Source organism: Phreatobacter sp. (assembly GCF_051860605.1).
Taxonomy (GTDB): Bacteria; Pseudomonadota; Alphaproteobacteria; order Rhizobiales; family Phreatobacteraceae; genus Phreatobacter.
Window position 1 is genome coordinate 226,379 of record NZ_JBHYDR010000001.1, and the last position, 221,278, is coordinate 447,656.

217 protein-coding genes, 1 tRNA gene and 2 pseudogenes (1 of these 220 only partly in view) are annotated in these 221,278 nt (G+C 69.3%); 105 read left to right on the forward strand and 115 right to left on the reverse strand.

The window, feature by feature from the left end; all coding sequences use genetic code 11:
* Positions 1-803: 803 nt before the first annotated feature.
* Positions 804-879: transfer RNA gene (locus ACTIFS_RS00985), tRNA-Ala, on the reverse strand.
* A 381-nt stretch (positions 880-1,260) separates the two neighbouring features.
* Between ACTIFS_RS00985 and ACTIFS_RS00990 the strand changes: the two genes are divergently transcribed.
* A complete protein-coding gene (locus tag ACTIFS_RS00990; RefSeq protein WP_439572163.1) occupies positions 1,261-2,358 on the forward strand; it encodes a DUF2336 domain-containing protein in 1,098 nt (365 codons plus the stop codon).
* Positions 2,359-2,388: 30 nt separating this feature from the next.
* Here ACTIFS_RS00990 and ACTIFS_RS00995 read toward each other — a convergent pair whose 3' ends face one another.
* From ACTIFS_RS00995 to rsfS, 8 genes are all read right to left on the reverse strand, one after another.
* Positions 2,389-2,646 carry a DUF1150 family protein gene (locus tag ACTIFS_RS00995; protein WP_439572164.1) on the reverse strand — a complete coding sequence of 86 codons (258 nt, stop codon included), beginning with the start codon at positions 2,644-2,646 and terminating at the stop codon, positions 2,389-2,391.
* Positions 2,647-2,678: 32 nt separating this feature from the next.
* Positions 2,679-3,107, reverse strand: a complete 429-nt coding sequence (locus ACTIFS_RS01000) for an Hsp20 family protein (protein ID WP_439572165.1) — start codon at positions 3,105-3,107, stop codon at positions 2,679-2,681.
* A 182-nt stretch (positions 3,108-3,289) separates the two neighbouring features.
* The gene (locus ACTIFS_RS01005) at positions 3,290-4,366 is read right to left on the reverse strand and encodes a sn-glycerol-3-phosphate import ATP-binding protein UgpC (protein WP_439572166.1); all 1,077 of its coding nucleotides are present in this window, start codon (positions 4,364-4,366) and stop codon (positions 3,290-3,292) included.
* Positions 4,367-4,376: 10 nt separating this feature from the next.
* Positions 4,377-5,225 (reverse strand): sn-glycerol-3-phosphate ABC transporter permease UgpE, encoded by an 849-nt coding sequence (gene ugpE, locus ACTIFS_RS01010; RefSeq protein WP_439572167.1) that lies wholly within the window; start codon positions 5,223-5,225, stop codon positions 4,377-4,379.
* Positions 5,225-6,106: a sn-glycerol-3-phosphate ABC transporter permease UgpA gene (gene ugpA / locus ACTIFS_RS01015; protein WP_439572168.1), complete on the reverse strand. Its 882-nt coding sequence runs from the start codon at positions 6,104-6,106 to the stop codon at positions 5,225-5,227. Before ugpA ends, ugpE begins: the two co-directional genes overlap by 1 nt.
* A 69-nt stretch (positions 6,107-6,175) precedes the next feature.
* On the reverse strand, positions 6,176-7,501 hold the full coding sequence (gene ugpB / locus ACTIFS_RS01020; RefSeq protein ID WP_439572169.1) for a sn-glycerol-3-phosphate ABC transporter substrate-binding protein UgpB: 1,326 nt from the start codon (positions 7,499-7,501) through the stop codon (positions 6,176-6,178).
* 177 nt (positions 7,502-7,678) lie between these two features.
* Positions 7,679-8,155, reverse strand: coding sequence for a 23S rRNA (pseudouridine(1915)-N(3))-methyltransferase RlmH (rlmH, locus tag ACTIFS_RS01025; RefSeq protein ID WP_439572170.1), 477 nt, complete (start codon positions 8,153-8,155; stop codon positions 7,679-7,681).
* Positions 8,156-8,163: 8 nt separating this feature from the next.
* A complete protein-coding gene (gene rsfS, locus ACTIFS_RS01030; RefSeq protein WP_439572171.1) occupies positions 8,164-8,484 on the reverse strand; it encodes a ribosome silencing factor in 321 nt (106 codons plus the stop codon).
* Between the two features lie 247 nt (positions 8,485-8,731).
* On the opposite strand from rsfS, the gene ACTIFS_RS01035 reads away from it, so the two are divergent.
* Positions 8,732-9,364, forward strand: a complete 633-nt coding sequence (locus ACTIFS_RS01035) for a hypothetical protein (protein ID WP_439572172.1) — start codon at positions 8,732-8,734, stop codon at positions 9,362-9,364.
* An 18-nt stretch (positions 9,365-9,382) separates the two neighbouring features.
* Here ACTIFS_RS01035 and ACTIFS_RS01040 read toward each other — a convergent pair whose 3' ends face one another.
* The 6 genes from ACTIFS_RS01040 to ACTIFS_RS01065 form a co-directional block, all read right to left on the reverse strand.
* On the reverse strand, positions 9,383-10,054 hold the full coding sequence (locus tag ACTIFS_RS01040; protein ID WP_439572173.1) for a potassium channel family protein: 672 nt from the start codon (positions 10,052-10,054) through the stop codon (positions 9,383-9,385).
* On the reverse strand, positions 10,047-11,375 hold the full coding sequence (locus ACTIFS_RS01045; protein WP_439572174.1) for a TrkH family potassium uptake protein: 1,329 nt from the start codon (positions 11,373-11,375) through the stop codon (positions 10,047-10,049). The genes ACTIFS_RS01040 and ACTIFS_RS01045 overlap by 8 nt, the downstream gene beginning before the upstream one ends.
* An 87-nt stretch (positions 11,376-11,462) precedes the next feature.
* Positions 11,463-11,930 (reverse strand): Lrp/AsnC family transcriptional regulator, encoded by a 468-nt coding sequence (locus ACTIFS_RS01050; RefSeq protein ID WP_439572175.1) that lies wholly within the window; start codon positions 11,928-11,930, stop codon positions 11,463-11,465.
* Between the two features lie 77 nt (positions 11,931-12,007).
* Positions 12,008-13,105: a PAS domain-containing protein gene (locus ACTIFS_RS01055; protein WP_439572176.1), complete on the reverse strand. Its 1,098-nt coding sequence runs from the start codon at positions 13,103-13,105 to the stop codon at positions 12,008-12,010.
* 261 nt (positions 13,106-13,366) lie between these two features.
* Positions 13,367-15,172: a translation elongation factor 4 gene (gene lepA, locus ACTIFS_RS01060; protein WP_439572177.1), complete on the reverse strand. Its 1,806-nt coding sequence runs from the start codon at positions 15,170-15,172 to the stop codon at positions 13,367-13,369.
* A 157-nt stretch (positions 15,173-15,329) separates the two neighbouring features.
* Positions 15,330-15,470, reverse strand: a complete 141-nt coding sequence (locus ACTIFS_RS01065) for a hypothetical protein (RefSeq protein WP_439572178.1) — start codon at positions 15,468-15,470, stop codon at positions 15,330-15,332.
* A gap of 162 nt (positions 15,471-15,632) precedes the next feature.
* Here ACTIFS_RS01065 and ACTIFS_RS01070 point away from each other — a divergent pair, with 162 nt between their 5' ends.
* From ACTIFS_RS01070 to ACTIFS_RS01080, 3 genes are all read left to right on the forward strand, one after another.
* On the forward strand, positions 15,633-16,130 hold the full coding sequence (locus tag ACTIFS_RS01070; RefSeq protein ID WP_439572179.1) for a universal stress protein: 498 nt from the start codon (positions 15,633-15,635) through the stop codon (positions 16,128-16,130).
* A 29-nt stretch (positions 16,131-16,159) separates the two neighbouring features.
* Positions 16,160-16,567, forward strand: a complete 408-nt coding sequence (locus ACTIFS_RS01075; protein ID WP_439572180.1) for a VOC family protein — start codon at positions 16,160-16,162, stop codon at positions 16,565-16,567.
* 129 nt (positions 16,568-16,696) lie between these two features.
* Positions 16,697-17,257 (forward strand): NifU family protein, encoded by a 561-nt coding sequence (locus ACTIFS_RS01080; protein WP_439572181.1) that lies wholly within the window; start codon positions 16,697-16,699, stop codon positions 17,255-17,257.
* Positions 17,258-17,278: 21 nt separating this feature from the next.
* On the opposite strand, the gene ACTIFS_RS01085 is transcribed toward ACTIFS_RS01080, so the two are convergent.
* Together ACTIFS_RS01085 and ACTIFS_RS01090 are read right to left on the reverse strand one after the other, a co-directional pair.
* The gene (locus tag ACTIFS_RS01085) at positions 17,279-19,165 is read right to left on the reverse strand and encodes an extracellular solute-binding protein (RefSeq protein WP_439572182.1); all 1,887 of its coding nucleotides are present in this window, start codon (positions 19,163-19,165) and stop codon (positions 17,279-17,281) included.
* Positions 19,166-19,565: 400 nt separating this feature from the next.
* Positions 19,566-20,993: a helix-turn-helix domain-containing protein gene (locus tag ACTIFS_RS01090; RefSeq protein WP_439572183.1), complete on the reverse strand. Its 1,428-nt coding sequence runs from the start codon at positions 20,991-20,993 to the stop codon at positions 19,566-19,568.
* A 187-nt stretch (positions 20,994-21,180) separates the two neighbouring features.
* Here ACTIFS_RS01090 and ACTIFS_RS01095 point away from each other — a divergent pair, with 187 nt between their 5' ends.
* The 3 genes from ACTIFS_RS01095 to ACTIFS_RS01105 all read left to right on the forward strand — a co-directional run bounded on the left by ACTIFS_RS01095 (position 21,181) and on the right by ACTIFS_RS01105 (position 23,051).
* Positions 21,181-21,846 carry a LuxR C-terminal-related transcriptional regulator gene (locus tag ACTIFS_RS01095; protein ID WP_439572184.1) on the forward strand — a complete coding sequence of 222 codons (666 nt, stop codon included), beginning with the start codon at positions 21,181-21,183 and terminating at the stop codon, positions 21,844-21,846.
* Positions 21,847-21,946: 100 nt separating this feature from the next.
* Positions 21,947-22,237 carry a YARHG domain-containing protein gene (locus ACTIFS_RS01100; protein ID WP_439572185.1) on the forward strand — a complete coding sequence of 97 codons (291 nt, stop codon included), beginning with the start codon at positions 21,947-21,949 and terminating at the stop codon, positions 22,235-22,237.
* A 4-nt stretch (positions 22,238-22,241) separates the two neighbouring features.
* Positions 22,242-23,051, forward strand: coding sequence for a M15 family metallopeptidase (locus tag ACTIFS_RS01105; protein ID WP_439572186.1), 810 nt, complete (start codon positions 22,242-22,244; stop codon positions 23,049-23,051).
* A gap of 22 nt (positions 23,052-23,073) precedes the next feature.
* On the opposite strand, the gene ACTIFS_RS01110 is transcribed toward ACTIFS_RS01105, so the two are convergent.
* The gene (locus tag ACTIFS_RS01110) at positions 23,074-23,811 is read right to left on the reverse strand and encodes a M48 family metallopeptidase (protein WP_439572187.1); all 738 of its coding nucleotides are present in this window, start codon (positions 23,809-23,811) and stop codon (positions 23,074-23,076) included.
* 75 nt (positions 23,812-23,886) lie between these two features.
* Positions 23,887-24,348, reverse strand: a complete 462-nt coding sequence (locus tag ACTIFS_RS01115) for an Lrp/AsnC family transcriptional regulator (protein WP_439572188.1) — start codon at positions 24,346-24,348, stop codon at positions 23,887-23,889.
* A gap of 143 nt (positions 24,349-24,491) precedes the next feature.
* On the opposite strand from ACTIFS_RS01115, the gene ACTIFS_RS01120 reads away from it, so the two are divergent.
* Positions 24,492-26,897 (forward strand): transketolase, encoded by a 2,406-nt coding sequence (locus ACTIFS_RS01120; RefSeq protein ID WP_439572189.1) that lies wholly within the window; start codon positions 24,492-24,494, stop codon positions 26,895-26,897.
* 213 nt (positions 26,898-27,110) lie between these two features.
* On the opposite strand, the gene ACTIFS_RS01125 is transcribed toward ACTIFS_RS01120, so the two are convergent.
* From ACTIFS_RS01125 to ACTIFS_RS01170, 10 genes are all read right to left on the reverse strand, one after another.
* Positions 27,111-27,797 (reverse strand): ribonuclease T2 family protein, encoded by a 687-nt coding sequence (locus ACTIFS_RS01125; protein WP_439572190.1) that lies wholly within the window; start codon positions 27,795-27,797, stop codon positions 27,111-27,113.
* 102 nt (positions 27,798-27,899) lie between these two features.
* A complete protein-coding gene (locus ACTIFS_RS01130; protein ID WP_439572191.1) occupies positions 27,900-28,463 on the reverse strand; it encodes a hypothetical protein in 564 nt (187 codons plus the stop codon).
* 87 nt (positions 28,464-28,550) lie between these two features.
* Positions 28,551-29,123 carry a Smr/MutS family protein gene (locus tag ACTIFS_RS01135; protein WP_439572192.1) on the reverse strand — a complete coding sequence of 191 codons (573 nt, stop codon included), beginning with the start codon at positions 29,121-29,123 and terminating at the stop codon, positions 28,551-28,553.
* A complete protein-coding gene (mltA, locus tag ACTIFS_RS01140; RefSeq protein ID WP_439572193.1) occupies positions 29,120-30,613 on the reverse strand; it encodes a murein transglycosylase A in 1,494 nt (497 codons plus the stop codon). The genes ACTIFS_RS01135 and mltA overlap by 4 nt, the downstream gene beginning before the upstream one ends.
* 25 nt (positions 30,614-30,638) lie before the next feature.
* Entirely contained in the window at positions 30,639-31,364 is a 726-nt protein-coding gene (locus tag ACTIFS_RS01145) for a Tim44/TimA family putative adaptor protein (RefSeq protein ID WP_439572194.1), read from the reverse strand.
* A 153-nt stretch (positions 31,365-31,517) separates the two neighbouring features.
* A complete protein-coding gene (locus tag ACTIFS_RS01150; protein WP_439572195.1) occupies positions 31,518-32,564 on the reverse strand; it encodes an ABC transporter ATP-binding protein in 1,047 nt (348 codons plus the stop codon).
* Positions 32,561-33,562 (reverse strand): ABC transporter ATP-binding protein, encoded by a 1,002-nt coding sequence (locus ACTIFS_RS01155; protein ID WP_439572196.1) that lies wholly within the window; start codon positions 33,560-33,562, stop codon positions 32,561-32,563. The genes ACTIFS_RS01150 and ACTIFS_RS01155 overlap by 4 nt, the downstream gene beginning before the upstream one ends.
* 4 nt (positions 33,563-33,566) lie before the next feature.
* On the reverse strand, positions 33,567-34,481 hold the full coding sequence (locus ACTIFS_RS01160; protein WP_439572197.1) for an ABC transporter permease: 915 nt from the start codon (positions 34,479-34,481) through the stop codon (positions 33,567-33,569).
* Positions 34,478-35,419, reverse strand: a complete 942-nt coding sequence (locus tag ACTIFS_RS01165) for an ABC transporter permease (RefSeq protein ID WP_439572198.1) — start codon at positions 35,417-35,419, stop codon at positions 34,478-34,480. The genes ACTIFS_RS01160 and ACTIFS_RS01165 overlap by 4 nt, the downstream gene beginning before the upstream one ends.
* A 105-nt stretch (positions 35,420-35,524) precedes the next feature.
* Entirely contained in the window at positions 35,525-37,126 is a 1,602-nt protein-coding gene (locus tag ACTIFS_RS01170; RefSeq protein ID WP_439572199.1) for an ABC transporter substrate-binding protein, read from the reverse strand.
* 480 nt (positions 37,127-37,606) lie between these two features.
* Here ACTIFS_RS01170 and ACTIFS_RS01175 point away from each other — a divergent pair, with 480 nt between their 5' ends.
* The 5 genes from ACTIFS_RS01175 (at position 37,607) to pcaG (ending at position 42,091) form a co-directional block, all read left to right on the forward strand.
* Complete coding sequence (locus ACTIFS_RS01175; protein WP_439572200.1) at positions 37,607-38,452, forward strand: CoA transferase subunit A; 846 nt, start codon at positions 37,607-37,609, stop codon at positions 38,450-38,452.
* Positions 38,453-38,464: 12 nt separating this feature from the next.
* A complete protein-coding gene (locus tag ACTIFS_RS01180; protein WP_439572201.1) occupies positions 38,465-39,232 on the forward strand; it encodes a CoA-transferase subunit beta in 768 nt (255 codons plus the stop codon).
* Between the two features lie 266 nt (positions 39,233-39,498).
* Complete coding sequence (pcaF, locus tag ACTIFS_RS01185) at positions 39,499-40,704, forward strand: 3-oxoadipyl-CoA thiolase (RefSeq protein ID WP_439572202.1); 1,206 nt, start codon at positions 39,499-39,501, stop codon at positions 40,702-40,704.
* Positions 40,705-40,779: 75 nt separating this feature from the next.
* Positions 40,780-41,490 (forward strand): protocatechuate 3,4-dioxygenase subunit beta, encoded by a 711-nt coding sequence (gene pcaH, locus ACTIFS_RS01190; RefSeq protein ID WP_439572203.1) that lies wholly within the window; start codon positions 40,780-40,782, stop codon positions 41,488-41,490.
* Complete coding sequence (pcaG, locus tag ACTIFS_RS01195; protein WP_439572204.1) at positions 41,480-42,091, forward strand: protocatechuate 3,4-dioxygenase subunit alpha; 612 nt, start codon at positions 41,480-41,482, stop codon at positions 42,089-42,091. Before pcaH ends, pcaG begins: the two co-directional genes overlap by 11 nt.
* Positions 42,092-42,097: 6 nt before the next feature.
* Here pcaG and ACTIFS_RS01200 read toward each other — a convergent pair whose 3' ends face one another.
* The 3 genes from ACTIFS_RS01200 to mutY all read right to left on the reverse strand — a co-directional run bounded on the left by ACTIFS_RS01200 (position 42,098) and on the right by mutY (position 44,591).
* Complete coding sequence (locus tag ACTIFS_RS01200; protein WP_439572205.1) at positions 42,098-42,712, reverse strand: LysE family translocator; 615 nt, start codon at positions 42,710-42,712, stop codon at positions 42,098-42,100.
* 21 nt (positions 42,713-42,733) lie between these two features.
* Positions 42,734-43,405, reverse strand: coding sequence for a PAQR family membrane homeostasis protein TrhA (gene trhA / locus ACTIFS_RS01205; RefSeq protein ID WP_439572206.1), 672 nt, complete (start codon positions 43,403-43,405; stop codon positions 42,734-42,736).
* A gap of 70 nt (positions 43,406-43,475) precedes the next feature.
* Positions 43,476-44,591 (reverse strand): A/G-specific adenine glycosylase, encoded by a 1,116-nt coding sequence (gene mutY / locus ACTIFS_RS01210; protein WP_439572207.1) that lies wholly within the window; start codon positions 44,589-44,591, stop codon positions 43,476-43,478.
* Between the two features lie 65 nt (positions 44,592-44,656).
* Between mutY and ACTIFS_RS01215 the strand changes: the two genes are divergently transcribed.
* Both ACTIFS_RS01215 and ACTIFS_RS01220 read left to right on the forward strand, forming a co-directional pair.
* Positions 44,657-45,205 (forward strand): DUF721 domain-containing protein, encoded by a 549-nt coding sequence (locus tag ACTIFS_RS01215; protein WP_439572208.1) that lies wholly within the window; start codon positions 44,657-44,659, stop codon positions 45,203-45,205.
* 55 nt (positions 45,206-45,260) lie between these two features.
* On the forward strand, positions 45,261-45,542 hold the full coding sequence (locus tag ACTIFS_RS01220; RefSeq protein WP_439572209.1) for a hypothetical protein: 282 nt from the start codon (positions 45,261-45,263) through the stop codon (positions 45,540-45,542).
* Between the two features lie 6 nt (positions 45,543-45,548).
* Here the strand turns inward: ACTIFS_RS01220 and ACTIFS_RS01225 are convergent, their stop codons facing one another.
* Complete coding sequence (locus ACTIFS_RS01225) at positions 45,549-46,139, reverse strand: histidine phosphatase family protein (protein ID WP_439572210.1); 591 nt, start codon at positions 46,137-46,139, stop codon at positions 45,549-45,551.
* A gap of 180 nt (positions 46,140-46,319) precedes the next feature.
* On the opposite strand from ACTIFS_RS01225, the gene lspA reads away from it, so the two are divergent.
* The 3 genes from lspA (at position 46,320) to ACTIFS_RS01240 (ending at position 47,841) form a co-directional block, all read left to right on the forward strand.
* Complete coding sequence (lspA, locus tag ACTIFS_RS01230) at positions 46,320-46,838, forward strand: signal peptidase II (protein ID WP_439572211.1); 519 nt, start codon at positions 46,320-46,322, stop codon at positions 46,836-46,838.
* Between the two features lie 62 nt (positions 46,839-46,900).
* Positions 46,901-47,584 (forward strand): hypothetical protein, encoded by a 684-nt coding sequence (locus ACTIFS_RS01235; protein WP_439572212.1) that lies wholly within the window; start codon positions 46,901-46,903, stop codon positions 47,582-47,584.
* A 17-nt stretch (positions 47,585-47,601) separates the two neighbouring features.
* Positions 47,602-47,841, forward strand: coding sequence for a DUF2093 domain-containing protein (locus tag ACTIFS_RS01240; protein ID WP_439572213.1), 240 nt, complete (start codon positions 47,602-47,604; stop codon positions 47,839-47,841).
* On the opposite strand, the gene lpxK is transcribed toward ACTIFS_RS01240, so the two are convergent.
* From lpxK to ACTIFS_RS01270, 6 genes are all read right to left on the reverse strand, one after another.
* Complete coding sequence (gene lpxK / locus ACTIFS_RS01245; protein WP_439572214.1) at positions 47,822-48,826, reverse strand: tetraacyldisaccharide 4'-kinase; 1,005 nt, start codon at positions 48,824-48,826, stop codon at positions 47,822-47,824. The genes ACTIFS_RS01240 and lpxK overlap by 20 nt on opposite strands.
* Positions 48,823-50,130, reverse strand: coding sequence for a 3-deoxy-D-manno-octulosonic acid transferase (locus ACTIFS_RS01250; protein ID WP_439572215.1), 1,308 nt, complete (start codon positions 50,128-50,130; stop codon positions 48,823-48,825). The genes lpxK and ACTIFS_RS01250 overlap by 4 nt, the downstream gene beginning before the upstream one ends.
* The gene (locus ACTIFS_RS01255; RefSeq protein ID WP_439572216.1) at positions 50,123-50,968 is read right to left on the reverse strand and encodes a lysophospholipid acyltransferase family protein; all 846 of its coding nucleotides are present in this window, start codon (positions 50,966-50,968) and stop codon (positions 50,123-50,125) included. The genes ACTIFS_RS01250 and ACTIFS_RS01255 overlap by 8 nt, the downstream gene beginning before the upstream one ends.
* A gap of 20 nt (positions 50,969-50,988) precedes the next feature.
* Complete coding sequence (locus ACTIFS_RS01260; protein ID WP_439572217.1) at positions 50,989-51,225, reverse strand: DUF4170 domain-containing protein; 237 nt, start codon at positions 51,223-51,225, stop codon at positions 50,989-50,991.
* Between the two features lie 67 nt (positions 51,226-51,292).
* Entirely contained in the window at positions 51,293-52,063 is a 771-nt protein-coding gene (locus tag ACTIFS_RS01265; RefSeq protein WP_439572218.1) for a 3'(2'),5'-bisphosphate nucleotidase CysQ, read from the reverse strand.
* Positions 52,050-53,399, reverse strand: a complete 1,350-nt coding sequence (locus ACTIFS_RS01270; protein ID WP_439572219.1) for a TldD/PmbA family protein — start codon at positions 53,397-53,399, stop codon at positions 52,050-52,052. The genes ACTIFS_RS01265 and ACTIFS_RS01270 overlap by 14 nt, the downstream gene beginning before the upstream one ends.
* 305 nt (positions 53,400-53,704) lie before the next feature.
* Between ACTIFS_RS01270 and ACTIFS_RS01275 the strand changes: the two genes are divergently transcribed.
* Both ACTIFS_RS01275 and ACTIFS_RS01280 read left to right on the forward strand, forming a co-directional pair.
* Positions 53,705-54,286: a DUF6101 family protein gene (locus ACTIFS_RS01275; protein ID WP_439572220.1), complete on the forward strand. Its 582-nt coding sequence runs from the start codon at positions 53,705-53,707 to the stop codon at positions 54,284-54,286.
* Positions 54,287-54,406: 120 nt separating this feature from the next.
* Entirely contained in the window at positions 54,407-55,102 is a 696-nt protein-coding gene (locus tag ACTIFS_RS01280; RefSeq protein WP_439572221.1) for a DsbA family protein, read from the forward strand.
* A gap of 124 nt (positions 55,103-55,226) precedes the next feature.
* Here ACTIFS_RS01280 and ACTIFS_RS01285 read toward each other — a convergent pair whose 3' ends face one another.
* The 6 genes from ACTIFS_RS01285 to smc form a co-directional block, all read right to left on the reverse strand.
* Entirely contained in the window at positions 55,227-55,712 is a 486-nt protein-coding gene (locus tag ACTIFS_RS01285; protein WP_439572222.1) for a F0F1 ATP synthase subunit B family protein, read from the reverse strand.
* Positions 55,713-55,722: 10 nt separating this feature from the next.
* Positions 55,723-56,235 (reverse strand): F0F1 ATP synthase subunit B, encoded by a 513-nt coding sequence (locus ACTIFS_RS01290; protein WP_439572223.1) that lies wholly within the window; start codon positions 56,233-56,235, stop codon positions 55,723-55,725.
* Between the two features lie 112 nt (positions 56,236-56,347).
* The gene (locus ACTIFS_RS01295; protein WP_136960505.1) at positions 56,348-56,575 is read right to left on the reverse strand and encodes a F0F1 ATP synthase subunit C; all 228 of its coding nucleotides are present in this window, start codon (positions 56,573-56,575) and stop codon (positions 56,348-56,350) included.
* 60 nt (positions 56,576-56,635) lie between these two features.
* Positions 56,636-57,370, reverse strand: a complete 735-nt coding sequence (locus ACTIFS_RS01300; protein WP_439572489.1) for a F0F1 ATP synthase subunit A — start codon at positions 57,368-57,370, stop codon at positions 56,636-56,638.
* Positions 57,371-57,447: 77 nt separating this feature from the next.
* Positions 57,448-57,801: an AtpZ/AtpI family protein gene (locus ACTIFS_RS01305; protein WP_439572224.1), complete on the reverse strand. Its 354-nt coding sequence runs from the start codon at positions 57,799-57,801 to the stop codon at positions 57,448-57,450.
* A gap of 264 nt (positions 57,802-58,065) precedes the next feature.
* Positions 58,066-61,521 (reverse strand): chromosome segregation protein SMC, encoded by a 3,456-nt coding sequence (gene smc, locus ACTIFS_RS01310; protein WP_439572490.1) that lies wholly within the window; start codon positions 61,519-61,521, stop codon positions 58,066-58,068.
* 320 nt (positions 61,522-61,841) lie between these two features.
* On the opposite strand from smc, the gene ACTIFS_RS01315 reads away from it, so the two are divergent.
* Positions 61,842-61,967 carry a hypothetical protein gene (locus tag ACTIFS_RS01315; protein ID WP_439572225.1) on the forward strand — a complete coding sequence of 42 codons (126 nt, stop codon included), beginning with the start codon at positions 61,842-61,844 and terminating at the stop codon, positions 61,965-61,967.
* 88 nt (positions 61,968-62,055) lie between these two features.
* Here ACTIFS_RS01315 and ACTIFS_RS01320 read toward each other — a convergent pair whose 3' ends face one another.
* Complete coding sequence (locus ACTIFS_RS01320; protein WP_439572226.1) at positions 62,056-62,640, reverse strand: L,D-transpeptidase; 585 nt, start codon at positions 62,638-62,640, stop codon at positions 62,056-62,058.
* 320 nt (positions 62,641-62,960) lie between these two features.
* Here ACTIFS_RS01320 and ACTIFS_RS01325 point away from each other — a divergent pair, with 320 nt between their 5' ends.
* Positions 62,961-63,137, forward strand: a complete 177-nt coding sequence (locus ACTIFS_RS01325) for a hypothetical protein (protein WP_439572227.1) — start codon at positions 62,961-62,963, stop codon at positions 63,135-63,137.
* A gap of 99 nt (positions 63,138-63,236) precedes the next feature.
* Here ACTIFS_RS01325 and ACTIFS_RS01330 read toward each other — a convergent pair whose 3' ends face one another.
* Positions 63,237-63,857, reverse strand: a complete 621-nt coding sequence (locus tag ACTIFS_RS01330) for a LysE/ArgO family amino acid transporter (protein ID WP_439572228.1) — start codon at positions 63,855-63,857, stop codon at positions 63,237-63,239.
* 160 nt (positions 63,858-64,017) lie between these two features.
* On the opposite strand from ACTIFS_RS01330, the gene ACTIFS_RS01335 reads away from it, so the two are divergent.
* On the forward strand, positions 64,018-64,992 hold the full coding sequence (locus ACTIFS_RS01335) for a magnesium transporter CorA family protein (RefSeq protein WP_439572229.1): 975 nt from the start codon (positions 64,018-64,020) through the stop codon (positions 64,990-64,992).
* A 30-nt stretch (positions 64,993-65,022) separates the two neighbouring features.
* On the opposite strand, the gene ACTIFS_RS01340 is transcribed toward ACTIFS_RS01335, so the two are convergent.
* Entirely contained in the window at positions 65,023-65,454 is a 432-nt protein-coding gene (locus tag ACTIFS_RS01340) for a hypothetical protein (protein ID WP_439572230.1), read from the reverse strand.
* 131 nt (positions 65,455-65,585) lie between these two features.
* On the opposite strand from ACTIFS_RS01340, the gene ACTIFS_RS01345 reads away from it, so the two are divergent.
* Entirely contained in the window at positions 65,586-66,398 is an 813-nt protein-coding gene (locus tag ACTIFS_RS01345; RefSeq protein WP_439572231.1) for a helix-turn-helix domain-containing protein, read from the forward strand.
* 92 nt (positions 66,399-66,490) lie between these two features.
* Here the strand turns inward: ACTIFS_RS01345 and ACTIFS_RS01350 are convergent, their stop codons facing one another.
* Positions 66,491-67,237: an SDR family NAD(P)-dependent oxidoreductase gene (locus ACTIFS_RS01350; RefSeq protein WP_439572232.1), complete on the reverse strand. Its 747-nt coding sequence runs from the start codon at positions 67,235-67,237 to the stop codon at positions 66,491-66,493.
* Between the two features lie 117 nt (positions 67,238-67,354).
* Between ACTIFS_RS01350 and ACTIFS_RS01355 the strand changes: the two genes are divergently transcribed.
* Together ACTIFS_RS01355 and eutC are read left to right on the forward strand one after the other, a co-directional pair.
* Entirely contained in the window at positions 67,355-68,728 is a 1,374-nt protein-coding gene (locus ACTIFS_RS01355) for an ethanolamine ammonia-lyase subunit EutB (protein WP_439572233.1), read from the forward strand.
* 3 nt (positions 68,729-68,731) lie between these two features.
* Positions 68,732-69,508: an ethanolamine ammonia-lyase subunit EutC gene (gene eutC / locus ACTIFS_RS01360; protein WP_439572234.1), complete on the forward strand. Its 777-nt coding sequence runs from the start codon at positions 68,732-68,734 to the stop codon at positions 69,506-69,508.
* On the opposite strand, the gene ACTIFS_RS01365 is transcribed toward eutC, so the two are convergent.
* Positions 69,483-70,223 carry a L,D-transpeptidase gene (locus ACTIFS_RS01365; protein ID WP_439572235.1) on the reverse strand — a complete coding sequence of 247 codons (741 nt, stop codon included), beginning with the start codon at positions 70,221-70,223 and terminating at the stop codon, positions 69,483-69,485. The genes eutC and ACTIFS_RS01365 overlap by 26 nt on opposite strands.
* A 233-nt stretch (positions 70,224-70,456) precedes the next feature.
* Here ACTIFS_RS01365 and mepA point away from each other — a divergent pair, with 233 nt between their 5' ends.
* Positions 70,457-71,389: a penicillin-insensitive murein endopeptidase gene (gene mepA, locus ACTIFS_RS01370; protein ID WP_439572491.1), complete on the forward strand. Its 933-nt coding sequence runs from the start codon at positions 70,457-70,459 to the stop codon at positions 71,387-71,389.
* Positions 71,390-71,428: 39 nt separating this feature from the next.
* Here mepA and ACTIFS_RS01375 read toward each other — a convergent pair whose 3' ends face one another.
* The 4 genes from ACTIFS_RS01375 to ppdK all read right to left on the reverse strand — a co-directional run bounded on the left by ACTIFS_RS01375 (position 71,429) and on the right by ppdK (position 78,026).
* A complete protein-coding gene (locus ACTIFS_RS01375; protein WP_439572236.1) occupies positions 71,429-72,670 on the reverse strand; it encodes an MFS transporter in 1,242 nt (413 codons plus the stop codon).
* Positions 72,671-72,816: 146 nt separating this feature from the next.
* Positions 72,817-74,307, reverse strand: coding sequence for a cell wall hydrolase (locus tag ACTIFS_RS01380; RefSeq protein ID WP_439572237.1), 1,491 nt, complete (start codon positions 74,305-74,307; stop codon positions 72,817-72,819).
* A gap of 108 nt (positions 74,308-74,415) precedes the next feature.
* Positions 74,416-75,351, reverse strand: a complete 936-nt coding sequence (locus ACTIFS_RS01385) for an ArgK/MeaB family GTPase (protein ID WP_439572238.1) — start codon at positions 75,349-75,351, stop codon at positions 74,416-74,418.
* Complete coding sequence (gene ppdK / locus ACTIFS_RS01390; protein WP_439572239.1) at positions 75,348-78,026, reverse strand: pyruvate, phosphate dikinase; 2,679 nt, start codon at positions 78,024-78,026, stop codon at positions 75,348-75,350. Before ppdK ends, ACTIFS_RS01385 begins: the two co-directional genes overlap by 4 nt.
* Before the next feature lie 245 nt (positions 78,027-78,271).
* Between ppdK and ACTIFS_RS01395 the strand changes: the two genes are divergently transcribed.
* The 3 genes from ACTIFS_RS01395 to ACTIFS_RS01405 all read left to right on the forward strand — a co-directional run bounded on the left by ACTIFS_RS01395 (position 78,272) and on the right by ACTIFS_RS01405 (position 81,101).
* Complete coding sequence (locus tag ACTIFS_RS01395) at positions 78,272-78,856, forward strand: glycosyltransferase (RefSeq protein WP_439572240.1); 585 nt, start codon at positions 78,272-78,274, stop codon at positions 78,854-78,856.
* 79 nt (positions 78,857-78,935) lie between these two features.
* Positions 78,936-80,066 carry a DUF2336 domain-containing protein gene (locus ACTIFS_RS01400; protein ID WP_439572241.1) on the forward strand — a complete coding sequence of 377 codons (1,131 nt, stop codon included), beginning with the start codon at positions 78,936-78,938 and terminating at the stop codon, positions 80,064-80,066.
* A gap of 78 nt (positions 80,067-80,144) precedes the next feature.
* Positions 80,145-81,101: a DUF2336 domain-containing protein gene (locus ACTIFS_RS01405; RefSeq protein WP_439572242.1), complete on the forward strand. Its 957-nt coding sequence runs from the start codon at positions 80,145-80,147 to the stop codon at positions 81,099-81,101.
* A 14-nt stretch (positions 81,102-81,115) separates the two neighbouring features.
* Here the strand turns inward: ACTIFS_RS01405 and hemA are convergent, their stop codons facing one another.
* The 3 genes from hemA to infC all read right to left on the reverse strand — a co-directional run bounded on the left by hemA (position 81,116) and on the right by infC (position 83,862).
* Positions 81,116-82,345: a 5-aminolevulinate synthase gene (gene hemA / locus ACTIFS_RS01410; RefSeq protein WP_439572243.1), complete on the reverse strand. Its 1,230-nt coding sequence runs from the start codon at positions 82,343-82,345 to the stop codon at positions 81,116-81,118.
* A 160-nt stretch (positions 82,346-82,505) separates the two neighbouring features.
* Entirely contained in the window at positions 82,506-83,231 is a 726-nt protein-coding gene (locus ACTIFS_RS01415; protein ID WP_439572244.1) for an aldolase, read from the reverse strand.
* A 103-nt stretch (positions 83,232-83,334) separates the two neighbouring features.
* Entirely contained in the window at positions 83,335-83,862 is a 528-nt protein-coding gene (gene infC, locus ACTIFS_RS01420; RefSeq protein ID WP_439572245.1) for a translation initiation factor IF-3, read from the reverse strand.
* A gap of 277 nt (positions 83,863-84,139) precedes the next feature.
* On the opposite strand from infC, the gene ACTIFS_RS01425 reads away from it, so the two are divergent.
* From ACTIFS_RS01425 to ACTIFS_RS01435, 3 genes are read left to right on the forward strand one after another with little or no spacing between them, the layout of a single operon-like run.
* Complete coding sequence (locus ACTIFS_RS01425) at positions 84,140-84,916, forward strand: alpha/beta hydrolase (RefSeq protein WP_439572246.1); 777 nt, start codon at positions 84,140-84,142, stop codon at positions 84,914-84,916.
* Positions 84,917-84,947: 31 nt separating this feature from the next.
* Positions 84,948-85,547 (forward strand): helix-turn-helix domain-containing protein, encoded by a 600-nt coding sequence (locus ACTIFS_RS01430; protein WP_439572247.1) that lies wholly within the window; start codon positions 84,948-84,950, stop codon positions 85,545-85,547.
* Positions 85,544-86,575, forward strand: coding sequence for a GNAT family N-acetyltransferase (locus ACTIFS_RS01435; RefSeq protein ID WP_439572248.1), 1,032 nt, complete (start codon positions 85,544-85,546; stop codon positions 86,573-86,575). Before ACTIFS_RS01430 ends, ACTIFS_RS01435 begins: the two co-directional genes overlap by 4 nt.
* Positions 86,576-86,579: 4 nt before the next feature.
* Here the strand turns inward: ACTIFS_RS01435 and ACTIFS_RS01440 are convergent, their stop codons facing one another.
* Positions 86,580-87,581 (reverse strand): adenosine kinase, encoded by a 1,002-nt coding sequence (locus ACTIFS_RS01440; RefSeq protein WP_439572249.1) that lies wholly within the window; start codon positions 87,579-87,581, stop codon positions 86,580-86,582.
* A 148-nt stretch (positions 87,582-87,729) separates the two neighbouring features.
* Between ACTIFS_RS01440 and gnd the strand changes: the two genes are divergently transcribed.
* Together gnd and ACTIFS_RS01450 are read left to right on the forward strand one after the other, a co-directional pair.
* Complete coding sequence (gene gnd, locus ACTIFS_RS01445; RefSeq protein ID WP_439572250.1) at positions 87,730-88,704, forward strand: phosphogluconate dehydrogenase (NAD(+)-dependent, decarboxylating); 975 nt, start codon at positions 87,730-87,732, stop codon at positions 88,702-88,704.
* A 24-nt stretch (positions 88,705-88,728) separates the two neighbouring features.
* Positions 88,729-89,289 (forward strand): gluconokinase, encoded by a 561-nt coding sequence (locus ACTIFS_RS01450; protein ID WP_439572251.1) that lies wholly within the window; start codon positions 88,729-88,731, stop codon positions 89,287-89,289.
* Between the two features lie 54 nt (positions 89,290-89,343).
* On the opposite strand, the gene ACTIFS_RS01455 is transcribed toward ACTIFS_RS01450, so the two are convergent.
* Together ACTIFS_RS01455 and ACTIFS_RS01460 are read right to left on the reverse strand one after the other, a co-directional pair.
* Positions 89,344-90,201, reverse strand: coding sequence for an HpcH/HpaI aldolase family protein (locus ACTIFS_RS01455; protein ID WP_439572252.1), 858 nt, complete (start codon positions 90,199-90,201; stop codon positions 89,344-89,346).
* Positions 90,198-91,130, reverse strand: a complete 933-nt coding sequence (locus ACTIFS_RS01460; protein WP_439572253.1) for a ribokinase — start codon at positions 91,128-91,130, stop codon at positions 90,198-90,200. The genes ACTIFS_RS01455 and ACTIFS_RS01460 overlap by 4 nt, the downstream gene beginning before the upstream one ends.
* A gap of 167 nt (positions 91,131-91,297) precedes the next feature.
* On the opposite strand from ACTIFS_RS01460, the gene ACTIFS_RS01465 reads away from it, so the two are divergent.
* From ACTIFS_RS01465 to ACTIFS_RS01480, 4 genes are all read left to right on the forward strand, one after another.
* Positions 91,298-92,044, forward strand: coding sequence for an ABC transporter ATP-binding protein (locus ACTIFS_RS01465; protein WP_439572254.1), 747 nt, complete (start codon positions 91,298-91,300; stop codon positions 92,042-92,044).
* A gap of 2 nt (positions 92,045-92,046) precedes the next feature.
* Complete coding sequence (locus ACTIFS_RS01470; RefSeq protein ID WP_439572492.1) at positions 92,047-92,712, forward strand: phosphoribosylanthranilate isomerase; 666 nt, start codon at positions 92,047-92,049, stop codon at positions 92,710-92,712.
* Complete coding sequence (locus ACTIFS_RS01475) at positions 92,709-93,506, forward strand: ABC transporter permease (protein WP_439572255.1); 798 nt, start codon at positions 92,709-92,711, stop codon at positions 93,504-93,506. The genes ACTIFS_RS01470 and ACTIFS_RS01475 overlap by 4 nt, the downstream gene beginning before the upstream one ends.
* A gap of 293 nt (positions 93,507-93,799) precedes the next feature.
* Positions 93,800-95,122, forward strand: coding sequence for a polyhydroxyalkanoate depolymerase (locus ACTIFS_RS01480; protein ID WP_439572493.1), 1,323 nt, complete (start codon positions 93,800-93,802; stop codon positions 95,120-95,122).
* Between the two features lie 110 nt (positions 95,123-95,232).
* Here ACTIFS_RS01480 and glpK read toward each other — a convergent pair whose 3' ends face one another.
* A complete protein-coding gene (glpK, locus tag ACTIFS_RS01485) occupies positions 95,233-96,753 on the reverse strand; it encodes a glycerol kinase GlpK (protein ID WP_439572256.1) in 1,521 nt (506 codons plus the stop codon).
* Between the two features lie 145 nt (positions 96,754-96,898).
* Here glpK and glpD point away from each other — a divergent pair, with 145 nt between their 5' ends.
* Together glpD and ACTIFS_RS01495 are read left to right on the forward strand one after the other, a co-directional pair.
* Positions 96,899-98,410: a glycerol-3-phosphate dehydrogenase gene (gene glpD / locus ACTIFS_RS01490; RefSeq protein ID WP_439572257.1), complete on the forward strand. Its 1,512-nt coding sequence runs from the start codon at positions 96,899-96,901 to the stop codon at positions 98,408-98,410.
* The gene (locus ACTIFS_RS01495; RefSeq protein ID WP_439572258.1) at positions 98,407-99,651 is read left to right on the forward strand and encodes an NAD(P)/FAD-dependent oxidoreductase; all 1,245 of its coding nucleotides are present in this window, start codon (positions 98,407-98,409) and stop codon (positions 99,649-99,651) included. The genes glpD and ACTIFS_RS01495 overlap by 4 nt, the downstream gene beginning before the upstream one ends.
* A 1-nt stretch (position 99,652) precedes the next feature.
* On the opposite strand, the gene ACTIFS_RS01500 is transcribed toward ACTIFS_RS01495, so the two are convergent.
* The 3 genes from ACTIFS_RS01500 to ACTIFS_RS01510 form a co-directional block, all read right to left on the reverse strand.
* Positions 99,653-100,264 carry a TadE/TadG family type IV pilus assembly protein gene (locus tag ACTIFS_RS01500; RefSeq protein WP_439572259.1) on the reverse strand — a complete coding sequence of 204 codons (612 nt, stop codon included), beginning with the start codon at positions 100,262-100,264 and terminating at the stop codon, positions 99,653-99,655.
* 10 nt (positions 100,265-100,274) lie between these two features.
* A complete protein-coding gene (locus ACTIFS_RS01505; protein WP_439572260.1) occupies positions 100,275-100,874 on the reverse strand; it encodes a TadE/TadG family type IV pilus assembly protein in 600 nt (199 codons plus the stop codon).
* A 107-nt stretch (positions 100,875-100,981) separates the two neighbouring features.
* The gene (locus ACTIFS_RS01510) at positions 100,982-101,488 is read right to left on the reverse strand and encodes a pilus assembly protein N-terminal domain-containing protein (RefSeq protein ID WP_439572261.1); all 507 of its coding nucleotides are present in this window, start codon (positions 101,486-101,488) and stop codon (positions 100,982-100,984) included.
* 435 nt (positions 101,489-101,923) lie between these two features.
* Here ACTIFS_RS01510 and ACTIFS_RS01515 point away from each other — a divergent pair, with 435 nt between their 5' ends.
* The 10 genes from ACTIFS_RS01515 (at position 101,924) to ACTIFS_RS01560 (ending at position 110,639) form a co-directional block, all read left to right on the forward strand.
* Complete coding sequence (locus ACTIFS_RS01515) at positions 101,924-102,091, forward strand: Flp family type IVb pilin (protein ID WP_439572262.1); 168 nt, start codon at positions 101,924-101,926, stop codon at positions 102,089-102,091.
* An 88-nt stretch (positions 102,092-102,179) separates the two neighbouring features.
* Positions 102,180-102,371 (forward strand): hypothetical protein, encoded by a 192-nt coding sequence (locus ACTIFS_RS01520; RefSeq protein ID WP_439572263.1) that lies wholly within the window; start codon positions 102,180-102,182, stop codon positions 102,369-102,371.
* Between the two features lie 49 nt (positions 102,372-102,420).
* Positions 102,421-102,927 carry an A24 family peptidase gene (locus ACTIFS_RS01525; RefSeq protein ID WP_439572264.1) on the forward strand — a complete coding sequence of 169 codons (507 nt, stop codon included), beginning with the start codon at positions 102,421-102,423 and terminating at the stop codon, positions 102,925-102,927.
* Positions 102,928-103,072: 145 nt separating this feature from the next.
* Positions 103,073-103,924 carry a Flp pilus assembly protein CpaB gene (gene cpaB / locus ACTIFS_RS01530; RefSeq protein WP_439572265.1) on the forward strand — a complete coding sequence of 284 codons (852 nt, stop codon included), beginning with the start codon at positions 103,073-103,075 and terminating at the stop codon, positions 103,922-103,924.
* A 44-nt stretch (positions 103,925-103,968) separates the two neighbouring features.
* On the forward strand, positions 103,969-105,417 hold the full coding sequence (locus tag ACTIFS_RS01535) for a type II and III secretion system protein family protein (RefSeq protein ID WP_439572266.1): 1,449 nt from the start codon (positions 103,969-103,971) through the stop codon (positions 105,415-105,417).
* Positions 105,418-105,440: 23 nt separating this feature from the next.
* Positions 105,441-105,899: a CpaD family pilus assembly lipoprotein gene (locus tag ACTIFS_RS01540; RefSeq protein WP_439572267.1), complete on the forward strand. Its 459-nt coding sequence runs from the start codon at positions 105,441-105,443 to the stop codon at positions 105,897-105,899.
* Between the two features lie 5 nt (positions 105,900-105,904).
* Entirely contained in the window at positions 105,905-107,161 is a 1,257-nt protein-coding gene (locus ACTIFS_RS01545) for an AAA family ATPase (protein ID WP_439572268.1), read from the forward strand.
* Positions 107,162-107,185: 24 nt separating this feature from the next.
* Positions 107,186-108,655, forward strand: coding sequence for a CpaF family protein (locus ACTIFS_RS01550; RefSeq protein ID WP_439572269.1), 1,470 nt, complete (start codon positions 107,186-107,188; stop codon positions 108,653-108,655).
* A gap of 4 nt (positions 108,656-108,659) precedes the next feature.
* On the forward strand, positions 108,660-109,649 hold the full coding sequence (locus tag ACTIFS_RS01555; protein ID WP_439572270.1) for a type II secretion system F family protein: 990 nt from the start codon (positions 108,660-108,662) through the stop codon (positions 109,647-109,649).
* Between the two features lie 15 nt (positions 109,650-109,664).
* Positions 109,665-110,639, forward strand: a complete 975-nt coding sequence (locus ACTIFS_RS01560; RefSeq protein WP_439572271.1) for a type II secretion system F family protein — start codon at positions 109,665-109,667, stop codon at positions 110,637-110,639.
* 26 nt (positions 110,640-110,665) lie between these two features.
* On the opposite strand, the gene ACTIFS_RS01565 is transcribed toward ACTIFS_RS01560, so the two are convergent.
* From ACTIFS_RS01565 to ACTIFS_RS01580, 4 genes are all read right to left on the reverse strand, one after another.
* Positions 110,666-111,268, reverse strand: coding sequence for a hypothetical protein (locus tag ACTIFS_RS01565; protein ID WP_439572272.1), 603 nt, complete (start codon positions 111,266-111,268; stop codon positions 110,666-110,668).
* A 73-nt stretch (positions 111,269-111,341) separates the two neighbouring features.
* Positions 111,342-112,514 (reverse strand): MFS transporter, encoded by a 1,173-nt coding sequence (locus ACTIFS_RS01570; RefSeq protein WP_439572494.1) that lies wholly within the window; start codon positions 112,512-112,514, stop codon positions 111,342-111,344.
* Positions 112,515-112,697: 183 nt separating this feature from the next.
* Positions 112,698-113,075, reverse strand: coding sequence for a DUF423 domain-containing protein (locus ACTIFS_RS01575; protein WP_439572273.1), 378 nt, complete (start codon positions 113,073-113,075; stop codon positions 112,698-112,700).
* 76 nt (positions 113,076-113,151) lie between these two features.
* Positions 113,152-114,300, reverse strand: coding sequence for a tlde1 domain-containing protein (locus ACTIFS_RS01580; RefSeq protein ID WP_439572274.1), 1,149 nt, complete (start codon positions 114,298-114,300; stop codon positions 113,152-113,154).
* Between the two features lie 238 nt (positions 114,301-114,538).
* On the opposite strand from ACTIFS_RS01580, the gene ACTIFS_RS01585 reads away from it, so the two are divergent.
* From ACTIFS_RS01585 to pdeM, 4 genes are all read left to right on the forward strand, one after another.
* Positions 114,539-114,919 carry an ArsR/SmtB family transcription factor gene (locus ACTIFS_RS01585; protein ID WP_439572275.1) on the forward strand — a complete coding sequence of 127 codons (381 nt, stop codon included), beginning with the start codon at positions 114,539-114,541 and terminating at the stop codon, positions 114,917-114,919.
* Positions 114,916-115,449, forward strand: a complete 534-nt coding sequence (locus tag ACTIFS_RS01590) for an SRPBCC family protein (protein ID WP_439572276.1) — start codon at positions 114,916-114,918, stop codon at positions 115,447-115,449. The genes ACTIFS_RS01585 and ACTIFS_RS01590 overlap by 4 nt, the downstream gene beginning before the upstream one ends.
* Positions 115,450-115,831: 382 nt before the next feature.
* Positions 115,832-118,396 carry a ligase-associated DNA damage response DEXH box helicase gene (locus tag ACTIFS_RS01595; protein ID WP_439572277.1) on the forward strand — a complete coding sequence of 855 codons (2,565 nt, stop codon included), beginning with the start codon at positions 115,832-115,834 and terminating at the stop codon, positions 118,394-118,396.
* Complete coding sequence (gene pdeM, locus ACTIFS_RS01600) at positions 118,393-119,133, forward strand: ligase-associated DNA damage response endonuclease PdeM (protein ID WP_439572278.1); 741 nt, start codon at positions 118,393-118,395, stop codon at positions 119,131-119,133. The genes ACTIFS_RS01595 and pdeM overlap by 4 nt, the downstream gene beginning before the upstream one ends.
* Before the next feature lie 6 nt (positions 119,134-119,139).
* Here pdeM and ACTIFS_RS01605 read toward each other — a convergent pair whose 3' ends face one another.
* The 6 genes from ACTIFS_RS01605 to ACTIFS_RS01630 all read right to left on the reverse strand — a co-directional run bounded on the left by ACTIFS_RS01605 (position 119,140) and on the right by ACTIFS_RS01630 (position 123,451).
* The gene (locus ACTIFS_RS01605; protein ID WP_439572279.1) at positions 119,140-119,757 is read right to left on the reverse strand and encodes a class I SAM-dependent methyltransferase; all 618 of its coding nucleotides are present in this window, start codon (positions 119,755-119,757) and stop codon (positions 119,140-119,142) included.
* A 97-nt stretch (positions 119,758-119,854) separates the two neighbouring features.
* On the reverse strand, positions 119,855-120,562 hold the full coding sequence (gene dnaQ, locus ACTIFS_RS01610; RefSeq protein ID WP_439572280.1) for a DNA polymerase III subunit epsilon: 708 nt from the start codon (positions 120,560-120,562) through the stop codon (positions 119,855-119,857).
* A gap of 16 nt (positions 120,563-120,578) precedes the next feature.
* Positions 120,579-121,172: a dephospho-CoA kinase gene (gene coaE, locus ACTIFS_RS01615; RefSeq protein WP_439572281.1), complete on the reverse strand. Its 594-nt coding sequence runs from the start codon at positions 121,170-121,172 to the stop codon at positions 120,579-120,581.
* A 1-nt stretch (position 121,173) separates the two neighbouring features.
* The gene (locus ACTIFS_RS01620) at positions 121,174-122,007 is read right to left on the reverse strand and encodes a shikimate dehydrogenase (protein ID WP_439572282.1); all 834 of its coding nucleotides are present in this window, start codon (positions 122,005-122,007) and stop codon (positions 121,174-121,176) included.
* Positions 122,004-122,597, reverse strand: a complete 594-nt coding sequence (locus ACTIFS_RS01625; RefSeq protein WP_439572495.1) for a Maf family protein — start codon at positions 122,595-122,597, stop codon at positions 122,004-122,006. Before ACTIFS_RS01625 ends, ACTIFS_RS01620 begins: the two co-directional genes overlap by 4 nt.
* Positions 122,597-123,451, reverse strand: a complete 855-nt coding sequence (locus ACTIFS_RS01630) for a pyruvate, water dikinase regulatory protein (protein WP_439572283.1) — start codon at positions 123,449-123,451, stop codon at positions 122,597-122,599. Before ACTIFS_RS01630 ends, ACTIFS_RS01625 begins: the two co-directional genes overlap by 1 nt.
* Positions 123,452-123,820: 369 nt before the next feature.
* On the opposite strand from ACTIFS_RS01630, the gene hemE reads away from it, so the two are divergent.
* From hemE to ACTIFS_RS01670, 8 genes are all read left to right on the forward strand, one after another.
* Positions 123,821-124,858, forward strand: a complete 1,038-nt coding sequence (gene hemE / locus ACTIFS_RS01635; protein WP_439572284.1) for a uroporphyrinogen decarboxylase — start codon at positions 123,821-123,823, stop codon at positions 124,856-124,858.
* On the forward strand, positions 124,855-125,370 hold the full coding sequence (gene hemJ / locus ACTIFS_RS01640) for a protoporphyrinogen oxidase HemJ (protein ID WP_439572285.1): 516 nt from the start codon (positions 124,855-124,857) through the stop codon (positions 125,368-125,370). The genes hemE and hemJ overlap by 4 nt, the downstream gene beginning before the upstream one ends.
* A gap of 220 nt (positions 125,371-125,590) precedes the next feature.
* The gene (gene rho, locus ACTIFS_RS01645; RefSeq protein ID WP_439572286.1) at positions 125,591-126,856 is read left to right on the forward strand and encodes a transcription termination factor Rho; all 1,266 of its coding nucleotides are present in this window, start codon (positions 125,591-125,593) and stop codon (positions 126,854-126,856) included.
* Between the two features lie 89 nt (positions 126,857-126,945).
* Entirely contained in the window at positions 126,946-128,262 is a 1,317-nt protein-coding gene (gene mnmE, locus ACTIFS_RS01650) for a tRNA uridine-5-carboxymethylaminomethyl(34) synthesis GTPase MnmE (protein ID WP_439572287.1), read from the forward strand.
* 115 nt (positions 128,263-128,377) lie between these two features.
* Positions 128,378-130,243, forward strand: coding sequence for a tRNA uridine-5-carboxymethylaminomethyl(34) synthesis enzyme MnmG (mnmG, locus tag ACTIFS_RS01655; protein WP_439572288.1), 1,866 nt, complete (start codon positions 128,378-128,380; stop codon positions 130,241-130,243).
* Positions 130,244-130,250: 7 nt separating this feature from the next.
* Positions 130,251-130,916, forward strand: a complete 666-nt coding sequence (rsmG, locus tag ACTIFS_RS01660) for a 16S rRNA (guanine(527)-N(7))-methyltransferase RsmG (RefSeq protein WP_439572289.1) — start codon at positions 130,251-130,253, stop codon at positions 130,914-130,916.
* Positions 130,917-130,940: 24 nt separating this feature from the next.
* A complete protein-coding gene (locus ACTIFS_RS01665; RefSeq protein ID WP_439572290.1) occupies positions 130,941-131,750 on the forward strand; it encodes a ParA family protein in 810 nt (269 codons plus the stop codon).
* A 74-nt stretch (positions 131,751-131,824) separates the two neighbouring features.
* Positions 131,825-132,700: a ParB/RepB/Spo0J family partition protein gene (locus ACTIFS_RS01670; protein ID WP_439572291.1), complete on the forward strand. Its 876-nt coding sequence runs from the start codon at positions 131,825-131,827 to the stop codon at positions 132,698-132,700.
* Positions 132,701-132,722: 22 nt separating this feature from the next.
* On the opposite strand, the gene holA is transcribed toward ACTIFS_RS01670, so the two are convergent.
* The 3 genes from holA to leuS are packed head-to-tail and all read right to left on the reverse strand — an operon-like array spanning position 132,723 to position 136,899.
* Entirely contained in the window at positions 132,723-133,751 is a 1,029-nt protein-coding gene (gene holA / locus ACTIFS_RS01675; protein ID WP_439572292.1) for a DNA polymerase III subunit delta, read from the reverse strand.
* 3 nt (positions 133,752-133,754) lie between these two features.
* A complete protein-coding gene (gene lptE / locus ACTIFS_RS01680) occupies positions 133,755-134,297 on the reverse strand; it encodes an LPS assembly lipoprotein LptE (protein WP_439572293.1) in 543 nt (180 codons plus the stop codon).
* Positions 134,284-136,899 carry a leucine--tRNA ligase gene (gene leuS, locus ACTIFS_RS01685; RefSeq protein WP_439572294.1) on the reverse strand — a complete coding sequence of 872 codons (2,616 nt, stop codon included), beginning with the start codon at positions 136,897-136,899 and terminating at the stop codon, positions 134,284-134,286. The genes lptE and leuS overlap by 14 nt, the downstream gene beginning before the upstream one ends.
* A gap of 194 nt (positions 136,900-137,093) precedes the next feature.
* Here leuS and tam point away from each other — a divergent pair, with 194 nt between their 5' ends.
* The 10 genes from tam (at position 137,094) to ACTIFS_RS01735 (ending at position 148,764) form a co-directional block, all read left to right on the forward strand.
* Complete coding sequence (gene tam, locus ACTIFS_RS01690; RefSeq protein ID WP_439572295.1) at positions 137,094-137,867, forward strand: trans-aconitate 2-methyltransferase; 774 nt, start codon at positions 137,094-137,096, stop codon at positions 137,865-137,867.
* Positions 137,868-137,907: 40 nt separating this feature from the next.
* On the forward strand, positions 137,908-138,660 hold the full coding sequence (locus ACTIFS_RS01695; protein ID WP_439572296.1) for an SDR family NAD(P)-dependent oxidoreductase: 753 nt from the start codon (positions 137,908-137,910) through the stop codon (positions 138,658-138,660).
* A gap of 73 nt (positions 138,661-138,733) precedes the next feature.
* Positions 138,734-139,336, forward strand: coding sequence for an ANTAR domain-containing response regulator (locus ACTIFS_RS01700; protein WP_439572297.1), 603 nt, complete (start codon positions 138,734-138,736; stop codon positions 139,334-139,336).
* Complete coding sequence (locus ACTIFS_RS01705) at positions 139,333-140,496, forward strand: CmpA/NrtA family ABC transporter substrate-binding protein (protein ID WP_439572298.1); 1,164 nt, start codon at positions 139,333-139,335, stop codon at positions 140,494-140,496. The genes ACTIFS_RS01700 and ACTIFS_RS01705 overlap by 4 nt, the downstream gene beginning before the upstream one ends.
* A 403-nt stretch (positions 140,497-140,899) precedes the next feature.
* Positions 140,900-142,237, forward strand: a complete 1,338-nt coding sequence (locus tag ACTIFS_RS01710) for a CmpA/NrtA family ABC transporter substrate-binding protein (RefSeq protein ID WP_439572299.1) — start codon at positions 140,900-140,902, stop codon at positions 142,235-142,237.
* A 62-nt stretch (positions 142,238-142,299) separates the two neighbouring features.
* Entirely contained in the window at positions 142,300-143,208 is a 909-nt protein-coding gene (gene ntrB / locus ACTIFS_RS01715) for a nitrate ABC transporter permease (RefSeq protein WP_439572300.1), read from the forward strand.
* Between the two features lie 10 nt (positions 143,209-143,218).
* Positions 143,219-144,019, forward strand: coding sequence for an ABC transporter ATP-binding protein (locus tag ACTIFS_RS01720; protein WP_439572301.1), 801 nt, complete (start codon positions 143,219-143,221; stop codon positions 144,017-144,019).
* A gap of 15 nt (positions 144,020-144,034) precedes the next feature.
* Complete coding sequence (locus tag ACTIFS_RS01725; protein ID WP_439572302.1) at positions 144,035-145,243, forward strand: NAD(P)/FAD-dependent oxidoreductase; 1,209 nt, start codon at positions 144,035-144,037, stop codon at positions 145,241-145,243.
* A gap of 1 nt (position 145,244) precedes the next feature.
* Entirely contained in the window at positions 145,245-147,929 is a 2,685-nt protein-coding gene (locus ACTIFS_RS01730; RefSeq protein WP_439572303.1) for a nitrate reductase, read from the forward strand.
* 55 nt (positions 147,930-147,984) lie between these two features.
* Positions 147,985-148,764, forward strand: coding sequence for an SDR family oxidoreductase (locus tag ACTIFS_RS01735; protein WP_439572304.1), 780 nt, complete (start codon positions 147,985-147,987; stop codon positions 148,762-148,764).
* Positions 148,765-148,791: 27 nt separating this feature from the next.
* Here ACTIFS_RS01735 and ACTIFS_RS01740 read toward each other — a convergent pair whose 3' ends face one another.
* Both ACTIFS_RS01740 and ACTIFS_RS01745 read right to left on the reverse strand, forming a co-directional pair.
* Positions 148,792-150,201, reverse strand: coding sequence for an MFS transporter (locus tag ACTIFS_RS01740; RefSeq protein ID WP_439572305.1), 1,410 nt, complete (start codon positions 150,199-150,201; stop codon positions 148,792-148,794).
* A gap of 100 nt (positions 150,202-150,301) precedes the next feature.
* Positions 150,302-150,865 (reverse strand): carboxymuconolactone decarboxylase family protein, encoded by a 564-nt coding sequence (locus ACTIFS_RS01745; protein ID WP_439572306.1) that lies wholly within the window; start codon positions 150,863-150,865, stop codon positions 150,302-150,304.
* Positions 150,866-151,158: 293 nt separating this feature from the next.
* Between ACTIFS_RS01745 and ggt the strand changes: the two genes are divergently transcribed.
* Entirely contained in the window at positions 151,159-152,940 is a 1,782-nt protein-coding gene (gene ggt, locus ACTIFS_RS01750; RefSeq protein ID WP_439572496.1) for a gamma-glutamyltransferase, read from the forward strand.
* A 6-nt stretch (positions 152,941-152,946) separates the two neighbouring features.
* Here the strand turns inward: ggt and uvrC are convergent, their stop codons facing one another.
* The 5 genes from uvrC to hutI all read right to left on the reverse strand — a co-directional run bounded on the left by uvrC (position 152,947) and on the right by hutI (position 160,458).
* Positions 152,947-154,932: an excinuclease ABC subunit UvrC gene (uvrC, locus tag ACTIFS_RS01755; RefSeq protein ID WP_439572307.1), complete on the reverse strand. Its 1,986-nt coding sequence runs from the start codon at positions 154,930-154,932 to the stop codon at positions 152,947-152,949.
* Positions 154,933-154,993: 61 nt separating this feature from the next.
* A complete protein-coding gene (gene hutU, locus ACTIFS_RS01760) occupies positions 154,994-156,667 on the reverse strand; it encodes a urocanate hydratase (RefSeq protein ID WP_439572308.1) in 1,674 nt (557 codons plus the stop codon).
* A gap of 3 nt (positions 156,668-156,670) precedes the next feature.
* A complete protein-coding gene (hutG, locus tag ACTIFS_RS01765) occupies positions 156,671-157,471 on the reverse strand; it encodes an N-formylglutamate deformylase (protein ID WP_439572309.1) in 801 nt (266 codons plus the stop codon).
* 246 nt (positions 157,472-157,717) lie between these two features.
* Positions 157,718-159,253 (reverse strand): histidine ammonia-lyase, encoded by a 1,536-nt coding sequence (hutH, locus tag ACTIFS_RS01770; protein ID WP_439572310.1) that lies wholly within the window; start codon positions 159,251-159,253, stop codon positions 157,718-157,720.
* Positions 159,253-160,458, reverse strand: a complete 1,206-nt coding sequence (gene hutI / locus ACTIFS_RS01775) for an imidazolonepropionase (RefSeq protein ID WP_439572311.1) — start codon at positions 160,456-160,458, stop codon at positions 159,253-159,255. The genes hutH and hutI overlap by 1 nt, the downstream gene beginning before the upstream one ends.
* A gap of 70 nt (positions 160,459-160,528) precedes the next feature.
* Here hutI and ACTIFS_RS01780 point away from each other — a divergent pair, with 70 nt between their 5' ends.
* Complete coding sequence (locus tag ACTIFS_RS01780; RefSeq protein WP_439572312.1) at positions 160,529-161,890, forward strand: formimidoylglutamate deiminase; 1,362 nt, start codon at positions 160,529-160,531, stop codon at positions 161,888-161,890.
* 118 nt (positions 161,891-162,008) lie between these two features.
* Here ACTIFS_RS01780 and uraD read toward each other — a convergent pair.
* Both uraD and ACTIFS_RS01790 read right to left on the reverse strand, forming a co-directional pair.
* A pseudogene (uraD, locus tag ACTIFS_RS01785) lies at positions 162,009-162,512 on the reverse strand (2-oxo-4-hydroxy-4-carboxy-5-ureidoimidazoline decarboxylase); the annotation flags it as partial.
* 123 nt (positions 162,513-162,635) lie between these two features.
* The gene (locus ACTIFS_RS01790; RefSeq protein WP_439572313.1) at positions 162,636-163,160 is read right to left on the reverse strand and encodes an SH3 domain-containing protein; all 525 of its coding nucleotides are present in this window, start codon (positions 163,158-163,160) and stop codon (positions 162,636-162,638) included.
* A gap of 197 nt (positions 163,161-163,357) precedes the next feature.
* Between ACTIFS_RS01790 and ACTIFS_RS01795 the strand changes: the two genes are divergently transcribed.
* A complete protein-coding gene (locus ACTIFS_RS01795; protein WP_439572314.1) occupies positions 163,358-164,356 on the forward strand; it encodes a 2-hydroxyacid dehydrogenase in 999 nt (332 codons plus the stop codon).
* Positions 164,357-164,367: 11 nt separating this feature from the next.
* Here the strand turns inward: ACTIFS_RS01795 and ACTIFS_RS01800 are convergent, their stop codons facing one another.
* The 3 genes from ACTIFS_RS01800 to putA all read right to left on the reverse strand — a co-directional run bounded on the left by ACTIFS_RS01800 (position 164,368) and on the right by putA (position 168,191).
* On the reverse strand, positions 164,368-164,613 hold the full coding sequence (locus ACTIFS_RS01800; protein ID WP_439572315.1) for a toxin-antitoxin system HicB family antitoxin: 246 nt from the start codon (positions 164,611-164,613) through the stop codon (positions 164,368-164,370).
* On the reverse strand, positions 164,610-165,017 hold the full coding sequence (locus ACTIFS_RS01805; RefSeq protein WP_439572316.1) for a putative toxin-antitoxin system toxin component, PIN family: 408 nt from the start codon (positions 165,015-165,017) through the stop codon (positions 164,610-164,612). Before ACTIFS_RS01805 ends, ACTIFS_RS01800 begins: the two co-directional genes overlap by 4 nt.
* Before the next feature lie 81 nt (positions 165,018-165,098).
* A complete protein-coding gene (gene putA, locus ACTIFS_RS01810; protein WP_439572317.1) occupies positions 165,099-168,191 on the reverse strand; it encodes a bifunctional proline dehydrogenase/L-glutamate gamma-semialdehyde dehydrogenase PutA in 3,093 nt (1,030 codons plus the stop codon).
* 135 nt (positions 168,192-168,326) lie between these two features.
* On the opposite strand from putA, the gene ACTIFS_RS01815 reads away from it, so the two are divergent.
* A complete protein-coding gene (locus ACTIFS_RS01815) occupies positions 168,327-168,791 on the forward strand; it encodes an Lrp/AsnC ligand binding domain-containing protein (RefSeq protein ID WP_439572318.1) in 465 nt (154 codons plus the stop codon).
* A 14-nt stretch (positions 168,792-168,805) separates the two neighbouring features.
* On the opposite strand, the gene ACTIFS_RS01820 is transcribed toward ACTIFS_RS01815, so the two are convergent.
* Positions 168,806-169,021, reverse strand: coding sequence for a hypothetical protein (locus tag ACTIFS_RS01820; RefSeq protein WP_439572319.1), 216 nt, complete (start codon positions 169,019-169,021; stop codon positions 168,806-168,808).
* Positions 169,022-169,129: 108 nt separating this feature from the next.
* Positions 169,130-171,475: a penicillin acylase family protein gene (locus ACTIFS_RS01825; protein WP_439572320.1), complete on the reverse strand. Its 2,346-nt coding sequence runs from the start codon at positions 171,473-171,475 to the stop codon at positions 169,130-169,132.
* A gap of 263 nt (positions 171,476-171,738) precedes the next feature.
* Here ACTIFS_RS01825 and ACTIFS_RS01830 point away from each other — a divergent pair, with 263 nt between their 5' ends.
* Genes ACTIFS_RS01830 through ACTIFS_RS01855 form a run of 6 tightly spaced genes read left to right on the forward strand, consistent with a single transcriptional unit; the run spans position 171,739 to position 176,921 of the window.
* The gene (locus ACTIFS_RS01830) at positions 171,739-172,479 is read left to right on the forward strand and encodes an MBL fold metallo-hydrolase (protein WP_439572321.1); all 741 of its coding nucleotides are present in this window, start codon (positions 171,739-171,741) and stop codon (positions 172,477-172,479) included.
* Entirely contained in the window at positions 172,476-172,877 is a 402-nt protein-coding gene (locus tag ACTIFS_RS01835; protein WP_439572322.1) for a cytidine deaminase, read from the forward strand. The genes ACTIFS_RS01830 and ACTIFS_RS01835 overlap by 4 nt, the downstream gene beginning before the upstream one ends.
* Positions 172,874-173,671, forward strand: coding sequence for a purine-nucleoside phosphorylase (locus ACTIFS_RS01840; RefSeq protein ID WP_439572323.1), 798 nt, complete (start codon positions 172,874-172,876; stop codon positions 173,669-173,671). The genes ACTIFS_RS01835 and ACTIFS_RS01840 overlap by 4 nt, the downstream gene beginning before the upstream one ends.
* Positions 173,668-174,402 (forward strand): deoxyribose-phosphate aldolase, encoded by a 735-nt coding sequence (gene deoC, locus ACTIFS_RS01845; protein ID WP_439572324.1) that lies wholly within the window; start codon positions 173,668-173,670, stop codon positions 174,400-174,402. The genes ACTIFS_RS01840 and deoC overlap by 4 nt, the downstream gene beginning before the upstream one ends.
* Positions 174,399-175,724 (forward strand): thymidine phosphorylase, encoded by a 1,326-nt coding sequence (gene deoA, locus ACTIFS_RS01850; protein WP_439572325.1) that lies wholly within the window; start codon positions 174,399-174,401, stop codon positions 175,722-175,724. Before deoC ends, deoA begins: the two co-directional genes overlap by 4 nt.
* 3 nt (positions 175,725-175,727) lie before the next feature.
* Entirely contained in the window at positions 175,728-176,921 is a 1,194-nt protein-coding gene (locus ACTIFS_RS01855) for a phosphopentomutase (RefSeq protein ID WP_439572326.1), read from the forward strand.
* Here ACTIFS_RS01855 and gluQRS read toward each other — a convergent pair.
* Positions 176,918-177,835: a tRNA glutamyl-Q(34) synthetase GluQRS gene (gluQRS, locus tag ACTIFS_RS01860; RefSeq protein WP_439572327.1), complete on the reverse strand. Its 918-nt coding sequence runs from the start codon at positions 177,833-177,835 to the stop codon at positions 176,918-176,920. The two genes, ACTIFS_RS01855 and gluQRS, sit on opposite strands and share 4 nt — an antisense overlap.
* A 21-nt stretch (positions 177,836-177,856) precedes the next feature.
* Here gluQRS and ACTIFS_RS01865 point away from each other — a divergent pair, with 21 nt between their 5' ends.
* Together ACTIFS_RS01865 and ACTIFS_RS01870 are read left to right on the forward strand one after the other, a co-directional pair.
* Positions 177,857-178,558 (forward strand): DNA-3-methyladenine glycosylase family protein, encoded by a 702-nt coding sequence (locus tag ACTIFS_RS01865; protein ID WP_439572328.1) that lies wholly within the window; start codon positions 177,857-177,859, stop codon positions 178,556-178,558.
* A gap of 146 nt (positions 178,559-178,704) precedes the next feature.
* Positions 178,705-179,268 (forward strand): HNH endonuclease, encoded by a 564-nt coding sequence (locus ACTIFS_RS01870; RefSeq protein WP_439572497.1) that lies wholly within the window; start codon positions 178,705-178,707, stop codon positions 179,266-179,268.
* Between the two features lie 12 nt (positions 179,269-179,280).
* Here the strand turns inward: ACTIFS_RS01870 and hemH are convergent, their stop codons facing one another.
* On the reverse strand, positions 179,281-180,321 hold the full coding sequence (gene hemH / locus ACTIFS_RS01875) for a ferrochelatase (protein ID WP_439572329.1): 1,041 nt from the start codon (positions 180,319-180,321) through the stop codon (positions 179,281-179,283).
* Between the two features lie 154 nt (positions 180,322-180,475).
* Here hemH and ACTIFS_RS01880 point away from each other — a divergent pair, with 154 nt between their 5' ends.
* Positions 180,476-180,721 (forward strand): RDD family protein, encoded by a 246-nt coding sequence (locus ACTIFS_RS01880; protein ID WP_439572330.1) that lies wholly within the window; start codon positions 180,476-180,478, stop codon positions 180,719-180,721.
* Here the strand turns inward: ACTIFS_RS01880 and ACTIFS_RS01885 are convergent.
* Genes ACTIFS_RS01885 through ACTIFS_RS01900 form a run of 4 tightly spaced genes read right to left on the reverse strand, consistent with a single transcriptional unit; the run spans position 180,702 to position 184,232 of the window.
* Positions 180,702-181,598: a metal ABC transporter permease gene (locus ACTIFS_RS01885; protein ID WP_439572331.1), complete on the reverse strand. Its 897-nt coding sequence runs from the start codon at positions 181,596-181,598 to the stop codon at positions 180,702-180,704. The genes ACTIFS_RS01880 and ACTIFS_RS01885 overlap by 20 nt on opposite strands.
* Positions 181,598-182,494 carry a metal ABC transporter permease gene (locus ACTIFS_RS01890; RefSeq protein WP_439572332.1) on the reverse strand — a complete coding sequence of 299 codons (897 nt, stop codon included), beginning with the start codon at positions 182,492-182,494 and terminating at the stop codon, positions 181,598-181,600. Before ACTIFS_RS01890 ends, ACTIFS_RS01885 begins: the two co-directional genes overlap by 1 nt.
* Before the next feature lie 6 nt (positions 182,495-182,500).
* Positions 182,501-183,253: a metal ABC transporter ATP-binding protein gene (locus tag ACTIFS_RS01895; protein WP_439572333.1), complete on the reverse strand. Its 753-nt coding sequence runs from the start codon at positions 183,251-183,253 to the stop codon at positions 182,501-182,503.
* 10 nt (positions 183,254-183,263) lie between these two features.
* Positions 183,264-184,232: a metal ABC transporter solute-binding protein, Zn/Mn family gene (locus tag ACTIFS_RS01900; RefSeq protein WP_439572334.1), complete on the reverse strand. Its 969-nt coding sequence runs from the start codon at positions 184,230-184,232 to the stop codon at positions 183,264-183,266.
* Positions 184,233-184,244: 12 nt separating this feature from the next.
* Between ACTIFS_RS01900 and ACTIFS_RS01905 the strand changes: the two genes are divergently transcribed.
* From ACTIFS_RS01905 to ACTIFS_RS01915, 3 genes are read left to right on the forward strand one after another with little or no spacing between them, the layout of a single operon-like run.
* The gene (locus ACTIFS_RS01905; protein ID WP_439572335.1) at positions 184,245-184,478 is read left to right on the forward strand and encodes a hypothetical protein; all 234 of its coding nucleotides are present in this window, start codon (positions 184,245-184,247) and stop codon (positions 184,476-184,478) included.
* A 27-nt stretch (positions 184,479-184,505) separates the two neighbouring features.
* Positions 184,506-185,486, forward strand: a complete 981-nt coding sequence (locus tag ACTIFS_RS01910; RefSeq protein ID WP_439572336.1) for an SPFH domain-containing protein — start codon at positions 184,506-184,508, stop codon at positions 185,484-185,486.
* Position 185,487: 1 nt separating this feature from the next.
* Complete coding sequence (locus tag ACTIFS_RS01915; RefSeq protein ID WP_439572337.1) at positions 185,488-185,937, forward strand: NfeD family protein; 450 nt, start codon at positions 185,488-185,490, stop codon at positions 185,935-185,937.
* A gap of 18 nt (positions 185,938-185,955) precedes the next feature.
* On the opposite strand, the gene purH is transcribed toward ACTIFS_RS01915, so the two are convergent.
* Positions 185,956-187,557 carry a bifunctional phosphoribosylaminoimidazolecarboxamide formyltransferase/IMP cyclohydrolase gene (purH, locus tag ACTIFS_RS01920; protein ID WP_439572338.1) on the reverse strand — a complete coding sequence of 534 codons (1,602 nt, stop codon included), beginning with the start codon at positions 187,555-187,557 and terminating at the stop codon, positions 185,956-185,958.
* Between the two features lie 134 nt (positions 187,558-187,691).
* On the reverse strand, positions 187,692-189,398 hold the full coding sequence (locus tag ACTIFS_RS01925) for a heparinase II/III family protein (protein WP_439572339.1): 1,707 nt from the start codon (positions 189,396-189,398) through the stop codon (positions 187,692-187,694).
* 174 nt (positions 189,399-189,572) lie between these two features.
* Between ACTIFS_RS01925 and ACTIFS_RS01930 the strand changes: the two genes are divergently transcribed.
* The 6 genes and pseudogenes from ACTIFS_RS01930 to ACTIFS_RS01955 all read left to right on the forward strand — a co-directional run.
* Positions 189,573-190,388, forward strand: coding sequence for a DUF3108 domain-containing protein (locus ACTIFS_RS01930; protein ID WP_439572340.1), 816 nt, complete (start codon positions 189,573-189,575; stop codon positions 190,386-190,388).
* A gap of 207 nt (positions 190,389-190,595) precedes the next feature.
* Positions 190,596-191,648 carry an ABC transporter substrate-binding protein gene (locus ACTIFS_RS01935; protein WP_439572341.1) on the forward strand — a complete coding sequence of 351 codons (1,053 nt, stop codon included), beginning with the start codon at positions 190,596-190,598 and terminating at the stop codon, positions 191,646-191,648.
* Positions 191,649-191,773: 125 nt separating this feature from the next.
* Positions 191,774-192,565, forward strand: coding sequence for an ABC transporter ATP-binding protein (locus ACTIFS_RS01940; RefSeq protein ID WP_439572342.1), 792 nt, complete (start codon positions 191,774-191,776; stop codon positions 192,563-192,565).
* 10 nt (positions 192,566-192,575) lie between these two features.
* Positions 192,576-193,457 carry an ABC transporter permease gene (locus ACTIFS_RS01945; RefSeq protein ID WP_439572343.1) on the forward strand — a complete coding sequence of 294 codons (882 nt, stop codon included), beginning with the start codon at positions 192,576-192,578 and terminating at the stop codon, positions 193,455-193,457.
* Between the two features lie 112 nt (positions 193,458-193,569).
* Positions 193,570-193,860 (forward strand): YggT family protein, encoded by a 291-nt coding sequence (locus tag ACTIFS_RS01950; RefSeq protein ID WP_439572344.1) that lies wholly within the window; start codon positions 193,570-193,572, stop codon positions 193,858-193,860.
* A 17-nt stretch (positions 193,861-193,877) separates the two neighbouring features.
* Positions 193,878-194,183, forward strand: a pseudogene (locus ACTIFS_RS01955) (DUF167 family protein); the annotation flags it as partial.
* Positions 194,184-194,534: 351 nt separating this feature from the next.
* Here ACTIFS_RS01955 and hisE read toward each other — a convergent pair.
* Positions 194,535-194,915: a phosphoribosyl-ATP diphosphatase gene (gene hisE / locus ACTIFS_RS01960; RefSeq protein WP_439572345.1), complete on the reverse strand. Its 381-nt coding sequence runs from the start codon at positions 194,913-194,915 to the stop codon at positions 194,535-194,537.
* A gap of 232 nt (positions 194,916-195,147) precedes the next feature.
* Here hisE and ACTIFS_RS01965 point away from each other — a divergent pair, with 232 nt between their 5' ends.
* Entirely contained in the window at positions 195,148-196,050 is a 903-nt protein-coding gene (locus tag ACTIFS_RS01965) for a DMT family transporter (protein ID WP_439572346.1), read from the forward strand.
* Here the strand turns inward: ACTIFS_RS01965 and ACTIFS_RS01970 are convergent.
* From ACTIFS_RS01970 to ACTIFS_RS01980, 3 genes are read right to left on the reverse strand one after another with little or no spacing between them, the layout of a single operon-like run.
* Positions 196,022-196,804, reverse strand: a complete 783-nt coding sequence (locus tag ACTIFS_RS01970) for a HesA/MoeB/ThiF family protein (protein ID WP_439572347.1) — start codon at positions 196,802-196,804, stop codon at positions 196,022-196,024. The genes ACTIFS_RS01965 and ACTIFS_RS01970 overlap by 29 nt on opposite strands.
* Entirely contained in the window at positions 196,804-197,439 is a 636-nt protein-coding gene (locus ACTIFS_RS01975) for a thiamine pyrophosphate-dependent enzyme (protein WP_439572348.1), read from the reverse strand. The genes ACTIFS_RS01970 and ACTIFS_RS01975 overlap by 1 nt, the downstream gene beginning before the upstream one ends.
* A gap of 11 nt (positions 197,440-197,450) precedes the next feature.
* Positions 197,451-197,999, reverse strand: coding sequence for a phosphonopyruvate decarboxylase (locus ACTIFS_RS01980; RefSeq protein ID WP_439572349.1), 549 nt, complete (start codon positions 197,997-197,999; stop codon positions 197,451-197,453).
* Between the two features lie 88 nt (positions 198,000-198,087).
* Between ACTIFS_RS01980 and ACTIFS_RS01985 the strand changes: the two genes are divergently transcribed.
* Genes ACTIFS_RS01985 through addA form a run of 3 tightly spaced genes read left to right on the forward strand, consistent with a single transcriptional unit; the run spans position 198,088 to position 205,569 of the window.
* Complete coding sequence (locus ACTIFS_RS01985; RefSeq protein WP_439572350.1) at positions 198,088-198,999, forward strand: NAD(P)-dependent oxidoreductase; 912 nt, start codon at positions 198,088-198,090, stop codon at positions 198,997-198,999.
* Between the two features lie 55 nt (positions 199,000-199,054).
* The gene (gene addB / locus ACTIFS_RS01990) at positions 199,055-202,120 is read left to right on the forward strand and encodes a double-strand break repair protein AddB (RefSeq protein ID WP_439572351.1); all 3,066 of its coding nucleotides are present in this window, start codon (positions 199,055-199,057) and stop codon (positions 202,118-202,120) included.
* On the forward strand, positions 202,117-205,569 hold the full coding sequence (addA, locus tag ACTIFS_RS01995) for a double-strand break repair helicase AddA (protein ID WP_439572352.1): 3,453 nt from the start codon (positions 202,117-202,119) through the stop codon (positions 205,567-205,569). Before addB ends, addA begins: the two co-directional genes overlap by 4 nt.
* Here the strand turns inward: addA and ACTIFS_RS02000 are convergent, their stop codons facing one another.
* The 5 genes from ACTIFS_RS02000 to acuI all read right to left on the reverse strand — a co-directional run bounded on the left by ACTIFS_RS02000 (position 205,570) and on the right by acuI (position 210,014).
* The gene (locus tag ACTIFS_RS02000; protein WP_439572353.1) at positions 205,570-206,436 is read right to left on the reverse strand and encodes a lysophospholipid acyltransferase family protein; all 867 of its coding nucleotides are present in this window, start codon (positions 206,434-206,436) and stop codon (positions 205,570-205,572) included.
* Positions 206,423-206,866: a Fur family transcriptional regulator gene (locus ACTIFS_RS02005; protein ID WP_439572354.1), complete on the reverse strand. Its 444-nt coding sequence runs from the start codon at positions 206,864-206,866 to the stop codon at positions 206,423-206,425. The genes ACTIFS_RS02000 and ACTIFS_RS02005 overlap by 14 nt, the downstream gene beginning before the upstream one ends.
* A 53-nt stretch (positions 206,867-206,919) precedes the next feature.
* The gene (locus ACTIFS_RS02010) at positions 206,920-208,305 is read right to left on the reverse strand and encodes a TAXI family TRAP transporter solute-binding subunit (protein WP_439572355.1); all 1,386 of its coding nucleotides are present in this window, start codon (positions 208,303-208,305) and stop codon (positions 206,920-206,922) included.
* A gap of 180 nt (positions 208,306-208,485) precedes the next feature.
* Entirely contained in the window at positions 208,486-208,980 is a 495-nt protein-coding gene (locus ACTIFS_RS02015; RefSeq protein WP_439572356.1) for a hypothetical protein, read from the reverse strand.
* A 47-nt stretch (positions 208,981-209,027) separates the two neighbouring features.
* Positions 209,028-210,014 (reverse strand): acrylyl-CoA reductase (NADPH), encoded by a 987-nt coding sequence (gene acuI, locus ACTIFS_RS02020; protein ID WP_439572357.1) that lies wholly within the window; start codon positions 210,012-210,014, stop codon positions 209,028-209,030.
* 153 nt (positions 210,015-210,167) lie between these two features.
* Here acuI and radC point away from each other — a divergent pair, with 153 nt between their 5' ends.
* Complete coding sequence (gene radC, locus ACTIFS_RS02025) at positions 210,168-210,881, forward strand: RadC family protein (RefSeq protein WP_439572358.1); 714 nt, start codon at positions 210,168-210,170, stop codon at positions 210,879-210,881.
* A gap of 4 nt (positions 210,882-210,885) precedes the next feature.
* On the opposite strand, the gene ACTIFS_RS02030 is transcribed toward radC, so the two are convergent.
* The gene (locus tag ACTIFS_RS02030) at positions 210,886-211,614 is read right to left on the reverse strand and encodes an AprI/Inh family metalloprotease inhibitor (RefSeq protein WP_439572359.1); all 729 of its coding nucleotides are present in this window, start codon (positions 211,612-211,614) and stop codon (positions 210,886-210,888) included.
* Between the two features lie 62 nt (positions 211,615-211,676).
* Positions 211,677-212,348, reverse strand: coding sequence for a transglycosylase domain-containing protein (locus tag ACTIFS_RS02035; RefSeq protein WP_439572360.1), 672 nt, complete (start codon positions 212,346-212,348; stop codon positions 211,677-211,679).
* A 46-nt stretch (positions 212,349-212,394) separates the two neighbouring features.
* Here ACTIFS_RS02035 and ACTIFS_RS02040 point away from each other — a divergent pair, with 46 nt between their 5' ends.
* The 3 genes from ACTIFS_RS02040 (at position 212,395) to ACTIFS_RS02050 (ending at position 216,960) form a co-directional block, all read left to right on the forward strand.
* Positions 212,395-213,102 (forward strand): DUF429 domain-containing protein, encoded by a 708-nt coding sequence (locus ACTIFS_RS02040; RefSeq protein WP_439572361.1) that lies wholly within the window; start codon positions 212,395-212,397, stop codon positions 213,100-213,102.
* Positions 213,103-213,162: 60 nt separating this feature from the next.
* A complete protein-coding gene (locus ACTIFS_RS02045) occupies positions 213,163-214,098 on the forward strand; it encodes a threonine/serine dehydratase (protein ID WP_439572362.1) in 936 nt (311 codons plus the stop codon).
* Positions 214,099-214,227: 129 nt separating this feature from the next.
* Positions 214,228-216,960, forward strand: a complete 2,733-nt coding sequence (locus ACTIFS_RS02050; RefSeq protein WP_439572363.1) for a TIGR02302 family protein — start codon at positions 214,228-214,230, stop codon at positions 216,958-216,960.
* Between the two features lie 56 nt (positions 216,961-217,016).
* On the opposite strand, the gene ACTIFS_RS02055 is transcribed toward ACTIFS_RS02050, so the two are convergent.
* Genes ACTIFS_RS02055 through pgsA form a run of 3 tightly spaced genes read right to left on the reverse strand, consistent with a single transcriptional unit; the run spans position 217,017 to position 218,970 of the window.
* The gene (locus ACTIFS_RS02055; RefSeq protein WP_439572364.1) at positions 217,017-218,090 is read right to left on the reverse strand and encodes an MBL fold metallo-hydrolase; all 1,074 of its coding nucleotides are present in this window, start codon (positions 218,088-218,090) and stop codon (positions 217,017-217,019) included.
* 8 nt (positions 218,091-218,098) lie between these two features.
* Positions 218,099-218,350, reverse strand: a complete 252-nt coding sequence (moaD, locus tag ACTIFS_RS02060) for a molybdopterin converting factor subunit 1 (RefSeq protein ID WP_439572365.1) — start codon at positions 218,348-218,350, stop codon at positions 218,099-218,101.
* A complete protein-coding gene (gene pgsA, locus ACTIFS_RS02065) occupies positions 218,347-218,970 on the reverse strand; it encodes a CDP-diacylglycerol--glycerol-3-phosphate 3-phosphatidyltransferase (protein ID WP_439572366.1) in 624 nt (207 codons plus the stop codon). The genes moaD and pgsA overlap by 4 nt, the downstream gene beginning before the upstream one ends.
* Before the next feature lie 99 nt (positions 218,971-219,069).
* On the opposite strand from pgsA, the gene ACTIFS_RS02070 reads away from it, so the two are divergent.
* A complete protein-coding gene (locus ACTIFS_RS02070; RefSeq protein WP_439572367.1) occupies positions 219,070-219,600 on the forward strand; it encodes a disulfide bond formation protein B in 531 nt (176 codons plus the stop codon).
* 9 nt (positions 219,601-219,609) lie between these two features.
* Here the strand turns inward: ACTIFS_RS02070 and ACTIFS_RS02075 are convergent, their stop codons facing one another.
* Positions 219,610-220,842, reverse strand: a complete 1,233-nt coding sequence (locus ACTIFS_RS02075; protein ID WP_439572368.1) for a phenylacetate--CoA ligase family protein — start codon at positions 220,840-220,842, stop codon at positions 219,610-219,612.
* 96 nt (positions 220,843-220,938) lie between these two features.
* Positions 220,939-221,278 carry the 3' end of a carbonic anhydrase gene (locus ACTIFS_RS02080; RefSeq protein ID WP_439572369.1) on the reverse strand. 377 nt of this gene lie beyond the right edge of the window, so the window shows 340 of its 717 coding nt (coding positions 378-717); the start codon falls outside the window, past its right edge; it ends in the stop codon at positions 220,939-220,941.

Below are 221,278 nucleotides of genomic sequence, written 5' to 3' on the forward strand. Positions count from 1 at the left end.
GGGCGCGAAGCAGTCGTTTCGGGCGGGTTGAGGTTCATCGCGACCAGGTCATCATCATATCTGCAGGCCATGTGTCGCAGAGAGATCGCATCGTCGCGCTGCCATGGACGCCGCGGCAGGCTAAGCCTGAGAAGGTCATTCATGAGGCCATCGCAGCCTCTGAGGAAACGAGGACCGCAGCACCGCATCAACAGCAGGCCCACCGCGAGCGCCTGATCAAGGCGATCGTCAAGGCACCTGCTTGGCTTGATGATCTGAGCACGGGTCGCATCGGGAGCGTTGATGGCATCGCGATGCGTGAGCGCAAGAGCGCCCGCAACATCCGCATGATGATGCAACTCGCCTTCCTCGACCCCTCGACCCCTCGATCGTCGAGGCCGTCGTCGACGGGCGACTGCCCGCCACCATCGGCGCAACCGAGATCGTGCGGGATTTGCCGATGGTCTGGACCGAGCAGCGCGCGCTGCTCGGCGTCTGAACCGCCCTGCCCGCAAAGCAAAACGTAAACTTCAGCTCCCGAAGTCGATCGCAACGAAGCTGGGCCCACCAGACCCCGCCGTCGTTCGTGACCGCGCCCCGCTCCCGCCGAAAGATCGAACCAATCTCCTCGAAGATCGAACCGGTCTCGACCATCATGGCCTGGACATTCGACTTCGCGCGTCGAGAATGGCCGCCCCAAAGGCGGCGCCGAACGCGCCGAACCGCGTCTCGCCAGCTCCCCAATGCCGAAGGGCGCGTCTAAACCGCGAGAATGTCGAGAGAAGTCCGACAGGCCGGACAGCCGCGCGCTAGAGCCGGGTGGTTGGTGGAGCCAGGCGGGATCGAACCGCCGACCTCTTGAATGCCATTCAAGCGCTCTCCCAGCTGAGCTATGGCCCCACGACCCTCGACGGGCTGCGGCAGATCCGGGTCGGCTGCCGCGTGGCGACCAGGTCGCCCCGGTCGAGGCGGGTGTTTGGCACATTTCCTCGGAGCCATCAAGCGCGCATTCGCGGCCCTTCCGGAGGCTCACCGGTTGGGGCGAAGGTCGGGGTGGAAGCTTCAGGCGACGGCGCCCCGGCCTGTCAGCCGCGTGAAAGGTACAGATCCGGCGCTGTCGGGACTTCGGGTGGGGCTACGTTCCCGAAGGCATGCGCGCCCCGCAACCGGAATGCAGCAAGCGCGCAAAGCGCAGGTTGTGTTGCAACTTCTTCTTAATCCGCGAGGTCCTACAGTCAGCCGTCGCGATGCGCATCGCTCCCACCGCATCCTGAGGCGTCAATGGCCGCAGCCACGATCATCGAGGAACTCGAGGACGTCATATCGCGCGGGACCAGCACCCGCCGCGTGGAGACGCTGCGGCGCGTGACGGACCTCTTCCTCCATGATTCCGACCGCTATACCGAGACGCAGATCGCGCTGTTCGACGATGTCATCGGACGCCTGTCGGACGCCATGGAAAAGGCGGTGCGCCAGGAGCTTGCCGAGCGTCTGGCCGCCGTGGTCAGCGCGCCGAAAACGGTCATCCGCAGCCTTGCCCAGGATGACGAGATCGATGTCGCCCGGCCGATCCTGATGCTTTCCGCCCAGCTTGACGACAAGACGCTGGCGCGCATTGCAGAGACCAAGAGCCAGGCCCACATGCTGGCCATTGCCGGGCGCCGGAAAATCGGCGAGTCGGTGACCGACGTGCTGGTCGAGCGCGGCAACCGCGACGTCGCGCTGTCGGTGGCGTCCAATTCCGGCGCCAGTTTCTCCACCAAGGGCTATGACAAGCTGGTGGCCCGCGCCAGGGACGACGACACGCTTGCCGAATGTGTCGGCCTGCGCGCCGATATTCCGCCCTATCTGTTCCGCGTGATCCTTGCCAATGCGCGGGAAGAGGTGCAGCGCCGGCTGATCGCCTCCGCGACCGCGCGCGAGAAGGTCCACCTGTCGGGTGCCATTGCCGGCGTTGCCGACCGGATCGCCGTCGGCGCGTCGGGCGGCGACCGGGACTATACCGCCATCCAGCGCACCATCGTCGTGCTGCATGCCAAGGGCCAGCTCGACGAGGCCCGGCTCAAGACCTATGCCGATGCCGGCCAGTTCGACGAAACCGTCTGCGCCCTGTCGGTGCTGTGCGGGGTCCCCGTGGGGATGGTGGAACGGCTGTTCCTCGGCGACCGGCCGGACCCGATCCTGATCCTGTCGCGCGCCGCCGGCCTTGGCTGGCCGACGCTGAAGGCCATCTTGCGGACGCGGCCCGGCGGGGCCGGCACTTCGGCGGCCGGCATGGAAGAAACGCGCGAGAGCTACGACAAGCTCACCACCAACACGGCCCTGCGCGTGCTGCGGTTCTGGCAGGTGCGCGAGAGCTCGCAGAAAGTCGCGAGCTGACGCGCCCGAGGGCGCCTTTGTCGTTCCCCGTCAGTGCAGGCTCACTGTCTCCAGCTCATTCTGCCAGGCATTGGCATGCGCCTCTTCCTCGCGGTCGGTCACCATGATCGGGGTGCCGTCGGCGGAGATGAGGGCGTAGAGATCGAGCCCGGGCGGCAGAGCAGGCGCCTGCGGAAACATCCGCGGCACGTCATCGGAGCGGATCGCCTTCACATAGGCGATCTGGGTCAGACCGATGCGGGCCAGCATGTCCCGGGAGACGGTCTTGTCGTCGGTCGTGGCATTCATGGCAAACCTCCTGTTCAGGCAGGTTGCGCGGCTCAGTCCTCAGCCGCGATATCGATGCGCCGCACGATCCTTTCAGGCTCCGGGCGGACGAGATCGATGGAGAGGAGCCCGTTCTTCAGGTCGGCCCCCACCACCTCCATGCCATCGGCCAGCACGAAACTGCGCTGGAACTGGCGCGCCGCGATGCCCCGGTGGATGAAGCAGCGATCCTCGCCGTCATCGACCTGACGGCCGCGAATGGTCAGCTGGCTCTCCTCGACAGTGACGTCGAGCTGTTCGCGGGTGAAACCCGCTACCGCCAGCGTGATCCTCAGGCGGTCCGGATGGCCAGCCGGCCCGGCAATCCGCTCGATATTGTAGGGCGGATAACCGTCGGCACCCTTGGTGACCCGGTCGAGCACCCGCTCAAGCTGGTCGAATCCGAGCAGGAACGGCGATGACAGGGACGGCACGCGCGACATGAGCGAAGTCCTCGTATGAGCGACATCGACGGGACCCCGAAGGCACCCCGCGCCCCGCGGACAAGCGGGGCACTTCAGGATATGGCGACGGCGGCCGCCGACCGCAAGGCAAGGCCGTCGGTGGCTTGAAGTGGCAGCGCGTCGGGACGGCCTGGCCGGCACGCCCTGGCAGCATCCGCGGCTCAGTCGATGATGCGCTTGCCGGTCTGGCTGTCGAACAGATGGAGGTGTTCGGCGGTCGCGGCCACGCGCACCTGCGTGCCGGGTGCCAGCATGGCCTTGCCGGGCAGGCGCGCGATGAGATCCTGCCCTGTCCCGCCGATCGGCCCATAGACGAAGGTCTCCGCCCCGACGGCCTCGACCGCGGAAACCGGGAAGGTCAGGCTGACGGAGCCTTCGGGAATGCTGTCCCCGACCACCAGCAGGTGCTCGGGCCGGATGCCGAGCAAGGCACCGCCGGCCGGGATCGGCAGGCCCCGGCCTCCGGTCAGCCCCGCAACCCTCGGCCCGTCCGGTCCCGGCTCGACGGGAATGAGGTTCATCGGCGGGGCGCCGATGAAGCTCGCCACGAAGGTCGATGCCGGCTTCTCGTAGAGGTCGAGGGGCGCGCCGGCCTGCTCGACAAGGCCCTTGTTCATCACCACCAGCGTGTCGGCCAGCGTCATGGCCTCGAGCTGGTCGTGGGTGACATAAACCGATGTCACGCCCAGCGCCCGCTGGAGCTTCTTGATCTCCACGCGCATCTGGATGCGCAGCTTGGCGTCGAGATTGGACAGCGGCTCGTCGAACAGGAAGACCTTGGGCTTGCGCACGATCGCGCGGCCCATGGCGACGCGCTGGCGCTGGCCGCCCGAGAGCTGGCGCGGCTTGCGATCGAGAAAGGGGGTGATCTCCAGGATGCGGGCCGCCTCGCGGACGCGATCGTCGATCTCGGGCTTCGGCGTGCCGCGGTTCCGCAGGCCGTAGGCCATGTTGTCGTACACGCTCATATGCGGATAGAGCGCGTAGTTCTGGAACACCATGGCGATGTCGCGCTCGGCCGGCTCCAGATCGTTCACCCGCCGGCCGCCGATGGTGCAGGCGCCGCCCGTGATCGTCTCCAGCCCGGCGATCATGCGCAGGAGCGTGGACTTGCCGCAGCCCGACGGGCCGACCAGCACGCAGAAGGCGCCGGTCGGCACGGTGATGTCGACGCCGCGCACGGCCTCCACACCGCCGGCATAGACCTTGCGGACCTGGTCGAGAACGACCTCGCTCATGCGGAAAACCTCACTTCTCGGTCTCGACCAGACCCTTGACGAACAGGCGCTGCATCAGGATCACCACCAGCACCGGCGGCAGCATCGCCAGCACGGCGGTCGCCATGGCGAGCTGCCATTCGGTGAGGGCATCCTGCGTCACGATCATCTTCTTGATGCCGATGACGATGGTCTGCATGTCGTCGCGGGTGGTGATCAGCAGCGGCCACAGATACTGGTTCCAGCCATAGATGAACTGGATGACGAACAGCGCCGCGATCGAGGTGACCGACAGCGGCAGGAGCGTGTCCTTGAAGAACTGCATGGGGCTGGCCCCGTCGATCTTGGAGGCCTCGACCAGTTCGTCCGGCACGGTCATGAAGAACTGGCGGAACAGCAGCGTGGCCGTGGCCGAGGCGATCAGCGGGATGGTCAGGCCGGCATAGCTGTCGAGCATGCCGAGATCGGCAACGATCTTGTAGGTCGGGTAGATGCGCACCTCGACCGGCAGCATCAGGGTGACGAAGATCACCCAGAAGGCCGTCATGCGCAGCGGAAACCGGAAATAGACCACGGCGAAGGCCGAGATCAGCGAGATGGCGATCTTGCCGAGCGCAATGGTCATGGCCATGACGAAGGAGTTGAACATCATGGTGCCGACCGGCTCGCGGGTGGAGCTGGACGTGCCGACGAAGATGATCTGGTAGTAGTTCTTGAAGAAATCCGGCCCCGGCCGCAGCGGCATCTGGCCGTTGGAGATGGTCGCGACATCCCAGGTCGATGCGACGAAGGCGACATAGACCGGGAAGGCGACGATGAGGATGCCGAGCGCCAGCACGACGTGCGGCAGCAGGTCCCAGATGCTCCGGCGCTCGACCATCAGTACTGCACCCTGCGCTCGATGTAGCGGAACTGGATGGCGGTCAGGCCGATCACCATGATCATCAGGATGACCGACTGGGCCGCCGAACCGCCGAGGTCGCCACCCAGCCGGCCGTCGGAATAGACCTTGTAGACCAGCGTCGTCGTGGCCTGGGCCGGGCCGCCTCCGGTCACCGAGTCGATGATGCCGAACGTGTCGAAGAACACGTAGACGATGTTGACCACCAGCAGGAAGAAGGCGGTGGGGGATAGCAGCGGGAAGATGATGGTCCAGAACCGGCGCGCCGGCCGGGCGCCGTCGATGGCCGCCGCCTCGATCACGCTCTTGGGGATCGACTGCAGGCCGGCAAGGAAGAACAGGAAATTGTAGCTGATCTGCTTCCACGTCGCGGCCATGACGACGAGGGCGAGGGCGTGGTTGCCGTTGAGCGTCGGGTTCCATTCGAAGCCGAGCGAGCGGATCGCCTGCGAGACCATGCCGAGCGAGGGCTGGAACATGAACAGCCAGAGCACACCGGCGATCGCCGGCGCGACGGCATAGGGCCACATCAGGAAGGTCTTGTAGGCGCCGGCCGCCTTGATCTGCTTGTCGGCCTGGACGGCGAGGAGCAGCGACAGCGACAGCGAGAACACGGTGACGAGGATCGAGAAGATCGCCGTCGTCAGCATGGAGCGGTAATAGTCGGGATTGGCGAAGAGATAGGTGTAGTTCTCGAACCAGACGAACTGGGTGGACGTGCCGAACGCGTCCTGGATCTGGAACGACTGCCAGACCGCCTGGACGGCCGGCCAATAGAAGAACACCACCGTGATCAGGAGCTGCGGGAAGAGCAGCGCATAGGGCAGCAGCCTGCCGTCGAAGACGACGCGCTTTTCCATTCCCCAACCCCCCAACGGCAAGCGAATGGCCGGAGCGGGGTCAACCCGCTCCGGCCGGTCCTGTCGACGTCAGCGCGTCGCGGTGGCGGTGCGCTCGAACTGGCGCAGCATGGCATTGCCGCGCGAGACGGCGGCATCCAGCGCCGCCTGGGCGGTCTTGGTGCCGTTCAGCGCCGCCTCGATCTCCTCGGCCCAGACATCGCGCATCTGCACCATGTTGCCGAGGCGCAGGCCGCGCGAATTCTCGGTCGGTTCCTTGTTGGTCAGCTGGAGAAGGGGGGTCTCCAGATAGGGGTTCTGCTGGTAGAAGCCCGAGGCCTTCACCTTGTCATAGGCCGCCCGGGTGATCGGCAGATAGCCCGACTCGGTATGCAGGCGGGCCTGGCGATCGACGTCCGACAGGAAGGTGAAGAACTTCGCCACGCCGCGATATTCGGCCGCCGGCTTGCCGCCCATCACCCAGAGCGAGGCACCGCCGAGGGTCGAGTTCTGCGGCGCGCCGGGGGCGTCGGGATAGTAGGGCATCGGCGCATTGGCCCACTCGAACTTGGCATTGGCGCGGACATTGCCAAAGAAGGCCGACGAGGTCAGGAAGATCGGGCATTCGCCGGAGGTGAAGCGGCCTTCGCCGGTGTTGGTGCGGCCGGAATAGGAGAAGGTGTTGTCGCGCTGCAGCTCGACGAGGTTCTGCAGGTGGCGGACATGAAGCGGCGAGTTGAAGCGCAGCTCGGTGTCGAAACCGTCGATGCCGTTGGCGCGGGTGGCCAGCGGCACGTTATGCCAGAGCGAGAACTGCTCGATGTTCAGCCAGGTGACCCAGGCGGTGGAGAAACCGCACTTGTCGAAGCCGGCGGCGCGCAGCTTCTTGGCGGCCTCGAACACTTCCGGCCAGGTCTTCGGCGGCTGGTCGGGATTGAGGCCGGCCCGGCGGAAGGCGTCCTTGTTGTACCACATCACGGATGACGAGGAGTTGAACGGGAAGGACAGCATCTCGCCGCGCGAGGTCGAATAGTAGCCGGCAACGGCCGGCAGATAGGCCCTGGGGTCAAACGGCTCATTGGCCTCGGCCATGAGCTGGAACACCGGCTTGATGGCGCCGCGGGCGGACATCATCGTGGCCGTGCCGACCTCGAAGACCTGCAGGATGTGCGGTGCATTGCCGGCGCGGAATGCGGCGATGCCGGCATTCATGGTGTCGGCATAGGAGCCCTTGTAGGCCGGAACGACCCGGTACTCGCGCTGCGAGGCGTTGAACTCCTCGGCAAGGCGGACGATGACCTGGTTGTTGGCGCCGGTCATGGCGTGCCACCACTGGATCTCGACCTGAGCGGCGGCCGGACTGGCCGAGAGCGTCGCGGCGGCGGCGGCCGCGAGCAGGAAACGACGATGGAGCATCACAAACCTCCCAGAAGATGCCCCCTCGGGGCACCGGTGCGGCATGGCGGGACTGGTCCCGGGCCGTTCTTCAGTCCGGCTCACGACGGACGGATGACACTTTAATGAAGGTTCGGTGACAGGGTAAGGGGGATCACGCATCCGGCAGGGCGGCTTTTGGTGCCGTTCGCGGTCATCCTAGGGCCGGTGATAGGGGTGGCCGGAGAGAATCGTCACGGCCCTGTAGAGCTGTTCCAGCGCAAGGATGCGCACCAGCTGGTGCGGCCAGGTCATCGCGCCGAAGGACAGGACCAGGTCAGCCTCGGCACGCAACGTTTGATCCAGCCCGTCCGGCCCGCCGATGACGATGGTCGCCGCATTCTCACCGCCATCCTTCCAGCTGCCGATCAGGTGCGCGAAATCCTCGCTGCCCATGGTGCGGCCGCGCTCGTCCAGCAGCAGCAGACGCCCGGAGCGCGCGCGCCGGATCGCGGCCGCCTCCTCGGCCTTGCGGGCCTCGGGCGCGGCCTGCCGGCTCTCGTCGATGACGGTGATGTCGAGGGACCGGAAGCCGAGCGGGCGGCCGGCCTTGAGTGCGCGGTCACGATAGCGCTCGGCAAGCTCCGCCTCCGGTCCGGCCTTCATGCGGCCGACCGCAGCCAGGAGGAGCCTCACGGGAAGGCCTAGCCGGCCAGCCGCTCGGCGGGCCGGGAGGCCGACCACATCTTCTCGAGATTGTAGAAGGCGCGCACCTCGGGCCGGAACAGGTGGACGATGATGTCGCCGGTATCGACAAGCACCCAGTCGCAGGCCGGCAGGCCCTCGACCCGGACCTGTCGCACGCCGGCATCCTTCAGGGCCCTGAGGAGATGGTCGGCGAGCGCGCCGACATGGCGGTGCGAACGACCCGACGCCACTACCATCGCATCGGCGATGGAGGTCTTGCCCTTGAGGTCGATGGTGAGGGTCTCTTCCGCCTTGTTGTCGTCCAGGACGGTGAGCACGAGCTTCAGGACCTCGGCGGGCTCTGGGCCGGCTTCGATCCCGGTGGGCAGTGCCTCGGCGGGCCGCCCGGGAAGGGTCGCGGTGGACAGGGGTCCGATCCTCTTGTCTCAACGCCGACGCGCGGCGCAACGACGCAACTATAGCCGAAAGCCGGCGGATTGGGAAACGCTGCGGCGACACCATGGTTCCGGGGCTTCCCCGACCGCGCCCGATGCGCCACGCTGGAGAGAACAACAGGAGGACCGGATGGCGGATGCGGCAGCGGGTGGGGCAGGGTTCCTTGCCATCTGGAGCGATGTGACGGTGGACAGGGAGACCGACTACCTCCACTGGCTCGCCCGCGAGCACACGGCCGAGAGGCTCGGCGTCGAGGGGTTCCTGTCGGTGCGCGTCTTTCGCGCCCTGGCTGTCGATGCCCGGCGCTATTTCATCCTCTACCGGCTGGCTTCGCCCGAGGTGCTCGCAAGCCCCGCCTATCTCGCGCGCCTGAACGAGCCGACGCCGTGGTCGCGGCGGATGATGCCGATCCTCGGCCATTTCGTCCGCGGCGGCGGCAGGTCTGTCGCGCGCGCGGGGCTCGGGCAGGGCGGGTTTGTCGCCGCCGCAAGGCTTGACACCGTGCCGGCCGGGGATGCCCAGGCGCTGGTCTCCGCGGCGGTGGCGAACGACCGCGTGGCGGCCGCGGAACTGCTGGTCACCGACAGCGACCGCAGCGCCATCGACACCCGCGAGAAGGGCATGCGTGCCGGCGATGCCTCGTTCGCAGCGCTGCTGCTGGTGGAGGGGCTCGATGCCGAAGCGGCCCGCTCGGGCCTTGAAAAGACCGGCCCCGGCGGATCGGCCGGCCTCTATGCGCAGGTGTTCCGCCTCGGCCCCTGACCGCGCCGCGCGGCCTCGTCAGGTCCGCCCGGCAAAGGTTTCCACCAGCCGCGTCGGGCCGGCGACGATCAGGATGTCGCCCGGCTCGACCATGGTCTCCGGGCGCGCATAGGTGAAGTCCGTGCGCGGGCGCTTCACCCCGACAATGGTGACGCCGTGATGCGAGCGCAGGGCCGATTCGGCCAGCGTCTTGCCGGCGATCTCGCGGGGCGCGCGCGTCTTGGCAATCGCATAGCCGTCGTCGAACTCGATGAAGTCGATCATCTTGCCCGTGACCAGATGGGCGACGCGCTCGCCCATCGACGCCTCCGGATAGACCACATGGTGGGCGCCGGTGCGCTCCAGGATGCGGCCGTGGCGGGCCGAGACGGCCTTGGCCCAGATGTCCGGAACGCCGAGATCGGCCAGGGCCAGCACGGTCAGGACGCTTGCCTCGATGTCCGAGCCGATGGCCACCACCGCGTGGGGGAACTGGCGACAGGAGAGCTGGGTCAGAACCTCGACGCTGGTGGTGTTGGCCTGCACGACATGGGCGAGCCGGCTCGACCATTCCTGGACGAGGCGCTCGTCCTGGTCGATGGCCAGAACGTCATGGCCGAGTTGGGTCAGCGACTGCGCGACCGCCCCGCCGAAGCGGCCGAGCCCGATGACGACGACGCTGTCGGACAGCTTGTCGGAATTCTTAGCCAACGATCGGGCGCTCCTCTGGATAGCGGAAAGCCGCCTTGCGGCCGCGCAGGGCCAGCGCCGTGGCCACCGTGATGGTGCCGACACGGCCGACGAACATCAAGACGGAGAGCAGGACCTGCGCCGCCGGCGGCAGGTCGCCGGTGATGCCCATGGACAGGCCGACATTGGCGAAGGCCGAGATCACCTCGAAGACGAGGTGGCGCAAAGGCAGGTCCGACAGGGCGCGGATCGCCAGCACCGACAGGCCGATGACCAGGATGGCGATGAGCGCGATGGTCAGCGCCTCGCGCTGGACGGTGGAGGAAATCCGCCGTCCGAATGCGGTGATGTCGGGCTGGCCGCGCACTTCGGACCAGACCGCCAGACCGAGGATCAGGAAGGTCGTCACCTTGATGCCGCCGGCGGTGCCGGCGCTGCCGCCGCCGATTGCCATCAGCGCATAGGTGACGAGCATGTTGCCCTGGGTCAGGTTGCCGAGGTCGATCGCGTTGAGCCCACCCGAGCGGGCCATCGCCGAGTGAAACATGGCGTTGACGACCTTGTGAAACGGCTCCAGCGGCCCGAGCGTGCCGGGATTGCTCCACTCGTAGACCAGCGTCGCCGCGCAGCCCGCCGGCAGCAGGAAGGCCGTGCCGGCCAGCGTCAGCTTGGTGTGCAGCGACCACGACCGCGGCCTGAGCATGGACCGGCGCAGGTCGTGCAGAACCGGCAGGCCCAGCCCGCCGAGGACCACCGCCACGAAGATGGCGCCGAGCACGACCCAGTCACGGGCAAAGAACATCATGCTGTCGGAGAAGGTCGAGAAGCCTGCATTGGTGAAGGCGGCGACCGCGTGGAACGTGCCGTGCCAGAGCGCATCGGCGGGGCCCATGCCCTCCTTGTTGAGACGCACCGCCAGAATCAGGGCTGTCGCGGTCTGCACCGCCAGCGTCGTCAGCAGCACGAAGCGCAGCACCGAGGTCACGTCGCCGAGCGCGATGCCGCGCGTCTCGGCCTGGACGACGAGCTGGCGCGACAGGCTCAGCCGGCGCGAAACCAGCAGGGCGAGCAGCGTCGCCGTGCTCATGATGCCGAAACCGCCGATCTGGAACAGGACGAGGATGAGCGCCTGGCCGAAGCCGGTCCAGTAGGTGGCGGTATCGACAACCGCGAGGCCGGTGACGGAAACGGCGGAGGTCGCCGTGAACAGCGCGATCACGAAGGGCGCCGAGCCCTCCCCCGCGCGCGCTGCCGGCAGCATGAGACCGGCCGTGCCCACGGCAATGACGACGAGGAAGGCCAGGGGGACCAGGCGCGCCGGATGCGACCACAGGTCATGCATGGGGAATGCCGCCGTCCTCACCTGCCGCGACCCATCAGCTACCATGCCGCAGGGGCAACGGGAAGCTGGGGCCGGGAGGTCGCGCGGTCAGGAGTCGGTCCCCGCGTCCAGCTCCCAGGTTTCCTTGGCCGAGGAGAGCGCAATGATCGTTTCGGTCCGCTGGACGCCCTCGGTCGCCTTGACGACCTGCGAGAGAAAGGTCTCCAGGTCGCGGGTGGTGCCGACGCGCACCTTCAGGAGATAGTTCCAGGTCCCCGTCACGTGATGGCATTCGAGCACCGCCGGCGAGGCCTGGATGCGCGCGAGAAACGCGCCCTCCACCTTGGGATCGGCCCAGCCGACGAGGACGAAGGCGAGAAGGTTGAGGCCGACAGCCTCCGGCGAGACGCGCGCGTGGAAGCCGGTGACGACGCCGTTCCTGACCAGCCGGCGGATGCGGTCGTTGACGGTGGAGGCCGGCGCACCGACATCCGTGCCCAGTTCGGCAAGCGAACGGCGGTCGTCGCGCTGGAGCGCAGCGAGCAGCCTGCGGTCGGTCTCGTCGAACTGCGACATGGCCGTCTTGGCTCCCCGTCACCCGGGTTCAGGACTTAGCCTTCGGGACGTGCAGAGGCAATGCGGCAGGTCCCGGCTCAGCCGGCGGGACGCTGCGACAGCCGCAGATAGGCCTCGCCATCGACGCGCCAGGCGAACTGCACCCCGGCGCCCTCGAGCGCGCGCTGCATGGCATCGACGGCGGCAGCTCGCCGCGGCTGCGTCTCGTCGGTCTCCTCGATGCGGCGCAGGGTGGAGACCGAGACGCCCGAGGCCGCGGCGAGATCGGCCACCGACCAGCCGACAAGGGCGCGGGCCGCACGGATCATGGCGCCGCTCAGAGGGGCCGGCGGGGTCCGCGAAACGACGGTCTCGACCCCCGGCTCACGCTCCCTCCGGGTCAGGACGTCGCCCGGGTCGATGGGATGGCCGACCCCGGCCCATTCGCGCAACACGCCCTCGCGGTCGAGCACCGGGGCGGTTCGCGCATGCTGCCAGCCATAGCGGCCGTCGGCGAGTTTCAGCCGGTAGGTCGCATCAATGGCGATCCGCCGCCCGATCGCCTCGAGCCAGGCCTGCCGCACCCGGTCCCGGTCCTCGGGATGGACCATGTCGAGCCAGCCGAAATCGGCCGCCGCCTCCGCGCTCTGGCCGGTCAGAGCCTGCCAGGGCAGCGAGCCGGTTGCCCGGCCGTCCGGGCAGGTGGTCCAGACCATCGCGGCCATCACGCGGGTCAGTGCGTCTCGGCGATGCTCGCTGATCTCCCGGGCCCGCTGGGCGTCATGCGCAACGGTGACATCGACGAGCGCCGCCGCCATCACCACCGGCCGCGACCCCTCGCGCCGGACGATCTCGGCGCGGCAGGTCACCCAGCGCACCGCACCATTGCGGCGCACGATCCGGAAGGTCCGGGTGACCGGCAGCCCGTCGGTCATTTCCTGGCGCCACGCCTCCTCCGTGACCCGGTCATCGGGGTGGACGAACGCATCGAAGGCCTGGAAGGAGGGCTGCAGTCCGTCGGGCACAGCGCCGAGGATCCGGTAGATGCCCCAGGACCAGCGGTGCAGGCCGGTTACGAGATCGGCGGTCATCGTGCCGGCGCCTGCCAGTTCCTCCACCATGCCGAGCGCATGGAAGGACGACCAGCCATCGCTCCGGGGCGGCACCGGGGTCGGGATCGACTGAACGGCCGTCATGGCCGCGGGCTCCGCGGCGCGCGGACCGCACAGCTTGTGCCGGAGAGGCGGAATCGGGTCACGACCCTGCTGGACGGCAGCGGCATGGGATGCCTCGACGGAGGGGACGGAACGAAGGAAAAGGCGGCCCGGAAACGACGAATGGAACCGATTCAGGCCGTCGAATCAAGCCGCGACAAAGGTCGAAGGGCCCGAGCGGATGCCCGTTTTTTGGGCGTAGCGGGCATGGCCCGCTGCCACCGCGCAGGCCCCGGCGGCCGCTCAGACATCCACTTTCAGGGCGGCGATGAAGGCCTCCTGCGGAATGTCGACCTTGCCGAACTGGCGCATCTTCTTCTTGCCCTCCTTCTGCTTGTCGAGAAGCTTGCGCTTTCTGGAGATATCGCCGCCGTAGCACTTGGCGGTGACGTCCTTGCGCAGGGCCGAGATGGTCTCGCGGGCGATGACCTTGGCGCCGATGGAGGCCTGAATCGGGATCTTGAACAGGTGCTGCGGGATCAGGTCTTTCAGCTTCTCGCACATGGCCCGGCCGCGGCTCTCGGCGCGGTTCCGGTGGACCAGCATGGAGAGCGCATCGACCGGCTCGCCGTTGACCAGGATCGACATCTTCACGAGGTCGCCCTCGCGATAGTCGGTGATCTGGTAGTCGAAGGAGGCATAGCCCTTCGAAATGGACTTCAGCCGGTCGTAGAAGTCGAAGACCACCTCGTTCAGCGGCAGGTCGTAGGTGACCATGGCGCGCGAGCCGACATAGGTCAGATCGACCTGCACGCCGCGGCGGTCCTGGCAGAGCTTCAGCACCGAGCCGAGATAGTCGTCCGGCGTCATGATCTTGGCGCGGATCCACGGCTCCGAGATGACCTCGATCTTCATCGGGTCCGGCATGTCGGCCGGATTGTGCAGTTCGATCAGCGAGCCGTCGCGCTGAAGGATCTGGTAGACGACGGACGGCGCGGTGGCGATCAGGTCGAGATTGAACTCGCGCTCCAGCCGCTCCTGGATGATTTCCAGGTGAAGCAGGCCGAGGAAGCCGCAACGGAAGCCGAAGCCGAGCGCCGCCGAGGATTCCATCTCGAAGGAGAAGCTCGCATCGTTGAGCCTGAGCCGGCCCATCGCGGCGCGCAGGTCCTCGAAATCGGCGGCGTCCTGCGGAAACAGGCCGCAGAACACCACCGGCTGCGCGGGCTTGAAGCCCGGCAACGCCTTGGCGGTCGGCTTCTTTTCGTCTGTGATCGTGTCGCCGACGCGCGTGTCGGCCACCTCCTTGATGGACGCGGTGATGAAGCCGACCTCGCCGGGGCCGAGATCCGGCACGTCGCGCATCTTCGGCGTGAAGACGCCGATCCTGTCGACGTCATAGACCGCGTCGGTGCCCATCATCTTGATGCGCTGGTTCTTCTTCATGACGCCGTCGATGACGCGGACCAGCACGATGACGCCGAGATAGGCGTCGTACCAGCTATCGACCAGCATGGCCTTGAGCGGGGCTGCACGGTCGCCCTTCGGCGGCGGCAGCCGCGTGACGATCGCCTCCAGCACGCCCTCGATATTGATGCCGGTCTTGGCCGAGACCTCGACCGCATCGGAGGCATCGAGGCCGATGACGTCCTCGATCTGCTCCTTCACCCGCTCCGGCTCGGCGGCCGGCAGGTCGATCTTGTTGAGCACCGGCACGATCTCGTGGCCGGCATCCAGCGCCTGATAGACATTGGCGAGCGTCTGGGCCTCGACGCCCTGGGAGGCATCGACCACGAGGATCGAACCCTCGCAGGCGGCGAGCGAGCGCGATACCTCATAGGCGAAGTCGACGTGGCCGGGCGTGTCCATCAGGTTCAGGACATAGGTCTTGCCGTCCTTCGCCGTGTAGTCGAGGCGCACGGTCTGCGCCTTGATGGTGATGCCGCGCTCCTTCTCGATATCCATGTTGTCGAGGACCTGTTCGGTCATCTCGCGCGCCGTCAGGCCGCCGGTGACCTGGATCAGGCGGTCGGCGAGCGTCGACTTGCCATGGTCGATATGGGCGACGATCGAGAAGTTGCGGATGAGGTCGAGCGGAGTGTCGGTCATGGCGCCGCACATAGCAGTGACGGCGTGCGTTTGGAAGGATCGCCGTCAGCGCAGGATGGAGCGCAGCACGGCCCCGAAGACCAGCCAGGTGACGATCAGGAAGGCAAGGTCGGCGTGAAAGGCGAGGTGCCAGAGGTCGGCCGTGCGCATGTCAGCCTCACGGACGCTCGGCAACCAGCACGATCACCGCAACGGCCGGCTTCAGCAGCGCGGGACGGGTGGCCTTGACGAGACCGGCGGCGACGCCGAGGGACGCGAGGATCGCGCCAGCTGCAAGAATCCGGGTGGTAAAGGGCATGGTCGCCTCCCCTTCTGTGGAAGGCAGACTGGACCTGGCCGGCCGGACCGGCTGTGGCGGCCGTCACAGATTGGCGGATCGGGCGCGGGCTGACGCCCGGCTTGCGCTGCCGCGGGGCCGGGTGCGACATTGGAGGCTTGCGGTGCGACGAGAGGCCCCTTCATGACCCGCAAGCGGGAAGCCTACCAGTCCGGCCATACGCCCAAGTTCATGGTGGTGATCGACGACAGCGAGGAATGCGACCGCGCCATCGTCTTTGCCGCCCGCCGGGCCTCGCGCACCGGCCACCGGCTGCAGATGATGGCCGTGGTGGAGCAGGGCATCGGCGACGGCCAGGCGCTGTTCGGCGTGGCCGACGTGATGCGCGCCGAGGCCCACCAGGAGGCGCGCGCCAAGCTCGACGCCGCCGCCGACCGGGCGATGGCCCTGGTCGGCGTGGAGCCGGAACTGGTGGTGCGCGAGGGCCCGCTGGCCGAGACCATCCTCGCCCAGATCGAGGAGGATCCGGACGTCGCCATTCTGGTTCTGGCGGCGGGCACCGGCAAGGACGGGCCGGGACCGCTGGTCTCGAGCCTTTCCCGCACCGCCGGCTCCTATCCCATTCCCGTCGCCATCGTGCCGGGGCATCTCTCCGACGAGGAGATCGAGGCGCTGGCCTGACGGCGCCCTGCACGGCCGGAGACCGGAACATGACCAACCAGGCGGGGCCGCTCGGCGGCATCGGCGGCACTGACTACGTGGTGCTTCTGTGCAGCCACATGGCTGAGACGCGCGCCTTCTACCGGGACGTGATGCGCTTTCCCATCGAGACGGACCGGCCGAACTGGGTGAGTTTCCGGGTCGGCGCGACGCTGCTGACCCTGCGACCGCGCACCGTCTGGCCGGTCTGCGATGACGGTCCGAGGGCACCCGGCGCTGCCGCCGTGCAATTGTGTTTCCGGGTCGCCCCGCCGGCCGTGGACGCCTGCCATGCGGAACTCGTCGCGAAGGGCGTGCCGATCCTGCGCGGCCCGACCGACCTGCCCGACTGGCGGCACCGCACCCTGTTCTTCCGCGACCCGGAGGACAATATCATCGAGATCTACGCGGAATACTGACGATGCCGGCCGGTTCCGGCCCGCCGGCGGTTGACGCCGCGCCCGCCGCTCGCCACATGTTGAAGAGACACCTTGTGTTGAATCATTCCAGACTGGCCCGGCCTTGAACCGGGTTGACCGGAGACCGCCATGTTCATCCAGACCGAAGCCACCCCGAATCCGGCCACGCTGAAGTTCATGCCCGGCCGCACCGTTCTGGAAGAGGGCACGCTGCACATGCCCAATGTCGAGGCCGCGCGCCAGTCGCCGCTGGCCGAGCGCCTGTTCGGCATCGACGGGGTGGCCGGCGTGTTCTTCGGCAACGACTTCATCACCGTGACCAAGGGTGGCAGCGAGTGGCCGCACCTGAAGCCGGCGATCCTCGGCGCGATCATGGAACACTACATGTCGGGCCAGCCGATCGTGCGGTCCGGAGCGGGCGCCGTCCCGGACGGCGAGGAGGAGTTCTTCGACCCCGCCGACGCCGAGACCGTCGACACGATCAAGGAGCTTCTGGAAACGCGCGTGCGCCCGGCGGTGGCTGCGGATGGCGGCGACATCACCTTCCGCGGCTTCAAGGACGGCGTGGTCTATCTGGCCATGCAGGGTTCCTGCGCGGGCTGCCCGTCCTCGACCGCCACGCTCAAGCACGGCATCCAGAACCTGATGCGCCACTTCCTGCCCGACGTGCGCGAGGTGCAGGCGATCTGAACGGGCGGGCCGTCCCGGCCCTCACCCCCGCTCGATGCGCGCGGCCTTGTCGCGATCGAACCACCAGGTATTCGGCGCCCCGCGCGCATAGCGCGGCTTGGTCTCGGGAAAGCCGAACTGGTCCCAATAGGCCAGCCAGTGGCTCGCCTTGTACCAGTTGGGCACCCAGTAGCGGCCGGCGCGCAGCACGCGGTCCAGCGCCTTGCAGACGGTGACCAGTTCCGGCCGGGTCTTTGCCACCAGCGCCTGGCCGACGAGCGCGTCGATCACCGGATCGGCAATGCCGGCAAGGTTCTGCGAGCCTGGCTGGCGGCCGGCATCCGCGCCGAAATAGGAGCGCATGGCCTCGCCCGGCGTCAGCGAGAGCGAATAGCGCCGGATGGTCATGTCGAAATCGTAGTCCTTCAGCCGCGACTGATACTGCGCGGAATCGACCCGCCGGATGCCCGCCTCGATGCCGAGTCGGCGCAGATTGGCGATGAAGGGCTGCGTGTGCCGCTCCAGCGAGGGTTCGAAGTCGAGGAACTCGATCGTCACCGGACGGCCTGACGGGTCCATCAGCCGGTTGCCGGCGATGGTGAAACCGGCTTCGCGCAGCAGCTGGGTCGCCTGCCGGAGCAGCCTGCGGTCCTGGCCCGAGCCGTCCGAGACCGGCGGCGAATAGGGCTCGGCGAACACCTCGTCCACGACCTTGCCGCGGAACGGCTCCAGCACCGCCAGTTCCTCGGGCGAGGGCTTGCCGGTCGCCATCATCGGCGAGTTCTGGAAGAAGGAATGGGTGCGCCGGTAGCTGTCGAACATGACGTGCTTGTTGGTCCACTCGAAGTCGAAGGCGAGGCCGATCGCCTCGCGCAGCTTCGGATGGGCGAACTTCTCCCGCCTTGTGTTGATGAACCAGCCCTGCGCGCCCGATGGTGTCTCGTCGGGAATCTCCCGGCGCACCACCCGGCCGTCGCGGGAGGCGGGAAAGTCGTACTGGGTCGCCCAGGTGCGCGAGGTGAACTCCTCCCGGAACGTGTAGGCGCGCGCCTTGAAGCCCTCGAAGGCGACGTCCCGGTCGCGGAAGAACTCCACGCGGATCACGTCGAAATTGTTCTGGCCGACCGAAACCGGCAGCGTCTCGCCCCACCAGTCGGCGACCCGCTCGTATTCGATGAACCGCCCGGATTCCATGCGCCCCACCTTGTAGGCGGCCGAGCCGAGCGGCACATCCATGGTGGAGGCCTCGAAATCGCGCCCGGCATACCAGGCCTTCGACAGGATCGGCAGGCCGGCAACCGTCAGCGGCAGGTCGCGCGACCGGCCTTCGGCAAAGCGCACTGCAACGACCCGCTCGCCCTCCGCCTCGGCGCCGGCGAGGTCGCGCAGCACGATGCGGATGAGCGGGTGGCCCTTCTCCTTCAGCGTCGTCATGGACCAGGCGACATCCTCCGCGGTGATCGGCGTGCCGTCATGGAAGCGGGCGATGTCGCGCAGGGTGAAGCGATAGGTCAGGCCATCCGGCGATATCCGCACGGTCTCGGCGACCAGGCCGTACATGGCGTCGGGCTCGTCGCCGGAGCGGACCATGAGGCTGGCGAAGATGGTGTCCAGCCCGGGCGGCGCATCGCCGCGCAGGACCAGCGTGTTCAGCGTGTTGAAAGTGGTCGGGTTCTGGTTGTAGGCCCAGCTCGACGGGGTGTGGACGAAGCTGCCGCCGCGGGGCGCTGCCGGGTTCACATAGTCGAAATGACGGAAGCCGGCCGGATATTTCAGGTCGCCGAAGGCCGAGATGCCGTGGACCGGCTCGCCGTCGGCGGCAAGGACGGGCGGGGCGAACAGGCCGGCTGCGGCACCGGCCGCCAGCGTCAGCACGGTGCGGCGGGCAAGGCGGGGCGCGGCATGTTTCGTCGGCTGTCGCATCGGCATGGGTCCTCCGTTGAAGGCAAGCCTAGGGGCTTCGTGCCGCTGCTCCAAATCACATGGCGTCATGGGCCGGGTGCGGCGCCGGGAGCCTACCGTGCCGGGCCGTGGGGCCGATGCGGGCAGGGGCCAGACAATCTCCAGGCCATTCGTGCGTCCTTCGAGGCTCGCCCTGCGGGCTCGCACCTCAGGATGAGGAGGGCAGCGAATTGCAGGACGGCAGGGTCGAGGCGCAGCGGCTGAGCTTTAGCCGAGGCTGATGCAGCCCACCACCCTCCTCATCCTGAGGTGCGAGCCCTAGCGAGATGCGAACGCATCTCGCGTTCGCTCGATGCTGGGGCGAGCCTCGAAGGACGCAGAGCCGATGGGCCGCGCGTTCCAGCACCTGCGGAGGCCGCCCTCCCGCTCACGACAGGTCGAAGGGCACCACCTTGCGACGGTCGCTCGGCACGCGGATCTCGCGGTCGATCGGCGGCACGGCGCGCTGGTGGCAATTGGCCCGCTCGCAGATGCGGCAGGACACGCCGATCTTGGCGACATTGGCATCCGCCTTCAGGTCGATGCCTTCCGAATAGACGATGTCGCCGGCATAGGAGATCTCGCAGCCGAGGCCGAAGGCGTAGCGGCGCACCGGTGCGCGCCAATGGGCCGCGCCCTTGGTGACGGCGCGGGCCAGCGACAGATAGCGCAGGCCGTCCGGCATCTCGGCCACCTGGACGAAGGTGCGGCCGGTCTGCTCGAAGGCCTCGTGGACGTTCCAGAGGGGGCAGGCGCCGCCGAAGCGGGCGAACTGGAAGCGCGTCGCCGAATGGCGCTTGATGACGTTGCCGGCCCGGTCGACCTTGACGAAATAGAACGGCACGCCGCGCTGGCCCGACCGCTGAAGCGTCGACAGCCGGTGGCAGACCTGTTCCAGGCTCGCCCCGAACAGCCGGCCGAGCCAGTCGAGATCGTGGCGGGTGTCCTTGGCGGCGGCCAGGAAGCGCCGGTAGGGCAGGAGCAGCGCACCGGCATAATAGTTGGCGAGCGCGACGCGCGCGATGTCGCCGGCCGCGCGCGAGCGAAAGCCCGCCCCGGCGACGATGGCACCCATCACGTCCGCCTGTTCGAGACGGGCGATCCGGCTGGCAAGGAGAAAGGCGCGGGTGGAGGCATCCAGCGCGCCATCGAGCGACAGCATGCGCGTCACCGATTCATAGCGCTCCAGCACGTCGTCGCCGAGGGTGGCATTGGCATTGACCGTGACGCTGTGGCGCCCGGCGAGATAGCCGGACAGGGCCTGCACCCGGTCGGAAGCCGCGGCGAGGCCGAGCCGCTCGGCGAGATCCTCGGCCGCCCGGTCGAGATCGTCGACATAATTGTCGACGTAGTGGAAATAGTCGCGGACCTCCTCATAGGGAATGAGCGCGGTTTCCCCGCTCTCGCCGGTCGGCGGCAGCAGGGGCGCATCGCCCGCCGCCTGCAGGCGCTCGCCGAGCCGGCGGGCCGTCTGGTGCAGGCGCAGGAAGGCCCGCGCGAAGGCGGGACTGTCGGCAGCCACGCGCTTGAGGTCCTGAAGGCTCGGGGCGCCCTCGGCGAAAACCGGGTCGGCGCTCGCCTCGCGCAGGTCGGTGACCAGCCGGTCGCTGTCGTCGGTTGCGAAGGTGGCAAGATCGACGCCGAAGGTCTGGCCAAGTGCCAGCAGCACGCCGGCCGTGACCGGACGCTGGTTGTTCTCGATCTGGTTGAGATAGCTCACCGACAGACCGAGCCTCTGGGCGAAGGCCGTCTGGGTCAGCCGGGTCTCCTCGCGCAGGCGGCGCAGGGCGGGGCCGACAAAGACCTTGCGGGACATGCTCTCCTCCGTTCGGCGGGGCGCGCCTTCGGACTAGGCCGATGGACCTCTGCCATAGGATAGAAAAGCAAAAATTTTGCAATTTTGCAGCATGACATTTCGCATTTTGATGCACGGGTCGCGGATGCTACTTTCGTTGAAACAACAGTCTGCCGGCAAGGCGGCCATCCCACACCTGGAGGACGTCATGGCACCCGTCGAAAATCCCGTTTCCGTGCAGGATCCGCTGCGTTTCTGCGTGCAGCACCCATTCCCGATCGTCGCCGAGACGCTGGAGGCGCTGGTCCGTGCCGCCCATCCCGGCGCTGTGGCTGTCGAGCCTGCTCGCGCAGAGCTGGTTCTCGGCACGTTCGAGGGCCTCGAGGGGCTGGAAACCGAGGCCTCGGCCCGTTTCGCCGTGCTGATCGACCATGCCGACCGTCGCCCCGTTCAGGATGCCCGGGCCTGCGGTGCCTGTGCGGCCCTGCCGCTGGACCTTCCCGCCGACCATCTGCGGGCCGCCGTCGGCGCCGTTCTGGCTGGCCGCACCTGGTGGCCGGTGGTCGCCGCGCCGGAGGGCGACGCCACGTCCTCGCGCCGGCTGGACGCGCTCTCCGGACAGCAGTTCAAGGTGCTCGACCTCATGAGCCGGGGCCGGCTCAACAAGCAGATCGCCTATGACCTCGGCATTTCCGAAGGGACGGTGAAGTCCCACGTCTCCTCGATCCTGCGCAAGCTGGGCGTCGAGCGCCGCACGCAGGCGATCGCCACCTTCATCACCGCGTCGGAAGGCGGCATGCGCGTCGCGGCGCGTGCGATGCCGGGCCGCAACGGCGCCGCCCACCTGTCGCGGGCGACCCACGCAGCCCGCTGATCCCATCCGCGCCTCCCCGCTGGATTGACTTGCGCCGTCGCCGTAAGGTGACGGCGTTTTCGTGCCGGTCCCCCCGTGCGGCATTCCGATGGAGGCGGAGATGACGAGACTGAAAAGAGCATTGACGGGCGCCGCGCTGGTTCTGGCCCTCGGAGCGGGAACCGCGATGGCGCAGGATTTCAGCAGCTGGAGCTGCCGCGACCTGTGGACCGAGCGGAACCAGATCTACAAGGACGCCGGCTACTGCTTCCAGACCCGGCGCGCGATCGCCACGTTCGGCAATGCCGGCTGTGCCTATGACCGGCAGGCCGACGTGCCGCTGTCGGGCCAGCAGCGCCGCATCATCGCCGCGATCCGCAGTGCCGAGCGCTGGCGCGGCTGCACCGACTGAGCCGATGCGGGCCAACCGCAGGCTGGCGATCCAGGCCCTTGCCGGCGCCCTCGCGGTGCCGGTGCTGGCGCTTGCCGGCGCGCGGACGGCCGCCGCGCAGACCTCGAACCCGGCCTTCGACCGCAGCCGGCTGGACCGCCTCGTCGCGGCCTATCCGGATCATCTGGCGGCCATCGAGGGTGATACGCTCGTGTGGCGGGACGGCAGCCGCATGCCGACGGGCGCCGGCCAGCCGGAGCGGTCCTTCGACGCCATGCTGAAGGCGGCAACGATCGCCGACCAATTGCGCCAGCGCTATGAGCCGGGTCCGCCGGCCGGCCCGCCGTCGCGCGACCACAGCCCCGGACGCATTCGCAACACGCCGTTTTTTATCGCGATGTATGGCGATTGCCGGCGCGGCGCGGTCAGCCCGCGCCTGAGGCCGGTGACCTGGATGCCGCGCACGGCGCCGCAGCCCCTGCCGGTCACCACTGTCAACGACATCGCGACCCGCATGGAAAGGGTGATCGCGGCGCTGGAGGGCCTGCCCGACCGGTTCAAGGCCTATCTCGTGCCCTCGGGCGGCACCTACAATTGCCGCACCGTGGCCGATACGGGCCTTTTGAGCATGCATTCCTGGGGGGCGGCGATCGACGTCGCGGTGGCGCGCTCGGATTACTGGTCCTGGGCCCGGCGGCGCGGCGACATTCCCTATCGCAACCGCATTCCCTTCGAGATCGCCGAGCCATTCGAGGCCGAGGGCTTCATCTGGGGCGGCAAATGGTATCACTACGACACCATGCATTTCGAATACCGGCCGGAACTGTTCGCCTGAGCCGGCGCGGCGCCGCGCCCTGCTATCCGGCCCCGTAGCGGTGCAGGTTGGCGCCATTGGCGCGCAGCCAGGCCTTGGCCGCCTCCATATGCGGGCAGAGATCGCGGACGATGCGCCAGAATCGCGGCGAGTGGTTCATCTCGCGCAGATGGGCCACCTCGTGGGCGGCCAGATAGTCCAGCACGAAGGGCGGCGCCAGGATCAGCCGCCAGGAATAGTTGATCGCGCCGGTCGAGGAGGCCGAGCCCCAGCGGCTGGCCTGATCGCGGATGCCGATGCGCGTGACCTTCACTCCGATGGCGGCGGCATGGCGGCGGGTGGCGGCCTCCAGGTCGCGGCGTGCCTCGCGTTTCAGGAAATCCTGCACGCGCCGGGCGAGAAAGTCGGCGTCACCGGCGACATGGATGGCGCCATCCTCGACCCAGACGGTGCCGCGCCGCTCGGGCCGGTGGACCACCTCGTGGGCCATACCGCGCAGCGGCACGACCACGCCGGGGTGAAAGCCGAGGCCCTCGGGAATGCGGGCGAGCCGCGTCGCGATCCAGCCGCCGTGCCGGTGGGCGAAGGCGACGGCATCGCTCAGGCGCGCGCGCGCGGGCATGGACAGGACCGCATCGCGGCTCGCCGCCCGAACCCGGAGGGTGAAGCGCCGCGCCTGCGGCATGCGCCGCAGCGCGACCGGATAGGCCACGCCCTCGTGGACCACCTCGATGGCCTGCGGGTCGGGCTCGCGCTGGAACAGGCGGCGGACGATGGACATGGGCGCAGGATATCCGAGTCGGATGACGGTTCGCCAGCGGCCGGCGGCCCTTCGCACCCGCCGGCGGCAGCAGCCTCAGCCGATGGGCAGCACGTTTGTGTGCTTGACCTGGGCCAGCGCAAAGCTCGATTCGATGGAGGCGATGCCGTCCAGACGGGTCAGCTTCTCCTTCAGGAACCGCTCATAGGCGGGCAGGTCGGCGCAGACGACGCGCATCAGATAGTCGCGCTGGCCGGTCATCAGGTAGCATTCCATGACCTCAGGCCAGGGCGAGACCGCCGCCTGGAACCGGTCCAGATCCTCCTCACGCTGACGCTCCAGCTTGATCGAGATGAAGATGCTGACCGGCAGGCCGACCGCCTTCTGCTCGACCACCGCCACATAGCCGCGCACGACGCCGGCCTCCTCCAGCAGGCGCACGCGCCTGAGACAGGGGCTGGGCGACAGCCCGACCCGTTCGGCCAGCGCCTGGTTGGTCATCCGGCCGTCCTGCTGCAGGGCCGTGAGGATGCGCCGGTCGATGGCGTCGAGACTCATGGTGGCATCTCCTGCCATGATTGGCCTGCTGGCTGGCAGAAACATTCATCCGGGGGCGCATCGCTGGTCAAGATTGGCAGGTGGTGCGCGCAGGCTTCTGGCATGATCCGCCGTCATCCGCCCCCGCCAGAGGACCGCGCGCCATGGCCCGCAAGCCGCCCACCGACCGCCTTGCCCTGCTCGCCGAGCTGGAGAAAAAGGTGCTCTGGCTGGCGTCCTGGACGATCCACCATGCCAATCACGGCCGCGACAGCCGCGACGGACTGAAGGTGGGTGGTCACCAGGCCTCGTCCGCCTCGCTGGCCACGATCATGACCGCGCTCTATTTTGCCGTGCTGAAGCCGGAAGACCGGGTGGCGGTGAAGCCGCATGCGAGCCCGAACTTCCACGCCATCCAGTATCTGCTCGGCAACCAGACACGCGCCAAACTGGAGACGTTTCGCGGATACAAGGGCGCGCAGAGCTATCCTTCGCGGACCAAGGACACCGACGACGTCGATTTCTCCACCGGATCGGTCGGGCTGGGGGTCGCCCAGACCCTGTTCTCGTCGCTGGCGCAGGACTATGTGCGCGCCCATGGCTGGGGCCTCGACCGGCCGGAAGGGCGGATGATCGCGCTCATCGGCGATGCCGAGATGGACGAGGGCAATATCTACGAGGCGCTGATCGAGGGCTGGAAGCACGGCCTGCGCAACACCTGGTGGGTCGTCGACTACAACCGCCAGAGCCTCGATGCGGTGGTGCGCGAGGGGCTGTGGGAGCGTTTCGAGGCCATGTTCCGCAATTTCGGCTGGGACGTGGTGATCCTGAAATATGGCCGGCTGCTGGAGGCCGCCTTTGCCGAGCCGGGCGGCGAGGCGCTGCGGCGCTGGATCGACACCTGCCCGAACCAGCTCTATTCGGCGCTCTGCTACCAGGGGGGCGCGGCCTGGCGGAAGCGTCTTCAGGACGATATCGGCGATCAGGGGCAGGTTTCGAAGCTGCTTGGCCGGCGCACGGATGCCGAACTCGCCAGACTGATGACCAATCTTGCCGGCCACGACCTGCCTTCGCTGCTGGATGCCTTAGAGGCGGTGGACCATGACCGTCCGGTCTGTTTCATCGCCTATACGATCAAGGGGTTCGGCCTGCCGTTCCAGGGCCACAAGGACAACCATGCGGGCCTGATGACGCCGGCGCAAATGGAGGACTTCCGCGCGGCCATGGGCGTGCGGCCGGGTCATGAATGGGACCGGTTCGAGGGCCTGACGACCCCGGCCGGCACGCTGGAGCCGTTCCTGAGGGCCGTGCCCTTCGCGCAGGCCGGCCGGCGGCGCACCAGCGCGCCGAAGCTGGCGATTCCGGCGCAGCTGCCCTGTCCGGCGCAGCCGGTCATGGCCACGCAGCAGGGCTTCGGGCTGATCCTCAACGAGATCGCGCGCGGCAAGGAGGCCTATGCCGACCGCATCGTCACCACCTCGCCGGACGTGACCGTCTCGACCAATCTGGGGGCCTTCGTCAACCGGCGCGGCCTGTTCGCCCGCGAGGCGCTGGCCGACACGTTCCGGCAGGAGCGCATTCCGTCCACCTTCACCTGGGATTTCTCCCCGTCCGGCCAGCATATCGAGCTGGGCATCGCCGAGATGAACCTGTTCACCCTGCTCTCGGCGCTCGGCCTGACCCATGCGCTGCATGGCGAGCGGCTTCTGCCGGTCGGCACGCTCTACGATCCGTTCATCCAGCGCGGCCTCGATGCGCTCAACTATGCCTGCTACCAGGATGCGCGGTTCCTGCTGGTGGCGACCCCGTCGGGGGTGACTCTGGCGCCGGAGGGCGGCGCCCACCAGTCGATCGGAACCCCGCTGATCGGCATCGCGCAGGACGGGCTGGCCGCTTTCGAACCGGCCTTCGTGGACGAGCTCGCCGTCATCATGCGCTTTGCCTTCGACTACATGCAGCGCGACAGCGACGGCGATCCGGACGAGGGGACCTGGCTGCGCGACGAGACCGGCGGCTCGGTCTATCTCAGGCTGTCCACCCGGGCGGTCGACCAGCCGCAGCGCGTCATGTCGGAGGCGCTTCAGGCCGACATCATCAATGGCGGCTACTGGATGCGGCCGCCCGGGCCGAATGCCCGGGTGGTCATCGCCTATACCGGTGCGGTGGCGCCGGAGGCGCTGGCCGCGGCGGGCCTGATGGCCGAGAACCACCGCGATGTCGGCGTGCTGGCCATTACCTCCGCCGACCGCCTCAATGCCGGCTGGACCGCGGCGGAGCGCGCCCGCCAGCATGGCCGTCATGGCGCGACCAGCCATGTCGAGCGGCTGCTCGCCCCGCTTGGGCGGGACTGCGGGCTCGTCACCGTCATCGACGGCCATCCGGCGGCCCTTGCCTGGCTGGGCGGGGTCGCCGGCCACCGGGTGAAGTCGCTCGGCGTGGAACATTTCGGCCAGACCGGAACGGTGGAGGATCTCTACCGGCACCACGGCATCGATGCCAACGCCATCCTGCATGCGGCACAGGCCCTGCTCGCCGGCCGGCCGGTGCGTCACCTGCGCGCCCTGCCCTGACCCGTCCCGCGGCGGGACCTGCCCTTAACGGCTCCCGGACCTGCAGGACGCGCGCGGCGCAGTCGCGGTGAAGGAAGACGCCATCCGTCTGCCCGCATGGCGCTGTTTCAGGCGGGGCCAAAGCCGGAACAGCGTCAGGTGGCCGATTCGCTCCCGATTCGTTCCCGGAACGATCCGCCGGTTAATGCCGGTCGTCCCGATCGGATTTCCGGCTCAGCTCCGGCCGGGCCGCACCGGCGGCATGACCAGCCGGTCGCGCCTGCAGGCCCGTCGGTCGATCTCCTCGCAGGCCGTGAAATTCATGTCGCGGCCGATGCAGATGCGCACCTCGCGCAGCCGGCGGTTGTCGCACTGCACCGCGATCATCTCCCGCGTCAGGCCCGGATTGGCGCGCACGAAGGCCTCCTCGACCTCGTCGGGCGTGACGGTCTTCGCCTCGGCGATGCTCTCGAACTCGGCGGGAATGCGCACCTTGGCGCGGGCCTGGCGCACCCGCTCGAAAAAGGCGGTGGGCGAGCGGGCACCCGAGCAGGTGCCGTGCTTGGCCCATTGGTGCCGCACCAGACCCGGCGCCGGCATGATGTCGAGCATGGCGTTGATGGTGCGCCCCTCCAGCCGCGGCGGCGGAACCTGGCAATATTCCGGATAGCCGCGATGGAACTGCGGCCACAGGCCATGGACGACGAAACTGAAGGGCCGGTCGCCGGCGCATTGCATGGAGCGCGAGGTGCGCTCGGCATTGGCCTCGCAGAACGAGGGCGACCAGGACAGGGCGAGGACGTAGAAGTCATATTCGCCAGGAGCCGCGCCCGGGCGGGCCTGCGCGAGCGCCGGCGCGGCGCCTGCCAATGCAGCCACCACCATCAGCACCGCCGCGATCACGATCCGGAACACAGGCATGACTCCCTCCTCACCCGGCACAAGATGCCCGGATTGCCAGAACAAAGCAAGAACTTAGTTTAGCGGATGCCGTGCACCCGGCGCCTTTGTGCAACCGGGCGGTCAGGGCCGCGCCATCCGGCACGCCGGGTCGAACGAGCGGCCACGGTCGAGGCCATGGACACACCATTCCACACCGAATGTCGCGCCGATCATGCCCTGGTCCTCCAGGATCGCATAATCGACGGTGCGCACCCGCCCGTCGGTGAGATGGGCGCGGGCCCGGCAATACCGCCGCGGAATCAGGTCCTGGCCCCAGGGATTGGTGGTGACCAGCCGGATGCGGTCGATGCCGGCAATCGCCAGCGACGAGTTCCAGAAGCGCGCCTCCTTCTCCGCGAAGGTGCTGCGGATGCGCTCCAGCGCCGGGCCGGCATCGCAGGGCAGCAGATGGTTCTGGAAGCGCGGATCACGGAACAGCGCGTAGCCGACCGGACCCATGATCCGCATCTGGCGCTCGCGGACACCGGGCCGCGCCTCGTCGGGCACGCGGCCGGTGGTGTAGGTGGAACCGGCGAGGCCGCGCGGGCCGGTGCCGTCGCGGTGCCAGACCGCCTGGGCATGGGCCGCAGCCGGCAGCGCGACGGCGGCAACAGCTAGAATGGCGAGGAAGTGGCGAATCCGCATGAGTCCGGCTCCTGACGTGGCAGGACGATCCGGCCTCGGGCGGTCCGGGTCAAGGGTCTGGCGGTCACAGGGCGCACAAAAGCGCGCTCAGTCGCCCGGCTGCACGCCCCTGCGGATGCGGACATAGAGCGCGCCGCCGCCGCCATGTGCAGCGGCCGCCTCCTCGAAGCCGATGACCAGGGCGCGCAGGTCCGGCCGCATCAGCCATTCCGGCACGACCCGGCGCAGCACGCCGCGCTCGGCATGGGGATCGGCCGTGCGGCTGCCCTTGCCGGTGATGACCACGACCAGCTTCAGGCCCTCGGCCTGCGAGCGCCGCAGGAAGCCGATGAGCCGGCGGTGCGCGGCGTCCTGGGTCAGGCCGTGCAGGTCGATGCGGGCCTCGGGCTCGGCCGCCCCGCGAGCCAGCCGCCGGCGCAGGGTCTTTTCCAGGGGCGCAAGCGGCGGTGCTGCCGGCAGGGGGCGGCGGAGGGCGGCGGCGACCGGCCGGGCAGGGATCGCCGGGGCGGCGACCGGAATGGGATGTGCGACCGGTTCCGGTTCCGGCTCCGGCTCGGCCGGCAGGGCCCGCACGGGGTCGAGCGGCGTGACGGAGGCGGTCACGTGCTGCCACACCTTGCGGTCGTCCGCGGACAGACCCTTCGGCCTGCGCCCCTTCATCGCCTGCTTCTCGGGCGCTGCCGCGGCGGCGGCGGCCTGCGCGGCTCCGGCACCGGCACGAGGGCGGATTGCGGAGCGAGGCGGGCCGGCAGGAGCACGTACCAGTCGGCGCGGTGGCGGATGCGGCCGGCCACCGATCCGGCCTCGAAGCCGGTGCCGACGAACAGGTCGCCGCGCGCCGGCCCGACAATGGCCGAGCCGGTATCCTGCGCCACCATCAGCCGGCGCCAGGGCTCCAGCGCCTCGGCGATGCCGGTCGGCATCAGCCCGTCGATATAGACCGGCGTGCCATAGGCATGGACGTTCCGGTCCACCGCCAGAGACCGCCAGTCGTTGATCGGCACGCCCTGTCCGCCGACCGGCCCGTCCTCGGCGGAGAGTTCGGAGCGGACGTGGAAGAACACATAGGAGCGGTTCTGCCGGCGGATGTCCCGGGCGCCTTCGGGGTTGGCGGCCATCCAGTTGCGGATGAAGTCCATCGACATTTCCTCGCGGGTGGCGAGGCCGCGCTCGATCAGCACCCGGCCCACCGGCACGTAGCGATGGCCGTTATGGGCGCCATAGCCGATCCGGAGCGCGGTGCCGTCGGTGAAGCGCAGCCGGGCCGAGCCCTGGATCTGCGCGAACATGACCTCGGTCTCGTCGCGCAGCCAGGCGATCTCCAGCCCGCGGCCGGCAAGCGCCCCCTCCTCGATCTCGCCGCGATCGAAATAGGGCAGGAACCGCCCGTCCACCCACCGGCCGGCGCCGCCACGGGCATCGAAGCCGCCGGTCCGGCGGCCGCGGGCCGGAACGAGATCGTCGGGCCGCGACAGGACCGGCGCCGAAAACGCCTCGGTCCGCTCGCGGGATGCGGCCACCTCCGGCTCGTAGTAGCCTGTGAGGAAGCCCTCGCGCTCCTCCTCGGGGGAAAAGCGCGCAATGCGCACCGGCCGGAACTCGGCCTCGAAGAAGGCGCGCGCGGTGGCGAGGTCCACCGGTTGCGGCAGGGCGAGCGCCTTCGGGCAGATTTCGCGCAGCGCATACCAGACGGCAGGCGCGGCGCGCGGCGGGCCGCGACGGGCAAGGATATGGCGGCAGGACACCAGGAACGGCCGCATGGCCAGATCCTGACGGTCCTCGGACCAGCCGGGCAGCCGGTCGAAGGTGGCCGCCTCGCTCCAGGTGTCGGGAAAGACGAAGGGAAAGCCCGAGCGGTGGGCAACGACAGGCGGCGCCTCGGGCGTCTCGGGTTCGGATGCCCCGGGCTGAGGTGTCTCGGCAGCACCGTCCGGAGCGGCCGGGGCCGGCGTCGGTGCGGGCGTCGATGCGGGGGCGACAGCAGCCGGTTCCGCCGGCGCGGTCGGGACGGTCGGGGAAGGTGCCTGCCCATGCTGGGCGCGGCCGGGCAGGACGCTGGAAATCAGGATTGCCGCAGAAAGGACCATCGCCGACACGGCGAGGGCCGCAAGGCGGCGCAGCGGGGAACGGGGGCGCGCTTGCGAGGTCACGGGGGCGGCCCCGCCGCTATGCGGCTCAGCCGCCGGCTTCGGTGGCGATCAGGCGCCAGTTCGGGTCGCGGTCGGTGACGTTGCGGGCAAAGGTCCACACATCCGTCACGTCGGTGACGCGGTCCGGGGAGCCATCGACGACGGTGCCGGAACGGTCACGCGTCGCGGTGACGAGCTGCGACACGAAGCGCATGGTCACCTGCGCCTGATCGCCGCGGATCTGGGCGTCGGTGATATCGGCCTTCTCGATGCCGACGAAGCGGGTCTCCACCGTCTCGCCGCGCTGCTCGCGCTCGCGGATGGCGGCCTCGAAGCCGTCGAACACGTCGCGGGCGAGCAGGTCGCGCAGGGTGCGCCGGTCGCCGCCGGCAAAGGCCAGGACGATCATCTCGTAGGCGGAACGGGCGCCGCCGATGAAGCCCGCCGGATCGAAGGAGGGATCATGGCCGGCAATGGCGTCGAAGCCGCGGGCGAGCGGCGTGCCGGGCGGCGCGATATCGCCCCAGCGCGGCACGTTCGGATCCATGGGCACGCCGACGGGGGGCTGCTGGACGTTGCGCTGCGGCAGAGGGATCACCTCACCGCCCTGCTGCTGACCGGGCGGCCCAGCAGCGGGCCGGCCGTTGTCACGCGGCTGAAACGGATCGCGCTCCTGGCCCGTCTTCGTTCCCAGCACACTGCGCAGGCGAAAGAAGATGAACACCGCCAGGGCGAGGAAGATGATCGTATAAATATCGAAGGCGTTGCTCATGATCGCCGACTTGATGGAAACGGGGCCACGCGGCTGACATCACCGCGAAAGGGTCAGACACTCTAACCCCAGTCGGATTCAGAAATAAGGCATTATTTTCGTTTCGCCACCCCAAGGCCTGTCCGGGGCGGCGCATGGCCGGTGTGACCGGCTTCAGACCGGCACGGAAGCGGCCGGTTTTGCCCTGTGCGCCTCGGCCGGATCGTGAAGATGGCATGCGGCGAGATGCCCCTCCCCGGTCGGTTTCAGATCGGGCTCCTCGCTGCGGCAGCGATCGAAGACATAGGGGCAGCGGGTGTGGAACCGGCAGCCGGAGGGCGGCCGGATCGGGCTCGGCACGTCGCCCTTGAGGATGATGCGCTCGCGCGTGGTCTCCGGATCGGGCACCGGGACGGCCGACAGCAGCGCCTCGGTATAGGGGTGCCTGGGATGCGCGAAGATCTCCCGGCGCGGGGCCAGTTCGACGATCTTGCCGAGATACATGACCGCCACGCGGTGGGTCATGTGCTCGACCACGGCAAGGTCGTGGCTGATGAACAGCAGCGCCAGACCAAGCTCGTTCTGCAGGTCCTGCAACAGGTTGACGATCTGGGCCTTGACCGAGACGTCGAGCGCGGAGACCGCCTCGTCGCAGATGATCAGGTCCGGATCGGCAGCAAGCGCGCGGGCGATGCCGATGCGCTGGCGCTGGCCGCCGGAGAACTCGTGCGGCCAGCGGTTCACGGCATCGCGCGGCAGGCGGACCTTGTCCATCAGGCCGGCAATGCGCTCGTCGATCTCGGCGCGGGACCTGGCCAGGCCGAAATTGATGATCGGCTCGGCCAGGATGTCGCGCACCCTCATCCGCGGGTTGAGCGAGGAATAGGGGTCCTGGAACACGACCTGGATGGCGCGCCTGAGCGGCCGCAGCCGCGCGGCCGAGAGGTCGTCGATGCGCTGGCCGTCGATCACGACCTGCCCGGACGTCAGCGGGAACAACCGGAGGATGGCCTTGCCGACGGTCGATTTGCCGCAGCCCGATTCGCCGACCAGCGAGAGCGTCTCGCCGCGCGCGATCGAGAAGGACACGCCGTCGACGGCATAGACATTGCCGACCACGCCGCCGAAGAAACCGCCGGTGATGGGGAAATGCTTCTTGAGATCATTGACCTCGAGCAGCGGCTTGCCGCTGGCGGATGGCTGTGAAACCGGATGGGTCATGCTGCGACCGCCTCCCTGGCCGCGTGGTGGCAGGCAACGACATGGCCGGGCGCCTTGGCTTCAAGACCCGGCGCCACCGCACGGCAGAGATCGGTGGCAAAGCCGCAGCGGCCGGCAAAGACGCAGCCCTGGATGCGCTGCTTGAGGCTCGGCACCAGGCCGGGAATCTCGGCAAGGCGCGTCTGGACGCCGTCCAGCGAGGAGCCGAGCTTCGGCACCGCGCCGAGCAGGCCCTGGGTGTAGGGGTGGCGCGGATTGCGGAACAGGTCGCGCACCGGGGCCTCCTCCACCTTGCGGCCGGCATACATGACCATGACGCGCTCGGCGACCTCGGCGACCACGCCGAGATCGTGGGTGATCATGACGATGGCCGCCCCGACCCGGTGCTTGAGGTCCCGCATCAGGTCGAGGATCTGCGCCTGGATGGTCACGTCGAGCGCCGTGGTCGGCTCGTCGGCGATCAGGAGCTTGGGATTGCAGGCCAGTGCGATGGCGATCATCACGCGCTGGCGCATGCCGCCCGACAGCTGGTGGGGATATTCGCGCACGCGCCGCGCCGGCTCGGGGATGCCGACGAGGTTGAGCATCTCGATGGCCCGGTCCTCGGCCGCCTTGCGATCGAGGCCCTGGTGCAGGCGCAGCGTCTCGCCGATCTGCCGGCCGACATTCAGCACCGGGTTGAGCGAGGTCATCGGCTCCTGGAAGATCATCGAGATCTCGTTGCCGCGGATCTGGCGCATCTCCCGTTCGGACAGAGCCAGGAGGTCGCGGCCCTGGAAGCGGATGGAGCCGGCAATCTTTCCCGGCGGCTCGGGAATCAGCCGCAGCAGCGACATGGCGGTGACCGACTTGCCGCAGCCGGATTCGCCGACCACCGCCAGCGTCTCGCCGGAGCGCACATGGAAGGACACCCCGTCGACCGCGCGGTTGATGCCGTCGGGCGTACGGAAATGGGTCTGCAAGTTCTCGACCTGGAGAAGCGGTGCATCGTCGGCCATGGACTCAGACCTCCTTGGCCATGCGGGGGTCGAGCGCATCGCGCAGGCCGTCGCCGAGCAGGTTCACCGCCAGGACGGTGATCGACAGGAAGATGGCCGGAAACAGCACGATGTAGAACTTGACCTGCCAGAGGGCGCGGCCCTCGGCCATGATATTGCCCCAGGAGGGGATGATCGGCGGCGTGCCGGCGCCGATGAACGACAGGATCGCCTCGGTGATCATGGCCGACGCGCAGATATAGGTCGCCTGGACGATCAGCGGGGCCAGCGTGTTGGGCAGGATATGCTTGACGATGATCATCGGCGTGCGCGTGCCGGCCGCCACCGCCGCATCGACATAGGGCTGCTCGCGCAGGGACAGCACGACACCGCGCACCAGCCGCGCCACGCGCGGGATCTCGGCGATGGTGATGGCGAGAATGACGTTGCCGACCGAGCCGCGGGTCAGCGCCATCAGCGCGATGGCGAGCAGGATGGACGGGATCGACATGATGCCGTCCATGACGCGCATGATCACCGAATCCGCCGCCCGGATGAAGCCGGAGACGAGGCCGATGATCAGGCCGGCGACGGAGGCGAGGATCGCCACGGAGAAGCCGACGATCAGCGACACCCGCGCGCCGTAAAGCACGCGCGAATAGATGTCGCGGCCGAGCATGTCGGTGCCGAACCAGTAGAGCGATGAGGGTTCGCGCGTGCGCGTGCGCGTCGAGATGGAGGTCGGGTCCACCGTGAACAGAAGCGGCGCGAAGACCGCGACGAAGACCATGGCAAACAACAGGAATCCGCCGATGGCGATGGTCGGGTAGCGGCGCAGGAAGCCGAACACGCCACGGCGCGGCGGCACGTCCGGCAGGATGTCGGGGAGCGGGGCCGCGACGGCAGTGCCGGCCGGGACCTTCAGGTCATGCGCGTTCAATAGCGGATCCTCGGATCAACGAGCGTGTAGACGAGGTCGATCAGCAGATTGACCAGGACGTAGACGAAGGAGAACAGCAGCACGAGGCCCTGGATGACCGGGTAGTCGCGCCGCAGGATGGCATCCACCGTCAGGCGCCCCAGGCCGGGAATGGCGAAGACGCTCTCGGTGACCACCGCGCCGCCGATGAGCAGGGCAATGCCGATGCCGATGACCGTGACGATGGGCACGGCGGCGTTCTTCAGGGCGTGCAGGAACAGGATGCCGGCCTGGCCGACGCCCTTGGCCTTGGCGGTGCGGACATAGTCCTGCTGCAGCACCTCCAGCATGGTGGCGCGGGTGATGCGGGCAATCAGCGCGATATAGACGCAGCCGAGCGCGATCGACGGCAGGATCAGGTTTTCGAGCCAGGGCCAGAACCCCTGGGCGATCGGCGTGTAGCCCTGCACGGGCAGCCAGTCGAGTTCCAGCGCGAAGATATAGGCGAGGATATAGCCGACCACGAAGACGGGAACGGAGAAGCCGAACACGGCGAAGGCCATGATGAGCCGGTCGATGACGGTGCCGGCCTGCCAGGCGGCGAGCACGCCGAGCGGCACGGCGACGGTCACGGCCAGCAGCAGCGTGACAACCATCAGCGACATGGTCGGCTCGAGCCGCTGGGCGATCAGTTGCGTCACCGGCAGGCCGGTGAAGATCGAGGTTCCGAGATCGAGCCGGACGATCTGCCAGGCCCATTCGCCGAAGCGCACCAGGAAGGGCCGGTCAAGCCCGAGACTCTGGCGGATCTTCTCGACATCCTCCGGTGTCGCCTGGTCGCCGGCGATCACCGCCGCCGGGTCACCGGGTGCGATGTAGAGAAGCGAGAACACGAACAGGGCCACCACCGCCATGACGGGGATGGTCGACAGCACGCGCCGGACAACATAGGCGAACATGAAGGCCGCTTTTCCTGGATTCCGGACAACGACCGGGCAAGACCCGGCACCGGGGGAAGGGGTCCCGGCCCCGCGGGGCCGGGACGGCAAGTCAGGCGGTCGCGCTCAGCCCTTGGCGACGTCCCAGAAGAACGGGATCGGGCCCTTGGTGATGCCGGTGACGTTGCTGCGCCAGGCCGTATAGGCGAGGAAGAAGCCTGTCGGCGCATAGACGACATTGTCGAGGGCGGCCTTGTTGAGCCGGCCCATGACCGCCTTCTCCTCGTTGATGTCCTTGGCCTCGAACCAGGCCGTGACCTCCTTCTCGACATCCGGCACGTCCGGCCAGCCGAACCAGGCCTTGTCGCCATTGGCGCGCACGGCCGTGTAGGAGGCCGGATTCACGCAGTCGGCGCCGGCATGCCAGGTGTGGAACATCTGCCAGCCGCCCTGGCCGGGAGCCGTCTTCTGCGCGCGGCGGGAGCCGACCGTGCCCCAGTCGGTGGCGACGAAGTCGACGTTGATCCCGATCTTCTTGAGCAGGTCGGCGGTGACATCGCCCATGGCCTTCAATGCCGGCTGGTCCTGCGCGACGAGGCAGGTGACCGGCTGGCCCGAATAGCCGCTTTCGGCGAGCAGCTTCTTGGCAAGGTCGAGGTTGCGCGGGCCCTTCAGGATATCGCCGCCCTCTTCGGTGTAGAGCGGGGTTCCGGGCGTGAAGAAGCCGGGAATCGGCTTCCACAGCGCATTGTCGTCACCGACGATGGCGCGCATGTAGTCTTCCTGGCTCATGGCAGCCAGAATCGCCCGCCGCGCCCGAACGTCATTGAAGGGCGGGTGCAGGTGGTTCATGCGGAAGGCGCCGATATTGCCCAGCGGATCGCCGATATCGACGCGGATGTTGCGGTTGCGGCGCAGCACCGGCACGAGGTCGGCGATCGGGTTTTCCCACCAGTCCACCTCGCCGTTCTGCAGGGCGGCCGAGGCGGTTGCCGGATCCGGCATGATGATCCACTCGACGCGGTCGATGAGCATGCGCTTGCCGCCGGCGAGCCACGATGCCGCCTCGGAGCGCGGCTGGTAGTCGGTGAACTTCTCGAACACCGCCCTGGCGCCGGGAACCCACTCGCCACGGGCGAACTTCATCGGGCCCGAGCCGATATATTCGGTGATCTGCTGGAACGGATCGGTCTTGGCGATGCGCTCCGGCATGATGAAGGAGCAGGGCGAGTTGTTCTTGCCGAGCGCGAACAGCATCTTCGGATAGGGCTTGGACAGCACCCACCGGAAGGTGCGGTCGTCGACGGCGACGAGCTCCTTCTGAATGGCGCGGATCATCAGGCCCATCGGGTCGCGGGCCGACCAGCGCACGAGGCTGGCCACGCAGTCCTTGGCCAGAACCGGCGCGCCGTCATGGAACTTCAGACCGGTGCGCAGCTTGAAGGTCCAGGTCAGGCCGTCGGAGGACACCTCCTCCGACTCGATCATCTGGCGCTGCGGCGTGAGGCTGGAATCCACCCCGTAGAGCGTGTCCCAGACCAGCGTCGCCGCGTTGCGGACGACGTATTGCGTGCCCCAGATGGGGTCGAAATTGGCGAGGTTGGCCTGCGGCACGAAGCGCAGGGTCTTGGCGGCTGCGCCTTGCGACAGTGCGGGTGCGGCAAGACCGCCGGATGCGGCGATCACACCGGCACCGGCGCCGGCCTTGATGAATGTTCTGCGGTCCATCGTTGTTGACTCCCCCTGGTATCCGAACCTGCCCCGGACGGACTGTCCAGGGACTGAACGCTCCGTCCATGGGCTGAAGGCCCGCGGGCTGAACCAGACTGGTTCCGACGGCGCACCGTAACGCGTGGCAAGGCGCGTGCCATAAGGGATTTTCCGGGGAATGTCACAGGCATGGGACAGCTGCGCCAACCGGGATCGCGCGCCGGATCCGGCCCGCTGCCCAAAAAGACGCCATGACCGCGGCAGAGGCGGCGCGAAATGGCATTTCGCTGCCGATCCCGGCGCGATCAAAATCTTCGCCGGCATGGCTCGTCTGCGACATTGTTTCCCTGGCTGCCCGCCGCATGGCCGCCCCGCGCCAACTGGCGCAAGGGCCATTTGGGCGTTAAGCGCACATTGTGCCGAATACCGCACTTGACAGTCCTCGCAACCGGCGCGAGGACAGCGGTTCAGGGAAACAGCTCAGGACAGGGACTGGCCATGGCCGCCTTCATGACCCTCGGAGAGGCCGTCGCCGCGAATGTGCGCGACGGCGACAGCGTCGCCATGGAGGGCTTCACCCACCTCATACCCAATGCCGCGGGTCACGAGGTGATCCGCCAGGGCCAGAAGGACCTGACGCTGATCCGCATGACCCCGGACATCGTCTATGACCAGATCGTCGGCATGGGACGCGCCCGCAAGCTGATCTTCTCCTGGGCCGGCAATCCCGGCGTCGGCTCGCTGCACCGGGTGCGCGAGGAGATCGAGAAGGGGCGGCTGGAGATCGAGGAACATTCCCACGCCGCCATGGCCCATGCCTTCGAGGCCGGCGCCGCCAACCTGCCCTTCGCAGTGATGCGCGGCTACAAGGGCGTCGACCTGCCGAAGGTCAATCCCAATATCCGCTCCGTCACCTGCCCCTATACCGGCGAGGTTCTGGCGACCGTGCCGGCGGTGCGCCCGGACGTGTCGATCATCCATGCGCTGAAGGCCGACCGCGAGGGCAATGTCCTGCTGGAGGGGATTGTCGGCGTGCAGAAGGAAGCCGTGCTGGCGGCGCGGCGCTCCATCGTCACGGTGGAGGAGATCGTCGAGGAGTTCGGCGCGCGCAGCCCCAATGCCGTGATCCTGCCGCACTGGACCGTCACCGCCATCGCCAAGGTGCCGGGCGGGGCCCATCCCTCCTATGCACAGGGCTACTACAAGCGCGACAATGCCTTCTACATTGCCTGGGACAAGATCTCCCGCGACCGGGACGTGTTCCTGAAATGGATGGAGGACAATGTCCTCAATGCCGGTCCGGAGGTCTTCGAGGGCCATGCCCGGCGCTTTGCGATCGCCTGAGGGGAGAGAGCCATGACCGACCACACCCCCAACGAGATCATGACGATCGCGGCAGCGCGGCTGCTGACCGACGACGATGTCTGCTTCGTGGGCATCGGCGCGCCGTCCGCGGCCTGCAACCTCGCCCGCCTGACCCACGCTCCAAAGATCACGCTGATCTACGAATCGGGCACGCTCGGCACGCGCCCGGCCGTGCTGCCCCTGTCGATCGGCGACGGCGAGCTGTGCGACACCGCCCTGACCACCGTCTCGGTGCCGGAAATGTTCCGCTACTGGCTGCAGGGCGGGCGCATCACCATCGGCTTCCTGGGCGGCGCGCAGATCGACCGCTTCGCCAATCTGAACACCACCGTGGTCGGCCCCTACGACGCCCCTTCCGTGCGCCTGCCGGGCGGAGGCGGCGCGCCGGAAATCGCCATCCATTGCGGCCAGATCTTCATCACCATGGCCATGGGCAAGCGCGGCTTCGTCGACAGGCTGCCCTTCATCACCTCGCTCGGCCACGGCACGGGCAAGGGCTCGCGGGAGGCGCTGGGCGTCAAGACGAAGGGACCGACGCAGGTCATCACCGATCTCTGCATCTTCGAGCCCGACCCGGAAACCGCCGAACTGACCGTCACCTCGATCCATCCGGGTGCAACGCGCGAGCAGATCCAGGACAATTGCGGCTGGCCGGTGAAATTCGCCGCCGCCGTGGCCGAAACGCCGGTCCCGACGGCGGAGGAACTGACCGTGCTGCGCGACCTTCATGCACGGACCAAGGCCGCGCACGCGGCCTGAGACACAACCATCGCAAAGAGGAGACCTGCAGACCGGAACTGCGTCCTTCGAGGCTCGCCTTGCGGGCTCGCACCTCAGGATGAGGAAGTTTATGCGTTGCACGCGGCCCAGGCGAAGCCTGGACGTCGCGCGCGATCCGCCCCTGGTGCAAGATGCAACCTCCCTCATGCTGAGGCGCGAGCCCGCAAGGCGAGCCTCGAAGGACGCAGTTCGCTGGTGCGGGTGACGGATACAGGTGGCCACCTGGCCACCACAGGGAGAATGCCATGGCCGAAGTCTTCATCTGCGACGCGGTGCGCACGCCGATCGGCCGCTATGGCGGCGCGCTTGCCAAGGTGCGCGCCGACGACCTTGCGGCGGTGCCGCTGAAGACGCTGCTGGCCCGTCATCCGCAGATCGCGGCCGCGATCGACGAGGTGGTGTTCGGCTGCGCCAACCAGGCCGGCGAGGACAACCGCAATGTCGCGCGCATGGCGAGCCTGCTGGCCGGCCTTCCCGACGCCGTTCCGGCCATGACGGTCAACCGCCTGTGCGCCTCCGGCCTCGATGCCGTGGGTGCGGCGGCGCGGGCCATCAAGGCCGGCGAGACCGACCTTGCCATTGCCGGCGGCGTGGAGAGCATGACCCGCGCGCCCTTCGTCATGGGCAAGGCCGCGGATGCCTTCTCACGCTCGACCGACATTTTCGACACGACCATCGGCTGGCGCTTCATCAATCCGCTGATGAAGCAGCTATATGGCGTCGATTCCATGCCGGAGACCGGTGAGAACGTCGCCGAGGAATTCCAGGTCTCGCGCGAGGCGCAGGATGCCTTCGCGCTGGCCTCGCAGCACAAGGCCGGCAAAGCCATCGCAAGCGGCTATTTCGCCGAGGAGATCGTGCCGGTCGAGGTGCCCGGAGGCCGGGGCGGCCCGGTCATCGTCGACAGGGACGAGCATCCGCGGCCCGACACCACCGCCGAGGGCCTGGCCAAGCTGAAGGCCTTCGTTCGGCAGCCCGGCACGGTGACCGCCGGCAACGCCTCCGGCGTCAACGACGGTGCGGCCGCCATGATCATCGCTTCGGCGGCGGCCGTGGAGAAATACGGCCTCACCCCGCGCGCGCGCATCCTCGGACTTGCATCGGCCGGCGTGCCGCCGCGCATCATGGGCATCGGCCCGGTGCCGGCGGTGAAGAAGCTGGTCGAGCGGCTCGGCATCAAGGTCTCCGACTTCGACGTGATCGAGCTCAACGAGGCTTTCGCCAGCCAGGGCATTGCCGTGCTGCGCGGCCTCGGCGTGCCGGAGGATGCCGAGCATGTGAACCCGAATGGCGGGGCCATTGCCCTCGGCCATCCGCTCGGCATGTCGGGCGCGCGCATTGCCGCCACGGCCGTCCACCAGCTTCAGAAGACCGGCGGGCGCTACGGCCTTGCCACCATGTGCGTCGGCGTCGGCCAGGGGGTCGCGCTGGCGGTCGAGAGGGTCGCCTGACGGCGACCGATTGCATCCGGGACCCCCCGCCCGGCCTGAAGGACCAAGAGGGACGACCGGAGGAGACCTGAGACCATGGCCCTGATCCTGCCCCGCGAATCGACGCGGGCTCACCCGCCGAGCCTGCACCCCCCCTACAAGAGCACCGTGCTGCGGGCGCCGCAGAAGCCGCTGGTGCTGGTGCCGCACACGCTGTCCGAGCTGACCGGCCCGGTCTATGGCCACGACGGCGTGCGCGACACCGATGCCGATCTGACCGTCCAGCATGCGGGCGAGCCGCAGGGCGAGCGCATCATCGTCGCAGGCCGCGTGCTGGACGAGGACGGCCGGCCGGTGCCGAACGCGCTGGTCGAGCTCTGGCAGGCCAATGCCGCCGGGCGCTATGTCCATGTGCGCGACCAGCACCCGGCCCCGCTGGACCCGAACTTCACCGGCGCCGGCCGCTGCGTGACCGGCGAGGACGGGCGCTACCGCTTCGTGACGGTGAAGCCGGGCGCCTATCCCTGGCGCAACCACCACAATGCCTGGCGGCCAGCCCATATCCATTTCTCGGTGTTCGGCCCGAGCTTCCTGTCGCGCCTTGTGACCCAGATGTACTTCCCCGGCGACCCGCTGTTCCCCTTCGACCCGATCTTCAACGGCATTCCGGACCAGGCCGCGCGCGAGCGGCTCATCGCCCGTTTCGACTTCGAGACGACCGAGCCGGAATGGGCCCTCGGCTATCAGTTCGACATCGTTCTGCGCGGCCGCGCGGCGACCCCGACGGAGGAGCCCCATGACCACTGAACCCGTCGCCAAGCGCCCCGGGGGCATCACGCCGTCGCAGACGGTCGGCCCCTTCTTCCACTACGGACTGACGCCGGGCGAGGCCTATCCGAACGTCGCGGTGAGTGCCGACCCCATGGTTGCCGCCCCCGGCACGCCCGGCGAACATGTCGTCCTGACCGGGTGCGTTCTGGATGGCGAGGGACAGCCGGTTCCCGATGCCATGCTGGAGATCTGGCAGGCCGATGCGCAGGGCCGCTATGCCCATGACGCCGACCGCCGGCCACGGGCGAGCAACACCTTCACCGGCTTCGGCCGGTCCGACACCAATGCCGATGGCGTCTTTTCGTTCACCACCGTCAAGCCGGGCCCCGTGCCGGGACCGGGCGGCACGCTGCAGGCCCCCCATGTGCTCGTCGCCGTCTATGGACGGGGCATGCTGACCCACCTCTACACGCGCTTCTATTTCGACGACGAGGCCGAGGCCAATGCCGCCGACCCGATCCTGAACCTCGTCCCGGAGGATCGCCGCAACACGCTGGTGATGAAGCGCAGCGGCAGCACCTATGCGCTCGACATCCGCCTGCAGGGCGGCGAGGAGACGGTGTTCTTCGACGTCTAGGTGTCTTCAGCCGCGCGCGGCGACCGCCACCGCCGCGCCGGCCATGGCAGCGCCCGTGCCGCGGTTGACGAGGCGCATGGCGCGCGGCGAGGTGATGAGCCGGCGCGCCCGCGAGGCCGCCAGCGCATAGGTCCACATGGCCGCGGACAGGATGGTCAGCATCAGCGCCGACAGTTCCATCGCCGTGAGCAGCGACATGGCGTTCAGATCGACCACAAGCGGCAGGATGGAGACGAAGAAAACCATCACCTTGGCATTGCCCATGGTGAGGGCGAGGCCGCCAAGAAACAGCTTCCAGCCTTCGCCGCGCGCCTGCGGCGCCTCCTTCGGCGCATCGGCCGGGGCCGTCCACAATTTCCAGGCGAGATAGAGCAGGTAGGCGACGCCTGCATATTTGATGACGAGGAACAGGGTCTGGAAGTTCTGCGCGAGCGCGGCAAGGCCGAGCGCCACCAGAACGAACCAGACGAGATCGCCAGCCACGATACCCCAGATGAACGGCGCCGTGCGTGGTATGCCCACCGCCAGCACGCGCGCCACCACGGCGGCGACCGCCGGGCCGGGCGAATAGACCGCGACCGCATAGACGCCGCAGAACAGGAGGAAGCCCGAAAGGTCCATGGCTTGGGTTCCGAGGAAAGGTCAGGCGCTGAGCAGCACGCCGTCGAGCAGCGCGCCATACTGGCAGCCGGCGGCGGCCAGCACGAAGCCATGCCAGATGGCGTTCTGGAACCGCAGGCGATCCCAGAGGTGGAAGACGACGCCGGCCGTATAGAGGAAGCCGCCAGTGACCAGAAGGACGATCGCCGAGGTCGACAGCGTGGCAAAGACCTCGCCGGCGATGGCGACGCCGCTCCAGGCGATGGCGAGATAGCCGATGACCGCGACCCGGTCGAAGCGGCCGGGTGCGACGAGCTTGAGCACGGCCCCGGCAAGGGCCGCAGCCCAGACGCCGGCCAGCAGGGCATGGGCGACGGGCGTGCCGACATGGATCATCAGCGGGGTATAGGTGCCGGCGATCAGCAGCCAGATCGCCGCGTGGTCGAACCGGCGCAACAGCCATTTGGTGCGCGAGACCGGCCACATGTTGTAGGCGGCCGACAGGCCGAGGACAGCGATCAGGCTCGCCGCATAGACCGCAACCGCAGACACCGTGGCAAGCTCCGCCCGCACGAGCGCGATGCCGACCATGGCTCCGGCGGCAAAGACGGCGGCCACCACGCCGACGACATGCACCACGCCGTCGGCGATCAGTTCGGCCCGGTCGAACTGCCTGGTCATGCCGGGCGGCCGGCCATCGTCTGCGTTCGCCATCAGATCCTCTGCAAGGCCCGGCGCCCTGGCGACACCGCTGGCGGCGAGCATGCCGGTCCCGCCGCCGCCGTCAAGGACCCGCCTGGCCGCTCCCGATCTCCATGCCGATCCCGGCATGGGCCAGCACCTTGCGCATCACCGTCGGAAAGGCCTCGCCGGCAATGTCCGCCGGCGCGATCCAGCGGAAATCGCCCTTCGCCTCGCCCCGGGCGAGGCGGCCGCGAAACACGGTCAGCTCGAGCGGGAAGTGCGTGAACGTGTGCGAGACGATGCCTGGCAGGCGCTCGATGCGTGTGACCGGCAGGGGCGGCGCGGCCTTCGACACATCAAAACCCGCCGACCAGTCGGTGCCCGGCACCTCGGTCATGCCGCCGAGCAGGCCCTTCGGCGGGCGGGTGCGCACCAGCAGCGCGCCATCGGGGCCGAGGATGACGAAGGCGGCGCCGCGCCGCACGGCCCCTGCCCGCTTCGGCGCCTTGACCGGATAGGCCTCCTGCGTGCCCGCCGCGCGGGCGGCACAGGACCCCTCCAGCGGGCACAGGCTGCAGGCCGGTCGTTTCGGCGTGCAGATCGTGGCGCCGAGATCCATCAGGCCTTGCGCGAAATCGCCCGGCCGATCCGGGTCCAGCAGGTCTGCAAGGCGGGCGCGGACGAGCTTCTTGGCGGCGGGCAGGGGCGTGTCGATCGCCTCGTGGCGGGTCATCACCCGCTCGACATTGCCGTCGACCACCGCTGCCGGCCGGCCGAAGGCGATGGCCGCAACCGCCGCGGCGGTATAGTCGCCGATGCCGGGCAGGGCCCTCAGTCCGGCCTCCGTGTCGGGAAAACGTCCGCCATGGCGTTCCGCCACCGCGATGGCGCAGGCATGCAGGTTGCGGGCGCGCGAGTAGTAGCCGAGCCCGGCCCAGGCCTTCATGACCTCCTCGACCGGACTTGCGGCAAGGTCGGCGACGCCCGGCCAGCGGCGCGTGAAGGCGTCGAAATAGGGACCGACCGCCTTCACGGTCGTCTGCTGCAGCATGATCTCGGAGAGCCAGACGCGGTAGGGATCGACACTCTCGCCCGGCAGGGCGCGCCAGGGCAGGCGCCGGCGATGCCGGTCGTACCAGCCGAGCAGGCGTGCCGCGAAGCTGATGTCTTCGCCCTCCTGTCGCCGCAACGGCCGTGCTAATCTTGGTTCACCCATGGGCTGCAGACTGGCCCTCGGGACCTCAGCCTTCAACGGCCCGACGCAAGCGACCCACAGGACAGATGGAACCCCAGGACCGACGGGACCCACTGGACGGAAGCAGCACCCCCGCCGCCTCGGCGCCGCCCCGGCGCAGGCGCGGACCCCGTGCGCTTGCCGACCTGTGCGCGGCCCCCCTGGCCGCGGCGCTCCAGCAGGCGGGCTTTGCCTCGGCCGAGGTGGTGACGCGCTGGGACGAGATCATCGGGCCGGATCTTGCCGGCCGCTCGGCGCCCGTGCGGATCGCCTGGCCGCGCCGCTCCGCGCCCGGCGAGGCGCCTGAGCCCGGAACGCTGCATGTGCGGGTGGAGCCGGCCTTCGCGCTGGACATCCAGCATCTGGCGCCGGTCATCGTGGAGCGGGTCAACGCCTTTTTCGGCTGGCGCTGCGTGGCGGCGCTGCGCCTCGTCCAGGTGCCGTCGCTGAAGCCGCGCCCGGCACGCGTCGCGCCACCTCCGCCCCCAGATCCGGCCCGGCTCGGTGCTGCGCTCGCCGGCATCGACGACGAGCCGCTGCGACAGGCCATCGGACGGCTTGGGGCGGCCATCGGCGGCGCGGGCCGGCGCTCGTAATGGCCCGCCCCACAGCCGACAGACCGAGATGCACGAGACAGGAACAGGACCCGACATGAAGCACATCGCCGTAGCCGGCCTCGCCGCCATCCTTCTTGCCGCGGGCGGCAGCGCCGTCCGGGCCGAACCCTCCGTGCTCGACGAGACGCGCGACCGCGTGCTGATCATCCACCAGAGCCGCGGAACGCTGGCGCCGGGCACCCGGCCGCGCTGCTTCCCGCCCTCGGTGGACGAGACGGTCGCGCGCAGCCAGTACCAGTGCCCCTTCGATGCCCCTTCGGGACGGCCGCCCTATCCGACTGCCCGCAGCCTCTGGGGCATTTTCGGCAATCACTGACCGGCGTCAGGGTCCCTCGACCGCGAAACGCCCAGGCTCGAACAGATAGACGACCCCCTGGCGAACGAAGGTCTCGGCCGCTTCGCGACGGCCGAGCGCGCCCGACAGGGCCATCAGCGCCCGCCCGACGCCGCCATGGGAGACGATGACGCTGTCGCCGCCAAGCTGGCCGAGAAAGCTGCCGATCCGTTCGGCCAGAACCTCGTAGTTCTCGCCGCCGGGCGGCAGCGTGTTCCACTTGTCGGCAAGGCGACGGGCGGCGAGCGCCGGCGAATGGCGCTCCACTTCCGGCCACGTCAGACCCTCCCATTCGCCGAAGGCGAGTTCCTTCAGCCGGTCGTCCATCCGGTAGTCCGGCGCGTTGAGGCCGAGGCCGGCACGCGCCAGTTCCGCCGTCTCGCGCGCGCGCCCGAGCGGGCTCGACCACCACGGCAAGTCCCCCCCGCCGGCCGACAGGCGCTTCAACACGGCGGCGACGGCGGCCGCCTGCCGACGACCCGTCTCGTTCAGCGGAATGTCACGCTGGCCCTGCAGCCGGCCTGCGGCGTTCCAGTCGGTTTCGCCGTGACGGATGAAATAGAGGCGGGGGATGTTCATGCGGACCGGAGGGCAGCCTGGGGGCGAATGTTGGCGGCAGGATCGCGCCTGCCGGCGGCGCCGGTATGACGGCCCGCGCGGCGGCTGTCGAGACGGCGGGCCGCATGGCCTCGCGCATGGCGGGGCCTTGACCGTCCGGCATTGAGGGTCCACCTCACCGGCTCGACAGGAGCCGAACCCTTGACCGAGCCCACCGCCCCATCGCAGCATCTGCGCGCCGGACTGATCGCATTGGCCGCAGCCTTCGTGCTCGACCAGGCGTTCAAGCTGTTCATGTTCCAGGTCGTGGACATCGAGGCGCGGCAGATCATTACCGTGGCGCCGGTGCTCGATCTGGTGATGGCCTGGAACCACGGCATCTCGTTCGGCCTGTTCCGGCAGGACGCCGAGCTTGGCCGCTGGCTGCTGATCGGATTCAAGGTGGTGGCCGTGGTGCTGATCCTGTGGTGGCTCCGGCACGCCGAGAGCCGGCTGACGGCCCTTGCCCTCGGGCTGATCGCGGGCGGCGCTGCCGGCAATGCGCTGGACCGGCTGCTCCATGGCGCCGTGGCCGATTTCTTCGCCTTCCACATCACCACGGCAAGCTGGCAGTTCCGCTGGTATGTGTTCAACATTGCCGACGTGGCCATCGTTGCCGGCGTCGGCCTGCTTCTGTATGAGTCCCTGTTCGGAAACCGCCCCGCCTCGAAATCGGCATGATCCTTTCCGATAGAACCGGGAAGGGAGCGGCGCCCGGCCGCATCAGCACGAGGAGATCGTCCATGTCGCGAACCCGCACCGCGCTTCTCGCCACGGCCGTCAGCCTGTCGGTGATTGCCGCACCGGCCCTGGCACAGGAATCCCCGGAAGGCCGCATCTTCCGCGGCCTGCTCAGCGGCATGGGCATCATCGACGAGCAGCGGCCGCCCATCGACTATCGCCAGCGCGCGCCGCTGGTCCTGCCGCGCGGCAATGCCCTGCCGCCACCGCAGGAGAGTGCCTCGGCCCGCAATCCGAACTGGCCGAACGATCCGGATGTCGCCCGTGCCCGCGCAATGGGCCTTGAAGCCAATACGCCGATCGTGCGCGACGAAATGGGCCGCACACTGACCAATCAGGAACTGCGCGCCCGTTACGGCGGCGGCCTGTTCGGCGGTGGCCCGGTGGACACGACCAGACAGCGTTCCGAGCAGCAGATCTCGGCCCCCGCCACGGCCGCCGAGATGGGAGTGAGGCCGATCTGGTCGCAGGTGGGCTCGCTGTTCGGCTCGTCCCGCGAGGAGGTGGTGCCATTCCCCGGGGAGCCGGCGCGCCGCCGCCTGGTCGAGCCGCCGCCCGGCTATCGCACCGCCTCGCCGGATGCGCCCTATGGTCCGGTCGGCCGCAGGCCCGATGATCCGCAGGCCGCCTATAACCGCGACCGCGTGAGCGGACAGGATCCGGCCCGCGGCACCAACAACAACTGACGAGCGCCTGGCCCGCGATGCTGAACCGCCTCAACCCCAACCGGCCGAGCGATGGCGAAGCCGACGTGCGCTATCTCGATGGAGATTTCCGGATCGTGCGTCCCGGCGCCTTCGTCCGCTGCGCGGTGACGGGCCAGGCTATCCCGCTCGACGACCTGAAATACTGGAGCGTTGCCCGTCAGGAGGCCTATGCCAGCCCGCAGGCGGTTCTCGCCCGCCTGCATCCCGACCGGGCGATCAAGCCGGCGTCCCGCTGAGAGGGGCCAGCAGCCGGTCCAGCAGCGCCGGGTCGGCCTCGCGCAGCTCCGCCGGAACCACGATGCTGGCTGCGGCAAGCGCGACCAGCGCCGGCGAGCCGGCAAGCTTGACCGCATCCTTCTCCGTCGTGACCAGCGGCAGGCCCGTCCGGCTCTGCTCGGCCAGCAGCCCTTCGGCATCGATATCCGTATAGACGTGATGATCGGGAAAGGGTCGCAGCAGGACATTGCGCAGGCCCGCGGCGCCCAGCGTCTCGGCAAACTTGGCTGGCCGGCCGATGCCGCAGAAGGCCAGCACGTCGCGGCCGGCAAGAGGCCCGACGACCAACGGATCGGGCACGAACTTCACCCGCAGCACCGGCTTTGCCATCGAGGCGACGGCCTGCGCCACCACCTCCCCGGCTTCGCCGTCGCCGACGAGCATGAGCGCGTCGGCCCGCTTCATCTGGGGGCGCAGCGGTGCGCGCAGCGGGCCGGCGGGTAGAACCCGGCCATTGCCGAGGCCGAACGCTGCGTCCACCACCAGGATCGACAGGGTCTTGGCGAGCGAGGGGTTCTGGAAGCCATCGTCCATGACGATGACGTCGGCACCGCCGGCCGCCGCCAGCCCCGCGCCAGCCGGCCGGTCGCGCGCAACGATGGTCATGTGCCGGCGGGCATGGACCAGCGCCTCGTCGCCGACCTGCGCCGCCGTGTGGCGGTCCGGATCGACGCGCAGCGGTCCCCGCTCGCTGCCACCGTGCCCCCGCAACAGGATGGCCGGATGCCGGCCGGCGGTGGCGAGGCGGTCGGCGAGAAGCCGGGCGGCCGGGCTCTTGCCGGCCCCGCCCACCGTCGGATTGCCGATGCAGATCACCGGAACCGGGGCCGTGCCGGCCGTCCGCGCCATGCGGGCGAGCGTCACGGCGCCGACCAGCGCGCCGATCGGTGACAGCAGACGGGCAAGAAGGCTGTCGGGTTCGGACCAGAAGGCCGGCGCCCTCACGCCCGGCCCCGGACGCTGAGGGAGAGGAAATAGGGCTCGATGGCCGCCAGCGTGCGGTCGAGCGCGCCGCCCATGGAGGTGACGACGTCCATGGCGGCATCGCGCTGGCGCGTTCGCATGGCCCGGTCGGTCATCAGGGCCAGCGCCGCCTCGGCAAGGCTGTCGCCGTCCTCAACCGCCGTCGTCGCGTGCCGGGCGTCGAGAAGGGCATAGACCTCGGCGAAATTGGCCACATGCGGGCCATGGAGAATGGCCGCGCCGAGCTTGGCCGCCTCGATCGGGTTCTGGCCGCCATGGCGGATCAGCGACCCGCCAAGCAGGGCCACGGGCGCGGCACGGTAGAACAGGCCCATCTCGCCCAGCGTGTCGGCGACATAGACGGCCGTGCGCTGATCCGGCAGCCGGCCGGTGGAGCGGAGCACGACCGCCAGGTTGTCAGCCTCCGCAAGCGCGCAGATGGCCGGTCCCCGCTCGGGATGGCGCGGAGCGATGATGGTGAGCAGATTGGCAAGCTGCGGCGCCATCCGCCGATGGGCCGCGAGCACGATCTCGTCCTCACCGGGATGGGTGGAGGCGGCGAGCAGGACCGGACGGCGACCGATGGCGTCTGCCAGGGCGGCGGCCGCGCCCCGGTCGACCGGCGGCGGCGGCACGTCATATTTGAGGTTGCCGGTCGTTGAGACCCGCGGCGCGCCGAGCACCTCGACGCGGCGGGCATCATCCACCGTCTGCATCAGGCACAGCTCGAAGCGCGACAGCAGCGCGCCGATCGAGCGCGGCACGCGCTGCCAGCCGCGGAAGGAGCGCTCCGACATGCGCCCGTTCACCTGGATGAGCGGCGTGCCGCGCGCCGTCGTGCGCATGATCAGGTTCGGCCAGAGCTCCGACTCGGCAAAGACGGCAAGATCCGGCTGCCAGTGGTCGAGGAAGCGCTGCACATAGGACGGCACGTCCCACGGCATGAACTGGTGGATCGCTCCCGCAGGCAGGCGCCTGGCCGCGAGTTGCGCGGCGCTGCGCGTGACGGTCGTGACGAGGACAGTGGCGTGGCGGGCCTGAAGGCGCTCGACCAGCGGAACGATGGACAGGAACTCGCCGACGCTTGCCCCGTGAAGCCAGACGAGCCGCCCCGGCGGCCGCTCGGCTGTCGCCTGCCCTCGGCGCTCCTGGATTCGTTCGGGGTCTTCCTTGCCGCGCGCGACGCGCCGGCGTGTCAGCAGGCTGGTCGCCGGCCCGAGCAGGGTCGTGGCGCCGGCATAGAGCCGGAGCGTCATCGGGGTCGGGGCGCGCGTCGGATCAGACATGGCCTGATCCGATCCGGCCCGAGGCGGCCGTGTCCGGCGCGTCGCCAGGATCGTCTGACACCGGTCCCTGCCCTTCGGCGCCAAGCGCCCGGTCGCGCATGGCGGCGAACTCGGCGATGAGGGCGGGCGGCCAGTGGGACGGCTCGGCGCGGCCTTCGGCAATGTCATAGGCGCGCTGCGTCGCCGCATTCATGCGCTCCTCGACCAGCACGCGGCAGCGCTCCAGTTCCGCGTGGTCCGCGTCACGCCCAACCCACAGCGGATGGCCGGCCACCACCGCCCCGCGCGAGAAGGGCAGGTTCACGCTCGCCCGGTCCCACGACTTCAGGTCGATGCGCCGGGCCGTGGCCACGGCGATCGGCACGATCGGACGACCGCTCTGGCGCGCCAGCATGACGATGCCAAGGCCAGCGCGGCGGGCGATCTTCGGCACGTCAGCCGTCAGCGCGACCGTCTCCCCGCCGTCCAGCGCCTCGACCATCTCGAAGAAGGCGCCGACGCCGCCCTTGCGGGCGAACTGGCCGCGATGGTCACCCGATCCGCGGATCGTGCGGATGCCGAGCTTCTCGGCGGCGATGGCATTCATCTCGCCATCGGCCGAGCGGGAGATCAGGACTGCGGCGCGGTAGTGCGGCCGGCGCACGAAGGGCGTCAGGAAATGCTGGCCGTGCCACATCGCGAAGATGATCGGCAGGTGCGCATCGGCGAAGTCGTAAAGGTCGGGGGGATCGTAGCGGAAGCGACCGGTCTTCCAGACCAGCCTCAGATAGGAGGCGAGCAGCGACCCGGCTGCCGAACGGACGGCGGCGGATCGGCCGAGGCGCTTGAGGAAGGACACGAAGGGGCTTTCAGCCCGGCTCAGGCCGCGTCCGGGTCGAGCAGGCGATGCAGATGGACGATGAAGAAGCGCATCTGGGCGTTGTCCACGGTCTGCTGCGCGCGCGACTTCCAGGCGGCGTAGGCGGTGGCGTAGTTGGGGTAGAGGCCGACGACCTCCACCTTCGACAGATCCTTGAACTCGGTGCTATCCAGGCTCTTGAGCTCGCCGCCGAGAACCAGATGGAGAAGCTGCTTGGATTCAGCGGTTGCGGCCATGGCGGCATGGTCTCCGTCAGTCGATGTGCCCCGGCAGCGGCCGGCCCGAAGCCCCGTCTCGCCCGTGTCAGGCATGCTGCCTGAGCAGCGCGTGGAGCGCGGGCGCCGCGCAGATCAGCGGCGAATGGACCGGAACCGGCCGGTTGTACACGGGAACAGCCCCGTCCAGGCCGGTCAATGCTGCACCCGCTTCGTGCACCAAAAGGTCGGCCGCCGCAAGGTCCCAGTCATGGCTTGCGCCGCCGGCAAGGCCGGCATCGATCTCGCCGACGGCCACCTTGGCGAAGCGCAGGGCGAGCGAGTGAATCTTCGGCAGCAGCACGGCACCCTCCCGCTTCGGGCCGGCGAGCATGGGGATCGGTCCCGCCACGCGCGCGCCCGCGAGGCTTTCGCGCGCGCCCGGCACCAGCCGCCGCCCGTTGACGGTGGCGCCATGGCCGAGGGCGGCGGCGAAGACACGGCCCGCAACCGGTTCGGCGAGAGCTGCCGCAACCGGGCGGCCGTCACGCACCGCGGCAAGCGAGACCGTCCAGTCCGGCAGGCCAGCAGCGAAGGCGCGGGTGCCGTCGATCGGGTCGACGATGAACACCTCGCGCCGGTCGAGGCGCGCGGGATCGTCGATGGTCTCCTCCGACAGCCATCCGAAGCCGGGACGGGCAGCCGTCAGCCTCTCCTTCAGGAAGCTGTCGACCGCGATGTCGGCCTCCGTCACCGGCGAGGCCTTGGCCTTGGTCCAGGTGCGCATGCCGCGCCGGGCATAGGCTTGAGCCATCGCGCCGGCTTCGGCGGCGAGGCTCGCCAGCAGGTCGCGCAGGACGAGGTCTTCAGCGGCCGGCAACGGTGAGCCCTTCCACCAGAACGGTCGGGGCATCCAGGCCGCGCTTCAGCACCAGATCGTCGGCCGGCGTGAGGCCGGCAAAGATGTCGAGGAGGTTGCCGGCAATGGTGATCTCGGCGACCGGATAGGCCAGTTCGCCGTTCTCGATCCAGTAACCCGAGCAGCCGCGCGAATAGTCGCCGGTGACCATATTGACGCCATGGCCGATCATGTCGGTGACATAGAGCCCGTCGCGGATGGCGCCGATCATGTCGGCCGGCGACACCGTGCCGGCGGCAAGATGAAGGTTTGTGGCACCGGGCGAGGGCGGCGAACCGATGCCGCGGGTGGCGTGGCCGGTGCTTTTGAGGCCGAGTTCCCGTGCCGTCGCCGTATCCAGAAGCCAGCTCATCAGCACGCCGTCCTCGACCAGGGCGAGGCGGCGGGCGGCAACCCCCTCCTCGTCGAAGGGGCGCGAGCGCGGGCCGCGCGGCCGCAGCGGGTCATCGACGATGGCGATGCCGGGCCGGAAGATGCGCCGGCCGAGCTTTTCCCGCAGGAACGAGGTCTTGCGGGCGACCGACTGGCCGTTGGCCGCGCCGGCCAGATAGCCTGCAAAGCTTGCCGCATGGCGCGGCTCGAAGACGACCGGCACCTTGCGGGTGTCGACCTTGCGCGGGTTCAGCCGGCGCACCGCGCGCTCCCCGGCATTGCGGCCGATGGCCTCGGCCGAATCGAGGTCGGCGCGATGGCGCGCCGCGGCATAGTCGTAGTCGCGCTCCATCGCCGTTCCCTCGCCGGCGATCGCGGTGACGGAGAAGGAGGTGGAGGACCCGAGCGAGGCGCCCTCGAATCCTGCGGAGGTGACCAGAACGAAGCCGCCGAGACCGGCCGCCGCACTGGCACCGCCCGATTTCGTCACGCCGGCAACGGCGCGCGCCGCCTCCTCGGCGCGGCGGGCGAAAGCCTCGAGTTCGGCCGGGCCCGGCATGACCGGGTCGATCAGGTCGAGGTTCGGCCAGTCGCGGGCGAGATCCTCGGGCTCGGCGAGCAGCGCATAGGGATCCTCGGGCGCCACGCGGGCGATGGCCACCGCCCGTTCGGCCAGCGCGGCCGCATCCTCACGCAGGTCGTTGGAGGCAACGGAGGCACTGCGGCGCCCGACGAAGACCCTCAGGCCGATGTCGTCGCCCTCCGCCCGCTCGGTCGCCTCGACGTGGCCCTCGCGCATCTGGACTGTGGTGGAGGAGCCGCGCACCGCCATCACGTCGCAGGCATCGGCGCCGGCCTTGAGGGCGGCGTCGCGCAGGGCCCGCGCGCGCTCAAGCAGCGCGCCGGTATCGAGAAGGTCGGACATGGGTGATCCTGGTCGGACGTCGGCGGGTTGTCCCTCGTGTAGGCATCGGGCGGGCCGGTTTCAAGACGCCGCGGCCCGCGCCGCGCGACGGCCTGGCAAGGAACGGGAAAGCAAACGCGCCAAGGAAGGGTTCATCACGCCTGCCAAGCCTTTCTCAAGCATCAGGAAACAAAGGCATTTTCGACTTCGGATTGAGGCCGGCTTAACCCTGTGCCTTAAGCCGGGGGACAAGAAATCCTGCGACTGTTCCTGCAACGACGGGGCGAGAGCCGGTTCAAGCCGGCCGAAGACCCCAGGGAGCAGTCATGTCGCGTCAAACAGAACCGGGCGGTGCCGCCGCCGGGATCGGGGCCTCCTTGCGCCTCGATCCCGGCCACCTTCCCACCCGCTACACGGCCCCGGACCGGGGCGCCGATACCGGCCAGCGGGCCATCGACCTGCATGCCGACCGCGTGGTGATCCGCCGCACGGCGAGCGGTGCGCGGATGAAGCTGCAGCTGCCCGTGCGGATCTATCGGGGCGTCGTCGTGCGGATCGCCGAGGACGGCCGCCCGGGTCCCGACCGCGTCGAGATCGTGCTCGTCCATGCCGATCCGGCCCTGGACGTGCCGCTCTATTCCTCGCTCGATGCCGATGACGTCGTTGCCGTCTGGCAGCGCTGGGGTTCGGCGCTGGCCCTGCCCCTGCTCATCACCGGCGAGGACGGGGCGGTGCGCGAGGCCTTCCCGCGCATGGGCGCCGTGCTCGTCGGGCAGCCCGGTCCGCGCCGCCGCCGCCGCTCGGCGCTGAAGAGCCGCCGCCCCCAGGCCATGATGCGCCGCAAGCCGGGCGGGCCCATCTCCGGCCAGTCGATCCACCGGGAACGCGAGATCATCGCGCGCAATTGATCGCCGGTCAGCATCGCGTGACCGGAATTGACGGGTCCGGGGCCGGCCGCGATGTTGCCACGGTGTCGGGTGACAGCTATTGCCGACTTGTCATCCTGCAATCCGCTGCGGAAAGAGCCCATGCTGTCGCGAAGAACCCTCCTTTCGGCCTCCGCCACCGGCGGCCTTGCCACCTTCGCCGGCCTGACGACGGCCATGCCCGCGCTGGCGCAGGCGCGCCGCTCGGCCCCCGAGACCGTCGATGTCGCCGAGCTCATGCAGCCCAGCCCGCTGGGCGACTGCGTGCTCGGCAAGGACGATGCCCCGGTGACGCTGGTGGAATATGCCTCGCTCACCTGCGGCCATTGCGCGACCTTCCACACCGGCACGCTGCCGGGCCTGAAGGAAAAGTACATCGCGACCGGCAAGGTGAAGCTGGTATTCCGCGAGTTCGCGCTCAACCAGCTCGACGCCGCCGTCTACATGCTGGCGCGCTGCATGCTGCAGGCCGACGGCAAGGCCGCGGGTGGCAACCAGGATCGCTATTTCGCCTTGGTCGACGTGCTGTTCCGCCAGCAGCGGACCTGGGCCTTCGGCAATGATCCCCTCGCCGCCATCACCACGATCACCCGGCAGGCTGGCATGACCCAGACCGAGTTCGAGGCCTGCCTGAACAACCAGGCCATCCTCGACGGCCTGAACGCCACCCGCGACCGGGCTGTCAACGTGTTCGGCGTGGACTCCACCCCGACCTTCTTCCTGAACGGCAAGCGCGTGCTCGGGGCCCTGCCGCTCGCCGAGTTCGAGAAGATGATCGACCCGCTGCTGCCGGCCTGAGTCCTGAGCAGCTTCCGGCCCGCCGTCTATCGGGCAGACATGACAAAGCCGCCGGATCGCTCCGGCGGCTTTTGTCATTCAGGAACCGAGAGAGACGGTACAGGGCCGCCCGTTCGGCAACCTGTCAGTTCAGCTTTGCCTTGACCTCGGCGATGCCGGCCTTGACCAGCGCCTCTCCGGCATCGCCCCGGGCGATCCCGGCCACCATGGCGCCGGCGGCGGTGGCGGCCGCCTCGGCGGCGGCGGCACGGACATCGGCGATTGCCTGCGCCTCGGCCTGGGCGATCTTGGCTTCGGCCATCCGGGTGCGGCGGGCAACGAAGTCCTCCATCTTCGCCTTGGCCTCGACGGCAAGACGCCTGGCGTCCTCCTCCGCGGCGGCGATGATGGCTTTGGCCTCCTGCTCGGCGGCGGCCTGGCGCCGGCGATAGTCGGCAACGAGGGCCTCGGCCTCCAGCCGCAGCCGGCGGGCCTCGGCGAGATCCTGCTCGATCTTCCGCGCGCGATTGTCCAGCGCACCGAGGATCGTCCGGTGGACGCCCAGATAGCCGAGAATGCCGAAGAAGATGAGGAAGGCGACGGCGACCCAGGTTTCGGCTGCGAACAGCATGGCTGTCTCCTTACCCCTTCAGAGCCGCATCGACGGCCTTCTCGACATCGCCCGCCGTCGGCGACTTGCCGACAAGCTGGCTGACGATGGCCGGGACGGTGTCGATGGCAATGCCGCGGACATTGGTCATGGCCTTGGCCTTCGAGGCGGTGATCTCCGCCTCTGCGGCGGCGAGCCTGGTGGTCAGGTCGGCCTCCAGCGCCTTGCGGGTCGCCTCGGTCTCGGCCGAGACGCGGGCATGCTCCTTGGCGGCGATCGCCTGGGCATTGCCGCGGGCATCGGCGAGCGCCTTCTCATAGGCCGCCTGCGCGGCCTCCGCGTCGGATTTCATCCGCTGCGCCTCGTCGAGGTCGCGGGCGATCCGCTGGCTGCGCTCTTCCAGGATGCCGCCGATCTGCGGCAGCACCACCTTCGAGAGGAGCCAGTAGAGGGCCCCGAAGGTGATCGCCAGCCAGAAGATCTGGGAGGCGAAGGTCTCGGTCTGGAAGGGCGGAAAACCGCCGGGTGTCGAGGGGGCTGCCATGACCAGTCCTGGTGTTCGGGGTCGGCTGCGAACCTCCTTGGCTCCGGCGCAACGGCGCCGAAGCCTGGAGATCATGCGAAACGGGCGGCGGGTGCCACCCGGCCAGACGTCGTCAGACGGCGAACAGCAGCAGCAGCGCGATCAGCAGCGAGAAGATGCCGAGCGCTTCGGTCACGGCGAAGCCGAAGATGAGGCGGGGGAACTGGCCGTCGGCCGCGCTCGGGTTGCGCAGGGCACCCGAGAGGAACTGACCGAAGATGTTGCCCACGCCAATGGCGGCGCCGGCCATGCCGATGCAGGCCAGGCCCGCGCCGAGATACTTCGCTGCAACCGGATCCATGATGAACTCCTTGGGAAGGTAAGCTTGGGTTGAGGTTGGAAGGGGGAGGCGCTGCGGGGATCAGTGTCCCGGATGCAGCGCATCGTTCAGGTAGATGCAGGTCAGGATGGTGAAGACATAGGCCTGCAGGAAGGCGACGAGGAACTCGAGCGCGGTGAGGCCGACCGTCAGCGCCAGCGGCAGCGGTGCCAGGATCGCCCAGATGCCGGCGCCGAGCAGCGAGCCGACGAAGCCGGCAAAAATCTTCAGCGCGATGTGGCCGGCGAGCATGTTGGCGAACAGACGCACCGACAGCGAGATCGGCCGGGACAGGAAAGAGATGACCTCGATGACCACCACCAGCGGCAGCACGTAGCCGGGCACGCCGGACGGCACGAAGAGGTTCAGGAAGTGCGTCCCGTGCTTGGCGAAGCCGTAGATGACCAGCGTCAGGAAGACCACCATGGCCAGCATGAAGGTGACGATGATGTGGCTGGTGACGGTGAACGAGCCGGGCAGCATGCCGAGCAGGTTGGCCACCAGCACGAACATGAACAGCGAGAACACCAGGGGGAAGAATTTCATGCCCTCGTGGCCGGCCGATTGTCGGACCGTGTCGGCGACAAACTCGTAGGACAGCTCGGCGAGCGACTGGAGGCGGGTCGGCACCAGCGAGCGGCCGCGGGTCGACAGGAACAGGAAGGCCAGGATCACGCCGACGGTGACAACCATCATCAGCGAGGAATTGGTGAAGGCGATGGCCGTGTCCTTGAAGACCAGCGGCTTGATCTCGAACTGTTCGATCGGGCTCGCCATCGGCAGGCCGCTCCTCACCTTCATGCCACGGTCGCGAAGCCATCTTTCGGCCCCGCGGCGGACGACGGCGCTCGCCTTCAGCGCTGCCGGCGTTCGCGTTCGGCGAGCCTGAGGATGTTGAAGGTCCCCGCGGCAAAACCGAGCACGATGAATATCATCAGACCCCAGGGTCGCGTGCCGAAGACATGGTCGATGAACCAGCCCAGCCCGCATCCGACCAGCACGCCCGAGACGAAATCCGCGGAATAACGAAAGCCGCGGCTCATGCCGGAGGGGTCGGAGCCCTTGCGCTCCTCGCGTTCCCGGACCTCGGTCCGCTGCCGGTCGACGGCGGCGAGCTTCGATTCCAGGACGCGGCGACGCGCCTCGAGGTCGGCTTCCCCGGCCGGCCGCTCCGCATCCTGATCCCGGTTGTCCCCGTCCCGCGCCATGTCCTGCCTCGTCGGCAGGCCCTGGCGCGTGTCCGAAACGCCGGAAGGATGCCGGATTGCCACCCCCGAAAGCCGGGCACACCTATAGTGATGAGGCGAAAAGGTGTCAAGAATGGTGGGCAGCGCAGTAAGAGTCTGATTTCGCTCCGTTTTCAGGCAGATCGGCGGAACATCCGGTCTGCCCTGCGACGCTGGCGGCCGATGTCGTGCCGACTATTCGGCGGCGGTCTTGGGCGGGCTGGACTTTCGCGCCCGGACGCAACCTCACTCCGCCGCGATCAGCTGCTCGGCGCGCCCGAGATCGACGCTGACCAGCGTCGAAACCCCCCGCTCGGCCATGGTCACGCCGAACAGGCGGTCCATCCGGCTCATGGTGATCGGGTTGTGGGTGATGACGATGAAGCGCGTGCGGGTGGTGCGCGTCATGTCGTGGAGCAGGTCGCAATAACGCTCGACATTGGCGTCGTCGAGCGGGGCATCGACCTCGTCCAGCACACAGATCGGCGCCGGATTGGTCAGGAATACCGCGAAGATCAGCGCGATCGCGGTCAGCGCCTGCTCGCCGCCGGACAGCAGCGACAGCGTCGTCGGCTTCTTGCCGGGGGGCTTGGCAAGAATGTCCAGGCCGGCCTCCAGCGGATCGTCCGATTCGACCAGCTGCAGCTCGGCCGTGCCGCCGCCGAACAGGGTGGTGAACAGGCGCTGGAAATTGTCGTTGACCGTGGCGAAGGAGGCGAGCAGGCGCTCGCGGCCCTCGCGGTTGAGCGAACCGATGCCGGACCGCAGCTTCCTGATCGCCTCGACGAGGTCGTCCCGCTCGGAAACCATGCCGTCGAACTGGGCCTGGACCTCGGTCAGTTCCTCGTCGGCCCGCAGGTTGACGCCGCCGAGTTTCTCGCGCTCGCGGCGCTGCGCCTCCAGCCGGTCCTCCACGAGGCGCAGGGCGGGCAGTTCGTCGTCCGGCGCGATGCCTGCGATGCGGGCGAGGCCGGCCGGCTCGACCTCGAATTTCTCGACCACCTCGCCGGCAATCTCGGCGATGCGCTGGCGCGCCGCCTCCAGCCGCGCCTCGGTGCGCACGAAGGCCTCGCGCGCGACCGTCATGGCGTCGAGAGCGGCACGGGCGGCCCGATCGGTCTCGGCCTGCGCGGTCTCGCCACCGGCGAGCGCGTCGGCAGCCCCGCGCTGGCGGGCCTCTGCCTCCTGGATCAGCGCGATGAGTTCGCGCCGGCGCACGACGAAGGTGTCCGGAGCCTCGGCCAGGGCCACCGCCTCGGCGCGGGTCTCGGCCAGACGCTGGTCGAGATCGGCGATCTGGCGGCCGGCATTGGCCTGTCGTCCGAGCCAGGCCTCGCGCTCGCGACCGATCTCGGCGAGACGGCGGCTGCGCAGTTCGGCCTCGCGGGCCAGGCCCTGGGCCTCGGCGCGTGCTTCGGCGAGTGTGGCGCGGTCCTGCGCGACCCGGGCGCGGATTCCGGCAAGATCAGCCTCGCGGCCGGCCGTGCTGCCGAGACCCTCAAGGGCGAGCAACGCATCGGCCTTGACGGCGCGGGCCTCGTCGAGGCTCGAATTGAGCCGCACGCGGGCCTCGACCAGCGCGGCAAGGCGGGTGGTGACGGCGCCTGCCGCGCGCTCGGCGGCAGCCAGCTGATCGCGCAGGCCATCGGCCGCGCGCTGGGCGCTGCGCCAGCCGTCGCGCGCGGTCTGTTCGCGCGTCGCTGCGGTCTTCACGAGGGCCGTGGCGGCCTCGGCGAGGGTCTTGAGCTCTGCGGCCTTCGCACGCGCGCCCACCAGGTCCTGCTCGATGTCGCCAAGCCGGTTCCGTTCGGCAAGGCGGCGGGCGGCGGCGGTCGGCGCATTGGCGGCGACGACGAAGCCGTCCCAGCGCCACAGGTCGCCTTCGCGGGAGACCAGCCGCTGGCCGGGCTTCAGCAGGGACGCGAGGCGCGCGCCGTCGGCGCGGGACACGACACCGATCTGGGCCAGCCGGCGGGCCAGCTGGTCGGGCGCTTTCACATGGGCGGCAAGACTGCCGACGCCCTCGGGAAGCCCCGGATCACCTGTCCCATCGGCGCCGGCCCATCGCTGCGGCGAGGCCGAATCGGTCGGCGCGTCAAGATCGTCGCCCAGCGCCGCACCGAGCGCGGTCTCGTAGCCCTTGGCCACGCGGACGGCCTCGAGGACAGGCGGCCACATGGACGAGGAGCCGACATTGAGCAGCTTGGAGAGCGTGCGCACCTCGGTCTCGAGGCGCTGGACCGTCCGTTCGGCATCGGCAAGCGGGCGACGGGCATCGCCTTCCTGGCTGCGCGCCACGGCATGGGCCTGCTCGGCAGCCACCGCCTCGGTTTCGGCGTCGGCCAGGACCTGTGCCGCCTCCTGCAACCCCGCCTTCAGGGCCTCCAGCCGGGCGGCATGGTCGGAGCCCTGTTCCAGCCGCGCGGTCTCGGCATCGATCTCGGCCAGCTGGCCCTCGAGACGGACGAGACGCTCGGAGGTGTCGCGCACCGAGCGCTCGAGCTGGTTCCTGCGGGCGACGATCTCGGCAAGCGCCGACGTGGCCTCGCCGAAGGCCCGTTCGGACGCGACGAGGGCGGCCTCGGCGGCCGTGACCTGCCCGGCGGCAGCCGCCTCGGCCGTGCGGGCCGTCTCGGTGGCGGCCGCCAGATCGGCCGATTCGGCTGCAAGGCGCGCCAGAACGCCGTCGGCATCGGCGCCCAGCGCCTTCTCGCGGGCGATGTCGCTATCGAGCTGGGCCACGCGCCGTTCCAGTTCGGCAAGGCGCTCGCGTGCGCGCCTTTCCTCGCCGTCGAGCTGGTCGCGGGCGACGATCAGGCGCTGGAGCGCCGCACCGGCCCTGGCCGCATCCTCGCGCAGGGCCGGCAGGCGATGGGCCGCAACCGCCTGGTTCTTGGCCGCCTCGGCCTGTTCGGTGGTGCGCTGGGCGACGATGCGGGTCTCCAGCTCGACCAGCCGCTCGGCCTCGCGCACGGCTTCGCCAGCCTCGCGCACCTTCAGGAAGGCGAGCGTTGCCTCCGCCTTGCGGATATCGGCGGAGAGCCCGCGATAGCGCACGGCCTGGCGGGCCTGGCGTTTCAGGCTCTCCAGCTGCTGCTCGATCTGGGCGAGCACCGTTTCAAGGCGGTCGAGGTTGGTCTCGGCGCCCTTCAGGCGCGTCTCGGCCTCGTGGCGGCGGGCATGCAGGCCGGCAATGCCTGCGGCCTCTTCCAGGATGCGCCGGCGTGCCTGCGGCTTGGCACTGATGATCTCGCCGATCTGGCCCTGACGGACGAGGGCCGGCGAGCGTGCGCCGGTGGATGCGTCGGCGAACAGCAGCTGCACGTCGCGGGCACGCACCTCGCGGCCGTTGATGCGATAGACCGAGCCGGCCTCGCGCTCGATGCGCCGGGACACCTCGAGGATGTCATGGTCGTTGAACTGGGCCGGCGCGAGCCGCTGCCCGTTGTCGACGGTAAGCATCACCTCGGCGGTGTTGCGCGCCGGCCTGTTGCCGGACCCGGAGAAGATCACGTCGTCCATACCGGAAGCGCGCATGTTCTTGAACGAACTCTCGCCCATGACCCAGCGCAGGGCCTCGACCAGGTTCGACTTGCCGCAGCCGTTCGGCCCGACCACGCCGGTCAGCCCGGGCTCGATCAGGAACTCGGTCGGCTCCACGAAGGTCTTGAAGCCGAGGATGCGCAGGCGGGTGAATTTCATCGTGCGCAGGCAGACCCAGGGGTGGCGACGGGAATCGGGGGACGCACCAGTCAACGCCACATCTAGCGCAATGGCGAGCCGATCACCTCTATATATTGCTGTCGGGCAGGCTTGCTTGTCGAGTCCCGGCGCCTCCCGCCCACACCCTCGGACCGCTTTTGCACAGGAAGGCGGCCGGTCGCGGTGCGCTGCCGCAAGGGCAGCGCGGGCGCCGATGCTGCGGCGCACTCCTACCCCCTACGAAGGCGATGGCCGGCGGTGTATGCATTTCTCCAGACCCGACGAAGGTGGCCTGAAGAGCCGCCGGGGGAGGAACCATCATGGGTACCAGAATCCAGCCGCTGCCGAAGAAGGGTGGCGTGAAGCTCGAGGATCGCTACGGGATGGTCGCCATCCGGGCGGTCGCTGGCGCAATCAAGGCGCCAAAGCCGCAGAAGCCGGACTGATCGCCCGGCCGCGTGGCCGTCAAACGACAGCTGGAAACGACAGCGGCCCCGCGAAGGGGCCGCCGGACAGGATCAGGCGCTGGATCGATCAGCGGACGATGACGCGCGCGCCGACCGGAACCCGGTTGTACAGGTCCATGACCTGCTCGTTGTGCATCCGGATGCAGCCGGAGGACACGGCCTCGCCGATCTCCATCGGCGAGTTGGTGCCATGGATGCGATACAGGGTGTCGCGGCCGTTCTGGTAGAGATAGAGCGCACGGGCGCCCATGGGATTGCGCGGGCCACCCTCCATGAAGGCCGGAACATGCGGCCAGCGGCGGCGCATCTCTGCCGGAGGGGTCCAGCTCGGCCATTCGGCCTTGCGCTGGATCGTGGCCGTTCCGGTCCATCCGAAGGCCTCGTTGCCCACGGCGACCTGGTAGCGGATCGCGGTGCCGGCTTCCTCGACGAAATAGAGGTGACGGGTCGAGGTCTCGACAATGATGGTGCCCGGCCGCTCGGTGGTGCGATAGGCCACGCGCTGCGGCATGCGCCAGTAGTCCATCTCGACCTGCGGCGCCTGGGCCAGCAAGGTCCGGTCCCGATCGGTCGTCGGGCGCGCCACATCGACATGATTGCTGTTGCAGCCGGCCAGCACGAACGCTGCCGCCGCCAGAAGACCCCACCGCATCGCCAGCCACTTCCGATCCTGGACGAGCACAGGTCGGCCGGAGAAGCCGGCATCTGTCCTCATCGACCCCCAAGGTTGTGGCGAAGGCTTGGCGCAGCGTCAACTTCGCAGTGCCGAAGGACCGGCGCAAATGCCCGAAACTGTTGCATTTTTGCCATGACGTGGCACGTCAGGCGGCCCGCCGCCGGTCATGGCGTCATCGCGGAGCCGCCACGATCCGCTCACGATCGGACCCCATGGGCGCCGCAAGGGGCCTCTAGCCTTGTTGCTGTGTCGGCCTGCGCCCATGCAACGCGGCCCGGCACCGATGGAGACCCACGATGAAACAGGCCCGGGCGAACCAGACGCCCGATCGCAACAAGCCATCCGACCGACTTCAGGATCGCTATGCTGCCATCGGCATCCAGGCTGTCGCCGCCGCAGCCCCCTTCGTCAAGCCGCGCAGGCCGGATCGCATCGATCCCGAGCCTCGCCGCAAGCCGGTCGACATCGATTGAGATTGCACCCCCGGCCAGCCGGCCGATGTGCAGATCTTCCGCATGCCTCTCCTGAATGACCCAGACTGGGCCGGTCGCAAGACCGGCCCTTTTTTTGGCTCAACCCAGAAGCAGGCGCAGCGCGATCGCCCACATGACGAGGGCGATGATGCCGTCGAGAACCCGCCAGGCGGCAGGCCTAGCAAAGACCGGCGCCAGAAGCCTTGCCCCGTAGGCGAGGCAGTAGAACCACAGCACCGAAGCGGCCATCGCGCCGCCGGCATAGGCAAGGCGTGCCGGGCCCTCGAACTGCGCGGACAGGCTGCCGACCAGCACCACCGTGTCGAGATAGACATGCGGGTTGAGAAGGGTGAAGGCGAGCGCCGCGGCAAGGGTCGCACCGAGACCGGCCTCGCCCGCATCGCCTTCCGGCTCGAGCGTCGCCGGGGCGAACGCCCTGCACGCCGCCATCAGTCCGTACACGACGAGAAAGGCCGCCCCGCCCCAGGCCGTGACCCGGACGAGGACCGGCGAGGACGCCACCAGCGTGCCGAGACCGGCGACGCCCGCCGCGATCAGCAGGGCATCGGCGAGGGCACAGACCGTGGCGACGGCAAAGACATGCCGCCCGGCAAGGCCCTGCCTCAGCACGAAGGCGTTCTGGGCGCCGATGGCGACGATCAGGCCGAGGCCGATGAGAAAGCCGGTGCTTCCGGCCTGGAGGAGGGCTGTCGCGTTCATGCAGCCGCGTGGATAGGCCAGGCCCGGCGCGGCGGCAATGCGCCGCGACCGCCTCGAAGGGTCACAGTCCTGTCTCGGGAGCAAGGCATGTCGGCCGAGCCTTTCCAAGCCCTGCCGGAGCCGGTAGGGGAGGAGGCAAGCCCACCGGGGAGCCAGCCGGATGCTGAATGCCTATGCCGTGGTCAATGACGCGCTCGTCCGGGTGGAGACGACGGCCGAGGCCGTGCCGCCGGAGGTTGTCTGGGTCGACCTGTTCCAGCCGACGCAGGAGGAGGACAAGGCCCTGGAGCGCTGTCTCGGCATCGAGATTCCCTCGCGCGAGGAGATGCTGGAGATCGAGCCCTCCAGCCGCCTCTATGTCGACCATGGCGTGCGCTACATGACCGCGAGCGTTCTGTGCAACACCGACCTCGGTGCGCCGAGGCTGACCCAGATCTCCTTCGTCATGGCGCGCGACCGGCTGATCACCGTGCGGTACGACACACCGAAGCCGATCAACCTGTTCCTCAACCGGGCGCAGAAGCAGGGCACGGTCCATCCCAATCCGGAATCGATCCTCACCGGCCTGCTCGACACGATCGTCGACCGGCTGGCGGATATTCTCGAGAAGGTCGGCGAGGAGATCGACCAGGCCTCCGGCCGGGTCTTTTCCCGCGCCGATGGCAACCGGAGCCGGGCCAGCACCATCGAGGAGGTGCTGCAGATCCTCGGCACCAAGGGCGGCTTCGTCTCGAAGATCCGGGAGAGCCTGGTCTCGATCAACCGGCTGCTGCTGTTCCTCTCCACCGAGATCGAGGGCACCAAGGTGCCGAAGGATGTCCGCGTGGTGCTGAAGAGCCAGAGCCGGGACGTGGAATCGCTGACCCAGCACTGCGATGCGCTGTCCAGCAAGATCACCTTCCTGCTCAACGCGGTGCTCGGCCTTGTCGCCAACGAGCAGAGCAACATCATCAAGATCTTCGCGGTGCTCTCCGTGGTGCTCATGCCACCGACGCTGATCGGCACGGTCTATGGCATGAACTTCAAGCAGATGCCGGAACTCGACTGGTCGCTCGGCTATCCGCTGGCCATCGCCATGATGGTCCTGTCGGGGATCGGCCCCTATCTGTGGTTCCGCCGCAAGGGCTGGCTCTGAGCCCGGCCCCCGCGGCGGCTGGCGGCCCCCTCAGGCAGTCGCAAGACGGCGGGCCCCGATGATCTGGAGTTCGGCCAGCACGCCGACGAACACCGCCTGGGCGGCCACGAAGGCCATGCCGAGAAGGCCGGGCGAGACCAGGCCCGAGACCAGCAGGCCGAGGCTGGCGATCACCCACAGGGCATTGACGGCTGCGATTGACAGCACCGCTGCGCGCGAGGACGGGGCCCGTGCGGCGGCGATGGCAACCGCGATCGCAAACGGAACCAGCATCAGGCCCGCCGCACGCAGCAGACCCTCGGGCAGGCCGAGCCAGGGGGCGAGGATACCGGCCCCGACCGCCAGCTTCAGGCCCATGGCGCCAGAGGTGATGGCGTCGAAGGCGAGCAGCCGGCGCAGGAAGGTCACGGTGTCGTCGGTGCGGAACAGGGCAAGGGCGAAGGACCGGGTGGCGGTGGACATGGCAATCTCCTGTCGGGTCTGTCACGGACGCTGACCGGTCCGCGAATGAGGCCATGCTGCCGGGAGCCGGGAATGGGGTCGATTACCTGCAAGGTCATTGGCCAAGCCCCGGCGACAGCTAGATTGCCACCATGACACAGCCGGTCCCCTCCCGTTCCGCTCGCCCGTCCATCGGCGACCATCTGCGCGACTGGCGCCAGCGCCGGCGGATGAGCCAGATGGATCTCGCCCTCGATGCCGAGGTCTCCACCCGCCATCTCAGCTTCGTGGAGACCGGCCGGGCGGCGCCCAGCCGCGAGATGATCCTGAAGCTTGCCGAGCGCCTGGATATCCCGTTGCGCGAACGCAACGTGCTGCTGGTGGCCGGCGGCTTTGCGCCGGTCTTTCCCGAGCGCAGCCTCGACGATCCGGCCGTGGTCGCCGCGCGGCGGGCCATCGACATCGTGCTCGCCGGCCACGAGCCCTATCCGGCGGTCGCGCTCGACCGGCACTGGACCCTCATGGCGCACAACCGCGCCATCACGCCGTTCCTCGAGGGATGCGATGCGGCCCTGCTGGCCCCGCCGGTCAACATGCTGCGGCTGGCCCTGCACCCGAAGGGCATCGCACCGCGCATCGACAATCCGGCCGAGGTGCGCGCCCATCTGACCGCAAGGCTCAGGCGGCAGATCGAGGTGAGCGCCGATCCGGTTCTGGCAGCGTTGCTCGCGGAGATCCTGAGCTATCCGGTGCCCTTCGCCCCGCCACATCCGGGCCGGGGCCGGGAGGCGGAGGATCTGTTCGTGCCGGTCAGGCTGCGATCCAGCGCCGGCCCGCTGACGCTCATTTCCGCCACCACCATGTTCGGCACGCCGGTGGACGTGACGCTGGCGGAACTCGCCATCGAGACCTTCCTGCCGGCCGATGCGGAGACGGCGGAACGGCTGCGGGCGATGATGGGGTGAGGAGGCGTGGCGGCTCCGGCCTGCTCGCCGGGGACGAGAGGGATCTTGCGCAACCGAGATGCGTCCTGCGACCCCCCACGGACGCGCGCGCCTCACACGTGCTGGCCGCCGTTGATGTGGATTTCCGCGCCGTTGAGATAGCTGGAGGTCTCCGTGCACAGGACGTAGATGATCTTGGCCACCTCGTCCGGCGTGCCGAGCCGGCGCATCGGGATCTGCTCGACGATCTTCTCCGTGCCCGGCGACAGGATCGAGGTGTCGATCTCGCCCGGCGCAATCGCATTCACCCGCACGCCGTGGGGAGCGAAATCCGCCGCCATCTCGCGGGTCAGGCCGGCCAGCGCCGCCTTGGAAGTGGCATAGGCCGCGCCCGCGAAGGGGTGGACGCGCGAACCGGCAATGGAGGTTACGTTGACGACCGAGCCCTTCGCCTCGGCCAGTTCCTTCAGCAGCCCGCGGGCGAGCAGGATGGAGGCGAAGAAATTCACCTGCATCACCTGCTGCCAGACGGTCAGCGGCGTGTGCAGCGAATCCAGCCGCGCACCGCCATCGGCTTTCGGCGAGATGCCGGCATTGTTCACCAGCGCCTCGAGCCGGCCCCCGGTCAGGCGGGTGCGGATCTCGTCGATCGCCCGCTCGGTGTCGGCGGCATCGGCGAGATCGACCTGGATATGGTCCTCCGGACCCATTTCCCAGGGGCAGTTTTCCGGAAAGGGCTGACGCGAGCAGGTAATGACCCGCCAGCCGGCCGAGGAGAAGCGCTTGACCGTCGCATGGCCGATGCCGCGGCTGGCGCCGGTCAGCAGCAGCGTTCGGCGAGACTGGTTCATCGGTCGCATCCCTGAAGGGGCGGGCTCGCCAACTGGCGCGGAGCCTGCATGTGATGGACCGGGCCGGTCGGTCCGCTACACTCCATAGAGCATTTGGCCGCGCTCTGGATATATCGGAGACATGACATGCCGTTCCGCGCGAATGCCGGCCGGACAACTTTCGTCTTCTCCGACCTGAAGGACCTGCTCGCCAGGGCGAGCCCGATCCGCTCCGGCGACCAGCTCGCCGGCATCGCGGCGGAAAGTCAGGCGGAAAGCGTCGCCGCGCGCATGGCGCTGGCCGATCTGCCGCTGAAGGCGATCCTCGCCGCGCCGCTCATTCCCTACGAGGAGGACGAGGTGACGCGCCTCATCCTCGATACCCACGACGAGCGGGCCTTTGCCCCGGTTGCCAGCCTGACCGTCGGCGCGTTCCGCGACTGGCTGCTGTCGGAGGCGGCCGACGCGGCGGCGCTGGCAGCCCTTGCGCCCGGCATCACGCCGGAAATGGCCGCTGCGGTGTCGAAGCTGATGCGCAACCAGGATCTGATCCTCGCCGCCCGCAAATGCCGGGTGGTCACCCGCTTCAACAACACGATCGGCCTTGCCGGCACCATGGCGGTACGCCTGCAGCCGAACCACCCCTCGGACGATCCGGCCGGCATCGCCGCCTCGATCGTCGACGGTCTGATGTATGGCGCGGGCGACGCCACCGTCGGCATCAACCCGGCCTCCGATTCCCTGCCCCTGATCGGCGACCTTCTGAAGCTGCTCGACGAGGTCATCCGGCGCCACGCCATCCCGACGCAGGGCTGCGTGCTCACCCACATTACCTCGACCATCCAGCTGATCGAACGCGGCGCGCCGGTGGATCTGGTGTTCCAGTCGGTGGCGGGCACCGAGGCGGCCAATGCGGCCTTCGGCATCACCCTCTCGGTGCTGAAGGAGGGTCTCGACGCCGCCCGCTCACTGAAGCGGGGGACGATCGGCGACAATGTCATGTATTTCGAGACCGGCCAGGGCTCGGCGCTGTCGGCCGAGGCCCATCACGGCATCGACCAGCAGACGCTGGAAGCGCGCGCCTATGCGGTCGCCCGCGCCTTCTCGCCGCTGCTGGTCAACACCGTCGTCGGCTTCATCGGCCCGGAATATCTCTATGACGGCAAGCAGATCATCCGCGCGGGGCTGGAGGATCATTTCTGCGGCAAGCTGATGGGCGTGCCGCTCGGCTGCGACATCTGCTACACGAACCACGCCGAAGCCGACCAGGACGACATGGACACGCTGCTGACCTGTCTGGCGGCGGCCGGCGTCTCGTACATCATGGGAGTGCCGGGCGCCGACGACATCATGCTCAACTACCAGTCCACCTCGTTCCACGATGCGCTCTATGTGCGCGAGGTCTTCGGGCTGAAGCGGGCGCCGGAATTCGAGGCCTGGCTTGCCAGCATGGGCATCACCGATGCCGCCGGCCGGCTGAGGCCGCCGGACCCCGGCCACCGGCTGATCCGGGCGGCCTGAGCCATGGCCAAGCCGCCTGTCCGCGACCCGTGGCAGCATCTGGCCGCCGCCACGCCGGCCCGCATCGCGCTGGGGCGCACCGGCGGCTCGCTGCCGACCGCGGAGGTGCTGCGCTTCGCCCTTGCGCACGCTGAGGCGCGCGATGCGGTCCATGCGCCCTTCGATTCGTCCCGGCTCGCCACCGACCTGCGCGCAACCGGCCTCACCGTGGTCGAGATCGAGAGCCGGGCCAGCGGGCGCGCCGCCTATCTGCGCCGGCCCGACCTTGGCCGTGCCCTGCCGGAAGCCTCACGCCTTGCGCTCGACCTGATGGGCCGGCCGGGCGGCGACCTTGGCATCCTCGTGGCGGACGGGCTCTCCGCTCTGGCCACGGAGAGCCATGCAGCGGCGCTGATCGCCGCCCTGCGCCCGCTGCTCGCCCGCGCCGGTATCGGCCTCGGCCCGGTCGTCGTCGCCCGCGGTGCGCGGGTGGCGCTGGGCGATGCGGTCGGCGAGCGGCTCGGCGTCAGGTCGCTGCTCGTGCTGATCGGCGAACGGCCGGGCCTGACCTCGCCCGACAGTCTCGGCGCCTATCTCACCGTCGGGCCGCGGCCCGGCCGGATGGATTCGGAGCGCAACTGCGTGTCCAACATCCGGCCCGGCGGACTGGCCGTCGACCAGGCCGCCCCGCGCATCGCCTGGCTGGCGGCCGAGGCCCTGCGGCGCGGCCTGACCGGCATCGCGCTGAAGGACGAGAGCGACAGGCTCGGCGGCGCTACCGCCGCAGATACCATTCCATGAAGTGACGGTCGGTGGAGGCGGTGGCGGGCACGAACCCGGCCATGCGCCGCGCCGGCGGGGCCGCCGCGGCACGCGGCTGGGCGGAACCCCCGGAGCCGGCCACGGCGCGCCGCTGGGTCTGGCTGCCGGAAAGGGCAGCCGTCCGGCGCGCCGGTGCGGCGGCCGCGACGCGGGCAGGAGCGGTGCGACGGGTCGCCTGCGGCCGGTCGGGCTGGGACAGGCGCATCTGGGCGGTGCGCGGCTGGGCGGATGCAACCAGGGCCGGCGGCGCGGCGCGCGGCATGGTGCCCTCGATCACGATGCGGGTGTCGCCGCGGCGGCGCTGGACCATGTCGAACAGCAGGCGGGCATTGGCCGGGGCGAGGCGGATGCAGCCATGGCTGTCCACCCGGCCAAGCCGGCCGACCATGTTGGTGCCGTGAATGGCGTAGCCGCCGCGGAAGAAGATGGAATGGGGCATCGGCGCCATGCCGTATTTGCGCGAGCGCCAGTGGCGCTCGAAGCGCTGCGGCCGGTAGCTGCCGTTGGGCGTGTTGTAGCCGGCACGGCCGGTGGAGACCGCCCAGGTGTGCTGGAGCTGACCATCGACGATAACGCGCATGGTCTGGGTGGTCTTGTCGACCCTGACCACGATGGCCGCCTCGGCACGGGCGGCGAACATGGCGCTGAACAGGACCGCCAGGGCGACGGCAAGCATGCGGGACAGGCGAGGCATCACGACCCTCCGGACGCAGAACAGGACAGCCCCTCCCAGGCGGGCCGCATGCGAAACGATTCCGGATCGGCGGGCCGCTGTAAAGCCTTTCCGCCCGTTCACCTTAAGGAGCGGATTCTGCTTCGGCCGTCCGGCCTTCCGGCGCGCGACCCGCTGCCGCCTTGACAGGAATGGTTAACGAAAGGCTGCCTAAGCTCCGACGCTCACCCTTAGAGACCCGCCGGAGCGCCATGATGCGACGCGCCATTGCCCCCGTTCTCACCCTCGCCCTGATGCTGGCGGCCGGTCTGGCGACGCCCGCCGGCGCCCAGACGGCCGGCACGCTCAATCCGCGGCCGCTGCCGCCACTGGCCAATCCGAACGACCCGAACGTGCCGGCCAAGGAGCTGTTCGGCCGGGCGACAACCGGCGCGCCGATGCAGGCGCGCTCGTTCGGCTTCTATTCGCGCGGCTGCCTTGCCGGCGGCACGGCCCTGCCGGTCAACGGCGAGACCTGGCAGGTGATGCGCCTGTCGCGCAACCGCATGTGGGGCCATCCCGACATGATCGCCTTCCTGGAGCGCTTCGCCCGGCGCGTGCCGCAGGTCTCGCGCTGGCCCGGCATCCTGGTCGGCGACATTTCCCAGCCGCGCGGCGGGCCTATGCTGACCGGCCATGCCTCGCACCAGATCGGCCTCGACGCCGATATCTGGCTCACCCCCATGCCGCGCCGGGAACTGACGGCGCAGGAGCGCGAGATGACCTCGGCGGTGAATGTTGTGCGCGCCGACCGGCGCGACATCGAGCCGCGCACCTGGACGGCCGACCATCTGAACGTGATCCGCGCTGCGGCCGAGGACCCGAAGGTGGAGCGCGTGCTGGTCAATGCCGCGATCAAGAAGGCACTGTGCCGCGAGGCGACCGGCGACAGGCGCTGGCTGTCCAAGGTGCGACCCGTGCCGGGCCACAACTACCACATGCACATCCGCATGAGTTGCCCGGCCGCAAGCCCGGGATGCCGGCCGCAGGACCCGCCGCCGAGCGCCGAGGGATGCGGTGCCGATCTCGACTGGTGGTTCACCCCGCAGGTGCTCAATCCGCGGCCGAACCCGAACTGGCGCCCGCCGCCGCCGGTCACCATGGCGGGGCTTCCGGAGGCGTGCCGGCAGGTCCTGGTCGCGCGGTAGGGCCCGGTCAGACCTGGCCCTACCCGACCGGCCTCTGGCCTATTCGGCCGGCACGAGAGCCGGATCCTCGACCGGGCGCTCCTTGATCGGCAGGTTGATCAGCCCGGAGCCGATGCAGAACAGGATCGAGAGCCACCACATGACCTCGTAGGAGCCGGTGCGCTCATACATCACCCCGCCCAGCCAGGCGCCGAGGAAGCCGCCGACCTGGTGGGAGAAGAACACGAAGCCGTAGAGCATGGCCATGTAGCGCGTGCCGAACATCAGCGCGACGAGGCTGGAGGTGGGCGGCACCGTGGACAACCACAGAAGGCCCATCAGCGCGGCGAAGATCAGCGCAAGCCCCGTGCTCGGCGGCAGGACCAGCAGCATCACCACCGCCGCGCCGCGGGCGAAATAGATCCAGGCCAGCAGCCAGCGCTTCGACATGCGCGACGACAGCCAGCCGGCGGTCAGCGAGCCGACGATGTTGAACAGACCAATGAGGGCTAGCGCCGATCCGGCGACCCAGGCGGCCAGGTTCAGGTCCTTCAGATAGGTCGGGTAGTGCGTGGTGATGAAGGCGAGCTGGAAGCCACAGGTGAAGAAGCCGATGACGAGATAGACGTAGCTGGGATGGGAAAAGGCGCGCTTCAGCGTCGCGCCGATGCTCATCTCCGCCCCTGTGCCCACGCCCACGCCGGATCCCGGGCTCGTGGCCAGAACGAAGGCGAGCGGGATGATGGCCAGCGGCACGGCCGAGAAGATCAGCAGGGCGATCTTCCAGCCAAGCATGTCGATCAGGAACGGTGTCAGCGGCGCGAAGACGAACTGGCCGAAGGAGGACGCCGCCGTGCCGAGGCCCATGGCAGAGGCGCGCCGCTCCTCGGGCAGCAGCTTGGCAAAGCATGCCAGCACGAGGTTGAACGAGACGCCGGCAAGGCCGAGGCCGACCAGCGTGCCGGACAGAACGTGCATGACCGGCGGCGGCAGCGGCAGCACCATGCAGGCAAGGCCCGCCGCATACATGATCGCGCCGCCCCAGAAGACCTTGAGCGTGCCGAACCGGTCGGCAATGGCGCCGGCAAAGGGCTGTCCGACGCCCCACATCAGGTTCTGGATGGCGATGGTCAGCGACAGGACGTCGCGGGTCCAGCCGTTCTCGGCCGAGACCGGCATGAGGAACATGCCGACCACCGAGCGCGGCCCGAAGGACAACAGGCCGATCAGGCAGCCGGCGACGATGATGACGAAGGGCGTGCGCCAGCTGTGCTGGCTGCCCTGAGCGGCGGCTGCGGACATCGGGGGCTCCGGCTCGAACGTGCAGCTACACGGTAGCCGCGCAATCTACGGCCGGGGGGTGCAGGCCGGAAGTGAAAAGCCGTGATGGCATCCATGCCGGCGTGAAATGACTCACGCAGAACCATCAAGGAACCGCTGCGGACGGTTCAGCTCTCGTCGGGACGGGCCGTGGCGAGCTGAACCTGCGGGCCTGTGCCCCAGTTGCGCGGCCGGTAGAAGATGTGGAGACCGATCTGCTGCAGGCGATTCATGGACCGCGCCCACCAGGGCCGCACGTAATTGGCGTGGTAGTGGGTCGCATGGCCCACCTCGTTGAGCCAGAGCTGGCCGCGCATCATCTGGCTCGCGATGGTGGTGGCGCGGCTCCACGACGCGGCCTCGGTGGGCACCAGGCTGCGGCGGCCCTCGCAGGCGAAGGTGAACTGGCAGGCCAGATAGCGATGGGCGTTCTGATAGACGACGCCGCAGACGTCACGCGGATAGAAGCCGGACACCGCACGGTTCAGCACCACCTGGGCGACCGCCATCTGGCCGCGCTCCGGTTCGGAACGCGCTTCCCAGTAGATCGCCTCGGCAAGGCAGCGCTCGGCGCGGACCTGCACCTGGCCCGAGAGAGCCAGCGCCAGGGCCGGATGGGTGCCGGAGACGATGCGGGAGCCAGCCTGCGCGACGGCGGCCGGTGCGGCTGCCTCCGGCGGCTTGCGCATCGCCTGTTCCAGCTCCGGCTCCGGCCGGTCGCCGCGCTGGTCGATGGCGAAGGGACCGGGGATATGGTCGAAACCGGGCACCGGCTCGTGGGTGGCGGTGACGCGGAACGGGTCGCTTTCCAGCGGAATGGCGGGCGCGCCGAAGCCGGCCCCGGCGCGCGCAATGACGCCCTCGCCGATGATCGCGATGGCGGCGCGGCCTTCCTCCAGCTCGGTGGCGAAGCGCCGCTCGATCATCGGCGGCACGTCGTCGGCAAGCGGCGCGTCGGGCGGGAGCGAGGCGCCCGCCATGCCCGAGCCGAGCCGGGGGGCTTCCGTCAGGCCGACCGTGGGGTCGAGGGACGCGAGTTGCAGGCCGGCGAGCCCGAGCGGCCGGGCATCGGCCTGTTCATCCTGCGCGCGCGGCTCGAACCGGCCGGCCAGCGCGAGGTCCTCGGGCGCGGCAAGCAGGACCGGCGAGGGATCGAAGGCCATGCCGGCGGAAGCCGGTGTCCGCTGCAGTGAGGTGATGGACGGCCGCAGCGCCGGGCGGGTGATCAGCATGTCGCCTTTGGCCGCCCGGTTCACCGCCGGATAGACGACGGCCGTGTCGAGCCCGGAGCCGATGGCGGCGCCCGGCGTCCGGCCCGCGCGGCGCGGATCGGCAAGCGGGGCCGGCTGCGACAGGCTGGCAAGCTGGATGGGCGCGGTGAGGTCCTCGCGCGGCAAAGGCCGGGCGAAGGCAAAGCCGGCAACGGTGCTGGCAGGACGGACAAGGCTGCCGACATGGCGGCGCCAGGTCTGGTCGATGCCGGCCCTGCGGGCCATGTGGCTGACGAGGTCCTGGTAGGCGACCGGCTGGGTCGAAACCATGAGGAAAGTGGCGGCAAGACCCGGGATGAGGGCCGCGGCCGTCGGCACGAGGGCCGCACGCTGACGCAACGCACGCATGCTCACCAGAACTCCACGCAGACGCCACACAACACGTCGATGCGAACAGCACCGACCGTGTGGTTATCGCCCGGGTAACGTTGAGAGCGCGTTAATGGCGAGGCCCGGTCAGGCGAAGCGCTGTCCGAGAGCCGCCAGCAGGGACCGCTCGCGGCCGAACGGACCAGCGCTGGCGGGCGCGTCCGGCATCAGCCTTGCGGCGAGCGAAAGGCCCTCGGAACCGAACCGCGTGCGCACGGCCTCCTCCACCCACTGCCGCTCCTGGGCGGCCCGCAGCGGCGCACGCCGGCCGGCATCCAGCCAGGTGCGGTGGGAGCGCAACGCGGCGTCCAGCGCCTCCAGGCCCTCGCCTGTGGTCGAGGAGACCAGCACGACCGGCGCGGTCCAGCCGCCGGGCTCGCGGGCGACGAGCGTGAGCGCCCCCTCGACATCGGCCTTGGCCCGGCGTGCCGGCTCCGCCATGTCGGCCTTGGTGACGATGATGACGTCCGGCATTTCCATGACGCCCGCCTTCATGAACTGCAGGCTGTCGCCGGACCCGGGCTGGATGCAGAGCACCACCGTGTCGGCGACCATGGCGACATCGGCCTCCGACTGGCCGATGCCGACGCTTTCGACGAGAACGCGGTCGAACACGGCCCGCATCAGCACCATGGCCGCGACCGTCTGGTCGGACAGGCCGCCAACCCGGTCGCGCGCCGCCATCGAGCGGACGAAGACGCCGCGATCGGCGGGGTCGGTGGCGATGCGCGCACGGTCGCCGAGCAGCGCGCCGCCGGAGCGCCGCGAGGACGGATCGACGGCGATGACGCCGACGGTCTCTCCCGCCGCGCGCCAGCCCGAGACGAGCGCATTGGTCAGGGTGGATTTGCCGACGCCCGGCGGCCCGGTCAGGCCCAGGGTCGCGCCGCGCGCCTCAGCGCAGGCGGCATCGAGCAGGCTGGCCAGAGCCCCGGTGCCGGAATGGGTCTCGATCATGGCGAGCGCCGCGGCAAGCGCCCGCTTGCCGCCGGACCGCAGCTCGGCGACCGAAGCCGGGCTCACGCCTGGCTCGCGGCCGCCTTGCCGAGTGCCGCCTGGGCCGCCGCGAGGCGGGCGATCGGCACGCGGAACGGCGAGCATGAGACATAGTCGAGGCCGACGGTCTCGCAGAAGTGGATGGAGTCCGGGTCTCCGCCATGCTCGCCGCAGATGCCGAGCTTGATGTCGGGCCGCGTCGCCCGGCCGCGCTCGACGGCGATCCGGACGAGTTCGCCGACGCCGTCCTGGTCGAGCGACACGAAGGGATCGACCGCCATGATGCCCTTGACGAGATAGGGATTGAGGAAGCTCGCCGCGTCGTCGCGCGAGATGCCGAAGGTGGTCTGCGTCAGGTCATTGGTGCCGAAGGAGAAGAACTCGGCGGATTCGGCGATCCGGCCGGCCTGCAGGGCGGCACGCGGCAGTTCGATCATCGTCCCGACGATGTAGTCGAATGCGGCGCCCGTTTCCGACCTGACCGCCTCGGCCATGGCCACGATCCGTGCCTTGACGAGGTCGAGCTCGGCCTTGGTGGCCACCAGCGGCACCATGACCTCGGGGACGACCGGCCTGCCGGTGCTCCTGGCCGCTTCCACGGCCGCCTCGAAGATCGCGCGCGCCTGCATCTCGGCGATCTCTGGATATGCCACGGCCAACCGGCAGCCCCGGAAGCCGAGCATGGGGTTGAACTCGTGCAACTCCTCGGCGCGGGCCTTGAGCTTGCGGGGATCGGCGCCCATGGCGGCGGCGACCTCGGCGATCTCGGCATCGCTGTGCGGCAGGAATTCGTGCAGCGGGGGGTCGAGCAGGCGGATGGTGACCGGCAGGCCGGCCATGATCTCGAACAGCGCGACGAAGTCCGAGCGCTGCATGGGGAGCAGCTTGGCAAGCGCCGCGCGCCGCCCCTTCTCGTCATCGGCGAGGATCATCTCGCGAACCGCGACGATCCGGTCCTCTTCGAAGAACATGTGCTCCGTACGGCAGAGGCCGATGCCCTCGGCGCCGAACTGCAGCGCGGCGCGGGCATCTGTGGGCGTTTCGGCATTGGTGCGCACGGTCAGGCGCCGGGCCTCGTCGGCCCAGCTCATCAGGGTGGCGAACTCGCCGGACAGCTCGGGCTGCAGCATGGCCACCTCGCCGAGCAGGATCTGTCCGGTGGATCCGTCGATGGTGATGACCTCGCCCTTCTTCAGGGTCCGGCCGGCCACCGTCAGGGTGCCGGCCTGGTAGTCGATGCGAAGCGAGCCGGCGCCGGAGACGCAGGGCTTGCCCATGCCGCGGGCGACCACCGCCGCGTGGCTGGTCATGCCGCCGCGGGTGGTCAGGATGCCCTCGGCAGCATGCATGCCGTGGATATCCTCCGGACTGGTCTCGACGCGGACGAGGATGACCTTGTGGCCGGATGCCTTCAGCGCCTCGGCCTCATTGGAGGAGAAGACGATCTCGCCCTGCGCGGCGCCGGGCGAGGCGGGCAGGCCGGTCGCCAGGATGCTGCGCTCGGCGGCGGGATCGATCGTGGGATGCAGGAGCTGGTCGAGGGAGGAGGGATCGACGCGCACGACCGCCTCCTCGCGGGTGATGAGCCCCTCGTTGGCCATCTCGACCGCGATCCGGATGCTGGCCCTGGCCGTGCGCTTGCCGTTGCGGGTCTGGAGCATCCACAGCTTGCCGCGCTCGACCGTGAATTCCAGGTCCTGCATGTCGCGGTAGTGCTTCTCCAGCGTCGCGGCGGTTGCGATGAACTGGTCGTAGACCTCGGGAAGCGCCGTCTCCATGGACGGCTTGTCGGACTTGGCCCCGATGCGGGCGGCCTCGGTGATGTTCTGCGGCGTGCGGATGCCGGCGACCACGTCCTCTCCCTGGGCGTTGATCAGGAACTCGCCATAGAGCTCCTTGGCGCCGGTGGAGGGGTTGCGGGTGAAAGCCACGCCGGTGGCCGAGGTCTCGCCCATATTGCCGAACACCATGGCCTGAACATTGACAGCCGTGCCCCAGCCTTCCGGGATGGCATGGAGGCGGCGGTAGGTGATGGCGCGCTGGTTCATCCAGGACGAGAACACGGCGCTGACCGCGCCCCAGAGCTGCGCGTGGGGATCCTGCGGGAAGGGCGAGCCGGTCTCCTCCTGAACGCGCGCCTTGTAGTCGGCGATGATCGTCTGCCAGTCCGCCGCGGAGAGATCGGTGTCGAGGGAAAGGCCCTTCCTTTCCTTATAGACCTCCAGAATGTCCTCGAAATTGTGGTGATCCACGTCGAGCACCACGTTGGAATACATCTGGATGAAGCGGCGGTAGCTGTCATAGGCGAAGCGGGCATCGCCCGAGCTTTTCGCCAGAGCCTCGACCGTCACGTCGTTCAGGCCGAGATTGAGGATCGTGTCCATCATGCCGGGCATGGAGGCACGGGCACCGGAGCGCACCGAGACCAGCAGCGGATTGGCGGCATCGCCGAAGGTCTTGGATGTCAGCCGGCCGACATGGGCGAGGCCGGCCTCGAGCTGATGCTTCAGGTCGCCCGGATAGCTTTGGCCATTGGCATAGTACCAGGTGCAGACTTCCGTCGTGATGGTGAAGCCGGGCGGGACCGGCAGGCCCATGTTCGACATTTCGGCGAGATTGGCGCCCTTGCCGCCGAGCAGGTCGCGCAGCTTCGACTCGCCCTCCGCCGTGCCGTCCCCGAACGTGTAGACCCATTTCACCATGGTCGGTTTCCCCGTCCCCTTGCCGCACTGCGTCATCCCGGCCGGCCGGCGGGCGGCGCGTCTGTTTAGGCGCTTTCGCCCTCCCATTTCAACCAAGAGGACGGTCAGGCCATCCTGCGGGAACGGCGGCATGCTGAAGATGGTTCCGACCACGTCCCGGGGGCGCTTTCGTGACGGTCAGATGAAGGCTGGATGAATGCGCTGCAAAACGATAATATTGCGCTGCAAGGAGCACCGTTGTCGACGTGATCAGCGTCATCATACCCACCCTCAACGATGAACGCCGTCTGGTGCCCACGCTTGCCGCCCTCGTCGCCGGGGCGGCGGACGGACTGGTCGTGGAGGCCATCGTGGCCGATGGCGGATCGACCGACGACACTGCCGCAGTGGCCGACATGGCCGGCTGCCGGATGATCGAGGGACCGGCCGATACCGGCCCGCGCCTCGCCCGGGCGGCCGCGATGGCCCGCGCGCCCTGGCTGATGTTCGTCGAGCCTGGAACGGTGCTCGACGAGGGCTGGACGCGCGACGTGCGCGCCTTTCTGGAACAGGTTGCGCGGCGCGGGGAGATTGATCGCCGGGCCGCGGTCTTCGCCCCCGGCACCGATGATTTCGGCATGCGCGGCGTCATGCACCGGCTCACGCTCTGGGCCTGGCTGACGCTCGGCCGCGGGCCGGACCCGAGCCTCGGCCTGCTGGTCTCGGCCCGTCACTATCGCGGCCTCGGCGGACACCCGGACGGACGCATGGCGCAGCGACGGCTCGGTCGGCGGATCGGCCGGCGGAGGATCAGCGTGCTGCGGTCGCGGGCTACCGCTCTCGGCCAGTGAGCCGGGCTGGCATTTACGGTACGTTATCGAAAACGGGTCATTGTTTCAGGGGTCCTTTTGCCCGCAGACACACCCGGACATGCTCCCCTCGCTCGAAAACCCCGTCGAACAGGTTCTGGCCGCGGTCGATCAGATGTCGCCGCTGGCCCAGCAGGCGCTGGTAACGAGCATCCTCCAGCAGTTCGGTCCGGAGCGCCCACGCCCGACGGCGCGCGCCCAGGACCGCCTCGACCGCATCGTCGCCCATCTGCTGCCGCCGATGCCGATTGCCCGCCGCGTCCATTATGCGCGGGCCTTTGGTGCGCTCGATCTCGACCTGCCCCGCACCTTTGCCGTGATCGACCGCGACGAGGAACTGGTCGCCGAGATCGGCCTTGGCCATGGCGAGGCCGATCCCGATACGATCCGCGCGCTCGGCAAGCACCGCCGCTATATCGACATGCGGTTGATGGCGGCCCGCGACGGCCTGTCGCCGGAGGCGGCCGAGACGCTCGCGGAGACCGGCGATGCCCGCACCGTGCGCACCCTCGCCGGCAATACCGGTGCACCGCTGACCTCGCGCGCCCGCGACCGGCTGGTGACGCGCGCCGTGCGCGACCAGGTGCTGCAGGCCTCCCTGTGTGCGCGCGCCGATCTGGAGGACACCGATATCTGCCGGCTCGCCACCATGATCCCCGACAGCCTCAAGGCCGTGCTGTTCGAGCATCACGATGCCGAGGTCGTGGCGCGCGCCCAGGAGCAGGCCTCGGCCGCCATCCAGGCGAAGGTGCGCCGGATGCGTCTGGAAAAGGACGGCGGCGTGGACACTTCGGCGCTCGCGGCCGAGATCAGGTCCGGCAGCCGCTCCCTGTCGGAGGCCCTGCTGCTGCTGGCCGCCACCGACCGCATCCTCCCCGCCGTCGAAATGGCCGCCCACGCGCTCGACCTCGACCGCGACCTGACGCTGCGGGCGCTGGGACGCGGCAAGATCGAGCCCTTCGAGGCCATCAGCCGCGCGCTCGGCCTCGACCCGCAGGTCCACCACACCATCGTCGAGGCCCTGCACCGGCGCTGGCGCAAGACGGCCCCCGACCGGCGGTCGTCGCTGCCGCGCTATGCGCGCCTGACCGAGGCGATGATCGATGCGGAACTGGCCGGCCTCAGGCGCCGGGAACAGGGCCCGCCACTGGTCAGCGCCATTCCGTCCCCGTCCCTGCCGGCTGCCGTCTGAGCGCGGCGCCGGCCCGGTTTCACAGTTCAGAACTGCTTAAGCAGTTGCCGGCATTCTGATCCGGAGGGAACTGCGCTTATGGCTTCCGGTTTCGACAAGGCTCTGGCGCCCATCAACGCCATGATCGGTTCGCTCGCGCCCAAGCTGCGCGGCGCGCTGGTGGAGGAGCTCGTCGACGAGATCGCGCGCGAGAAGCCCTCGGCCGCCAGCCGCAAGGCGCTGGTCCTGGACAATATCGTCTCCGAGGCGCTGCGCGAGGCCCCCCTGCCGAGCCGTGTGCGCGCCTCGCCCAAGCTCGCCCGCTGCGTCGCCACGCTGCCGGAGGCGACGATGACGCTGGCCTGCGACGTGGTGCAGGTGGCGGAGGCGATCCTGTCGTCGGCGGAACTGACCGACGAGATGCTGGCGCAGGTCTGCACGGCCGACCGCCAGGAGCACATGCGCATCATCGCCAAGCGGCCGAGGGTCTCCATGGCCCTTGCGGACATCATCGCCAAGCTCGGCGAGATCGCCACGGTCATGGTGCTCGTGCGCAATGGCGGCGCCCAGATCTCGCCGGAGGGATATGCCGAGATTGCCGAGCGGCTCGGCAACGATCCGGCCATTCTCGCGCTCATTTCCGGGCGCGCGGACTGCCCGCAGGACATTTCCCGCCGGGTCGCCCGGCCGGTCAGCGAGATCCTGTCGGGCGAAGCCCTGAACGACAAGCTGCTGGAACTGGCCGCCAGCCGCCAGATCAGCGACGCGATGGACCTGATCATGCGCGCGATCGGCCGCGACCGCGATGCCGGCCGCAAGCTGCTCGAACGCGACGACGAGAAGGCGCTCGGCGCGGTCTGCCATGTCGCCGGGGTGGACGCGGATGTGTACGAGGCACTGGTGGAAGCCTGGCGCGTCATCACCGGCCGGCCGCTCACCGATGTTCACAAGGCGCCGGTGCGCTACCGGCTGATGCGGCCCGCCGAGATCGACCGGGTGGTTTCGCGGCTGCCGATCGCGCGCACGCGCGTCGGCCCGATCGCCATGCCTGCCTGAGATCGGGCCGCCGGTTACTCCGCCGCCTCGGCCTGCATGGCCAGCGGCAGGTCAAGCGCGATCCAGGTTTCCAGAAGCGCTCCCGCCAGTTCGTCGATCATGGCGTCGGTATGCGCCGGCCCCGGCGTGATGCGCAGCCGCTCGGTGCCCCGCGGCACGGTCGGATAGTTGATCGGCTGGATATAGATGCCGTGGCGGTGAAGCAGGCGGTCGCTGGCTGCCTTGCAGGTCTCGGCCTGGCCCACCAGCACCGGCACGATATGGGTCGCGGAGGCCATGACCGGCAGACCGGCGAGCGACAGCACGCGCTTGGTGCGCGCGGCCTGGCGGTGCTGAAGGTCGCGCTCGCGCGGCGAGGCCTTCAGGTGCCGGATCGCAGCGGTCGCGGCGGCGGCGATGGCCGGCGGCAGGGCGGTCGTGAAGATGAAGCCATTGGCATGGCTGCGGACCGCATCGATCACCGCGGCGGAGCCGGCAATGTAGCCGCCCATCACGCCGAAGGCCTTGCCGAGGGTGCCCTCGATGACGTCGATCCGGTGCATCTGGCCGTCGCGCTCGGCAACGCCGGCCCCGCGCGGCCCGTACATACCGACCGCATGGACCTCGTCGATATAGGTCATGGCCCTGTAGCGCTCGGCCAGATCGCAGATCTCCCGGATCGGGCCGATATCGCCGTCCATCGAATAGACGCTCTCGAACACAATCAGCTTGTTGCGGTCCCGGCCTGCGGCCTTCAGGAGGTCCTCCAGATGCCCGAGATCGCTGTGCCGGAACACCTGCCGCTCGCAGCCGGCCTGGCGCACGCCCTCGATCATGGAATTGTGGTTGAGCGCATCCGACAGGATCAGACAGTCCGGGATGAGCCGGGCGATCGTCGAGATGCCGGCCTGGTTGGAGATATAGCCGGACGTGAAGACGAGCGCGGCCTCCTTGCCGTGCAGGTCGGCAAGCTCGTGCTCCAGCTCGACGATCGGGTGGGAGGTGCCTGATATGTTGCGCGTGCCGCCGGCGCCGGCGCCCATGCGCCGGGCGGTCTCGGCCATGGCCTCGATCACCGAGGGGTGGTGGCCCATGCCGAGATAGTCGTTGGAGCACCAGATGACGACGTCCCTCATGCCGTCCGGGGCGTGCCAGGTGGCGCGCGGGAAGGAGCCGACCTTGCGTTCGAGATCGGCGAAGACGCGGTAGCGGCGTTCGTCCCTGAGGCGGTCGACGGCGGTCTGGAAGAACTGTGCGTAGGTCATGGCTCGTCGGCTCGGTTGCGAGCCCCGCAGCATCGGGGGGTGAGGCACGATGCCGCCACGCGCCCTGCCGGGCCTTGATCGGCATCAAGTCAAGGCCCGCGCCTTAGCATGGTTCCAGACTGCCGGGCCATGACCGATTTCGGCCGATGGCGGCCGGACGTTACAGACCGTGCAGGCGCATCAGGGCCTCGAAATGCTTGGTGGCCTGAAAATCCAGCACCTGCATCCATTCGCGCGCCGTCTGCTTCTGCTGGTCCTCGGGGATGATCTTGAGCGGCCGGCCGGTCGACTGGGCGAGAATCTGCTGTCGGCAGGCGCGCTCCAGATAGTAGAGGTCGTCAAAGGCGACCGCGACGGACGGCCCGCCCACGGATACGCCGTGATGGTCGAGGAAGATGATGTCGGCGTGCGGGTTGTCCTTCTGCGCCTGCGCGATCCGCTCGCCCTCCTCGGCGTTGAGCGCAACCCCGCCGAACCCCTGATAGGCGAGGCGTCCGAGAAAGCGGCAGGCGGTCTGGTGGGCCATTTCCAGCCTGCCGCCCTCCACCATGGTCAGGGCCGTGGCGTGAGGCATGTGGACATGCAGGATCGCCCGGTGGCGCGGATTGGCCCGATGACCGGCGATGTGGATGTTGCGGGCGGTGGCCTCCACCTCGCCCCAGCCTTCCAGGATCGTGCCCTCGCCGTCGATCATGACGAGATCGTCCGGCCGCATCTCGCCCCAGTGGATGCCGTAGGGGTTGATCAGGTAGCGCTCGGAGGGACCGGGCACGACCACGGAAAAGTGGTTGCAGATGCCCTCGTTGAGGTCGAAGCGCGCGGCAAGCCTCAGGGCGGCGGCAAGCTCCCGGCGCAGGGCGCGGATATCCGGCTTCGTCTCGGTCATGGCTTTCCCTCTTCGCCGCGCTCTCCGCACCCGGACAGCAGAACGCCTGCGACCATGGCCGCAGGCGTCACCAGATTGCCGGCCCGGCGGGCAGGCACAAGCCTCATTTCGGCGCGAGCACCATGATCATCTGCCGGCCCTCGAGGCGCGATTCCTGCTCGACCTTGGCGAGCGTGACCGTATCCGCCTTGACCCGGTCCAGCACCTTCACGCCCAGGTCCATGTGCGCCATCTCACGACCGCGGAAGCGCAGGGTGACCTTCACCTTGTCGCCTTCCTCGAAGAAGCGCTTCATCGCCTTCATCTTGGTGTCGTAATCGTGGTCGTCGATGCCGGGGCGCAGCTTGATTTCCTTGACCTGAACCGTCTTCTGGTTGCGGCGGGCTTCGGCAGCCTTCTTCTGTTCCTGGAAATTGAACTTGCCGTAGTCCATGATCTTGCAGACTGGCGGAACGGCATTCGGTGCGACCTCCACGAGGTCGAGACCGGCATCCTGGGCCAGTTGAAGGGCATCGCGCGTGGGCAGGGTGCCGCGGTTGTCGCCGTCCTGATCGATCAGCTGGACCTCGCGAACGCGAATCAGCTCGTTGATGCGCGGTCCATCGCGCTCGACGGGGGCGGCGGATCTCATGGGTCTGCGAATGGGGATGTCTCCTCTGGTGGTTGCAGACGACGGATCATCGCCGAACGGGCCTTGCCACCATGCGTGGAAGGCCGGAACAGACGATCATCCGTGGACTGGCGAAGATCGGGAGAAAAGCCGCCAAAGTCAATGGTTCGCGCGGCCTTTCCGGCGGAGGGTGGCGGCCGGGGCGGGCGTCGCCCTGACAACGAGGGCCGCGTCTTGCGTTTTCCTGCAGGCCGAATGCGGCTAGACCGGCCGTGTCAACCGTAGGAGGAGACAGCGCATGGCCGCAAGCCCCGAACCGCAGTTCCTGACCGTCGGCGAGGGCGCCGCCGCCCGGCGTGTCGCGCTGCGCCGCGTCGCAGGGCGCGGCCCGGTCATCATCTGGCTCGGCGGCTTCAAGTCGGACATGAAGGGCACCAAGGCCGAGGCGCTCGACGCCTTCGCGCGGCGCAGCGGGAGGGCCTTCCTGCGCTTCGACTATTCAGGCCACGGCGAGTCCGAAGGCGATTTCGAGGATGGCACCATCTCGCGTTGGGCCGAGGAGGCCCTTGCCGTCATCGCCACGGCGGGGCCGCGCCCGCTGCTGGTCGGCTCGTCCATGGGCGGCTGGATCGCCCTCATCGCGGCGCGTCGGATGCCCGCACCGCCATCCGGCATGGTGCTGATCGCCCCCGCAGCCGATTTCACCGAAGCGCTGATGTGGGCCTCCTTCCCCGAAGCGGCGAAGCGCGCGATCGAGCGCGAGGGCCGCTGGGTCCGGCCCTCCGCCTATGAGGAGGGCGGCTATCCGATCACCCGCGCGCTGATCGAGGATGGCCGCCGCAACCTCATCCTCACCGGCCTGGTCGAGACCGGCTGCCCTGTCCATGTCCTGCAGGGCATGCAGGATCCCGACGTGCCCTGGCGCCACGCCTTGCTGACGGCCGAGAAAATCGCCCGCGACGACGTGGTCGTGACCCTGATCAAGGACGGCGACCACCGGCTGTCGCGGCCGGAGGACATTGCCAGGCTCGAGGCGGCCGTCGCGGCCTTGGCGGAGCGGGCGGAACAGGGTTGATTCCACGATGTGAGAGCGATATTCTCCGATCATGGAGAATCGCGCCGAGCCATCCATCGATCTCGACCAGGTGGTGGCCCGCCGCGTGCGCGAGCTGCGCGCCGGCAGGGGCCTGACCCTCGACCAGCTTTCCTCGCTCTCCGGCGTCTCGCGCGCCATGATCTCGCGCATCGAGCGCGCCGAGGTGAGCGCCACGGCCGTGCTGCTGGTCAAGCTTGCGGCCGCGTTGGGCGTGACCTTCGGCACGCTGTTCGAGGCACCCGAGCCATCCGCCGATCCGGTGCGCCGGGCTGCCGACACGCCGATCCGGGTCGATCCGGAAACCGGCTATTCGCGCCGCAACGTGGCTCCGCCCAATGCCTCCGGCACCGATATCGTCGAGGTGGCGCTGCCGGCGGGTGCGCGGGTGGCCTATGACAATCTCGTGGTCATCCCGGTCGAGCAGTTCGTCTGGGTCCTGGAGGGCCTGCTGACCCTGAGCTACGAGGACCTGACGACCGAGCTCGGGCCGGGCGATTGCCGGGTGATGCGGCTGGACAGCCCGCTGGTCTTCGAGAACCGCTCGGACCGGCCCGCACGCTATGCGGTGGTGCTCGTGCCACATTCGGCAGGTCAGGGATCGCGCCGATGATCCGGATCGACGTTCTGGACGCGGCCGACGCCGCCCGCTATGTGCCCGGCCTTGCCGCGGTGCTGACCGACTGCGTGCAGAACGGCGCATCGGTCAGCTTCATGAAGCCCTATGGCCAGGCGGATGCCGAGGCCTTCTTCCATCGCGTGGCCGGTCAGGTGGCGGCGGGCGGCGCCGTTCTGGTCGCGGCCTTTTCCGGCGACCGGATCCTTGGAACCGCGCAGCTCGGCCTCGACATGCCGCAGAACCAGCCGCACCGGGCCGAGGTGCGCAAGATGCTGGTCCATTCCGCTGGCCGGCAGCAGGGCATTGCAGCCTCCATGCTCGGCCGGCTGGAGGCGGAGGCGCTCGCGCGCGGGCGCACGCTGCTGGTGCTCGACACGTCCAGCGATGTCGCCCGCCGCGTCTATGAGCGGGGTGGCTGGTCGCGCTGCGGCCATATCCCGGACTTCGCGCTCTGGCCGGATGGCGGCCTGTGCGATACGACCTTCTACATGAAGGACCTGACACCGCATGCGATTCTGCGCGCCGCGGACGTGATCGTGCGCGACGCGCGCGAGGACGATCTGCCGGCGATCCTGGCCATCACCAACGAGGCGATCGAGACCACCACCGCGCTGTGGAGCGACGAGCCGGTGACGCTGGAGAACCGTCGCGACTGGTGGCTGGACCGGCTCGCCTCGGGCAATCCGGTACTCGTGGCGGAGGAGGCGGGCGGGGTCGCCGGCTTCGGCTCCTACCTGCAGTTCCGCGCCTGGGACGGCTACCGCAATGCCGTCGAGCATTCGGTCTATGTGCGGGCCGACCGGCGCCGGTCAGGCGTCGGATCGGCACTGGTGGAGGCGCTGATCGCGCGCGCCAGAACAGCGGGCAAGCAGGTCATCATCGGCGGCATCGAGGGGCAGAACCACGCCTCGCTGAAGCTGCACCGGCGCGCCGGTTTCATCGAGGTCGGCCGCATGCCCGGCATCGGCGAGAAGTTCGGCCGCAAGCTCGATCTGGTCTTCGTCCAGAAGCAGATCGCCTGAGCGCTCAGAGCTGGAAGCCGCTTTCCGCGGCCAGCGCCTTCAGGTTCGCCTCGGGCCGCGCGCCCATGTGGCTGATGATCTCGGCGGCACACAGCGCCCCGAGCCTGAGCGACATTTCGTGGCCGAGGCCGCGGGCATGGCCGGACAGGAAGCCGGCGGCGAACAGGTCGCCCGCCCCCGTCGTATCGACGACCCGGTCCACGGGATAGGCCGGCGCCGAAACCAGGCTGGCACCCTCGGCGCAGATGGCGCCCTGCTCCGAGCGGGTGACCACAGCGATGCCGGCATCGGCGCGCAGCGCATCGAGCGCAGTGGCGAAATCGGCGGTCTGGTAGAGCGACTTCAGCTCGCTCTCGTTGGCGAAGACGATATCGACGGTCTTGGCCCGGATCAGGCCGAGGAACTCGTCGCGGTAGCGGTCGACGCAGAAGGAATCCGACAGGGTCAGCGCCACCTTGCGGCCGGCGCCGTGCGCGATCTCGGCGGCCCTGAGGAAGGCCTTCTTGGCCTCCGGCGGATCCCACAGATAGCCCTCGAGATAGGTGATGCCGGAGGCGGCGATGGTCTCGGCGTCGACATCGGCGGGGGTGAGGTTCTGCGCCGCACCCAGGTAGGTGTTCATCGTGCGCTCGCCGTCGGCCGTCACCAGGATGTAGCAGCGGGCGGTGGCCGGTCCCTCATTCGCCCTGGCGGTGGGAAAATGCACGCCCGCCGCCGTCATGCCATGGGCGAAGGAGGTGCCGAGCGCGTCGTCGCGGACCTTGCCGATGAAGGCGGGCTTCAGCCCCAGCATGCCGCAGCCGACGATGGTGTTGGCGGCCGAACCGCCGGACATTTCCACCGTCTGGGCCATGGCCGCATAGATCGCCTCGGCGCGCGGCTCGTCGATCAGCATCATGGCGCCCTTGGGCACGTCGAGGCGGGCGAGCACGTCATCCTCGGTGCGGGCGAGCACATCGACGATGGCATTGCCGATGCCGGCAACATCGTAGCGGGGCTGGGTCATGACGGCGCTCACTCCTGCGGTTCGAGCCGCCCTCTACACGGCGGGCCGCCCGGCCGCAACGCCGCCGATCCATTTCAATCGGTTGACATCCGTGCAAACTTCGGTTGCCTGCGCGGAAGGTGACAACAAGCATTCGGGAGGCGGGGGCATGCAGATCGGCATGGTGGGGCTCGGCCGGATGGGCGCGAACCTCGCGCGCAGGCTCATGCGGGCCGGACATTCCTGTGTCGTGCATGACGCCGACCCGGTGCCCGGCGCCTTGCTGGCCGGCGAGGGTGCCATCGTTGCCGGCACCGTCGAGGCGCTGTGCGAGGCGCTGCCGGCTCCGCGCACGGTCTGGATCATGCTGCCGGCCGGCGCGATCACCGAGGCCATGGTGGAACGGCTCGCCGGATTGCTGTCGCCCGGCGACACGATCATCGACGGCGGCAACACGTTCTGGAAGGACGATATCCGCCGCGCGAAGGCGCTTGCCGCCCGCGGCCTCGCCTATCTCGACATCGGCACGTCGGGCGGCGTCTGGGGGCTCGAGCGCGGCTATTGCCTGATGATCGGCGGCGAGGCGGAGACCGTCGGGCGGCTGGAGCCTGTCTTTTCCGCGCTCGCGCCCGGCCGGGGCGCCATTCCCGCGACCCGCCACCGCGAGGGCCGCGCCTCCACCGCCGAGCAGGGCTGGCTGCATTGCGGGCCGAACGGCGCCGGCCACTACGTCAAGATGATTCACAACGGCATCGAATACGGCATGATGCAGGCCTTCGCCGAGGGCTTCGACATCCTGCGCAATGCCGGCTCGGCGCGGCTGCCGGAGGATCTGCGCCTCGACCTCGACCTTGCCGATATCGCGGAGGTCTGGCGGCGCGGCTCGGTGGTCACCTCGTGGCTGCTGGACCTGACCGCCGAGGCGTTGGCCGAGGATGGCGCGCTCGAGGCCTATTCCGGCCATGTCGCCGATTCCGGCGAGGGCCGCTGGACGGTGGAGGCCGCCATCGAGCAGGCCACACCGGCCGAAGTCCTGACGTCGGCCCTCTACACCCGCTTCCGCTCGCGCCAGGATCACACCTTCGCCGAGAAGGTGCTGTCCGCCATGCGCAAGGGCTTCGGCGGCCATCAGGAGCCCAAATGAGACTGTCCGTTTGAGAGCGTTCCCGTGAAAGAGGACCCGAGCGCCGCCGGCTCCCTCACCCCCCGCAGGGCCCGGCCGCTGCCAACCGCACTGATCGTCATGGGCGTGTCCGGCTCGGGCAAGTCGACGGTGGGCGTGTCGCTTGCGCGTGCGCTGGGCTGGGACTTCAGGGACGGCGATGCCTTCCACCCGGCGTCCAATGTCGACAAGATGCGCTCCGGTGCGCCGCTCACCGATGCAGACCGCTGGCCCTGGCTGGATGCGATCGCCGCCCATGTCACGGCACTGGAGGCGCGCGGGGGCCATGTCGTCATCGCCTGTTCGGCACTGAAGCGGGTCTATCGCAACCGGCTGCGCGCCAGCGGCGGGCGCCTGCGCTTCGTCTATCTCGACGGCTCCTTCGCCCTGATCAAGGCCCGCATGAAGGCGCGCTCCGGCCATTTCATGCCTGCGAGCCTGCTGGAGAGCCAGTTCGCGACGCTGGAACCGCCGGCAGCCGACGAAGGCGCGATCCGGGTGGCCATCGACGCCGGCCCGGATGCCATCGTCGATGCTGTCATCGCGGCGCTGGATCCCGCCGCCTGAGCACCTGCCCGGCCGGGCATCGACGGAGGCGGGAGCCGCAGCCCCCGCTTCTTGTCATTCTCGGCCCGGAAACGCCTTGCGGTGGCGGGCGATGTCGGCCACAGCGCTTGTCTTGAGCGCCGGCACGTCGCATTCGCCGATCACGATGGAGAAGCCGCGCGCGGCCCAGTCCGAGGCATTGCGGGTAGGCGTCGGGATGATGCCGGCGACCTTGCCGGCCGTCTTCACCGCGCCCGCCACCGCGTCGATGGTCTTCAGGAGGCCGGGGTCGGCAAGCTGGCCGAGCTTGCCCATGGAGCCGGCGAGGTCGTTCGGGCCGACGAACAGACAATCAGCGCCATCGAGAGCGGCGATCTTCGCCGCATCGCGCGCTGCCGCCACGCTTTCCACCTGGAGTGCGAGGAAGGTCTCCTCGTGGGCGACGTCCGCATAATCCGCGTGAAAGCCGTAGAGGCCGGAGCGCGCGGCACTTGCGGCATAGCCGCGCCGTCCGCGCGGCGGATAGCGGCAGGCGCGGATGACCGCCTCGGCCTCCGCCACCGAATCGACCATCGGTACCATGAAGGAATGCACGCCGGCATCGAGCAGGCGCTTGAAGTGGCTGGCATCCTGCCCGGGCACCCGCACCATGGCATCGCCACCGCCCGCCTCCACCGCGCGCACGCATTCCAGCACGTCCTTCACGTCGATCGGCGTGTGCTCGGTGTCGATCAGCACGATGTCGTAGCCGGCGAGTGCATAGATCTCGCAGACCGTCGGTGAGCCGGTGAAGACCCAGGCGCCGAGCAGGGTTTCGCCGGCCAGCGCCCGGCGTTTCAGCCGGTTGCGCACGAAGCCGGCCGGCGGGGTCGCCGGTGGGCCAGGCGGAGGGCCGCCCGGCGGCTTGCGGCGCGGGGCGGGTTTCGTGGTCATGGGCTGGTCCTCCGGTATTTTTCGGGATTGCGCTGTTCGGCGAGTTCCGCGGCAGCGGCCTCGATGGCCGCGCGATGGGGGATGCTCGGCTGGGCACCGAGGCTGGCGCAGGCGAGCGAGCCGGCGGCGCAGGCAAATTCAACGGCCGTCTCGTAGCCGCGGCGACGGTCGAGGGCGGCGGCCAGCGCTCCGCAGAACGTGTCGCCGGCGGCGGTCGTGTCGACCGGCTCGACCGGAAAGGCCGGAGCCTCGTGGCAGATGCCGTCCGCCCAGAGTTCGCCGCCCTCCGCTCCCAGCGTGACGGCGACGGCGATCCGGTGACACTCCGACAGGCAATCGGCCACCCGGTCGGGATCCTCCCCGGCCGCGCCGAGCGCCAGGACCTCGTGCTCGTTGACCACCAACAGATCGAGGACCGCCATCAGCTCGGCCGGCACGGGTCCGGCCGGTGCCCGGTTGAGCATGACCCGGAGCCCGCGGGCGCGGCCCCAGCGGGCAGCGGCCAGGATTTCGGCCTCCGGCACCTCCCATTGCAGCATGAGCGTGTCGCCGGGACCTGCGCCAAGCCCGTCCAGCTGGGCGGCCCGCGCATGGGCATTTGCGCCGGAGGCGACCACGATCTGGTTGCGGCCGGCCGCGTCCACCGCGATGAAGCCGGCGCCGGTGGGCGCATCGGCCCGGGCGATGCGGTCCAGATCGACGCCGGCCCCGGCAAGCGTCGAAAGTGCGATATCGGCGAAGCCGTCGCGCCCGACCGCCCCCACCATCACCACCTCGGCGCCGGCCCGCCGCGCAGCGAGGGCCTGATTGGCGCCCTTGCCGCCGGCCACCGCCACATAGTCTGGCCCGAGCACGGTCTCGCCCGGCCGCGGCAGAGCTGGAACACGCGCGACCAGGTCGATGTTGAGGGAACCGAAGACGACGATCATGGGGGGCGGTTCGGGCGGCGGGGACCGCCACGCTCGCGCAGGCGCGCCTCAGGGGTCAAGCGGGCCGCGGCAGGGCCGCCCTGCGGCAGCAGATGGCACCGATCACGGCTTTTCATTTGCCTGCGGGCGCATCCGGGGCCATGTCAGCCGCCGGAGCCCTCGAACCGATGACCGCGCCGCCCACCATCGAGACCGTCGATCTGGTCAAGGACTACGGCCCCGTGCGCGCCGTGGACGGGCTGACGCTCGCCATCGCGAAGGGTTCGACCACCGCCCTGCTCGGCGGCAATGGCGCGGGCAAGTCCACCACCATCGGCATGATCATGGGCCTTGTCCTGCCGACATCGGGCGCGGTGCGTGTTCTCGGCACCGACATGGTGCGGCGGCGGCACGACGTGCTGCACCGGATGAACTTCGAGAGCCCCTATGTGGACATGCCGCACCGGCTGACCGTCAGGCAGAACCTGAAGGTGTTCGGCATGCTCTACGGGGTGGCCGACATTGCCGGGCGCATCGCCGAACTTGCCGGTGCGCTCGACCTGACCGCCCTGCTCGACCGGCCGGCCGGCAAGCTGTCGGCGGGGCAGAAGACGCGCGTGGCGCTGGCCAAGGCACTGGTCAACGAGCCGGAGGTGTTGCTGCTGGACGAGCCGACTGCCTCGCTCGACCCGGACACCGCCGACTGGATCCGCTCGCACCTCGAGGCCTATCGCGACCGGCGGGGCGCCACCATCCTGCTGGCCTCGCACAACATGGCCGAGGTCGAGCGTCTGTGCGACCGGGTGGTGATGCTGCGGCAGGGCCGGATCGTCGACGACGCGTCGCCCCGTGAACTGCTTGCGCGTTATGGTCGTAGCACGCTCGAAGACGTGTTCCTCGACGTCGCCCGCGGGCGCAGGGAGGCGGCGCAGTGACCATGCGCATCCGCGTGAAGATCTGCTGCATCTCCTCGCACGAGGAGGCTGAGATGGCCATTGCGGCCGGCGCCGACGCCCTCGGTTTCGTCGCCGCCATGCCGTCGGGGCCGGGTCCGGTGGAGGACGGGCTGATCCGCGCGATGGCGGCCAGGGTGCCGCCGCCGCTCGCCACCTTCCTGCTCACCTCGCGCATGACCGGCCCGGAAATCGCCGATCATCTCGATGTCTGCGGTGTCTCGACGGTGCAGGTGGTCGACCATGTCGATCCGGCCGAATGGGCGCCGATTGCCGCGCGCCATCCGGCCGTGCGGCGCGTCCAGGTGATCCACGTCGAGGGTCCGGAGGCGCTCGACCTGATCCCGCGCTACGCGGCGCATGTCCATGCCTTCCTCCTCGATTCGGGCAAGCCGGGCGGCACGATGCGGGAGCTCGGCGGAACCGGGCGCACGCATGACTGGCAGGTCAGCCGCGCCTTCGTGGCGGCATCGCCCCTGCCGGTGTTCCTGGCCGGTGGGCTCACCCCCGCCAATGTCGGCGAGGCGATCGCAACGGTCCGCCCGTTCGGCGTCGATCTGTGCTCCGGGGTCAGGACCGACGGGCAGCTGGATGCGGCGAAGCTTTCAGCCTTCATGGCCGCCGTCCGCGCGGCGGAGGGTGCCGGGTGACCTTTTCCATCCGCCGGGTCGGCGCGCTGTGCCTGCGCTACACCTATCTCATCGCCTCGTCCTGGCCGCGGCTTCTGGAACTCATCTACTGGCCGATCCTGAACCTCCTGACCTGGGGGTTCCTGCAGAACTACGCCATGGCCTCGACCAACCGGACGCTGTTCGTCGGTGGCGCGCTGGTCTCGGGCCTGCTGCTCTGGGAGATCCTGTTCCGTGGCCAGATCGGCTTCTCGATCTCCTTCCTCGAGGAGGTCTGGTCGCGCAATCTCGGCAACATCCTGATGAGCCCGCTGAGACCATTCGAGTTCGTCGCCGCGCTGATGGTCATGAGCCTTTTGAGGCTGGCCGTCGGCATGATCCCGGCGACCCTCCTTGCCATCGCCTTCTTCGGCTTCGACATCGCCCGCATCGGCTTCGGCTTTGCCGCCTTCTTCGCGCTGCTGGTGGTCACCGGCTGGGCGGTCGGGCTGGTGGTGGCCGGCCTCATCCTGCGGCACGGGCTGGGTGCGGAGAGCCTTGCCTGGACCATCATGTTCGTGTTCTGGCCGCTGTGCTGCGTCTATTATCCGCTGTCGATCCTGCCGGTCTGGCTGCAGCCGATCGCGCTGGCCCTGCCGCCGACCCATGTCTTCGAGGGCATGCGCGCCGTGCTCTCCGACGGCGTGTTGCGGCTCGACCACCTCGCGGCGGCCGCCGCCATCAATGTCCTGTGGATTGTTGCCGCCGCCTATGCGTTTTCCGCATTGCTCGACCGGGCGCGCGATGCCGGGTCCCTGCTCTCCAGCGGCGAATGAGGCAGGCTTTTCGGCCGTTCTGCGGCGAAAGGCTGACTGTCACCCCAATACCACGCTCAGCCTGCGTTAACGGTCCGTTCACCACCGTCTGATTGCCTGTTCTGTGTCAGAATGATTACAGTTTCGGCAGTGCAGCAATCCCTGACGGGGGTTTGCGGTGGAGTTCGGGGTCGGTTCAGTCCGGGCGCGATCACTCCAGCCGGGGCGAGAATGCCCGGCAGCGGCGAGACCCGGTCCCTGAGACGGAGGCGCCCCGCGTGCCGCTCTACCACTGGTATGAAGCCACCCACGCCATGCTGTCGCCCTATCGCGCCATGGCCGATGCCACCCGAATCGCGCTGTCAAACCCGGTCAATCCCTGGACCCATACGCCCATGGGTCGCCAGTTTGCGGCGGCCGCCGAACTGTTCGAGCGCACCACGCGGCGCTATGGCAAACCGGTCTTCGGCCTCACCGACACGCTGGTCGGCGGCGAGCGGGTGCCGGTCACCGAGGAGATCGCCTGGCAGCGGCCGTTCTGCAACCTCATCCACTTCCGCCGCGCCCTTCCGCCCCGGCACAAGCCGGACCCGAAGGTTCTGATCGTAGCGCCGATGTCCGGCCACTACGCCACGCTGCTGCGCGGCACCGTGGAGGCCTTCCTGCCGAACCACGAGGTCTACATCACCGACTGGACCGATGCCCGCATGGTGCCGGTCGCCGACGGTCCCTTCGATCTCGACGACTATGTCGACTACGTCATCTCGATGATCCATGCGCTCGGGCCCGACACCCATGTCATGGCCGTCTGCCAGCCGGCGGTGCCGGTGTTCATGGCAGTGGCGCGGATGGAGGCCGAGGACGACCCCTATGTGCCGACGACGCTCACCCTGATGGGCGGACCGATCGACACCCGCGCCAATCCGACCGCCGTCAACCGGCTGGCACAGGAGCGCGGCACGGAATGGTTCCGCCGCAACGTGCTGACCACGGTGCCCTTCCCGCATCCGGGCATGATGCGGCAGGTCTATCCCGGCTTCCTGCAGATCACCGGGTTCATGACGATGAACCTCGACCGGCATGTGGATGCCCATCGCGACCTGTTCCGCAACCTCGTGAAGGGCGACGGCGACAGCGTGCAAAAGCACCGCGAGTTCTACGACGAGTATCTCGCCGTGATGGACCTGACCGCCGAGTTCTACATGCAGACCATCGAGCGGGTCTTCGTCGAGCATCACCTGCCGCGCGGCATCATGATGCACCGCGACCGTCCGGTGGACCCGAAGGCGATCCGCCGCGTGGCCCTGCTGACCGTGGAAGGCGAGAACGACGACATTACCGGCGGCGGCCAGACGCTGGCAGCCCACGGGCTTGCCTCCGCGATTCCCGAAGACATGCGCCACCATCACCTGCAGCCGGCTGTCGGCCATTACGGCGTGTTCAACGGCTCGCGCTTCCGCGCCGACATCGCGCCCCGCGTGATGGACTTCATGCGCACCCATGCCTGGCGCAAGGTGCAGGCGGCAAAGCCCTCTGCGACGCCCGCCCCGCAGGCGGGAACCAGGCCGGCGAGCCTCAAGGTGATCCGCGGCGGACGCACGGTCACGGCCGCGTTGCAGGCGCCGAAGAAGGACTGAGCGCTCCGGCAGGGCTTTAACGAACAGCCGGCCGCAGGCCCCACCCTTACACATCGAATGGCATGGCGAAGCCCGGTCGGCCAGGCGATTGCCAGAGAAGCGGCCGAGGCTCACCGCCGCGTCAGCGTGCGCTCCACCGCGTCCTTCCAGCGCGCGAGCTTCGTGGCGCGCGTCGTCGCGTCCATGGCCGGCACGAACCGCCGTTCCAGCTGCCATCCCCTGGCAAAGTCCTCCGGCTCCGGGCAGACGCCCCGCGAAAGCCCCGCCAGATAGGCCGCACCGAGCGCCGTCGTCTCCAGCACGTCCGGCCGGTCGACCGGCGCGTCGAGGATGTCGGCGAGACATTGCATGGTCCAGTCGGAGGCGACCATGCCGCCATCGACGCGTAAAACCGTGTCCGCGCCGCGCGCGGCCGGCCAGTCGGCCTTCATGGCGGCCAGCAAGTCGGCCGTCTGGAAGCACACGCTTTCCAGCGCCGCACGCGCCATCTCCTTCGGTCCCGTGCCGCGGGTGAGGCCGAAGATGGCGCCGCGGCAGTCGGCATCCCAGTAGGGCGCGCCAAGGCCCACGAAGGCCGGCACCAGCACCACCTCCTGCGCCGGATCGGCAGCGGCGGCGAGCGCGCCGGTCTCGCCGGCCAGTTTCACGATGCCGAGCCCGTCGCGAAGCCATTGCACGGCAGCGCCCGCCACGAAGATCGAGCCTTCCAGCGCATAGGTGCGCCGGCCGCCGAGCTGGTAGGCGATGGTGGTGAGCAGCTTGTTGCCGGACGCCACAGCTTCCGTGCCGGTGTTGAGCAGGGCGAAGCAGCCGGTGCCATAGGTCGACTTCATCATGCCCGGCGCGAAACAGGCCTGGCCGACGGTTGCCGCCTGCTGGTCGCCGGCGATCCCGCCGATCGCGATGGCGCCGCCGAACAGCGCCGGATCGGTCGTGCCGAAGGCGCTGGCGCAGTCCCTGACCTCCGGAAGAAGCGCCATCGGCACGCGCAGCAGCCGGCAAAGCTCCTCGTCCCAGACGCCGCGATGAATGTCGAACAGCAGGGTGCGCGAGGCGTTGGTGGCATCGGTGGCATGGACCGCACCGCCGGTCAGGCGCCAGAGCAGGAACGAATCGACCGTGCCGAAGGCAAGTTCCCCCCGTTCGGCGCGGGCGCGGGCGCCCTCGACGGTGTCGAGCAGCCAGGCCAGCTTGGTGCCGGAGAAATAGGGGTCGATGACGAGGCCCGTCCGCTGCTGGACGAGCGCCTCGTGACCCTCGGCCTTCAGCCGCGCGCAGTCGGCCGAGGTGCGCCGGTCCTGCCAGACGATGGCGCGATGCACCGGCTCGCCCGTGGCGCGGTCCCAGACCACAACCGTCTCGCGCTGGTTGGTGATGCCGATGCCGGCGACGTCCGCTGCCGTGATGCCGGCCTTTGCCATGGCGTCACGCACGGTCGAGACCACGCTGGTCCAGATGTCCTCCGCATCGTGTTCCACCCAGCCCGAGGCGGGAAAATGCTGGGTGAATTCCTGCTGCGCGACGGCCTTCACCGACAGGTCGGCAGCGAAGACGATGGCCCGCGAGGAGGTCGTGCCCTGGTCGATGGCGACGATCACCTGCCGGCTCGACGCTGCCCCTGCTGCCGCCATGCCTCTCTCCCCGCTTCCGCGCGGCTGGCCGTGATGCCGGCGCCGCATTGCATGCTTTGCACCCATCCTGCCACCGGCGGCCCTTGCGGCGGAAGCCAAAAGGCGCCAGACGAGGGCAGCATTGCAGTTCGCCACGGGGAATCGCATGGCCTCAGGGCTTGCCGGCGCGCCTTTCGACCTCCTGGTGGTCGGCGGCGGCATCAATGGCGCCGGCATTGCGCGCGATGCCGCGGGGCGCGGCCTGTCCGTCGCGCTGGTCGAGCAGGACGATCTGGCCAGCGGCACGTCGTCCTGGTCCACCAAGCTCATTCATGGCGGGCTGCGCTATCTGGAGTTCTACAAGTTCCGGCTGGTGCGCGAGGCGCTGATCGAGCGCGAGGTGCTCTGGCGGATCGCCCCGCACATCATCCGGCCGCTGCGCTTCGTGCTGCCGCACCATGCGGGGCTGAGACCGGCCTGGATGCTGCGCCTCGGCCTGTTCCTCTATGACCATCTGGGCGGCCGCAAGACGCTGTGGGCGACGAAGACCCTGGACCTGCGCAGCGACGAGGCGGGCCGGCCGCTCAAAGCCGGCTATGGACGCGCCTTCGAATATTCGGACTGCCGCGTGGACGATGCCCGGCTGGTGGTGCTCAACGCGGTGGATGCCGCGCGGCGCGGCGCCGTCATCCGCACCCGCACGCGGGCCGTCGCGGCCAACCGGCGGGACGGGCTCTGGCATGTCACGCTGGAGGACAAGACCACCGGCGCGCACGACACGCTCGCCGCCCGCGCGCTCGTCAATGCCGCCGGCCCCTGGGTCGAGCGCTTCCTGACCGACGCCACGCAGACGCGCGCGCCGGCGCGGGTCCGGCTCGTCCAGGGCTCGCATATCGTCGTGCCGCGGCTCTACGCACACGACCGCGCCTATATCTTCCAGAACGCCGACGGGCGGATCATCTTCGCCATTCCTTACGAGCGCGACTTCACGCTGATCGGCACGACCGACCAGGACTATGCCGGCGATCCGTCCGAGGTTCGGGCCAGCGAAGCGGAGATCGCCTATCTCTGCGCGGCGGCGAGCGAATATTTCGCCGAGGCCGTGACACCGGGCCAGGTGGTGTGGACCTATTCGGGCGTGCGCCCGCTCTATGACGACGGCGCTTCGGCCGCGCAGGAGGCAACCCGCGACTACGTGCTGCACCGGGACGGCGGGCCGGGCGGGCCGCCGCTGCTTTCCGTATTCGGCGGCAAGATCACCACCTACCGCCGGCTGGCCATCAGCGCGCTGGAGGCGCTGGCGCCAGACCTGCCGACGTTGCGCAAACGCGTCGGCTGGACCGCCAGCGAGCCGCTGCCGGGCGGCGACTTCGCCGTGGATGGCGGCTATGCGCTGGGCGAGAGCCTGCGGGGCAGCCACCCCTTCCTCGACCCGCTCGTCGCCGACCGCCTGGTGCGCGCCTATGGCACGCGGGCGGCGGAGATCCTTGCCGGCGCCTCGTCCATGGCCGATCTCGGCCGCGATTTCGGGGCCGGGCTGACCGAGGCAGAGATCACCTTCCTGGCGCGCGAGGAATGGGCGAGAACCGCCGACGACGTGCTCTGGCGCCGGTCCAAACTCGGCCTGCACATGAGCCTCGACCAGCGTGCGGCGGTGGCCGCCTTCCTCGGCGGATGAGGCGCGCCCGCACCGTCGCCATCGTCGGAGCCGGGCCGGCCGGCCTGTGGGCGGGCCTGAGGCTGGCGGAGGCCGGCGCTGCGGTCACGGTCTTCGACCACATGGCCTCGCCGGCGCGAAAGCTGCTGCTGGCCGGGCGCGGAGGCCTCAACCTGACCCATTCCGAGGCGCGGGAGCCGTTCCTTGCCCGCTACGGCACGGCGCGGGCAGCACTCGGGCCCGCAATCGACGCCTTCCCGCCTTCCGCCCTGCGCGCCTTCGCGGACGAACTCGGCGAGACGACCTTCGTCGGCTCGTCGGGCCGGGTGTTCCCCACGCGCTTCAAGGCCTCGCCTCTGGTGCGCGCCTGGCTCGGCCGGCTGGCGGCAGCGGGCGCGACCCTGCGCATGCGCCACCGCTTCGCCGGCTTCGGGTCGGACGGCGCGCTCGTCATGGACGGTCCGGACGGCCGCACGACCGTCGCGGCCGATGCCGTGCTGCTGGCCCTTGGCGGAGCGAGCTGGCCACGCATGGGCTCGGACGGCGGCTGGGTTGCGCTGCTGGAGGCCGCCGGCATCGTCGTCGCCCCGCTGGTTCCCTCCAATATGGGCGTGGAAATCGCATGGTCCGCCGGCTTTACCGACCGCTTTGGCGGCGCACCCCTGAAGCGGATCACGCTTGCCTGCGGCGGGCGGTCGGTCGCGGGCGAGGCGATGATCACCACCCATGGCCTCGAGGGCAGCGCGGTCTATGGCCTGTCGGCAGCGATCCGCGGCGCGCTGGCGACAGGCGCCGCCGCGTCCCTGGTTGTCGACCTGAAGCCCGACCTGCCGGCCAACACCATCGCGGCGCGGCTCGCCACCGCCCGCAGCGGTGATTCGCTGTCGAACACGCTGAAAAAGCGCATCGGCCTGGCACCGCAGGCCGTGGCATTGCTGCGCGAATCGGCCGGGCGGGACCTGCCACGCGACCCTGAGGCGCTCGCCGCGCTTGTCCGCGGCGCGCCGCTGGCTCTCAAGGGCGTCCGGCCGCTGGAACGTGCCATTTCAACCGCGGGCGGCATCCGGTTCGAGGCGATCACGCCGGACTTCGAGCTTCTGACGCGGCCAGGACTTTTCGTTGCCGGCGAGATGCTGGACTGGGACGCCCCCACCGGCGGCTACCTGCTGCAGGCAACCTTCGCCACAGCCGAGGCTGCCGCGCGCGGCATGGCTGTCAGGCTCGGCCTGTCGCTTCCGGCGCGCAGGGTTCGCGGCTGGTAGCTCAGATGCAGGTGGCGCCCTGCTTCGGGGTCCGGCTCACCGTCTCGCCGATGCGCGGACGGGTGTAGAGGCGATCGGACAACGCCACTGTACCGGTGATGAAATAGGCGATGGCAGGCGTGTAGTTGTAGCGGACCTCGGCGAGCACGAGAAAGCCGCTGGTGCCGATGAGCGGCTTCAGCTCCGTGGGAACCGCGACGATCTGGCCGCAGGAATACCGGGTGGCGTTGCGGGCATCGCTCCAGACCACGCGAGACACGCCGAGGATGTCGGTCTGGATGCCCGACACGATGACGGTGGCATTGGCGATCCGGAACGGCGACAGCACATCGGCGGTGGCGTCGAGGATATTGGTCATCTCGGCATCGGCGATGACGGTCGCCTGCGAGGCCAGATCCGACAGCGCGCGGGCGGCGAGCGACACTTTCCGGTCGGCCTGCAGGCCCTGGGTGGTTTCCACGCTCGCCAGGAACAGCGTCGCCATGATCGGCAGGATCATGGCGAATTCGACAGCCGAAACGCCGCGGCCATCGCGGCGGAAGCGACCGGCAAGACTGGCGAGGCCGGTGCCCAGACCGGCGGTCAGACGCGCTTTCAGTGCCAGAAGGACCATGTCACCCTCCTCAGAACGGCTCGTTGCGGAAGGCGGCGGTGGCCATCAGCAGGCGCTTGCCATTGGGCAGATCGCCGACCTGCATGCCGAAGGAGGGCATCAGCACCGGCCATTGATAGACCACGCGCACCACCACGATGTCGCCGCCCGAGCCAGGCGTGAAACCCATGCCGGCGAAGTTCACTGCACCGGACCCGTCGGTCGGCCGGTTCTGGCTGGCCGCACCGAAATTGGCGTAGGTTCTGACGTCAACGCCGATGCCACCGCAATCCATCAACACGTTGGTCTGGCGGCAGATTTCGTTCTTGAAGGCGGTCTGGTCGAAATTCTGCTGCTGCGCCTGGCCGGTGAGGATCAGCCGCGACGCGCTGGACGTGGCGGTTTCCAGCACCTGGCCGGCGAAGAACACCATCGCCACTTCGATGATGGCAAAGAGCAGGAACAGGAAGGGCCCGGCGACAAAGGCAAACTCAACGGCCGCAATGCCCTCCTCGTCGCGACGAAACCGCTTGATGAAGGCGCCGCGGCGCCGCACGGGCGCCGGATCTGCTGATGCGGGTTCGGCACGGGCCGGTCGCAGGCGGCTGAACAGCCAGGGAAAACGCGTCATGGTTACGCCCCTCGGAAGCCCGGTCGCGATCCGGGCCAGACTGATGTCTTAGGGGAAACCCGTTGACGAACTCTTGCCCCGATCGTTGAACCTCGGGTTTCGATGCGTCAGCGCGGCGCGTTGGCCGTCCCGCGCGCCGAGGCCGCACCGTCGCGCGAGCGCACCTGGCCGAGCGCCGTGTCGAAGAATTCCTTGGAGTCGCCCACTGCCATGGACCGCTCGCAGATCGGCGAGCAGGAATAGGTCTCGCGATCGGTGCCGCGATAGACCTGCACGACCGAATCGGTTTGCGGTCGCACGCGGATCTGCATGGACATCAGCTGCTCCCCGCGCGCGTCGAGCGCGATCAGGTTGGTCGAACCGATGGCCTTGCCCGTGAGCACCATCAGGCCGCCGGCCTGGACCGTCGCGTCGGCGATCAGGGGATTGCCGATGACGATGGTCGCCACGCGGCCGGGCAACCGCATGATGCGCGCCTGGTCCATCGTGACGGTAACGCCCTGGCTGACCAGCTCCACGGACTCGCGCGTCCGGTCAGTGGCGAAAGCGGCGATCGAGAGCGCCGGCAGAACCAGCGCGGCGGCGAACAGTCGGGAGCGGAGCTTGGCCGTCATGGAACAAAATGCCTCGGTCCTGCGGGTGGCGAGCGATTTCGATGAGACCAGCTAGCCATAAATTGGTGAACGAATTGCCAATCCGGCCCGGCCGATTGAATCAAACATCGGCCTGCAGCGTTCTGCCCCTCGGCCATGGGTCCGTGGGCCTCGCCAGCCCCTCCCTTTCCCGACAGTCATCATGGTCGCCCCCAATACAATAATCGGACGTTAATAGAAACAACAGGGTCTGAAACCATTGGTAAACCCCAAAATACTGAAATAAAGCCCAAGTTAACCAGTCTCTATATTCTGCGGCAATGGTCGTGATTTGCATGTCGATTTAAGAATCCCGCAAGAGGTCGTTGCTAGTGTCGCGACAGTTCGAACGGGTCGAGGACAGACCCCCGGACCTCGCTCTCCGGAGCGCATCAACGTGGACACCAGGAGTCAGCCATGAAAGTCATCCTCGCTCGCTTCGCCAAGGACAACTCGGGCGCCACCGCCATCGAGTACGGCCTGATCGCCGCCGGCATCGCCGCCGTGATCATCCTCGCCGTCAACACCCTGGGCGGCTCGGTCAACACCGCCTTCCAGACGGTCAACACCAATATGGCCCGCTGATCGGCGCACGACGCCTTTCCATCTCGAACGGCCCGCCCCTCAAGGGCGGGCCGCTCCCGTCTCCAGACCAGACCCGGACATTCGCCGGATGCCGACACCGCTTCCCACCCGTGGCACGCAACCGGACCGCCCTCACCCGGCGCCGGTTCCGCCGCGCCTGAGCCAGCCGGAAGCGGCCGGGCGGGCCGCCGAGGCCCGGGCCGACCTCGTGTCGGTTGCCGCCGCGCTTCTTGCGGGCCTTGCCGTCGCGCTCGCCGTGCTCTGGCGTTCACTGGTCTGAAACCGGCCGCGGTCCACACTCCGGCCCGGACGATCTGCAGGGAAGGACCATGTTCGAACTCGCGATTCTTCTGATCTTTCCCGCGATGATGGCCTTTGCGGCCGCCAGCGACCTGTTCACCATGACCATTTCCAACCGGGTCTCGATCATCCTGACCCTGGCGTTCCTGGTCCTGGCGGTGACGAGCGGCATGGCCTGGGCGACCATCGGGATGCACCTTGCCGCAGGCTTCCTCGTGCTCGCCATCGGCTTTGCCTGTTTCGCGCTCGGCTGGATCGGCGGCGGCGACGCCAAGCTTGCGGCGGCGACCGCGCTCTGGCTCGGCTGGGCGCATTTGCTCGACTACGCCGTCTATGCCTCGCTGATCGGCGGCGTGCTCACCCTTGCCCTGCTGTCGCTCCGGCGCGCGCCCTTGCATCCGCCCTTCCTGATGCGCGAGGGCTGGTATGCGCGCATCACCGACGAGAAGACCGGCATCCCCTACGGGATAGCCCTCGCTGCCGCCGGACTGATCCTTTATCCGTCGAGTTTCTGGATGACCGGCGCGCTGCATTGAGCGTTGAGCCAGGACGATCCGCCCCAGTCACCTTTCGTTAAGTCAAATTGCTGACGGGCGATTAACCATAAGTTGACCTTTGCCTGATGCAATCCGGCAGCGTGGAGAGAGGGTCTTCCCTCGCCGGTTGCCGAGGATTGGTCAGATGCGTTTGAAGCCGGCACAGTTGGTTGTCATCGCGGTTGCGCTGGGTGCAGGCGGCTTGGCCGCCATGCTGATGCGCGGCCGCCCCGCGCCGGCTCCCTCGATGGAGCATGCCTCGGCGCCCGCACCCGCAGCGATCGCGACCGTCGAGGTGCTGGTCGCCAGAAACGATCTGCCGATGGGCAAGATCATCGCCCCCGACGACGTGGTCTGGCGCCGCTGGCCGGAAGAGGCCGGAACCACCAATTTCATCGTCCGCCGCGCCGGCGATGCCGGAGCCGCCTCCATGGACGAGGCCGTCGGCTCCATCGTGCGGTCCACCTTCGTCGCCGGCGAGCCGCTTCGTCCGGCGCGCCTGGTCAAGGGCAATCGCGGCTTCATGTCGGCCATCCTGACGCCCGGCATGCGGGCGATCGCCGCCCCGATCGACGATCCCTCCCGCGGCGCCGGCGCCTTCATCCTGCCGAACGACCGGGTCGACGTGATTCTCGCCCGCCGCAACGCCAATGCGGGCGCCCAGGCCGAGGGCATGACCCATTCGACCCAGACCGTGCTGCGCAATGTTCGCGTGCTTGCCATCGACCAGGTGGTGGAAGAGCGCGGCGGCGAGAAGACCATCGTCGGCCGCACCGCCACGCTGGAGCTGACGGCAGCCCAGTCCGAGACGCTCGCCCTGTCGCGCGAGCTCGGGACGCTGTCGCTGGCGCTGCGCAGCCTTGCCGATTCGTCCGCCTCCAACCTCGCAGGCGAGGGGGCCACGGACGGAGAACAGCCGTTTGGCGGCCAGGACGGCCGCCTGACCATCGTCCGCCACGGGGTTCGCTCCGTCACCACCGTGCAGGGACAGGAATGACCGCCTTGAAGCCCCAGCGAAACCCGTCAGCGGAAGCCGCCTCCATGCCCCGCACCGCCGCAAGCCCGACCGCGCGCCGTCTCCTTTCCGGCATCGCCGCCGCACTCCTCGGCGGGCTGATGGCCTCGGCCGCCATTCCCGAGGCGCTCGCCCAGGGATCCACGGTGCAGCGCCAGCGCGCCTCCGGCCAGATGATCAATCTGGGCGTCGGCAAATCGGTCTCGATCGACCTGCCGCGCGATGCCCGCGACGTGATCGTGGCCAATCCGGCGGTTGCCAACGCGGTCGTCCGCTCGGCCCGCCGCGTGTTCCTGATCGGTGTCGCCGTCGGCCAGACCAACGTCTTCTTCCTCGATGCCGAGGGCCGGCAGATCGCCGGTTACGACATCGACGTCGCCCGCGACCTGACCGGGCTCAGGGCCACGCTGCGCACCCTGCTGCCGCACGCCAATATCGAGGTGCGCTCGGCCGGCGAATCGGTGGTGGTGTCGGGCCAGGCCGCGACCCCGCTCGAGGCCCAGCAGGCCATGGACGTGGCGGCGCGCCTCGTCGGCGACGAGAAGAAGGTCGTCAATGCGATCTCCATCCGCGGCCGCGACCAGGTCCACCTGAAGGTCACCGTGTCGGAGGTTCAGCGCTCGGCCATGAAGCAGCTGGGCGTCAACCTGTCGGCCTTCGACCCGACCGCGACGCTCACCGGCGCGACCGGCAATCTCGGCAATGCCGGCGGCTTCGTCTATGGCCTCCTGACGGCCGGCAGCTTCAACGCCAACGGCACCACGCCGCCGAATGCGGCCGTGCTCGGCACGCGCGTCGGCAACAATGTCTTCACCTCCACCGTCCGTGCCCTCGAGGAGCACGGCCTGGTCCGCACGCTGGCCGAGCCGACGCTCACCGCCGTCTCCGGCGAACAGGCCAAGTTCCTGGCCGGCGGCGAGTTTCCGGTACCGACGGGCCGCGACCTGACCGGCAACGTGACCATCGAGTTCAAGCCCTTCGGCGTGGCGCTTGCCTTCACGCCGGTGGTGCTCTCCGAGGGTCGGATCAGCCTGCGGGTCGGCGTCGAGGTCTCCGAAATCGACAACCAGCTGACCGTCCAGCTCAACAACCTGTCCATCCGCGGCCTCCGGACGCGGCGCGCCGACACGACGGTGGAGCTGCCCTCGGGCGGCACCATGGTCATGGCCGGCCTCATCCAGGAGCAGACGCGCCAGGCGATCTCCGGCCTGCCGGGCGCCATCAACATGCCGATCCTGGGCGCCCTGTTCCGCTCGCGCGACTTCCAGCGCGGCCAGACCGAGCTCGTCATCATGGTGACGCCCTATATCGCCCGGCCGGTCTCGGCCAACCAGCTCGCGCGGCCCGACGACAACCTGCGCGACGCCTCCGACCCGGCCGGCATTCTGATCGGGCGCCTGAATCGCATCTACGGCACCGGCCCGGCACCGGCCGGCGGCCGCTTCAACGGCCCCGTCGGCTTCATCCGCGACTGAGGCAGGAAATGAGGATCGAGAGCATGGCCTGCGCCCCTTACCGCCTCCCGCTGATCCGCCTGGCCGCGATCGGCCTTGCCGGCCTCATGCTGGCAGGCTGCCAGCAGTCACGTATTGCGGCCATCGATCGCGACTTCCCGGTCGATTATCGCCAGCGCCACCCGATCATGGTCAGCACGCATGGTGCGCGCGTCGCCCATCCCTGCGGCCAGTGGCCCCACGATCTGGGGCCGGCCGACGGAACGCTCAGCGCGATGAACCATCCGCACTGGAACCATGGCTGTGCCACCCAGCACAATCTGGCGGCCATCGTCGCCAATCCCAACGACCTGCTGGCGCCCCGCGCCGAGCAGCAGGCTGACGCCGCACGGCGCCAGACGGCCATCGGCCGCTACCGCCTGGGCACCGCCCCCGGCCCGCACACCATCCATACGCCGATTCAGGCGCTGACCGACGTCCGCAGCGCCGTGCGAGGGAACTGATCGCCGTGACCGACAGCTCCGCAACCGAAATCCCCGGCGCCGGCGACATCGCTCCGGTCCCGCGCATCTCGCTCCAGGCCTTCTGCGAGAGCCCCGACCTTGCCTCGGTGATCGCCGATGCGGCCGAGGACCGGCGCATGGACAAGGCCCATGTGCGCGTGCAGATGGGCGGCGCCCCGGCGGCCGTCGAGGCCTATCGCACGGCACCGACGCCCAATGTGGTCGTGCTCGAGGCGAACAGCTCGAAGACCGACATCCTGACCCATCTCGACGAACTGGCCGAGGTCTGCGACGCCACGACCAAGGTCATCGTCGTCGGCCAGGTCAACGACATCGTCCTCTACCGCGACCTGATCGCGCGGGGGGTCAGCGAATATCTCATCGGCCCGGTCAAGGTGGTCGACATCATCCGGGCGGTCTCCGCGCTCTATGCCGCACAGGGTGCCAAGCCGGTCGGCCGCGCCATTGCCGTGATCGGCGCCAAGGGCGGGGTCGGGGCCTCGACCATCGCCCACAACCTGGCCTGGGCGATCTCGCGCGATATCGGCACCGACACGTGCCTCGCCGACATGGACCTGCCCTTCGGCACCGGCGGCCTCGACTTCAACCAGGACCCGCCGCAGGGCATTGCCGACGTCGTGTTCTCGCCCGACCGCGTGGACGCCGCCTTCGTCGACCGCCTGCTGTCGCGCTGCTCCGACAACCTGTCGCTGCTGGCCGCGCCGGCAACGCTGGAGCGGGCCTTCGACCTCGGTCCGGAGGCTTTCGACAGTCTGATGGACATCCTGAAGGCCTCGACGCCGGCCATCGTGCTGGACGTGCCGCATGGCTGGACCAGCTGGATCCGGCGCATCCTGACGCATGCCGACGAGATTCTCGTCGTGGCCGCGCCGGACCTTGCCAATCTGCGCAACGCCAAGAATCTGATGGATCTGCTCAAGACGCTGCGGCCGAACGATCCGGCCCCGCGCTATGTGCTCAACCAGGCGGGCGTTCCCAAGCGGCCCGAGATCAAGCCGGCCGACTTCGCCAAGGCGCTGGAGCTCGACCCGGTCACCGTCTTCCCGTTCGAGCCGCAGCTGTTCGGGACGGCCGCCAATAACGGCCAGATGATCGCGGAGATGGAGCCCGGCCACAAGGTTGCGCAGCAGTTCACCGAACTCGCGCTGGCCATGACCGGACGCCACGACACCCGCAAGGCCAAGTCCGGCCTGTTCGCCCCGTTCATCGAGCGGATCACCCTGCTGCGCAAGAAGGCCTGACGGCCACCCGACAGTCGAGGACACATGTTCGGCAAGCGAGGAAACAGCGGAACCGGCTCCGGCCAGCTCACCGCGCGGCCGGCGGAGACGGCTGCGAAGCCGGCTCTGTCAAGCATTCCGGCTGCGCCGGCCCGCCCGGCCGTCGCCTCGCCGCCGCTCGCGCCCGCCCATTCACCGGCGGCTCCGATCGAGGAGCGCCAGCGTTCGTCGAGCTTCTACGAGACCAAGAGCCAGGTCTTCGGGGCCCTGATCGAGGCGATCGACCTCTCCCAGCTGGCCAAGCTCGACAGCCAGTCGGCGCGCGAGGAAATCCGCGACATCGTCAACGAGATCATCACGATCAAGAACATCGTGATGTCGATCGCCGAGCAGGAGGACCTGCTCGAGGACATCTGCAACGACGTGCTCGGCTATGGTCCGCTGGAGCCGCTGCTCGCCCGCGACGACATCTCCGACATCATGGTGAACGGCCCGGCCACGGTCTATATCGAGGTCTCGGGCAAGATCTCGAAGACCGGAATCCGGTTCCGCGACGGCTCGCAGCTGATGAACATCTGCCAGCGGATCGTCAGCCAGGTCGGCCGGCGCGTCGATGAATCCTCGCCCATCTGCGACGCACGCCTGCCCGACGGCTCGCGCGTCAACGTCATCGCCCCGCCGCTGGCCATCGACGGCGCCGCGCTCACCATCCGCAAGTTCAAGAAGGACAAGCTGACGCTCGAGCAACTGGTCAAGTTCGGCTCGATCACGCCCGAGGGCGCCGAGGTGCTGAAGGTCATCGGCCGGGTGCGCTGCAATGTGATCGTTTCCGGCGGCACCGGCTCGGGCAAGACGACGCTGCTCAACTGCCTCACGCGCTACATCGATTCCGACGAGCGCATCATCACCTGCGAGGACGCGGCCGAGCTGCAGCTGCAGCAGCCGCACGTGGTGCGTCTGGAAACCCGTCCGCCGAACCTGGAGGGCGAGGGCCGGATCACGATGACCGACCTCGTCAAGAACTGCCTGCGCATGCGGCCCGAGCGGATCATCGTCGGCGAGGTGCGCGGACCGGAGGTGTTCGACCTCCTGCAGGCGATGAACACCGGCCATGACGGCTCGATGGGCACGATCCACGCCAACTCCCCGCGCGAGTGCCTGTCGCGCATGGAATCGATGATCGCCATGGGCGGCTATTCGCTGCCCGCCAAGACAGTGCGCGAGATCATCGTCGGCTCGATCGACGTCATCATCCAGGCCGCCCGCCTTCGCGACGGCTCCCGCCGCATCACCCACATCACCGAGGTTCTCGGCCTGGAAGGCGACACGCCCATCACCCAGGACCTGTTCGTCTATGAAATGCTCGGCGAGGACGATGCCGGCCGCATTGCCGGCCGGCACCGGTCGACCGGCATCGGCCGGCCGAAATTCTGGGACCGGGCCCGCTATTACGGCGAGGACAAGCGCCTCGCCGCCGCGCTCGATGCCGCCGATGTCGGCGAACCGATGAAGTGAGACCATGACCGACTTCGACAACATTGCGGTCATCGCGCTGGCGGTCATCTGTGCCGGCGGCCTCGCCTATGCGCTGATCTACCCCTTCATGTCCGGCGAGGTTCAGGCCGACAAGCGCCGCGAGGCCGTGGCGACGGCGGGCGTCTCCGCCCGGCCGGTGCGCGGCCAGAAGCAGGACGAGGCGGCCGCCAAGCGCGCCAGCGTCGAGGACACGCTGAAGGAGATCGAGCGGCGGCAGAAGAATGCCTCGCGACCGCCCCTGCAGGTGCGCATCACCCAGGCCGGCCTGACCTGGACGAAGAAGCAGTTCTACATCATCTCCGGCACTCTCGCCGCGCTCGGCTTTCTCGTCCCGCTGTTCATGGGCTCGCCGCTGCTCGCCTGTGTCGCGGCCGCCTTCGTGGCCGGCTTCGGCGTGCCGCAATGGCTGCTCGGCTATCTGAAGAAGAAGCGCATGGCGGCCTTCCTGAACGAACTCGCCAATGCAGTCGATGTCGTCGTGCGCGGCGTCAAGGCGGGCCTGCCGATCGGCGACTGTCTGCGGATCGTCGCGACCGAGGCGCAGGAGCCGGTCCGCAGCGAGTTCCGCTACATCATCGAGCAGACGGCCCTCGGCATCCCGCTCTACGAGGCGGTCATGAAGCTCTATGACCGGATGCCGGTCGCCGAGGCCAATTTCTTCTGCATCGTGGTCTCGATCCAGCAGCGGTCGGGCGGCAACCTGTCGGAGACGCTGTCGAACCTGTCCAAGGTGCTGCGCGACCGCAAGAAGATGAAGGCCAAGGTCGTCGCGCTGTCGCAGGAGGCCAAGTCGTCAGCGGCCATCATCGCATCGCTCCCGCCGGCCGTGATGATCTTCGTCTATCTGTCCACGCCGACCTACATCTCGCTGCTGTGGACCACGAACATGGGTCGCCTCATGCTCGTCGGCTGTCTCTTGTGGATGTTCACCGGTGTGATGGTCATGCGGAAGATGATCAATTTCGACTTCTGACGGGGAAATGCGTTCATGATCGGCCTCGTCATCGAGAAGCTTCACGACCGGGATTTCATGATCCAGCTGCTCATCGCGATTGCGGTGACGGCGACGATCATCACCCTGGCCATGCCCATGCTGGCCGGCGACAGCCTCGGCCGCCGCATGAAGGCGGTGTCGGTCGAGCGCAGCCGGATCCGCGAGCGCGAGCGGGCGCGCATGACGGCCGACAGCCGGGTCATGGTGCGCAACACGCCCAAGGCCTGGGTGCTGCAACTCGTCGACAAGCTGCAGCTGGCCAAGCATATCGGCCAGGAGGATGCGCGCGGCAAGCTGATCCAGGCGGGCTATCGCGGCCAGGGGCCCTACATGGTCTTCCTGGTGTTCCGCCTGTTCGTGCCGATCATCGCCTTCCTCGGCGCGCTGCTCTACCTGTTCGTCGTCAACGACATGAAGCAGCCGGCGATCGTCCGCCTGCTGATCGCCCTGTTCGCGGCCTATGTCGGCATGCAGCTGCCCATGCTGTTCCTCAAGAACAAGATCGACAAGCGCAAGCTGTCGATCCGGCGGGCCTTCCCGGATTCGCTCGACCTGCTGCTGATCTGCGTGGAAAGCGGCATGTCCATCGAGGTGGCGTTCAAGCGCGTCAGCCAGGAGGTCGGCACCCAGTCGATCCCGCTCGCCGAGGAACTGACCCTGACGACCGCCGAGCTCAGCTATCTGCAGGACCGGCGGCTCGCCTACGAGAACCTCGCCAAGCGAACCGACCTGGAAGGCGTCCGGTCGGTCTGCATGGCGCTCATCCAGGCCGAGCGCTACGGCACGCCGCTGGCCAACACCCTGCGCGTCATGGCCCAGGAAAACCGCGACATGCGCATGGCCGAGGCCGAGAAGAAGGCTGCCGGCCTGCCGCCGAAGCTGACCGTGCCGATGATCGTGTTCTTCCTGCCTTGCCTGTTCATCGTCATCATGGGGCCGGCGGCCATCCGCTTCTGGGCCCATAACTGACAGCCACGGCCGGGCCCCCCAAGACTCTAGGTCTGTCCGGATTCGATCGGCATGGTGTCGAGCGGCGCCACCTCCTCGCCGGGCTGGTCCTTCGTCCCGACCTTGCCGGGAACCACATCGGCGGTGGCCAGCCGGCGGTAGAGGTTTCGGTTCCGCTTGAGCGGCCACCAGTCGTAGAAAAGGATCTGCGCCGGTCGCCAGTTCGCCACCCAGCCGAACACCGAAATGCCGTCGCGCAGCCCTTCGCGCCAGCCATCCGGCAGCGGCGAATTGTCGACCACCCGCGACAGCGCGGTGCAGAAGGCCAGCACGCACAGGCCGATGGCGAGCGAGATCACGCCCGTGCGCAGGAGCTTGCGGAAATTGATCTGCTCGTTGGCGGCCAGGCGCGTGAAATGCTGGCGCACGACGACCTCGACCTTGGCCGCGTCCTTCTTCGAGGCCGGCTTGCCGCGCAGGCTCAGTTCGACCACGAACAGGTCGGAGCGTGGCGCGTACCAGGCCTGCGAGGCGATGTACTGTGCCGCGGTCGTGTTCAGGCTGAATTCGTGGAACGGCGAGGGATCGAACGTCGCGTAGAGCTGGTCGATGTTCTGGACATCGACCGGTATGCGGGTCACGCCCGTCATGATGAGTCCTTCCGCCGGATACCGGCGACCATCGGCCGAAGTTTTCTTGCCGCGCCGAGGGCGGGATGCCGGGTCAGGCCCGGGCGAGCCGCTCGCGACGCCGCAGCAACCACCCAACGATGGCGATGTTCACAAGGTTCCAGGCGATGCCGTTGATGAAGGCGGCCTGGTAGGACTGCGTCAGGTCGAAGATGACGCCTGAGATCCAGCCGCCGAAGGCCATGCCGAGCAGGGTCGACATCAGCGCGATGCCAACCCTGACACCCGCCTCGCCGGGCGCGAAATATTCGCGGACGATGATGGCATAGCTCGGCACGATGCCGCCCTGGAACAGGCCGAACAGGATGGAGAAGAAATAGAGCGGGGTCAGCGCGTCCGTGGTCAGGAACAGGACGAGGGCGAGGCCCTGCAGGGCCGAGCCGAGCAGCAGCGTGGCCAGCCCGCCGATGCGGTCGGCGATGAAGCCTGACGCCACCCGGCTGATGATGCCGAAGCCGAGCATCAGGGAGAGCATTTCCGAGCCGCGCGCCACGCCGTAGCCGAGGTCGGCGCAATAGGCGACGATATGGACCTGCGGCATGGACATGGCCACGCAGCAGGCTATGCCGGCCACCGCCAGCGCCACCATCAGGGCATTGGGCGAGAGCCCGAGCGCGGCCGGGCTCGCCACGCGGGCAAAGCCGACGGTGCCCGGATCGGCCACCGGCGGCGGGCTGCGCATCATCAGTGCGAGCGGCACCATGGCCACCACCACCACGATGCCGATGATCACATGGGTGAGGCGCCAGCCGGCCCAGTCCAGCGAGAAACGGACGATCTGCGGCCAGATGGTGCCAGCCAGGTAATTGCCGCAGGCCGCCACCGCCACGGCAATGCCGCGCCGGCGGTCGAACCAGAGCGAGACATGGGCGATGAGCGGGCCGAAGATGGCCGCCGAGCCGATGCCGATCATCAGGCCGTGGGCAAGCGCGAAGACCCAGATGTTCGGCGCTGAGGCGGCGACGAGATAGCCGAGACCCATGGCAATGGTGCCGCCGAGCACCGGCACGACGATGCCGAACCGGTCGGTCAGCCGGCCAAGGGCGACACCGCCGATGGCAAAGCCGAGCATGGCGAGCGTATAGGGCAGCGCGGCCTCCCCGCGTCCGACGCCGAAATCGGCCTGGACGACGGGGATGACCACCACCACCGACCACATGCCGACCCCGCCGACAGTGCCAAGGGCCAGCGCCAGGCCGAGACGCATCCAGGCGGCCGGCCCGTCGATGTCGCCGGCGCGGTCAGGGGTCGGGGGCTGGTGCACGGATGGCGCTCCTCGGCAGGGAATGCCACGCTAGCACCGCGCGCTCTGCCCAAGACAGAGGCAGGGTTGCCGGGCGCCTGTGCAGCTTTGGCGGAGCGGAGGGCCGGCGCGGGCGCCCGTACCGGCTCAGCCGCGGGCCTGCGCCCCGCCGGCAAGGCCGGCAAGGGCCGCCAGAAGCCAGGCCGCGATCATGGCGAAGCCGCCGATCGGCGCCGCCATCGGGAACAGCCCGGATCCGGCCAGCACGCGCGCGGCGATGTCGGCAGAGAATATCACCGTTCCGGCGACCAGGGCCCAGGCGGCGATGCGCGCCGCAAGGTCATGCAGCAGGCCGGCCTTGCGCCCGATGGCAATGGCCAGCACGGCGGGAGCCTGAAGCGACAGCATGGCGGCGGCAACCTGCAGGCTGGTGCCGGCATAGGCATGGCTGGCAAGGGCCGCCAGCGCGACGCCCGCGGCGCCCATCAGGCCGGCGGCGAGCAGGAGAAGGCGCGTGGCGGTCATGGATCTCTCGGGTCATGGGCAGCGAGGGCCCGGCCGGAGCACGGACCTGCCGGGCCAGTAGTGGGCGAGACAAGGGTCAGGACGAGCGGGCGACCACGATCAGGCGGCGGATCTCGCCGCGCAGATAGGCCTGCAGGAACTTGTCATATTGCTCGATGGACAGGCAGCCGTTGGAATCGCCGCGCGGGCCCATCAGGAAGTGATGGGCGAGCAGGCCGGTGCGCCCATGGATGGCTTCCGACCCGCCGACCGGATTGAGGCGGATGGCGCGCACGCCATGGAACGGCGCCTCGCGCTCGACCAGGTCATAGGTATGCGGCGGGGTCGGCCCCTCCATCCGCACATGGACGAAGCGCGGATCGTCCATCTTCTCGCCGAGGCCGGAATGGGCGCGCAGCCGCTCGCCGTTCGGCAGGTACACCGCCCGCGCGGTGATGTCGTAGATGGCGGTGCCGGGCGGCGGACGCGGCGCCGGTCCGCGGAAGGCAAACCGCAGCCGCTCGCCCAGCGAGGGGCCGGTGGCATCGTTCATCGGCCTGTTGGCCGGAGCATAGGCAAGTTCCGGCCCGGACGGCTCGCGCGGCTGGCCGAACAGGCGCTGGAACAGCGAGCGGCCGTCATTCGGTGCCGTGGACGCCGCTGGCGGCTCGGACGCGCGCGCGGAGCGGCGGGCGCCGGGGGATTGCCGTTCGGCCGTGGCGGCGGACGGCGCATCCGCCGGGCGGGGCATCGGCATGGGCGCGCCGAGAAGCGACGGTGCGACCGGTGACGCCGGGCGGGCGGGCGGCAGCGGCGCGGCGAGATCGGGCGCGTCTTCCGGAACGGTCCCGGCCTCCGGTTCCGGGGCGGCATCCGGCAGCACCAGGGAAACGGATGTCGGCGGCAAGCTGGCCACCGTGAAGGGCGCGGCGACCGGTTCGGGCGGCGCTTCCAGACGAGCGGACAGGGGCGAATTGCGGCCGAAGGCCATGACGGCCGCGCCCACCGTGGGCTCGGGGCGAAGCAGACCGGAATCGGGGCGGATCGAGGACAGAACCGCACGGGGCGCGGCAGACAGATCGGAAGCCGGACCGGTCCTGGCGACGCGCGGATCGATGGCGGCGTAGGTTGCGGCACCCGCGACAAGCGCCGACAGGGTCAGGGCGACAACGGCAAACGCTCCGCGCCGGCGCGAACCTGTCGCACCGTGCCTAGCCTCGCAGAGGGTGTCACGCCCTTGCGTCATCAACCGCACGACCGTCTCCATTCCGGTACGTCGAGCCCCCAGATCCCGCGTGCCGGCGGGGCTTCCCAGCCGGAAGCGCCCTTGGCCCTATTCTGCCGGATCGGCGCGCGATGAGAAAGAGGGCAATTTCGTCTCCTTCATGGCATCGCCGTGGTTAAGGCCGCGTGAAACGGTCTAAGGCCGATTATATTCAACCAGGTGGTTGACAGTTCCCGGTCGCACGGCTACATTCAACCACATGGTTGAATTACAGACATCGCAGCTGGACGCCGTGTTCCACGCCCTGGGCGACGCCACCCGCCGGCAGATGCTGCAGGCGCTGGCCGGGGGCGAGCGCAGCATCGGCCAGCTTGCCAGCCCCTTCGCCATGTCGCTGGCCGCCGCCTCCAAGCATATCCGCGTGCTGGAAGGCGCCGGCCTGATCCGCCGCGAGGTGCGCGGACGCACGCATCTGTGCCGGCTCGATCCCGGCCCGCTCGCCAGCGCGCATCAATGGCTGGCTGCCTATGAGGGCTTCTGGACCAGCCGTCTCGACGTGCTCGAGCGCCTGCTGCGCGAGGACGCCGCGCATTCCGCCCCCGCTTCCCGACCCACACCCCCTGAAGGAGACGACGCATGACCGATCTTGCGACCCTGGACGCCTTTGGCGTGCTGACCGAACCGGCGACACTGACCATCCGCCGGCACCTGCCCGGCCCGATCGAGCGGGTCTGGGCCTATCTCACCGAGAGCGACCGCCGCCGGAAATGGCTTGCCGCCGGCGAGATGGAGCTGCGCGTCGGCGCGCCCTTCGAATTCGTCTGGCGCAACGGCGAGCTGAACGACCCGCCGGCCGCGCGGCCCGAAGGCTTTTCCGAGGAGCACCGCATGGCCAGCCGGATCACCGAGCTCGATCCGCCGAACCGGATCAGCTTCACCTGGGCCGGCTCCGGCGATGTCACCTTCGCCCTTGAGGAACAGGGGGACGGCGTGCTGCTGACCGTCATCCATCGCCGCATCGACGACCCCGGCATGCGGCTCAATGTCTCGGCTGGCTGGCACGCCCATCTCGACGTGCTCGCTGCCCGCGCGGCCGGCCGCGAGCCGCCGGTGTTCTGGAGCCACTGGATGGGCCTGAAGGAGGAATACAAGCAGCGGCTCGGCCTGTGATTGCCGGCCGGCGCCTGTCCCGATCCGGTCAGGCGCCGGTGCCGCGGCGACCGGCACGCTGCCGGCCGTTCCGGCTTGGCCCGACGAGCGATTCGCCGCCGGAACGATCCCCCGGTTGAAGGTCTCAAGCCGCCACAGGGCTTCGATCCGCAGGATGAACGCATGCAGCCTGCCGCAGATGATGGCTGCCAGCCCCGTTTCTGCCCTGCCTGCAATCGCTTCCCGGACCATGACCTGACCCTCTCCTGGACAAGGCGGCACACTACGCCGGAACTTGTCCGGTGCCAAGAACGATTTCCTGCAATAGGATCATTCTCAATCGAGCTGAGCGGCCGGTGCCAAGCCCCTTCCCCTGCCCGCCGTTCCCGTTTAGTTCTGAGCCATGTCCGCCCGCCAGCAAAGCCGTGCCGGTGAGACCCTGCTGCCGGAACGGTTTCTCGCCTGGTTCGCCGGGCGCGGCTGGCGGCCCAGGGCGCATCAGCTCGACCTGCTGGCGCTGGCGGCCGAGGGCCGCTCGGCCCTGCTGGTGGCGCCGACCGGCGCCGGCAAGACCCTCGCCGGCTTCCTGCCGACGCTGGTGGAACTGGCAGGGCCACGGCCGAAGAGCATGGAGGGGCCTGTCGGGCGCGCACCGCCGCCGCGCCGGTCCGGCCTGCACACGCTCTACATCTCGCCGCTGAAAGCGCTGGCCGTCGATGTCGCCCGCAATCTGCTGAAACCCGTCGAGGAGATGGGCCTCGTCCTGCGCATCGAGACCCGCACCGGCGACACGCCGGCCGCCAAGCGCCAGCGCCAGCGCTCCGACCCGCCGGACATCCTTTTGACCACGCCGGAACAGCTGGCGCTGCTCATCGCCAGTCCCGACGCGCCGTTCCTGTTCGGCTCGCTGAAGCGCGTCGTGCTGGACGAGCTCCATGCCCTCGCGCTCTCCAAGCGTGGCGACCTCCTGTCGCTCGGCCTGATGCGGCTCTTCGCGTTGGCACCTGGCCTGACCACGGTCGGCCTGTCGGCGACCGTCAAGGAGCCGGCCGATATCGCCCGCTTCCTGCTGCCGCAGGACGGGCGGCCCCCACCGGCGGTGGTGATGGCCGAAGGCGGGGCCCGGGCGGACGTGTCCATGCTCGACACCGCCGAGCGCCTGCCCTGGGCCGGCCATTCGGCCCGCCACGCGCTGGCCGAGATCTACGACCTGATCGAACGCCACCGGACGACGCTGGTCTTCGTCAACACCCGCTCGCAGGCCGAGATGCTGTTCCAGGCCCTGTGGGAGATCAACGAGCAGGGCCTGCCGATTGCGCTCCACCACGGTTCGCTCGACGTCGCCCAGCGGCGCAAGGTCGAGGACGCCATGGCCGCCGGCCGGCTCAAGGGGGTGGTCTGCACCTCCTCGCTCGACCTCGGCATCGACTGGGGCGACGTCGATCTGGTGCTGAATGTCGGCGCGCCGAAGGGGGCGAGCCGGCTCAACCAGCGCATCGGCCGCGCCAATCACCGGCTCGACGAGGCCTCGAGGGCGATCCTCGTGCCGGCCAACCGCTTCGAGGTGCTGGAATGCCGGGCGGCGCTGGAGGCGGTGGCGGCAGGCGCGCAGGACAATCCGCCGATCCGGACCGGCGCGCTCGACGTGCTCGCCCAGCACGTGCTGGGCACCGCCTGCGCCGGACCCTTTGCCGAAGAGGCGCTGTTCGCCGAGGTGACAGGGTCGGCGCCCTATGCGGGTCTGGACCGCCAGACCTTCGCCCAGGTGGTCGGGTTCGTCGCCACCGGTGGCTATGCGCTGAGGACCTATGACCGCTACGCCAAGATCCGCCAGGACAAGGCCGGACTGTGGCGCCTCGCCCATCCGAAGATCGCCGCGCAGTACCGGATGAATGTCGGCACCATCGTGGAATCGCCCATGCTGAAGGTGCGGCTGGTGCGATCGGCCCGCCAGCCGGCCCATGGCTATTCCGGGCCGATCGCCCGCGGCGGGCGGGTTCTCGGGGAGATCGAGGAGTTCTTCATTGAGACTCTGGTCTCCGGCGATACCTTCGTCTTTTCCGGCGAGATCCTGCGCTACGAGGCCCTCGTCGAGAACGAGGTCTATGTGTCGCGGGCCCAGGCACGAGAACCGAAGGTGCCGTCCTACAATGGCGGCAAGTTTCCGCTCTCCACCTACCTCGCCGAGGGGGTCAGGCGGATGATCGCCGACCCCGCGACCTGGAACCGCCTGCCGGGACAGGTCGCCGAATGGCTTGAGCTGCAGCGGCTCGTCTCGCAGATCCCGCAGCGCGACGAGCTGCTGGTCGAGACCTTTCCACGCGGCGACAGGAGCTATCTCGTCGCCTATCCGTTCGAGGGGCGGCTGGCCCACCAGACGCTCGGCATGCTGCTCACCCGCCGGCTCGAACGGGCGGGACTGAGGCCGATGGGCTTCGTCGCCAACGACTATTCGCTGTCGGCATGGTGCCTCGGCGATGTCGGCCGGGCGGTGACGGCCGGCCGGCCCTCGCTCGCCGCCCTGTTCGACGCCGACATGCTGGGCGACGACCTGGAGGCATGGCTGGACGAGAGCCAGCTGATGAAGCGCACATTCCGCGCCTGCGCCGTCATTGCCGGCCTGATCGAGCGCCGTCATCCGGGCAAGGAAAAGACCGGCCGGCAGGTGACGGTCTCGACCGACCTCGTCTATGACGTGCTGCGCCGGCACGAGCCCGATCACATCCTGCTGAAGGCGGCGCGGGCGGATGCGGCGACCGGATTGCTCGACATTGCCAGGCTTTCCGACATGCTGACACGCATCCGGGGCCGAATCGTGCATCGTGCGCTCGACCGCATCTCGCCGCTGGCCGTGCCGGTCATGCTGGAAATCGGGCGCGAGCCGGTCCATGGCGAGGCCGCCGACGCGATCCTTGCCGAGGCCGAGGCGATGCTGCTGGCCGAGGCCGGACTGGGAGACGACGCATGAGGCAGGCCGCCAAGGGCGCCTTGACCGCAACCGGAGCGAGGCCCGGCCCGCGCCGGCCGGAGACATTGGCCACCGTTGCCGGACACGACCTCGTCGCCGACCCGTCCGGCGCACTCTGGTGGGAGGCGCCGCGCACGCTGGTCGTGTCCGACCTGCATCTCGAAAAGGGCTCGGCCCATGCCGCCCGCGGCATCTTCCTGCCGCCCTATGACACGGCGGCGACCCTGTCGGCCCTCAGGGCTGTAATGGCCCGCTACCGGCCGGCGCGGGTCATCCTGCTGGGCGACAGCTTTCATGACGGCGGCGGTCCGGACCGGATGGCGACGGACGACCGGCAGGGGCTCCTTGCCCTGCAGCGCGGGGCCGACTGGGTCTGGATCGCCGGCAACCACGATCCGGACCTGTCCGGTGCCGGATTTGCGGGCCTCCATGCCACGCAGTTCGTGGAGGCCGGGCTCAGCTTCGTTCACATTCCCTCGCAAGCGGCCGCCGCCGGCGAGATTGCCGGACATCTCCATCCGGTGGCGCGAATTGCCGGGCGCGGCCGCTCGGTGCGCCGACGCGCCTTTGTCGGCGACGGCACGCGGCTGGTTCTCCCGGCTTTCGGGGCCTTCACCGGCGGACTGAACGTGCTCGATCCCGCGATCCGCAGCCTGTTCGGCCGGACTTTCAGCGTTCTCGCGGTGGGAGACGAGGCGGTCTATCCGGTCGGGCGCGCATCCTGCCTGCCCGACTGAGCGGCATCAGGAACCGCGGCGATAGACCCAGACCCGGGCGGGCGGAATGTTGCGCCAGATGCGCTCCGAGGGCTCGGCCGAGAAGTTCGCCGATTTCAGCGGCACGGGCGAAACCACCGAATAGGTGAACTGGATGAACGGCGCGCCGGGCTTCAGAAGGTCGAAGGCCTCCTGAACCAGCCTGAGGCGCAGCGGCTCCGGGCGGGTCATGAGCGGCAGGCCCGAGACCAGCGCATCGGCCGGGGCCGGCAGCAGTCCGGCAAGGGTCTTCTTCAGCGAATAGGCGTCGCCCTGCACCACGGTTGCCTTCGGGAAGCGGTCCCTGAGGAGGCGACAGAAGTCCGGCGAATATTCCACGAGGACCAGGCGGGAAGGATCGACGCCGCGATCGACCAGCGCTGCGGTCATCGGTCCTGTTCCGGGACCGAGTTCAATGACGGGGCCGGTGCCGTTCGGATCGACGTGGCTCGCCATCTTGCGCGCAAGCACCGGTCCGGACGGCGTCACGGCGCCGATGCGAAGCGGGTTCTTCAGCCAGTTCTTGAGAAAACGGGTTTCGTCGTCCTGTCGCTTGTCAGGCGACCGGCGCAAGACTGCCCGGCTCGATGGCGTGTAGTCGACCATGCAGCGGTCCCGAATGAGGATCCCGGCCGGGTCCTGTCACAGGGTTGTCATTGGTATCGGCATGTTCCCGCAGGGTCAAGGCGGCGTGAAAGCCGCATCACCCGCGCTCAGCGGCCCGCCTGACGGCGTGCCAGATGGCCTTGTCGCCGAGTTCGTCGATGAACGTCTCGTGGCGCGAGAGGTCTTCTTCCGTCAGCCGCGGCGCCAGCGGCTGCGGCCGCACCAGCGGTGCCTGGCGGGAGGCCGCACCCCGGTCCATGCCGCTTGACCGCGCAGCCAGACCGAGGCTCGCCTGCCGTCCGCCGATGAGTTCGATATAGACCTCGGCAAGCAGTTCAGCGTCCATCAGCGCGCCGTGCTTCGTGCGGCGCGAATTGTCGATGCCGAACCGGGAGCACAGCGCATCGAGGCTGTTGGAGCCGCCCGGAAAGCGTCGGCGCGCCATGGACAGCGTGTCGGTCACCACATCGAAGCCGATCGGCTGGCGCCCGGTGCGCTTCAACTCGGCATTGATGAACCCCATGTCGAAGGTCGCGTTGTGGATGACGAGGCGTGCTCCCGCGACGAAGGACGAGAACTCCTCGACCACGGCGGCAAAGACCGGCTTGTCGCTGAGAAAAGCGGCAGACAGGCCGTGAACGCGGAAGGCCTCCTCGGGCATGTCGCGCTCGGGATTGATATAGACGTGATAGTTGCGGCCGGTCGGGAAATGATTGACCAGCTCGATCCCGCCGATCTCGACCAGCCGGTCCCCGCGCAGCGGATCGAGACCGGTCGTTTCGGTGTCGAGAACGATCTCTCGCATCCCTCGTCCCTCTCGCTCAGGCCCTCCGCGATCCCGCGAGGGCCTTCACCACATCTGCAACCTGGCGGCGTGCCGCATCCATGCCACGGCCGGTATCGATGACGAAATGCGCGCGTCGGCGCTTGTCCTCGTCCGGCATCTGCCGGGCAAGGATACCGTCCAGCTTGGCTTCGGTCATGCCCGGCCGGGCGAGAACCCGCTCGCGCTGCACAGATTTCGGCGCGGAGACCACCGCCACCGCGTCGACACGGGCCTCGCCGCCGGTTTCGAACAGCAGCGGGATATCGAGAACGAGGAGCTGATGGCCGGCGGCCGCCGCCCGCGTGCGAACCTCGCGCTCGGCCTTGCCGACAAGCGGATGGACGATCGCTTCCAGTCGCTTCAGGGCCTCCGGATTGCCGATGACGGCCGCGCCGAGCCTGTCCCGGTCCACCCGGCCACCGGCCGTCGTGCCCGGAAAGGCGGCCTCGATCAGCGGCACGGCTTCGCCCGCATACAACCGGTGAACGGCGGCATCGGCATCGTGGACGGGAATGCCGAGCTCGCGGAAGAACCGGGCGGTTGTCGACTTGCCCATGCCGATGGAGCCGGTGAGGCCGAGGACCAGCATGTCAGGATCTCCCGATATCCGCGGCGACGAGGTCGTACAGCGCCGTCGTGACGGCTGGCGTGCGGCCGAACCAGCGGGCAAAGCCCGGCACGGCCTGGTGCAGCAGCATTCCGAGGCCACCGACGGTCGGATGACCCCTGAGCCGCGCCGCGCGCAGCAGGTCTGTCTCCAGCGGCACATAGACGATGTCGGTGACCAGCGCGGAGGATTTCAGGCTGTCGAGCGGCAGGTCGAGTGCGGGCTGGCCCTTCATGCCGAGCGACGTGGTGTTGACCAGGAGGTCGGCCGTTTGCAGCGCGGGGCCCACGTCGGCAAGCGCCGTGGCGCTGATGCGGCCAACCGGATGGTCGGAAACGAGCCTTTCGGCGCGATCAGCGGATCGATTCGCCACCGTGACGATGCCGGCGCCCCGCTCGATCAGGCCGTGGACGATGCCCCGCGCGGCACCGCCGGCGCCGAGGACCACGGCATGGTCGAGGCCGCTGTCCCAGCCGGGGGCCGACGCGTCCAGGCTGGCGAGAAAGCCCGGCACATCGGTATTCGCCCCGCGCAGACGGCCACCTTCCAGCCAGACGGTGTTGACCGCGCCGACCGCGCGGGCCGCCGCGTCGGCATCCTCGACCATGGCCAGCGCCTGCTCCTTGTGGGGCAGGGTGACATTGCATCCGGCATAGCCGCGGTCGGCGAGCGTGGTGATGAAGCCCGCGAAATCCTCCGGGGCGACGGCCTCGCGGCCATAGGCGCCGTCGATGCCGAAGGTCTCGATCCAATGGCCATGGATCATGGGGGAACGGGAATGGCTGATCGGCCAGCCCACCACACAGGCCCGGATCATGCGGGCAGAGCGCCTTCGTCGCGCAGGACAGCGAGCAGGGGCAGGAGCGGCATGCCGAGGATGGTGAACCAGTCGCCGTCGATGCGTTCGAACAGCTGGATGCCGATGCCCTCCACCTGATAGCAGCCGACCGAAGCGAGCACTTTCGGCCCCATCGCCTCCAGATAGTTGTCCAGGAAGGCATCGGCGAAGGCGCGCACATGCATGGCCGCCGTGGTCACTGTCGCGGTCAGGACGGTGCCGTCGCGGATGACGGCGACACCGGCATGCAGATGATGCACCTGCCCCCTCAACGCCATGAGCTGGCGCCGGGCTGCCGCCATGTCGGCGGGCTTGGAGAAGCGGTGCAAGCCGAGCGCCAGCGTCTGGTCGGCGCCGATGACGAGCCGACCGGGATGGCGGGCGGCGACGTCCCGCGCCTTGGCCTCGGCGAGGCGGACCGCGATCGCATCGGGGCCCAGACCCTGCGCCGTCCAGCCGGCATCCAGCGCGCGTTCGTCGATGGCGGCGGGCACAAGGTCGACCTCAAGTCCTGCGGCCGCGAGCATGGCCGCGCGCGTGCGCGATGCGGAGGCCAGGACCGGCCGCATCATGACAGTCCGGCCTTGTCGGCGAGCAGGCGCCGGTGGTCCCTGAGCAGCGACATGATGCCCGCCGCCGTTTCCTCGATCGACCGGCGCGTGACATCGATGATCGGCCAGCCATGGGAGGAGAACAGCCGCCGCGACGTAGCGATCTCCTCGGTCACGGCCGCACGATCGATGTAGCTCGACTGATCGCGCGGCGCGTTCAGGCTGAGGATGCGGTTCTCGCGGATCTGGACGATCCGTTCGGGGCTGGCGAAAAGCCCGACGATCAGCGGCTTGGTGAGTTGCTCCAGCTTGGGCGGCAGGGGAATGCCGGGCACGAGCGGGCAGTTGGCGGTCTTGATGCCCCGGTTCGCCAGATAGATGGAGGTCGGCGTCTTGGACGTGCGCGAGACTCCGACAAGCAGGACATCGGCCTCGTCCCAGTTCTCGGCCAGTTGCCCGTCATCATGCATCATCGTGTAGTTCAGCGCGTCGATGCGCTGGAAATACTCGGCGTTGAGCATGTGCTGGGCGCCCACCCTGTTGGTGGAGGCAGCACCCAGATAGTTCTGGAACAGCGACAGAATGGGTTCGAGCACGGAGAGGCACGGACAGCCGAACTCCTTGCATTTGGTGGTCAGCCGGTCCGACAGTTCGTGATCGACGAGGGTGTAGAGAACGATGCCCGGATTGGCCTCGATCTCGGCCAGGACGCGGTCGAGCTGCTTTTGCGAGCGGACAAGCGGATAGACGTGCTCGATCGCCGAAACCGAGGCATATTGCACGGCGGCCGCCCGGCCGACCGTCATCAGGGTCTCGCCGGTGGCATCGGAGACGAGATGGAGGTGAAAATAGCTCTCGTGACGCTGCGGCATGGATGGGGCGATTGCGACCGGGCGAGGCCTGAGCCTGTGGATGGAAGGGGACAAGGCCATGGCTCCGGGCCGAGAGCAACCCCGACCTGGGGACGAGGGGGCAAATCTGTCCCCACCTTGTCCTCAGGCGGAGCTTTCAGGCGAGTGATGGGAGTTACGGGGATAACTGGCCGTGATACGCGGTAGATGACAATAACAAGTGTCTTGGCAATGGTTTGCGATCAGTGGTCAGGCAAGCTGGACGGCGCGGCTGGCCTGCGACCTGTGGGAGGATTGTGGATGGCGATTCGTTGGCCTAATTCAGCGTCAAGGAATCAAAGCAGAGTCCTTAAGAACTTGATTCATTGAAGAGTCGGGAGAGACGGGATCATGGTGAGCAAGCCTCTCCTGGCCGTGCTGAATGGGGAAACGCGGTCGGTTCCTCCGATCTGGATGATGCGACAGGCGGGGCGCTATCTGGCCGAGTATCGGGCGGTGCGCGACCAGGCCGGCTCTTTCCTGAACCTGTGTTTCAACCCGGAACTGGCGGCGGAAGTGACACTTCAGCCGATCCGGCGCTTCGGGTTCGATGGGGCCATCCTGTTCTCCGATATTCTGGTGGTGCCGCATGCGCTCGGCCAGGAGGTTAGCTTCGAGGCGGGAGAGGGGCCGCGGCTCGACGGGCTAGCGGACAGGGCCGCTATCGCCGGGCTTGCCGATCACCTGTCGCCGGCGGTCGTGGAGCCGGTCTACGAGACCGTGGCGCGGGTGAAGCAGGCTCTGCCCGCCGACGTGACCTTCCTCGGCTTCTGCGGGGCCCCCTGGACGGTGGCGACCTATATGATCGCCGGTCGGGGCGGCGAGGATCAGACAGCGGCCCGGCTCTTCGCCTATCGGGACCCAGAAGGCTTTTCCGGTCTGATCGACCGGCTGGTGACCGCGTCGGTGGACTATCTGTCCGGCCAGGTGAAGGCGGGGGTCGATGCTGTCCAGATTTTCGACACCTGGGCCGGCGTTCTGCCCGAGGAGCAGTTCCGACGCTGGTGCGTCGAGCCGGTGGCGCGGATCATCGACGCGCTGAAGGCCCGTCATCCGGAGCTTCCGGTGATCGCCTTTCCCAAGGGGGCAGGCACGCGGCTCCGGTCGATCGTGACGGAGACGCGAGCCGATGCGGTGGGCCTCGACTGGACCGCCGATGCGGCTTTTGTTTCACGTGAAATCCAGCCGCGTGTGGCCGTGCAGGGCAATATCGACCCGCTGGCGCTGCTTGCAGGTGGCGAGGCGCTCGACCGCGCGGTGGACGCGGCGCTGGCGGCCTATCGCGGTGGACGCTACATTTTCAACCTTGGGCACGGCATCCTGCCGCCGACTCCCGTCGCTCATGTCGAACAGATGATCAGCCGCGTTCGCGCAGGAACCGGGTCATGAATGCGGGAACGCCCATGATCCGCGCCATTGTGGCGGTGGCGCTGACGGTTGGTCTCGTTTTCGGGATGATCGCCCTGGTGCCGGCGGGAGCGGCTGACTGGATCAAGGCGCTTCATGTCGTCGCGATCATCTCGTGGATGGCCGGCATGCTCTATCTGCCGCGCCTGTTCGTCTATCATTGCGGGGTGGCGGTGGGCTCGGAGACATCCGAGACGTTCAAGGTGATGGAACGGCGGCTGGTGAACGCCATCATCAATCCGGCAATGATCGTCGCCTGGATCACCGGCCTGTGGCTGGCCTGGGTGCTTTTTGGCTTCCGGGGCGGGTGGCTGCACGGCAAACTGCTGCTGGTCCTGCTGCTCTCTGGCGCCCATGGCTACCTGTCGGCCGCCAGACGCGCCTTTGCCGAGGACAGGAACGTCAGGGACCAGCGGCACTGGCGCATCGTCAACGAGGTGCCGACGGTCCTGATGGTCGGGATCGTCATTCTCGTCATCGTCAAGCCGTTCTAGACATCGGCGCTTGCAAAGCCCCGGCGCTGCGATTATTGCAATCTGGCCTCCCGAAGCAGACAAGGCCCTGTCGCAGCCAGATCCCCGTGCTGCCCAGCGGCCCGGACATCGGCTCCCGGCCGTCTGTTGCGCCAGATCTGCGGCTTTCAGTTCCCCTCCTCCAGCAGCCTGATCCGGATCGGTCGGATCGTGGGCTGCGACCAAATCCCCTCCGGTTCCGATGCAGCAGATCAAGCTCCAGGACATCAAGACGAAATCACCGACGGAGCTCCTCGTCTTTGCCGAGGAGTTGCAGGTGGAAAATGCCTCGACCCTGCGCAAGCAGGAATTGATGTTCGCCTGCCTGAAGCAACTGGCTTCGCAGGATATCGACATCATCGGTGAAGGCGTGGTGGAGGTTCTTCAGGACGGCTTCGGCTTCCTGCGCTCGCCCGATGCGAATTATCTCGCCGGCCCCGACGACATCTACATCTCGCCCTCGCAGATCCGGCGCTTCGGTCTGAGGACCGGCGACACGGTGGAAGGCCAGATCCGCTCCCCGAAGGAGGGCGAGCGCTATTTCGCGCTGCTCAAGGTCAATCTGATCAATTTCGAGGAGCCGGAAAAGGCCCGCCACAAGGTCAATTTCGACAATCTGACGCCGCTCTACCCGAATCAGCGGCTGAAGATGGAGGCGGAAGATCCGACCAAGAAGGATTTCTCCGCGCGAATCATGGACGTGGTGGTGCCGCTCGGAAAGGGCCAGCGCGCGCTGATCGTCGCGCCCCCGCGCACCGGCAAGACGGTCCTGCTGCAGAACATCGCCCAGTCGATCACCCGGAACCATCCGGAGTGCTATCTGATCGTGCTGCTGATCGACGAGCGGCCCGAGGAAGTCACCGACATGCAGCGCTCGGTGAATGGCGAGGTGATCTCGTCGACCTTCGACGAGCCGGCGACCCGCCACGTCCAGGTGGCCGAAATGGTCATCGAGAAGGCGAAACGCCTGGTCGAGCACGGCCGTGACGTCGTGATCCTGCTTGATTCCATCACGCGTCTGGGCCGCGCCTACAACACGGTCGTGCCTTCCTCGGGCAAGGTCCTGACCGGCGGCGTCGATGCGAATGCCCTGCAGCGGCCGAAGCGCTTCTTCGGTGCTGCGCGCAATATCGAGGAGGGCGGGTCGCTGACCATCATCGCGACCGCGCTGATCGATACCGGCAGCCGCATGGACGAGGTCATCTTCGAGGAGTTCAAGGGCACCGGCAATTCCGAGATCATCCTCGACCGCAAGGTGGCGGACAAGCGGACCTTCCCGGCGATCGACATCACACGCTCGGGCACCCGCAAGGAAGAGCTGCTGGTGGCGCCGGACATCCTCAAGAAGATGTATGTGCTGCGGCGAATCCTCAATCCGATGGGGACGGTCGATGCCATCGAGTTCCTGCTCGACAAGCTGCGGCAGACCAAGGTCAATGGCGACTTCTTCGATTCGATGAACACCTGATCGGATCGATTCAGATCCGGAACGACAGACCTTTCGATTCGTATCCGGAACCTTTTTTGCGAATTCTTCAAGGTTGACGGCCACCCGGCATGAGGACCATTGCCGCCCTGTCCACCGCCGTGGGGATGGCGGCCATTGCCGTGATCCGGGTGAGCGGCCTGCAGGCTGGCGAGGCGGTTCGGTCCCTAGCCGGACCGCTGCCAACACCGCGGCGTGCCGTGCGCCGCTCGCTGCGCCATCCGGGCGATGGCGCTGTTCTCGATGATGCCCTGGTCCTCTGGTTTCCGGGTCCCCACTCCTTTACCGGCGAGGATCTGGCGGAGTTTCACGTGCATGGGGGCCGGGCGGTCATATCGGCCGTGCTGTCCGCGATCCTTCAGGTTCCGGGCGTCGTGCTGGCCGGGCCCGGCGAATTCACGCGCCGGGCCTTCGAGAATGGCCGGCTTGATCTTGCCGCGGTCGAGGGGCTTGCCGACCTTCTGGCGGCCGAGACCGAGGCCCAGCGGCGTCAGGCCATGACGCATTATTCCGGCGCGATGGCCGAAGCGGTGGAAAGCATCCGGGACGGGCTGATCGGCGCCCAGGCCCTGGTCGAGGCGACCATCGACTTTCCCGACGAGGGCGACGTCGCCGAGACAGCCCTGGTCGCAGCCAGGGAACGTCTTGATGCCGTGAAGGAGGAGGTCGGCCGGCTGCTGGATGACAGCCGGCGGGGCCGTCGCATCCGCGAAGGGCTGACGGTCGCGGTCGCGGGTCCCCCAAACGCGGGAAAATCCACACTTATCAATGCGTTAGCGCAGCGCGACGTGGCCATTGTCTCATCCCGCGCCGGTACCACGCGCGATGTGCTCGAGGTTCACCTGGACCTCGGCGGAGCAGCTGTCGTGCTGCTCGACATGGCGGGCCTGCGCGACAGCGACGACGAGATCGAGCAGGAGGGTGTGCGGCGAGCCAGGCGTCGGATCGCCGAGGCCGACCTCGTGCTCTGGCTGAGCGATGAAGACCAGGCCACCGCGGACCCGTCGGTGGCGGCCGCGGACGCTGCCGTCTGGTCGATTCGGACCCAGATCGATCGGCTGCCACCTTCCTCAGGGTCCTGGAGACATCGGATCTCCTCGCTGACCGGCGAAGGGCTCGATGGCCTGATTCGCGATCTCGCCGATTTTGCAGCGCAGCATGGCGGGGGCGAGCCGGCGCTGATCGTCCGTGAGCGGCATCTGGCCGTGTTTCGCGAGGTCAACGAGGCCCTCTCGGCGGCGCTTGCCCGGCCGGACTGGCTGGGGGAAGCAGAACTCGTGGCAGAGGATCTGCGGGCGGCAGTTGCGGCGCTGGGGCGCGCAACGGGGCGGATTGGCGCAGAGCAGATGCTCGATGCCCTGTTCTCCTCCTTCTGTATCGGCAAGTGACCGTCGTCTCGCATCCGCCCGGTGTTTCACGTGAAACAGCTCGATTCGCACCCGCAACGTTTGAGGGGCGAGGTTGGCTTTGACCGAAGGCCAACTGGGCGATAGATGACGGATCATGAGTGAGACATTTGACGTCGTCGTCATCGGGGGCGGGCATGCGGGCTGCGAGGCCGCGGCAGCCTCCGCGCGCGCGGGCGCGCGCACCGCGCTTGTGACGCATCGTTTTTCAACCATCGGCGCGATGTCGTGCAACCCCGCCATCGGCGGTCTGGGCAAGGGGCATCTGGTCCGCGAGATCGACGCCCTCGACGGGCTGATGGGCCGTGCTGCGGATGCCGGGGGCATCCAGTTCCGCCTGCTGAACCGCCGCAAGGGTCCGGCCGTGCGCGGCCCGAGGACGCAGGCCGACCGCAAGCTCTACGCTGCCGCCATGCAGGGTCTGGTTGCCGGGCAATCGGGGCTTACGGTGGTCGAGGCCGAGGCTGCGTCCATCGAGGTGGCCGGGGGCCGCGTGACGGCGCTGGCGCTGGCGGATGGCCGCCGGCTCGCCTGCGGCGCGCTGGTCGTGGCGACAGGCACGTTTCTGCGCGGGGTCATCCATATCGGCGACCGGCAGCGAGCCGCGGGCCGCGATGGTGATCCGGCCAGCGTGGCTCTGGCCGAGAGCCTGACCCGTCATGGCTTCGCGCTCGGCCGGCTGAAGACCGGAACGCCCGCTCGCCTCGATGGCCGGACCATTGCCTGGGCCCGGCTTGAGATGCAGGAGGCCGATTCGGACCCGGAACCGTTTTCGTTCCTGACCGCCGCGATCACCAATCCGCAGATCCGCTGCGGCATTACCCGGACGACGCCGGAAACTCACGCCATCATCCGCGCCAATCTGGAACGCTCGGCCATGTATGGCGGTTTCATCGAGGGGGTCGGGCCGCGTTATTGCCCCTCGGTCGAGGACAAGGTCGTACGTTTCGGAGATCGGGACGGCCACCAGATCTTTCTGGAGCCGGAAGGCCTCGATGATCCGACTGTCTATCCGAACGGCCTCTCCACCTCGCTGCCGGAGGATGTCCAGCACGCTTTCCTCCGGACCATTCCCGGCCTGGAGGATGTCAGCGTTCTCAAGCCCGGTTATGCGATCGAGTATGACCATATCGACCCGCGCGAGCTGGAGCCGACGCTGGAGACGCGGCGCATCGCCGGGCTGTTCCTGGCCGGGCAGATCAATGGCACGACCGGCTATGAGGAGGCAGCGGCGCAAGGGCTGGCCGCCGGCTTGAACGCCGCGCGGGCGGCCGCGGGCGGTCAGGGCGTGACCTTCGGCCGGGAGGAGTCCTACCTCGGCGTCATGATCGATGATCTCGTGACCCGCGGTGTGACCGAGCCATACCGCATGTTCACGTCGCGGGCGGAATTCCGGCTCAGCCTGCGCGCCGACAATGCGGACCAGCGCCTGACGCCACGCGGCCTTGAATGGGGCTGTGTTGGAGCTGACCGGTCGATTCGCTTCCGTTCCAAGACGGCTGAACTCGAGGCCCTGCGCGGCCGGCTGATGGCCCTGTCGCTGACGCCGACGGAGGCGGTGCGCCACGGCCTCTCGGTCAATCGCGACGGCGCGCGCCGGTCGGCCTATGAGCTTCTGTCCTTCCCCGGAATCGGCTGGGACAACCTCTCGCCGATCTGGCCGGAACTCGACGGCGTGCCGCCGAAGGTGGCGGAGCAGATCGCTACCGAGGCGCAATATGCCGTCTATCTCCGGCGCCAGGCGTCGGATGCCGAGGCCCATCGGCGCGACGAGGCGCTCGTGCTGCCGCGCGACTGGGATGTCAGCGCCGTTCCCGGCCTGTCCAACGAGATCAAGACCAAGCTGGATCGGCACCGGCCGGCAACGCTCGGGCAGGCAGCACGGATCGATGGCATGACGCCGGCGGCGCTCACCCTGATCGCGGTCTGGGCGCGCCGGGCGCGCGATCAGGCGGTGGCGTAGGCCGGGCATGATGGCTCTGGACCCCTCATCGGAGGAGCGCGCCGCAGTCGAGGCGGGCAGGCTGGCGGGGGTCGACGTTTCACGTGAAACAGCCCGCCGGCTCGCGGTCTATGTCAGCCTGCTGCGGCAATGGAACCCGACCAAGAACCTGGTTGCGCCCTCGACGCTGGACGATGTCTGGCGGCGCCATGTGGCTGACAGCCTTCAGGTCCTTGCGGCAGCGCCGTCGGCCACGCGCTGGGCCGATCTCGGCTCCGGGGCCGGCCTGCCCGGACTGGTCATTGCGGCCGCCATCGCCGACCGTCCGGGCGCGATCGTCCACTGTATCGAGAGCCGGCAGGGCAAGGCGGCCTTCCTGCGCGAGGCGGCACGGCGCATGGGTGTTCCGGCGCGCGTCCACGCCGATCGAATCGAGTCCGTGACGAAACGCTGGACCGAACCACTCGATGCCGTGACCGCCCGGGCGCTCGCGCCGCTTGCGGATCTGCTGTCGCTGGCCGCGCCCCTGTTGAAAACCGGCGTCACCGCCATCTTTCTCAAGGGACAAGATGTAGGGTCTGAATTGACGCTGGCCTCTAAATATTGGAGTTTGGACCTCGAACAGAGGCCGAGCGCGACCGATCCCCAGGGCCGCGTCGTTGTCATCCATCGAGCCCTGCCCCACGCGCCCTGACCCGTCGCAACGCTGGATATTGCCATGGCGATGACCCTTCCTTCCGTCACCTCCGGTCCCCGGGTGCTGGCGCTCGCCAACCAGAAGGGCGGCGTCGGCAAGACCACGACGGCGATCAATCTGGGCACGGCCCTGGCGGCCATCGGCGAGAAGGTGCTGATCCTGGACCTCGATCCGCAGGGCAACGCGTCGACGGGTCTTGGCGTGGACCGCCGCTCGCGCCGCCGGTCGACCTACAACGTGCTGGTTGGCGACGCGACGCTCAGCGAGACCATTCAGGAGACGGCGGTTCCGCGCCTCGCGATTGCGCCCTCGACCATGGATCTCTCGGGCGTCGAACTGGAGATCGCCAGTCACCGCGACCGCGCGTTCCGCCTGCGGCGCGCCATCGAAAGCCTCGCCAACGACTATTCCTATGTGCTGATCGACTGCCCGCCCTCGCTGAACCTGCTCACCATCAACGCCATGGCAGCGGCCAACGCGATCCTCGTGCCGCTGCAATGCGAGTTCTTTGCGCTGGAGGGCCTGTCGCAGCTCATCAAGACGGTCGAGCAGGTCAAGATGACGCTGAACCCGCAGCTCACCATCCATGGCATCGTGCTGACCATGTACGACGCCCGAAACAATCTCTCGGCCCAGGTGGTCGAGGATGTGCGCAGCTTCATGGGCGACAAGGTCTACCAGACCATCATCCCCCGGAACGTGCGTGTTTCGGAGGCGCCCGGTTATGGCAAGCCGGTGCTGCTCTATGACCTTAAATGCGTTGGCAGCCAGGCCTATCTCCGGCTGGCTTCGGAGATCATCCAGCGCGAAAAGATGCTCCGGGCGGCTTGATCATGGATTCGATTCGCGACCGGTCCGATTCCGACGCCGAGATTGTTTCGTTGGCGTCTCGAAGGAGAGAACCCATGGTGGAAGAGGTGACCCGCTCCCGTCTGGGACGGGGACTTGCGGCTCTGATCGGTGATGTCGGTGAGGAAACGCAGGCGATCGAGCGCGTCCGCGCCACCCGCCGCGTGCCCATCGAGTTCATCCGCGCCAATCCGCGCAATCCGCGCCGGCTGTTCCGCGACGAGGACCTGCAGGAGCTCGCCGCCTCGGTCAAGGAACGGGGCATCATCCAGCCGCTGGTCGTCCGGTCGGTGGCCGGCACGGCCGATGCCTATGAGATCGTCGCCGGCGAGCGGCGCTGGCGGGCCGCCCAGCAGGCGGGGCTGCACGAGGTTCCGATCCATCTGGTCGAGGTAGGCGATCGCGAGGCGCTGGAACTGGCCATCATCGAGAATGTCCAGCGCAGCGACCTCAATCCGCTGGAAGAGGCGATGGGATACAGCGAGCTGATCGAGCAGTTCGGCTATGCCCAGGCCGATCTGGCCCGCATCATCGGCAAGAGTCGCAGTCATGTCGCCAACATGCTGCGCCTGATGAAGCTGCCGGAGCCCGTGCAGGCCTATCTGCGCGACGGGCAGATCACGGCCGGCCATGCCCGCGCGCTGCTCGCCCATGCCGATCCGGAGCGCGTCGCTTCGGAGATCGTCTCGCAGGGCCTCAACGTGCGCCAGGTCGAGGCACTGGCCCAGGAGCAGGCGGAAGCCGCCGGCAAGGCGCGCCAGAGCCGGCCTCGCGCCGAGAAGGATGCCGACACGAAGGCGCTCGAACAGGCCCTGTCGGATTCCCTGGGCATGGTGGTGAGCATCGACCATCGCGGCGCCGGCGGCGAGGTGCGTATCCGCTACAAGTCGCTGGATCAGCTCGACGAGGTCTGCCGGCGCCTGAAGCGCTGACCGGATCGCCTGCGAGTCCGCGCTAGCGGCGTGGCTGGGCCTGATTGGCGAGCGACAGCAGCAGGCGGGAGGCGATCATTCCGGCCATGCGGGCATTGACGCGGGCCTCGAACGCCGCTTCCGCGGTCCTGTCCATGGCGCGTTCGAGCCGGGCGGGGGTCCAAAGACCGAGCTGACGCTCCACCCGGTCGCGGCGCGGCCCGAAGACGGGCGGCTCGAACCGTTCGGCAGCCTGCCGGCGGGAGGCGCCTTCGGCGACAGCAAGCAGCGCCTTATGGAGCGAGGCGATCTGGCGGCCGAGAATCGTCAGGACCTGCTGGCTCGGCAGGCCCATGGCCGTGCTGCGCATGATCAGGACGTCGAGTTCGGCGGGCTGGCCGCCGAGCGCCGCATCGACCAGGTCGCCCGCGCCCAGATCCAGGCTGTCACCGGCGATGGCCTCGACATCGGCCAGCGTGATCGTGCTGCTACCGTGGCAATAGAGGCAGATCTTGCGGATCTCCGCGCGTGAGGCCGCGCGATCGCCGCCCAAAAGCCCGGCAAGGTGCGCAAGGGCTGCGGGCTCGACGGTGAGGCCGGCGCTGCGTGCCTCCTCGACGATCAGCCTGCGCAGGTCCGCCTCGCCGTCCGGGTAGCAGGCGATCACCGCGGCATGGGGCGAGCGCTCGGCCTCCGTGCGCAACGGCGAGGTCTTCTTCAGGTCTCCGGCCTCGATCAGCACGGTCGAATCGCGTGGCGGATCGGCCAGAAGCGGGGACACGGCCGCGACGAAGGGGCGCTCGCCCGCCCTCACGCGGATCAGGCGGCGGCCGCCGAACATTGGCAGGGTGTGGGCCTCGTCCACGAGCCGCACGGGATCGCGGGAGAGCAGGTCGCCGTCGATCTGCACCACGGCAAAGGGATCGCCGGGATCGGCGACGGCGGCCGCCACCAGCATCCGGCAGCGCTCGGAAACTAGGCCGGCATCGGTGCCATAGATCAGGATAACCGGCCGGTCGGGGCGGGGGGCGGCGAGGAACCGGTCGATATCCGCGCCCTTGAGGACGGTCACGGCCTATCTCGGCCGCGTGGCATACCAGCCGGCCACCTGGGTGACGATCGACTCGGCCAGCTCCTTGGCGGCCCGCTCCTGCGCCTCGACGATGGCGCGGTCGGAGGCGAGACGCTGCGCGGTGCGATCGAACGAGGCCGTGGCGAAGGCCGATCCCCGGTGGATCGGCTCATTGCTGCCGACCGTGGTGATCATGTAGTTGCCGATCAGCGAGACGGACTGCGCCGCGGGCCGGCCGGCTGACGTGTTGAGCACCAGCGGCACGGTGTCGATGGACAGGGCGACCCGCAGCACATGCGTCGGCGACGCCGCGCGGCCGCCACCGCCCTGGGTCAGGAAAATGAGCTCGTTGCGCAGGACGACGCCGGTGCGGCCCGAAATCTCGGGTATCTCGAGGTCGCGCAGCGCCGCCTGGGCACTGCCGCCGCCACGCACCACCTGCGGGTCGCCATAGAGCGGCGTGAAGCATCCGGCGAGCCCGGCCGTTCCGGCAGCGATGGCCGCAAGGCGCAGGAACTGCCGACGGTGGAGCCTATCCGACCACATTGACGATCCTCTGTGGCACGACGATGACCTTGCGCACCGGCCGCCCCTCGAGCGCCTTCTGCACCGCATCAAGCGCCACGGCCGCTGCCTCGATATCCTTTTGGGCTGCCTCGCGCGCGATCGTCAAGTCCGCGCGCTTCTTGCCGTTGACCTGGACGGGCAGGGTGATCGTGTCCTCGACCAGAATGGCCCGGTCGACGCTTGGCCAGGCCTGCTCGGCGACGAGACCGGAATGGCCGAGCGCGGTCCAGCATTCCTCGGCCAGATGCGGCATCATCGGCGCGACGAGCTGGACGAGGATGTCACCAGCCTCCCTCATGGCGTCACAGGTGGCGGCGGCGAGCCCTTCGCCGCGCTCGTCGAGGGCTTTCGTCAGGGCGTTGGCGAGCGTGTAGATATGGGCCACGCAGCGGTTGAAGCCGAGACGCTCGATATCGGTCTCGACCCGGTCGAGAGCGACATGGGCCGCGCGCCGGATCGCCATGGCCGCATCCGGATTCGGGGTGGCGGCCGCGGACGGTTCCAGCGCCGCGATCGTCCCGACGATCCGCCAGAGACGCTGGACGAAGCGGCTGGCGCCCTCGACGCCGGCCTCGGTCCAGATGACGTCGCGCTCGGGCGGGGAATCCGACAGCATGAACCAGCGGGCGGTGTCGGCGCCGTAGGTGTCGATGATGTCGTCGGGGTCGACGACGTTTTTCTTCGACTTCGACATCTTCTCGATGGAGCCGATCTCGACGGGCGCGTTCGAGCCCCTGAGCGTCGCGCGGCGCTGGTCGCCTTCGCCGGTGATCGTCACCTCGGCGGGCGTCACATAGGCCCCATCCGGGCCGCGATAGGTCTCGTGGACCACCATGCCCTGCGTGAACAGGCCGCGGAACGGCTCCTCGACCAAACCATGGCCCGTCGCCTTCATGGCGCGCGCGAAAAAGCGCGAATAGAGCAGGTGCAGGATCGCGTGCTCGATGCCGCCGATATACTGGTCGACCGGCAGCCAGGCATCGGCCACGACCGGATCGGTCGGCGTGTTCGTCCGCCAGGGATCGGTGAAGCGCGCGAAGTACCAGGACGAATCCACGAAGGTGTCCATGGTGTCGGTTTCGCGCTGAGCCGGTCCGCCACAGGACGGGCAGGCCACATGCTTCCAGCTCGGGTGGCGATCGAGCGGATTGCCGGGCCGGGAGAAATCGGCATCGTCCGGCAGCACGACGGGCAGCTGGTCGTCCGGAAGGGGCACGGCACCGCAGGCCTTGCAGTGGACAACCGGGATCGGGCAGCCCCAGTAGCGCTGGCGCGAGATCAGCCAGTCGCGCAGGCGGAAATTGACCTTGCGCGTGGCGACGGGGGCGTTGCCGAGCGCGGTCGTCTCCAGGCGCCTCGCGACCTCCTCGAAGGCAGCCCCGGTGGTCATGCCGTTGAGGAAGCGCGAGTTGATCATCACGCCGTCGCCGTCATAGGCGGTATCGGTCACGGCGAAGTCGTCGCCGGCATCGGAGGGCTTCACCACGGTGGCAAAGGGCAGGCCATAGGCATTGGCGAACTCGATGTCGCGCTGGTCGCCGGACGGGCAGCCGAAGATGGCGCCGGTGCCGTAGTCCATCAGCACGAAGTTGGCGACATAGACCGGCACCTCCCAGGCGGGATCGAAGGGGTGGATCGCCCTGATGCCGGTGTCGAAGCCGAGCTTCTCGGCGGTCTCCAGCGTCGCCACCGACGTGCCCATGCGCCGGCACTCGTCGGAGAAGGCGGCAAGCGCCGGATTGGTCGCGGCCGCCGCCCTCGCCAGCGGATGATCGGGCGCGATCGCCATGAAGGATGCGCCGAACAGCGTGTCCGGACGGGTGGTATAGACCTCGAGCTCGGACAGGCCGGCCGGCGCCGTCCCGTCCTTCAGGGCCCAGCGGATCATCAGGCCTTCGGACCGGCCGATCCAGTTGCGCTGCATGAGGCGCACCTTGTCGGGCCAGCGGTCCAGCCCGTCCAGGGCCGAGAGCAGGTCCTGCGAGAAGTCGGTGATCTTGAGGAACCACTGGGTCAGGTCGCGCTGCTCGACCAGAGCGCCGGAGCGCCAGCCGCGGCCATCGATGACCTGCTCGTTGGCCAGAACGGTCTGGTCGACCGGGTCCCAGTTCACCTTGGCCGAGCGCCGCTCGACCAGGCCGGCGCGCATGAAATCGGCAAAGAGCTTCTGCTGGTGTCGGTAGTAGGAGGGATCGCAGGTGGCCAGTTCCCGCGACCAGTCGAGCGACAGGCCCATGCTCTTCAGCTGCGCCTTCATCGTCGCGATATTGGCATAGGTCCATTCCTTGGGATGGACCTTAGAAGCCATGGCGGCATTCTCCGCCGGCAAGCCGAAGGCGTCCCAGCCCATCGGATGGAGCACGTTGAAGCCACGGGCGCGCTTGTAGCGCGCCACCACGTCGCCCATCGTATAGTTGCGCACATGGCCCATGTGGATGCGCCCCGATGGATAGGGGAACATCTCGAGCACGTAATATTTCGGCCGCGGATCAGTGTTCTTCGTCTCGAAGATGGCCTTCTCGTCCCAGACCGCGCGCCATTTCGGCTCGGCAGTGCGGGCATTGTAGCGTTCGGTCGACATGATGGGCGGTTCGGCGGTCCGGGAGAGCTGAAAAGCGAGCGCGGACAACACACGAAAGAGCCCGTCGGGTCAAGGATTTGGGAGTATTGGCGCCGGTGCGCGGGGAGGTCCCGTCCCATGGCGGTCCGGCAGGACCGCGATAGACCTTGCAGGCATCGTGCGAGGGTGCTGGACTGACCGACGGGAGAGATGCCGTGGACTGGTCGGCCAGGCAGTATGTGAAATTCGAGGACGAGCGGACGCGACCGGCGCGCGACCTGCTCGCGGGCGTGCCCACGCGCGAGCCGCGGCGCGTCGTCGATCTGGGCTGCGGGCCGGGCAACACGACGGAACTGCTGCTGGCGACATTCCCGAACGCCGAGATCATCGGGCTGGATTCCTCGCCCGACATGATCACCAACGCGCGGGCGCGCCTGCGCAGCATCAGTTTCGAGGTTGCCGATCTGACCACCTGGCGGCCGGACCCCGCCGCGCCCGTCGACATCATCTATTCCAACGCCGTGTTCCAGTGGATCGCCGGCCATGATGCGATCCTGCCGCGGCTCGTCGGCCTGTTGCCGGAAGGGGGCAGCCTCGCCATCCAGATGCCCGACAACCTGGAGGAGCCCAGCCACCGGGCCATGCGCGAGGTGGCCCGTTCCGGACGCTGGGCCACCCGCCTGGCGGCAGCCGAGCGCGCGCGCACGCCGATCGGCTCCCCGGCAGACTATTACGCGCTGCTCAAGCCCCACGCGGCGCGGGTCGATGTCTGGCGCACCACCTACAACCACCCGCTCGACGGTGTCGGCGGCATTGTGGAGTGGTTCAAGGGCTCGGGCCTCCGGCCGTTCCTGAACCTGCTCGAACCGTCCGAGCAGGACGACTATCTTGCGGCCTACCGCGCGGCTATCGCCCCGCATTATCCACCGGCGCCGGACGGCAAGGTCCTCCTCGCCTTTCCCCGCCTGTTCATCGTCGCCACGCGCTAGGCTGGCGCTCCCGACAAGACCAAGCATCGAGGAAGCATCCATGAATCAAATCGATTTGAAGGGCCGCACCGCCATCATCACCGGCGGAGCGCGCGGCATCGGCTATGCGGCCGCCGAACGCATGCTGGCATCGGGCGCAAAGGTCGCGCTGTGGGACGTGGACGGGGCGAAACTCGCCACGGCGGCCGAGGCGCTCGGCCAGGGCGGCACCGTGTCGACCCACGTCTTGGAGCTCACCGACGAGGCCTCCGTACAGGCGGCGACCGATGCCACCGTCGCGGCCCATGGCGGCATCGACATCCTGGTCAACAATGCCGGCATCACCGGCGGCAACGGCAAGACCTGGGAACTGGCCCCCGACATCTGGCGGCGCGTCGTCGAGGTGAACCTCGTCGGACCCTATCTGACGTCGCGGGCCGTGGTGCCGGTCATGCTGAAGAGTGGCTACGGACGGATCGTCAACATCTCGTCGATCGCCGGCAAGGAGGGCAATCCCAACGCCTCCCATTACTCGGCGTCCAAGGCCGGGCTGATCGGGCTTACCAAGTCCTTGGCCAAGGAGCTCGCCACCTCCAATATCCTGGTGAACTGCATCACCCCGGCAGCGGCGAAAACCGAGATCTTCGACCAGATGAAGCAGGAACACATCGACTTCATGCTGTCCAAGATCCCGATGGCCCGGTTCCTCCAGGTCGAGGAGGCGGCCGCTCTGATCGCCTGGCTGGCCTCGGAGGACTGCGCGTTCTCCACCGGCGCGGTGTTCGACATTTCTGGCGGGCGCGCGGTCTATTGAGCCCGCCGGAAGGCGGGGGTCCGGGCAGGGCCTTGCCCTGCCGGCTTGTGCAGTGCACCATCACGACGACGTCATGACGGAGCCTTCCCTGACCGATCCGGGTCTCACCATCGCCATTGTGGACGAGAGCCGCTCGCGTGCGGCGATCATCGAGGACGGCCTGCGCGAGGCCGGCTACAGCCGCATCGTCCATATCGGCGAGATGACCAACCTGCTGGCCAGGCTCTATGCGGCCGATCCGGACGTGGTGGTCATCGACCTGGAGAACCCGTCCCGCGACGTGCTGGAGCAGCTCTTCCAGGTCTCCCGGCTGGTCAAGCGGCCGGTTGCCATGTTCGTCGACCAGTCGGACACCGGCATGATCAACAAAGCGATCGATGCGGGCGTCTCAGCCTATGTCGTGGACGGGCTGAAGAAGGAGCGGGTCAAGTCGATCCTCGACATGTGCATTGCCCGCTACGGGGCCTTTGCGCGCCTGCGCGAGGAGCTCGACGAGGCCAAGTCGGCGCTCGAGGAGCGCAAGGTGGTCGAGCGAGCCAAGGGCCTTCTGATGAAGCACAAGCACATATCGGAGGAGGAGGCCTATGCCCTCCTCCGCCGCCGGGCCATGAACGAGAAGAAGAAGATCGGGGAAATCGCCCAGGCCGTCATCACCGGGCTGGAGATGCTGGGATGAAACGCGTCACCGTCGGGTTCATCCCGCTCACCGATGCCGCCCCGATCATCGCGGCGCGCGCCTGCGGCTTTGCGGCGGAAGCCGGCCTCGACCTCGACCTCGTGCGCGAGGTGTCCTGGGCCAATATCCGCGACAAGCTGTCGGTCGGCCTGTTCGATGCCGCGCACATGCTGGCGCCGCTGGCGCTCGCCGGTTCGCTCGGCATTGGCCATGTGCGCGTGCCGATCGCGGCGCCGCTCACGCTGGCGCTCAACGGCAATGCCATCACGCTGTCGACCGCCTTCCTCGACGAGGTCGGCGAGGTGCCGGACGATCCGGTTGCGGCGCTGGGACCGATCGCCGCGGCCATCCGCCGCCGCCGCGAGGCGGGCCTGAGCCCGCCGGCCTTCGCCATGACCTTCCCCTATTCCACCCACAACTACCTCCTGCGCGCCTGGTTCGCCGCCGGCGGCCTCGATCCGGCCGAGGATGTCCAGCTGGTGGTGATCCCGCCGCCCCTGATGGTCCAGTCGCTGGAGAAGGGGCTAATCGACGGCTTCTGCGTCGGTTCGCCATGGAACTCGCTGGCGGTCGACCGCGGCATCGGCCGCATCGTCGCCCCCAGTTCGGCCTTGTTCGGGGCCATGCCGGAAAAGGTGCTGGCCATCGGCAATGCCCTGGCGGCGAGCGATCCCGACGCGCGCGACGCGCTGGTGGCGGCGGTGGCGCGCGGCGCCGCCTGGTGTGCGGAGCCGGCCAATGCCGGGGCGCTGGCCGCCATCCTTGCCGCGCCGGAGCATCTCGACGTGCCGGCCGATGTGGTGCTGCGCACGATCGAGGGCCGGCTGGTGCTGACGCCGGGCGGTCCTCAGCGCGAGGTCCCCGATTTCATCCGCTTCGACTTGGCCGGGGCGGTCAGGCCGAGCGTCGGCCGGATGCTCTGGCTCTATGCGCAGATGGTGCGCTGGGGGCAGGTACGGTTCGCCCAGGACGATCTCGCCCGCGTCCGCGCCTTTGTCGATGCCGATGCCGGGCTGTTCGACCGGGTGACCGGCAGCGGGGGGGCCGAACCGGCGGGCGACCCGGTGGCGAGCCGCCTGGATCCGTCCTTCGATCCGGACGCCATCGCGGCCTATCTGGCCGGCTTCGACGGTCGTGGACTGCTGCGCAGCCCGGCATGACCGGAATGTGCGCTGCACAATGAAGCGGCAGCCGGTCGGGCGACTGGCGCCGATTCAACCGCTCCCGCCTTCGCCGCAGGCTGCCTGCCGAATAGACACTCTGTTGTAATTGCGAACGATTCCAGCCTCGTCGCGATCTGGCACGACCCTTGTATGGGATATTGTGCCGGCACGGTGTCCCCATGCCGTCCGGCGCGGCCCAGTGCAGGGCCATCAGCAACGCCGCTGACAGACGTTCGGCAGGATCGCGCTCCCCGGAGTGCCGTCCGTATCGAACCGACGTCGGCGGTTTTTTTATGCCCGGAACCAGCCGGGCGACATGGACAAGACCGGACGCGGAACCGCGCCGAGCCCGAGGACCGACGTCAACCCGCGCCATTGGCCGCAACCGGGACCGATGAGAATGACCAAGACCTTCCAGGAACAGTCCCCGATCGCCGCCCGGACACCGGCCCGGCAGCCCGACCGTCGCGCTTTTCTGAAGCAGACGGCGGCGACCGCCGCCCTGTTCGCCGCGGCAAAGGCGGCCCTTCCCGCCGGTGCCTTCGCCCAAGGGGCGGGCCCTGAGGTGAAGGGCACCAAGCTCGGCTACATCGCGCTGACCGATGCCGCGCCGCTGATCATCGCCAAGGAGAAGGGCTTCTACGCCCGGCACGGCGTGCCCGACATGGACATTGCCAAGCAGGCCTCGTGGGGCGCGACGCGCGACAACATGGCGCTCGGCACGAAGGCCAACGGCATCGATGGCGGCCACATCCTGAGGCCGAAGACGCATCTCTATACTACCGGCAAGGTGATGCAGAACGGCCAGCCCCTGCCGATGTACACGCTCCTCAACCTCAACGAGGACGGCCAGGCGATTTCGGTCTCGAATGAATATCGCGACCTTGCCATCAGCAAGGACGCATCGCCGCTGAAGGCCGCCTTCGAGCGCAAGAGGTCGCAGGGCAAGGACCTGACCGCCGCCATGACCTTCCCGGGCGGCACCCACGACCTTTGGATCCGCTACTGGCTGGCCGCAGGCGGCATCGATCCCGACAGCGACATCAAGGTGATCGTCGTTCCGCCGCCGCAGATGGTGGCGAACATGAAGGTCGGGACGATGGACTGCTTCTGCGTCGGCGAGCCGTGGAACGAGCAGCTGGTCAACCAGAACATCGGCTACACCGCCGTCACCACCGGAGAGGTCTGGTTCAAGCACCCGGAAAAGATCCTCGGCATGCGTGCCGACTGGGTGGACGCCAACCCGAAGGCGACCCAGGCCATCCTGATGGCCGTGATGGAAGCCCAGCAATGGTGCGAGAAGCTGGAGAACAAGGACGAGCTGGCGCAGATCGTCGGCCGGCGCCAGTGGTTCAACGTCCCGGTCAACGACATCAACGGCCGCCTGAAGGGCAATATCAATTACGGGCTCGGCCGCAGGGTGTCGGACTCGCCCTTGCGGATGAAGTTCTGGGGCGAGGGCGGTTCGGTCTCCTATCCCTGGAAAAGCCTCGACACCTGGTTCGTCGCCGAGAACATCCGCTGGGGCAAGTTCGAGCCGACCACCGACATCAAGGCGCTGGTCGACCGGACCAACCGATCGGACCTGTGGCTGGCCGCCGCCAGGACGCTCGGCATCGCGGGCGTGCCGACGTCGGATTCGCGCGGCGTCGAGACCTTCTTCGACGGTGTGACCTTCGATCCGGCCGATCCCGGCAAGTACCTCAGCCAGCTGAAGATCAAGCGCGCCGGCGCCTGACGCCGTGACCGCTGCCCGGTCCGGCCGGGCAGCGCCCACCCTTTCCGCCAGAGAGAGAGCCCATGTCCCGTCCCGCATTGAGAGCCGTGGAGACCACGATGCCGCCCGAGCCCGTCCCGGCGACGACGGCCGAGGTCGTCACGCTCGCCCTGCCGCCGAAACAGACAGCTGCAGACTGGCTGCTCCCCAGGCTGGCGAGCGTGGCGACCAATGTCGTCCCGCCGCTGATCATGCTGGCGCTGCTGCTCCTCGTCTGGGAGATCCTGTGCTCCGGCCAGGGCGCGACCCTGCCGCCGCCGTCGCAGGTCTGGAGGGACGCCAACGACCTGATCCTCGATCCCTTCTTCGTGGCCGGCAGCCAGGATATCGGGCTCGGCTGGCGGGTGCTGACCTCGCTGCAGCGGGTGGCCATCGGCTTCGGCCTCGCGGCGATCGTCGGGATTGCGGTCGGCGCGCTGGTGGGCCAGTCGACATGGGCCATGCGCGGGCTCGATCCGATCTTCCAGGTGCTGCGCACGGTGCCGCCCCTGGCCTGGCTGCCGATCTCGCTCGCCGCCTTCCGGGACGCCAATCCGAGCGCGATCTTCGTCATCTTCATCACGGCGATCTGGCCGATCCTGATCAACACCTCGGTCGGCATCCGCAACATCCCGCAGGACTATCGCAACGTCTCGGCCGTGCTGCGGCTGAACCAGTTCGAGTTCTTCTGGAAGATCATGCTGCCCTCGGCCGCGCCCTACATCTTCACGGGGTTGAGGATCGGCGTCGGCCTCGCCTGGCTCGCCATCGTGGCGGCCGAGATGCTGACCGGCGGGGTCGGCATCGGCTTCTTCATCTGGGACGCGTGGAACTCGTCCAAGCTGTCCGACATCATCATCGCCCTCGTCTATATCGGCATTGTCGGCTTCGTTCTCGACCGGCTGATCGCGGGGCTTGCCACCATCGTCACCCGCGGCACGGCCGCGAACTGAGGAGGACCCGATGAAACACGTCCCCTATCTCCTCGTTCAGGGGGTCGAGAAGACCTTTGCCCGCGGCGGGGTCTCCAACCATGTGCTCGCCAACATCAATGTCGCCATCGAGAAGGGCGAATATGTCTCGATCATCGGCCATTCAGGCTGCGGCAAGTCCACGCTGCTCAACATCATCGCCGGCCTGACGCCGGCAACCTCAGGCGCCGTGCTGCTGGAGAACAGGGAGGTCAATGCGCCGGGTCCCGACCGCGCCGTGGTGTTCCAGAACCATTCGCTGCTGCCCTGGCTGACCGTCTACGACAATGTCCGCATGGCGGTGGACAAGGTGTTCGGGCGCGCCAGGTCCAAGGCCGAGCGTCACGAATGGACCCTGCACAAGCTGGAGCTGGTCCACATGGCCCATGCCAGGGACCGCCGGCCGGGCGAGATTTCCGGCGGCATGAAGCAGCGCGTCGGCATTGCACGCGCGCTGGCCATGGAGCCGAAGATCCTGCTGCTCGACGAGCCCTTCGGCGCGCTCGACGCGCTGACGCGGGCGCATCTGCAGGATTCGGTCATGCAGATCCACGCGACGCTGAAGAACACCATGATCATGATCACCCATGACGTGGACGAGGCGGTGCTGCTGTCCGACCGGATCATCATGATGACCAACGGCCCCTCGGCGACCATCGGCGAGGTGCTGGAGGTGACGCTGCCGCGCCCGCGCAAACGGCTCGAACTGGTCTCCAACACGACCTACATCAAGGCGCGGGAGGCGGTGCTCAAGTTCCTCTACGAGCGCCACGCCTTCGTCGAGGCGGCCTGAGCCCGGACCACGCCCATGTCCGAACCCCTGGTCGTCATCGGCAACGGCATGGCCGCCGCGCGATTCGTCGAACGGCTCGGCTGCGAGGCGCTCGGCCGCTACGCGGTGATGGTGGTCGGCGCCGAGCCCGGCCTTGCCTATAACCGCGTGCTGCTGTCGGCCGTGCTCGCCGGCGAGGTCGCCCGCGAGGAGATCGAGCTGAAGCCGAAAGGCTGGTGGCAGCGGCAGGGCGTGACGCTGGTCTGTGGCCGCAGGGCGGTCGCCATCGACCGCGATGCCCGCACCGTGACGCTCGAAGGCGGCATCCGGGTGCCCTATGCCAAGCTGGTGCTGGCCACCGGCTCGCATCCGATCCGCCTGCCGAAGGCCGGCATGGACCTGCCGGGTGTCGTCACCTTCCGCGACCAGGCCGATGTTTCGGCCATGCTAGAGGCCGCAAGCCCCGCCAGCCGCGCCGTAGTCATCGGCGGCGGCCTTCTTGGTATCGAGGCGGCCTATGGTCTGGCGCTTGCCGGCACGCGCGTCACGCTCGTCCACCTGATGGACCGGCTGATGGAGCGCCAGCTCGATCCGGAGGCAGCCGCGATGCTGAAGGCGGCGCTGGAGGCGCGCGGCATCACCGTGCTGCTGGAGGCCGATACGGCTGCGGTGGAGGGCGACGGCTGCGTCGAGCAGCTGCGCCTGACGGACGGCCGCATCCTGCCCGCCGACATCGTCGTCTCGGCCGTGGGCATCCGCCCCAATACGGACCTCGCCCGTGCCTGCGGTCTCGCCATCGGCCGCGGGATCATCGTCGACGACCAGCTGACCACCTCGGACCCCGCCATCCACGCCCTCGGCGAATGCGCCGAGCACCGGGCCACCTGCTACGGACTGGTCGAGCCGGCCTACGAACAGGCCGGCATCCTCGCCCGTCATCTTGCCGGCCGGCCGGCCGCCTATCCGGGCACGGTGCTGGCCACCAACCTGAAGGTCTCCGGCGTGCCGGTCTTCTCCGCCGGCGATTTCCTCGGCGGACCGGGCACGGAGACCATCGCCTGGCGCGACCCGGGGCTTGGCACCTATCGCAGGCTGGTCATCCGCGACGACACCCTCGCCGGTGCCGTGCTGTTCGGCGAGACCGGCGATGCGCTCTGGTATCTCGACATGATCCGCCGCGGCACGCGGATCGACCGCATGCGCGACGACCTCGTCTTCGGACGGGCGCTGGCGGAAGCAGCCTGACATGAGCTTGCATCCGTCCCTGCCCGAGCCGGTGGCCACCGCCTGCCCCTATTGCGGGGTGGGCTGCGGGGTGCTTGCGAGCGCTGCGCCGGGCGGACGGGCGACAATTGCCGGCGATCCGGCGCATCCGGCCAATTTCGGCCGGCTCTGCGTCAAGGGGTCGGCGCTGGGCGAGACCGTGTCGCTGGAAGGCCGGCTGCTGCATCCGATGATGCGCACCCGCTCCGGCAGTCTCGAACAGGTGTCCTGGGAAGTGGCACTCGACGCGGTGGCCGAAGGTTTCGCCCGCATCGCCCGCGACCATGGGCCGGACGCAACCGCCTTCTACCTCTCCGGCCAGTTGCTGACCGAGGACTATTATGCCGCCAACAAGCTGATGAAGGGCTTTGTCGGCACCGCCAATGTCGACACCAATTCGCGGCTGTGCATGGCCTCGTCCGTGGCCGGCCACCGGCGCGGCTTCGGCTCAGACACGGTGCCGGGCACCTACGAGGACCTGGATCGCGCCGACCTCATGGTGCTGGTCGGATCCAATGCCGCCTGGTGCCATCCGATCCTCTGGCAGCGCATGGTCGCCAACAAGGCCGCGCGGGGCGCCCGCATCATCGTCATCGATCCGCGCCGGACGGCCAGCGCGGCGGATGCCGATCTTGTGCTCCAGATAGCGCCCGGAATGGACACCGTGCTGTTCTCGGCCCTGCTGGCGCATCTGGCCGGGAGCGGAGCGGTCGACACCGCCTTCATCGGCGCCCACACGACCGGGTTTGCCGAAGCGCTGGCCCGGGCCGGCGAGATCGCGCCGACGCTTGAGGCGGTCGCCCGGCAGACCGGGCTGTGCGAAGCCGATATCGCCCGCTTTCTCGACTGGTTCCGCACCACCGAAAAAGTGGTCACGCTTTATAGCCAGGGCGTCAACCAGTCGGCGCAGGGCACGGACAAGGTCTCGGCCATCCTGAACTGCCACCTCGCCACCGGCCGCATCGGCCGGGAGGGAATGGGTCCCTTCTCGCTGACCGGTCAGCCGAACGCCATGGGTGGGCGCGAGGTCGGCGGGCTTGCCACTATGCTGGCCGCCCATATGGGCTTCTCGGAGCCGGAGGTGGACCGGGTGCGCCGGTTCTGGAACGCCCCGCGGATGGCGACGCGCGAAGGCCTGAAGGCCGTGCAGATGTTCGACGCGGTGGCGCGCGGCGACATCCGGGCGCTCTGGGTGATGGCGACCAATCCCGCGGCGAGCTTGCCGCGCGCCGATGCGGTGCGGGAGGCGCTCGGCCGGCTCGACCTGCTGGTGGTCTCGGAGAACGTGCTCTCCAACGACACGGTCAGTTCCGGCGCCCATATCCTGCTGCCGGCCGCGGCCTGGGGCGAGAAGGACGGCACAGTGACCAATTCGGAGCGGCGGATCACGCGCCAGCGGCCGTTTCTGCCGCTGCCCGGCGAGGCGCGGCCGGACTGGTGGATCGTTGCGGAGGTGGCGGGGCGGCTCGGTTTCGGCGAGGCCTTCGGCTGGCCCGATGCCGCGAGCGTGTTCCGCGAACATGCCGCGCTGTCCGGCTTTGAGAATGGCGGCACGCGGGACTTCGATCTGGGCGGGTTCGCCGATCTCTCCGATGCCGGCTACGAGGCGCTGAAACCGGTGCAATGGCCCGTGCGCCGCGCGGGCGACACCGCCGACAAGCGCTTCTTCGCGGCAGGAGGCTTCTTCACGCCGGACAGCCGGGCGCGGTTCGTCGCGGTGGAGCCACCGGTCCTGAAGGCCGGGGCGTGCCCGGCCCGTCCGTTCCTGCTCAATACCGGACGGGTGCGCGACCAGTGGCACACCATGACCCGCACCGGCCGGGCGCCGACGCTTGGCCGCCACATCGTCGAACCCTTCGTGGAAATCCATCCCGGGGATGCGCTGGACGCCGGCCTTGCCGACGGCGACATCGCCCGCGTGACCTCGGACCATGGCGAGGCGCTGCTGCGCGTCGCCGTGTCGGACGGCCAGAGGCGCGGCATGCTGTTCGCGCCCATTCACTGGACCGGAGAGACAGCGGCGCGGGCGCGTGTCGGCGCGCTGGTCCAGCCTTTCACCGATCCCTTTTCCGGCCAGCCCGAGCTCAAGGCAACGCCTGCGGCGATAACGAAGGTTCCGGTGGCGATGGAGGGCTTCGTGCTGTCGCGCGGGCCGGTGGCGCTGCCGGACGGGCTCGTCTGGGCGCGCGCGGCGGTGGAGGGCGGCATCGGCACGGTGATCGCCGCGCCTGTTCCCGTGGACGGGCCGGCGCTCGCCCGCAGCCTTGCCGGCGAGGCGGGCACGCTGACCGAGATGAGCGATACCGCCCGCGGGATCTACCGCGCGGCCGTGTTCAGCGAGGGCCGTCTCGATGCCGTGCTGTTCCTCGCCACCGGCGGACGCCCGTCCTGGGCCTGGCTGGAGGTGCAGTTCGGTGCCGCCGAACTCACCCCGCTGGCGCGCAGGACCCTGCTCGCCGGACGTGGCGTCGACGGCAGCGCCGATCCCGGCCCGACCATCTGCGCCTGTTTCGCGGTCGGCCTCACCGCGATCCGCAAGTCCATCGCGGAAGGGGCCGGCGATGTCGAGGCGATCGGCCTGGCGCTGAAGGCGGGGACCAATTGCGGCTCGTGCCGCCCGGAAATCCGCCGGCTGATCGAAACGGAGCGTCGGCCGGTTCCGGCATGAGGCTCACCCGCCCGGCGGGCAAGACAGGCGCCCCGCCAGCGGCTATCACGGAGCCATGGATCTCGGACTTCACGGAAAGACGGCCATCGTCTGCGGCGCCAGCCGCGGTATGGGCCGGGCGACGGCGGAGATGCTGGCCGCCGAGGGCGTCGCGCTCACCATTCTCGCGCGCAATCCGGAGCGTCTGGAGACGGCGGCGGCCGACCTTCGCGCCCGTTTCGGCGTGCCGGTCACGGCGGTTGCGGGCGACGTGACGACGGAGGCAGGCCGCGCTGCGCTCCTTGCCGCCTGCCCGGATCCGGACATCCTCGTTACCAATGCCGACGGCATGCCGCCCGGCGATTTCCGCTCCTGGTCGCGGGCGGACTGGATCGCCGCGCTGGATGCCATGATGCTGGCGCCCATCGACCTGATGAAGGCCAGTGTGGACGGCATGATGGCGCGCGGCTTCGGCCGCATCGTCAACATCGTCTCGCGCTCGGTGAAGATCCCGCAGGCGGAGATGGGCCTGTCGAACGGCGCACGCTCGGGTCTGGTCGGTTTCGTCGCGGGCCTGTCGCGCCAGACCGTGGCGCGCGGCGTGACCATCAACAACGTGCTGCCCGGCATCGTCGCCACCGACGCGCAGAAGCACCACGTTCAGAAGCTGAGCGAGATGACCGGCCGGCCGTTCGAGGCGATCTGGGCCGAGCGCGCTGCGCAGAACCCCGCCGGCCGCTATGGCGAGGCGGCCGAGATCGGCGCGACCATCGCCTTCCTGTGCTCGGCCCATGCCGGCTTCATCACAGGGCAGAGCATCCTGGTGGATGGCGGGCAATATCCGGGGACGTTCTGAAGGCGCGCGCGGATCGGCGATCCGGGCTCAGCCCGGCGCCCGCTCCACCTTCACACGCGACAGAATGATCGCGCCCGCGGCGAACATGACCAGCAGCACGCCGAGGCCGGCACGCTGGTCGTTGAGCGCCAGCGTCACCACGCTCGACAGGAACGGGCCGACGAAGGCCGTGACCTTGCCGGACAGAGCGAACAGGCCGAAGAACTGGCCGATCTGTTCGCGCGGCGAGACGCGCACCAGCAGCGAGCGCGAGGCGGCCTGCAGGGGGCCTGCCGCCGCCCCCATGACGCCGCCGAGGACCAGATAGATCTGCTCGGGCAGGGTGGCGAACAGGCCGTCTCCGGGCGCCGGCTTCGCCGTCTCGAAGACGAAGAAGACATGACCCGGCCCGATCAGCAGGATGGCGATCGTTGCAAGGCTGAGGAAGCCGATGGAGCCGATGACCACGGGCTTCGACCCGATGGAATCGTCGAGCCGGCCGCCGACCAGCGCGCCGATGGTGCCGGTCACCGTCAGCAGCATGCCGAACAGGCCGATCTCGATGGTGGTCCAGCCGAACACCCCGGCCGCATAGATGCCGCCGAGCGCGAACATGGCGACGAGGCCGTCCATGTAGATCATGTTGGCGATGAGGAAGGTCATCACGTTGCGATGCTTGCGCGCCTCGCGCAGCGTCGCGGCGATGCTGGAAATGCCGGTGCGGGTCGCCTCGCGCATGGTCATCCTGGCCGGCGCGTCGGGCGTGAACAGGAACAGCGGGATGATGAAGACGATGAACCAGAGGGCGGTGAGCGGGCCAGCGGCGCGGTCGCCCTCGCGCTGCATGGGATCGAGGCCGAACAGGGGGTTGAGGCCGATCAGCGTCTTGCCGGTATCGGGGCTCGCCACCAGGAAGCCGAGCATCAGGATCAGCGAGGCCATGCCGCCGATATAGCCAACGGCCCAGCCGAGGCCGGACAGGCGGCCGATGCGCTCGGGCGGCACGAGCCCCGGCATCATGGCATTGTTGAAGACCGTGGCGAACTCGGCCCCGATGGTCGCCAGAATGAAGGCGAACAGAACGATGGCGATGGTCTCCGGCGCGCCGGGCCGGCCGAACCAGAGCATGGCCGCGCCGAGGACGAGGATCAGGCCGAAGCCGGCGATCCACGGTTTGCGGCGGCCGGAGGCATCGGCAATGGCGCCGAGGATGGGCGAGAGCAGGGCAATGGCGACGCCCGCCGCCGCCGAGGCAAAGCCCCACATGGCCTGGCCCTGCACCGGGTTCGTGGCAATGGCGCTGGCGAAGAACGGCGCATAGACGAAGGTGTTGATCAGCGTGAAATAGGGCTGGGCCGACCAGTCGAACAGGACCCAGCCGGTGATGGCCCGGCGGGAGCCGGGCTTTGGCGAGGCATCGGGCGAGGCATCGGGCGCGGTGGACGGCTGCGATGTCATGACGGCACCCCGGCGGGCTCGGTGCGACAGTGATCCGGTCCCGCCGTCCATGCCGGCCCGCCCGGCAGGGCAGGCCCGATGGTTCAGCCGGGACCCCTGCTCATTCCGGCCAGCGGGCCAGACCCTCGGCGCCGTCCGCGGGCGTGCGGGAGACGTTGAGGACATAGGCCAGCAGGCTGTAGATGCCGACGAGGGCCGGGATCTCGACCGCGCCGCGCTCGCCGTAGCGGGCCAGGATGCGGTCATAGGTCGTGTCCGACCACCGTTTCGTGACGATCAGCTCGGCCACGGAATCGTGGATCAGCGTCTCCTCGTCAGTCATGCCGTCCGGCCGACGGCCTTCGGCAATCGCGGCGAGAATGGCGGTGGAGACCCCCGCCTTCTCGGCCTCCATGGCATGGACCGACCATTCGAACTGCTGCGAGAACGAGCGGGCGACCAGGCAGATGGCCAGTTCCTTCAGGTTCTCCGCCAGGCAGGAGCCGTAGCGCAACCGCCGGCCGACGGCCTCGACCTCCAGCATCAGGGCCGGCGAGCGCAGCAGCGGGCCATAGGGCCCGAAGGGCTCGGCCTTGCGGCGGGAGCGGAAATCGGCGGCCGCAGCCTCCTGTTCGGGGGTGTAGGTCGCCGGGTCGAGCGGCGGCAGGCGGTCGGGAGCGGCCATGGGAGTTCCGGTCTGCGATGCGGGAGGACGATCGGGGGGGCGCGGGACCCTGTCGGGACCGGGTTGCCGCGGTCGTGACTTCCGTTGGAAGGCTGATGACGGTTGGATCGAATCAATCGGGTGGCCACTTGCGGGGCCTCCGGTGTCATCATGCCGCACCGGGCGGCTTTGCCAAGGCCCCCGGGCGCGGGCCGGTGCTGCAGGATCGGAGGGCGGGCATGGAAAAGAGCGGCATGGAGAAAAAAGGCATGGAGAAGACCTGCACGGGCGAGGCCGCGAGGCGACAGGCCGGGATGCGCAAGGCGGCTCCGACCCTGCTGCACGGATGGCGCCGGCTCCGGGCCGCGCTCGTCGCACTGGTGGTCGGGACCCTGCCGTCTGCCGCACAGCCTCAGCAGGCGCCCGCGGCGCAGCCGGCCTGGCCGATCGTCGCCGGGGCGGCGCGCATCCATCCGGTTCTCGCCCCGAACGGCATGGTGGCGAGCCAGGAGGCGCGCGCCACCCGCATCGGCGTGGAGGTGCTGAGGCGCGGCGGCAATGCGGTGGACGCGGCGGTGGCGGTCGGCTTCGCGCAGGCTGTGACCCTGCCGCGCGCCGGCAACCTCGGCGGTGGCGGTTTCATGCTGGTCCATCTGGCCGCCCGCAACGAGACGGTCGCCATCGACTATCGCGAGACCGCGCCGGCGGCGGCGACGCCCACCATGTTCCTCGGTCCCGATGGCGAGCCGGACCCCAGGCTGTCGCGTGATTCAGGGCTCGGGGCCGGCGTGCCGGGTACGGTCGCCGGGCTCGCCGAGGCGCACCGGCGCTATGGCTCGGGCAAGCTGTCGCTCGCCGAACTCATCGCGCCCGCCATCCGGCTTGCCCGCGAGGGCATCCCGGTCGAGGAGGACCTTGCTGATTCGTTGCCGCTGATCGCGCCGAGGCTGGCCCGCTTTCCGTCCACCGCGCGGATCTTCCTGCGCCCCGACGGCACCGCGCTCCGCCCCGGCGACCGGCTGGTGCAGGAGGATCTCGCCCGCACGCTGGAGGCCATCGCCCAGCAGGGTCCGGCCGGCTTCTACGAGGGCGGCACCGCCAGCCGCATCGCCGCGGCGCTCGCAGCCCATGGCGGCATCATGACGGCGGCCGATCTCGCCGCCTATCGCCCGGTCATCCGCGACGTCGTGCGCGGGCGCTATCGCGGCTACGAGATCGCGTCCATGCCGCCGCCCTCCTCGGGTGGGGTCCATCTCGTGCAGCTTCTCAACCTGCTCGAGCCGTTCGAGCTCGGCCGGCGCGGGCACAACAGCGCCGAGGCCATCCACCTGATGGTCGAGGCCATGAAGCTCGCCTATGCCGACCGGTCGCAGTTCCTCGGCGATCCCGACAGCGTGCGCATTCCCGTGCGCGGACTGACCTCGCGCGCCTATGCCGACGGGCTGCGGACGGCCATCGACCCGGCCCGCGCGCGACCTTCCACCGACATCCGTGCCGGCGACCCGGCCCCGCACGAGGGCGAGCAGACCACCCATTTCTCGGTCGTCGACCGCGACGGCAATGCGGTCGCCAACACCTATACGCTGAACTTTTCCTACGGCCTCGGGCTGGTGGCGGAGGGCACGGGCGTGCTCCTCAACAACGAGATGGACGACTTTGCCGCCAGGGCGGGTGCGGCCAATGCCTTCGGGCTGGTGCAGGGTGCCGCCAACCTGCCTGGCCCCGGCAAGCGGCCGCTCTCGTCCATGACGCCGACCATCCTGTTCCGGGACGGCAAGGTGGCCATGGTGACCGGCTCTCCCGGCGGCAGCCGCATCATCACCATCACGCTGCAGACCATTCTCAACGTCGTCGACCACGGCCTGAACGTCGCCGAGGCGGTTCTCGCCCCGCGCGTCCATCACCAGTGGCTGCCGGACGCGATCGACGTGGAAGGCGGCCTGTCGGTCGACACGCTGGCGCTGCTGGCTGCGCGCGGCCACCGCACCGTGCCGCGCGGCACCTTCGGCAATGTCAACGCCATCGTCGCCGTGCCGGGCGGCTGGGCGGGCGCTGCCGACACACGCCAGCGCGGGACGCTCGCGGCCGGACATTGACGGCCGTCACCCCTGGGGGTGGAAGAAGTCATAGACGGCCTTCGCCGTGGTGGCATTGATGCCGGGCGCCTTCTGCAGGTCGTCGAGGCTGGCGCGCTCGATGGCCTTCAGCGTGCCGAAATGGTTGAGCAGGGCGCGCTTGCGCGTCGGGCCGATGCCGCCGATCTCGGCAAGGCCAGCCGAGCGGATGTCCTTCTTGCGCCGGCCGCGATGGGTGCCGATGGCGAAGCGATGGGCCTCGTCGCGCAGGCGCTGGACGAAATAGAGCACCGGATCGCGAGGCTCGAGGCGGAACGGTTCGCGGCCGGCCATGTGGAAAGTCTCGCGGCCGGCCTCGCGATCGCGGCCCTTGGCGATGCCGACCAGCGGCACGTCGTCGATGCCGAGATCGGTGAGGATCGCCTGTGCGGCGGCGAGCTGGCCCGGCCCGCCGTCGATGATGACGAGGTCCGGCCAGGACGCGTCCTCCGCGTCCCCGGCGCCATCCTTGCCTTCCCTGAGCAGCCGCCGGAACCGGCGCTCCAGCACCTCGCGCATCATGCCGAAATCGTCGCCCGGGGCGATATCCGACCTGATGTTGAAGGTGCGGTAGTCCTTGCGGCGGAAGCCCTCCGGACCCGCCACGATCATGCCGCCGACGGCGTTGGTGCCCATGATGTGGGAATTGTCATAGACCTCGATACGCTTCGGCGTGGTGTCGAGGCCGAAGGCGGCGGCGAGCCCGTCGAGCAGCTTCATCTGCGAGGCGCTTTCGGCGAGACGCCTGCCCAGCGCCTCGCGGGCATTCTGCAGGGCGTGGTCGACGAGGTCGGCCTTCTCGCCGCGCTTCGGGGTGGTGACCTCCACCCTGCGGCCGGCGCGCGAGCCGAGCGCCTCGGCGAGCAGGTCCTGGTCCTCGACCTGGTGCGAGAGCAACACCAGCGAGGGCGGCGGCTTGTCGTCGTAGAACTGGGCGACGAAGGAGGCGAGCACCTCGGCCGGTTCCAGCGAGCGGTCGGCCTTCGGGTAATAGGCGCGGTTGCCCCAGTTCTGGCCGGTGCGGAAGAAGAACACCTGCACGCAGGTCAGGCCGCCCTCCTGCACGGCGGCGAAGACGTCGGCCTCCTCGACCCCGCGCGGGTTGATGCCCTGCGTCGACTGGACGGCGGAGAGAGCCGCGAGGCGGTCTCGATAGACCGCCGCCCGCTCGAATTCCATGGCCTCGGCGGCCTCCTGCATCTGGCCGGCGAGCAACTGCTTCACCGCCTGGCTGCGGCCGGACAGGAAGGCCTTGGCCTCCTTCACGAGCGTTGCGTAGTCGCCCGGAGCGATCTCCTGCGTGCAGGGACCGGCGCAGCGCTTGATCTGGAACAGCAGGCAGGGCCGCGTGCGGCTCTCGAACACCGCGTCGGAACAGGAGCGCACGAGGAAGGCGCGTTCCAGCGCGTTGATCGTGCGCCCCACCGCCTGCGCCGAGGCGAAGGGGCCGAAATAGTCGCCGGGAACATTGCGCGCACCGCGATGCTTGGCGATGCGCGGGGCGGCGTGGTCGGCGGTGATCAGGATATAGGGGAACGACTTGTCGTCGCGCAGCAGCACGTTGAAGCGGGGCCGCAGCTGCTTGATGAGATTGGCCTCGAGCAGCAGCGCCTCGGTCTCGGTGCGGGTCGAGACGAATTCCATGGCGTGGGTGGCCGCCACCATGCGGGCGATGCGGCTGACGAGGCCGGTCGGCCGGGCATAGGCGATCACGCGCTTCGCGATCGACTTGGCCTTGCCGACATAGAGCACCTCGCCCTTCGCATCGATCATGCGATAGACGCCGGGGCCTTTCGGCGCGTGCTTCACCGCCGCCTTTATGACCGCGATGCCGGCGGCGATGGAACCGGCCGCCGGCTCGGCCTCGTCAGACGCCTGTGCGAGGTCGAGCACGGCCTCCTCGGCCTCGTCCGGGTCGGGGGCTTCGAGGTCGGTCAGGTCCGGGTCGAGGTCGGTGCGGCCGGGGCGGGTCATCGGGGCCTATATAGTCCACGATTCGCGCCGCCGCGTGCCCGATGCTGTCAGTGGCCCGCCGCTAGATGCCGATGCCCAGTGCCGGCAGCTTCAGCCCCTTCTCGCGGGCGCAGTCGATGGCGATGTCGTAGCCGGCATCGGCATGGCGCATGACGCCGGTGCCCGGATCATTCCACAGCACGCGGTAGAGGCGGGCGGCGGCTTCCGTCGTGCCGTCGGCGACGATGACGACGCCGGAATGCTGCGAATAACCCATGCCGACGCCGCCGCCATGGTGCAGCGACACCCAGGTGGCCCCGGAGGCGGTGTTGAGCAGGGCGTTCAGCAGCGGCCAGTCGGAGACGGCGTCCGAGCCGTCCTTCATCGCTTCGGTCTCGCGGTTGGGGGAAGCGACCGAACCGGAATCGAGGTGGTCGCGGCCGATCACGACGGGACCGATCTCGCCCTTCGCCACCATCTCGTTGAAGGCGAGGCCGAGCCGGTGGCGGTCGCCGAGACCGACCCAGCAGATGCGCGCCGGCAGGCCCTGGAACTGGATGCGCTCCTTCGCCATGTCGAGCCAGGTGTGCAGGTGCGGATCGTCGGGGATCAGCTCCTTCACCTTGGCATCGGTCCTTGCGATGTCGTCCGGATTGCCGGTCAGCGAGGCCCAGCGGAACGGGCCGATGCCGCGGCAGAACAGCGGGCGGATATAGGCCGGCACGAAACCGGGAAAGTCGAAGGCATCCGCCACGCCCATGTCCTTGGCCATCTGGCGGATGTTGTTGCCATAGTCGAGGGTCGGCACGCCCATGCGATGGAAGTCGAGCATGGCCTTCACATGGGTGGCCATGGACTGCTTGGCCGCCACCTCGACGGACTTCGGATTGCGCTCGCGCGCCTCCTCCCACTGGGCCAGCGTCCAGCCGGCTGGCAGGTAGCCGTTGATGGGATCATGGGCCGAGGTCTGGTCGGTGACCACGTCCGGGCGGATGCCGCGCGCCACCATGTCGGGAAAGACCTCGGCGGCGTTGCCGAGGAGGCCGACCGAGATGGGCTTGCCGGCCTTGTGGGAGCGGTCGACGATCTCCAGCGCCTCGTCGATGGTCTTCGCCTCGGCGTCGAGATAGCGCGTGCGCAGCCGCATTTCGATCCGGCTCGGCTGGCATTCGACCGCGATCATCGAGGCCCCCGCCATTGTGGCGGCGAGCGGCTGGGCGCCGCCCATGCCGCCAAGGCCGCCGGTGAGGATCCACCTGCCCTTCAGCGAGCCGCCGAAATGCTGGCGGGCGACCTCGGCGAAGGTCTCGTAGGTGCCCTGAACGATGCCCTGGCTGCCGATATAGATCCACGAGCCGGCGGTCATCTGCCCGTACATCATCAGCCCGAGCTTATCGAGATGATGGAAGTGGTCCCAGTTCGCCCAGCCCGGAACGAGATTGGAATTGGCGATCAGCACGCGCGGCGCGTCGGCATGGGTGCGGAAGATGCCGACCGGCTTGCCCGACTGGACGAGCAGCGTCTCGTCGACATCGAGCGAGCGCAGCGAGGCGACGATCCGGTCGAAGCTTTCCCAGTCGCGCGCGGCACGGCCGATGCCGCCATAGACGACAAGTTCGTTCGGCCGCTCGGCAACATCGGGGTCGAGATTGTTCATCAGCATGCGGAGCGCTGCCTCCGCGCCCCAGGTCCTGGCCGACATCTCCATGCCGTGGGGGGCGCGGATCAGCCGGGAATTGTCGAGACGGGTCGCCATGGTTCAGGCCTCCAGCTTGCTTGCGGCTTCGAGGATGGCAGAGATGATGCGGTCGAGCACGGCCTCGGTGCGGGCCGCGACCGGCGCCTCGTAGGTCCAGGGCGGCGCCTCCTGCATATAGGCCGACTGCGCCAGTTCCATCTGGATGGCGTGGACGTCGCGCTCCGGCGCACCGTAGTGGCGGGTGATCCAGCCGCCCTTGAACCGGCCGTCGGCGACGAAGCTCATGCCGGAGGCCTCGGCCGCGTCGATGGCGGCCGCGCGGATGGCGGGGGCGCAGGAGGTGCCGCCATTGGTGCCGATGCTGAACACCGGCAGCGTGCCGGGAAACAGGTTCGGCACCACGGACCGGATCGAGTGGCAGTCGTAGAGGACGCAATAGCCATGGCGGATGCGGGCGGCCTCGATGGCGCCGGCCAGGGCGACGTGGAACGGCGCGAAATAGAGGCGCCGGCGCCGGTCGATCTCGGCGGCATCCGGCTCGCAGCCGTCGCGGTAGATCGGCTCGGCGTCGAAGGTGGTGGTCGGGCAGAGCGTGGTGGTGTTCTGGCCGGGATAGAGCGAGACGCCCGAGGGGTCGCGGTTCACGTCGATGACGAAGCGGGAGAGCGTCTGGCGCACGACCGTCGCGCCGGTGCGTTCAGCGATGCCGGCATAGAGCCGGTCGATCCACCAGTCGGTGTCGGGCACCGCGCGGCCGCGATCGTTCAGCGCCACCGAGACCTCGGGTGGGATCATGGTGCCGACATGCGGCTGGCCGAGGACGAGGGGGCCATCGCCCGGGATGACGGTGACGGGGGTCATGGGACAGTCACGCGGGGCATGAGACGGAGCCATCGAACAGACGAGGCGGTGACGGATGCGCCGCTTCACCTCTCCCCGGCGGGGAGAGGTCGACGAGCGCAGCAAGGCGGGAGAGGGGTAGACGGCCGGCCAGGATGACGCGAAACTCCCTCACCCGGCCTGCGGCCGACCTCTCCCCGCCGGGGAGAGGGGAAGCGGGGGTTCCGGCAGCTGATTCCGAAACGGGAGGCACGCTGAAAATCATCCTCACGCCTCCCCGAACAGGCGCTCGACGACATGGCCGAAGGGCGTCGTCAGGCCGCCGGAGGCGACAAGCGTCGCGGCGCGCTCCATCTCGGCAGAGAGCGGCCGGTCCGTGTCGAGAACCGGTGCGATGCGGCGGATGGAGGCGTGTGCCTTTTCCAGCAGCGGGCTGGTCCTCAGGGGGTTGCGCATGTCGATGCCCTGCGCGGCCATCAGCGCCTCGATGCCGATGATGCGGCAGAGATTCTCGGCCATCGGTCCCAGCCGGCGGGCGCCGTGGGTGGCCATGGAGACATGGTCTTCCTGGTTGGCGGAGGTCGGGATCGTGTCAGTGACGGCGGGCGCCGCCTTCTGACGGTTCTCGGAGGCGAGGGCGGCGCTCGCCACCTCCGCGATCATGAAGCCGGAGTTGAGGCCCGGCTCGCGCACCAGGAAGGCCGGCAGGCCCGAGAGCACCGGATCGACCAGCATGGCGCAGCGGCGCTGGGCGAGATTGCCGACCTCGCAGGCCGCGAGCGCCAGCATGTCGGCGGCGAATGCCACGGGCTCGGCGTGGAAATTGCCGCCCGACAGCACGTCGCCATTGTCGGCCATGACGAGGGGATTGTCGGTGACGCCATTGGCCTCGTGCATCAGCATGGTCTGCGCCGAGCGGATGACGTCGAGCGCGGCGCCCATCACCTGCGGCTGGCAGCGGATCGAATAGGGGTCCTGCACGCGCGGATCGTCGGCGAGATGCGAGCGGCGGATCTCGCTGCCCTCCATCAGGGCGCGCAGCACGGCGGCGACGGTGATCTGTCCCGGCTGGCCGCGCAGCGCGTGGATGCGCGCGTCGAAGGGCGTGTCAGAACCGGCAATGGCATCGGTCGAGAGCGCCCCGGTGACCAGCGCCGCTGCAAAGGCGTTCTCGATCAGGAACAGGCCGTGAAGCGCCAGCGCGGTGGAGACCTGCGTGCCGTTGAGCAGGGCCAGCCCCTCCTTGGGGCCGAGCACCACCGGGGCCAGTCCGGCCCTTGCCAGGGCCGCGCCGCCGGCCATCCGCTCGCCGCCGAACATGGCCTCGCCCTCGCCGATCAGCACGGCGGCCATATGCGCCAGCGGCGCGAGGTCGCCGGAGGCGCCGACCGAGCCCTGCGCCGGGATGACCGGCAGGACGCCCCGCTCCAGCATGGCGGCGAGAAGGTCCACCGTCGCCGGCTGCACGCCGGAGGCGCCGTGGGCGAGGCTTGCCACCTTCAGCGCCAGAACCAGCCTGACGACCGGCTCTTCCAGCGGCGCGCCGATGCCGGCCTGATGGGATCGGACGATGTTGACCTGGAGCTGGGCCAGTTTCTCGGTCGCGATCCGCACCGAGGCGAGCTTGCCGAAGCCGGTATTGACCCCATAGACCGCATCGTTGCCGCGTGCCTTCGCCATCAGCAGGGCATGGCCCTCGGCGACGGCTCCCCGGGTGCCGGGATCGAGGCCGGGCGTGGCGCCTGCGGCAATGCGGCGCCAGAGTCCGAGCGGATTGGCACCGGCGCGGATGAGATCGGACATCAGGCGCCTCGATAGCGGGCAGAGAGCGGGTTGAAGCCGATCCGGTAGACCAGTTCGGCCAGCCGCTCCACCGACCAGAGGCAGAGGTCCGCCCGCCGGCCGGGTTCCAGCGCGCCGATATCGGCGCGGCCGAGCGCCTTCGCCGCATGGGCGGTGAAGCCGAGAAGGCATTCGGCGACGGTCATGCGGAACAGCGTCGCGCCCATGTTCATCGCCAGCAGCGGCGAGGTGAGCGGCGAGGATCCGGGATTGCAGTCGGTGGCCAGCGCCATGGCCGTGCCATGGCGGCGGAAGGCCTCGACCGGCGGCAGCTTCGTCTCGCGGATGAAGTAGAAGGCGCCGGGCAGCAGCACCGCCACGGTGCCGGCCCCGGCCAGGGCTGCGGCGCCCTCCTCGTCGGTATGTTCCAGATGGTCGGCGGAGAGCGCCCCGTGGTCGGCGGCGAGTTTCGCCCCGTGCAGGTTGGAAAGCTGGTCGGCGTGAAGCTTCACCGGCAGCCCATGGGTCCGGGCCGCCGCGAAGACCCGTGCCGTCTCCTCCGGCGAAAAGGCAATGCCCTCGCAGAAGGCATCCACCGCATCGGCAAGTCCGTGGCGGGCGATAGCAGGGATCATCTTGTGGCAGACGAGATCGAGATAGGCGCTGCTGTCGCCGTTCGCCTCGGGGGGAAGGGCATGGGCGCCGAGAAAGGTGGTGACGATGCCGATGTCGCGATGGTCGGCCAGGCCGCGCGCCACCCTGAGCTGCTTTTCCTCGGTTTCGAGGTCGAGGCCGTAGCCGGACTTGATCTCGACCGTCGTGACGCCCTCGGCGATCAGCGCGTCCAGCCGCGGCAGGGTCTGGTCAGTGAGGTCGCGCGGCCTGGCGGCGCGGGTCGCCTTCACGGTGGAGACGATGCCGCCGCCGGCCCGGGCGATTTCCTCGTAGCTGGCGCCCTTCAGCCGCAGCTCGAACTCGTGGGCGCGATTGCCGGCAAAGACCAGATGGGTGTGGCAGTCGATCAGGCCGGGGGTGATCCAGCGACCCTCGCAGCGCACCGTTTCCGCCGGATCGAGGCGGGGGGCATCGGCGCGCGGCCCGACATAGACGATGCGCCCGCCTTCGGTGGCGATCACGCCGTCGTCGATCAGGCCCAGGCCGCCATCCGGTCCGGTTCCCGCCATGGTCGCGAGCCGCGCGTCTCGAAACAGCCGGTCAACGCGCATGCTTGCCTCGCGGCACGTCGAAATCCCCGCCCAACAATGCTAGGCCGGGGACCGTAGCACGGAGACGGCGATGGACAAGCTTCATCTGGACGCGGCCCTGACGCCCGAGGGCTGGCGGACGGACCTGACGCTGACGGTCGATGCGCCTGGCCTCATCGCCGCCATCGACGCTGGGCCCGCGCCTGCCGGCGCCGCCCGCCTGCGCGGCGCCGTGCTGCCGGGCCTGCCGAACCTTCACTCCCACGCCTTCCAGCGCGGCATGGCGGGACTGACGGAGGTCGCCGGCCGGAGCGACGATTCGTTCTGGACCTGGCGCGACTGGATGTACCGGTTCGCCCTGGCGCTGGAGCCGGAGGATGTCGAGGCGCTTGCCGCGCTCGCCTATGTCGAGATGCTGGAAGCGGGTTTCACCAGCGTCGGCGAGTTCCACTACCTCCATCACGACCGGGATGGCCGGCCCTATGCCGACCCGGCCGAGCTTGCCCGCCGCTGCATCGCGGCGGCCGGCGACACCGGCCTTGGCATCACCATCCTGCCGGTATTCTACGCCCATGCCGGTTTCGGCGGCCTACCGCCGGGCGAGGGCCAGCGGCGCTTCATCTGCGATCTCGACCTGTTCGGCCGGATCGCCGAGGGCGCGCAGGCAGCGGCAGCGGCCTCGCCGCGCGCCGGCTTCGGCATTGCGCCGCATTCGCTGAGGGCAGTGACGGTCGATCAGCTTCAGGCCCTGACAGCTTCCTATCCGCAGGGGCCGGTCCATATCCACGTCGCCGAGCAGGTCAGGGAAGTGGAGGATTGCCTGGCCGCCCATGGCCGCCGGCCGGTGGCATTCCTCGCCGACACGGTGGCGCTCGATCCGCGCTGGTGCCTGATCCACGCCACCCATGCCGATGAAGGAGAGCGTGCCGCGATGGTCTCGGCCGGCGTGGTTGCCGGGCTCTGTCCGGTCACCGAGGCCAATCTGGGCGATGGCCTGTTCGCGGGCGTCGACTTCCGCCGTTCGGGGGGTCGATTCGGGGTCGGAACGGATTCCAACGTCGCCATCTCGGCCACCGGCGAACTGGCCATGCTGGAATATTCCCAGCGGCTCGCCACCCGGCACCGGACCGCCCTGGCCGATCGCGGCGGCTCCACCGGCCGCGCGCTTCTCGAGACCAGCCTTGCCGGCGGAGCCCAGGCGCTCGGCCTCGGACCGGCCGGCATCCGGGTCGGTGCCCCGGCCGATCTCGTGGTGCTGGACACCGATCACATCGCCTTTGCCGGCCGCAAGGGCGATGCGCTGGTCGATTCCTGGATCTTCGGGCCCTCGACCGGGGCCATCCGCGAGGTCCATGTGTCCGGGCGCAGGGTCGTCGATGGGGGCCGCCATATCGGCCGGTCGTCGATCGAGGCGCGGGCCCGCAAGGTGCTGCAGCGCATTTTGGCGAGTTAGGATTTATATCGTATAATCCGCAAATGGTCCTTGACCATCGTCACGCTGTCTGATAGGTTTTCGGCTATGTTCGAAAGCTGCGCCCGCAGGCCGGAGGGTCCCCGGCGGCGGGATGGTTTCAGGGCAGCAGATCCTTCAGGCGCAGCAGGGCGATGCGCTCGATCTGGGCCAGGGCCTCGGCGAACTCGGTCCCGGGATCATGGCCGATCCGCTGTTCGAAGGCGGTGCGGATATCGTCCTTGCTGCGGCCCTTCACGGCCAGGATGAACGGAAAGCCGAAGCGGGCGACATAGGCCGCGTTCAGCGCGGTGAAGGCTTCCCGCTCCGCATCGGTGAGCCGGTCCAGGCCGGCGGAAGCCTGTTCGCCGGTCGATTCGGCCGTGAGGCGGCCAGCGGCGGCCAGCCTGCCGGCAAGATCGGGATGGGCGCGGATGAGGGCAAGCTTGGCCGCGTCTTCCGCCGCGCGCATCACCGCGGTCATGGCGGCATGGAGCCCTTCGGCGCTGTCCTCGGCCGCCGTCAGGCCGGTGTCGAAGGCCCCTTCGGCGATCCAGGGCGAATGTTCCCAGATTCCGCCGAAGCGGGCGAGGAAGGCGGCCCGGTCGAGCCGGGAGGGGAGGAGGTGATCGGCCGTGAAGTTGTCGGCCTTGACGTCATTGGTCATGGGGCGGTCCGGGATGATCGCGCAAGGCTAGCCCGTGATCGCATGTCCGTCAGCCCGTCCGGTCAGTCCCGTCCCATCCCGTCAGTCCATGCGCTCGTTGGGATAGACGCCCCAGAGACGGTCCTGCTCGATCCAGCCGTCGAACCCCTCTCCGGTGAAGCGGCACCAGCGGCCGTTGCAGGTGCGAACGATGCCCTGCACCCGCGGTTCGAGCCGCGCCACGACGCGATCGCCGCCGGCGCGGTTCATCAGCGGGACGAGATCGGACGAGCTGCCGCGCGGCTGGACCATGCCGGTGCGCCGGCCCGACAGCATCGAGTGGAACACCCAGGTCTCGGTGCCTTCGTGGTCGCGGATGCGGCGCCAGTTCTCGAACTCGGCGGTGACCTCCACCGGCAGGCCGGAGCGCTGGTAGATCCAGATCACCTGATGGTCGCGGGTCGGACCCATCCGGGCGTTGATCCGCTCGGATTTCAGGCTGACGAAACGGGGGACCGGCAGCCGGGTCTGCGACCCGATGGAGCCGGTCGTCTCGCCGGCCGCAGCCGGCACCGGGCCGGCCAGCATCATTGCGGCGACAATCGCCGTCAGGGCATTCCAACGCATACGCCACCCGCACACAGAATACGCGCCGAGGCCTTCCGAAAGACAGGGGACCGGACAGGGCCGACGGCTTTGTCTGGCGCGGCCCATCTGATAGAGAGGTCGCACCGGGGGCCAGTGTCGCCCGGCACGGTTAAGACAGGCTTGACGGCTGCCGCCAAACAGCACGCCGGCGAGGGGAAGGACCAAGGGTTCCGGGCATGCCCAACCGCAAGAAGCCGCTGGTCGTCGTGACGCGCAAGCTGCCGGATTCGGTGGAAACGCGGATGTGCGAGCTGTTCGACACCCGCCTGAACATCGAGGACCGGCCGCTGAGCCAGGCCGAACTGGTCGAGGCGGTCAGGACCGCCGACGTGGTGGTGCCGACCGTCACCGACCGGATTGACGCGGCCGTGCTGTCCCAGGCCGGCCCGCAGCTGCGCCTGATCGCCAGTTTCGGCAATGGCGTCGACAATATCGACGTGGCATCGGCCATCCAGCGCGGCATCACCGTGACCAATACGCCCGGTGTGCTCACCGAGGATACGGCCGACATGACCATGGCGCTGGTCCTCGCCGTGCCGCGGCGCCTCGCCGAGGGGCTGGAGGTGCTGGAGCATGGCGAATGGCTCGGCTGGTCGCCGACCTGGATGCTCGGCAAGCGCATCCACGGCAAGCGCCTCGGCATCATCGGCATGGGCCGGATCGGCCAGGCGCTGGCCCGCCGCGCCGCCGCCTTCGGCATGCAGATCCACTACCACAACCGCCGCCGCCTGCCGGAGAAGCTTGAGCAGGGGCTGGAAGCGACCTATTGGGAGAGCCTCGACCAGATGCTCGCCCGCATGGACATCGTCTCGGTGAACTGCCCGCACACGCCGGCGACCTATCACCTGCTCTCGGCCCGGCGGCTGAAGCTGATGAAGAAGGACGCCTATATCGTCAACACGGCGCGCGGCGAGATCATCGACGAGGTGGCGCTGACCCGGATGATCGAGGCGGGCGACCTCGCCGGTGCCGGGCTCGACGTGTTCGAGCACGAGCCGGCGGTGAACCCGCGGCTCATCAAGCTGGCCAAGAAGGGCAAGGTGGTGCTGCTGCCGCATATGGGCTCGGCCACCATCGAGAGCCGCGTCGACATGGGCGACAAGGTGATCGTCAACATCAAGGCCTTCATGGACGGCCACAAGCCGCCGGACCGCGTGCTGCCGTCCATGCTGTGAACGGCGGCGCCTCAGTCCATGCGATCCCCTTCGGCCGGCGGCTCGTCGCCGGCACCGTCAAGATAGGCAACGAAATCCTCGCGGCGCGCGGCAGCGGCGCGCTTGCGGAAGAAGTCGGCCGTCTCCAGTGCGGAGAGCTTCTCGGCAACTGCGATATTGATGAACTGATTAAGGCTCGTACCATCGGCGGCCGCAACGCGCTCGGCGGCTGATTTCAGCGAAGGCTGAAGGCGCAGCGAATAATTGGCCTTGGTCATGCCAGTCTCCTCATTACCTCGGCTGGTTGCAGCACTTCGAGACCAAACCGGCCGGCTGCGCCAAAGTCCCGGACATTGAACGTCACGATGGCCCCGGCGCCACCGTTGATTGCCGTCTCCAACACCATCTCGTCCGCGATGTCCGAAAGCTGCGGACGCCAGAGATAGTGCAGCTTCACCGGTTCGACGAGGCTGGCGAGGTGGTCGAGAAACCCGCGGACCTGCTGTGCGTCGAGGCCGGTCGCCTCAAGCTGGCTCGGCCGTGTCAGAACGGCTTCATACTCCAGAAACAGCGGCACGCTGGCCAGGGCCGTGATTCTGGATTCGCCCACCAGCCGCAACAAGGCGTTCGAGGCGCCCAGCCTGCTCCTGCGGGCTGCGACAAGGACATTGGTATCGAGCACAACGCGCACAATAGCGCCAGGCTATCATGTTCCTGGGAGCATGCATACAGCAGGCAATCTCGGTGCGCGACGGATCCTGACCTACTCCTCCCCACCCGTCAGCAGGCTGGCATTGCCGCCGGCCGCCGCGGTGTTGACGGTGACCACCTGTTCGAGCGCGAAACGGGGCAGGTAGTGCGGCCCGCCGGCTTTCGGGCCGGTGCCGGAGAGGCCGGAGCCGCCGAAAGGCTGGGTGCCGACCACCGCCCCGATCATGTTGCGGTTCACATAGACATTGCCGTTGGCGAGGCGGTCGACCACCTGCTCGACCACGGTCTCGATGCGCGAATGGATGCCGAGGGTCAGCCCGGTGCCATTGGCGGCGATGGCGTCGAGCAACTTCGGCAGGGCGCCGGCCTTCCAGGTCACGACGTGCAGGACCGGGCCGAAGACCTCCTCGCCGAGGTCACCGGGTCGGTCGAGCCGGATGATGGCGGGGGGCACGAACAGGCCGGCCGGCGCATCGGCCGGAAGGTCCGCCTGCCAGACGAGGCGGCCGCTCGCGCGGGCGCTCTCCACCACGGCGTCCAGCCTTGCCTTCGCCTCCGCATCGATGACCGGGCCGACATGGGTGGCCGGATCGGCCGGGTCGCCGATCGTCAGTTCGGCGGCGGCGCCCCGGATCATCGCCAGCATGCGGTCGGCGACATCCTCCTGGAGGCAGAGCAGGCGCAGGGCCGAGCAGCGCTGGCCGGCGGACCGGAAGGCGGAGGTGACGACATCGTCGCTCACCTGCTCGGGCAGGGCCGTGGCATCGACGATCATCGCGTTGATGCCGCCCGTTTCGGCGATCAGCGGCACGATCGGGCCGTCCTTGGCCGCCAGCGCCCGGTTGATCCGCCAGGCCACCTCCGTGGAACCGGTGAAGGCGACGCCCGCCACGCGCGGATCGGCCACCAGCGCCGCGCCGACCCGCCCGTCTCCGGGCAGAAGCGCGAGGGCGTCCGGCGGAATGCCGGCGCGGTGGGCGAGCGCCACGGCGGCCGCGGCGATCAGCGGGGTCTGCTCGGCCGGCTTGGCAATGACCGCATTGCCTGCGGCGAGCGATGCGGCCACCTGGCCGAGGAAGATCGCGAGCGGGAAGTTCCACGGGCTGATGCAGACGATGGTTCCGCGCGCCCGCAGGGTGAGCCGGTTCTCCTCGCCGGTCGGGCCGGGCATCAGGCGGCCCTCGCCGAAGGTCCTGCGGGCCTCTGCGGCATAGTAGCGGCAGAAGTCGACGGCCTCGCGGATCTCGGCCACGGCGTCGTCCAGCGTCTTGCCGGCCTCGCGGGCCAGCAGGTGGCAGAGCATGCCGCGCCCGGCCTCCATCAGGTCGCCGAGGCGGTCGAGGGCTGCGGCCCGCATCTCGACGGGCGTGCGGCTCCAGGCGCGGAAGCCGGTGGCGGCAGCGGCAAAGGCGGCCTCGATGGTCGCGGCATCGGCCTCCTCCACCGCGCCGACGGCCGACCCGTCGACCGGGCTTGCCACTGTGCGGATGGCGCCACGCAGCACCTTGCCGGCAACCAGCGGCGCGGCCCTGTCCGGGGCGCTGGCGCCGCCGCCGGCGATTTCCGCGCGGAAGGCGGCAAGCGCCGCCCGGTCGCCGAACTCGACACCCGCCGAATTGACCCGATCCGCGCCATAGAGGGCGGCCGGCAGCGGCAGGCGGCGCGGCCGTGCATCGTCGGGCGTGCCGATCCAGTCCTTCGGTCGCTTCAAGAGGGTCTCCACCGGCACGGCCGGGTCGGCGGAGGCTGAGACGAAGGAGGAATTGGCGCCGTTCTCGAGCAGGCGCCGGACCAGATAGGCGAGCAGGTCGCGATGCCCGCCGACCGGCGCATAGGTGCGGCAGGCCGCAGCCGGCAGATCGGCCAGCAGGCGGTCGTAGAGCACCTCGCCCATGCCATGCAGGCGCTGGAACTCGAAGCCTCCCGGACCGCCCGCCTCTTCCAGGATCGCGGCGATGGTCAGCGCATTGTGGGTGGCAAATTGCGGGTAGAGCCGGGGGCGCGCCGCCAGCAGCCGCCGGGCGCAGGCCATGTAGTTCAGGTCGGTCATCGGCTTGCGCGTGAAGACAGGATAGTCGGCAAGGCCGCGCTCCTGCGCCCGCTTCACCTCGGTGTCCCAGTAGGCGCCCTTCACCAGCCGCACCATGAGCCGGCGGTCGAGCCGGGCGGCCGTCGCGTCGAGCCAGTCGATCACGGCGAGCGCGCGCTTCTGATAGGCCTGGACGGCGAGGCCGAACCCGTCCCAGCCCGCCAGCGAGGGATCGGCGAGGGCGGCGGCGATGACATCGAGCGAGAGCTCGAGCCGGTCGGCCTCCTCGGCATCGACGGTCAGGTTGAGATCATGGGCCCTGGCCGCGCGGGCGAGGCCGACGAGCCTTGGCACCAGCTCCCGCATGACGCGCTCGCGGTTCACCGCTTCGTAGCGCGGATGGAGCGCGGAGAGCTTCACCGAGATGCCCGGCCGGTCGGGCAGGGCCTCGTTGCCGGCCGAACGGCCGATGGCCTCGATGGCATCGCGATAGGATTCAAGATAGCGCGCCGCGTCGTCGGCCGTGCGGGCGCCCTCCCCGAGCATGTCGTAGGAATAGCGGAAGCGGCGGGCGGCGCCGGCCTTGCCCAGCGCCTCCGAAATGGTCTGGCCCAGCACGAAATGCGAGCCGAGCAGACGCATGGCCTGGCGTGTCGCGGCGCGCACGGTCGGCAGGCCGAGCCGCTTGCCGAGCGTCTCCAGAATGCCCTCGGGCGTCTCGCCGGGATGGATCACGCGGGCGGTGATGCCGAGCGCCCAGGCGGAGGCCGAGACCAGCCAGGCCTCGGACTTCGTGGCGCGATGGGCCCAGTCGGTGCCGGAGAGCTTGTCCTCGATCAGCGCATCGGCCGTGGTCGAATCCGGCACCCGCAGCAGCGCCTCGGCGAGGACCATGAGGGCGAGCCCCTCGCGGGTGGTCAGCGAATATTCGCGCAGGAAGTCCTCGATGCCGCCGAGGCCGCCCGTGGCGGCGCGGATGGCGCCGATCAGCTGGCGGGCCCGGGCGTCGATGCGCGCCTCGGCCTCCGGTGCGGGCCGGGCATGAGCCAGAAGCCGTGCGGCAATGGCTTCGTCGGCCTCGGCATAGGGGGCATGGAAGGGGGACAGTTCGGGCACGACGGGCCTCGGGAGCGGGAGAAGCGACAGCCGCTAGCCTATCCGCAAAGACGCAGTGGCTCGATAGGCAGAATTGCCAACCTAGCCAATGAAATCACTATCGACAGAGCAATCCATAGCGATTAACACGGATCGATGTCCGTCCTCCTCGACAGTCTCGACCGCCGCCTCCTGCGTATCCTCCAGTCGGACGGGCGCATCGCCAATGTCGAGCTTGCCGACCGGGTCGGCCTGTCGCCGACCGCGACCGCCGAGCGGGTCAAGCGCCTGACCCGCGACGGCATCATCGCAGGCTATGGCGCAAGGCTCGACCCGCAGAAGCTCGGCCGCAGCTTCCTCGCCTTTGTCGAGGTGACGCTCGACAAGACCACGCCGGACGTGTTCGACCGCTTCGCTCGCGCCGTGGCGACCGCGCCCGATGTGCTGGAATGCCATCTGGTGGCCGGCGGCTTCGACTATCTGATCAAGACGCGGGTCGCCGACATGGCGGCCTACCGCATCTTCCTCGGCGAGGTCCTGCTGTCGCTGCCCGGCGTGCGCGAGACCCGCACCTATGCGGTGATGGAAGAGGTGAAGACCGGAGGCAGCCTGCCGGTGTGAGCCGGCGGTCCCGGTCAGGGCACCGGGTGCTGCTCCAGCACGGACTCGCGAACCGGAACCGGGCTGTCGCCGGCACGCCTGTCGATGGCGCGAGCAAGGGACTCGCTGTGCCGGCGTGCATCGCGCGCAAGGTCCGCCAGCCGGCGGGTATCGAACCGGCCGCTGCGCATCATGACCTCGATGGCGGCCAGGGCCTGCCTGAGGCCGGCCAGGGCGTCGCGATCGGTCATGCCATCTCCCGGCGTCTGCATATCCATGGCGGAATGCTGACGGGCCCGGGTTTCAGGCGAGCGCCGTGGTGCCTGCCGTTCTGTTGCGGCGCAGGAAATGCGCGGACGTCACCCCGGCAGGAGCGCGGTCCGGCTCTCCAGGGCCGCATCGACCGCGTCCTTCGAATAGGGCAGCGGCACGTAGTCGCCGGCGATCCAGGCGCCGAACAGGTCGCGATAATGCGGCGAGTCCGGTCGGCCGGACTGGCCGGGCGTGTTGACCACGACCGAGCGGTCGAGGTCGGCCAGATCGCAGACCAGGCGGAAGGACGAGCCCATCATCGTGCGGAAGTCGGTCGGCCGGTAGCCGGTGTGCATGGGGGTGACGCTGGAGCCCGCATGCGGCAGCGGGCCGACGGAATAGGCCCGGGCAAGCTCGGGCGACAGGCGGAAGGCGAGCGGATGCTCGAACATGCCGTGATGCAGCCGGCCCCACGACCAGTCGCCGGTCTGCGGGCCGAGCAGGCGCTTCGCCTCGCCGAAGGCCGCCGTCAGCGAGGTGATCAGCAGCCCGTCGCGCGCCGCCACCGGATCGGGACCGAAGCGGTCGTCGGGCGCCTCCAGCGCATCGATCGTGCCGTCGACATCGCCCGGAACGATGAGACCGTGCAGGCGGGCAGGGACAACGGCATCCCACAGCGCCTTCTTCAGGTGCCGGGACCACCACAGTTCGAACAGGGCGCCGGCGGCTGTCTCGCGGGTCAGGGCATGGTCCCAGGAGCCCAGCAGGGCCAGCGCCTCGGCCGTTTCAGGATCGTCCGATGACAGGCGCGACAGCAGGGCGCAGAGCCGGCGGGCAGGCACCGAGACGACGTCGGTCTGGAGCGCCCGCGAGACCGCAAGCGTATGCGGGGAGACCGAGGACAGGACCTCCTCGATGCGGGTGGCGCGCGCCCGGTCGACCCATTCGAAGCCGAACGGATAGGCCTTGTGGTCCCAGCCGTCCGGCACGTTCATCTCATTGGCCGAAAAGACGAAGCCGCGCGGCGGATTGTGGGACATCGGGGCCTGGCTGCGGTCGCGGAAGCCCGCCCATTCGTAGCGCCCGTCACCCGGCACCGGCAGCAGGCCGTCCCAGTTGGGCCGGATCGGATTGATGCCGCACGGAATCCAGGCGATGTCGCCCGCCTTGTCGGCATAGACGAGGTTGCAGGAGGGCGTGCCCCAGGTGACGGCTGCGGCGCGGAACTCGGCGAGATTGCGGGCGCGCATCAGTTTCAGCGCCACCAGATAGGGGGCCGTGCCCGGCTCGAAGCCGACCGACCGGACGGCATAGGCGCGCCTTGCCGCCGCGTCCTCGAAGACGACCGGGCCGTGGCGGGTGAATTTCAGCGTCAGGACCTGGTCGGCATGCCCGCGAACCGGCACCGCCTCGTCGACCCGGCGCATGCGCTCCCAGCCGCCGTCATAGCGGTAGAGGTCGGGATCGTCCGGGTGGATGTCGTAGACGTGGACGTCCTCCTGATCGATGTAGAAGATCGTCAGCCCCCAGGCCAGCGTGCCGTTGTGGCCGATCATCACGCCGGGAACGGAGGGCTCGCCCGCCCCCACCACGTCGAGGCCGGGGCAGGTCAGGTGGACCACCATCCTCAGCGAGGGCATGCCGTGCAGGCGGTGCGGATCGGAGCCGAGGATCGGCATGCCGGTATCGGTCTTCGTGCCGTGGATGGCCCAGTTGTTCGAGCCGGTATGCTGGGCATCCAGCACCACTTCGAGAAAGTCCGTCGTCCTGCGCCATTTCGCGGCGTCCTCCAGCGGCGCGGTGAGGCGCTCCTCGCTGAAACTGGCATTGGCGGTGGCGAGCTTGATCAGGTCCAGCGCGGCCAGCGGCACGGAGGCCGGGTCGAGGCCGTCCGGAACCGTCGGGACGATCTCCGGCTCCAGCTTCTTGCGCAGCGTGTCGGTGCGATGGTCGGCCGAGGCCAGAACCTGGCAGCGCAGGATCTCGGACAGGGCGTTGCGCGAGAGGGAATGCGTGCGCACGCGCACCACGTCATCGGCCGTCCAGCGCGCGGGCTTCGTGCCGACGAGGCCGAACTCGAAGGACAGCAGCGAGGGATCGGCCTCGGTCATGGCGACGAAGGCGTTGATGCCGTCGGCGAAGGCGGTGAACACCTCCCGCGCATTCGGCCCATAGGCGGCGAACTCGGCATCCATGTCGCCGCGATAGAGGAACAGGCGCGAGGCGCGGTCCTGCTCCAGGTAGCCGGGGCCGAAATCGCCGGCGAGCAGGCCGAGGCCGCGCTTGCGGAAGACATCGATCTGGAACAGACGCTCGCGGGCCGCGTGAAAGCCCTGCAGGAAGAACAGGTCGTGCTCGTTCTCCGCGCGGATATGGGCGATGCCGTTGCGGTCGATGCCGATGGAGCCGGGGGCGGAGAGACCTGCAAGGGTCAGGGTTTCGCTCGCGATCATCGGTTGGGCCCTCGTTCTGCTGGCATGGGGGCGGCACACTGCCACCATGGACCCGGCCCGTCACCCGTCCGGGCCGGATGGGGGACCTGCACCGCGCTGCGGACGCGGCGCCCGGCCGCGTCTTCGCCTCTGGACAGCGGCGGCGGGCATGCCAGACTGGCCGCTCCCTTCCCGCCGGGACCCCGACGTCGGCTGGAATGCCCGGCTGCGGCGCGATGGACGCGGCCCCGACGCCCTGAATCCCGCGCCAAGGACTGTCTCCCATGCGAATCACCATTCTCGGTTCCGGCGATGCCTTCGGCTCCGGCGGCCGCTATTCCACATGCCTGCACCTCGTGCGCGACGATGGCACCACCCTGCTGGTCGATTGCGGCGCAACCTCGCTGCTGGCGCTCAACCGGGCCGGCATCGACCGCAACGCCATTTCCGCCATCCTGTTCACCCATTTCCATGGCGACCATTTCGGTGGCCTGCCGTTCTTCCTGCTCGACGCGCTGTTCGTCTCGCGCCGGCAGGCGCCGCTGGTGATCGCAGGCCCGCGCGGCATCGAGGAGCGGGCCCGGACGGTGACGGAAGCCGCCTTCCCCGGCTTCTCGACCAATCGCTGGCCGTTCGAGATCACCTGGCAGGAGATCATGCCGGACGCGCCGGGCACGGTTGCCGGCGCCGCGATCACGGCCTTCGCGATGGTCCATGACGAGCGCGCGGGACCCTGCCTCGGCTACCGGATCGCGGCGGATGGCAAGGTCTTCGCCTTTTCGGGCGACACGAGCTGGACCGAGAGCCTCGTGCCGCTGGCCGACGGGGCCGACCTGCTGCTGTGCGAATGCTATACCTACGACATGCCGCTGAAGAACCATCTCGACTGGCAGAGCCTGTCCGCGCGGCTGCCCGACCTCAGGGCGGGGCGGATCGTGCTCACCCATATGGGTCCGCAGATGCTCGAGCGGCGGGCCGAGACCGGCGCCACCTGCGCCGAGGACGGTATGGTGCTGACCCTATGAGGCCCGAGCTTGCCGCCCTGTTCGAGGCGGCCCGCGCGGTGCAGGCGCGGGCCCATGCGCCCTATTCCCGCTTCCGGGTGGGCGCGGCCATCCGCGCCGCCTCCGGCGCCATCCATGTCGGCTGCAATGTCGAGAATGCCGCCTATCCGGTCGGCGCCTGCGCGGAGGCGGGGGCGATCTCGGCCATGGTCGCGGCCGGCGACCGGCAGATCGCCGCGGTGCTGGTCTATTCCGAGGGAGCCGAGCCCTGCACGCCCTGCGGCGCCTGTCGCCAGCGGCTGCGCGAATTCGCGGCCGCCGCGGTTCCGGTCCATGCGGCGGGGCCGGAGGGGCTGAGGGCCAGTCACACGCTCGGCGAGCTTCTGCCCCATGCCTTCGGCCCGGACCATCTCGCATGAACGCTGCCGCCCTCATCCGCCGCATGGCCGGAACGGCGCCGATCGACGCGGCGATCGTGCTCGGCACGGGGCTCGGCGGCCTCGCCGATGCCGCGGAGGAGGCGGTGGCCATCCCCTTCGCCGACCTTCCCGGATTTCCGCAGGCGGGCGTTTCCGGCCATGCCGGTCGGCTGGTCATCGGCGGCATCGAGGGCCGGCGCGTGGTTCTCGTCCAGGGTCGCGCCCACACCTACGAACACGGCGATGCGCGGGCCATGAAGCCGCTGGTCGATGCGCTGGCCGATCTCGGCGTTGCCGCCCTCCTGCTCACCAATGCCGCCGGATCGCTGCGCCCCGACATGCCGCCCGGCAGCGTCATGGTGATCGAGGACCATATCGGCCTGTTCGGGCCCAATCCGCTGATCGGCGAGACCGGCGACAGCCGCTTCGTGCCGATGAACGATGCCTACGACCCGGCCCTGCGCGAACGCATCGCCCACGGCGCGGCGCGTACCCGCACCGCCCTGTTCGAGGGGGTCTATGCCTGGGTGACCGGGCCGAGCTTCGAGACGCCCGCCGAGATCCGGGCGTTGAAGGTGCTCGGCGCCCACGCGGTCGGCATGTCGACCGTCCCCGAAGTCATCCTCGCCCGCCATGCCGGCCTGAGGGTTGCCGGCCTGTCGCTCATCACCAACCTTGCCGCCGGGCTCGCGCCCGAGGCGCCGTCCCACGCCGAGACGAAATCCGCCGCGCTCCGGGGCGGTGCGGCGATGGAGGCGGTGATCCGCGGCTTCCTGATGGAGGGGCCGCCGTGACACCGGCCGAGCATGCGCGCCGTGCCGTGGCGCTTGTCGACCTCACCGACCTGTCGAACGGGCTCGACGAGCCGGGGGTGGAGCGCCTGTGCGCCCGGGCCATGACGCCGCTCGGACCGGTCGCGGCCGTGTGCCTGTGGGCCGGGTTCGTCCCGCAGGCCCGACGCCTGCTCAAGGGCACCGGCATCAGGGTGGCGACAGTGGTTAATTTTCCCGGCGGCGGGGACGACGTGATCCGCGCGGCCGACGAGGCCCGCTATGCGCTGCTGGACGGCGCCGACGAGATCGACGTGGTCATGCCGTGGCGCGCGCTGAAGGATCGCCATGCCGAGGTGGTGGGCGCCCTGCTCGGGGCGGTGAAAGCGGTGATGCCGCCGGGCCGCACGCTCAAGGTGATCCTCGAGACCGGCGAACTGGCGCATCCCGACCTCGTGCGCCAGGCGGCGCGCATCGCCATCGGCACGGGCGCGGACTTCATCAAGACCTCCACCGGCAAGACCGCGGTCTCCGCCACACCGGAGGCGGTGCGCATCATGCTGGAGGAGATCCGGGCGGCCAACCGGCCGGTCGGCATCAAGCCCTCCGGCGGCATCCGGACCTTGGCCGACAGTGCGGCCTATCTGGACCTTGCCGATGCGATCATGGGTCCGGACTGGGCAAGCCCCGACACGTTCCGGTTCGGGGCCTCGGGCCTTCTCGATGCGCTGCTCGAGGCTGGGGAGCCGGCATGACCTTCATCCCGCAGGAAATCATCCGCCTGAAGCGCGACGGCGGCACGCTCGGCCCGGACGACATCGCCGCCTTCGTTGCCGGCATCGGCGAGGACCGGGTGACCGAGGCGCAGGTTGCCGCCTTCTGCATGGCGGTGTTCTTCCGCGGCATGGAGCCGGGCGAGATCGTGGCTCTGACCCGCGCCATGACCGCCTCCGGCGAAACGCTCGACTGGTCCGCCGCCGGCCTCGACGGGCCCGTGCTCGACAAGCACTCGACGGGCGGCGTCGGCGATACGGTCTCGCTGATGCTGGCGCCGATGGTCGCCGCCTGCGGCGGCTTCGTGCCGATGATCTCCGGGCGCGGGCTCGGCCATACCGGCGGCACGCTCGACAAGCTGGAATCCATTCCCGGCTACGATGCGAAGCCGGCTTTCGACCGCTTCCGCAAGGTGGTCCGCGATGCCGGCTGCGCCATCATCGGCCAGACCGACAGTCTCGCTCCGGCCGACCGGGTGATCTACGGCGTGCGCGACGTCACCGCGACGGTCGAGACCATCCCGCTGCTCACCTCCTCCATCCTGTCGAAGAAACTGGCCGCCGGTCTGTCGGGGCTAGTCATGGACGTGAAGACCGGCTCGGGCGCCTTCCTGCCGGAATTCGAACGCGCGCGGGCGCTGGCCGAAACGATTGCGATGGTGGCCACCGGTGCCGGCCTTCCAACGGTCGCCCTCGTCACCCCCATGGATCAGCCTCTGGCCAATGCGGCAGGCAATGCGGTGGAGGTGCGCTGGGCGATCGACTATCTCGACGGCCGCCATCGGGACTCGCGCCTGCACGGGGTCACGATGGCGCTGGCAGCCGAACTGCTCGTGCTCGGCGGGCTGGAGCCGGATCCCGACGCCGCCCATGGCAAGCTGGAGCGCGTGCTGACCAATGGCCGGGCCGCGGAGGCCTTCCAGCGCATGGTGGCGCTGCTGGGCGGGCCGCACGACCTGATGGAGCATCCCGACAAGCACCTGCCGCGCGCGCCGCTGGTCACGCCCGTCCCGGCGCCGGCTGCCGGCACGGTCACGGCCATCGACACGCGTGCCATCGGCATGGCCGTGGTGGCGCTCGGTGGCGGCCGGACCCGCGCCGCCGATCCCGTCGACCATGCGGTCGGGCTCACCGACCTGGTCGCGCTCGGCGACGGGGTCGAGGCGGGCCAGCCGCTCGCCATGATCCATGGGCGCGACGCGGCGACCATGCAGGCCGCGGCGCGAATGGTGGAGCGCGCGGTGACCCTCGGCGAGGGCGGAGCGGTGGTCGGCGCGCTGGTGCAGGCGCGGATCGCCGGCTGACCCATGGCGCGGGCGCTCATCCTCGTCCTCGACTCGGTCGGTATCGGTGCCAGCGCCGATGCCGGCGCCTATGGCGATGACGGCGCCGATACGCTCGGCCATGTGGCTGAGCGGTTTGCCGGCAAAGGAACGCCACTCGCGATGCCGTGCCTCGATGCCCTCGGGCTGGGGCTTGCGGCGGAGGCCTCCACCGGGCGGTTGCCGCCGGGTCTCTCGCGGCCTGCGTCACCCGGCGCGCGCTGGGGCTATGGCATCGAGCGCTCGAAGGGCAAGGACACGCCGTCCGGCCACTGGGAGATTGCCGGCCTGCCGGTCACCTTCGACTGGGGCTATTTCCCGCGAAGCGTTCCGGCCCTGCCGCAGCCGCTGACCGACGCGCTGATCGCCGAGGGCGGACTGCCCGGCATTCTCGGCAATTGCCACGCCTCCGGGACCGAGATCATCGCGTGGCTCGGCGCCGAGCATGTCGCGACGGGCAAGCCCATCCTCTACACCTCCGCCGATTCCGTGCTCCAGATCGCCGCCCACGAGCAGGCTTTCGGGCTGGAGCGGCTCCACACGCTCTGCATCCTCGCGCGCCGCCTGTGCGACCCGCTCGCCATCGGCCGGGTGATCGCGCGACCCTTTACCGGAACGGCAGAGGCCGGCTTCACGCGCACGCCGAACCGGCGCGACTATGCCGTGCCGCCGCATGCACCGACGCTTCTCGACGTCGCCACGGCTGCGGGACGGCAGGTCATCACGGTCGGCAAGATCGGCGACATCTTCGCCCATTCCGGCACGGGCGAGGTGCTGAAGGCGGCCGACAACGCAGCCCTTTTCGACCGCACGCTGGAGGGGCTCGCCCGGCTGGATGCGGGCGGCCTGCTGATGGCCAATTTCATCGACTTCGATTCCCTTTTTGGCCATCGCCGCGATCCGGACGGCTATGGCCGGGCGCTCGAGGCCTTCGACCGCCGCCTGCCGGAACTCGTTGCGATGCTCCGGTCCGGCGATCTCGCGGTGATCACGGCGGACCACGGCTGCGATCCGACCTTTCGCGGCACCGACCACACGCGCGAGCATGTGCCGATCCTCGCCTTCGGTCCGGGCCAGCCGACGGGGCCGATCGGCGCGCGTGCGACCTTCGCCGACATCGCGGCGACGGTCGCGGATCATCTCGGCCTTCACTGGAAGGGCGCGGGAACGCCCTTCTAGCTGTCGATGCCGATCATCCGGCGGACATCGGCGGGCGTTGCCCCGGCCCCGCGCAGGGCCCTCAGGCCCGTCGCCTGCTCGCTCTTGGAGAGCTTGCGGCCATCGGGCCCGGTGATGAGCCGGTGGTGGCGGTAGAGCGGGACCGGCAGTCCGAGCAGGTCCTGCAGCAGGCGATGGACGGCGGTGGCCTCGATGAGGTCGAGGCCGCGGACGACATGGGTCACGCCCTGCAGGGCATCGTCGACCACCACGGACAGGTGATAGCTGGTGCCGACATCCTTGCGGGCCAGGACCACGTCGCCCCAGCGCTCCGGGTGGGCGATGACCTCGCGTGCCGGCCGGCCGGCTTCGTCCACCTCGGTCCAGCCAAGCGGGGCGCCGATGCGGGCGAGAGCCGCGGCCATGTCGAGCCGCAGGGCATGGGGCTGGCCCGCGGCGATCAGACCTGAGCGGGCTTCCCGTGACAGGCTGCGGCCGCGGCCCGCATAGAGCGGCGCGCCGTCCGGGTCGCGCGGCCAGGGGTGGCCGGTCTCCGCCTCGCGGCGGTCCGCAAGCGCCTTCAGTTCGGAGCGGCTCTCGAAGCTTGCGAAGATCAGCCCCATGGCGTCGAGCCGGTCGAGGGCCGCCCGGTAGGCGTCGGAATGATCGGATTGCCGGCGCACCGGCCCATCGAAGGAAAGGCCGAGCCAGGCTAGGTCCTCACGTGCCGCCGCCTCGAAGTCCGGCCGGCAGCGCGTCGTGTCGATATCCTCGATGCGCAGCAGCAGGCGTCCGCCCAGCCTGTCGGCCATCGCCCGGTTTTCGAAGGCGCTGAGGGCGTGGCCCAGATGCAGGAGGCCGTTGGGGCTCGGCGCGAAACGCAGCACGGCAGCAGTCGATCGGGTCCCGGGGTCCTTAGGGTGCGGCGCGGCCATGGACCTGCCTATGATGGCTCCATGCCGATCCTGCAAGCGCCCGCCGGGGCAGACGCCATGACCAGCCCGCCGCCGTGCCGCATCGACAGCGAGGCGGATCTGGACGCCGCGCTCAGGGCGCTGGGCCAGGCCTGTCCGCTGATGGCCGGGCTTCATGCGCAACTCGGTGCGCCGCCGCTGCGCCGCCGGCCGCCGGGGCTTGCGGGCCTTGCTCACATCGTCGTGTTCCAGCAGATCTCGACGGGGGCCGCGCGCGTGCTGTGGGCGCGCATGGAACAGGTGTTCGGCGCCATCACGGCCGAGCGGCTGGCGGGCGCCAGCGATGAGGACTATCGCGCCGCCGGACAGTCGCGGCCGAAGGTGCGCACGCTCAGGGCGGTGGCGGAAGCGGTGCGCGACGGCTCGCTGGACCTCGATACGCTGGCCGCGATGGAGGCCGACGCCGCCCATGCCCTGCTGGTCAAAGTGAAGGGAATCGGCCCCTGGACGGCCGATGTCTATCTCCTCTCCTGCCTCGGCCATGCCGATGCCTGGCCGGCCGGCGACATCGCCCTGCAGCAGGCGGCAGCCGATCTGCTCGGCCTCGGCGCCCGTCCGGACGCGAAGGCGATGGCGGCGATCGGCGAGCGATGGCGGCCGTTCCGGGCGGTTGCTGCGCGGTTGCTCTGGGCCGCCTATGGCGCCCGGCGGCAGGGGCGGATCGCCGAGCCGGTGCCGGTCTGACCGGCCGGACGATGTCCGGGCGGCACTTCACAAGACCGACACGTTGCCCATAGTATTGAAGGCGTGCCTCATATCGCGGTCCGCGAATCGCGGATTGCCCGATCGCAAGGAGTAAGCTCTTGACGGTCGCCGTATCACCCGGGGCGCTGGCGGGATCGACGCCCGTCTCTCCCGGGGCATGGCCAGTCCTGGTGCTCAACGCGGATTACCGGCCGTTGAGCTACTACCCTCTGTCGCTGTGGTCCTGGCAGGATGCCATCAAGGCCGTCTTCCTCGACCGGGTGACGGTTGTGTCCAATTACGACAAGGCGATCCATTCGCCGAGCTTCGAGATGCGCCTGCCGAGCGTGGTCTCGCTCAAGACCTATGTGAAGCCGAGCCGCAATCCGGCCTTCACGCGGTTCAATGTGTTCCTGCGCGACAAGTTCCGCTGCCAGTATTGCGGCGCGGGCGAGGACCTCACCTTCGACCATCTGGTGCCGCGCTCCAAGGGCGGCCAGACCACCTGGGAGAACGTGCTGGCGGCCTGCTCGCCGTGCAACCTGCGCAAGGGCTCCAAGACCGTGCGTGAATCCGGCATGCAGCCGATGCAATATCCGTTCGCGCCGTCGATCCAGGACCTGCACGCCAACGGGCGTCTGTTCCCGCCCAATTACCTGCACGAAAGCTGGATGGACTATCTCTACTGGGATACCGAGCTGGAGCCCTGAGCGACCGCGCCGCTACAGCGTCTCGACCCAGCCCCTCAGCTCGCGATCGACCACGGCGCGGATCACCGACATGCCCGCCTCGCTCTCGTTCAGACACGGGATATAGGTGAACTTTTCCCCGCCATTGCCCTCGAAGATGTGGCGGTTCTCGCCATCGAGCTCTTCCAGCGTTTCCAGGCAGTCCGCCGAAAAGCCCGGCGCGATGATCGCCAGCGACTTCACGCCCTTTTTCGCCAGGTCTTCCACGGTGGCATCCGTATAGGGCTTGATCCATTCGTCCGGCCCGAAGCGCGACTGGAAGCTCAGCATCAGCTTCTCCTCGCTCATGCCGAGCCGTTCGCGCAGCAGCCGCCAGGTCTTGTGGCAGTGGCAGTAATAGGGGTCGCCCTGTTCCAGATATTTCTGCGGGACGCCGTGGAACGAGCAGAGGATCACCTCGGGCTCGTAGTCGAGGGAGGCCAGGTGCTCGCGGATCTGTCCGGCGATGGCGTCGATATAGGCGGGATCGTCGTGATAGGGCGGTGCGATCCGCACCGTCGGCTGCCAGCGCATGTCCATGAGTGCGCGGAACAGGTGGTCGTTGGCGGTGGCGGTCGTCGCGGCGGCATATTGCGGATAGAGCGACACGGCGAGAATGCGGTCGCAGCCCTGGTCAAGCAGGCGCTTCACCGCTGGCGCGATGGCCGGATTGCCATAGCGCATCGCCCAGTCGACGACGATATCGCCGCTGACGGTGGCCAGATACCCGGCGAGCTTCTCGGCCTGGTTGCGCGTGATGGTCTTGAGGAAGCTCTCGTCCTTCTCGCGGTTCCAGATGGTCGCGTAGTCCTTGCCCTTCTTCTGGGGGCGGGTCTGCAGGATCACGAGGTTGAGCAGCGGCCACCAGATGGCGCGCGGCGTCTCGATCACCCGGCGGTCGGAGAGGAACTCCTTCAGGTAGCGACGCATGGACCAGTAGTCGGTGCCGTCCGGCGTGCCGAGATTCATCAGCAGCACGCCGATGCGGCCCGATTTGACCGGCACGTGGCCGGCCGGAAGCTTCATGTGACGCATGGCTGAAGGACTCTCGGGTCCGGAACGGGAAGTCAGCGGTGCTGATACGCCGGAACGGCAGGGGTGGAAAGGGATACGCGGCCGCAGCCCGTGCGGATTTGACCGCAGCCGGGGCGGCCGCGATAGTCGCCAGACGGGGCAGGAGGGCTTTGCCATGGCGGAACCGACAAGGACGGCAACCTGGCGGGTGGTGGTCGCCTATCTCATCGACATTTTCGGCGGCTTCCTGGTCTTCGGTTATGTCATCGGCCTGATCTTCGGCGGGGCTACCGACAAGGGCTTCAGCCTCCAGGGCTGGCGGGCGATCCTGCTGTTCGTCGTTCTGGCGGCCTATGTGATCGGCGCCAACCGCTATATCGGCGGCACGATCGGCAAGCGCATCATGCGGGTCTCGCCCTGAAGGCCGCGGTCGCGGCCAGGGCGAGGCCGGCTGTCGCACCGATCGTTCCGGCGGCGTTCAGCGCCAGACCCGAGCCGAACAGCGAGGGCCCGAGCGCCGCAGCGGCATAGCCGGCGAACACGGTCGCCAGCGCGATCGCCACCGACAGCGCCATCTGGTGCGACAGGCGCGTGGTGACGAGCCGGGCGGTCGCTGCCGGGCAGACGAACATGGCCACCGCCAGAACCACGCCGACGGACTTGAACGCGGCCGTGCAGGCCAGCGCGGTGGCCGCCAGCAGGGCGGCGTCGAGCAGGCCGACAGGCAGGCCGCTTGCCCGCGCGAAGACGGGATCGAAGGCGACCAGCGCCAGTTCCTTGCGCAGCGCGAACAGGATGCCCGCCACCAGCACCAGGACGAGGGCCAGTTCGAAGACCACCTGCGGCAGGGTCATGAGCCGGGCAACCAGCGACCCGGCGGCGGCATCGCCGGGAATCCAGATCAGGCCCTCCAGCGAGCCAGTGATGACGTGGTGGATGTCGAAGCCGGTCTGGGCGAGGCCGGTGCGCTCCAGCATCAGGATGCCGAAGGCGAAGAACGAGGTGAAGACGATGCCAAGCGCAGCGCCGGGCTCCACCTTGCCGACGCGCGTGAGGAAGCCGGTGAGGGCGCTGGCCGCGAAGGCGGCCGAAAGGCCGCCGGCCAGCACGACAAGGCTGCCGGACAGGCCGGTCACGGCCACCGCTATGACCACGCCGGGCACGACCGCATGGCTCAGCGCATCGGCCGCCATGGCCTGCCGCGTCAGGATCAGCAGATTGCCGACCAGTGCGCAGGCCATTGCGGCAAGGCTTGCCGCCAGCAGGGGAACGAAATCGACCGTCCAGAACTCGGCCATCAGGCCCGCCCCCCGACGAGGCCGCGGGCGCGGCCGAAAGCCAGGCTGACGGCGAAGACGAGGCTGGCCATCAGCACGATGGCGGGGCCGGTCGGCGTGTCGGCGGCAACCGCCGAGATGGCCGCGCCGAAAAAGGCGGAGGCCGCGCCGAATGCTGCCGCGATCGCCACGACAAGCCCCGCCCGGTCTGTCCAGAAGCGTGCGGCGGCCGGCGGAATGACCACCAGGGCGACGGCCAGGATGAAGCCGGCAACCGGCAGGGCGGCAACCACCACCACGGCTGCGATCAGCGCGACGAGACTGTCCAGCCGGTCCACCGGCAGGCCGGAGGCCCGCGCGAAATCCGGATCGAAGGCGACCGCGGAGAGTTCCTTCAGCACCAGCGCGACAGCGGCAAGGACGAGCACGGCAAGGCCGGCCATGGCATAGGCCTCGTGCGGCAGCATGGCCGCGGCCGACCCGAAGAGAAGCTGTTCCAGCCCCGCCTGCCGGCCGGTTCCCAGCGTCTGGACGACCGACATGAGCGCGAGCCCGAGGCCGAACGTGCAGGCGAGAACGGCGGCGGTGGCCGTGTCGGCGCCGACCTTCGGGCGGCGGCCGAGCCAGTTGACGGCGGCCAGCGCGCCAAGGGCGGCAAGGCCCGCCCCGCCCATCAGCCAGCCCGGCTCGCGCGGGGACCGGCCGAGCAGTGCCGCGATCAGGAAGGCCAACGCGATGCCCGGCAGGGTGGCATGGGCGACCGCGTCGGAGACCAGCGCCCGTCCGCGCAGCATGGCGAAGGTGCCCGCCGCCCCGGCCGCAGCGCCCAGGGCCGCCGCGCCGAGCATGACGACGCTCGTGTTGAACCCCGCCTCGAAGGCGAGCACGCGCATCAGGTCGGCGAGGAAACGGTCCATCGTCGGTCAGATTGCCAGCGGCACGCCATAGGCGCGGGCCAGCGTCTCCGGCGTGAAGGCCTGACTCACCGGTCCGGACGCGATCACCCGCCGGTTCAGCACCAGCACATGGGCGAAGCGCTCGGCGACGGTTCCGAGGTCATGGTGGACACAGATGACCAGCCGGCCGTCGCGGTCGAGCCGGTCGAAGACATCGAGGATGATCCGCTCGGAGGCCGCATCGACGCCCGCCAGCGGCTCGTCGAGGAACAGGATGCGGGCATTGCGGGCAAGGCCCCTGGCGAGGAACACCCGCTGCTGCTGGCCGCCGGACATCTGGCCGATCTGGCGGGTGGCGAGATCGGCAAGGCCGACCTGATCGAGCAGGGCGAGCGCCTTGTCGCGGCGGGTCCGGCCATAGGCGCGCAGCCAGCCGGCCTCGCGCACCATGCCCTGCAGCACCACGTCGAGCGCCGTTGCCGGAAAGTCCCAGTCCACCGAGGCGCGCTGGGGCACATAGGCGGTGGCGTCGCGCACGGCCTCGAAGGGACGGGTGCCGACGGTCACGCGGCCGGTCGAGGGAACAAGGCCGAGGATCGCCTTGACCAGCGTGGATTTGCCGGCGCCGTTCGGCCCGACAATGGCGGCAAGGCCCGAGACCGGGGCCGTCCAGCTGACGTCCTGAAGTGCCGGAACGCCCCGGTAGGCGACCGACAGGTTCTCGACGACGAGCGGGTCGGCCATGGTCAGAAGGCTATCCGGAGGCGTGCGGGCGAGCATGGTGACAGTCTCAGCCAGCCAGCGCCAGCCGGCCGGACATGCCCTTTTCGGGAGCCTCGCCGCCGAGCGCGCGGGCGATGGCGGTGACATTGTGGTCGATCATGCCGACATAGGTGCCCTCATAGGTGCCGGGGCGGCCCATGGCGTCGGAGAACAGTTCGGCGCCGATCACCACCCGGTGGCCGCGCCGGGACGCGCCCTCGATCACCGCGCGGACATTGCGGTCGGAGACCGAGCTTTCCACGAACAGGGCCGGAAGCTGGCGCTCGACGACGAGATCGACCGTCGCCTCGATGGCCTTGAGGCCGGCCTCGCTCTCGGTCGACAGGCCCTGGATGCCGTGAACCTCGAAGTCATAGGCGCGGGCGAGATAGCCGAAGGCGTCGTGGGCGGTCACCAGCACCCGTCGCGGCTTCGGCACGCTGGCCAGTACCTGGCCAGCATAGGTGCCGAGCGCCTCCATCTTGGCGAGCACCGGATCGAGGTCGGGGCGCGCCGGCTGGCGGCCGGGGACGGCGGCTGCAGCCAGCGCTTCCGAGACCGCGCGGACCACCACGGTCCACAGCTTCGGATCCATCCAGACATGCGGATCGGGCTTGTCCGGCTGTTCGTCGTCCTTCAGCAGCTGGTCCCTGGCGATCGCCTCGGCAGCGAGAACCGCGGGCCGGCGGCGGGCGAGCTGGGTGAAGGTCTCGCGGAACTGGGCCTCGAGGCTGAGGCCGTGGGCGATGACGAGATCGGCCTGGGTCAGCTTCACGATGTCGGCGCGGGTGGGGCGGTAGAGATGCGGATCGACGCCCTCGCCCATCAGCGCCTCGACGCGCACGCGCCCGCCCGCCAGCATGGCCACGGTGTCGGCCAGCATGGCCGTGGTGGTGACCACACGCAGGGGCTCGGCGCCGCCCTGGGCCATGGCTGGGGCGGCGACAAGGGCCGCGGCACCGGCCAGCAGGGCACGGCGGTCGATCAGGACGGTCATCGGGCACCTCGCATGGACGCGATTGCAAATCATTTGCAAGAATTACATCTGCCACGGATGCTGTCAAGCTTGTTGCAAGGCATTCGCAACAACGGCCCGCGAAACATCCGGCCGCATGGCGCAGCATTGGCGGGCAATGTGGCCAAGGCTCCCTCTGCGGCGCAGGATGCGGGGATTGCGGCCGCCTCCGGTCCGGCGCCAAGTCTGGCACAGTCGGTCATTGAGCCTTTGCCGACGCCGTCCTAGGCTCGCATTCCGCAGCGGAGAGGTCCCATGTTCTCGTTCGTCGGCAGCGACATCGCACTGATCGCCCTCGTCATCCTTGCCATCCTGTTCCTGTTTGCCGGCATCAAGACGGTGCCGCAGGGCTTCCAATGGACCGTCGAGCGGTTCGGACGCTATGTCCGTACGCTGCCGCCGGGCCTGCAGTTCATCATCCCGTTCATCGACCGCATCGGCCACAAGGTGAACGTGATGGAGCAGATGCTCGACGTGCCGAGCCAGGAGGTGATCACCAAGGACAATGCCAAGGTGACGGTGGACGGCGTGATGTTCTTCCAGGTGCTCGACGCCGCGCGGTCGTCCTACGAGATCACCCAGCTGGAATCCTCGCTCATGAACCTGGCCATGACCAATATCCGCACGGTCATGGGCTCCATGGACCTGGATGCCCTGCTGTCCAATCGCGACACGATCAACGAGAGCCTGCTGCGGGTCGTCGACCAGGCCGCAGCGCCATGGGGCATCAAGGTCAACCGCATCGAGATCAAGGATATCGCGCCGCCAAACGACCTTGTCGCGGCGATGGCCAGACAGATGAAGGCGGAGCGCGAGAAGCGCGCGGTGATCCTGGAGGCGGAGGGCCAGCGCCAGTCGGAGATCCTGCGCGCCGAGGGCGAGAAGCAGTCGCAGATCCTGGAAGCCGAGGGCCGCAAGGAGGCGGCATTCCGCGACGCCGAGGCGCGCGAGCGCCAGGCCCAGGCCGAGGCGCGCGCCACCGAGATGCTGTCGGAGGCGATTGCCGGCGGCAATGCCCTGTCGGTCAACTACTTCGTCGCCGAGAAATATCTGAAGGCCCTGGAGGCGCTGGCGCTGTCGCCCAACCAGAAGACGCTGATCCTGCCGGTCGAGACGACGCAGGTGCTCGGCTCGCTGGCGGGCATCGCCGAGATCGCCAAGACGGCCTTCGGCGAGGGCGGGGCGACCAGCAGGCCACCCGTTCGCAGCGGCTCGGTGCCGCCGGCGGGAGGCTGAGATGATCGTTGCCACGCTGGAAAGCTGGGGCGCATGGAGCTGGATCGCGCTGGCGGCGCTCCTGATGGCGCTGGAACTGATCGTGCCGGGCTATCTGCTGATCTGGCTCGGCGCGGCGGCTGCCGCCACAGGCGTGCTGTTCATCCTGGTGCCCGCACCCTGGCAGGTCCAGTTCGCGGTCTTCAGCGTGCTGGCGCTGGCCTGCGTCTATGCCTGGTTCCGGCTGGTCAAGGGTTCGGTCGATACGGTCACCGACCAGCCCGGCCTGAACCGCCGGCTGGACGCGATGGTCGGCCGGGAATTCGTCCTCGAAGAGCCGATCCAGTCGGGCCGCGGGCGGGTGCGCATCGCCGATTCGGTCTGGACCGTCACCGGCCCGGATCTGGCTTCGGGGTCGCGCGTCCGGGTCACCGGCTATGAGGGGGCGGTGCTGATGGTGGAGCCGGCCTGACCGGCTTCGCCCCGCCGTTCAATGGCGGAAATGCCGCACGCCGGTGAACACCATGGCAAGGCCAGCGGCGTCCGCGGCGGCGATCACCTCGCCGTCGCGCATGGAGCCGCCCGGCTGGATCACCGCGGTGGCGCCGGCCTCGACGGCGGCCAGCAGCCCGTCGGCGAAGGGGAAGAAGGCGTCCGAGGCAACCACGGAACCCTTCGTCAGCGGCACGGTCCAGCCGCCGGCCTGAGCGGCGTCCTCGGCCTTGCGGGCCGCGATCCGGGCCGAGTCCACGCGGCTCATCTGGCCGGCGCCGATCCCCACCGTCGCGCCGTCCTTCGCATAGACGATGGTGTTCGACTTGACGTGCTTGGCGACGCGGAAGGCGAAGCGCAGGTCGGCCAGTTCCTGTTCCGAAGGCGCCCGCCGGGTCACCACCCTGAGGTCGAGGTCATCGACCACCGCATTGTCGCGCGACTGGACCAGCAGGCCGCCGGCCACGGTCTTCACGGTCATTCCGGGCGCGCGCGGATCGGGCAGGCCGCCGGCCAGCAGCAGACGCAGGTTCTTCTTCGCGGCAACAATCGCCTTGGCCTCGTCGGTGGCATCGGGCGCGATGATCACCTCGGTGAAGATCTCGACGATCCGCCGTGCGGCTTCGGCGTCGAGCGTGCGGTTCAGCGCCACGATGCCGCCAAAGGCCGAAACGGGGTCGCAGGCGAGCGCCTTCTCATAGGCCGCCAGCAGATCCGGCCCCTCGGCCACGCCGCAGGGATTGGCGTGCTTGATGATGGCGACCGCCGCGGTGCGGGCGGGGTCGAACTCGCCGACCAGTTCATAGGCGGCATCGGTGTCGTTGAGGTTGTTGTAGGACAGTTCCTTGCCCTGCAACTGGCGGGCGGAGGCGACGCCTGGCCGGGGCGCTCCGCTCTGGGGGGTCTTGTAGAAGGCCGCCCACTGGTGCGGGTTCTCGCCGTAGCGCAGCCCCTGCGCCAGCGTGCCGCCGAAGGCGCGGCTGGGGGTTCCCGTCTCGCCGAGCCGGTCGAAGAGCCAGTTGGAAATGGCCGCGTCATAGGCGGCGGTGCGGGCATAGGCCCTGGCGGCAAGGCGCCGGCGAAGGTCCGCCGTCGTCGCGCCGCCATGCGCCTTCATGGCGTCGATGACCGCGCCGTAATCGGCGGCATCGACGACGACCGTCACGGCCTCGTGGTTCTTGGAGGCGGCGCGAATCATGGCCGGGCCGCCGATGTCGATATTCTCGATCGTGTCGTCCCAGGAGGCACCGCGCGCGATCGTCGCCTCGAAGGGGTAGAGATTCACCACGAGCAGGTCGATCGGCAGGATGCCGTGGGCCTTCGCCGCCGCCTCGTGCTCGGCATTGCCGCGGATGGCCAGCAGCCCGCCATGCACCTTCGGATGCAGCGTCTTCACGCGGCCGTCCATCATCTCCGGAAAGCCGGTGAGGTCGGCAACCTCGGTGACGGCGAGGCCTGCATCCTTGAGCACCTTGTAGGTGCCGCCGGTGGAGACGAGGGCAACGCCGAATCCGGCCAGGTCGCGGGCAAAATCGACGAGGCCGGTCTTGTCGGAGACGGACAGGAGGGCGCGGGCAATCGGCAGGTCGGCGGCGGACACGGCGGGCTCCGGAACGGGGCGGGCGGCCGCGGGGGCGGCACCGGCAGGATCGGGTCGGGGATATTGCGCGCGCCTTAGCACGGCCGTCGCGGCGCCGAAACCACCCTGCCGACTTGTGCACGGCTGTCGGCGGCTCAGAAGGGCAGGGTCGGCGCGCTGTCTTCGGGCGGGGCGGGGTTGTCGCCGCGGTTCAGCCTGCGGAAGGACCAGGCCACCACCTCGCCAGCTGCCGGCGAGGCACTCGCCACGACCAGCTGGAAGCTGCGGCGCGGACCGTCGGGAACCGCCACCGCCACGCTCTCCTCGATGGCGACGGGTCGGTCGGCGACAAAGGCCCAGACCTCGCCGCCGGCCCAGCGCAGCAGGACGGCAAGGCCCTGTTCGGTGGCGATCGGCTGGATGGCGGGATGGAGGTGGAAGCGCAGGGCAAAGGGCTCCGCCTCGCCCTCGATCCGGTCCTCGCCGTCGAGGATCGTGCCGTCCTCCGAGAGCGCCAGCCGGCGGGCATGGACGAGCCCGAGCCGGTCGCGCCAGCCATCGTGGCGGGCCGACAGGACGCGCTCGCTGCGCTCCACCGGCACCGACCGCGGTCCGGCGGCAAGCGCGCTGCCGCGGTGGGGCACGGTCAGGAACTCCGCGGAGGACCGGTCGCCGATGCAGAGGGTCGAGTGGCCCGGGGTCAGCCGCACCGGCTGGCGCCAGTTGGCCTGCCCGGTCGGCGGGGCGCCGCAATTCATCACCACCAGCTGGCGGCCGACCGACATCTCGAAGGCAAGGCAGCCGGCATGGGCCTCGAAGGCGAGGGCGAGCGGCGGCGGCGGCCCGCAATCGGCAAGGACGATGGTCGCGCCGGCCTGCAGCCGCTCGTAGCGGCTCTGGCGTGCGCTGGGCCCGGGCTGGCCGCGCGACCCGTCATAGACGAGGGCCGTGGCGACCTGGTCGATGGCGGTCGGGCCCATGCCGTTGAAGCGGGCGAGCGTGCCGTCGCCGAGCTGCAGGAAGCGGATCATCGGCATGATCCGATCGACGGCGGTGAGGGTGGCGGCGGGCGGGGTCTCGTTGCGGGCGAAGAACAGCTGGCGCAGCGGCAGGAGATCGAGAACCAGACCCACCAGCACGGCAGGATTGCGGCTGACATGGCCGCCATCGGCCAGGATCTGCCGGTCGAGTTCGGCGCCGAGCAGCCGCGAGGTGCGGCGCAGCAGGGTCTCCTCGCCCTCCAGGCACAGGCCGGCGGTGACCAGGGCGATCAGGGCATCGAGACGCTGAATGCCCGGCGGCACGGCGGGGAGATGAGCCTCCAGCGTGCGCGTCTGGAACCAGAGCGAGCGGGCGAAGCGGCGGTAGAAGGCGCGGTCCGAATCGCCCAGCAACTGGCCGGACGCGGCCAGCCAGGAGCGCAGCCGCTCGCCAAGCACGGCCGGACGGATGCCCGGCGGATGGCCGCGCCGCTGCGCCGCCAGCCAGGCGTCGACCAGGCGCCGGGCCGCTGCCGAGGTCTCGGACGTGCCGGCCGCCCGCAGATGGCGCAGCCAGGAGAAGCCGGCAAGCATGTCGAGCCATTCCGGCGATGGCGGGTCGATCCGGAAGGGGTCGGCGGCATCGACGGACCGCCCGGCAAAGGTGAACAGCCCCTGCACCAGTTCGTCGGCGCGCACCGGGTCGGTCGTGCGCAGGTCCTGCGGGGCGAACAGGATGGCCGGCATGCGCTCGCCGGTGATGGAAAAGCGGGACAGGGCGAGCCGGCCGGGCCAGCTGCCGACGCTGCGTGCAAGATCGGCCGCGCCGAGCCCGATACCGGCTGCGCTCCGGGCAAGCCATGTTGCCGGCCTTGCCGCCACGGTCGTCCCCTCCGGCCCGCCTGCCGCTCACCGGCCCCCCGCGCAGGAAACCGTCCGGGCAGGCTCTTGCCACCATCAATGCACGGCCCTGTTTCCAAGGCATTAACCACTTGCAGGCTTTCATGCGGTCCATCGGCGCGACGGGGGCAAGGCGCCATGGTGATGGAGTTCAGTGTGCTGCCTCGCTCGGCTGTCGTCCTCGGTCTCACCCTGTTCGCTGCCGCGGCCTCGCCGGTCGCAGCGTCCGAATCGGCATCGGGCCGCTATGAAATCCTGATCGGCGGCCTGCAGGTCGGCCTTGCCGGCTTCGAGGGCCGGTTCTCGGCGACCAGCTACCAGGCCTCGGTCTCGCTCCGGCTGTCCGGCGTCTCGCGCCTCGTGGCATCCGGACGCGGCACCGCCTCGGCTTCGGGCCGGGTGGCGAATGGCCGCGCGATGCCGTCGAGCTATACGCTGAACCTCGCCACGACCCAGCAGAACGAGGCCATCCGCATGGCCATCCAGGGCGGCAGCGTGACCTCGCTCAGCGCCCAGCCGGCCCGCCCCGACGCGCCGGACCAGGTGCCGCTCACCGCCTCTCACCGCCAGGGCGTGCTCGATCCGCTGGCCGCCGGCATCTTCTTCGTTCCCGGTTCGGGGCCGACGGTTGCCGCTGCGGCCTGCGGTCGCACCTTTCCGGTCTTCGACGGCCGCCAGCGCTACGACCTGACCTTCACCTTCGAGCGGCTCGATCGCCTGCAGGTGGCCGGATATGACGGTCCGGTCGTCGTCTGCAATGCCCGCTACCGGGCGATTGCCGGGCACCGTCCGGCGGTATCGGCCCCGATGGAAGCGAACCGGGACATGCAGATCTGGCTCGCGCCGATCGCCGGGACGCGCGCGCTCGTGCCCGCGCGCATCACCATCCGCACGCCGGTCGGCCTCGCCGAGGTGCAGGCGACCCGTCTCGAGCTGGGTGCGCCGGCCGCCACCGCCTCCGTGCGGCGCTGAGCGGGCTGCGTCTGCCTGTTTTCTGGCCTGCGTGCCGCGCGGCCGGGCATCCTGTCTGGACTGCCTCAAAAATAGGTTGCCGTCCGTTACGGCATGGTCTTTGCTGAGTTGGCCATATCGCGGCGCGACCCCCTGAGACGGGAGCGTCTGCCGTAGGCCCCGCCGCAAGGCCGGGCTGTCCGCGCCACCATCCTCAAGGGCCAAGCCATGACCGAGTTCCCGCGCACCCGTCCGACCCGCCGAGATGCCCTGAAGATCGCCGGCGCAGCAGCGCTTGTGCCGCTGTTCGCACCGGCGGTGCATGCCCAGGCCACCACCAATGTCCGCTTCACGCTCGACTGGCGCTTCGAGGGCCCGGCCGGCCTGTTCCTGATGGCGGCCGAGAAGGGCCATTTCCGCGCCGAGGGGCTGAACGTCTCGATCGACGCGGCGTCCGGCTCGCGCGAGGGCGTCACGCGCGTAGCCTCGGGCACCTATGACATGGGCTTCGGCGACGTGAACTCGATGATCCGGTTCCGCGACGAGAACCCGACAGTCGACCTCAAGGCGGTCATGATGGTCTATGACCGGCCGCCCTTCTCCATCGTCGGGCGCCGCTCGCGCGGCATCACCGCCGACGTGAAGAGCCTGGAAGGCAAGAAGTTCGGCGCGCCCGCCCCGGATGCCGCCTATGCCCAGTGGCCGATCTTCAAGGCGGTGAACAATCTCGACGATTCCAAGATGCGCTTCGAGAATGTCGGCTTCCCCGTGCGCGAGCCCATGCTGGCCTCCGGCGAGGTGGACGCCATCTTCGGCTTCGCCCATTCCTCCTATATCAACCTCAAGTCGCGCGGCGTGCCGGATGCCGACATCATCGTGCTGCACATGTTCGACTATGGCGTCGAGCTCTACGGCAACGTGCTGATGCCGAGCCCGGCTTTCCTGAAGGACAAGCGCGACACGGTGGCGGCCTTCAACCGTGCGGTGGTCAAGGGCATCCGCGACTGCATCGCCGACCAGGCCACGGCCACCCGGCTGGTGCTCGCGCGCAACGACGTCGCGCGCCAGGAGACCGAGGCGGAGCGTCTCAAGATGTGCATCGACAATTACGTGATGACGCCCTGGGTCAAGGCCAATGGGCTCGGCGGCATCGACCCGGCACGCATGGCCAAGGCGATCGACCAGATCGGCCTGACCTTCACCTACAAGAACAAGCCGAAGGTCGAGGACGTGTTCCTGGCCGACCTGCTGCCGCCGGCGGCCGACCGGCGCATGGCCTGACGGGCCGCCCCGGCCCGGGCGACTGGTCCGGGCCTTGCATCGCCGACAGGGCGGGGGCGGGAATGCTCCTGCCCCACTCCTCTGCCTGACACCTGTCCGGCCCGCTGCCCGCCGAAAGCCAGCCCTTGCGTCCCTTCGTTGAACTGACAGGCGTGAGCCACACCTATTCGACCGGCGGAACGCTTGCCGTCGATGGCCTCGACATCAAGGTCAACGAGGGCGAGTTCGCCGCGGTGGTCGGACCTTCGGGCTGCGGCAAGTCCACCCTGATGAAGCTGGCGACCGGCCTGCAGTTTCCCCAGAAGGGCGCGGTCATTGTCGATGGCCGGGAGGTGAGTGAGCCGGTCAAGATGGCAGGCATGGCCTTCCAGGCGCCAACCCTCCTGCCCTGGCGCACGACGCTGCAGAACCTGATGCTGCCGCTGGAGATCGTCGAGCCGCACCGTTCCCGCCTCAGGCGCCACAAGGCCGAATACGAGGCCAAGGCCGAGGCCCTGCTCGGTTCGGTCGGCCTTGCCGGGGCGGGGGCGAAGTTTCCCTGGCAATTGTCGGGCGGCATGCAGCAGCGCGCCTCGCTGTGCCGGGCCCTCATCCACGAGCCAAAGCTGTTGATGCTCGACGAGCCGTTCGGCGCCCTCGATGCCTTCACGCGCGAGGAATTGTGGTGCGTCATCCGCGACCTGCATGCCCGCATGGCCGGCACGCTGACGGTGATCCTCGTCACCCATGACCTGCGCGAGGCCACCTTCCTTGCCGACCGGATCTTCTGCATGTCGTCGCGGCCGGGCCGGATCATTGCCGAGCGCGAGGTGCCGCTGCCACGGCCGCGCGACCTCGAGGTGACCTATACCCGCGAGTTCACCGACGTCGTCCACGAACTGCGCGCACGCATCGCCGAAGCGCGCAGCACGGCCTGAGGGGCGGAGCATGGACGGACTGGTGGATTTCCTGCTGAACGCCTGGCCGCTGGCGCTGCTGGCCGGCGTCGTCGTCTATATCGCGCTGATCCTCGGGCGCGTGCTGATGTCGGGCATCACCGACCGCACCAAGCTGATGCTGCAACTGGCGCCGCTCATCTGCACCGCCGGGACCTTCCTCGCCTGGGAGGCCGGCTGCCGCATCTTCAACGTCTCGACCTTCGTCCTGCCGGCACCCAGCGACATCGCCCTGTCCCTGTGGCAGTTCCGGCGCCAGATCGGCCTGCATTCCTTCCATACCGCGTGGATGACCATTGCCGGCTTCGGCCTGGCGGTCGCCTTCGGCCTCGCCCTCGGCCTGCTGTTCGGGGCCAGCCGCTTCGTCTATGCCGGCTTCTATCCGCTTCTGGTCGGCTTCAACACCGTGCCGAAGGTCGCCGTGGTGCCGATCCTCGTCATCTGGTTCGGGGTTGGCTGGCTGCCGGCCGTGCTCACCGCCTTCATGATCTCCTTCTTCCCCATCGTGGTGAATGTCGCCACGGGGCTCGCCACCATCGAGCCGGAGACCGAGGACGTCCTCAAGGCGCTCGGGGCCTCGAAATTCCAGATCATGACCAAGGTCGGCATTCCCCGGTCGCTGCCCTATTTCTTCGGCTCGCTGAAGGTCGCCATCACGCTGGCCTATATCGGCTCGGTGATCGCCGAGTACAACGCCTCACGCTTCGGCATCGGCAACCTGATGGCGCGCGCCTCGGCCGACTTCAACGTGCCGCTGCTGTTCGCCTCGCTGATCGCGCTCGCGATCCTCGGCGTCGCCATGTACATGGCCACCGTCTGGCTGGAAAACCGGATGACCGGCTGGGCACAGCGCTCGTCCTTCGCGGCAGCCTGATCAGCCGCTGGCGCAGGCCAATTCGGCGAGGCGTCTTGCTCCCGCGGCCCCGGGACCCCATAAATCGGAGGCGCGCATCCGGCGCGCGTCTTCGCATGTCCACGGCAGGCCCATGAAAGCCATCATCGACATCATCATCATCGCCCTCAACATCTACTGGTGGGTGATCATCATCTCCGCGGTCCTGTCGTGGCTGATCGCCTTCAATGTGGTGAACTACCGCAACCAGGTGGTGGCCCAGATCGACCAGACGCTGCGGGCGCTGACCGAGCCGGTGCTGGCCCCGATCCGAAGGCGCATGCCAAATCTCGGCGTGGTGGACCTTTCGCCCATTGTCCTGCTGCTCGGCATCGTCTTCATCCAGCTGGTGCTGAGCTATTACGTCAGGCCCTACGTCTTCTGAACAGCCAAGGAGCCGGAATGACCGAGGCGCCCTACCGGAGCGGCCGCGATGCGCTGCTGATCGACGTCAGGCTGACGCCCCGCGGCGGCCGTGACGCCATCGAGGGCGCGGCAGCGCTGTCCGACGGGCGCCCCGTCGTCCGGGCGCGGGTCCGCGCCGCACCCGAGGACGGGCGGGCCAATGCCGCGCTCGAGACGCTGGTGGCCGAGGCCTTCGCCGTCGCGCGCTCGCAGGTCAGCGTGGTTCAGGGCCAGACGGCCCGGCTCAAGACGGTCGCGGTCAGGGGCGACCCGGCCGGCCTGTCGCAGGTCGCGGCCCGGCTGTTCGGCCTCGCCCTGCTGGCGGGGTTGTCGCTTGGCTTGCTGTCCTTCGGTGCGGCGTCGCCCGCATCCGCGCAGTTCATGGTGCGCGGCGACATCTGCGCCGACCGGATGGAATTCGTCCGCTCGCGCGTGACGGTGGAACGCGCCGGCCTGAGGGCACCCGACCGGGCGCGGCTGATCCGGACCCTGCGGGCCGCCGAAAATCTCGCCCAGGAAGGCTGCCCACGCCGCGATGGCTGGCTGGTGCGGCGGGCCGTCGGCATGGTCAATGCCGTCAACCGCGAGGTGCGCCGCCCGCCGGTCGATCTGCCACTGTTTCTGAGGGAGTGAGGTCCGGCCAGGGGCCTGTCGTCAGCCCTTGCGGTCCTTGCCCGGATCGCTTGAGGCGATGGCGACTGCGCCATTGATGACGGCCACCGGACCCTTGTGCAGTTTCTCGGCGATCCCATAGAGCTTTTCGCGCCGGTCCATCTCCGCCCAGACCTCGTCGGGCGAGATGCCGAGCTCCACCCAGAGCACGGTCAGGTGGTACAACATGTCCGCACTCTCGCGGACCACCGCGTCGCGGTCGCCGGTCACCGCGTCCAGCGTCACTTCCGACGCTTCCTCGACCAGCTTCTTGGCCATCCGCGCAAGCCCGCCCTGAAGCAGCCTCGCCGTCCGGGACTGGGACGCATGGCCCTGCCTCACGTCGGAGACAGCCCTGTGCAGCCGGTCGATGGCATTTGTCATGTCGGTCTGGGGTCCCCGGGGGCTGGACGGATGGAGACAGGCCTGATTCGCTTGTCTATTTCTGCGGATGACTCACGCTGGCACGAAATTGTGCCCTGTCAATGACGCAACTGCCGCCAGCTTGCGGCGGGCCGGATGAAACTGCGCCGAACGGCAGGAAACGGGTGGCACGGCCGGCCCGTCTGGCCGATGAAGGACCCGGCCCGGCTGCTCGGGACCAGACAGGACTTTCATGTCGGCGCGCGACTGGTTGCTGCTCATCTCCCTATCGGTCCTGTGGGGCGGCTCGTTCTTCTTCGTCCGCGTCGCCGTGACGGAACTGCCGCCGTTCAGCCTGGTGCTGGCGCGCGTGTCCATCGCCGCGGCGGTGCTGCTGCTGCTGATCCGCCTTGCCGGCCAGCATCTGCCGCGCGGGCGGCAGGCCTGGACCGTTCTCGGCGTGATGGCGGTGCTCAACAATCTCGTGCCGTTCTCGCTGATCTTCTGGGGCCAGACGGCCATGCCGGCCGGGCTTGCGGCCATTCTCAATGCCACGACGCCGCTGTTCTCTGTGGTGGTGATGCACCTGTTCACGACCGACGAACCGGCGACACCCGCGAAGATCGCCGGTGTGCTGGTCGGCCTTGCCGGCGTGGTGGTGCTGGTCGGCCCGGCCGCAGCGGGCGCCGGCGACGTTCCGCTCTGGGCGCTTTTCGCCTGCCTTGGCGGCGCGCTCTCCTATGCCTTTTCCGGCCTGTGGGGCCGCCGCATCAAGGCCCTGGCGCTGACACCGATGGCAACGGCCTGCGGCCAGCTCGTCTGGACCAGCCTCATGATCCTGCCCGTCGTCCTCGTCGCAGACAGGCCCTGGCTCATGGCGGTTCCGGGCCCTGCCGCAACCGCCGCCATCCTTGGCCTTGCCGTGCTGTCGACCGCGCTCGCCTACATCATCTTCTTCCGCGTGCTGGACAGCGCGGGGCCGACCAACCTGCTGCTGGTCACCTTCCTGATCCCGGTCTCGGCCATCGTGCTGTCGGGCCTGTTCCTGGGGGAAAGCCTCCAGGCGCGGCACTTCGCCGGCATGGCGCTGATCGGGCTCGGCCTTGCCGCCATCGACGGCCGGCTGTTCAGGCTGGCGCGGCGGCCGAGCCGTTGAGCGGATTGGCCGGATCCCAGCGATAGCGCACGGTCTCGAAGCGCATGGCGCGGGTGTCGATCATCAGCAGGCGGCCGGTGAGGCCCTCGCCGAAGCCGACGATCTCGCGGATCACCTCCAGCGCCATCATCGAGCCGATGATGCCGGTCAGCGCGCCAAGGATGCCGGCGACCTCGCAGCTTGGAACCGTGCCGGGGGGCGGGGCCTGCGGGAACAGGCAGCGATAGGTCGGGTTCGGCGTGCCGTCGGGGCCGGTCTCGTGCGGGCGCAACGTGGTCAGCGTCGCGTCGAACGTGCCGACCGCGGCGGTCACCAGCGGCCGTCCGGCATGGAAGCAGGCATCGGAGACGGCGTAGCGGGTGGCGAAATTGTCCGAGCCGTCGGCGACGATGTCGTAGCCGGCGACCAGGTCCTGTGCATTGGCGGCGGTCAGCCTGAGGACGTGGCTGACGACCTCGACGTGGGGATTGAGCCGGCGAATGGCATTGGCCGCGCTCTCCGCCTTCAGGACATCGACGTCCTCGCTGCGGTGGATGACCTGGCGCTGAAGGTTGGACAGCGCCACCGCATCATCATCGACGATGCCGATGGTGCCGACCCCGGCCGCCGCCAGATAGAGCAGGAGCGGCGCGCCGAGGCCTCCCGCCCCGATGACCAGAACCCGCGCGCGCCTCAGCCTCTGCTGGCCGGGACCGCCGACCTCGCGCAGCACGATGTGCCGGGCATAGCGTTCGAGCTCGTCGGCGGAGAACATCAGTCGATCGAAAGCCCCAGCGCCTGCCGCACCCTTGCCCGGATGGCATGGCCGTCGCGGGTGGGAAGCACACGCTCGCGCTCGGCCTGGTCGATCTTCACCACCGCGACGCAGGGGCCGTTGCCGGTGGATGTCGCGCGCGCGGCCAGCCGCTCCACCGCGTCCATGCCGTCGATGGCACGGGCGTCGGCAATGCCGGAGGCGCCGGCGATGGCGGCGAGGTCGGCCACCACCGAATGGCTCGCCTGGCCGCCGGTCTCGCCATAAAGGCCGTTGTCGAGCACGACGACGGTCAGGTTCTTCGGCTGCTGCATGGCGATGGTGGCGAAGGAGCCGACCCCCATCAGCATCTCGCCGTCGCCGGTGACGGCGATCACCGGCGTATCGGGCCGGGCGAGCGCGATGCCGAGCGCCATGACCGCACAGCCGCCCATGGCGCCCCACAGATAGACGTTGCGGTCATGGTCGCCGCAGGCGGCCACGTCATAGGTCGGCGAGCCGAGGCCGGTGACGACGATGGCCTCGCCGCGCTGGCCGAGCAGGCGGGCGACGACGGCGCGGCGGTCGAGGCGGTTGACGGCCGTGGACATGGCGGGCGTGGACATGGCGGGCGTGGACATGGCGGGCGTGGACATGGCGGGCTTGCTCATTTCACGAAGACCTTGGCGCCGATCAGCTTCTGGCCGAGCAGCACGGCCACCGCGCTGCCGCCCTCATAGGCCATGCGGATGCCGGCGGCAGCGGCCGGGCCGACCTCCTTGGGCTCGTCGGCCCGGAGCACGTGGACGCCCATCAGGCGGAAGGCGTCGGCCGAGCCGGTGCCCATGGGAACCTGCCACGGATTGAACTCGCCCCACTCGCCGCGCATGGTCACGAAGGTCAGGAACGGCCCGCCCATGTTGCGCACCAGCGACAGCATGTTGATGCAGTTGCCGACGCCCGATGACTGCATGAGCAGGCAGGCGCGGTCGCCGCCCAGCCAGGCGCCGGAGACGAGCGCGATGCCCTCCTCCTCGGTGGTCAGCGGAATGCCGATCATGGCCGGATCGGCATGGACGGCGCGGATCAGCTCGGCATGGCCGCCGTCGGGCACATAGGCGACCTGGCGCACCTTCGCGGCCGTCAGGGCGGCAAAGATGTCACCTGGCCAACCGGCGGGCGAGGCATGCGTGGTCTGGGGATGCAAGGCGTTCATCGACTGGCTAGGCTCCGCGTCCTTCGCGAGGGGCGGACCATGACGCCGCCTCCGCTTCGAGACAAGTAGCCGTCAGGGGAGGTCAGGCATGACGATCGGATTCATCGGGCTCGGCAAGATGGGGAGGGGCATGGCCTCGAACCTGCAGACCAAGGGCTTTTCGCTCATGGTCCATGACGTCGTGGAAGAGCCCGTGGCGGCGCTCGAGGCATTGGGGGCGAAGCGCGGCACGCCGGCCGAGATCGCCGCGGCATCGGAGATCGTCGTCACCATGCTGCCGACCGGCAAGGAGGTTGGCGAAGTGGTGCTGGCGCCCGGCGGCGTGCTCGACCACGCCAAGCCCGGCACGCTCATCCTCGACATGTCGACCATCGACCCGGAGACCACCGACCGGCTGCACGAGGAGACCCGTCGCCGCGGCATGACCGCCGTCGACGCGCCCGTCGGTCGGCTGGCCTGGCATGCCGATCGCGGCCAGAGCCTGTTCATGGTCGGCGCCGACGATGCCGACTACGAGCGCGTGCTGCCGCTGCTGAACGCCATGGGCACGACCATCCACCATTCCGGCGGGCCGGGGGCGGGCACGCGCATGAAGCTGGTCAACAACTACCTCGCCATCATCCTGTGCCAGCTCAATGCCGAGGCCCTGTCGCTGTCGCAGCGCTTCGGGCTGGATCTGTCGAAGACGCTCGACGTGCTCTACGGCACCACCGCCACCAACGGCCAGCTCAAGGTCAACTGGCCGAACAAGGTGCTGGCCGGCGACACCGATCCGGGCTTCTCCATCGACCTCGCCCACAAGGACCTGACGCTGATCGTCCAGGCGGCGAACAGCGCGCGCGTGCCGCTGCCGGTGGCGGCTGCCGCCCGCGAGGCGTTCTCCCAGGCGCGGGCCCGCGGCTATGGCCAGAACGATTTCTCGGCCATGGTCGATGTCGCCTGCGACATCGCCCAGATCGAGCGGGCGCGGCTGCCGAAGGGCTATACGCCGCCGGCGTGAGGCTGCTGCCAGACCGGCTCTTGCTCCCCGGCGCCGGGCGCGTCACGACTAGCGGATGGCCCGGCTTCCGCGCGTCCTGACGATTCCCGCCTCCCGCCCGCTGCTGCGGACGCTGGCGGAGGCCATTCTTGCGGGCGAGGTGGTCCCCGGCTGGCCGGATGCGGGCGACCCCCTGTCGCTGGCCGCCGGCACCATCCTGCTGCCGAACCGGCGCGCCTGCCGGGCCCTGCGCGACACGTTCGCCGGGCTTGTCGGGGACAGTGCGGTGCTGCTGCCGCGGATCGCGCCGATCGGCGACGTCGACGAGGCGGAATGGGCCTTTGCCGACCCGGACCCGCTGGACGTCCTCGGCATCGACGCCATCCCGCCGGCCATCGGCGATCTCGACCGCCGCCTCGTCCTTGCCGGTCTTGTCCGCAGCTGGGCCGCCACTGTCGGCGAAGCGGTGGTTCCGCGCGGCCCCGGCGACCCGCTCATCGTCGGCGCCTCGACCGGCGAGGCGCTCGGCCTTGCCGCCGAACTGATGCGGCTGATGGATCAGGTCGCCACCGAGCGGGTCGACTGGTCGGCGCTCGACGGCATCGTCGAGGCGAGCCTCGACGACTACTGGCGCCTTGCCCTCGGCTTCCTGAAGATCGCGACGGCCCACTGGCCGGACCATCTCGCCGAGACCGGCCTTGCCGAGCCCGCCGTGCGGCGCGACCGGCAGATCGCCGCCGAGACGGTGCGCCTTTCTGCCATGCCGGGGCCGGTCGTGGCCGCCGGCTCGACCGGCTCGATCCCGGCGACACGCGATCTCCTGAGGGCGGTTGCGCACCATCCGCGCGGGGCGCTGGTGCTGCCCGGCCTCGATCTCGCGCTCGACGGCCCGTCCTGGCAGGCGATCGGCGAGGCGAGGGGCGCGGCCGCCCATGCCCATCCGCAGTTCGGCCTGAAGCGGCTGGTCGATCATGTCGGCATCGCCCGCGCCGATGTGGTCGAGATCGCGCCCCCCTTGCCGCATGGGCGCGAGGCTTTGCTGTCGCAGGCCATGCGGCCGGCCGCGACCACGGATCTGTGGGCGGGTGCCGCCCTTCCCGTTCCGGATGGGGCGCTCGCGGGCGTGACAGTGGTGGAGGCTGCCGGCGAGCGCGAGGAGGCGCTGGCGATCGCGATTGCGCTGCGGCAGGTGGCGGAGGACCCTGAGGCGACCGCCGCGCTGGTCACGCCCGACCGCATGCTGGCGCGCCGCGTGATGGCCGAACTCGACCGCTGGTCCGTCGCGGTGGACGATTCGGGCGGACGCCCGCTCGCCGGCACCGGACCGGCGGCCGCGGCCCGACTGGTCGCCGCCATCGCGCTCGACGATCCGGCACCGGAGGAGGTGCTGGCGCTGGCCGCCCATCCCTCCGTGCTGTCCGATATCGACCCGGCCGAGCGGATGCGGGCCATCGCGGCGCTCGAGCTCTGCGTGCTGCGCGGCATCCGGCCGGCCGGCGGCCTTGCCGGCTATGCGGCGGCGCTCGCGGCCACCCGGCCGCAGAGGCCGTCGGCCACCGATCCGGTGCGCCGGATCAGCGAGGGCGACCTTGCCGGCGGGCGCGCGCTGATCGACCGCATCGCGGCGGCCCTTGCCCCGCTGGTGGCCCTAGGCGCGGCCGGTGAGGCGCCGCTCGCCACCCTTGCCGCCGCCCATCGCGCGGCGCTCGACGCGCTCGGCCTCGATTCAGCCCCCGAGGGCGGGGCCGAACTCATCGACCTGATGGACGGCATGGCGAGGGGCACGGCAGAGTCGTTTGCACTCGCCCCGGCCGACTATCCGGGCGCGTTCGAGCAGCTGCTCGCCACCGGAACGGTGCGCGTGCCCGGCGATCCCGGAGCGCGGATCCGCATCCTCGGCCTTGTCGAGGCGCGCCTGCTCGATGTCGATACCGTGGTTCTGGCGGGGCTGGTGGAAGGCTCCTGGCCTGGCGAGACGCGGCTCGATCCCTGGCTCAATCGCGCCATGCGGCAGAGCTTCGGCATCGATCCGCCCGAGCGGCGCATCGGCCTTGCCGCCCATGACATCTGCCAGCTCATGGGCACGCCCTCCGTCATCCTCACCCGTGCGACCAAGGCCGGCGGCGTGCCGACGGTCGCCTCGCGCTGGCTGCAGCGGCTGGCCGCGGTGCTCGGCAAGGATGTCTGGGACGGCCTGACGGCGCGCGGCGAGGCGCTGCTCGCGCTCGCCCGCACGCTGGACCGGCCGGAGGCCGTCCGGCGCATCGCCAGACCGAACCCGAAGCCGCCTGTGGTGGTGCGCCCGCAGCGCCTGTCGGTCACGGCCATCGAGACCTGGCAGCGCGACCCCTATGCCATCTATGCGCGCCATGTGCTCGGGCTGACTGCGCTCGCCGCCCTCGACGAGGCGCCGGGCGCCGCCGAGCGCGGCACGATCATCCACGATGCGATCGATGCCTATACGCGGGAGGTCTCCGCCAGCGGGGCGCCGCCCGATCCACTGGACCGTCTCACCGCCCTCGGCCGGGAGGCCTTCGCGCCGTGGTGGGACGATCCCGCCGTGCGGGCGGTGTGGTGGCCGCGCTTCCTGCGGATCGCCGGCTGGTTCACCGGAACCGATGCGGCGCGGCGGCGCGCCTATCCGCTGGTCCATGCCGAACAGCGCGGCGAGATGGTCTGGGACATCGGCCATGGCCGGCAGTTCCGCCTGACCACCAAGGCCGACCGGATCGACGTCGCCCCGGACGGCACGGCGGCGATCGTCGACTACAAGACCGGCGGGGTGCCCGGCCAAAAGGAGGTGCTCTGCGGCCTCGCCCCGCAGATGCCGCTGGAGGCGGCGATTCTGAAAGACGGCGGCTTTGCCGGCATCGATCCCGGCCTCACCGTCACCGCGCTGGTCTATGGCAAGCTGAGCGGCCGCGACCCGGCCGGCACGTTCGAAACCCTCGACCTGAAGGACAGCGATGCCGAGACGCTGGCTGCGGAGACGCTGGCGCAGCTGAAGGCCTGGGTGGCGCGTTTCGAACGCGAGGACCAGGGCTACCTGTCGTGGAACATGCCGAAGCTGATGGCCAAGCGGGACAACGACTATTCGCATCTGGCACGGGTGCGGGAATGGTCGGCGGGGGGCGCGGAATGAGCGCCCGCCTGATTCCCCCGCCTCCCGCCGTCGAGGCCCAGCGCAAGGCCTCCGATCCGGCCCTGTCGGCCTGGGTCGCGGCCAATGCCGGCTCGGGCAAGACCTACGTGCTGGCCCGTCGCGTCATCCGGCTGATGCTGGCCGGAACGCCGCCGGGCGCCATCCTGTGCCTGACCTTCACCAAGGCGGCGGCCGCCACCATGGCGAACCGCGTCTTCGACATCCTCGCGGCCTGGACACGGCTGGACGATGCCGCCCTGACGCGCGAACTCGCGGATCTCGACGGCAAGGCGCCGTCGCCGCAGCGGCTCGTGCGCGCCCGGCGCCTGTTCGCCGAGGCGCTGGAGACGCCAGGCGGGCTGAAGGTGCAGACCATTCACGCCTTCTGCGAGCGGCTGCTGCACCAGTTCCCCTTCGAGGCCAATGTCGCCTCGCAGTTCACCGTGCTGGACGAGGCCGGCCATGCGCGCCTGGTCGAACGGGCCAAGCTGGCGGTTCTGCTGGCGGCCGGCCGCGATCCGGACGGGCCGCTCGGCATGGCGCTTTCCCATCTCTCGGCGCTGGAGGCCGACCAGACCATCGACACGCTGCTCGGCGAGGCGTTGCGTGGGCGGGCCGACATCCTGCGGCAGGTGGAGGTGGACGGCAGCCTCGAGGCGGCGCTCGGCCGCCTCTCCGACATGCTCGGCGTGAGGCCGGGCGAGAGTTCCGGTGCCCTGACGCGCGAGATCGTCGGTGGCAGCGCCATCCCGCCATCCGAGTGGCCGGCGGTAGCGGCGGAACTGGAGCATCTGTCGAGCGCCGCCCGCGAGAAGACCATTGCCGGCCTGCTCAGGCGCGCGGCGGCCGATCCGGACCATGCCCCGGCCCTCTACCGAAGCATCTTTTTTACCGCGAAGGACACCAAGGTCGAACGTCTCATCACGAAAGCCGTGCGAGACGGCAATCCGGGTCTGGCGAACCGGCTCGACGCCGAGCAGGACCGCCTCGTCGCGCTCGACGCGCGCCTGCGCCCGGTTGTCCTGTTCGAGAACACGGCGGCGCTCATGCGGCTGGCCCATGCCATGGTCGAGCGGGTGGAGGCGGACAAGGCGGCGCGCGGCGCGCTCGACTTCGACGACCTGATCGACAGGACCCGGGCCCTGCTCGCCGAGGACCGGGCGCGCTGGGTGCTCTACAAGATCGACCAGGGCATCGACCATATCCTCGTCGATGAGGCGCAGGACACCAGCCCGGCGCAGTGGGAGCTCGTCAGCGCCCTGGCGGAGGAGTTCACCGCCGGCGCGGGAGCACGGGCGGTGCCGCGCACGCTGTTCGTGGTCGGCGACGAGAAGCAGTCGATCTATTCGTTCCAGGGCGCGGATCCACGCTGGTTCGAGCGCATGCGGACCCAGTTCGCCGCCGCCTTCCGCAAGGCCGGCCAGCCGTTCCACCAGGATATCCGCCTGACCTTCTCGTTCCGCTCGACGGCGGCGGTGCTGAGCGCGGTCGACCGGGTCTTCGAGGACAGCGAGAACCGCCGCGGGCTCTCCGCCGAGGGCGTGCCGGTGGCGCTCCACGACGCGGCGCGGCGCGAGGCACCGGGGCTCGTCGAGTTGTGGCCGGCGGTCGAGCCGCTCGACGAGGAGGAGGAGACCGCCTGGCGCGAGCCGCTCGACCGGCCGGGCGCGAGCGCCCCCGCGCAGCGGCTGGCCGCCCGCATTGCCGGCCATGCGCGGGCCTGGCTCGACCGGCGGATGCACCTGCCGGACAAGGCCCGGCCGATCCGTGCCGGCGACGTGCTGATCCTGGTGCGCCGGCGCGGCGGGCTGTTCGACGCGATCATCGCCGCCCTGAAGGCCGCGAACGTGCCGGTGGCGGGCGCCGACCGGCTGGTGCTCGGCGAGCACATCGCGGTGATGGACCTGATGGCGCTTGGCGACTGCCTGCTGACCCCCGACGACGATCTCTCGCTGGCCGCGGTGCTGAAGAGCCCACTGGTCGGCCTCGACGAGGAGACGCTGTTCGCGCTCGCCCATGACCGGGAGGGCTCGCTGTGGGACGCTGTGCAGGCGAGCGGCAGGCTGGAGGCCGCGCTTCTCGCCCGCTGGCGCGAGGAGGCGCACACGCTGTCCCCCGCCGGCTTCTACGCGCGGGTGCTGTCGCGCGACCGCGGCCGCCTCAGGATGCTCGAGCGGCTCGGTTCGGAGGCCGCCGATCCGCTCGACGAGTTCCTGTCGCTGGCGCTGGCCTACGAGCAGGGGAACATTCCGACGCTGCGGGGCTTTCTCGCTCACACGCGCGCGGGCGCGATCGAGGTGAAGCGCGACATGGACCTCGCCCGCGACGAGGTGCGGGTCATGACCGTCCACGGCGCCAAGGGGCTGGAGGCCGATATCGTGATCCTGGCGGACACGATGGGCGCGCCGGGCGGCCGGCACGATCCGAAACTGTTCCGCATCACGCCGCCGAACAGCCCGGCAGGGGCTCCGGCCCGGCTCGTCTGGTCGTCGTCGAAGCGCACCGACGACACGCTGGTCGAGGCGGCCCGGCTGGAGGGCCGCGCCCGCCAGGAGGAGGAATATCGCCGCCTGCTCTATGTGGCCATGACGCGTGCCGCGGACCGGCTCATCATCTGTGGCGCAAGGCCGAAAAAGGGCGCGCGCAACGTCTGGTACGACATGATCGCGGACCAGCTCGGGCCGGGCGCGGTCGAGGAGGCGGCGGATGACGGCGAGGGAACGGTCCTGCGCTGGCGTGGCCCGCATGCGCATCTGGCAGCGGCACCGGCGGCGCCCGAAACGGGCGTCGGGCCATCGGAACGACAGGGTCTGCCCGGCTGGCTGACGCGCGATGCGCCGCAGCCGGTCCGGCCGCCACGCCTGCTGTCGCCATCGGCGCTGGCCGATGCCGACCGGCCGGCGGCCGCAGGCCTCGCCCAGGCCCGGCAGTCGGCGCTGGTCCGCGGCACGCTCGTCCACCGCCTGCTGCAATCCCTGCCCGACCTGCCGCCCGAAGCCCGGCCGGCCGCCATGGCCCGCTTTCTCGACAGCCGGCCCGAGGCGGTCGATCTCAGGGGCGCAATCGGCACGGCGGTCATGACCATCCTCGAGGATCCGGCTCTTGCACCGCTGTTCTCGGGGACAGGCCGTGCGGAGGTGTCGGTTGCCGGCCGGCTCGGCGGGCGGGCGATCTCCGGCCAGATCGACCGGCTGGTGGTGCTGCCCGACCGGATCATCGTCGCGGACTACAAGACCAATGCCAGCCCGCCGGCGAGCCCCGAGGCCGTGCCGGAATCCTATGTCGCGCAGATGGCCGCCTATCGGGCGCTCGTCGCGCGCATCCATCCCGGCCGGCCGGTCGAGGCCTGGCTGGTCTGGACGGCTGCGCCATCGGTCATGGTGCTGGCGGAGGACCGGCTGGACCGGGCGCTCGACGCGGCGCTCGGCACGGGGTGGGCGGGTTCCTGATCAGAGCGCCGCGAGCGGCGGCAGGCGGTCCTCGCGGCCGGTGAGCGAGGCCGACAGCATGCCGCGCACGCGCTGTTCCAGGAACTTGGCGATGGCCTTGCGGTCGGCTGTGGGGTCGAAGGGCACCGGATTGCCGAAGATGAGGTCGATGTCGATGGCGCCGTCCTTGAGCAGGTCCCAGGCATGCGGCACCAGCTCGATGTCGCCGATCCACGAGATGCGCGGGCGGTGCTGGCGGCCGGACGGCAGGCCGTTGATGCGCCGGTAGGCCAGCGCGATCGGCTGGATCCAGACGGTGTCGCCGCTGGCCCGCGCCAGGTTCTCCGCCGCGCCGATCAACGCACCGCGAAACGGCAGGACCCGGTTGCCGTCGGAAGAGGTGCCCTCGGCGAACAGCACGACCGGCTCGCCTTCGCGCAGGCGCTGGATCATCTCGTCGGCGGTGCGGGAGGTCGCCTGCCGGCGGTCGCGGTCGACGAAGATGGTCCGCTGCAGCTTGGCCAGATAGCCGAAGACCGGCCAGCGCGCGATTTCCGACTTGCCGACGAAGGACATCGGCGAGAAGGAGCCGAGAACCATGATGTCCAGCCAGCTGACATGGTTCGGCACGAAAAGCAGCGGCCGTCGGTCCGTGGGTTCGCCGCGCACGGTCACGCGCGCGCCGAGCGCTCTCAGCACGAGGCTGTGGAACAGCATCGGGATCGTGTGGCGCAGCTTCAGGCCGAAGCCATGGGCGACCATCTGCACCGGCAGCAGCACCAGCGCCACGGCAAGCAGCACGACGACCCAGACAATGGCCCGCATCGTGTCGAAGATGGACGGCCCGCCGCGGCCGAACTCGGTGCCGGGGCGATCACTGCTCTTCATCGAGGGGCACGCAATAGAGCTCGAGACGATGGTCGACCAGCCGGTAGCCGAGCCTGCGGGCGATCTCGGCCTGCAGGCGCTCGATCTCCTCGGACTGGAACTCGACGACGCGCCCGGATCTGAGATCGATCAGGTGGTCGTGGTGGGCATCGGGGATCTGCTCGTAGCGCGCCCTGCCGTCGCCGAAGGCATGGCGCGTGATGATGCCGGAATCCTCGAACAGCTTGACGGTCCGGTAGACGGTGGACAGCGAGATGTTCGCATCGACACTGCTGGCGCGGCGGTAGAGTTCCTCGACGTCCGGATGATCCTCGGCACTGGCGATGACACGCGCGATCACCCGGCGCTGGTCGGTCATCCGCATGCCCTTGGCAATGCAGGCGTCCTCGATCGCGCTGACCTGGTCGTGGGACTTCTCCGATGCCACCATCTGTCCTCCGCAGCCGGGCTGATGGGCACCTATAGCCCCGGCGGGCGGCCCCGTCATCCCCGTGACGCGAGGGAGAGCGGCACCGGCTCGCCGGGCGGTGCCGGCGCGGTCGCCGGGGCCTCGACGGCCTCCTCCCAGTCGTCATCGGCCATCATGGCGATGGCCCTGCGACGGTCGGCAATGCTGTCGTTGAGGCGGTCGAGGGCGAGGCTCAGCGTGGCGAAGCGTGTCGAATCGAAGCCCGGTTTCTTGGAGTCCTCGATGGACTGGACGAAAATGTCGTCGGCCCTGTGGGCAATGGCGTCGAGCACGTCGGTGTCGTCGGTGCCGCGGGCTTCGCGCAGCATGGCGAGCACCTCGGGCAGGAATCCGGGATCCTCGTCCTTCTTGCCGACGCCAAGATAGCCGAACAGGCCGGCAATGGCGGAGCCGCCGAGCGACAGGCCGAAGATGGCCAGATAGAGCACGTCGCTGTAGCGCTCGAGGAAGCTCTTCTGCTCGCCGGTCAGATAGCCGTGCGCGCCGGGATGGACCGGCACGGAGGCGCCGCGATCGGTCTCGGGAACCTCGATGCGGTGCGCGGCCGGATGCTGGGTCGCAAGGGTCGGGCGCAGGTTGAACAATTGCTGGGTGAATTCGGAGACGACCGCGTCGGAGACACTGCGGTTGGCGACCAGATAGTGCAGGACGCTCAGCGTCGGCTGGGTTTCTGCCGGCCGCGGCGGGTTGGAGCCGAAGGCGCCTGCGACGATCTCCGCCGTCTCCAGGAACGGCACGCGCTCGGCGATGGCGTCGGCCTCGCGGATCGCGATGAAATCCACCCGGTTCTCCGGCGCCATCCGCACCATGGAGCCGACGGCATCGGCAACGGGCCGCGCGGAGACCGGGCCGATGGTCACCATGACGTCGAGCAGATTGCGGCGGAAGGAGTCGCCGGCCTCCCAGGGCGCGACCTCGATGATCCGGACGGTCTGGGGCTGCACGCCGTGCTCGCGCAGGATACGCTGGACCAGCGTGATGTTGAACCCGACGCCGCGGCCCAGCACGCCGACGGTCTTGCCGGAGAGATCCGTCCAGCGCTCGATCCCCGATCCGCCGGGCGCTGCGAGAACCACCGGATTGCGCTGCCAGATGGCCACGGCCTGGGCGGCCGGCGGGAAGGCAATGTCGTGGCGGATGACGGCGAACTCGGCCTCGCCGCGCTCGATCTTGGCGGCACTGTCGCTCGGCGATTCGGAGGTGACGATGCGCAGCCGGACGCTGGACCGCTCGCGATAGAGTGCGAGGCGCAGCGCATCGACAAGCCGCGCCGCCTCCGAGCCCGGCGGGCCGACGGCGAAGGTCACGGTCGTCGGGCGGTTGTACCAGAAGGTCGCAAGCGCGCTCGCGCCGATCAGCGCGCAGACGATGGAGAAGATGACAAGACGGGTGCGAGACATGCCGGCTCAGGTTCCGCGGCGATCATGGCCCATTTTTGATGCGAGAGCCATTGCCGGCCGGCCCGTCTGGGTCACGGGCCGCCCCGGGACCCGCGCCGGTAGACGATGCTGCATCCGGGCCCGGCATCGACACCCATTCTGGCCTCCGGAACGGCGAGCGCCGGTGCCGGCGCCAACGGCCTAGCGCGGGGCGGTCGGGCGTCGCGGCCTGCGACTGCGGCGTGGCGGCGGGTCCTCGGCGAGAATGCCGAAATCGTTCCGGCTGCCGGAGGGGCGGGCGGCGCGGTTGATCCGCTCGCGCGTTGCAGCATCGGGCGGCGTGGCGCGGCGCCGGCCCTGCACCTGGCCGCCGCGCTGGATGGAGAGCTGGCGCTCGCGCTCCAGCTGTTCGCGGCGGGCGGCATCGAGAGCGCGGCGCTGGCCATCCTGCTGGCGGCGCAGGGTGTCCAGATTGCGCTGGCGCTCGATGTCCTGGCCGCGCTGGATGCTGTCGAACTGCTGGCGCTGGATCTCCTGCTGGCGCAGCGTCTCGAAATGGTGGCGCTGGGCATCGCCAGGGCCGGGCGGCGCCATGCCGGGCAAGGGCGGCGGATAGCCCGGCTGGCTGGTCGCCGGCCGCAATCCGCCTGCAAGGGTCAGCGTCGCGAGGAGGAAGGCACGGCGATCCAGCGGCATGAGATCCTGTCTCCGGCGTCCGAAGGACCGGACGCCCGACGATCCTGTCAGGCGATCGTGACCACCACGCGGCCACGGATCCGCCCCTCCAGGATCGCCTTGCCGGCCTCGATCACGCCCTCCAGCGGGATGGTCGAGGTCATGGCGGCAAGCCGCTCGCGGTCGAGGTCGCGGGCAAGGCGCGACCAGGCCTCGATGCGCAGCGCCTTCGGGGCCATGACCGAATCGACGCCGAGCAGCGACACGCCGCGCAGGATGAAGGGTGCAACGCTGGTCGGCAGGTCCATCCCCTGGGCCAGGCCGCAGGCCGCGACAGCACCGCCATAGCGGGTCTGGGCGAGGACATTGGCGAGCGTGTGCGAGCCGACCGAGTCGATGCCGCCGGCCCAGCGCTCCTTGCCGAGCGGCCGCCCGGGAGCGGAAAGCTCGGCCCGGTCGATGATCTCGGCGGCTCCGATGCCCTTCAGGTAGTCGGCCTCCTGCGGCCGGCCGGTGGAGGCGATGACGTGATAGCCGAGCCTGGCCAGAAGGGCCGTCGCTACCGAGCCGACGCCGCCGGCAGCGCCGGTGACGATCATCGGCCCACGCTCCGGCGTGATGCCGTGGCGCTCCAGCGCCATGACGCAGAGCATGGCCGTGTAGCCGGCCGTGCCGATGGCCATGGCCTCGGCAGCGGAAAGGCCGTCCGGCATGGGCACCAGCCAGTCGCCTTTCACGCGGCTCTTGCCGGCATAGGCGCCGAGATGGGTCTCGCCGGTGCCCCAGCCGTTCAGGATGACGGCGTCACCGGCCTTGAAATCCGGGTGCGAGGAGGTCTCGACCGTGCCGGCCAGGTCGATGCCGGGGATCATCGGGAAGCGGCGCACGACCGGCGCCTTGCCGGTTATGGCGAGGCCGTCCTTGTAGTTGACGGTGGAATGGGTGACGCGGACGGTGACATCGCCCTCCATCAGGTCCGCCTCGTCGAAGGACCCCAGGCGGGCCTCGGTGCCCGTCTCGGCCTTGGTGACCACAATCGCGCTGAACGTGCCCATGCCCGTCTCCTCCATGCGGGCCACAAGGTCGGCGCGACGGCTGTCCGTGGCAAGGCCCCCGGCTCTGGCCGATGGTCGGATGCCCCGCCATCCGTATTGAACCGGAACGTGCCCGGCCATGCGCTTCGGATAGCGTCGGGGCGAGAGGCACGGATGGGTAGCGAGACGGACAGGGCGCAACCGGGTTTTGCCGAGGTGCCGCACTTCCACGGGCACCGCGAGCGGCTGCGCGGGCGGTTCCGCGAGGCGGGACCCGATGCACTGGCCGACTACGAGCTGCTCGAACTTCTGCTGTTCCGCGCCATTCCCCGGCGCGACGTCAAGCCGCTGGCCAAGGCGCTGCTGAAGCGCTTCGGATCCTTCGCGGAGGTGCTGGCGGCACCCGAGCGGCTGCTCGCGGAGGTGGAGGGTTCAAGCGCCGCCGTCATTCTGGAGCTGAAGGTGACCCATGCCGCGGCCATCCGCATCGGACGGTCGAAAGTGGTGCAGCGGCCGGTCCTGTCGTCCTGGCTGGCGCTGATCGACTATTGCCGCACGGCCATGGCCTTTGCCGAGCGCGAGCAGTTCCGCGTGCTCTATCTGGACCGCAAGAACATCCTGATTGCCGACGAGGTTCAGGGCGAGGGAACGGTCGATCACACGCCGGTCTATCCGCGCGAGGTGATGAAGCGGGCGCTGGAACTGTCGGCCAGCGCCATCATCCTCGTCCACAACCACCCGTCGGGCGATCCGACGCCATCGCCGGCCGATATCGCCATGACCCGCCAGATCGTCGAGATCGGCAAGCCGCTGGGGATTGCCGTCCACGACCATCTGATCGTCGGGCGCGACGGCCATGCCAGCTTTCGGGGGCTGAAGCTGATCTGACCGGTCAGGGGCGGCCGAGCACAAGCGGGCGGTTGTCCTGCGGGGTCTTGATCCAGCGCCCGTCCGTCTCCCGGCGGAACGACAGCGAGCCGGCGCGGCCGGCCACGACGAGGATCTCGCGTTCGAGGCGCCAGCTGGCCAGCCCAAGGGCGGCGATCGAGCGCTCGCAGCCGTCGGTGACCACCAGGGCGAAGCGCTGTTCGAGCGCACCGGCATCGGCGGCAAGCTCCGCCTTCAGGTCGAGCGTGCAGAGGGCGCGGCCGGCGGGCTGGCCCAGGGTCCAGATGCCGGCCACCTCGTCGGCGGCGGGCGGCTGCTGGCCGGCAAGGCCGAGATTGGTCAGGAAATAGACGGTCGGGTCGCCGGGCCGCAGCGATTCGAAGATGCCGAGTTCGGTCTCGTCGAACTCGAACTGCGCCGTTCCCGCCCGGTCGAGCCAGCGGATGGCGCCGGAGGGTGCGACCGACCATGCCGAGACCGCCCCGATGGCCGGGAACAGGCTGGCGCAATCGGCATGGAAGCCGATGGCGAAGCCGGGGCCGGCGCGCTCGGGCTTGAAGGCCACCTCGCATTTGCGGTCGCCGGCCGGGTTCGAGAGTTCCCATGCCCCGAGGGCGCGCGCCACCTGCGCGGGTGCGGCGCGCGCGTTTTCGGCCCGGGCGGGCGCCATCGTCACGAGGGCGGCGAGAACCGGTGCGGCAAGGGCAAGGAAAGCGCTGGCGCGGAAGTCCATCGTCCGATTTAGCCGCGCTTCGCCGCGGTCGTCCACTGGCCGTGGGCATAGTGGCAGCCGAATCAGGCCAGGCAGCCGGTGGTTGCGCCGCCCGCGCGCCGTGCCACGATCGCCGCCTTGCGGCGGACCCCCGGTCCGGGGGCCCTGGGGTCACGCAGGACCGGATTGGGCAGGACCGAGACGATCAGCGCCGCCTCGGCCGCCGTCAGCCGCGCAGACGGCTTGCCGAAGGCCCGCCGGCTCGCTGCCTCGATGCCGAACTCGCCGTCCGGACCCCATTCGGCGATGTTGAGGTAGATTTCCATCATGCGCCGTTTCGACCAGACGAGGTCGATAAACATGGCGATCGGGATCTCCAGGCCCTTTCTGAACATCGCCGACAGGCCGGAATCGCCCTGCCAGAGGAACAGGTTGCGGGCCACCTGCATGGACAGGGTCGAGGCCCCGCGGCTCGGACCGTCCTCGTCCTGGATCACCGCCATCAGCTCGCGCCAGTCGACCCCCCGGTGCATGCAGAAGCGCGAATCCTCCGCGGCGATCAGCGCGGCCGGCACGGTGCGCGCGACCTCGGTCAGCGGCACGACCTGACGTGTGACCGTCTGCCCGGTGACCATGCGCCAGGCCATCAGGGTCGAGACCGGCGTGACGACCGTATAGAGGAGGGTCAGCACCACCGGCGTCGCCATGACGAGGACGGCGACGAGGGCGACGCGCTTGAGGATGCGGCGGATCATGGAACTCCGGGCCGGGGCAGATAGCCTTCCTAGCACAGCCGAACGCGTGAGCGGCATCGATGGTTGCCGCGCGGGCTGGATCGCCGTCACCATCGCAGCCGCCGGGCCGATCCATCCCAGCGTCACGGTGACGCGGCATTTCGCCGACCTCGTCGCCGGCATGGCGGTGGTGGCCGTCGACATGCCGATCGGCCTGCCCGAGCGAACGGGGCGGGGCGGGCGGGGACCGGAGAGCCTGGTCCGGCCGCTGCTCGGCGGCAGACAATCCTCGGTCTTCTCCATTCCTGCCCGCGCGGCGGTGGAAGCGCCGGACTACCTGGCTGCGTGCCGGGCCGCGCTCGCCACCTCCGATCCGCCACGCAAGGTCTCCAAACAGGCCTTCTGCCTGTTCGCCAAGGTGCGCGAGGTGGATGGGCTCCTTCGCGCCGATCCGGACCTTGCGGCCCGCGTCCACGAGATGCATCCGGAGGTCGCGTTCTGGCAGCTCAACGGCCAAACCGCCGTGCCGGTGCCGAAGAAGGTGAAGTCGCGCATCCATCCGCCGGGCATGGCCTTCCGGCGCGGCCTGCTCGTCGCGGCCGGCTTTCCCGAGGCATTTCTCGCCGACGTGCCGCGCGGAGCCGGCGCCGACGACCTCCTGGATGCCGCCGCGGGTGCTCTCGTCGCGCGGCGCATCCGGGCCGGCCAGGCGCTGAGCTTCCCCGATCCGCCGGGCCGGGATGCGCATGGCCTGCCCGTCGCGATCCGGGCTTGACGGTCGCGCGCCCAGCGGCTCCGGTGCCGACCCGGCCCCAAGGTCGGCAACGAGGACAGCATGATCGACAGCGACGATATCCGCGCCGCCCACGAGCGAATCCGCGGCCATGTGCGCCGGACCCCGGTGGTCCGGATGGAGCCCGATGCGTTCGGCCTCGGCTACCCGGTCACGATGAAGCTGGAATTCCTGCAGGTCACCGGCACGTTCAAGGCGCGCGGCGCGTTCAACACGCTGCTCGCCGGACCGATGCCGGAGGCGGGCGTCTGCGCGGCCTCGGGCGGCAATCACGGCATTGCGGTGGCCCATGCCGCCGCGCGTCTCGGCATTCCGGCGCGCATCTTCGTCCCCGAAATCTCCTCGCCGGCCAAGATCGCGCGCATCCGCGAGACCGGCATCGACCCGGTCGTGGGCGGCGCGCGCTATGCCGACGCGCTGGCGGCTTGCGAGGCCTTTGCCGCGCAGACCGGCGCGCTCTCCGTCCATGCCTATGATGCCTGGGCGACCATGGCCGGACAGGGCACGACGGGTCTCGAATGGGAGGAGGACGCACCCGGCCTCGACACCGTGCTGGTGGCCGTCGGTGGCGGCGGCCTGATCTCCGGCATCGCCCGATGGCTTGCAGGCCGCGTGAAGGTGGTGGGCGTGGAACCGGAGGGCTCCTGTGCCCTGCATGCCGCTCTGGCGGCCGGCGGACCGGTCGATGTCGACGTGCAGTCGGTGGCGGCTGATTCGCTGGGTGCCCGCAATGTCATGACCCGCGTGTTCGAGACCGCATCCCGCCACGTCGACCGGGTGGTGCTGGTGCCGGATGCGGCGATCGTCGAGGCGCAGCGCCGGCTCTGGCTCGGGCTCAGGGTTGCCAGCGAACCGGGCGGCGCGGCGGCGCTCGCCGCACTGACATCGGGCGCCTACCGGCCGGAGCCGGGCGAAAAGGTCGGCGTTCTGGCCTGCGGGGCCAATGTCGATCTTGGTGCGCTGGCCGGGGTGATCTGACGGGATCGATCCGGCCGCGTTTCGTAACCGGCTGCACCGAAGCGTGATCGGCCTGCCCCATTCTCGCCATGGCGATCCGGGGCAATCGTGCTACCTTGTGCGCTGCACGATTGTGACCCGGAGCATGGCTTGAGCGACGGCACAGACCGGGACGGGATGTCCACCGCCCAACGACGCGACCCGGCCCTCACCCATGCGGTGGATCGGGCCCGGCTGGTGATCCTGTGGGAGCGGGTCTGGCCGCGTCTCGTCCTCTTCCTCGGCATTTTCGGCGGTGTGCTTGCCGTCTCCTGGCTGGGCTTCTGGCAGGTCGTTCCCTATTGGGCGCGGTTCGGCGGCGTGGTGTTCGTCGGCGTCCTTCTGCTGATCGCCGCCTGGCCGCTCATGACCATCCGCCGGCCCACCGATCGCGAGGCGCTGCGGCGCGTCGATCAGGCAACCGGCGGCGGCCACCGTCCGGCGACCGCGCTGTCCGACACGCTGGCGACCCGCGAGGATCCTTTCGCGCAGGCGCTGTGGGACGAGCATCGCAGCCGGGTGCTGGCAGCCACGGGCCGGCTGCGCACCGGCATTCCCATGCCGCGCATGGCCAATCTCGACCGGTATGCCGTGCGCGCGCTGGCGCTCCTGCTCATCGTTCCGGCCTTCTTCCTGGCTGGCGACGAGCGCATGAGCCGGCTGCTGACGGCGTTCGACTGGCGCGCCCCGCCGGCGCCGATCACCTACCGGATCGACGCCTGGGTGACACCGCCCGGCTATACCGGCCGCCCGCCCATCATCCTGCCGACCCGCCGCTCGGGCGAGGCGGACGCACCGCGTGACCCGTCGCAGGACGTGTTCCGCGTGCCGGCCGGCTCCGTCGTGACGCTGCGTGTCACCGGGCTCTCCGATGTCGACATCCGCCCCGGTGGCGGCGTTGCCGCGGCGGTTCCGGCGGAGGCGACGGCGCCGCGGACGGCCTCGTCCCGGCCGACCGCGTCACAGCCCGCACCGGCCCAGCGAACGGCCCAGCCGGCGAGCGACCTGTCTGAAACGCGGTGGACGGTGAGCGCCGACGGCTCGCTCACCGTGCGCGGCAGTGGCGCCGAACCGCTTGACTGGCGGTTCTCGGCGATCGCCGACCAGCCGCCGACCATCGCATTCGAGCGCGACCCGCAGACCGACCAGCGCAACCAGCTGGTCCTCTCCTACAAGGTCGAGGACGACTATGGCGTCGTGGGCGCCGAGGCTGATGTCGCGCTGGCCCCTTCGGCGCGGGCGCTTCAGCGCGACGGCGCCCGTCCGCTGGCCGAACTGCCCGCGATCCCGCTCGTCCTGCCGCAGGCGCGCACGCGCAGCGGCACGAGCCAGACCAGCCGCGATTTCGTCGCGCATCCCTTTGCCGGGCTGCAGGTGACCGTGCGGCTGCGGGCGAAGGACGATGCCGGGCAGGAAGGCACCTCCGCACCGGCGGTGGGCACCCTGCCGCAGCGGACCTTCTCCAAGCCGATCCCGCGCGCCCTGATCGAGCAGCGCCGCATCCTTGCCCTCGACGCCAATGCCCGTCCGCGGGTCGCCCGGGCGCTGGAGGCGCTGACGCTGGCGCCGGACCGGTTCAACATGGAGATGCCGGTCTATCTGGGGCTTCGCACCGCCTATTTCCGCACGCTGCGCGCCCGCAGCGACGAGCAGCTGCGCGAGGTCATCGACTATCTGTGGGATATCGCCGTCCGCATGGAGGACGGCGACGTGTCCGCCTCCGAGCAGGCGGTGCAGGCTGCCGCCGAGCGCCTGCGGCAGGCGATCGAGCGTGGCGCGTCGGAGGAGGAAATCCGCCGGCTGTCGCAGGAGCTTCGCCAGGCCATGGACCGGCTGATGCGCGAGCTCGCCGAACAGGCCATGCGCAACCGCCAGGAAGGGCGTAACCAGCAGCAGCAGGCCCGGCGCGATCCGAACACGCGCTATATCCGCCCGCAGGACCTGCAGAACATGCTCAACCGGATCGAGGAGCTGGCCCGCAGCGGCGCGCGCGAGCAGGCCGAGCGCCTGATGCAGGAACTCCAGCAGATGCTGCAGGGCCTGCAGGCCGGGCGCCAGCAGCAACAGCAGGAGATGGGCGAGGGTGGCGAACAGGGCGAGAACTCGCTCGACCGCCTGTCGGACATGATCCGCCGCCAGCAGCAGCTTCGCGACCAGACCTTCCGGCGCAATCAGGAACAGCGGCGGTCCCAGCGCGGCCAGCGTCCGAACCAGCGTGGCCAGCAGAGCCAGCGCGGGCAGCAGGGACAACAGGGCCAGCAGGGCCAGCAGGGGCAGGGTTCGGAACAGGGCGAAGGCGCGCCCAATTACGACCAGCTTGGCGAAAACCAGCAGCAGTTGCGCGAACTGCTCGACCAGTTGCGCGAGCAGCTTGGCCAGCAGGGCCAGCAGGGTGATTCCGAAGGCGGGCGTCAGGCGGAACAGGGCCTCGGCAATGCCGGCCGTGCGATGCGGGAGGCCGAGGGCGCCCTGGGCCGCGGCGACGGACAGGGCGCGGTCGATGCCCAGGGCCGGGCGCTGCGCAGCCTTCAGCAGGGCGCGCAGGGCCTCGCCCAGCAGATGCAGGAAGGCCAGGGCCAGGGGCCTGGACAGCAGGGTCAGCCCGGACAGCCGGGCGGCCAGGGGCAGGCGGGTGCGCAGGACTATGACCCGCTCGGCCGGCCGACGCGCGGCCGCGATCCCAACGACAATGCCAATGTGCGCATCCCGAATGTCGGGGAGGGTGCTGCCCAGCGCGCGCAGCGCGTATTGGAGGAGCTGCGCCGGCGCCTGTCGGATCCGGACCGGCCGCAGCCGGAGATGGACTATATCGAGCGCCTGCTGCGCGGGCTTCAGATCCAGTAGCGCCGTGGTGGGATGCGGCTTGCGCCATCCCGCGATGACGGGCGGCGCGGCCGGCTTCAGGCTTCGTCCGGCCCGATCGACCAGACCTCGCCCGGACGCAGGGCCCTGAACCGATCGCGGTCGATGGCGCGGGCGGCCAGTGCCTGGACCAGGGCATCCCGCGGCTCCTCGATGCCCTCGTTGGTCAGCTGGACCGTGCCCCAGTGATGGGCCAGGGCGCGCCTCGCCCCGGAATCGATCATGACCTGAACCGCTTCGTCGGGGTTCATGTGCTGGTCGCGCATGAACCAGCGCGGCTCGTAGGCGCCGATCGGCAGAATGGCGAGGCGGAAGCCGCCGAAACGCCGGCGCGCCTCGCGGAAATGGTGGCCGTCGCCATAGCCGGTATCGCCGATGTGATAGACGTGGCCGGCGGCCATCTCGAGCACGAAGGCGGCCCACAGGGCCTTGTTGCGATCGAACAGGCCGCGCGCCGACCAGTGCCGCATCGGCGCAAGGTGGACAGCGACGCCGTTGCCGACCTCCAGCCGCGCCCCCCAGTCATGCGCCTCGGCGCGGATCGCGGGATCATGGCCTTTCATGACCAGATCCTGTCCGAGCGGCGTGATCACACGCGGCGCATGAGCGGCGTGCAGGCGGGACAGGGTCGAGACGTCCAGATGGTCGTAATGGCCGTGGCTGACCAGGACGAGGTCGATCTTCGGAAGATCCTCGAAGGCGATGCCCGGCGCGTTGACCCGCTTCGGCCCGGCGAAGGACACCGGCGAGACGCGTTCCGACCAGACCGGATCGAACAGGATGTTGAGCCCGCGCGTCTGCAGCATGACGCTGGCGTGGCCGACATAGGACAGGCGCAGGCTGTCGTCATCGACGCGCGGCGGCGGCCGATCGGCGCCGGGTCCCGGCCAGCTGGCGGGCCAACTGGCGCGCCGGTCCCCGCCGAACTGCCAGCGCAGCAGGTCGGTGAAGGCCTTGGGCGGCGAGCCGTGGGGGTCGAAGAAGCGGGTGCCGTCGAAATGGTCGCTCAGCGGGCCCGTATAGAACGGCCGCCGTTCGGCAGCATAGGCGGCGAGGCCGCCGAGAAAGGGCAGTCCGGCGAGAAGGCCGAGAAGCGTGCGGCGCGAGGGCATGGCGGCACTCAGCCGCCGGTCATGGGCGGAAAGAAGGCGATCTCGCGCGCACCGGCCAAAGATGCATCGGACCTGACGTGGACGTGATCGATGGCCGCCCGTATCACCGTGGGGTTGTCGAAGGCATGGGCATATTCCTCGCCGCGGCCGGTCAGATGCGCGATGAGATCGGCAACCGTCACAACCCCGTCGGGAAGATCGAACTCTTCCTCCGCCTTGCCGATCCGTTCGCGCACCCAGGCGAAATAGAGCAGCCTCACGGCTCGTCCTCATCAATCAGGTGGTGGAGCCCGGCGCGAAAATAGTCGAAGCCGGTATAGAGGGTGAGCAGGGCTGCCAGCCACAGCAAGCCGATGCCGACCTGGGTCACGCCCGCAATGATGCGGTCGCCGGCCGGCCCGGCGATGAGGAAGCCGACGGCGACCAGCTGGAGCGTGGTCTTCCACTTGGCGAGTTGCGTCACCGGCACCGAGACGCGCAGCTCGGCCAGGAACTCGCGCAGGCCCGAGACAAGAATCTCGCGCGACAGGATGACCACCGCGGCCCAGATCGACCAGCCGAGGATGGTGCCGTCGGCTGCCAGCATCAGCAGCACGATGCCGACCAGCAGCTTGTCGGCGATCGGGTCGAGCATCCGGCCGATGGTGGAATGCTGCGACCAGATGCGCGCCAGATACCCGTCGAAATAATCGGTGATGGCGGCGACGACGAACACGGCGAGGGCCACCCAGCGAAGCCACAGCCCGCCCTCGTAGATGACCTGAACGAACAGGCACGAGGCCACCACCGGCACGGCGAGCACCCGTCCGTAGGTGAGCAGGTTGGGAATGCTGAAGGCCCCGCCGCGGCGCTCGCGGGGGATCGGATCGGCCGAGCTCATACACTTGTGATGGACGAGGGGGCGCCTGCGGTCAATCGGCAGGCGGCGGGAATCCCGACCGGACTGGACAGATGCGCGTGATCGGATCAAGAAGCCGCCATGATCGCTGCCCTCGCCGACCAGGCCCGCACCCGTCCCTGGCTCGCAACGGCCCTCCTGCTCGCCGTTGGCGGGTCGGCCACTATCCTCGGGGCGCTGTTCTTCGAGCATGTGGTCGGCCTGCCGCCCTGCCCGCTCTGCCTGGAGCAGCGCGTGCCCTATTACGTGATGATCCCGGTGGCGCTGGCCGTCGCGGCAGCCGCGGCGGCAGGCGCTCCGGGGCTTCTCGTCCGGTCGGGGCTTCTGGTGCTGGCAGGGCTGATGGTCTGGGCGGCGGCGCTCGGGGTCTATCACGCCGGCGCCGAATGGGCCTTCTGGCAGGGTCCGGCGACCTGCGCGCAGCCCTCCACCATCGCCCGCACGCCCGGCGATCTCCTGCGCCAGATCCAGACCGGTCCGCGGCCGGTCGACTGCACGGTGGCGGCCTGGCGGTTTCTGGGCCTGTCGCTGGCCGGCTGGAATGCGGTGGTGGCGACGATCCTGGCCGCCCTGGCGCTGTTCGGCGCCAGCCGCCGGCCCAGCGCAGCCTGAGCCGTCCCCTCACGCGACGGGGCGGGTGTCCTCGATCACCTTGCCGTCGTTCGGCAGCGAACCGGGCCTGACCGCCTCCACCGCGCCCTTCAGCTTGATGACCGTCTGGATCGTGGCGCCGATCTCGGACAGGAACTCGGTGCCGCGCACCCGCGTCTCGGCCTTCAGGACCATGGTATCGGACTCGCCGTTGCGGGCGATCACCAGCCGGGCCTTGCTGATCTCGGGATGCCGGCGCAACACCTCCGCCACCTGCTCGGGCCTCACGAACATGCCCTTGACCTTGGCGGTCTGGTCGGCGCGGCCCATCCAGCCGCGGATGCGGAGATTGGTCCGGCCGCACGGCGAGGCACCGGGCATCACCGCGGTCATGTCCCCGCAGGCGAAGCGGATCAGCGGATGGTGCGGGTCGAGAACGGTGACCACAACCTCGCCGACCTCGCCCTCCGGCACCGGATCGCCGGTGCCCGGGCGGACGATCTCCAGGATGATGTCCTCGTTGAGCACCATGCCCTCGCGCGCCTCGGTCTCATAGGCGATGACCCCGCATTCGGCGATGGCATAGGTCTGGTAGGCATCGACGCCGCGGCTGGCGATCTCCTTCTGCAGCGAGGCCGGGAAGGCCGCGCCGCCGACCAGCGCGCGCTTGATGGAGGAGGCATCGCGGCCTTTCTCGGCGGCCGCGTCCAGCAGGATCTTGAGGAAGTCGGGCACGCCCACATAGGCATTGGGGCGATAGGCCTCGATCAGGTCGAACTGGGCCTCGGTATTGCCGGGACCGGCCGGGATGACCGCGCAGCCGACGGCACGCGCGCCCGAATCGAAGCACCAGGCGCCGGGCGTCAGGTGGTAGGAGAAGGTGTTGAGCACGATGTCGCCCCGCCGGAACCCGGCCGCCGTCATGGCCCGCCCGACCCGCCAGACATCCTGGCCGATGGCTTCCGGTTCGAAGATCGGCCCCGGCGACATGAACAGGCGGCCGAACGAGCTGACCTTGCCGGGAACGAAGCCGCCGAAGGGCGGGGCGCCCTTCTGGATCGCCGGCATGTCCGACTTGCGCTGGACCGGCAGCTGGGCGAGGGCGGCGCGCGAGGTGATCGCCCGGGGGTCGATCTTGCCGAGATGCCGTCGCCATGCCGGCAATTTCATTGCAGCGGCAAGGACCTGCGGCAGGCGCCTTAGCAGATCCTTCTCGCGCACGTGCGGGTCGCGCGTTTCGCGCTTGTCAAAGTGCCCGGCCATGAGTGTGTCTCCCTCTCGGGGGCGAGTGTAACCCCTCGCCACAGGGCCAAGCCAACCCCGCAAAAGGTCCGAAGAATCCCCGATCAGACGGTGGTATCAGGCTGCGGGCGTGCAGGCGAAGACACGGCCCGGCCGGTCGAGCGCGGGAGAGAACGTGCCGGTCTCCTCGTCGAGGATGCTCAGGACGCCGGTGGCCACGCCGAAAAACGCGCCGTGCAGCTTCAGCTTGCCGCGCTGCTCGAGAATCTGCACGCATGGAAAGGTGCGCAGATTGGCCAGCGAATTGACCACAGAGCCATATTCCAGCTCGCGCAGGTAATCGTCCATGGTCCGGCTGCCGCGCGGACCGACCCGTTCGATGGCCGGGGCGATCATCGACATCCACTTGCCGATGAAGTCGCCCGGAGACAGCGGCTCGGCATCCTCGGCGACCGCC

Bases quoted from the DNA above. Each gene is read 5' to 3' on its own strand.
- ACTIFS_RS00990 (WP_439572163.1), top strand. From the start codon at position 1,261: ATGGCCGCAGCCACGATCATCGAGGAACTCGAGGACGTCATATCGCGC.
- ACTIFS_RS00995 (WP_439572164.1), bottom strand. From the start codon at position 2,646: ATGAATGCCACGACCGACGACAAGACCGTCTCCCGGGACATGCTGGCC.
- ACTIFS_RS01000 (WP_439572165.1), bottom strand. From the start codon at position 3,107: ATGTCGCGCGTGCCGTCCCTGTCATCGCCGTTCCTGCTCGGATTCGAC.
- ACTIFS_RS01005 (WP_439572166.1), bottom strand. From the start codon at position 4,366: ATGAGCGAGGTCGTTCTCGACCAGGTCCGCAAGGTCTATGCCGGCGGT.
- ugpE (WP_439572167.1), bottom strand. From the start codon at position 5,225: ATGGTCGAGCGCCGGAGCATCTGGGACCTGCTGCCGCACGTCGTGCTG.
- ugpA (WP_439572168.1), bottom strand. From the start codon at position 6,106: ATGGAAAAGCGCGTCGTCTTCGACGGCAGGCTGCTGCCCTATGCGCTG.
- ugpB (WP_439572169.1), bottom strand. From the start codon at position 7,501: ATGCTCCATCGTCGTTTCCTGCTCGCGGCCGCCGCCGCCGCGACGCTC.
- ACTIFS_RS01035 (WP_439572172.1), top strand. From the start codon at position 8,732: ATGGCGGATGCGGCAGCGGGTGGGGCAGGGTTCCTTGCCATCTGGAGC.
- ACTIFS_RS01045 (WP_439572174.1), bottom strand. From the start codon at position 11,375: ATGCATGACCTGTGGTCGCATCCGGCGCGCCTGGTCCCCCTGGCCTTC.
- ACTIFS_RS01050 (WP_439572175.1), bottom strand. From the start codon at position 11,930: ATGTCGCAGTTCGACGAGACCGACCGCAGGCTGCTCGCTGCGCTCCAG.
- ACTIFS_RS01055 (WP_439572176.1), bottom strand. From the start codon at position 13,105: ATGACGGCCGTTCAGTCGATCCCGACCCCGGTGCCGCCCCGGAGCGAT.
- lepA (WP_439572177.1), bottom strand. From the start codon at position 15,172: ATGACCGACACTCCGCTCGACCTCATCCGCAACTTCTCGATCGTCGCC.
- ACTIFS_RS01065 (WP_439572178.1), bottom strand. From the start codon at position 15,470: ATGCCCTTTACCACCCGGATTCTTGCAGCTGGCGCGATCCTCGCGTCC.
- ACTIFS_RS01070 (WP_439572179.1), top strand. From the start codon at position 15,633: ATGACCCGCAAGCGGGAAGCCTACCAGTCCGGCCATACGCCCAAGTTC.
- ACTIFS_RS01075 (WP_439572180.1), top strand. From the start codon at position 16,160: ATGACCAACCAGGCGGGGCCGCTCGGCGGCATCGGCGGCACTGACTAC.
- ACTIFS_RS01080 (WP_439572181.1), top strand. From the start codon at position 16,697: ATGTTCATCCAGACCGAAGCCACCCCGAATCCGGCCACGCTGAAGTTC.
- ACTIFS_RS01085 (WP_439572182.1), bottom strand. From the start codon at position 19,165: ATGCCGATGCGACAGCCGACGAAACATGCCGCGCCCCGCCTTGCCCGC.
- ACTIFS_RS01090 (WP_439572183.1), bottom strand. From the start codon at position 20,993: ATGTCCCGCAAGGTCTTTGTCGGCCCCGCCCTGCGCCGCCTGCGCGAG.
- ACTIFS_RS01095 (WP_439572184.1), top strand. From the start codon at position 21,181: ATGGCACCCGTCGAAAATCCCGTTTCCGTGCAGGATCCGCTGCGTTTC.
- ACTIFS_RS01100 (WP_439572185.1), top strand. From the start codon at position 21,947: ATGACGAGACTGAAAAGAGCATTGACGGGCGCCGCGCTGGTTCTGGCC.
- ACTIFS_RS01105 (WP_439572186.1), top strand. From the start codon at position 22,242: ATGCGGGCCAACCGCAGGCTGGCGATCCAGGCCCTTGCCGGCGCCCTC.
- ACTIFS_RS01110 (WP_439572187.1), bottom strand. From the start codon at position 23,811: ATGTCCATCGTCCGCCGCCTGTTCCAGCGCGAGCCCGACCCGCAGGCC.
- ACTIFS_RS01115 (WP_439572188.1), bottom strand. From the start codon at position 24,348: ATGAGTCTCGACGCCATCGACCGGCGCATCCTCACGGCCCTGCAGCAG.
- ACTIFS_RS01120 (WP_439572189.1), top strand. From the start codon at position 24,492: ATGGCCCGCAAGCCGCCCACCGACCGCCTTGCCCTGCTCGCCGAGCTG.
- ACTIFS_RS01125 (WP_439572190.1), bottom strand. From the start codon at position 27,797: ATGCCTGTGTTCCGGATCGTGATCGCGGCGGTGCTGATGGTGGTGGCT.
- ACTIFS_RS01130 (WP_439572191.1), bottom strand. From the start codon at position 28,463: ATGCGGATTCGCCACTTCCTCGCCATTCTAGCTGTTGCCGCCGTCGCG.
- ACTIFS_RS01135 (WP_439572192.1), bottom strand. From the start codon at position 29,123: ATGAAGGGGCGCAGGCCGAAGGGTCTGTCCGCGGACGACCGCAAGGTG.
- ACTIFS_RS01145 (WP_439572194.1), bottom strand. From the start codon at position 31,364: ATGAGCAACGCCTTCGATATTTATACGATCATCTTCCTCGCCCTGGCG.
- ACTIFS_RS01150 (WP_439572195.1), bottom strand. From the start codon at position 32,564: ATGACCCATCCGGTTTCACAGCCATCCGCCAGCGGCAAGCCGCTGCTC.
- ACTIFS_RS01155 (WP_439572196.1), bottom strand. From the start codon at position 33,562: ATGGCCGACGATGCACCGCTTCTCCAGGTCGAGAACTTGCAGACCCAT.
- ACTIFS_RS01165 (WP_439572198.1), bottom strand. From the start codon at position 35,419: ATGTTCGCCTATGTTGTCCGGCGCGTGCTGTCGACCATCCCCGTCATG.
- ACTIFS_RS01170 (WP_439572199.1), bottom strand. From the start codon at position 37,126: ATGGACCGCAGAACATTCATCAAGGCCGGCGCCGGTGCCGGTGTGATC.
- ACTIFS_RS01175 (WP_439572200.1), top strand. From the start codon at position 37,607: ATGGCCGCCTTCATGACCCTCGGAGAGGCCGTCGCCGCGAATGTGCGC.
- ACTIFS_RS01180 (WP_439572201.1), top strand. From the start codon at position 38,465: ATGACCGACCACACCCCCAACGAGATCATGACGATCGCGGCAGCGCGG.
- pcaF (WP_439572202.1), top strand. From the start codon at position 39,499: ATGGCCGAAGTCTTCATCTGCGACGCGGTGCGCACGCCGATCGGCCGC.
- pcaH (WP_439572203.1), top strand. From the start codon at position 40,780: ATGGCCCTGATCCTGCCCCGCGAATCGACGCGGGCTCACCCGCCGAGC.
- pcaG (WP_439572204.1), top strand. From the start codon at position 41,480: ATGACCACTGAACCCGTCGCCAAGCGCCCCGGGGGCATCACGCCGTCG.
- ACTIFS_RS01200 (WP_439572205.1), bottom strand. From the start codon at position 42,712: ATGGACCTTTCGGGCTTCCTCCTGTTCTGCGGCGTCTATGCGGTCGCG.
- trhA (WP_439572206.1), bottom strand. From the start codon at position 43,405: ATGGCGAACGCAGACGATGGCCGGCCGCCCGGCATGACCAGGCAGTTC.
- mutY (WP_439572207.1), bottom strand. From the start codon at position 44,591: ATGGGTGAACCAAGATTAGCACGGCCGTTGCGGCGACAGGAGGGCGAA.
- ACTIFS_RS01215 (WP_439572208.1), top strand. From the start codon at position 44,657: ATGGAACCCCAGGACCGACGGGACCCACTGGACGGAAGCAGCACCCCC.
- ACTIFS_RS01220 (WP_439572209.1), top strand. From the start codon at position 45,261: ATGAAGCACATCGCCGTAGCCGGCCTCGCCGCCATCCTTCTTGCCGCG.
- ACTIFS_RS01225 (WP_439572210.1), bottom strand. From the start codon at position 46,139: ATGAACATCCCCCGCCTCTATTTCATCCGTCACGGCGAAACCGACTGG.
- ACTIFS_RS01235 (WP_439572212.1), top strand. From the start codon at position 46,901: ATGTCGCGAACCCGCACCGCGCTTCTCGCCACGGCCGTCAGCCTGTCG.
- ACTIFS_RS01240 (WP_439572213.1), top strand. From the start codon at position 47,602: ATGCTGAACCGCCTCAACCCCAACCGGCCGAGCGATGGCGAAGCCGAC.
- ACTIFS_RS01250 (WP_439572215.1), bottom strand. From the start codon at position 50,130: ATGTCTGATCCGACGCGCGCCCCGACCCCGATGACGCTCCGGCTCTAT.
- ACTIFS_RS01260 (WP_439572217.1), bottom strand. From the start codon at position 51,225: ATGGCCGCAACCGCTGAATCCAAGCAGCTTCTCCATCTGGTTCTCGGC.
- ACTIFS_RS01270 (WP_439572219.1), bottom strand. From the start codon at position 53,399: ATGTCCGACCTTCTCGATACCGGCGCGCTGCTTGAGCGCGCGCGGGCC.
- ACTIFS_RS01275 (WP_439572220.1), top strand. From the start codon at position 53,705: ATGTCGCGTCAAACAGAACCGGGCGGTGCCGCCGCCGGGATCGGGGCC.
- ACTIFS_RS01280 (WP_439572221.1), top strand. From the start codon at position 54,407: ATGCTGTCGCGAAGAACCCTCCTTTCGGCCTCCGCCACCGGCGGCCTT.
- ACTIFS_RS01285 (WP_439572222.1), bottom strand. From the start codon at position 55,712: ATGCTGTTCGCAGCCGAAACCTGGGTCGCCGTCGCCTTCCTCATCTTC.
- ACTIFS_RS01290 (WP_439572223.1), bottom strand. From the start codon at position 56,235: ATGGCAGCCCCCTCGACACCCGGCGGTTTTCCGCCCTTCCAGACCGAG.
- ACTIFS_RS01295 (WP_136960505.1), bottom strand. From the start codon at position 56,575: ATGGATCCGGTTGCAGCGAAGTATCTCGGCGCGGGCCTGGCCTGCATC.
- ACTIFS_RS01300 (WP_439572489.1), bottom strand. From the start codon at position 57,370: ATGGCGAGCCCGATCGAACAGTTCGAGATCAAGCCGCTGGTCTTCAAG.
- ACTIFS_RS01305 (WP_439572224.1), bottom strand. From the start codon at position 57,801: ATGGCGCGGGACGGGGACAACCGGGATCAGGATGCGGAGCGGCCGGCC.
- smc (WP_439572490.1), bottom strand. From the start codon at position 61,521: ATGAAATTCACCCGCCTGCGCATCCTCGGCTTCAAGACCTTCGTGGAG.
- ACTIFS_RS01315 (WP_439572225.1), top strand. From the start codon at position 61,842: ATGGGTACCAGAATCCAGCCGCTGCCGAAGAAGGGTGGCGTGAAGCTC.
- ACTIFS_RS01320 (WP_439572226.1), bottom strand. From the start codon at position 62,640: ATGCGGTGGGGTCTTCTGGCGGCGGCAGCGTTCGTGCTGGCCGGCTGC.
- ACTIFS_RS01325 (WP_439572227.1), top strand. From the start codon at position 62,961: ATGAAACAGGCCCGGGCGAACCAGACGCCCGATCGCAACAAGCCATCC.
- ACTIFS_RS01330 (WP_439572228.1), bottom strand. From the start codon at position 63,857: ATGAACGCGACAGCCCTCCTCCAGGCCGGAAGCACCGGCTTTCTCATC.
- ACTIFS_RS01335 (WP_439572229.1), top strand. From the start codon at position 64,018: ATGCTGAATGCCTATGCCGTGGTCAATGACGCGCTCGTCCGGGTGGAG.
- ACTIFS_RS01340 (WP_439572230.1), bottom strand. From the start codon at position 65,454: ATGTCCACCGCCACCCGGTCCTTCGCCCTTGCCCTGTTCCGCACCGAC.
- ACTIFS_RS01345 (WP_439572231.1), top strand. From the start codon at position 65,586: ATGACACAGCCGGTCCCCTCCCGTTCCGCTCGCCCGTCCATCGGCGAC.
- ACTIFS_RS01350 (WP_439572232.1), bottom strand. From the start codon at position 67,237: ATGCGACCGATGAACCAGTCTCGCCGAACGCTGCTGCTGACCGGCGCC.
- ACTIFS_RS01355 (WP_439572233.1), top strand. From the start codon at position 67,355: ATGCCGTTCCGCGCGAATGCCGGCCGGACAACTTTCGTCTTCTCCGAC.
- eutC (WP_439572234.1), top strand. From the start codon at position 68,732: ATGGCCAAGCCGCCTGTCCGCGACCCGTGGCAGCATCTGGCCGCCGCC.
- ACTIFS_RS01365 (WP_439572235.1), bottom strand. From the start codon at position 70,223: ATGCCTCGCCTGTCCCGCATGCTTGCCGTCGCCCTGGCGGTCCTGTTC.
- mepA (WP_439572491.1), top strand. From the start codon at position 70,457: ATGCGACGCGCCATTGCCCCCGTTCTCACCCTCGCCCTGATGCTGGCG.
- ACTIFS_RS01375 (WP_439572236.1), bottom strand. From the start codon at position 72,670: ATGTCCGCAGCCGCCGCTCAGGGCAGCCAGCACAGCTGGCGCACGCCC.
- ACTIFS_RS01380 (WP_439572237.1), bottom strand. From the start codon at position 74,307: ATGCGTGCGTTGCGTCAGCGTGCGGCCCTCGTGCCGACGGCCGCGGCC.
- ppdK (WP_439572239.1), bottom strand. From the start codon at position 78,026: ATGGTGAAATGGGTCTACACGTTCGGGGACGGCACGGCGGAGGGCGAG.
- ACTIFS_RS01400 (WP_439572241.1), top strand. From the start codon at position 78,936: ATGCTCCCCTCGCTCGAAAACCCCGTCGAACAGGTTCTGGCCGCGGTC.
- ACTIFS_RS01405 (WP_439572242.1), top strand. From the start codon at position 80,145: ATGGCTTCCGGTTTCGACAAGGCTCTGGCGCCCATCAACGCCATGATC.
- hemA (WP_439572243.1), bottom strand. From the start codon at position 82,345: ATGACCTACGCACAGTTCTTCCAGACCGCCGTCGACCGCCTCAGGGAC.
- ACTIFS_RS01415 (WP_439572244.1), bottom strand. From the start codon at position 83,231: ATGACCGAGACGAAGCCGGATATCCGCGCCCTGCGCCGGGAGCTTGCC.
- infC (WP_439572245.1), bottom strand. From the start codon at position 83,862: ATGAGATCCGCCGCCCCCGTCGAGCGCGATGGACCGCGCATCAACGAG.
- ACTIFS_RS01425 (WP_439572246.1), top strand. From the start codon at position 84,140: ATGGCCGCAAGCCCCGAACCGCAGTTCCTGACCGTCGGCGAGGGCGCC.
- ACTIFS_RS01430 (WP_439572247.1), top strand. From the start codon at position 84,948: ATGGAGAATCGCGCCGAGCCATCCATCGATCTCGACCAGGTGGTGGCC.
- ACTIFS_RS01435 (WP_439572248.1), top strand. From the start codon at position 85,544: ATGATCCGGATCGACGTTCTGGACGCGGCCGACGCCGCCCGCTATGTG.
- ACTIFS_RS01440 (WP_439572249.1), bottom strand. From the start codon at position 87,581: ATGACCCAGCCCCGCTACGATGTTGCCGGCATCGGCAATGCCATCGTC.
- gnd (WP_439572250.1), top strand. From the start codon at position 87,730: ATGCAGATCGGCATGGTGGGGCTCGGCCGGATGGGCGCGAACCTCGCG.
- ACTIFS_RS01455 (WP_439572252.1), bottom strand. From the start codon at position 90,201: ATGACCACGAAACCCGCCCCGCGCCGCAAGCCGCCGGGCGGCCCTCCG.
- ACTIFS_RS01460 (WP_439572253.1), bottom strand. From the start codon at position 91,130: ATGATCGTCGTCTTCGGTTCCCTCAACATCGACCTGGTCGCGCGTGTT.
- ACTIFS_RS01465 (WP_439572254.1), top strand. From the start codon at position 91,298: ATGACCGCGCCGCCCACCATCGAGACCGTCGATCTGGTCAAGGACTAC.
- ACTIFS_RS01470 (WP_439572492.1), top strand. From the start codon at position 92,047: ATGCGCATCCGCGTGAAGATCTGCTGCATCTCCTCGCACGAGGAGGCT.
- ACTIFS_RS01480 (WP_439572493.1), top strand. From the start codon at position 93,800: ATGCTGTCGCCCTATCGCGCCATGGCCGATGCCACCCGAATCGCGCTG.
- glpK (WP_439572256.1), bottom strand. From the start codon at position 96,753: ATGGCGGCAGCAGGGGCAGCGTCGAGCCGGCAGGTGATCGTCGCCATC.
- glpD (WP_439572257.1), top strand. From the start codon at position 96,899: ATGGCCTCAGGGCTTGCCGGCGCGCCTTTCGACCTCCTGGTGGTCGGC.
- ACTIFS_RS01495 (WP_439572258.1), top strand. From the start codon at position 98,407: ATGAGGCGCGCCCGCACCGTCGCCATCGTCGGAGCCGGGCCGGCCGGC.
- ACTIFS_RS01500 (WP_439572259.1), bottom strand. From the start codon at position 100,264: ATGGTCCTTCTGGCACTGAAAGCGCGTCTGACCGCCGGTCTGGGCACC.
- ACTIFS_RS01505 (WP_439572260.1), bottom strand. From the start codon at position 100,874: ATGACGCGTTTTCCCTGGCTGTTCAGCCGCCTGCGACCGGCCCGTGCC.
- ACTIFS_RS01510 (WP_439572261.1), bottom strand. From the start codon at position 101,488: ATGACGGCCAAGCTCCGCTCCCGACTGTTCGCCGCCGCGCTGGTTCTG.
- ACTIFS_RS01515 (WP_439572262.1), top strand. From the start codon at position 101,924: ATGAAAGTCATCCTCGCTCGCTTCGCCAAGGACAACTCGGGCGCCACC.
- ACTIFS_RS01520 (WP_439572263.1), top strand. From the start codon at position 102,180: ATGCCGACACCGCTTCCCACCCGTGGCACGCAACCGGACCGCCCTCAC.
- ACTIFS_RS01525 (WP_439572264.1), top strand. From the start codon at position 102,421: ATGTTCGAACTCGCGATTCTTCTGATCTTTCCCGCGATGATGGCCTTT.
- cpaB (WP_439572265.1), top strand. From the start codon at position 103,073: ATGCGTTTGAAGCCGGCACAGTTGGTTGTCATCGCGGTTGCGCTGGGT.
- ACTIFS_RS01535 (WP_439572266.1), top strand. From the start codon at position 103,969: ATGCCCCGCACCGCCGCAAGCCCGACCGCGCGCCGTCTCCTTTCCGGC.
- ACTIFS_RS01540 (WP_439572267.1), top strand. From the start codon at position 105,441: ATGGCCTGCGCCCCTTACCGCCTCCCGCTGATCCGCCTGGCCGCGATC.
- ACTIFS_RS01550 (WP_439572269.1), top strand. From the start codon at position 107,186: ATGTTCGGCAAGCGAGGAAACAGCGGAACCGGCTCCGGCCAGCTCACC.
- ACTIFS_RS01555 (WP_439572270.1), top strand. From the start codon at position 108,660: ATGACCGACTTCGACAACATTGCGGTCATCGCGCTGGCGGTCATCTGT.
- ACTIFS_RS01560 (WP_439572271.1), top strand. From the start codon at position 109,665: ATGATCGGCCTCGTCATCGAGAAGCTTCACGACCGGGATTTCATGATC.
- ACTIFS_RS01565 (WP_439572272.1), bottom strand. From the start codon at position 111,268: ATGACGGGCGTGACCCGCATACCGGTCGATGTCCAGAACATCGACCAG.
- ACTIFS_RS01570 (WP_439572494.1), bottom strand. From the start codon at position 112,514: ATGCGTCTCGGCCTGGCGCTGGCCCTTGGCACTGTCGGCGGGGTCGGC.
- ACTIFS_RS01575 (WP_439572273.1), bottom strand. From the start codon at position 113,075: ATGACCGCCACGCGCCTTCTCCTGCTCGCCGCCGGCCTGATGGGCGCC.
- ACTIFS_RS01580 (WP_439572274.1), bottom strand. From the start codon at position 114,300: ATGACGCAAGGGCGTGACACCCTCTGCGAGGCTAGGCACGGTGCGACA.
- ACTIFS_RS01585 (WP_439572275.1), top strand. From the start codon at position 114,539: ATGGTTGAATTACAGACATCGCAGCTGGACGCCGTGTTCCACGCCCTG.
- ACTIFS_RS01590 (WP_439572276.1), top strand. From the start codon at position 114,916: ATGACCGATCTTGCGACCCTGGACGCCTTTGGCGTGCTGACCGAACCG.
- ACTIFS_RS01595 (WP_439572277.1), top strand. From the start codon at position 115,832: ATGTCCGCCCGCCAGCAAAGCCGTGCCGGTGAGACCCTGCTGCCGGAA.
- pdeM (WP_439572278.1), top strand. From the start codon at position 118,393: ATGAGGCAGGCCGCCAAGGGCGCCTTGACCGCAACCGGAGCGAGGCCC.
- ACTIFS_RS01605 (WP_439572279.1), bottom strand. From the start codon at position 119,757: ATGGTCGACTACACGCCATCGAGCCGGGCAGTCTTGCGCCGGTCGCCT.
- dnaQ (WP_439572280.1), bottom strand. From the start codon at position 120,562: ATGCGAGAGATCGTTCTCGACACCGAAACGACCGGTCTCGATCCGCTG.
- coaE (WP_439572281.1), bottom strand. From the start codon at position 121,172: ATGCTGGTCCTCGGCCTCACCGGCTCCATCGGCATGGGCAAGTCGACA.
- ACTIFS_RS01620 (WP_439572282.1), bottom strand. From the start codon at position 122,007: ATGATCCGGGCCTGTGTGGTGGGCTGGCCGATCAGCCATTCCCGTTCC.
- ACTIFS_RS01625 (WP_439572495.1), bottom strand. From the start codon at position 122,597: ATGCGGCCGGTCCTGGCCTCCGCATCGCGCACGCGCGCGGCCATGCTC.
- ACTIFS_RS01630 (WP_439572283.1), bottom strand. From the start codon at position 123,451: ATGCCGCAGCGTCACGAGAGCTATTTTCACCTCCATCTCGTCTCCGAT.
- hemE (WP_439572284.1), top strand. From the start codon at position 123,821: ATGGTGAGCAAGCCTCTCCTGGCCGTGCTGAATGGGGAAACGCGGTCG.
- hemJ (WP_439572285.1), top strand. From the start codon at position 124,855: ATGAATGCGGGAACGCCCATGATCCGCGCCATTGTGGCGGTGGCGCTG.
- rho (WP_439572286.1), top strand. From the start codon at position 125,591: ATGCAGCAGATCAAGCTCCAGGACATCAAGACGAAATCACCGACGGAG.
- mnmE (WP_439572287.1), top strand. From the start codon at position 126,946: ATGAGGACCATTGCCGCCCTGTCCACCGCCGTGGGGATGGCGGCCATT.
- mnmG (WP_439572288.1), top strand. From the start codon at position 128,378: ATGAGTGAGACATTTGACGTCGTCGTCATCGGGGGCGGGCATGCGGGC.
- rsmG (WP_439572289.1), top strand. From the start codon at position 130,251: ATGATGGCTCTGGACCCCTCATCGGAGGAGCGCGCCGCAGTCGAGGCG.
- ACTIFS_RS01665 (WP_439572290.1), top strand. From the start codon at position 130,941: ATGGCGATGACCCTTCCTTCCGTCACCTCCGGTCCCCGGGTGCTGGCG.
- ACTIFS_RS01670 (WP_439572291.1), top strand. From the start codon at position 131,825: ATGGTGGAAGAGGTGACCCGCTCCCGTCTGGGACGGGGACTTGCGGCT.
- lptE (WP_439572293.1), bottom strand. From the start codon at position 134,297: ATGTGGTCGGATAGGCTCCACCGTCGGCAGTTCCTGCGCCTTGCGGCC.
- leuS (WP_439572294.1), bottom strand. From the start codon at position 136,899: ATGTCGACCGAACGCTACAATGCCCGCACTGCCGAGCCGAAATGGCGC.
- ACTIFS_RS01695 (WP_439572296.1), top strand. From the start codon at position 137,908: ATGAATCAAATCGATTTGAAGGGCCGCACCGCCATCATCACCGGCGGA.
- ACTIFS_RS01700 (WP_439572297.1), top strand. From the start codon at position 138,734: ATGACGGAGCCTTCCCTGACCGATCCGGGTCTCACCATCGCCATTGTG.
- ACTIFS_RS01705 (WP_439572298.1), top strand. From the start codon at position 139,333: ATGAAACGCGTCACCGTCGGGTTCATCCCGCTCACCGATGCCGCCCCG.
- ACTIFS_RS01710 (WP_439572299.1), top strand. From the start codon at position 140,900: ATGACCAAGACCTTCCAGGAACAGTCCCCGATCGCCGCCCGGACACCG.
- ntrB (WP_439572300.1), top strand. From the start codon at position 142,300: ATGTCCCGTCCCGCATTGAGAGCCGTGGAGACCACGATGCCGCCCGAG.
- ACTIFS_RS01720 (WP_439572301.1), top strand. From the start codon at position 143,219: ATGAAACACGTCCCCTATCTCCTCGTTCAGGGGGTCGAGAAGACCTTT.
- ACTIFS_RS01725 (WP_439572302.1), top strand. From the start codon at position 144,035: ATGTCCGAACCCCTGGTCGTCATCGGCAACGGCATGGCCGCCGCGCGA.
- ACTIFS_RS01730 (WP_439572303.1), top strand. From the start codon at position 145,245: ATGAGCTTGCATCCGTCCCTGCCCGAGCCGGTGGCCACCGCCTGCCCC.
- ACTIFS_RS01735 (WP_439572304.1), top strand. From the start codon at position 147,985: ATGGATCTCGGACTTCACGGAAAGACGGCCATCGTCTGCGGCGCCAGC.
- ACTIFS_RS01740 (WP_439572305.1), bottom strand. From the start codon at position 150,201: ATGACATCGCAGCCGTCCACCGCGCCCGATGCCTCGCCCGATGCCTCG.
- ACTIFS_RS01745 (WP_439572306.1), bottom strand. From the start codon at position 150,865: ATGGCCGCTCCCGACCGCCTGCCGCCGCTCGACCCGGCGACCTACACC.
- ggt (WP_439572496.1), top strand. From the start codon at position 151,159: ATGCGCAAGGCGGCTCCGACCCTGCTGCACGGATGGCGCCGGCTCCGG.
- uvrC (WP_439572307.1), bottom strand. From the start codon at position 154,932: ATGACCCGCCCCGGCCGCACCGACCTCGACCCGGACCTGACCGACCTC.
- hutU (WP_439572308.1), bottom strand. From the start codon at position 156,667: ATGGCGACCCGTCTCGACAATTCCCGGCTGATCCGCGCCCCCCACGGC.
- hutG (WP_439572309.1), bottom strand. From the start codon at position 157,471: ATGACCCCCGTCACCGTCATCCCGGGCGATGGCCCCCTCGTCCTCGGC.
- hutH (WP_439572310.1), bottom strand. From the start codon at position 159,253: ATGTCCGATCTCATCCGCGCCGGTGCCAATCCGCTCGGACTCTGGCGC.
- hutI (WP_439572311.1), bottom strand. From the start codon at position 160,458: ATGCGCGTTGACCGGCTGTTTCGAGACGCGCGGCTCGCGACCATGGCG.
- ACTIFS_RS01780 (WP_439572312.1), top strand. From the start codon at position 160,529: ATGGACAAGCTTCATCTGGACGCGGCCCTGACGCCCGAGGGCTGGCGG.
- ACTIFS_RS01790 (WP_439572313.1), bottom strand. From the start codon at position 163,160: ATGCGTTGGAATGCCCTGACGGCGATTGTCGCCGCAATGATGCTGGCC.
- ACTIFS_RS01795 (WP_439572314.1), top strand. From the start codon at position 163,358: ATGCCCAACCGCAAGAAGCCGCTGGTCGTCGTGACGCGCAAGCTGCCG.
- ACTIFS_RS01800 (WP_439572315.1), bottom strand. From the start codon at position 164,613: ATGACCAAGGCCAATTATTCGCTGCGCCTTCAGCCTTCGCTGAAATCA.
- ACTIFS_RS01815 (WP_439572318.1), top strand. From the start codon at position 168,327: ATGTCCGTCCTCCTCGACAGTCTCGACCGCCGCCTCCTGCGTATCCTC.
- ACTIFS_RS01820 (WP_439572319.1), bottom strand. From the start codon at position 169,021: ATGACCGATCGCGACGCCCTGGCCGGCCTCAGGCAGGCCCTGGCCGCC.
- ACTIFS_RS01825 (WP_439572320.1), bottom strand. From the start codon at position 171,475: ATGATCGCGAGCGAAACCCTGACCCTTGCAGGTCTCTCCGCCCCCGGC.
- ACTIFS_RS01830 (WP_439572321.1), top strand. From the start codon at position 171,739: ATGCGAATCACCATTCTCGGTTCCGGCGATGCCTTCGGCTCCGGCGGC.
- ACTIFS_RS01835 (WP_439572322.1), top strand. From the start codon at position 172,476: ATGAGGCCCGAGCTTGCCGCCCTGTTCGAGGCGGCCCGCGCGGTGCAG.
- ACTIFS_RS01840 (WP_439572323.1), top strand. From the start codon at position 172,874: ATGAACGCTGCCGCCCTCATCCGCCGCATGGCCGGAACGGCGCCGATC.
- deoA (WP_439572325.1), top strand. From the start codon at position 174,399: ATGACCTTCATCCCGCAGGAAATCATCCGCCTGAAGCGCGACGGCGGC.
- ACTIFS_RS01855 (WP_439572326.1), top strand. From the start codon at position 175,728: ATGGCGCGGGCGCTCATCCTCGTCCTCGACTCGGTCGGTATCGGTGCC.
- gluQRS (WP_439572327.1), bottom strand. From the start codon at position 177,835: ATGGCCGCGCCGCACCCTAAGGACCCCGGGACCCGATCGACTGCTGCC.
- ACTIFS_RS01865 (WP_439572328.1), top strand. From the start codon at position 177,857: ATGCCGATCCTGCAAGCGCCCGCCGGGGCAGACGCCATGACCAGCCCG.
- hemH (WP_439572329.1), bottom strand. From the start codon at position 180,321: ATGCGTCACATGAAGCTTCCGGCCGGCCACGTGCCGGTCAAATCGGGC.
- ACTIFS_RS01880 (WP_439572330.1), top strand. From the start codon at position 180,476: ATGGCGGAACCGACAAGGACGGCAACCTGGCGGGTGGTGGTCGCCTAT.
- ACTIFS_RS01885 (WP_439572331.1), bottom strand. From the start codon at position 181,598: ATGGCCGAGTTCTGGACGGTCGATTTCGTTCCCCTGCTGGCGGCAAGC.
- ACTIFS_RS01890 (WP_439572332.1), bottom strand. From the start codon at position 182,494: ATGGACCGTTTCCTCGCCGACCTGATGCGCGTGCTCGCCTTCGAGGCG.
- ACTIFS_RS01895 (WP_439572333.1), bottom strand. From the start codon at position 183,253: ATGCTCGCCCGCACGCCTCCGGATAGCCTTCTGACCATGGCCGACCCG.
- ACTIFS_RS01900 (WP_439572334.1), bottom strand. From the start codon at position 184,232: ATGACCGTCCTGATCGACCGCCGTGCCCTGCTGGCCGGTGCCGCGGCC.
- ACTIFS_RS01905 (WP_439572335.1), top strand. From the start codon at position 184,245: ATGGACGCGATTGCAAATCATTTGCAAGAATTACATCTGCCACGGATG.
- ACTIFS_RS01910 (WP_439572336.1), top strand. From the start codon at position 184,506: ATGTTCTCGTTCGTCGGCAGCGACATCGCACTGATCGCCCTCGTCATC.
- ACTIFS_RS01915 (WP_439572337.1), top strand. From the start codon at position 185,488: ATGATCGTTGCCACGCTGGAAAGCTGGGGCGCATGGAGCTGGATCGCG.
- ACTIFS_RS01935 (WP_439572341.1), top strand. From the start codon at position 190,596: ATGACCGAGTTCCCGCGCACCCGTCCGACCCGCCGAGATGCCCTGAAG.
- ACTIFS_RS01945 (WP_439572343.1), top strand. From the start codon at position 192,576: ATGGACGGACTGGTGGATTTCCTGCTGAACGCCTGGCCGCTGGCGCTG.
- ACTIFS_RS01950 (WP_439572344.1), top strand. From the start codon at position 193,570: ATGAAAGCCATCATCGACATCATCATCATCGCCCTCAACATCTACTGG.
- hisE (WP_439572345.1), bottom strand. From the start codon at position 194,915: ATGACAAATGCCATCGACCGGCTGCACAGGGCTGTCTCCGACGTGAGG.
- ACTIFS_RS01965 (WP_439572346.1), top strand. From the start codon at position 195,148: ATGTCGGCGCGCGACTGGTTGCTGCTCATCTCCCTATCGGTCCTGTGG.
- ACTIFS_RS01970 (WP_439572347.1), bottom strand. From the start codon at position 196,804: ATGTTCTCCGCCGACGAGCTCGAACGCTATGCCCGGCACATCGTGCTG.
- ACTIFS_RS01975 (WP_439572348.1), bottom strand. From the start codon at position 197,439: ATGTCCACGCCCGCCATGTCCACGCCCGCCATGTCCACGCCCGCCATG.
- ACTIFS_RS01980 (WP_439572349.1), bottom strand. From the start codon at position 197,999: ATGAACGCCTTGCATCCCCAGACCACGCATGCCTCGCCCGCCGGTTGG.
- ACTIFS_RS01985 (WP_439572350.1), top strand. From the start codon at position 198,088: ATGACGATCGGATTCATCGGGCTCGGCAAGATGGGGAGGGGCATGGCC.
- addB (WP_439572351.1), top strand. From the start codon at position 199,055: ATGGCCCGGCTTCCGCGCGTCCTGACGATTCCCGCCTCCCGCCCGCTG.
- addA (WP_439572352.1), top strand. From the start codon at position 202,117: ATGAGCGCCCGCCTGATTCCCCCGCCTCCCGCCGTCGAGGCCCAGCGC.
- ACTIFS_RS02000 (WP_439572353.1), bottom strand. From the start codon at position 206,436: ATGAAGAGCAGTGATCGCCCCGGCACCGAGTTCGGCCGCGGCGGGCCG.
- ACTIFS_RS02005 (WP_439572354.1), bottom strand. From the start codon at position 206,866: ATGGTGGCATCGGAGAAGTCCCACGACCAGGTCAGCGCGATCGAGGAC.
- ACTIFS_RS02010 (WP_439572355.1), bottom strand. From the start codon at position 208,305: ATGTCTCGCACCCGTCTTGTCATCTTCTCCATCGTCTGCGCGCTGATC.
- ACTIFS_RS02015 (WP_439572356.1), bottom strand. From the start codon at position 208,980: ATGCCGCTGGATCGCCGTGCCTTCCTCCTCGCGACGCTGACCCTTGCA.
- acuI (WP_439572357.1), bottom strand. From the start codon at position 210,014: ATGGGCACGTTCAGCGCGATTGTGGTCACCAAGGCCGAGACGGGCACC.
- radC (WP_439572358.1), top strand. From the start codon at position 210,168: ATGGGTAGCGAGACGGACAGGGCGCAACCGGGTTTTGCCGAGGTGCCG.
- ACTIFS_RS02030 (WP_439572359.1), bottom strand. From the start codon at position 211,614: ATGGACTTCCGCGCCAGCGCTTTCCTTGCCCTTGCCGCACCGGTTCTC.
- ACTIFS_RS02035 (WP_439572360.1), bottom strand. From the start codon at position 212,348: ATGATCCGCCGCATCCTCAAGCGCGTCGCCCTCGTCGCCGTCCTCGTC.
- ACTIFS_RS02045 (WP_439572362.1), top strand. From the start codon at position 213,163: ATGATCGACAGCGACGATATCCGCGCCGCCCACGAGCGAATCCGCGGC.
- ACTIFS_RS02055 (WP_439572364.1), bottom strand. From the start codon at position 218,090: ATGCCCTCGCGCCGCACGCTTCTCGGCCTTCTCGCCGGACTGCCCTTT.
- pgsA (WP_439572366.1), bottom strand. From the start codon at position 218,970: ATGAGCTCGGCCGATCCGATCCCCCGCGAGCGCCGCGGCGGGGCCTTC.
- ACTIFS_RS02070 (WP_439572367.1), top strand. From the start codon at position 219,070: ATGATCGCTGCCCTCGCCGACCAGGCCCGCACCCGTCCCTGGCTCGCA.
- ACTIFS_RS02075 (WP_439572368.1), bottom strand. From the start codon at position 220,842: ATGGCCGGGCACTTTGACAAGCGCGAAACGCGCGACCCGCACGTGCGC.